The sequence below is a fragment of the bacterium genome, assembly GCA_023150945.1.
GTDB lineage: Bacteria > Zhuqueibacterota > Zhuqueibacteria > Zhuqueibacterales > Zhuqueibacteraceae > Coneutiohabitans.
This window is the reverse complement of the sequence record JAKLJX010000014.1, coordinates 1-195,998: the sequence shown is the minus strand read 5'-3', so window position 1 is coordinate 195,998 and position 195,998 is coordinate 1. Positions and strand designations below refer to the sequence as shown.

At 60.1% G+C, this 195,998-nt stretch carries 157 protein-coding genes, 4 tRNA genes and 2 pseudogenes; 90 read left to right on the top strand and 73 right to left on the bottom strand.

From position 1 onward, the window contains the following. Positions 1-810: 810 nt before the first annotated feature. Positions 811-4,122 carry an SUMF1/EgtB/PvdO family nonheme iron enzyme gene (locus L6R21_18410; GenBank protein MCK6561171.1) on the bottom strand — a complete coding sequence of 1,104 codons (3,312 nt, stop codon included), beginning with the start codon at positions 4,120-4,122 and terminating at the stop codon, positions 811-813. Positions 4,123-4,381: 259 nt separating this feature from the next. On the opposite strand from L6R21_18410, the gene L6R21_18405 reads away from it, so the two are divergent. The 4 genes from L6R21_18405 to L6R21_18390 all read left to right on the top strand — a co-directional run bounded on the left by L6R21_18405 (position 4,382) and on the right by L6R21_18390 (position 7,736). Further along, entirely contained in the window at positions 4,382-4,672 is a 291-nt protein-coding gene (locus L6R21_18405) for a hypothetical protein (protein MCK6561170.1), read from the top strand. A 52-nt stretch (positions 4,673-4,724) separates the two neighbouring features. Then, a tRNA-Val gene (locus tag L6R21_18400) sits at positions 4,725-4,801 on the top strand. 66 nt (positions 4,802-4,867) lie between these two features. Continuing rightward, a tRNA-Asp gene (locus L6R21_18395) sits at positions 4,868-4,942 on the top strand. A 73-nt stretch (positions 4,943-5,015) separates the two neighbouring features. Further along, entirely contained in the window at positions 5,016-7,736 is a 2,721-nt protein-coding gene (locus L6R21_18390) for a patatin-like phospholipase family protein (protein MCK6561169.1), read from the top strand. Between the two features lie 75 nt (positions 7,737-7,811). Here the strand turns inward: L6R21_18390 and ahcY are convergent, their stop codons facing one another. Together ahcY and L6R21_18380 are read right to left on the bottom strand one after the other, a co-directional pair. After that, entirely contained in the window at positions 7,812-9,173 is a 1,362-nt protein-coding gene (ahcY, locus tag L6R21_18385; GenBank protein MCK6561168.1) for an adenosylhomocysteinase, read from the bottom strand. An 8-nt stretch (positions 9,174-9,181) separates the two neighbouring features. After that, positions 9,182-10,126, bottom strand: a complete 945-nt coding sequence (locus L6R21_18380) for a metalloregulator ArsR/SmtB family transcription factor (GenBank protein MCK6561167.1) — start codon at positions 10,124-10,126, stop codon at positions 9,182-9,184. Between the two features lie 402 nt (positions 10,127-10,528). Between L6R21_18380 and L6R21_18375 the strand changes: the two genes are divergently transcribed. Beyond that, positions 10,529-11,116, top strand: coding sequence for a hypothetical protein (locus L6R21_18375; protein MCK6561166.1), 588 nt, complete (start codon positions 10,529-10,531; stop codon positions 11,114-11,116). A 62-nt stretch (positions 11,117-11,178) separates the two neighbouring features. Here the strand turns inward: L6R21_18375 and L6R21_18370 are convergent, their stop codons facing one another. From L6R21_18370 to L6R21_18305, 14 genes are all read right to left on the bottom strand, one after another. Then, positions 11,179-12,402: a tetratricopeptide repeat protein gene (locus tag L6R21_18370; GenBank protein MCK6561165.1), complete on the bottom strand. Its 1,224-nt coding sequence runs from the start codon at positions 12,400-12,402 to the stop codon at positions 11,179-11,181. A 257-nt stretch (positions 12,403-12,659) separates the two neighbouring features. Then, positions 12,660-12,736, bottom strand: a tRNA-Arg gene (locus tag L6R21_18365). A 33-nt stretch (positions 12,737-12,769) separates the two neighbouring features. Beyond that, positions 12,770-13,660 (bottom strand): bifunctional methylenetetrahydrofolate dehydrogenase/methenyltetrahydrofolate cyclohydrolase FolD, encoded by an 891-nt coding sequence (folD, locus tag L6R21_18360; GenBank protein ID MCK6561164.1) that lies wholly within the window; start codon positions 13,658-13,660, stop codon positions 12,770-12,772. Positions 13,661-13,701: 41 nt separating this feature from the next. Next, positions 13,702-14,511, bottom strand: coding sequence for a TIGR00282 family metallophosphoesterase (locus L6R21_18355; protein MCK6561163.1), 810 nt, complete (start codon positions 14,509-14,511; stop codon positions 13,702-13,704). 74 nt (positions 14,512-14,585) lie between these two features. Beyond that, the gene (rny, locus tag L6R21_18350; protein MCK6561162.1) at positions 14,586-16,154 is read right to left on the bottom strand and encodes a ribonuclease Y; all 1,569 of its coding nucleotides are present in this window, start codon (positions 16,152-16,154) and stop codon (positions 14,586-14,588) included. A 198-nt stretch (positions 16,155-16,352) separates the two neighbouring features. After that, positions 16,353-16,640, bottom strand: a complete 288-nt coding sequence (locus L6R21_18345) for a cell division protein ZapA (protein ID MCK6561161.1) — start codon at positions 16,638-16,640, stop codon at positions 16,353-16,355. A 53-nt stretch (positions 16,641-16,693) separates the two neighbouring features. Beyond that, on the bottom strand, positions 16,694-16,975 hold the full coding sequence (gene zapB, locus L6R21_18340) for a cell division protein ZapB (protein ID MCK6561160.1): 282 nt from the start codon (positions 16,973-16,975) through the stop codon (positions 16,694-16,696). A 52-nt stretch (positions 16,976-17,027) separates the two neighbouring features. Next, positions 17,028-19,412 (bottom strand): phenylalanine--tRNA ligase subunit beta, encoded by a 2,385-nt coding sequence (pheT, locus tag L6R21_18335; protein ID MCK6561159.1) that lies wholly within the window; start codon positions 19,410-19,412, stop codon positions 17,028-17,030. Positions 19,413-19,609: 197 nt separating this feature from the next. Further along, positions 19,610-20,626, bottom strand: coding sequence for a phenylalanine--tRNA ligase subunit alpha (pheS, locus tag L6R21_18330; GenBank protein MCK6561158.1), 1,017 nt, complete (start codon positions 20,624-20,626; stop codon positions 19,610-19,612). Between the two features lie 157 nt (positions 20,627-20,783). Next, the gene (rplT, locus tag L6R21_18325; protein ID MCK6561157.1) at positions 20,784-21,131 is read right to left on the bottom strand and encodes a 50S ribosomal protein L20; all 348 of its coding nucleotides are present in this window, start codon (positions 21,129-21,131) and stop codon (positions 20,784-20,786) included. Positions 21,132-21,292: 161 nt separating this feature from the next. Next, entirely contained in the window at positions 21,293-21,490 is a 198-nt protein-coding gene (rpmI, locus tag L6R21_18320) for a 50S ribosomal protein L35 (protein MCK6561156.1), read from the bottom strand. Between the two features lie 20 nt (positions 21,491-21,510). Then, the gene (gene infC / locus L6R21_18315) at positions 21,511-22,032 is read right to left on the bottom strand and encodes a translation initiation factor IF-3 (protein ID MCK6561155.1); all 522 of its coding nucleotides are present in this window, start codon (positions 22,030-22,032) and stop codon (positions 21,511-21,513) included. A gap of 59 nt (positions 22,033-22,091) precedes the next feature. Further along, positions 22,092-24,023, bottom strand: a complete 1,932-nt coding sequence (gene thrS, locus L6R21_18310; protein ID MCK6561154.1) for a threonine--tRNA ligase — start codon at positions 24,021-24,023, stop codon at positions 22,092-22,094. A gap of 37 nt (positions 24,024-24,060) precedes the next feature. Then, positions 24,061-24,135, bottom strand: a tRNA-Val gene (locus tag L6R21_18305). 723 nt (positions 24,136-24,858) lie between these two features. Here L6R21_18305 and bamA point away from each other — a divergent pair. From bamA to L6R21_18240, 13 genes are all read left to right on the top strand, one after another. Continuing rightward, positions 24,859-27,207 (top strand): outer membrane protein assembly factor BamA, encoded by a 2,349-nt coding sequence (bamA, locus tag L6R21_18300; protein MCK6561153.1) that lies wholly within the window; start codon positions 24,859-24,861, stop codon positions 27,205-27,207. A 59-nt stretch (positions 27,208-27,266) separates the two neighbouring features. Beyond that, a complete protein-coding gene (locus L6R21_18295; protein MCK6561152.1) occupies positions 27,267-27,830 on the top strand; it encodes an OmpH family outer membrane protein in 564 nt (187 codons plus the stop codon). 110 nt (positions 27,831-27,940) lie between these two features. Beyond that, a complete protein-coding gene (lpxD, locus tag L6R21_18290; GenBank protein ID MCK6561151.1) occupies positions 27,941-29,011 on the top strand; it encodes a UDP-3-O-(3-hydroxymyristoyl)glucosamine N-acyltransferase in 1,071 nt (356 codons plus the stop codon). A gap of 120 nt (positions 29,012-29,131) precedes the next feature. Then, positions 29,132-30,532, top strand: coding sequence for a bifunctional UDP-3-O-[3-hydroxymyristoyl] N-acetylglucosamine deacetylase/3-hydroxyacyl-ACP dehydratase (locus L6R21_18285; GenBank protein MCK6561150.1), 1,401 nt, complete (start codon positions 29,132-29,134; stop codon positions 30,530-30,532). A gap of 13 nt (positions 30,533-30,545) precedes the next feature. Then, the gene (gene lpxA / locus L6R21_18280) at positions 30,546-31,373 is read left to right on the top strand and encodes an acyl-ACP--UDP-N-acetylglucosamine O-acyltransferase (protein MCK6561149.1); all 828 of its coding nucleotides are present in this window, start codon (positions 30,546-30,548) and stop codon (positions 31,371-31,373) included. Positions 31,374-31,484: 111 nt separating this feature from the next. Then, positions 31,485-32,321, top strand: coding sequence for a lipoate--protein ligase family protein (locus L6R21_18275; GenBank protein ID MCK6561148.1), 837 nt, complete (start codon positions 31,485-31,487; stop codon positions 32,319-32,321). After that, a complete protein-coding gene (locus L6R21_18270) occupies positions 32,297-33,097 on the top strand; it encodes a hypothetical protein (protein ID MCK6561147.1) in 801 nt (266 codons plus the stop codon). The genes L6R21_18275 and L6R21_18270 overlap by 25 nt, the downstream gene beginning before the upstream one ends. A gap of 107 nt (positions 33,098-33,204) precedes the next feature. Further along, a complete protein-coding gene (locus tag L6R21_18265; protein MCK6561146.1) occupies positions 33,205-34,368 on the top strand; it encodes a 1-deoxy-D-xylulose-5-phosphate reductoisomerase in 1,164 nt (387 codons plus the stop codon). 220 nt (positions 34,369-34,588) lie between these two features. Beyond that, positions 34,589-35,638: an RIP metalloprotease RseP gene (gene rseP / locus L6R21_18260; protein ID MCK6561145.1), complete on the top strand. Its 1,050-nt coding sequence runs from the start codon at positions 34,589-34,591 to the stop codon at positions 35,636-35,638. Positions 35,639-35,734: 96 nt separating this feature from the next. Continuing rightward, positions 35,735-36,898, top strand: coding sequence for a pyridoxal phosphate-dependent aminotransferase (locus tag L6R21_18255; protein MCK6561144.1), 1,164 nt, complete (start codon positions 35,735-35,737; stop codon positions 36,896-36,898). 60 nt (positions 36,899-36,958) lie between these two features. Further along, positions 36,959-38,068, top strand: a complete 1,110-nt coding sequence (gene gcvT / locus L6R21_18250; protein MCK6561143.1) for a glycine cleavage system aminomethyltransferase GcvT — start codon at positions 36,959-36,961, stop codon at positions 38,066-38,068. 66 nt (positions 38,069-38,134) lie between these two features. After that, positions 38,135-40,546, top strand: a complete 2,412-nt coding sequence (locus L6R21_18245; protein ID MCK6561142.1) for a DNA translocase FtsK 4TM domain-containing protein — start codon at positions 38,135-38,137, stop codon at positions 40,544-40,546. 3 nt (positions 40,547-40,549) lie between these two features. Continuing rightward, a complete protein-coding gene (locus tag L6R21_18240; protein ID MCK6561141.1) occupies positions 40,550-41,272 on the top strand; it encodes an outer membrane lipoprotein carrier protein LolA in 723 nt (240 codons plus the stop codon). Between the two features lie 238 nt (positions 41,273-41,510). Here L6R21_18240 and L6R21_18235 read toward each other — a convergent pair whose 3' ends face one another. Continuing rightward, complete coding sequence (locus tag L6R21_18235) at positions 41,511-43,178, bottom strand: ribonuclease catalytic domain-containing protein (GenBank protein MCK6561140.1); 1,668 nt, start codon at positions 43,176-43,178, stop codon at positions 41,511-41,513. A 283-nt stretch (positions 43,179-43,461) separates the two neighbouring features. Here L6R21_18235 and L6R21_18230 point away from each other — a divergent pair, with 283 nt between their 5' ends. From L6R21_18230 to L6R21_18195, 8 genes and pseudogenes are all read left to right on the top strand, one after another. Then, positions 43,462-43,815, top strand: a complete 354-nt coding sequence (locus L6R21_18230) for a hypothetical protein (GenBank protein MCK6561139.1) — start codon at positions 43,462-43,464, stop codon at positions 43,813-43,815. 122 nt (positions 43,816-43,937) lie between these two features. Then, positions 43,938-47,024, top strand: coding sequence for a hypothetical protein (locus L6R21_18225; protein MCK6561138.1), 3,087 nt, complete (start codon positions 43,938-43,940; stop codon positions 47,022-47,024). Between the two features lie 110 nt (positions 47,025-47,134). Beyond that, entirely contained in the window at positions 47,135-47,881 is a 747-nt protein-coding gene (locus tag L6R21_18220; GenBank protein ID MCK6561137.1) for a TonB family protein, read from the top strand. A 489-nt stretch (positions 47,882-48,370) separates the two neighbouring features. Beyond that, positions 48,371-49,444: a hypothetical protein gene (locus L6R21_18215; protein ID MCK6561136.1), complete on the top strand. Its 1,074-nt coding sequence runs from the start codon at positions 48,371-48,373 to the stop codon at positions 49,442-49,444. Between the two features lie 44 nt (positions 49,445-49,488). Continuing rightward, positions 49,489-50,796, top strand: coding sequence for an outer membrane protein transport protein (locus L6R21_18210; GenBank protein MCK6561135.1), 1,308 nt, complete (start codon positions 49,489-49,491; stop codon positions 50,794-50,796). A 13-nt stretch (positions 50,797-50,809) separates the two neighbouring features. Further along, positions 50,810-51,781, top strand: a complete 972-nt coding sequence (locus L6R21_18205) for a hypothetical protein (protein ID MCK6561134.1) — start codon at positions 50,810-50,812, stop codon at positions 51,779-51,781. 71 nt (positions 51,782-51,852) lie between these two features. Further along, positions 51,853-52,119, top strand: a pseudogene (locus tag L6R21_18200) (DUF4160 domain-containing protein). Between the two features lie 10 nt (positions 52,120-52,129). Continuing rightward, positions 52,130-52,420: a DUF2442 domain-containing protein gene (locus tag L6R21_18195; protein MCK6561133.1), complete on the top strand. Its 291-nt coding sequence runs from the start codon at positions 52,130-52,132 to the stop codon at positions 52,418-52,420. 251 nt (positions 52,421-52,671) lie between these two features. Here the strand turns inward: L6R21_18195 and L6R21_18190 are convergent, their stop codons facing one another. From L6R21_18190 to L6R21_18175, 4 genes are all read right to left on the bottom strand, one after another. Continuing rightward, positions 52,672-53,544 carry a hypothetical protein gene (locus L6R21_18190; GenBank protein MCK6561132.1) on the bottom strand — a complete coding sequence of 291 codons (873 nt, stop codon included), beginning with the start codon at positions 53,542-53,544 and terminating at the stop codon, positions 52,672-52,674. A 40-nt stretch (positions 53,545-53,584) separates the two neighbouring features. After that, the gene (locus L6R21_18185) at positions 53,585-54,604 is read right to left on the bottom strand and encodes a M14 family metallopeptidase (protein MCK6561131.1); all 1,020 of its coding nucleotides are present in this window, start codon (positions 54,602-54,604) and stop codon (positions 53,585-53,587) included. Then, positions 54,601-55,053: a hypothetical protein gene (locus L6R21_18180; protein ID MCK6561130.1), complete on the bottom strand. Its 453-nt coding sequence runs from the start codon at positions 55,051-55,053 to the stop codon at positions 54,601-54,603. Before L6R21_18180 ends, L6R21_18185 begins: the two co-directional genes overlap by 4 nt. 73 nt (positions 55,054-55,126) lie before the next feature. Beyond that, positions 55,127-56,434 (bottom strand): RsmB/NOP family class I SAM-dependent RNA methyltransferase, encoded by a 1,308-nt coding sequence (locus tag L6R21_18175; GenBank protein MCK6561129.1) that lies wholly within the window; start codon positions 56,432-56,434, stop codon positions 55,127-55,129. 346 nt (positions 56,435-56,780) lie between these two features. Between L6R21_18175 and L6R21_18170 the strand changes: the two genes are divergently transcribed. From L6R21_18170 to L6R21_18150, 5 genes are all read left to right on the top strand, one after another. Next, positions 56,781-58,118 carry an efflux RND transporter periplasmic adaptor subunit gene (locus L6R21_18170; GenBank protein ID MCK6561128.1) on the top strand — a complete coding sequence of 446 codons (1,338 nt, stop codon included), beginning with the start codon at positions 56,781-56,783 and terminating at the stop codon, positions 58,116-58,118. A gap of 41 nt (positions 58,119-58,159) precedes the next feature. Then, entirely contained in the window at positions 58,160-59,380 is a 1,221-nt protein-coding gene (locus tag L6R21_18165; GenBank protein ID MCK6561127.1) for an ABC transporter permease, read from the top strand. 195 nt (positions 59,381-59,575) lie between these two features. Next, entirely contained in the window at positions 59,576-60,202 is a 627-nt protein-coding gene (locus L6R21_18160) for a hypothetical protein (protein ID MCK6561126.1), read from the top strand. Positions 60,203-60,221: 19 nt separating this feature from the next. Then, positions 60,222-61,169, top strand: a complete 948-nt coding sequence (locus L6R21_18155) for a metallophosphoesterase (protein ID MCK6561125.1) — start codon at positions 60,222-60,224, stop codon at positions 61,167-61,169. A 201-nt stretch (positions 61,170-61,370) separates the two neighbouring features. Then, positions 61,371-64,142: an insulinase family protein gene (locus L6R21_18150; GenBank protein MCK6561124.1), complete on the top strand. Its 2,772-nt coding sequence runs from the start codon at positions 61,371-61,373 to the stop codon at positions 64,140-64,142. 78 nt (positions 64,143-64,220) lie between these two features. On the opposite strand, the gene L6R21_18145 is transcribed toward L6R21_18150, so the two are convergent. Together L6R21_18145 and L6R21_18140 are read right to left on the bottom strand one after the other, a co-directional pair. Continuing rightward, complete coding sequence (locus L6R21_18145; protein MCK6561123.1) at positions 64,221-65,363, bottom strand: hypothetical protein; 1,143 nt, start codon at positions 65,361-65,363, stop codon at positions 64,221-64,223. A 168-nt stretch (positions 65,364-65,531) separates the two neighbouring features. Next, positions 65,532-66,419, bottom strand: a complete 888-nt coding sequence (locus tag L6R21_18140) for a hypothetical protein (protein MCK6561122.1) — start codon at positions 66,417-66,419, stop codon at positions 65,532-65,534. Between the two features lie 409 nt (positions 66,420-66,828). On the opposite strand from L6R21_18140, the gene L6R21_18135 reads away from it, so the two are divergent. From L6R21_18135 to L6R21_18060, 16 genes are all read left to right on the top strand, one after another. After that, entirely contained in the window at positions 66,829-67,374 is a 546-nt protein-coding gene (locus L6R21_18135) for a TlpA family protein disulfide reductase (GenBank protein MCK6561121.1), read from the top strand. Between the two features lie 155 nt (positions 67,375-67,529). After that, positions 67,530-68,129: a sigma-70 family RNA polymerase sigma factor gene (locus L6R21_18130; GenBank protein MCK6561120.1), complete on the top strand. Its 600-nt coding sequence runs from the start codon at positions 67,530-67,532 to the stop codon at positions 68,127-68,129. Between the two features lie 26 nt (positions 68,130-68,155). Then, positions 68,156-68,803, top strand: coding sequence for a zf-HC2 domain-containing protein (locus tag L6R21_18125; protein ID MCK6561119.1), 648 nt, complete (start codon positions 68,156-68,158; stop codon positions 68,801-68,803). A 336-nt stretch (positions 68,804-69,139) separates the two neighbouring features. Beyond that, complete coding sequence (locus tag L6R21_18120; GenBank protein MCK6561118.1) at positions 69,140-70,789, top strand: sulfatase-like hydrolase/transferase; 1,650 nt, start codon at positions 69,140-69,142, stop codon at positions 70,787-70,789. Between the two features lie 936 nt (positions 70,790-71,725). Continuing rightward, entirely contained in the window at positions 71,726-73,624 is a 1,899-nt protein-coding gene (locus L6R21_18115; GenBank protein MCK6561117.1) for a Na+:solute symporter, read from the top strand. A gap of 158 nt (positions 73,625-73,782) precedes the next feature. Beyond that, complete coding sequence (locus tag L6R21_18110) at positions 73,783-75,849, top strand: family 20 glycosylhydrolase (protein MCK6561116.1); 2,067 nt, start codon at positions 73,783-73,785, stop codon at positions 75,847-75,849. Between the two features lie 28 nt (positions 75,850-75,877). Continuing rightward, positions 75,878-77,050, top strand: a complete 1,173-nt coding sequence (locus L6R21_18105; protein MCK6561115.1) for a DUF5009 domain-containing protein — start codon at positions 75,878-75,880, stop codon at positions 77,048-77,050. 386 nt (positions 77,051-77,436) lie between these two features. Beyond that, positions 77,437-78,417 (top strand): SMP-30/gluconolactonase/LRE family protein, encoded by a 981-nt coding sequence (locus tag L6R21_18100; protein ID MCK6561114.1) that lies wholly within the window; start codon positions 77,437-77,439, stop codon positions 78,415-78,417. A 414-nt stretch (positions 78,418-78,831) separates the two neighbouring features. Next, complete coding sequence (locus tag L6R21_18095) at positions 78,832-80,211, top strand: glycosyl hydrolase family 18 protein (protein MCK6561113.1); 1,380 nt, start codon at positions 78,832-78,834, stop codon at positions 80,209-80,211. 259 nt (positions 80,212-80,470) lie between these two features. Continuing rightward, a complete protein-coding gene (locus L6R21_18090) occupies positions 80,471-81,574 on the top strand; it encodes an ABC transporter permease (protein ID MCK6561112.1) in 1,104 nt (367 codons plus the stop codon). Between the two features lie 29 nt (positions 81,575-81,603). Next, positions 81,604-82,377: an alpha/beta fold hydrolase gene (locus tag L6R21_18085; GenBank protein ID MCK6561111.1), complete on the top strand. Its 774-nt coding sequence runs from the start codon at positions 81,604-81,606 to the stop codon at positions 82,375-82,377. A gap of 333 nt (positions 82,378-82,710) precedes the next feature. Continuing rightward, positions 82,711-83,295, top strand: a complete 585-nt coding sequence (locus tag L6R21_18080; protein ID MCK6561110.1) for an RNA polymerase sigma factor — start codon at positions 82,711-82,713, stop codon at positions 83,293-83,295. 161 nt (positions 83,296-83,456) lie between these two features. Further along, positions 83,457-84,263 (top strand): zf-HC2 domain-containing protein, encoded by an 807-nt coding sequence (locus L6R21_18075; protein ID MCK6561109.1) that lies wholly within the window; start codon positions 83,457-83,459, stop codon positions 84,261-84,263. 52 nt (positions 84,264-84,315) lie between these two features. Continuing rightward, positions 84,316-85,941: a HEAT repeat domain-containing protein gene (locus L6R21_18070; protein MCK6561108.1), complete on the top strand. Its 1,626-nt coding sequence runs from the start codon at positions 84,316-84,318 to the stop codon at positions 85,939-85,941. Beyond that, the gene (locus L6R21_18065; GenBank protein ID MCK6561107.1) at positions 85,938-86,738 is read left to right on the top strand and encodes a HEAT repeat domain-containing protein; all 801 of its coding nucleotides are present in this window, start codon (positions 85,938-85,940) and stop codon (positions 86,736-86,738) included. The genes L6R21_18070 and L6R21_18065 overlap by 4 nt, the downstream gene beginning before the upstream one ends. A 147-nt stretch (positions 86,739-86,885) precedes the next feature. Next, a complete protein-coding gene (locus tag L6R21_18060) occupies positions 86,886-87,497 on the top strand; it encodes a nucleoside monophosphate kinase (GenBank protein MCK6561106.1) in 612 nt (203 codons plus the stop codon). Positions 87,498-87,543: 46 nt separating this feature from the next. On the opposite strand, the gene L6R21_18055 is transcribed toward L6R21_18060, so the two are convergent. Next, positions 87,544-87,987 (bottom strand): NUDIX hydrolase, encoded by a 444-nt coding sequence (locus L6R21_18055; GenBank protein MCK6561105.1) that lies wholly within the window; start codon positions 87,985-87,987, stop codon positions 87,544-87,546. A 499-nt stretch (positions 87,988-88,486) separates the two neighbouring features. On the opposite strand from L6R21_18055, the gene L6R21_18050 reads away from it, so the two are divergent. From L6R21_18050 to L6R21_18000, 11 genes are all read left to right on the top strand, one after another. After that, positions 88,487-89,473, top strand: a complete 987-nt coding sequence (locus L6R21_18050) for a M23 family metallopeptidase (protein MCK6561104.1) — start codon at positions 88,487-88,489, stop codon at positions 89,471-89,473. A 298-nt stretch (positions 89,474-89,771) separates the two neighbouring features. Continuing rightward, positions 89,772-90,410: a CoA pyrophosphatase gene (locus L6R21_18045; protein MCK6561103.1), complete on the top strand. Its 639-nt coding sequence runs from the start codon at positions 89,772-89,774 to the stop codon at positions 90,408-90,410. A gap of 72 nt (positions 90,411-90,482) precedes the next feature. Then, the gene (locus L6R21_18040) at positions 90,483-91,046 is read left to right on the top strand and encodes a GNAT family N-acetyltransferase (protein MCK6561102.1); all 564 of its coding nucleotides are present in this window, start codon (positions 90,483-90,485) and stop codon (positions 91,044-91,046) included. A gap of 99 nt (positions 91,047-91,145) precedes the next feature. Continuing rightward, positions 91,146-92,801 (top strand): T9SS type A sorting domain-containing protein, encoded by a 1,656-nt coding sequence (locus L6R21_18035; GenBank protein ID MCK6561101.1) that lies wholly within the window; start codon positions 91,146-91,148, stop codon positions 92,799-92,801. A 76-nt stretch (positions 92,802-92,877) separates the two neighbouring features. Continuing rightward, on the top strand, positions 92,878-94,173 hold the full coding sequence (locus L6R21_18030) for an MFS transporter (GenBank protein MCK6561100.1): 1,296 nt from the start codon (positions 92,878-92,880) through the stop codon (positions 94,171-94,173). Between the two features lie 80 nt (positions 94,174-94,253). Next, entirely contained in the window at positions 94,254-95,261 is a 1,008-nt protein-coding gene (locus tag L6R21_18025; protein MCK6561099.1) for an alpha/beta hydrolase, read from the top strand. A gap of 66 nt (positions 95,262-95,327) precedes the next feature. Continuing rightward, entirely contained in the window at positions 95,328-97,508 is a 2,181-nt protein-coding gene (locus tag L6R21_18020; protein MCK6561098.1) for a DPP IV N-terminal domain-containing protein, read from the top strand. 337 nt (positions 97,509-97,845) lie between these two features. Beyond that, positions 97,846-98,403: a DUF151 domain-containing protein gene (locus L6R21_18015; GenBank protein MCK6561097.1), complete on the top strand. Its 558-nt coding sequence runs from the start codon at positions 97,846-97,848 to the stop codon at positions 98,401-98,403. 48 nt (positions 98,404-98,451) lie between these two features. After that, entirely contained in the window at positions 98,452-98,805 is a 354-nt protein-coding gene (locus L6R21_18010; GenBank protein MCK6561096.1) for an ATP-dependent Clp protease adaptor ClpS, read from the top strand. Then, positions 98,796-99,701, top strand: coding sequence for a GNAT family N-acetyltransferase (locus tag L6R21_18005; protein ID MCK6561095.1), 906 nt, complete (start codon positions 98,796-98,798; stop codon positions 99,699-99,701). Before L6R21_18010 ends, L6R21_18005 begins: the two co-directional genes overlap by 10 nt. A 151-nt stretch (positions 99,702-99,852) precedes the next feature. After that, positions 99,853-101,154 (top strand): DUF1343 domain-containing protein, encoded by a 1,302-nt coding sequence (locus tag L6R21_18000; protein MCK6561094.1) that lies wholly within the window; start codon positions 99,853-99,855, stop codon positions 101,152-101,154. 94 nt (positions 101,155-101,248) lie between these two features. On the opposite strand, the gene L6R21_17995 is transcribed toward L6R21_18000, so the two are convergent. The 4 genes from L6R21_17995 to L6R21_17980 all read right to left on the bottom strand — a co-directional run bounded on the left by L6R21_17995 (position 101,249) and on the right by L6R21_17980 (position 105,638). Continuing rightward, the gene (locus L6R21_17995; protein MCK6561093.1) at positions 101,249-102,421 is read right to left on the bottom strand and encodes an aminotransferase class I/II-fold pyridoxal phosphate-dependent enzyme; all 1,173 of its coding nucleotides are present in this window, start codon (positions 102,419-102,421) and stop codon (positions 101,249-101,251) included. A 267-nt stretch (positions 102,422-102,688) separates the two neighbouring features. Then, on the bottom strand, positions 102,689-103,978 hold the full coding sequence (locus tag L6R21_17990; protein ID MCK6561092.1) for a DUF4097 domain-containing protein: 1,290 nt from the start codon (positions 103,976-103,978) through the stop codon (positions 102,689-102,691). A gap of 98 nt (positions 103,979-104,076) precedes the next feature. Beyond that, positions 104,077-105,057: a HEAT repeat domain-containing protein gene (locus tag L6R21_17985; protein ID MCK6561091.1), complete on the bottom strand. Its 981-nt coding sequence runs from the start codon at positions 105,055-105,057 to the stop codon at positions 104,077-104,079. Continuing rightward, positions 105,054-105,638, bottom strand: a complete 585-nt coding sequence (locus tag L6R21_17980; protein MCK6561090.1) for a sigma-70 family RNA polymerase sigma factor — start codon at positions 105,636-105,638, stop codon at positions 105,054-105,056. Before L6R21_17980 ends, L6R21_17985 begins: the two co-directional genes overlap by 4 nt. 342 nt (positions 105,639-105,980) lie before the next feature. On the opposite strand from L6R21_17980, the gene L6R21_17975 reads away from it, so the two are divergent. Further along, the gene (locus tag L6R21_17975) at positions 105,981-106,619 is read left to right on the top strand and encodes a deoxynucleoside kinase (GenBank protein ID MCK6561089.1); all 639 of its coding nucleotides are present in this window, start codon (positions 105,981-105,983) and stop codon (positions 106,617-106,619) included. Between the two features lie 313 nt (positions 106,620-106,932). Here L6R21_17975 and L6R21_17970 read toward each other — a convergent pair whose 3' ends face one another. From L6R21_17970 to L6R21_17960, 3 genes are all read right to left on the bottom strand, one after another. Further along, positions 106,933-107,406, bottom strand: a complete 474-nt coding sequence (locus L6R21_17970) for a hypothetical protein (GenBank protein MCK6561088.1) — start codon at positions 107,404-107,406, stop codon at positions 106,933-106,935. Positions 107,407-107,543: 137 nt separating this feature from the next. Next, a complete protein-coding gene (locus L6R21_17965; protein MCK6561087.1) occupies positions 107,544-111,095 on the bottom strand; it encodes a tetratricopeptide repeat protein in 3,552 nt (1,183 codons plus the stop codon). 231 nt (positions 111,096-111,326) lie between these two features. Continuing rightward, positions 111,327-112,574 carry a TlpA family protein disulfide reductase gene (locus L6R21_17960; protein ID MCK6561086.1) on the bottom strand — a complete coding sequence of 416 codons (1,248 nt, stop codon included), beginning with the start codon at positions 112,572-112,574 and terminating at the stop codon, positions 111,327-111,329. 203 nt (positions 112,575-112,777) lie between these two features. On the opposite strand from L6R21_17960, the gene L6R21_17955 reads away from it, so the two are divergent. The 5 genes from L6R21_17955 (at position 112,778) to L6R21_17935 (ending at position 120,350) form a co-directional block, all read left to right on the top strand. Then, positions 112,778-115,366, top strand: coding sequence for a hypothetical protein (locus L6R21_17955; protein MCK6561085.1), 2,589 nt, complete (start codon positions 112,778-112,780; stop codon positions 115,364-115,366). Positions 115,367-115,394: 28 nt separating this feature from the next. Then, a complete protein-coding gene (locus L6R21_17950; protein ID MCK6561084.1) occupies positions 115,395-116,192 on the top strand; it encodes a hypothetical protein in 798 nt (265 codons plus the stop codon). A gap of 19 nt (positions 116,193-116,211) precedes the next feature. After that, positions 116,212-117,012 (top strand): hypothetical protein, encoded by an 801-nt coding sequence (locus L6R21_17945; protein ID MCK6561083.1) that lies wholly within the window; start codon positions 116,212-116,214, stop codon positions 117,010-117,012. 267 nt (positions 117,013-117,279) lie between these two features. Beyond that, a complete protein-coding gene (locus L6R21_17940; protein ID MCK6561082.1) occupies positions 117,280-118,974 on the top strand; it encodes a T9SS type A sorting domain-containing protein in 1,695 nt (564 codons plus the stop codon). A 674-nt stretch (positions 118,975-119,648) separates the two neighbouring features. Further along, positions 119,649-120,350 (top strand): hypothetical protein, encoded by a 702-nt coding sequence (locus L6R21_17935; GenBank protein ID MCK6561081.1) that lies wholly within the window; start codon positions 119,649-119,651, stop codon positions 120,348-120,350. A 129-nt stretch (positions 120,351-120,479) separates the two neighbouring features. Here L6R21_17935 and menC read toward each other — a convergent pair whose 3' ends face one another. From menC to L6R21_17905, 6 genes are all read right to left on the bottom strand, one after another. Further along, the gene (gene menC / locus L6R21_17930) at positions 120,480-121,610 is read right to left on the bottom strand and encodes an o-succinylbenzoate synthase (GenBank protein ID MCK6561080.1); all 1,131 of its coding nucleotides are present in this window, start codon (positions 121,608-121,610) and stop codon (positions 120,480-120,482) included. Positions 121,611-121,695: 85 nt separating this feature from the next. Next, on the bottom strand, positions 121,696-122,535 hold the full coding sequence (locus L6R21_17925; GenBank protein MCK6561079.1) for a GNAT family N-acetyltransferase: 840 nt from the start codon (positions 122,533-122,535) through the stop codon (positions 121,696-121,698). Between the two features lie 43 nt (positions 122,536-122,578). After that, the gene (locus L6R21_17920; GenBank protein MCK6561078.1) at positions 122,579-124,027 is read right to left on the bottom strand and encodes a SpoIID/LytB domain-containing protein; all 1,449 of its coding nucleotides are present in this window, start codon (positions 124,025-124,027) and stop codon (positions 122,579-122,581) included. Positions 124,028-124,508: 481 nt separating this feature from the next. After that, entirely contained in the window at positions 124,509-125,231 is a 723-nt protein-coding gene (locus L6R21_17915) for an OmpA family protein (protein MCK6561077.1), read from the bottom strand. A 74-nt stretch (positions 125,232-125,305) separates the two neighbouring features. Beyond that, complete coding sequence (locus L6R21_17910; GenBank protein ID MCK6561076.1) at positions 125,306-126,235, bottom strand: 1-phosphofructokinase family hexose kinase; 930 nt, start codon at positions 126,233-126,235, stop codon at positions 125,306-125,308. A gap of 29 nt (positions 126,236-126,264) precedes the next feature. Continuing rightward, on the bottom strand, positions 126,265-126,639 hold the full coding sequence (locus tag L6R21_17905; protein MCK6561075.1) for a DUF2007 domain-containing protein: 375 nt from the start codon (positions 126,637-126,639) through the stop codon (positions 126,265-126,267). A gap of 219 nt (positions 126,640-126,858) precedes the next feature. Here L6R21_17905 and selA point away from each other — a divergent pair, with 219 nt between their 5' ends. From selA to L6R21_17860, 9 genes are all read left to right on the top strand, one after another. Next, entirely contained in the window at positions 126,859-128,313 is a 1,455-nt protein-coding gene (selA, locus tag L6R21_17900) for an L-seryl-tRNA(Sec) selenium transferase (protein MCK6561074.1), read from the top strand. Between the two features lie 140 nt (positions 128,314-128,453). Continuing rightward, positions 128,454-128,885 carry a 50S ribosomal protein L13 gene (gene rplM / locus L6R21_17895; GenBank protein MCK6561073.1) on the top strand — a complete coding sequence of 144 codons (432 nt, stop codon included), beginning with the start codon at positions 128,454-128,456 and terminating at the stop codon, positions 128,883-128,885. A 26-nt stretch (positions 128,886-128,911) separates the two neighbouring features. Beyond that, the gene (gene rpsI / locus L6R21_17890; protein ID MCK6561072.1) at positions 128,912-129,301 is read left to right on the top strand and encodes a 30S ribosomal protein S9; all 390 of its coding nucleotides are present in this window, start codon (positions 128,912-128,914) and stop codon (positions 129,299-129,301) included. A 261-nt stretch (positions 129,302-129,562) separates the two neighbouring features. Further along, on the top strand, positions 129,563-130,345 hold the full coding sequence (gene rpsB, locus L6R21_17885; GenBank protein ID MCK6561071.1) for a 30S ribosomal protein S2: 783 nt from the start codon (positions 129,563-129,565) through the stop codon (positions 130,343-130,345). Positions 130,346-130,441: 96 nt separating this feature from the next. Next, entirely contained in the window at positions 130,442-131,035 is a 594-nt protein-coding gene (gene tsf, locus L6R21_17880) for a translation elongation factor Ts (GenBank protein MCK6561070.1), read from the top strand. A gap of 230 nt (positions 131,036-131,265) precedes the next feature. After that, a complete protein-coding gene (pyrH, locus tag L6R21_17875) occupies positions 131,266-132,054 on the top strand; it encodes a UMP kinase (GenBank protein ID MCK6561069.1) in 789 nt (262 codons plus the stop codon). A gap of 45 nt (positions 132,055-132,099) precedes the next feature. After that, on the top strand, positions 132,100-132,657 hold the full coding sequence (gene frr / locus L6R21_17870; GenBank protein ID MCK6561068.1) for a ribosome recycling factor: 558 nt from the start codon (positions 132,100-132,102) through the stop codon (positions 132,655-132,657). Between the two features lie 569 nt (positions 132,658-133,226). Then, positions 133,227-135,572: a cohesin domain-containing protein gene (locus tag L6R21_17865; GenBank protein MCK6561067.1), complete on the top strand. Its 2,346-nt coding sequence runs from the start codon at positions 133,227-133,229 to the stop codon at positions 135,570-135,572. A 260-nt stretch (positions 135,573-135,832) separates the two neighbouring features. Further along, a complete protein-coding gene (locus tag L6R21_17860; GenBank protein MCK6561066.1) occupies positions 135,833-136,039 on the top strand; it encodes a LuxR C-terminal-related transcriptional regulator in 207 nt (68 codons plus the stop codon). A 124-nt stretch (positions 136,040-136,163) separates the two neighbouring features. Here the strand turns inward: L6R21_17860 and L6R21_17855 are convergent, their stop codons facing one another. The 4 genes from L6R21_17855 to L6R21_17840 all read right to left on the bottom strand — a co-directional run bounded on the left by L6R21_17855 (position 136,164) and on the right by L6R21_17840 (position 140,221). Next, entirely contained in the window at positions 136,164-136,601 is a 438-nt protein-coding gene (locus L6R21_17855) for a DUF6174 domain-containing protein (protein ID MCK6561065.1), read from the bottom strand. A 30-nt stretch (positions 136,602-136,631) separates the two neighbouring features. After that, positions 136,632-137,519 (bottom strand): BsuPI-related putative proteinase inhibitor, encoded by an 888-nt coding sequence (locus tag L6R21_17850; protein MCK6561064.1) that lies wholly within the window; start codon positions 137,517-137,519, stop codon positions 136,632-136,634. Between the two features lie 220 nt (positions 137,520-137,739). After that, a complete protein-coding gene (locus L6R21_17845; GenBank protein MCK6561063.1) occupies positions 137,740-138,756 on the bottom strand; it encodes a hypothetical protein in 1,017 nt (338 codons plus the stop codon). 193 nt (positions 138,757-138,949) lie between these two features. Continuing rightward, on the bottom strand, positions 138,950-140,221 hold the full coding sequence (locus L6R21_17840; protein MCK6561062.1) for a hypothetical protein: 1,272 nt from the start codon (positions 140,219-140,221) through the stop codon (positions 138,950-138,952). Between L6R21_17840 and ftsZ the strand changes: the two genes are divergently transcribed. Continuing rightward, on the top strand, positions 140,177-142,258 hold the full coding sequence (gene ftsZ / locus L6R21_17835; protein ID MCK6561061.1) for a cell division protein FtsZ: 2,082 nt from the start codon (positions 140,177-140,179) through the stop codon (positions 142,256-142,258). The two genes, L6R21_17840 and ftsZ, sit on opposite strands and share 45 nt — an antisense overlap. 223 nt (positions 142,259-142,481) lie before the next feature. On the opposite strand, the gene L6R21_17830 is transcribed toward ftsZ, so the two are convergent. From L6R21_17830 to L6R21_17820, 3 genes are all read right to left on the bottom strand, one after another. Beyond that, complete coding sequence (locus L6R21_17830) at positions 142,482-144,941, bottom strand: RNA-binding transcriptional accessory protein (GenBank protein ID MCK6561060.1); 2,460 nt, start codon at positions 144,939-144,941, stop codon at positions 142,482-142,484. Between the two features lie 517 nt (positions 144,942-145,458). Further along, entirely contained in the window at positions 145,459-146,613 is a 1,155-nt protein-coding gene (locus L6R21_17825) for a hypothetical protein (protein ID MCK6561059.1), read from the bottom strand. A gap of 33 nt (positions 146,614-146,646) precedes the next feature. After that, positions 146,647-146,793, bottom strand: a complete 147-nt coding sequence (locus L6R21_17820) for a hypothetical protein (GenBank protein MCK6561058.1) — start codon at positions 146,791-146,793, stop codon at positions 146,647-146,649. A gap of 383 nt (positions 146,794-147,176) precedes the next feature. On the opposite strand from L6R21_17820, the gene L6R21_17815 reads away from it, so the two are divergent. The 10 genes from L6R21_17815 to L6R21_17770 all read left to right on the top strand — a co-directional run bounded on the left by L6R21_17815 (position 147,177) and on the right by L6R21_17770 (position 156,520). Further along, positions 147,177-148,280 (top strand): HEAT repeat domain-containing protein, encoded by a 1,104-nt coding sequence (locus tag L6R21_17815; GenBank protein MCK6561057.1) that lies wholly within the window; start codon positions 147,177-147,179, stop codon positions 148,278-148,280. A 79-nt stretch (positions 148,281-148,359) separates the two neighbouring features. Beyond that, positions 148,360-150,237 (top strand): T9SS type A sorting domain-containing protein, encoded by a 1,878-nt coding sequence (locus tag L6R21_17810; GenBank protein MCK6561056.1) that lies wholly within the window; start codon positions 148,360-148,362, stop codon positions 150,235-150,237. A gap of 61 nt (positions 150,238-150,298) precedes the next feature. Next, entirely contained in the window at positions 150,299-150,607 is a 309-nt protein-coding gene (locus L6R21_17805; protein ID MCK6561055.1) for a DUF2752 domain-containing protein, read from the top strand. 20 nt (positions 150,608-150,627) lie between these two features. Next, positions 150,628-150,981, top strand: a complete 354-nt coding sequence (locus tag L6R21_17800; protein MCK6561054.1) for an NINE protein — start codon at positions 150,628-150,630, stop codon at positions 150,979-150,981. Between the two features lie 26 nt (positions 150,982-151,007). Then, a complete protein-coding gene (locus tag L6R21_17795; GenBank protein MCK6561053.1) occupies positions 151,008-151,481 on the top strand; it encodes an acyl-CoA thioesterase in 474 nt (157 codons plus the stop codon). Between the two features lie 468 nt (positions 151,482-151,949). Then, the gene (locus L6R21_17790) at positions 151,950-152,318 is read left to right on the top strand and encodes a hypothetical protein (protein ID MCK6561052.1); all 369 of its coding nucleotides are present in this window, start codon (positions 151,950-151,952) and stop codon (positions 152,316-152,318) included. 57 nt (positions 152,319-152,375) lie between these two features. Continuing rightward, positions 152,376-153,143 carry a dienelactone hydrolase family protein gene (locus L6R21_17785; GenBank protein MCK6561051.1) on the top strand — a complete coding sequence of 256 codons (768 nt, stop codon included), beginning with the start codon at positions 152,376-152,378 and terminating at the stop codon, positions 153,141-153,143. Between the two features lie 519 nt (positions 153,144-153,662). Beyond that, the gene (locus L6R21_17780; protein ID MCK6561050.1) at positions 153,663-154,826 is read left to right on the top strand and encodes a Re/Si-specific NAD(P)(+) transhydrogenase subunit alpha; all 1,164 of its coding nucleotides are present in this window, start codon (positions 153,663-153,665) and stop codon (positions 154,824-154,826) included. Next, on the top strand, positions 154,823-155,122 hold the full coding sequence (locus L6R21_17775; GenBank protein MCK6561049.1) for an NAD(P) transhydrogenase subunit alpha: 300 nt from the start codon (positions 154,823-154,825) through the stop codon (positions 155,120-155,122). Before L6R21_17780 ends, L6R21_17775 begins: the two co-directional genes overlap by 4 nt. Before the next feature lie 18 nt (positions 155,123-155,140). Next, the gene (locus L6R21_17770) at positions 155,141-156,520 is read left to right on the top strand and encodes an NAD(P)(+) transhydrogenase (Re/Si-specific) subunit beta (protein MCK6561048.1); all 1,380 of its coding nucleotides are present in this window, start codon (positions 155,141-155,143) and stop codon (positions 156,518-156,520) included. Positions 156,521-156,678: 158 nt separating this feature from the next. Here the strand turns inward: L6R21_17770 and L6R21_17765 are convergent, their stop codons facing one another. After that, on the bottom strand, positions 156,679-157,095 hold the full coding sequence (locus L6R21_17765; GenBank protein MCK6561047.1) for a hypothetical protein: 417 nt from the start codon (positions 157,093-157,095) through the stop codon (positions 156,679-156,681). A gap of 239 nt (positions 157,096-157,334) precedes the next feature. Further along, a complete protein-coding gene (locus L6R21_17760; GenBank protein MCK6561046.1) occupies positions 157,335-157,481 on the bottom strand; it encodes a hypothetical protein in 147 nt (48 codons plus the stop codon). A 53-nt stretch (positions 157,482-157,534) separates the two neighbouring features. On the opposite strand from L6R21_17760, the gene L6R21_17755 reads away from it, so the two are divergent. The 6 genes from L6R21_17755 (at position 157,535) to dinB (ending at position 165,314) form a co-directional block, all read left to right on the top strand. After that, positions 157,535-159,145 (top strand): phosphoenolpyruvate carboxykinase, encoded by a 1,611-nt coding sequence (locus L6R21_17755; protein ID MCK6561045.1) that lies wholly within the window; start codon positions 157,535-157,537, stop codon positions 159,143-159,145. Between the two features lie 283 nt (positions 159,146-159,428). Next, the gene (gene pyrR / locus L6R21_17750; protein ID MCK6561044.1) at positions 159,429-160,022 is read left to right on the top strand and encodes a bifunctional pyr operon transcriptional regulator/uracil phosphoribosyltransferase PyrR; all 594 of its coding nucleotides are present in this window, start codon (positions 159,429-159,431) and stop codon (positions 160,020-160,022) included. Between the two features lie 69 nt (positions 160,023-160,091). Continuing rightward, entirely contained in the window at positions 160,092-161,042 is a 951-nt protein-coding gene (locus tag L6R21_17745; protein ID MCK6561043.1) for an aspartate carbamoyltransferase catalytic subunit, read from the top strand. A gap of 71 nt (positions 161,043-161,113) precedes the next feature. Further along, the gene (locus L6R21_17740) at positions 161,114-162,424 is read left to right on the top strand and encodes a dihydroorotase (GenBank protein ID MCK6561042.1); all 1,311 of its coding nucleotides are present in this window, start codon (positions 161,114-161,116) and stop codon (positions 162,422-162,424) included. Between the two features lie 196 nt (positions 162,425-162,620). Further along, positions 162,621-163,481 (top strand): hypothetical protein, encoded by an 861-nt coding sequence (locus tag L6R21_17735; protein MCK6561041.1) that lies wholly within the window; start codon positions 162,621-162,623, stop codon positions 163,479-163,481. A 567-nt stretch (positions 163,482-164,048) separates the two neighbouring features. Continuing rightward, positions 164,049-165,314, top strand: coding sequence for a DNA polymerase IV (gene dinB / locus L6R21_17730; protein MCK6561040.1), 1,266 nt, complete (start codon positions 164,049-164,051; stop codon positions 165,312-165,314). 146 nt (positions 165,315-165,460) lie between these two features. On the opposite strand, the gene L6R21_17725 is transcribed toward dinB, so the two are convergent. The 26 genes and pseudogenes from L6R21_17725 to L6R21_17600 all read right to left on the bottom strand — a co-directional run bounded on the left by L6R21_17725 (position 165,461) and on the right by L6R21_17600 (position 195,692). Continuing rightward, positions 165,461-166,093 carry a MarC family protein gene (locus L6R21_17725; protein MCK6561039.1) on the bottom strand — a complete coding sequence of 211 codons (633 nt, stop codon included), beginning with the start codon at positions 166,091-166,093 and terminating at the stop codon, positions 165,461-165,463. 177 nt (positions 166,094-166,270) lie between these two features. After that, positions 166,271-168,706, bottom strand: coding sequence for a penicillin acylase family protein (locus L6R21_17720; protein MCK6561038.1), 2,436 nt, complete (start codon positions 168,704-168,706; stop codon positions 166,271-166,273). Between the two features lie 181 nt (positions 168,707-168,887). Beyond that, a complete protein-coding gene (locus L6R21_17715; protein ID MCK6561037.1) occupies positions 168,888-169,415 on the bottom strand; it encodes a hypothetical protein in 528 nt (175 codons plus the stop codon). A gap of 12 nt (positions 169,416-169,427) precedes the next feature. After that, positions 169,428-170,195 (bottom strand): hypothetical protein, encoded by a 768-nt coding sequence (locus tag L6R21_17710; GenBank protein MCK6561036.1) that lies wholly within the window; start codon positions 170,193-170,195, stop codon positions 169,428-169,430. A 111-nt stretch (positions 170,196-170,306) separates the two neighbouring features. After that, positions 170,307-171,725, bottom strand: a complete 1,419-nt coding sequence (locus L6R21_17705) for a M28 family peptidase (GenBank protein ID MCK6561035.1) — start codon at positions 171,723-171,725, stop codon at positions 170,307-170,309. A gap of 46 nt (positions 171,726-171,771) precedes the next feature. Then, positions 171,772-172,251: a hypothetical protein gene (locus L6R21_17700; protein ID MCK6561034.1), complete on the bottom strand. Its 480-nt coding sequence runs from the start codon at positions 172,249-172,251 to the stop codon at positions 171,772-171,774. 60 nt (positions 172,252-172,311) lie between these two features. Continuing rightward, positions 172,312-173,382, bottom strand: a complete 1,071-nt coding sequence (hisC, locus tag L6R21_17695; GenBank protein MCK6561033.1) for a histidinol-phosphate transaminase — start codon at positions 173,380-173,382, stop codon at positions 172,312-172,314. 36 nt (positions 173,383-173,418) lie between these two features. Then, positions 173,419-173,988: a YIP1 family protein gene (locus tag L6R21_17690; protein MCK6561032.1), complete on the bottom strand. Its 570-nt coding sequence runs from the start codon at positions 173,986-173,988 to the stop codon at positions 173,419-173,421. A gap of 206 nt (positions 173,989-174,194) precedes the next feature. After that, entirely contained in the window at positions 174,195-175,184 is a 990-nt protein-coding gene (locus L6R21_17685) for an electron transfer flavoprotein subunit alpha/FixB family protein (GenBank protein MCK6561031.1), read from the bottom strand. A gap of 83 nt (positions 175,185-175,267) precedes the next feature. Further along, positions 175,268-176,038 carry an electron transfer flavoprotein subunit beta/FixA family protein gene (locus L6R21_17680; GenBank protein ID MCK6561030.1) on the bottom strand — a complete coding sequence of 257 codons (771 nt, stop codon included), beginning with the start codon at positions 176,036-176,038 and terminating at the stop codon, positions 175,268-175,270. 338 nt (positions 176,039-176,376) lie between these two features. Next, positions 176,377-178,113, bottom strand: coding sequence for an acyl-CoA dehydrogenase family protein (locus L6R21_17675; GenBank protein MCK6561029.1), 1,737 nt, complete (start codon positions 178,111-178,113; stop codon positions 176,377-176,379). Positions 178,114-178,178: 65 nt separating this feature from the next. Continuing rightward, entirely contained in the window at positions 178,179-180,389 is a 2,211-nt protein-coding gene (locus tag L6R21_17670; protein MCK6561028.1) for a 3-hydroxyacyl-CoA dehydrogenase NAD-binding domain-containing protein, read from the bottom strand. 114 nt (positions 180,390-180,503) lie between these two features. Beyond that, complete coding sequence (locus L6R21_17665) at positions 180,504-181,790, bottom strand: thiolase family protein (protein ID MCK6561027.1); 1,287 nt, start codon at positions 181,788-181,790, stop codon at positions 180,504-180,506. 85 nt (positions 181,791-181,875) lie between these two features. Next, positions 181,876-182,511 (bottom strand): TetR family transcriptional regulator, encoded by a 636-nt coding sequence (locus tag L6R21_17660; GenBank protein MCK6561026.1) that lies wholly within the window; start codon positions 182,509-182,511, stop codon positions 181,876-181,878. A gap of 520 nt (positions 182,512-183,031) precedes the next feature. Then, positions 183,032-183,364: a type II toxin-antitoxin system HicB family antitoxin gene (locus L6R21_17655; protein MCK6561025.1), complete on the bottom strand. Its 333-nt coding sequence runs from the start codon at positions 183,362-183,364 to the stop codon at positions 183,032-183,034. Further along, positions 183,361-183,615 carry a type II toxin-antitoxin system HicA family toxin gene (locus L6R21_17650; GenBank protein ID MCK6561024.1) on the bottom strand — a complete coding sequence of 85 codons (255 nt, stop codon included), beginning with the start codon at positions 183,613-183,615 and terminating at the stop codon, positions 183,361-183,363. The genes L6R21_17655 and L6R21_17650 overlap by 4 nt, the downstream gene beginning before the upstream one ends. 493 nt (positions 183,616-184,108) lie before the next feature. Continuing rightward, on the bottom strand, positions 184,109-184,651 hold the full coding sequence (locus tag L6R21_17645; protein ID MCK6561023.1) for a hypothetical protein: 543 nt from the start codon (positions 184,649-184,651) through the stop codon (positions 184,109-184,111). A gap of 100 nt (positions 184,652-184,751) precedes the next feature. Next, positions 184,752-185,297: a peptidylprolyl isomerase gene (locus L6R21_17640; protein ID MCK6561022.1), complete on the bottom strand. Its 546-nt coding sequence runs from the start codon at positions 185,295-185,297 to the stop codon at positions 184,752-184,754. Positions 185,298-185,413: 116 nt separating this feature from the next. Further along, positions 185,414-186,892, bottom strand: a complete 1,479-nt coding sequence (locus L6R21_17635) for a hypothetical protein (protein ID MCK6561021.1) — start codon at positions 186,890-186,892, stop codon at positions 185,414-185,416. A gap of 615 nt (positions 186,893-187,507) precedes the next feature. Continuing rightward, positions 187,508-189,016 (bottom strand): NADH-quinone oxidoreductase subunit N, encoded by a 1,509-nt coding sequence (locus tag L6R21_17630; GenBank protein MCK6561020.1) that lies wholly within the window; start codon positions 189,014-189,016, stop codon positions 187,508-187,510. Between the two features lie 196 nt (positions 189,017-189,212). Then, positions 189,213-190,760: an NADH-quinone oxidoreductase subunit M gene (locus tag L6R21_17625; protein MCK6561019.1), complete on the bottom strand. Its 1,548-nt coding sequence runs from the start codon at positions 190,758-190,760 to the stop codon at positions 189,213-189,215. 125 nt (positions 190,761-190,885) lie between these two features. Then, positions 190,886-192,919 (bottom strand): NADH-quinone oxidoreductase subunit L, encoded by a 2,034-nt coding sequence (gene nuoL / locus L6R21_17620; GenBank protein ID MCK6561018.1) that lies wholly within the window; start codon positions 192,917-192,919, stop codon positions 190,886-190,888. A gap of 186 nt (positions 192,920-193,105) precedes the next feature. Then, positions 193,106-193,414 carry an NADH-quinone oxidoreductase subunit NuoK gene (nuoK, locus tag L6R21_17615; protein ID MCK6561017.1) on the bottom strand — a complete coding sequence of 103 codons (309 nt, stop codon included), beginning with the start codon at positions 193,412-193,414 and terminating at the stop codon, positions 193,106-193,108. Further along, positions 193,414-193,911, bottom strand: a complete 498-nt coding sequence (locus tag L6R21_17610; GenBank protein MCK6561016.1) for an NADH-quinone oxidoreductase subunit J — start codon at positions 193,909-193,911, stop codon at positions 193,414-193,416. Before L6R21_17610 ends, nuoK begins: the two co-directional genes overlap by 1 nt. Positions 193,912-193,966: 55 nt before the next feature. Beyond that, positions 193,967-195,041, bottom strand: a pseudogene (gene nuoH / locus L6R21_17605) (NADH-quinone oxidoreductase subunit NuoH). Positions 195,042-195,215: 174 nt separating this feature from the next. After that, positions 195,216-195,692: an NADH-quinone oxidoreductase subunit A gene (locus L6R21_17600; protein MCK6561015.1), complete on the bottom strand. Its 477-nt coding sequence runs from the start codon at positions 195,690-195,692 to the stop codon at positions 195,216-195,218. Positions 195,693-195,998 lie beyond the last annotated feature (306 nt).

Below are 195,998 nucleotides of genomic sequence, written 5' to 3'. Positions count from 1 at the left end.
GCTGCAAGCTCTAAAACTATTGCCGCATGAATTTCACGGCGAATGGAATTACACAATCAAGCCCCGAAATTAAGCACCTTCAGAATTGTATACTTTGTTTTTTAACGGGCCCTAAGGTTGCGCAAAGAAAAGCAGAAGAAAAACTTTGCGGTTACTTTGCGGCTCTGCGTCTTTGCGTGCGCTTTTTTTTGGTTCCGGTTTGTCCGGCTTATGTGATAAGAATGAAGAATCGGCTGAACGTTGCAGACTAGCGCAGGCGTTTTTTCGAGGCAACGCCGCGCGCACAAGCCTTGGTTTCTTGTAGTCCCGACGCCTTGCGGGTCGCTGCTGGGCCAACGAATTCACGGCTTGGCGCAATGCCCTGGTTTTTGTAGTCCCGACCCCTTGCGGGTCGCTGCCGGGCCAACGAATTCACGGCTTGGCGCAATGCCCTGGTTTTTGTAGTCCCGACCCCTTGCGGGTCGCTGCCGGGACAATGAACTCACGGCAATAGAACGCCGGCGCGCAAACGAATCCGGCGGAACGACCTCTCCTGCTCTTGCTGCGCGACAGCAGCAACTCCGGAGCAAAACAAAGCTGGCCTGAAGAGCCGGAACCTCATCAGGCCAGCGTGCGAGTGACTCTTGCGTGTTCTATTTTTGCGGGGGCAATATATCGAATTTTCGGCAGCGGCGCAAGCCCGGGGCACAGACTACCGCCCGGGCGGTAAAAAGGGCAAAATTTCAAAAAATTTTTGAGGCCGCTCGCTCGCGCTCGCTCTGCAACAGCAACAGCAACAGCTCAGAGTTCCAGAGTCCAGAGATTCAGAGTTCAGAGTGATGGGGACACAACCACACGAAACCCGAAGTTGAAGTTCCTGTGGTCGGGATTGGTCCTGTTGCGACAGGCGCACCGCACGTACCCCTGAGGGCCGCTGAACGCGCCGCCCCGCAACACGCGGAGAATTTCGCTAGGTGCATTTATGTTCTCGCGGCCATCAGCAGGATCATAGGGATATTTGAATTCCGGTGTCATAAAGTCCTTTCCCCACAAACTCCGAGTCCACTCCCACACATTTCCGGCCATTTCTTCGCAACCGCAGAGTGACTTGCCTCCAGGAAAGCAGCCCACAGCGCTGGGATCGTTGATTTTTGTATCGACATAATTCGCGCGGTTGGCATCCGCATTTTCTCCCCACGGAAAACGGCGCTGTGGTTCTTCGTTGGCAGTGAGTTTTAGTGTAGTCGCCGCCAGCTCTCGCACCGGCCGCACCAACGGTGGTTTGGGCACTTTCAAACCGCCACGCGCCGCCTTTTCCCATTCTGCCTCCGAAGGCAATTGCACTCGCCATTGCTTCGGCAAGAGTCCCTGCTTACGCCAGTGTTGCGTGAGCCAGTCGCAGAATTCCATAGCCTCGTACCATGACACCCAACGCACCGGCCGGTTGGCCGGGTCTTTCAAACAACCTGGGTTTCCAAGTTTGTGCTCCGTCGCGTTCACAAAGAGCTGGAACTGCGCCACGGTAATCGGGAAGCGTGAAATCCAATAGTCGGATGAAAGCTGCTTGTTCAAGTGTGGCGCTGCTTCCTCGCCTTCATCTTTATGGCCCATCCAGAAATCCCCAGCCGGCACCAGGCAGAATTCCAAGTGATCGAGCGTCATTACTTCCGGGCGCGGGTCGCCCAGTTGCGCCAGGCTGTTGCCGGCTAGCGCGCGTTCCGTGGCAGGAAAGTCGCTCTTGCGCATGATCTGCTTCAGCCATTCCTGCACGCGAGCAAGATTATTCTGGTTGCGGGGATTGAGTTGCTTGAGATCACCGGCCTCTGCCAGCGCCTGGCCCGCCAAATGCGCGCCCCAGACATCGGCGGCAGAAACCGCCTCTGCCGAGTAGTCGTTTTCGCACAGCGCATCCACCAACAGCCAAATGGTGGAGGCTGATCCGCCCGCAGCTTTCGCGCCGGCCAGCAGGGCCACTTCCCGCCAGCGGTTGGGATCTTGCCGCGCCAACCGCGCCACGGTGTCGGGATAGTCGTGATCAGTCAAGTAACACGCAGTGAGATATTCCTGAAAAGTGCGATGCGGAAAAGTATAAACCTGCACCCCGCGCGGCAGCAAGAGTCCGGCGCGCTGGCTCAAGTATTCAATCAAGCGTTGCGGCCGCACATCGGGATTGGTGTTCAAGCGCAGCAAGCCACTAATCAACTTCTCCTCGGCAACGTCGGCAGTGCCGGCCAAATCAGGCTGCGCCGCGTGCGCCTGAAAGGCCAGCTCGTGCAGCAGCTCCCGCACTTTCTTGCGGTCAACCTTGAGATATTCCGCCAGGCTCGGCTGCAGCACCCGCACCTGGCCATCCGGCTCGCGCACCACTTTCGGACTCTCCCACCAATCCAACAGCAAATCCACCGTGTCGGAATAAAGCTCCTCGCGCTTTTCCGGCAGCGAGCCGCCGCGCCAGGCATGCAGGCTGGCCATCAAAGTCAGGAGCAGCGGCCGCTCGGCCAAACCTTGCAGGCTGGTACTGGCAGAGATGGCGCGTTTCAGAAGCACGGCCCGGCCCTGGGCGTCGTCAGGATTCATGCCGCGCAGCTTGGCAATGTGGTTGTACCAGTGGTCGACGAAATTCTCAATCTGCGGTTTGATAAAGGGCGCAAGCACGGTTTCAGCAAAGCCGTTCAAACGCCAATCCTGCTTTTGATAGGCGTAGGTGCGGCTGGTGACCAGCACGCGGCATTTGCCATAGCAGGAGACGAAGTCCTCCACTGCTTGCTTGAGCTGTTGGCGGCGTTGGTGTGCTTCCGGCACCTCGTCCAAGCCGTCGAGCAGCAACAATCCGCCGGCGTTGAGCAGCTCGGTGCGCAAATGCGGGGCAAAGTCCCCCAGGTTGTGGCGTTCCAGCTCAGCGGCGAGGAATTGCCAGAGATGTTGCGCGGTGGCTGCCGTGCCGGCTGCGGGCAAGCCAGTGGCAGCAAAATCGCGCAGAATCACCCGCACCGGCAGCAATGCGCCATACAGCCACGGCTGCGGCCGTTTCTTGTCTTCTTCCTTTTCGCTGGGCAGCGGTTGGGTGAGCAGCTTGAGATTCGCTTCTTCCTTTTCCAGCGCTTCGCCCGCCAGGCAGAGCGTGACAAAGTTGACAAACGTGCTCTTGCCGCTGCCGGGATCGCCCAGCAGTACCAGGCGCTGGTGCTGGTTGAGCTGTTCGAGCGCGGAGAGGCGGCGCTGCTCGCGTTCCATGCGGCCGGGCTTCCCGCCGGCTTCCCATGCTTCGGCACTTTGGGTGAACAAGGCAGTATAAACCGCATCGAGCTGCAAACGGGATTCCTGCTCGCTGCTGGCGGCCTTGGGATCGATGCCGGAAAGCGAAAGTTTACGCGCTTCGGAAAAGAGGTGGTTCAGGTAGGCGTGGCGGAGGGCTTGTCGCGCATGATCGTGTTTGTCTTGGGTGGTGAAGGTATTGGTCTGCGTCACCGTGACATTGGGCGCAGTGACGATGATGCTGCCGTGCACGGAGCCGCTGATGGTGACGTCGCCGGTTTTGGGCCATTGGAAATCGAGGCGGCGGCCATCACTCTCAGCCAGCGCGGTGAGCAAGCCGGCTTGAATGTGGAGGCTCTCCAAATGAGCTTGTTTCAGGAAGGCAATCAGCCCCCGCACTGCCGCAAGCAATTCCTGCTGCAGATGGGTCTGCTTGAGCATTTCAGCGGCTTGTATCACTTCCCGCAGCTCGGGTTCATCCAGGGCCGCGGTCAGGAAGGCGGCCTCGAAGGCATTTAAGCATTGGTCAAAATTGAGATGAGGGAGGGTGCCGGCGTCGTAGCCGGAGTTTTGAAACAGGAAGGCGAGTTCAGCACGATCCAACGGTTGCGAGCGCAGCAAGCGCACAAGCTGCTTGCCCACATCAGGCTCTTGAAAGAATTTCTCGAAAATCTCAGCGAGATGTCCGGCATTATCCTTTTCCGCCTTGCTGGCTGCCGCGGCAATGGCAACGATGCCGGAGTGCAGGCATCTCTTGAGGGCGGCTTGTTTGGCGGAAGGCAGGAAGGCACTTCCCATGCGCTTGATTGCGGCATCAATCAACTGCGTCGCCAAATTGGCGGCCAGAGAAGAAAGAAAATTGGCGGAAAAAGGATCAGTGGGAATCATCGTGGCGTTCCGTTCAAGTATGCCGGTTTCTCAGCGTTCGCTCGCTCTCACCTGCCGGGAGCAGCATGGCAATGGAAGGATTGGTGTGCGGTATTGATAAAAAGATTCCACGCGAAAAGCAAGGCTGGCGGCAGCGCCGGCGCGAGACGTTTGCCGCCCGGGCGCTCTGAGCGCCCGGGCGGTGAAAAGATGCCTTAATTTTGGTTGACAAAGTGTTGACCCTTTCTTATATTGCGCGTCGCAAATTACAAGGATCGTCATGAAGGAAGTCAAGGCAAAAGAGCTTCGCCGGCCGGGGCGCAAGTCCTCCCTCAAAATTGTGGAGAAACTGCCGTTCACCCGTGTCAATTACTGGCTGTTCGGGCTTGGTGTCCTGCTGATCATTGTGGGATATGTCGCCCTGGCGCAACCGCCGGTGGACGGCTTTTTGACGCTGACCGTCGCGCCGATCTTGTTGGTGATCGGCTATTGCGTCGTGATTCCCCTGGCGATTCTGTATCAGAGCAAGAGCAGCGTGCTGCCTGACCGCGCGCCAGGAGACGGGCGCTAGCTTGCTGCCCGCCGCGGCATGGTCGCGTGCACGCTTGGCCCTCCTGCCCGCCGGGCGATTAGCTCAGATGGTTAGAGCGCCTGCCTTACAAGCAGGAGGCCAGTGGTTCAAGTCCACTATCGCCCACCAAGCCCGTGGCGCTCACGGTGGTCGGTTCCAACCAAACGCTGTGCTGCCGTGCTGGAAAAAAGTTTCGGGGTCGTGGTGTAGCCTGGTTAACACGTCGGCCTGTCAAGCCGAAGATCGCGGGTTCAAGTCCCGTCGGCCCCGCTAGATGAACAAAAAGGGTTATGGCAAAAAAGCTGTGACCCTTTTTTTTCAACCTGCCGTTTTGAGTCTTGGAATGCTCGCTCGATTGACCTGGCCCAGTCTCTCTCCCGTCGCCGCACTATATTCTTTCCTCGTTTTCTGCGCTGCTGCCGTGCCGGCCGCCGCCGGCCACGGCATGAAGCCCCGCATGCCTGCAGCGGATTCCGCCCGCGCGCCCGCAACCGCCACCGTCGTGTTCACGCCGCGCACAGGCAAATGGGTGCGGCCGCCGCACGCTTTCCTGGCGTTTCACGAGTTGGCGCATCCGCGCGTGGGGTTGGCGCTGAGCGGCGGCGGCAGCCGCAGCCTGGCGCAAATCGGCGTGCTGCAAGCCCTGGAAGAGCATGACGTCCAACTCGATCTGATCGTCGGCACCAGCATGGGCAGCATCATCGGCGGCTTGTACGCCGCGGGCTATTCCGCCCGCCAACTCCGCGAGATCGTGCACCAGCTCGATTGGGAAACTCTGCTGCAAGACGAGCCGCTGCGCCGCGACCTGCTGCTCAGCCAAAAGCAGGAACACGACCGCACTTACCTGCAACTGCGGCTGCGCGGTTGGAAACCGGCATTGCCGCGCGCGCTCACCGCCGGCCAGAAGCTGCAATCCGTGCTCACCGAGCTGACTTTGAAGGCCAACTATTGGGCCAGCTCCAGCTATGACAATCTGCGCATTCCCTTCCGCGCCATCGCCACGGAGGTCTACAGCGGCCGGGAAGTGCTGATCGACAGGGGCGATTTGGCCGAGGCCATGTGCGCCTCTGCCGCCATTCCGTTTCTGCTCTCGCCCGTGCCCCGCCCCAATCAGTTGCTCGTCGATGGCGGCCTGCTCAACAACATTCCGGTGGACGTGGTGCGCCGCATGGGCATGGAGATCGTCATCGCCGTGGATGCCACCTCCAATCTGCGCGGCAAGGACGATCTCGCCACGCCCTGGGAGTTTGCCGATCAAGTCACCACCATCATGCAGCAGGAACGAAATCGCGAGCAGGCGGCGCGCGCCGACGTGCTGATCTCGTTTCGGGCGGAAACGCGGCCCTCGCTGGATTTCACCAATCTCGACTCGCTGATTGATTTGGGATACCAGAAAACCCTCGCGCAGATGGATCGCATTCGCCAGCTTTGCAGCCGCGTTCAGGAGGGGAACTCCGACGGTGCTGCCACGCTCTACGCGGTCAGTCACGTTGCGGTGCGTGGCGAGGAGATGAGTCATCTGCCGCTGCCCTGGTCCGGCAACGGCGGCACGCGGCTGCGCGGCGAGGAGATTCAGAGCCAGGTCGATCAGCTCTACGCCAGCGGCGATTACCGCCACGTCCGCGCGGTGCTGCAGCACGATACGCTGTCTTTCGCCGCCGAGATGAATCCGGTTCTCCGCAGCCTGCAGTTTGTGGGCAACACGGTTTATTCTGATCTCGATCTGTTTGCCTGTCTGCAATCGCGGCTGGGCGAAAGGGTGAATCACCTGCGCGGCCAGCAGGATCTGACCAGCCTGCTCGAAAAATACCGGCAGGACGGCTACGCGCTCGCGGAAATCCGCAGCGTGGATTTCGATTCCGCCAGCGGCGCCTTGGTTATCGCGGTGGATGAAGGCCGGATTGCCGACATCGTGTGTGAGGGGTTGTTGCACACGAAAGACTTCGTGGCGCAGCGCGAGTTCACGCTCAAGCGCGGGGAGATTTTCAACTCCAATGCCGCGCGCCAAAGCGTGGCCAATCTCCATAACACCGGCTTGTTCGAAAAAGTCGGGCTGAGCCTGGTGCGCTTGCCCGGCGGCGGCGCGCTGGTCAAATTCAAGGTTGAGGAAAAGCCCTTCACCATTCTGCGTTTGGGCGGATTCTCCGAGAGTGAGCGCGGCAGCCGCGTGTTTGCCGAAGTGGGAAATGAAAACCTCTTCGGCACCGGCACCCGGGCGTTCTGGCACGGCAACCTGGGCGAGCGCGATCAAGTCACGCGGCTGTCATGGTACGCCGATCGTTTTGCGCACACCTATCTCAACCTGGCCACCAGCATCTATCATGAGTTGCGTGAGAATCTCACCTATGTGCCGCGCCGGCCCGAGCCCATCGGCGCCTATGACGAACGCCGGTTGGGCGTGCGCGCGGCGTTGGGCCAGCAAGTGAGCCGGCTGGGCGGCATCTCACTGGAATTGCGCTCGGAAGAGGTGCGGCTGCGCAGCCTGTCGGGCAGCGGCTATCCGGTGGGCACGACGCGTTTCAACAGTCTGGCGCTGCGGTCGATTCTCGATACGCGCGATCAGCTTCCCTTCACGCGCACCGGCCGCTATCTGCATTTGGCGTACGAGTACTTCAGCCCGTTTGACGGCGGACTGGAGTCGTTTTCCAAATTTCAGGCGCAGTTGGAATCGTTCGACTCCGCCGGGCCGCACACGCTGCGCTACCGTTTTGCGTTGGGCGCCGCGGAGGAAACCACGCCGTTCAGCGAGCAATTCAAGCTCGGCGGGCCGCATGAGCTTTATGGCCTGCGCGATCAGGAATTCGCCGGCCGGCATTTGATTCTGGGCAGCATGGAGTATCGCTACCAACTGCGCCAGCGGCCGCTGCTCGATACGTATCTGAGTTTGCGTTATGATTGGGGCGGCGTGTGGGTGGATCGCAAAGACACGTCGTACCGCAAAATTCGCAACGGCATTGGCATGGGCGTGACGGTGGCCACGCCGCTGGGCCCGGCGGGGGTGTCGGTGGGATTGTTCGAAGGCCGGCAAAAGCGGGTGTACTTCCAGCTCGGCCACGCGTTTTGAGCAGGCGTACACAAGCCTTCCAACAAAAAAGGCGCAGGCAATTTGCCTGCGCCTTTTTTGTTGCCAGAATATCGGCTAATAGCGGTAATGTCCCGGTTTGAAGGGGCCATCGACCGAGACGTCCAAATACTCGGCCTGCGCCTGGGTGAGCCGGGTGAGTTTCACGCCGAGCTTGTCCAAATGCAGCCGCGCGACTTTCTCGTCGAGCTTCTTGGGCAGCATGTAGACGCCGACCTCGTAGTGGTTGTTGAATAGCTCGATCTGCGCCAGCACCTGGTTGGTGAAGGAATTGGACATCACGAACGAAGGATGGCCGCTGGCACAGCCCAGGTTCACCAGCCGGCCTTCGGCAAGCAGCAGGATTGAGTGGCCGTCCGGGAAGACATACTTGTCGACCTGCGGCTTGATCTCGATTTTCTGGATGCCGGGAAAGGCATTGAGCTGGGCGACTTGAATTTCGATGTCGAAATGGCCGATGTTGCAGACGATGGCGCCGTCTTTCATCTGCTTGAGATGTTCGATGGTAATGACGTCCTTGCAGCCGGTGGCCGTGACAAAGATGTCCGCCGTCTTGACGAAATCCTCGATGGTCGCCACCTCATAGCCTTCCATCGCGGCCTGCAGCGCGCAAATGGGATCGATTTCACTGACCACCACGCGGCAGCCGAAGCCGCGCAGCGATTGCGCCGAGCCTTTACCCACGTCGCCGTAGCCGGCCACCACCGCCAGCTTGCCGGCCAGCATTGCGTCGGTGGCGCGCTTGATGCCGTCGGCGAGCGATTCGCGGCAACCGTAGAGATTGTCGAACTTGCTCTTGGTCACCGAGTCATTCACGTTGATGGCCGGCACCTTGAGGCGGCCCTCTTTCAGCATCTTGTAGAGGGCGTGCACGCCGGTGGTGGTTTCCTCGGTGATGCCTTTCAAGCCGGGAAGGAATTGCGGCATCTTGTTGTGAACGAAATAGGTGAGATCGCCGCCGTCATCGACGATCATGTTCGGGCCTTCGCCGTTCTCGAAATACAGGGTCTGCTCGGTGCACCACCAGTATTCCTCTTCGGTTTCGCCCTTCCACGCGAACACCGGGATGCCCGCGGCGGCAATGGCGGCCGCGGCATGATCTTGCGTGGAGAAAATGTTGCAGGAGGCCCAGCGCACCTTGGCGCCGAGCGCCACCAGGGTTTCGATCAGCACCGCGGTTTCGATGGTCATGTGCAGCGAGCCGGCAATGCGCGCGCCCTTGAGCGGCTGCTGGCTGCGATATTCCTCGCGCACCGAGATCAGTCCGGGCATTTCTTTTTCCGCCAGTTCAATCTCTCTGCGGCCCCACGCGGCCAGGGAAATGTCCGCGACTTTGTAGGGCGGCCGCTGGGTCGCGGCGGGTTTACCGTTGGCGCCGTTGCTGTCGGCTTTCGTTTTGATGACTTCGGTTTCGTACATGTCGTCCTCTAGGGTTTGGTTGCTTGGAAGATGAGAATTTTCATCGTTTCGTTTTTTGCAAGAATCTCCGATTTGGGCGGGGCAAAGCCGGCCGCGCTCAGCCATTTGTTCAAGTCGGCGCGCTTGAAGCCGAGCCACAGATCTGCATACTTCTCGCGCATTTCCACGATGTCATGCTGCAGCAGGTCGGCGATGACCAGCGTGCCGCCGGGCTTGAGAATGCGGAAAATTTCAGCAAGGGCGCTGGCCGGCTGGGAAACATGATGCAGCACCATGCAGGCCACTGCCGCCTCCACCGCCGCGTCGGGCAGCGGCAAATGCTCGATTTCACCCAGGCGAAAATCACAGCGGGGCAGCGCTTCCGGCAGCTCTTGCGCGAGATAGTCCGCGGCAACGCGCAGCATGGTGCGCGAAGAATCGATGGCGACGACCTGCTCGCAGCGCTGCAGCAACGCCGGCAACAGCAGTCCGGCGCCCGCGCCCAGATCCGCGGCGCTGCGCAGTCCCTGGGGCAGATGGCGTAAAACATGCTCGCGGTAGTAGCCGCTATCCAGCACTTCCTGCTGCAGGCGCTCCCACTCCGGGCCGATGCGGTCGAAATACTTCTGGCTCGCCTGCCGCCGGTGCTGCACAATCGACTCGATCTGCTGCAAATCCGCTTCCCGTGACCGGAGCTGCGCGGCGGCCTTCAGGGCCAGGCGCGTCGCTTCTGCCAGTTCCACCTTGCCATTGGGCGGGGTGAGCGAATAGAAGGTCCAATGGCCTTCGCGCCGGCTGGCGACCAGCCCGCAATCCGCCAGGATTTTGAGATGCCGCGAAATGCGGGATTGGCCCATGCGCAGAATCTCGATCAGCTCGTTGACGTTGAAATCTCCCTGCGCCAGAATAGCGAGCAAACGCAGCCGCGTTTCATCCGCCAGGGCCTTGAACACCTGCAGCATATCCGAATTCATATCACCATATCAAGATTTTTTGATATTATACAATCCCTTTGCCCGAATTGCAAATCATTTTTTCCGACTTCCAAAGCTGTAACTCGGCGGCGGAGCAGATACGATCTTGTGCTTGTGGGAAAGGGCGGGAGTGCGCGGCGCAGGTGCAGTCTTACGATTTTGCTGATCGATGGGGCCGGGGTCCGGGTTTGCGGTGAATGATCTAAGCTGTTGATTAAAATGCCGGTGTTGCGTGGAAATGAAGCGACAGCCGGCGCCGGCTTTGCTGCAGCCGAATGAATTTCTCGCTACTGCGGCTGCGCAACAAAACTGGCCGCATATTTGCTAAAGACTGGGCGGGAACGAAACTCAAGCTACTCCTCAGCAGGAGCTGCGCAACATCAACTTAAGGAAGAAAGCATCATGAAGAATCAATCCACCAAAGGGAGCTTGCGGGTGTGTCAGGGATTGGCGCTGGCCGGTTTGATGTTGGTGTGCGGCGCGGGTGCGGCGCAGGCACAGGCAGTGGCGCGCGCCAGCGCAAATGTGCCGGCAGCGGCATTGGAAGCCAAGGAAACGACGCTGGCGGAAGCCAAAGCCTCCCTGCTGGCCAGATTGCAGGAACTGGACAAGGAGTTTGAACTACAGCTCGAGGAGACCGCTCCGGCGACCATGGCGCCCGAGCCGATTGCCAGCCCGGCCAGCCAGCCTGCCGCTGCCTCGGCGCGACCGGTTGATCTCTCCACCGCGCTGTTGGAGTCGATCGAGGGCAGCAAAAATCCCGGCGCCACCCTGGTGGATCAGGACCCGGCAACGCCCGATCTGAAGGCCATGCAGACCAACATCGCCGCGAACAGCTTTCTGGTCAAGAAAATTGAAGCTCTGGAGCGGATGCTCGAATTGATGGAGATGAAGGAACAGATTTTGACCGAGCAGAAGAGTTTCGACAAGCGCTTGAAGACGGTGCAGGCCAAGGTCGAGCAAAACAGCCGGAAACCCAAGGACGAATAGTCTCGCAGAACGGACGATGCGCGGTAGACACAAAAGACGGCCACGAGCCGTCTTTTGTGCTTTTAGGCCACTTTGCGCAACAGTTCCTGGGCCTGCTCTTTCAAGGGGGTGTTGACTTTGGCGCCCAGAATCGCTTCCAGGTGGGAGATGGCGCGTTCCACCTCATTCATCTTGATGAGCGCCATGGCGAGATAGTAGTGTGCCAGCAGATTGGAGCGGTTCAATTTCACCCCACGCTCGAGCTGCGGAATGGATTCCGTCAGCCGGTTCAGCTTGATGAGATTTTTCCCCCACACCGCCAGCATCACCGAATCCCCCTTGCCGAGTTCGCTCGCCTGTTCGAAAGCTTTCACCGCCTCGGCCGGCCGATCGATGAGATCGCAGGCGATCGCCAGTTGCTTGAAATAAAGCCCTTTCGCAGAATTGAGCTTGCTGGCCTGCGCAAAGGCCTTGACCGCACGGTCCGGCGAGCCGGCGCGTTGCAGCGCCACGCCCAGAGCCGCCCACACCTGATCGTCATCCGGTTTTTTCTCGAGGTACTTTTGGTACATGCGGGCCGCGCCTTTGAAATCCGAATACAAAAAGGCTTTGTAGCCCTCGGCGTACAGGCTCTCCAGATCAGCGGTTTCCACGGTGGGCGCCGCGGAGATGATGCTGCGCTTGGCGTGCGCCGCGAGCGCGTGCTTGGGATCCAGCTCGATGACTTTGCGATAGTTCAGATTGGCGTTCTCGGTGTCGCCGAGAATCGCATAGATCTTGGCCAGGCCGAAGTAAGCGCGAATCTCGTTGGGCGAGAGCTCGATGGCGCGCTGGAAACTGGCGATCCCTTCTTTGTATTTCTTGAGAATGCTGTAGACCGCGCCGAGATTGAGATGGGCGAGCGCGTTGCGCGGATCGAAGAAGATGCTCTCTTTCAGATGGCCTTCGGCCTCCGCGAACTTGCGCATCTTGAGGAGAATCGTGCCGAGGATCAAATGCGCGCGATGGTAGATCGGGCAAAGCGTGACCGCCTGGCGAAAATTCTCGACCGCCTCCTTGTAGTTCTTGTTGGCGAAGCAGGCGATGCCGAGGTTGAAATAGTAATCGGGATCAGAAGGATTCTTCGCCAGTGCCTGCGTCCAGCGGGCAATGGCCTTGCCGAAATCGCGCTGCTTGGCGAACACCATGGCCTCGCGATGCAGACTTTCGGCTTCAGCATTGAGCGCGGGCAGGGTCCAGCGCAACTCGGCCTTGCTCTCGGCGATTTTGATCTGCAACTGGCTGCTGTTACCGAAGCGTCGACTCAAATATTCTGCGATTTTGGCAGGATCTTTCTTGGACGAGATCAGCTCGTGGATTTCTGAGTCAAGGTGACGAATATCGGAGAGCGCGAGCGTGGCTGAGATGAATTTTTGGGCAGCCTGTGAGCTCATGGGCACCAAAATTAGGAAGGAAATGCAATAAGGATTCTGAACTGAAAGGCGGATTGACCGCTCGACAAAAAATTAGGGCTTCGGAAAATCGTGCGGGCTTTTGCTGTCCGCGCGATCTTCCGAATCCCTTGTGGTACGCCAGGGGGGACTTGAACCCTCAACCTTTGGCTCCGGAGGCCAACGCTCTATCCAGTTGAGCTACTGGCGCATGGGGTGGCGCAGCGCGCCGAAGGATCTGTTTTCAGGCGGCGCCGGCGGCCAAGCGCTCGGCGGCCAGCACCGTATTCTGCATCAACATGATGATCGTCATCGGGCCGACACCGCCGGGCACCGGCGTGATGGCCGCGGCTTTCTGCTGCACCGCCGCGAAATCGACATCACCCACCAGACGATAGCCTTTGCTCGCGGCCGGATCAACGACGCGATTGGTGCCGACATCGATCACGACCACGCCCTCTTTTACCATGTCCGCGGTCACGAATTGGGCCTTGCCGATGGCCGCAACCAAAACCTCCGCCTGCCGGGTTAGCTGTGGGAGATTCGCCGTCGCGGAATGGCAGATGGTCACGGTGGCATTCGCGCGCGGCCGTTTCTGAGCCAGCAACACGGCGAGCGGCATGCCCACGATGCCGCTGCGGCCCAGAACCACCACGTGTTTTCCCGCCACCGGAAAGCCGCTGCGCTGCAGCAGTTCCAGCACGCCCGCCGGCGTGCAGGGAATGAAAGTTTCTTCACCGTTCTGCAGCTTGCCACGATTCACCGGCGTGAAGCCATCCACGTCTTTCTCCGGCGCGAGGGCGGCGAGCACGCCTTGCGGGTCGATCTGCGGGGGCAGAGGCAATTGCACCAAAATACCGTGAACCGCCGCGTCGCGATTGAGCTGCGCAATCAACTCCAGCAGTGCGGACTGCGGGGTGGCGCGCTCCAGTTTGTAGACTTTGGAATAAAGGCCCAAGCTCTCGCACATTTTCGCCTTCGCGCCGACATAGACCGCGGAGGCGGGATCATCACCCACCAGCACCGCAGCCAAACCGGGCGTCACCTGCTTCTGCTTGAGTGCCTGAATTTTTTCAATGAGCTCGGCCTTGACTTGCTCAGCAATGCGCTTACCGTCGATCAGAACTGCGGACATGGCCACTCTCTTTTGGCCTGCGCGCCGTTGCCGGCCGCAGGCTACTGCAGAAACAACCGTTCGATGCTGACCGCCTTCATCGTCTCTTTGCTGATGCGGATCAGGGCGCCGCACAACCGGACATTGCCGCTGGCGACTTCGAAACGCATGGGCACGCCTCGCATGAACCGCTTGATGGCGGTTTCTTTTTTCATGCCGATCACCGAGTCGAATGGGCCGGTCATGCCCAGGTCGGTGAGATATGCCGTGCCGCCGGGCAGAATCTGCTCATCCGCGGTCGGCACGTGGGTGTGCGTGCCGATGACGGCGCTGACGCGGCCGTCCAGATGCCAGGCCAATGCCATCTTTTCGGCGGTGGCTTCGGCGTGAAAATCGACGATCACGACGCTGGCCTGGCGGTCGATGCGGCGCAGGATTTCATCCGCCGTGCGGAACGGGCAGTCGATCGCGTACAGATAGGTGCGGCCCTGCAGATTGATCACCGCGGCTTTGATGCCTTCTTCGATATCAACCAGCGTGTAGCCGCGCCCGGGATTGGGCGGCGGGTAATTCGCCGGCCGCAGCACGCGGCTGCTCAGCTCCTCGTCCTTTTGCCAGACCTTGAAGACTTCCGGATTTTCCCACGTGTGGTTGCCGCCGGTAATGACATCGATGCCGAGCGCGCGATATTGTTTGGCGAGCGCGGCAGTGATACCCTTGCCTTCCGCGGCGTTTTCACCGTTGGCGATGACCAGATCCGGCTGATACTGCTGCTGCAATCCGGGCAACAGGCGGGCGACAATCTCCAAGCCGGGCTTGCCGATAATATCCGCGATAAAGAGGAGCGTCCACGCTTCGTTTTCTTTCATCATCCTGCGGGAATTTGCTTGGAGATTCTCGAAACACCCGGAATATAGGCTAAAAAACCAAATTTACAAGAGGAAATTCACTTGGCGAAATCCACTGCCCGGTATTCGCGCACGATGGTGACGCGAATCTGGCCCGGGTAGTGAACGTTTTGTTGAATCTTGCGGGCAATGTCCACCGCCATCTGCTCGGCGCGGGCGTCATCCACTTTGGTGTGTTCGACGATCACGCGAATCTCGCGCCCGGCCTGCAGCGCATAGGTGCGGATCACGCCGGGAAACGAGTTCGAGATGGTCTCCAGCGCCGACATGCGCTGAAAGTAGTTGGCCAGCGTTTCCTTTTGCGCGCCCGGCCGCGACAGCGAAATCTCATTCGCCGTGGCCACCAGGATGGAGGCCACGGTCAGCATCTGGCCGTTGCGATTGGGATTGTTGGCGAACAGAATGGCGTTCTCCACCGCTTCGTTTTCGCCGTAGCGCCGCGCCAATGCCGCACCCATTTCCGCGGCGCTGGTGTCGGTTTCCCGTTCGACCGCCGCGCCGATCTCGTGCAACAGCGCCCCGCGTTTGACGACCTGGGTTTCCAGGCCGACTTCGGCTGAGATCACGCCGGCAATCAGCGCGGTCTCGATGCTGTGCTGCAGCAAGTTTTGCCCCTCGCTGCTGCGATACTTGAGCTTGCCCAGCAGCCGGATCAGCTCCACGTGCAGGCCGTGCAGGCCCACTTCCAGCATGGCCTGTTCGCCGGCTTCGCGGATGAGTTCCTCGACTTCGCTGCGCGTCTTTTCGACCACTTCTTCGATGCGGCCGGGATGAATGCGGCCGTCGGTGATCAATTTCTCCAGCGAGAGTTTGGCGACTTCGCGGCGCACCGGATCGAAGCCGGAGAGCATCACCACGTCGGGCGTGTCGTCGATCAGCACCTCGATGCCGGTGACCGCCTCGAATGAGCGGATGTTGCGGCCTTCACGGCCGATGATGCGGCCCTTCATGTCATCGTTGGGCAGGCGCACGACGGAGACGGTGGATTCGACCACGTGGCTGATGTTGGTGCGTTGAATCGCCTGCACCAGAATGTCCTTGGCTTCGCGGCTCGCCACCATGCGGGCATGATCCTTGATTTCCTTGACCGTCTGCGCCGCCTCCTGCTTGGCGAGCTCGAGAAAGTTGTTGAGCTGGATGCGCTTGGCTTCCTCGTTGGTCAGTCCCGAGATCTGTTCGAGTTTCTTGTTCTCCTCGGCAATCAGACGGTCTAGTTCCTGGGCTTGCAGCTTGAAGCTGGCTTCGCGGCTGCGCAAGTTTTCCTCCAGCTTGGCGAGTTCCTGTTTCTTTTGATTCAGGAGGTCGACTTTGCGGTCGAGGCTGGTCTCGCGCGCGGCGAGTTGGCTTTCCTGTTTTTGGATTTGTTGCCGCCGGCTCTTGATCTCTTGTTCGAGATCCTGCCGCTTTTGAAACAGCTCATCGCGCACCTCCAGCAGCTTGGCCTGCTTCAGGTTTTCTGCCTCCTGGGTGGCCTCGGCGACGAGGTGGCGTGCCGTCGCCTCGGCGTGCGCGCTGCGCTCGCGGCCGATCTTCTGCCGCAGCAACCAGCCGGTCAGGATGCCGGCGCCGAGCGCCGCCACGATGAGCACGATCGCAGTGATCGTCATTCTTCCTCCAGTGCCTCCCGATTTCCCGACCACGAAATCGTCAGTCGCATGCTTGTGGACAAGTTAAGGTGAAAACAAAAAGCCCCGGCGGCAAGTCCTTCAAAGCCACGAAAAGCGCGCCAGCGGCTCGCGCAGAGCGTCGCGTCGTTTGAAGACCTTGTCACCGGGGCAATACCTGGGGGGCAGCCGGCTGCCGGTCTATTTCAGATTCTCATGCAAAAGCTTCGACAACTGTTCGGCCTTGGCCTCGAAACTCTTCAACAGACCTGCTTTCTCGTCGCGTTCGCGGAACAGCTCGTCCGCGATGTTCAGCGCCGCCAAAATCGCCACCTTCAGTGAGGATTTGGCCGCCGTACTCTGGTCGACTTCGCGCATCTTGCGATCGACGTACTCGGCCACACGGCGGATGTATTCAACATCGACCTCACCCCGGATGGGGTACTCGGTGCCGTAGATGTTGACCTTCAGAACTGTGCCTTCGGGCATAGGATATCGAGAAAAGTGTCTGCCATGAGAATGCCAAACGCGACGCCAGGATGTCAGAACTGCAGTTGCAGCTCCTCCAGCTTGGCCAACATCTCTTCAACCTTGCTGCGGATCTTCTCCTCCCGCTCCTGAAACTGGCGCGACTCCTCGGCGCGATGCTGCACGCTGCCCAGCTCCGCGCGCACCGCCTGCAATTCTTCCTCTTTCTCGCGTTGCCGCGCCTCCGCCGCTTCCAGCCGGCGGCGCAACTCCTCGTTCTCCACTTTGAGGGCTTGTATCATCTTGATCGCTTGCGCGATTTTTTCTTCCAAAACTTCGAAACGTTGGATATCCATACCATCCATCCTCGTCGAATCAACTGATAACCGCCTGCTGGGCCCGCCGCCGTCACGAACGCAGCTCGGCGCCGTACGCGCGGCGCAGTGCCGCCAGAATGCGCGCCAGCCGTTCTTCCACTTCCTCGTCGCGCAGCGTGTGATCCGCCGCGCGGAAGGTGAGGGAAAAGGCCATGCTCTTCCGGCCTGCCGGCACTTGCTTGCCGGTGTAGAGATCGAACAACTCCAGCCGCTCCAGCAAATGATCGCTGGCCTGCTCGATGACGGCGTAGATCTGCTCCGCCGGAATTTCCGCCGCAACCACGATCGCCAAATCGCGTTCCACCGGCGGGTACTTCGGAATACTCTGAAACGTCCGCTGCCAGTCCACGCTCGCCATCAGCTCGGCCAGCCGCAGCTCGAAATGAAAAACCGCAGGTTCAATATCGTAAAGCTTCAACACCTCCGGCTTCAGCCTGCCCGCGATGCCGAGCCGGTTGCCCGCCACCAGAATTTCCCAGCCGGCGGCGAGATAAGGATGATCTGCAAGCGGCTGGAAAACGAGCTTGGGCAGAGACAGCGCGCGTTCCAGCACTTCCAGCGCGCCGCGCAAATCCGGCAGGTCAAACGGGCGGGGTTTCCCCAGCCAGTTCGGGGTTTCCGCGGCGCCCACCGCAATCGCGGCCAGGCGCTGTTCCTCGCAAACCTCGCGGCCAGGCTCGCGCCAAAACGCCGCGCCGACTTCATACAGCCAAATGTCGCGATTCTTGCGATTCAGATTGTAGGCAAGCGAATTCAACAACGTGGCAATCACCGCCGGCCGCAGCACCGACAACTCCTCGTTGAGCGGATTCACCAACGGCAGCAACTGGCCCTCTGCCGGCAGAAAGGGCGTGGCCTGGCGCGGCGCGATCAAATCAATCGTGATGGCCTCATCGAAACCCAGGCCGGTCATCGTGCGGCGCAGCTTTTCCAGCACCTCTTCGGCGCGATTGCGCTCGCCGCCGACATTCACCTGCGAATGCAGTTTTTCCGGAAATTGGTCATAGCCGTGCACCCGCGCGATTTCTTCGATCAGATCGATCTCGCCCTGCAGGTCCGGCCGGGAGGTGGGCACCGTCACCTGCCAGGCTGCCGGCGATTTCTTGTTCACGCTGCAGGCCAGCCCGGTTAGAATTTTTTCCATGCGGCCGGCCGGCACCTTGCCGCCCAGCACGTGCGTGACGCGCCGCGGCCGCAACGTGATCTTGCCGGGCTTGATCGTCTCGGGATAAACCTCCGCGATCCCCCGCGCGATGACGCCGCCCGCGGTTTCCTGCATGAGTTGCGCCGCGCGATTGACGGCGAAGGGAATGCCGTTGGGATCCGTGCCGCGCTCGAAGCGCCGGCCCGCCTCGGAAGCCAGCCCCAGCCGTTTGGCCGTGCGCCGCACCACCAGCGGGTTGAAATGGGCGCATTCAATCAGAATGTTCTTGGTGGTTTCGCTGACTTCGGAATTCGCGCCGCCCATCACGCCGGCGAGCGCCACGCTGCGGTTGCCGTCGCAGATCATCAAATCGCTGGCGAGCAGCTCACGGTCCTGGCCATCCAGGGTTTGGAATTTTTCACCGGCGTGCGCGCGCTGCACGATGATACGGCGCCGTTCGAGCAAATCGTAGTCAAAGGCATGTTGCGGCTGGCCGGTTTCCATCATCACGTAGTTGGTGACGTCGACGATGTTGGAAATTGCGCGCACGCCCACTGCGTTCAGCCGCTGGCGCATCCACTTGGGCGAAGGTCCCAGGGTGATATTCTGCAGAATGCGCGCGGCGTAACGCGGGCAGCCGGCGGGATCTTTGATTTCAATGCGAATCAATTGGCCGGTCGGCGGCCCGCTCTCGCGCAGCTTGATTTTGGGCAGGCGCAGCGGCGTGCCGGTCAGCAGGCCGATTTCGCGCGCAATACCAATCACGCCCAGCGCATCGGGGCGGTTGGGCGCGATCGCCAGGTCGAACATCCAGTCGGAGGTCAGGGTCTCCCGAAAGCGCTGCCCCGGCTGCGCTTGGCCATTGAGCACAATGATGCCTTCCTTCTCATCAGACAAGCCCAGTTCCATCTCGCTGCAAATCATGCCCTGCGATTCCACTCCCATCACCTTGCGAGTTTGGATGGTGAGGCCGTTGGGCAGTGTCGTCCCCGGCGGCGCGACTGCCACCAGTTGATCGACGGCGACGTTGGGCGCGCCGCACACCACGCTCAGCGTCTGTGTGCCGATGGTGACGTCGCAGCGTTTGAGATGATCGGAAGCCGGGATTTTTTCGCAGGTCAGCACTTTGCCCACCACGATGGTCTCCAAGTCGGGCACGATGGAATGCCAGTCCTCGACCTCGAAACCGATCATGGGCAGGCGGTCGGCGATTTCTGCAGCCGTCAGCGGCGTCTCAACAAACTCGCGGAGCCAGGTATAAGTGATTTTCATCGGGCAACCGGTGTCATTCCCGCGGAATCATCAGTGGCAACGCGCGGAAGAGTGGCCGCGCGGCCGGCGCGATTCGTTCAGAATGACGATTGAAATTGGGTTTGCCGCTTCGCCCGGGGTGCGGGCGCCGGCGGCGATGCGTATCTTCTCAAACTTCCGCCCGGCAAGAGCGGACGGCGATCAGCGGGCAATTCGTCTCAGAACTGCCGCAACAGGCGAACATCGTTGTCATAAAACAGCCGCAGATCCGTGACACCGTACTTGCGCATGGCCGGCCGTTCGACACCCATGCCAAAGGCGAAGCCGGTGTATCTTTCGGTATCGATGCCCAGCCGCTCCAGCACGATGGGATTGACCATGCCACAGCCCAGCAGCTCGATCCACGACTGCCGTGCCTCGAACCACACGTCCAGTTCGGCGCTGGGTTCGGTGAAGGGGAAATAGCTGGGCCGGAAGCGCGTTTTGACGGATTCGTCGAAGAACTTGCGGGCAAATGCGGACAGCACGCCTTTGAGATCCGCGAAGGTCACGCCCTCATCGACCCACAAGCCTTCGATTTGATGGAAGACCGGCGAGTGCGTCGCGTCCGGCGTGTCTTTGCGGAAGCAACGGCCGGGCGCGATAATGCGGATGGGCAGCGGCTTCCGCTCCAGCGTGTGGATTTGCACCGGGGACGTGTGCGTCCGCAGCAAATGGGTGGTGCCGTTGGCCTGGCGCGGATCGGAAAGATAGAAGGTGTCGTGCAGGTCGCGGCTGGGATGATCCGGAGGCAGGTTGAGCGCTTCGAAATTGTAGTAGTCGGTCTCCGCCAGCGGGCCGGATTCCACGGTGAAGCCCATGCCCACGAAGATGCTCTTGATTTCGTCGAGCGCCTGCAACACGGGATGGCGCGACCCCAAACGGCGCTGGATGCCAGGCAGCGTGAGGTCGATCTGCGGGCCGGTCGTTTGCGGCTGGCTCAGGGCGGTTTGCCGGGCTGCAAAAGCCGCAGCGCTGGCATCGCGCAATTGATTCAAGCGCTGCCCCAGCCGCGGGCGGGCCGCCGGGTCGGCTTGCGCCAGGATTTTGAAGGATTCGGTGATCTCGCCTTTGCGGGCCAGATATTTGACCCGCACGGCTTCGAGCTCCGCGGCATTGGCGGCCTGTGCAAGCGCCGCCAGGAAGCGGGCTTCGAGTTGATCGAGATCGGCGAAAAGTTGTTCGGATACTGCCATGACCAGTGCTCGGGTTTGGAGATTTGTCCGTTCCTGCAGCCGTTGATTGCCGGCGGCACGAGCGGCGGGCGCAACCGCGTCACCGGAGGCGAGGCCTCACGGCCGCGGTGCGGGGAAAATGATTTCAGTTGACCTACCCTGCTTCCCCTGCCCGGCACTAGTTCTGCGCGAGACGCACGAGATTCTCAAAAGCCTGGGGATCATTCACCGCAAGATCCGCCAGCATTTTGCGGTCGATTTCGACTTGTTTCTTTTTCAGGCCGCTCATCAAGGTCGAATAGGTGGTGCCAGCGAGGCGGGCAGCGGCATTGATGCGGGTGATCCACAAGCGGCGAATGTTGCGGCGGCGGGCGCGCCGGTCGCGATAGGCGTAAGTGAGACCCTTTTCATAAGTCTCGCGCGCGCTGCGCAACAAGTTCTTCTTGCCGCCCCATCGGCCTTTGGTTTTGTTGATGAGCTTACGACGACGACGATGCGAGGGTACGGCATATTTTGAACGAGGCATAGAATGTCAACCTTTCCTTGGATCAAAAACCGCCAGGCGGCAAAGCGCTTGGCGCAAAAACGGCACTCCGCAATCGCGGGTGTTTGTGGCTGTTGAACGGCCCGGGCGGGTGTTGCCCCGGCCCGGGCGGGTGGCCGGCAGTCGCGTGCCGGCCGGGCAGATCAGGCGCGCGCCAGCAACCGCTCCATGCGCGGCGCGTCGGCGCGATGCACCAGAGTGCCCTGACGCAAACGGCGTTTGCGCTTGCGATCCTTCTTGGTCAGAATGTGGCTCTTGCCGGCGCGGTTGCGTTTGAGCTTGCCGCTGGCAGTGACGCGCAGCCGCTTGGCGGCCGAGCGGTTGGTTTTCAATTTTGGCATGATGGTCTCGCTTTGCTGGTCTATTTTTTCACGAAATATGCGACGAGATTGCGCCCCTCTTGCACTTGGCGCTCCACTTTGGCGATGTCGGCGAGCGACTCGACCAGGCGGGTGATCACGGCCTCGCCAAACTCGCGATGCACCATTTCCCGGCCGCGAAAGGTGACCGTGGCTTTGACTTTGTCACCCTTCTCCAGGAAGTCGCGCATGTGCTTGGACTTGAAGTTGAAATCGTGCTCTTCGATCTTCGGGCGGAACCGCACCTCTTTAACGTGGATGACCGCCGCCTTCTTGCGGCTGTCTTTCTCCTTCTTTCCCAACTCGTACTTGTATTTGCCAAAGTCCATGACGCGACAGACGGGGGGTTCGGCCTGGGGCGCGATTTCGACGAGATCGAGACCAGCAGCCTCGGCCGCGGCTTGCGCTTCTTGAATGGAAACGATCCCCACTTGGCTGCCATCAGCTCCGATGAGCCGCACTTTGGGCACGCGAATCTGATGGTTGATCCGAATGAACTTTTTCTGCTGTGACGTGGCTTTCAATCTCCTTGGTTGGTTAATTTCGTTCAGGCCTGCCGCCATGCTTCGCCCCGATCGCCGGGTCAGGACAGGGCTTTATGCGCGATTTCTTCCTGCAACTGCCGGGCAAATGCCTCGAGGCTGAACACGCCGAGATCGCCCACCTTGCGCTTGCGCACGGCAATTTGCTGCGCCTCGGCCTCCTTGGCGCCGACAATGACCATGTAAGGCGTCTTTTTGGTCTCGGCCTCGCGAATCTTGTAGTTGATTTTCTCCGGGCGATCATCCAGGTGGCTGCGCAAGCCGTGCGCCCGCAGTTGCTGCTCCACCGCGCGGGCGTAGGCGAGCTGGGCATCGGTGATCGGCATCACCACCACCTGCAGCGGCGCCAGCCAGAGCGGAAAAGCGCCGGCGAAATGCTCGATCAAAATGCCGATGAAGCGCTCCATCGAGCCGAAAGGCGCGCGATGGATCACCACCGGCCGGTGCTTCTTGTTGTCGCTGCCGACGTATTCGAGCTGAAAACGCTCCGGCATCACATAGTCCACCTGCACCGTGCCGAGTTGCCAGGTGCGGCTCAGCGCATCGCGAATCATGAAATCGATCTTGGGGCCATAGAACGAAGCTTCGCCTACGCCGATGAAGTAATCCAGTCCCATCTCGTCGGCAACTTCCTTGATCTCGGCCTGCGCCCGCTCCCAAAACTGCGCTTCGCCGCCGTATTTCTCGACATTCTCATCGCGAAACGAAAGACGCACGCGCACCTTCATATCGAAGGTTTGAAACACGAACTGAGTCAACTCCACCGTGGCGCGGATTTCATCGCGGACTTGATCTTGCGTGCAATAGATATGCGCATCGTCCTGCGTGAAGCCGCGCACCCGGGTGAGGCCGTTCAACTCGCCCGACTGCTCGTAGCGGTAAACCGTGCCGAATTCTGCCAGCCGCAGCGGCAACTCACGATAGCTGCGCGGCCGGGCCATGTAAATCAGATGGTGATGCGGGCAATTCATCGGCTTCAGCAGAAATTCCTCGTCCTCCAGCTTGAGCGGAGGAAACTGGCTGTCTTTGTAGTAAGGGTAATGCCCGCTGGTGCGATACAAGCTCAAGTTCGCGATGTGCGGCGTGATCACCGGCAGGTAGCCGCGCGCGCGCTGTTCTTGGCGCAGAAAAGCTTCCAGCGACTCGCGGATGATGGTGCCGTTCGGCAGCCACAGCGGCAGGCCGCCGCCGACGCTGGGCGTAATGTGGAAAATTTCCAGGTCGTGGCCCAGTTTGCGATGATCGCGCTTCTTGGCTTCTTCGAGCAGTTGCAAATGCTGCTGCAGCATTTCTTTTTTCGGAAACGAGATGCCGTAAATGCGCTGCAGCATCTTGTTTTTTTCGTTGCCGCGCCAATATGCGCCCGCAATACTGAGCAGCTTGACATGCTTCACCACGCCGGTAGCCGGCAAGTGCGGGCCGCGGCAGAGATCGACGAAATCGCCTTCGTGATACACGCTGGGACGGTCGTCTTCCAAATCGCGCAGCAACTCCAGCTTGTATTTGTCGCTGCGTTGCTCGAACAGCGCAACTGCGCCCTCCTTCGAGAGATCTTCGCGCTGAAACGGTTGATTGGCCGCAATCACCTCCTGCATTTTGGCTTCGATGCGGCCGAGATCATCGCCGGTCAATTTGGTATCGACATCGACGTCGTAATAAAAACCGTTTTCAATCGGCGGGCCAACCCCGAATTGCGCCTCCGGAAACAGCGCCTTGATGGCATGCGCCATGATATGTGAGGTGGAATGCCAGTAAACCTGGCGGCCTTCGGGATCGTCCCACGTCAAAAATTGCAGCGTGCCGTCTTCGCGCAGGGGGCGGTTGAGATCGATCAGTCTGCCGTTGAAGCGCGCGACCAGTGCCTTCTCAGCGAGCGAGCGGCCCAATTCCTTCACAATCTCCCGGGGCAGAATGCCTTGGGGGAATTGCCGGGTGCTGCCATCAGGAAATTGCACCTGGATGTTTTCGTTCATAGCCGGAGTCAGTTACACGTTCAGCATAAATAGAAAGTGGGCGGTACGGGACTTGAACCTGTGACCTCTTGCATGTCAAGCAAGCGCTCTAACCAGACTGAGCTAACCGCCCGGGGGAGATGAAAAGTAATGGTGCCAAAACGATAAGTGTTGTGGATCAAGATTGAAGACAATCTTGTGGTGGGAGTGGAGTTGTTGACAAAAGGCTGTAACTGATAGCGTCTTCGTCTGGTATTTCCGATAATGAAAATGTATCGCAGCGTCCCGCTTGCTCGTATTGAGGGATCATTTTCATGATGATTGGAGACCGTCACGCCCGTTTGATCATCCGGCGCGACCGACGTACTTTATCAGCGGGCCAAAGCCCGAAACCCAACTCACCACACGTCTCAAATCCTGAGCACGTTCAAAAGTGGCACGAAAATAAGAGTCAAATCACAAAAAGTCAACCGTTTTTTCCACCCACCGCATATTTCGTGTGCGTCCGCAAGCGCAGCCCATCACCATGTGTGTTCCTGCAACGGCTTGGCCGTTGCGTCAAAAACCTCGGAATTGCCACCGTGCGCGAAATCTTGGAAAGCCCGACTCAGCCGAGGTGGGAGCACTTTCCGATGAACACAGTTTGTCCGCGGCACTGCCGGCGGCGGAGCGCGGTTGACGTGGCCGTTGCCGGCCGCGGCCAGCGGTGACTGCGGCGTTTTCCGGCACCGCAGAACTAAATGGCTCTGGCAGGCGTCTAATGGCTTGAACAGCATGAAAAATCTGCTTTACATTCCTTCAAAAAATTGCTACCTTGCGCCGCTTTGAATCAAAATCAAGCCAGGGTGTTCACGTAATGAGTTGGGAAAAATTGTTTCGTTCCTGCGCCAGCATACTGCCTGTCTTTTTCTTGTTGTGGTTCGCCAGCGTTTCCGCCCAACCGCGGCAATCTTCCTTCAGCATTCTCGGCATCTCCGTCGAAGGCAATAAGACCGCCGACGCCAACTTCGTCCGGTTGAGCTCGGGCTTGTCGGTTGGTGAGAAGATCACCGGCGACGACATTCAGGATGCCATTCGCCAACTTGCCGGGCTTGACATGTTTGACGACCTCGCCATTCTGCTCGAAAAGCAGGTCGGCGATGGCGTTTATCTCGTCATCCGCGTGAGCGAGTTCCCGCGCCTGAACAAGATCGAATTGAGCGGCAACGACAAGATCAGCAAGAAAGACCTGGAAAAGGAGTTGACCTTCTTCAAAGGCCAGGTGATGAGCCCGCGCGAAGCCGCGCGCGTGCGCCGCAAAATCAAGAAGCTCTACGAGAGCAAAGGTTACCTGCTGGCCAAAGTCGAGCCGGCGCTCACGCCGGCGGGCGAAGACCGCGTCGATCTCGAAGTCAAGATCGAAGAAGGCAACAAAGTACAGATCGAAAAGATCAACTTTCACGGCAACACCTCCTTCTCCAACAAGAAGCTGCGCAAGCAAATGAAGAAGACCAAGGAGAACGGTTTCTTCGGCGGCGGGGATTTCGAGGCGGAAAAATACCGAGAAGATCGCGAGCTGGTGCTGGATTTCTACCGCTCGCAGGGCTTCCGCGAAGTCGAGTTCGTGCGGGATTCCATCTACTATGGCCCGCAGAAGAAGGACATGTTCATTGACATTTGGCTCACCGAGGGCGAGCGGCATACCATCGGCGACATTACCTGGGAAGGCAACACCCTCTACGACAGCCGCATTCTCGCGGCCATGCTCGGGTTCGGCAAGGGCGACGTTTACAGCTCGAAGAAAATTCGCGAGGCGGTCACCGAGCGTCTGGGCAGCCTGTATTATGACGCCGGCTACATCTATGCCACCGTCAATCCGGTGGAAAAAGCCCGCGAAGGCAACATCGTCGATTTGCACTTCCTCGTCACCGAGGGCAAGGCCGTCACCGTCAACAAGATTCGCATCTCCGGCAACACCAAGACCAAGGAAAAGGTGATTCGCCGGGAATTGTTCGTCCGGCCCGGTGATACCTTCAGCCGCGACATGCTCATTCGCAGCCAGCGCGAAGTGTTCGTGCTCAACTACTTTTCCGACGTCAAGCCTGACGTGCATCCGATCGATGACGAGAAAGTCGACGTCTCCCTGGAAGTGGTCGAAAAATCCACCGACACCGCCAACATGAGCGCGGGCTGGAGCGAGCGCGACAAGCTCATCGGTGCCATCGGCGTTTCGATGAACAATTTCCTCGGCAACGGCCAGCGGCTTTCCTTCGACTGGAATTTCGGGCGCAGCTTCCGCTCCTTCCAGCTCTCTTTCACCGAGCCTTGGCTCTTCGATTCACCCACCCTGGCCGGCATCAGCGTGTTCGACACCAAGCGCTCGCGGGTTTATTCCTACGACCGTTACGGCTATCGTAGCACCGGCGGTTCGCTGCGCCTGGGCCGCCGCCTGCGCTGGCCGGATGATTTCTTTCGCACGGATTGGATCTATCGCCTGCAGGCGCTGGAGTATTCCGATTTCCGCGAGGATTATGCGGCACTTTCCCCGGCCGAACGCCGCGCCATCGGCCTGGAAGATCGCCCGCTCACGCAAAGCTCGATTACCCACATCTTCAGCCGCAACAGCTTGAATCGGCCGGAATTTCCCACCGCGGGTTCCCAGGTTTCCCTCACCAGTGATCTCGCCGGCGGCCCCCTGCAGGGCAACGTCAGTTATCACAAACATCAACTGCAGGCGGATTGGTTCTTTCCGACTTTCGGCCCCTTCGTGCTGTTCACCAGCTTTCAAGCCGGTTATCTGGACGGTCTGCAGAAAAACAGCCGCATTCCCTTCACCGAGTTTTTCTTCATGGGCGGCTCGGGGATCTCGTCCACTTCCATCGCGTTACGCGGTTATGACGACCCCTTGACTTCGAATGAGTTCGGAGATTACGGGGTCGGCGGCAAGGCCATGTTGAAGTACACCGCCGAGTGGCGGGTGCCCATCGCGCCCAACCCCACGGTGTTCGGCTTGGTCTTCGCGGAAGCGGGCAACACCTGGTCGGATTTTTCGCGCATGGATCCCTATAATCTGCGCCGGTCGGTGGGAATCGGGGCGCGCATGTTCATGCCGCTGCTCGGCGTGATCGGCTTCGATTATGGTTACGGCTTTGATCACCTGGACAGCACCACCGGCAAGCGCAAAGGCCAGTGGAAGCCGCATTTTATCTTTGGCCGTAGTTTTTAATTCAGTGTAATTCGCAGAACCCACACACCATGCATCAGTCATTAATCAAGGAGGTAGGAGTGAAGGCATCCTACATGTGGATTGGTGGTTTGCTCATGCTGCTGTTCGTGCTGTACGCCAATCCGGTCGCTGCCCAGCCGAAAGTCGGCCATGTCAATACCCAGAAGATTTTGGAAGGCTTCAAGGAGGCGCAAGACGCGCGCAAGCAATTCGATGAGATCAATAAGGGCTGGGAAGAGGAGTTCAACAACATGCGCCGTGAGTACGCCCAGAAACGTGACGAGCTTGAATCGCAGGCGTTGTTGTTGAGCGAGGAGAAGAAGCGCGAGAAGCTGCTCGAACTGCAGAACCTGGAGCTGCGCATCCAGCAGTACGCCCAGGAAAAATGGGGCCAAAACGGCGAAGGGGAGAAGAAGCAGGCCGAGATCATGCAGCCGCTCAGCGACAAGATCGTCAGTGCCGTGAAAAAGATCAGCGAACAGGACAAGTTTGACTACGTCTTTGACAACGCCGCGAACATCATCCTCTACGTGAGCCCGAACCAGGTGGATTTGACCGCGAAAGTCCTGGAGGAGCTGAACAAGACCGTCGCGACCACCAAGCCGGCCGGCGCCACGAAATAACCCTCGTGCTGCACATGCGAGTTTATGGAGGTGTTCAGATTGCGCTTTCGGAATCGCCGAAAGGATGATCTGGCACCTCTTCGTGTTCATATGCCCAGCCAGGAGCAGCGGTGAAAATCGAGCCTATACGCCTCGCGGAGCTTGCGCGACACGTCGGCGGTGAGGTGGAGGGCAACGCCGAAACCGTGATTACCGGCGTTGCTCCCATCGAGCAGGCGGCCGGCGGTGATTTGACCTTTGTCGCGCAACCCCGTTTTGTCGATCAGCTCGACCGGACCCCGGCCGCGGCCGTGCTGGTCGTCAAGAGTCTGGCCGTGGCCGCCAACACCCGTGCGGCCCTGATCCGCGTCGACAATCCTTATTTGGCCTTTATCGCGATTCTCCAGAAGGTTTTGCCCGGCCCCGCACCGGCGAGCGGCGTCGCGGCGACCGCGCAGGTTCATGCGCGCTCGCGCGTGGGCAAAGACGTGAGCATCGGGCCTTATGCCGTCATCGAGGCCGGTTGTGAAATCGGCGACCGCGTGCAGATCGGCGCGCATTGCTACCTGGGGCCGCAGGCGCGCATCGGCGCAAACAGCGTGCTGTTTCCGCACGTTTGCCTTGGCCATGGCGTGGTGGTGGGTCGCAACGTCATCATTCAATTCGGCAGCGTGATCGGCTCGGACGGCTTCGGCTATCTGCGGCACGAAGGCCGCTATCACAAGATTCCGCATCTCGGCACGGTGGTGATCGAGGACGAGGTCGAAATCGGCGCAAACTGCACGATCGATCGCGGTACCTTCGGTCAAACCCATTTGCGGCGCGGGGCCAAGCTCGACAATCTGATTCACGTGGCGCACAACGTCGAGATTGGCGAGCACACCGTGATTGCCGCGCAGACCGGCATCTCCGGCAGCACCAAAATCGGCCGCGAGGTGACGATTGCGGGCCAGGTCGGATTTGTGGGCCACATCGCGATCGGCGACCGCACGACTTTCGGGGCGCAGGCGGGGGTGACGAAATCGATCCCGGCCGGCACGGTGGTGTCCGGCTATCCGGCCCGGGATCATGCGCAGGCGCGGCGCGAGGAAGCCGCCATTCGCCGCCTGCCGGAACTGCTCAAGCGCGTCCGTGCTCTGGAGAAATTGCTGGCCGCCGCCGGCCAGTTGCCGCCGGCAGCCGGATCCGCTGTTGACGACTGAAGGAGAATCTCACCAGCCCTCGCCGCCCGTCAGTGCCCCGCCGAACGATTGCTGCGGAGCCGGCACCTGCCGCCGGGCGGCCGGCTCAACCGAGAATGTCATCGTGAGGGAGTGTTGATGCTGCTGGAAAAACAGCGAACGATTGCACAGCCTGTTGCCATTGCCGGTGTGGGTTTGCACACGGGCAATAATTCCAACATGACGTTTCATCCGGCACCGCCGAACACCGGCATCTTTTTTCGCCGCGCCGATCTGCCCGGCCAGCCGCTCATCAAAGCCGATATCGACAACGTCATCGACATTTCGCGCGGCACCACCATCGGCCGCGGCGAGGTGGTGGTGCACACGGTCGAACACGTGCTGGCCGCGTTGATGGGCATGATGGTCGACAACCTGATCATCGAACTCGACAGCAACGAACCGCCGGTGTTCGACGGCAGTGCCATGCCTTTCGTCACCATGCTCAAGCAGGCCGGCATCGTCGAGCAGGATTCGCCGCGCGATTATCTGGTGATCGAAAAGACGATCGCCTATTCCGACGACAAGCGCGGCGTCGATATCGTGGTGTTCCCCTCCGACGAATTTCGCATCACCTTTCTCATCGATTACAAAAACCCCGCGCTCGGCACGCAATACACGGCGATGTATTCGCTGCAGGATGAGTTCGAAACCGAGTTTGCGCCGGCACGCACCTTCTGTTTCCTCTCGGAGGTCGAGGCGCTCTACCAGCAGGGCCTGATCAAAGGCGGCAACCTCGACAACGCCATCGTCATTGTCGATCGCAAGATCGAACCGAATGAAATCGGCCGGCTGAAGGAAATGTTCGGCGTGGCCGGCGACATTCGCCTGGACAACAACGGCATTCTCAACGGCGAGCAGCATTTTCGCTTCAAGAACGAACCGGTGCGCCACAAGGCGCTCGATCTGCTCGGCGACCTGGCGCTGCTGGGCGTGCGCCTCAAAGCCCACATTCAAGCGGCGCGCTCTGGCCATGCCGCCAACGTCGAGCTGGTCAAGCGCATCCGCAAGGAATATGAGAAGATCCAAATCACCTCGAAATATCAAGCCAAGCTCACCGGCGATTACGTCTTCGATGCCCAGGCCATTCAAAAAATCCTGCCGCACCGCTACCCCTTCGTGCTGGTGGACCGCATCATCGACCTGGTGCCGCGCGAGCGCGTGGTGGGGCTGAAGAACGTGACCTTGAACGAGCCTTTTTTCCAGGGCCATTTCCCCGGCCATCCCATCATGCCGGGCGTGCTGATCATCGAGGCCATGGCGCAAGTGGGCGGCATTCTGCTGCTCAACACCCAAAGCAACCCGGAAGACAAGCTGGTCTACTTCACCGGGCTGGACAAGGTGAAGTTCCGCAAACCCGTGCGGCCGGGCGATCAAGTCATCTTTGAATTGGAACTGGTCAAGCTGCGGCAGTCGCTCTGCAAAATGGCGGGCAAAGCTTACGTGGCCAACGAGCTGGTGTGTGAGGCCGAGTTGTCGGCCGCAGTAGTGAATCGCAACTGAGCGGGAGTGTCCTGTGGCGAGTATTCATCCGACTGCGATCGTCGCTGCGGCCGCGGAAATTGCCGACGACGTGGTCATCGGACCATATGCCATCGTGGAAGCCAACGTCCACATCGGAGCGGGCTGTGAGATCAAGCCGCACGTGCATCTCGCCGCGGGCACGCGGCTGGGCCGGAATTGCCGGGTCTTCACCGGCGCCGTGATCGGCACCGCGCCCCAGGATTTGAAATTCGGCGGTGAAGAAACCATGGTGCACATCGGCGACCGCACCACGATCCGCGAGTTCGCCACCATCAATCGCGGCACCACCGATCATTGGGAGACCCGCGTGGGCAGCGACTGCCTGATCATGTCGTACGCGCACATTGCGCACGATTGCGTCATCGGCAATCACTGCATTCTCGCCAATGCCGTCAATCTCGCTGGCCACGTAGTGCTGGAAGATTGGGCGGGCATCGGCGGCATGGTGCCGGTGCATCAGTTCGTGCGCGTCGGGCAGCACAGTTTCATCGGCGGCGGCTATCGCGTGGCCAAGGACGTGCCGCCCTACATCCTGGCGGTGGATGAGCCGTTGAGCTTCGCCGGCCTGAATGCCGTGGGCTTGCGGCGCCGCGGCTTCACCGAAGAACAACTGCTGGCGCTCAAGCGCGCCTACAAAGTTCTGTTCAAATCCGGACTGAATGTGAGCCAGGCGCTCAACCGGCTGCGCGCCGCCGGCGAGCTGACGCCGGAAGTGAAAACCGTGATCGCGTTCGTGGAAAAAAGTGAGCGCGGCATCATTGCCGGCGGGCACAAATCCTCCCGCGCTGCGCACGCACCGGCCATGAAAGATTCTGATTGAACGGGAAGCGCAACTGTCCCTGCCCGGCCCAGTTGCACGGCGTTGATGGCGTTTCCGGCCGGCGTGCTTGATCGCCGTTCAAGTTGGCGACTGAGGAGTTTGAAAGCGACGATGATGCCCTGGCGATTGCTTGACACCGGTTTTGCCGGCGGCGCCGACAACATGGCGCTCGACGCGGCGCTGGCGCGCGGCGGTTTGATGAGCGTGCCGACGTTGCGGTTTTTTCGCTGGCAGCCCTTTTGCATTTCGCTCGGCTATCATCAAGACGCCGGCGAGGTCGATCTCGACAGGTGCCGGGCCGCGGGCTTTGAGGTGGCGCGCCGGCCCACTGCCGGCCGCGCGATACTGCATGCGGAAGAATTGACCTACAGCGTGGTGATTCCGGCGGCGCACGCGTGGTATGACATCCTGCCGCTGGATTTGTACCGCAAGATCAGCGAGGCGCTGGTGGCGGGTTTGACGGCGCTGGGTGTGCCCGCCAGGTTTGCGCCGGGGGAACGGCTGCAGCAAGACGGCCGGCCGCTGCGCATGTCGTGCTTTGCCAGCGCCGCGCGCAATGAAGTCATTGTCGGCGGCCGCAAAATCGTGGGCAGCGCGCAACGCCGCTTTCGCGAGGGCGTGTTGCAGCACGGCTCGCTGCTCTTGCAGGACGGCCACGAGCAGTTGCCGGATTTTCTCAAAGGGGAGGCCGCCACGATCGCGGCCGAGCGCAACCGGTTGCTGGAGCATACCACCACGCTGGCGCGCGCGTCCGGCCGGGTGACCAGTTTTGCGGAAGCGGCGCCGGCGGTGCGGCGCGGCTTCGAGGAAACCCTGGGAATCGAATTGGCAGAAGGCGCAGTGCTGCCGGCAGAGCAGGCGTTGGCGGAAGCATGGCGCGAACGGTATAGCATTCTCACAACCAAATCCCTGGAGGAAAAACTATGCGAAAGCTCAGCGTTGTCCTGACGATGCTGCTGGTGGCGTGGCTGTCGAGCGAAGCGCGCGCGCAGAAATATGACTGGGAGGTGCAGACCAGTGACGGGCAATATTTGGCGCAAAACCAGATCGATGAGCAGGTCGAATCGCTGTTGAATCTGTTCAGCGCCCTGGTGGGCGGAGGCTTCGTCAACTCCGCGGCAGTGCACAGCCCGGGCGGCATTGACGTTCGCTTGAGCGGCGTGTTCACGCCGATTCCCGATGAATTCAAGGACATCATTCCGACGGTGCAGGATCCGCTGGAAGGCGCGAGCTATGTGCCGTTTGCCTTCCTGCATGGTAATGTCGGCCTGCCCGCCAACTTCGAGGTGTTCGGCCGCTTTTTCACGCTGCCGATCAAGGGTGATCCGGGCGGCAATGTGACGCTGGTGGGCGGCGGCTTGAAATATGCCATTCTCAAGGACAATCTCTCCACCCCCGGCATCATCATCGTCGGCGGCTATCAGACCATCCTGGTGCCGGAGGCCTTCAACTTCGGCACGGTGTCGACGATCAGCGCGAAGGCTTACATCAGCAAGAGCCTGCCGTTCTTCACGCTCTACGGCGGCGGCGGCATTGACCGCACCAGCCTGTCGTTGAACATTCCGGGCCTGCCGCCGGAGATCAACAAGGATTACGATGTCAACTATCCGCAAGGCACGGTGGGCGTCACCTTTGAGCCGATTCCATTTTTCAAGATCAACGTGGACGGCAATTTCGGCAAATACACCAGCTTCGGCCTGGGCGCGGCTTTGAGTTTCAGATAGACCGCGGCCAGCGCGCTGCAGAAAAAAATCCATCCGTCGCCGGCCCACCGGTTGGCCGGCAGCGGGTGGCTTCAACCTCATCGCAGTTTTGTTGTTCGCTATTGTTCATGAAACGCATTGGAATTTTGGGAGCGACCGGCTCGATCGGCGTCAACTGCCTGAAGGTGGTAGCGAGCCTGCCGGAAGAGTTTGAAGTCGCCTATCTCGCCAGCCATCGCAATCTCGAGCTGCTGTTGGAGCAGACGCGGCAATTTCGTCCGGCGGCAGTGGCGCTGGTGCAGCCGCCGCCGGGCCGGGAGCAGGCAGTGCGCGCGGAATTCAAACGCCTGGGCGCCGAACTGCTCTTCGGCGTCGAGGCGTTGGTCGAGCTGGCGGCGCGCGATGACGTGTCCGTCATGGTCAATGCCGTGGTCGGTTCCGCCGGCTTGCCGGCGACGGTACGGGCGTTGGAACATCGCACCACGGTGGCGCTGGCCAACAAAGAAACGTTGGTGACCGGCGGCGAATTGGTGATGGCAAGCGCGCGCCGCCACGGCGCGCATCTCATCCCCATCGACAGCGAGCACAGCGCGCTGTGGCAATGTCTGGCCGGCGAACCGCGCGAACGCCTGCGGCGGCTCATCATTACCGCCTCGGGCGGGCCATTTCGCGAGCGCGCGGCGGCGGACTTCGCCAGGATCACGGTGGCAGAAGCGCTCAATCATCCGAATTGGAGCATGGGTCCGAAGATCACCATCGACTCGGCGACCATGATGAACAAGGGCCTGGAGGTGATCGAGGCCTATTGGCTGTTCGGCCTGGCGCTGGCACAGATCGATGTGCTGATTCACCCGCAGTCCATCGTGCATTCGATGGTGGAATTCGTCGATGGCTCGATCAAAGCCCAGCTCAGCGTGCCGGATATGCGCCTGCCGATTCAATATGCGCTCACCTATCCGGACCGTTTGCCCAATGACTTTCCCCGGCTCGATTTCAGCCGCTGGCACACGCTCACTTTTCATGCGCCCGATTTCGACAAGTTTGCCTGCCTGCGCCTGGCCACCGAGGCGCTGGCCGCCGGCGGCACCGCACCGGCCGTGTTGAATGCGGCGAATGAAGAGGCGGTGCAGGCTTTTTTGGAGACTCGCCTGCGCTTCGATCAAATCCCGCACATGATTGCGGAAGCGCTCGCGCGGCACCGCAACGGTCATGAATTCAACCTGGCGGGCGTGCTCGCGGCCGATCGTTGGGCGCGCGAATTCGTGCGCGCAGCGCTGCCCCGGCTGCCCTGAATGCGCGCTGCTGCACAGGTGCCCAACCGGGCGCGGCTGCACAAAGCTATTGATTTTGGTACAGTGATTTGCTAGAGTGTGACCGCGGCTTGGGCAACAGGAGCGCGGCCGCCGTCTCGTTTTGCGGGGAGAAAGAGGGACAGGAGCAGTTCAATGAATGCTGCTGGTGGAGCCGGTCAAGCTCCACGGCAGAGGCACCAAGCATGAGTGAAGGAAAATCATGACGACGTTATTAGCGTTTGTATTTGTCATTGGCATTCTCGTTCTCATTCACGAGCTCGGCCACTTTCTCGCCGCGCGCTGGGCCGGCATTCGCGCGGAGCGCTTCTCTATCGGCCTGCCGCCTCACATTTGGAAAAAACAGATCGGCGAGACCGAGTATTGCATCGGTGCGCTGCCGCTGGGTGGCTACGTCAAAATGGCGGGGATGGTGGATGAGTCGCTCGACGCCAAGATCGAGGGCAAGCCCGACGAGTTCATGTCCAAGCCGATTTGGAAACGCGCCATTGTGATTGCCGCCGGCCCGGTGATGAACCTCGTGCTCGCCATCGTGCTGTTCGCCGGCCTGGCCTATTTCGTCGGCCTTCCCGAGCTGGTGCCGGTGGTGCGCGAAGTGCTCGCCGATTCCCCGGCGCAACGCCTGGGCCTGCAACCCGGCGACCGCATTCTGGCGGTGGCTGATCAGGAGATTCACACGTGGAAGGAGCTGACCGGGATCATTCACGCCAATCCCAACAAGCCGCTGGCGATCACGTGGGAACGCAACGGCGAGCGCATGCACGCCGAAGTGACGCCGCGGCTGGATCCTGAAAACAACATCGGGCTGATTGGCATCACCCCGCAGGACAGCCGGCGCCATTTCGGTTTTCTGGAATCCTGGCCCATGGGCGTGAACCTGTCGTGGCAGGTGACCAGCCACATGGGCAGAATGCTGGCGCGTTTGTTCAGCGGCGAAGGCTCGCTCAAACGGGAGCTGACCGGCCCGATCGGCATCGCGGTGATCGCCGGCGAGGCTGCCCGTCAGGGTTGGGAGAGCCTGATCGAGCTGCTGGCGCTCATCAGCGTCAATTTGGCGGTGATCAACTTGTTGCCGATCCCGGTGTTGGATGGCGGGCATCTGGTTTTCCTCGGCCTGGAGGCCGTGATGCGGCGGCCAGTCTCAGTGAAGACGCGGCTGGTCATGCATCAGGTCGTGATTGCGTTGTTGCTGCTGTTGACGGTGTTCATCACGTTCAACGACATTCAACGGCTGCTGCAAAAGGTCTGGTAGGCCGGCCCTTCACCGCTGTGGCAGCGGTGAAGCCAGTCGCTACCGGCTGTGGCCGCCGCCGGCAAGCCTCTCATTCTTGACGCCAGAGAAAGCCGCATGAGATTCGCGAAACGGATGAGTCGTCTGGGCACGGAGACCGCCTTCGAAGTGCTGGCGCGCGCCCGGCAACTCGAAGCGCAAGGCAAGCACATCATCCACCTCGAAATTGGCGAGCCTGATTTTGAAACACCTTCGTTCATCGTGGAGCAGGCGGTCACGGCGCTGCGCCGCGGCCGCACGCACTATTCGCCGGCGCCCGGCATTCGCGAGCTGCGCCAGGCGATTGTCGAAGACGTTGCCCGCACGCGCGGCGTGACGGTCGCCCCGGAAAACGTGGTGGTCACGCCCGGCGCCAAGCCCATCATGTTTTTTGCCCTGCTCGCCCTCATCGATCCCGAGGATGAAGTCATTTACCCCAATCCCGGCTTTCCCATTTATGAATCGGTGATTCAATTTTCCGGCGCGCATGCCGTGCCGCTGCCGCTGCAGGAGCGCAAGGGCTTCCGTTTCGAAATTGATGATCTCGAGGCGCTGATCACCCCGCGCACGCGCCTGATCGTCATCAACTCGCCGCAGAATCCCACCGGCGGCGTCATGACCCGTGAGGACGTGCAGGCGGTGGCAGAGCTGGCGCGCCAGCGGGATTTGTGGGTGTTGAGCGACGAGATCTACAAAGACATTCTCTACGCCGGCGAGCATGCCAGCATTCTCTCCGAACCCGGCATGCTGGAGCGCACGATTTTGCTGGATGGCTTTTCCAAAACCTATGCGATGACCGGCTGGCGGCTGGGTTACGGCGTCATGCCCGCGCCGCTGGCGCGCCAGGTCGAGCTGTTGATGATCAACAGCAACAGTTGCACGGCGACGTTCACGCAGGACGCGGGCATCGCCGCGCTGCAAGGCCCCAAGGAGGAGGTGCAGGCGTTTGTCGCCGAATTTCGCCGGCGCCGCGATTTGATGGTGGCCGGCCTCAATGAGATCAAAGGCGTGACCTGCAACAATCCGCTGGGCGCGTTTTACTGCTTTCCCAATGTCTCCCGCGTGCCGTTGGCCAGCAAGCCGCTGGCGGAACTGCTGCTCAATCAGGCCGGAGTGGCGGTGCTCTCCGGCACTGCTTTCGGAAAATACGGTGAAGGCTACCTGCGCCTGAGTTATGCCAATTCGGTGGAAAACATTCAGGAAGGCCTGCGCCGCATGCAGCGGGTCATCGAAGCGCTGTGAGACCCGCCCCACCCCGCCTCGCCTCCCCGGGGAGATGAGGCTACCGGAAAGAGTCCTGCTATGGAAAATGCCAGTCCCATCTCCGCCGTGAAGAAAACGCCGTTGCACGACGTGCATGTCAGTCTGGGCGCGAAGATGGTCGAGTTCGCCGGTTACTTCATGCCGGTGCAATACCGCGGCATCATCGAAGAGCATCACAAAGTGCGCCGCGCGGTCGGCGTGTTTGATGTTTCACATATGGGCGAGTTCGAATTCCGCGGCCCGGGCGCACTCGCGTTCTTGCAGCGCACGACCATTAATGACGTGGCGCGTCTGGCGCCCTATCAAGCGCAATACTCCGCCATGTGCTATCCCGACGGCGGCATCGTGGATGATTTGATTATCTACCGTTTGCCCGACCGCTATCTCGCCATCGTCAATGCCGCCAATCTGCGCAAGGATTGGGAATGGCTGCAGCAGGAGGCCACGCCCGCGGCCGGCATGGTCGAGGTCAGCGAGCAGACCGGTCTGCTGGCCGTGCAGGGCCGGCACGCACAGGACACCCTGCAGAAGCTCACCGCCGTGCATTTGAGTGAGATCAAATACTACTGGCTGGCGCCGGGTGAAGTCGCCGGCGTGCCCGCTTTGATCTCACGCACCGGTTACACTGGCGAGGATGGCTTCGAGATCGCCTGCGACGCGCGGCATACCGTCAAAGTCTGGGAGGCGCTCTTTCAGGCCGGCCGGGAATTCGAAATCGAGCCGATCGGCCTGGGCGCGCGCGACACGCTGCGGCTGGAGATGAAGTACTGCCTGTATGGCAATGATATCGACCAAACCACCAATCCTTTGGAAGCCGGGCTGGGCTGGATTACCAAACTCGACAAGGGCGACTTCATCGGCCGGGATGCCATTGCCAACGCCAAAGCGCAAGGCCTGCGCCGCAAGCTGGTGGGATTCGAGTTGCCGGGCAGGCACCTGGCGCGGCACGGCTATGCGATTCTGAAAGACGGCGCCACCGTCGGCCATGTCACCAGCGGCACGTTTTCACCCAGCCTGCAAAAGGCCATCGGCATGGGTTACGTCGCGGCCGCGCACAGCGCGGTGGGAACCGAAGTGGTGGTGGATGTTCGCGGCCGGTCGATTGCCGCGCGCCTCGTGACGACGCCGTTTTATCGCCGGGACTATTGAAACGCGGCCCGCGCCCCGCAGCCGGGCTGGCCGACACCTATTACCTCGTGAGGCGGTGAAAGATAGATGGCGGGAAAATCCGTGAAACTCTCGCAGCGGCAAAAAGAAGAGATTCTTGGGATTCTGCTGCTGATGCTCGGCGTGCTCGTGTTGGCGAGTCTGGTTTCCTATGATCCCGCCGAAGAGCCGCAGGGCATCCAGTTCATCAAGATCCATAATGCCATGGGCGTGGCGGGCGTGTACATTTCGTATGTGCTCATCAAGATTCTGTTCGGCTATTCCGCCATTTTGATTCCCTTCGTGGTGATGGCCTGGGGCTGGTTTTACTTCCGCGGCTACAAGCGGGAGAAGATGGTGAATGCGACCTATGTCACGCTGCTGGCCGCGCTCTATTTCGCCACCTGGCTGGGTTTGCCGCACGCCATGCAGGAAGGCAGTCCGGAAGTCAATTACTCCCATTCCGGTTTGATTGGCGCCTTCCTTTCGCATTTCCTGCATCGCGCTTTGGGCGCCATCGGCAGCGTGATCGTGATGCTCACCCTCGGCGCGGTCACCTTGATGGTCGCAACCCAGATGAGTCTGCATGAAGTCTTGCGCAAGCTGATGGCAGGCCTGAGCCGGGTGCGTGAGTTGTTCGCAGGCGGCTGGACTTCGTTGCGGGACTGGCGGCCGGCGATTCCCAAACCCTCGCCAGCGTCCTGGCGCGCTGCTGAGCCGGACGACGAAGAAGAGCCTGCGGCTGCGGCAGCAGAGCCGGTGGCCGAGCCGAAGGAACCGCGCTGGAAGAAGCTCGCGCGTCTGCGTGCCGCCGAAGATCACAGCAGCGGCAGCGTCTTTCCCGGCGCGAGTTTTCCGCCGCCTGCCGGCACCGGCAACGAGAAAGTCGCCTTCGACGCGGTTCGCCCTGCCAAAGCGGAAGCACCGGCGGAGGCGGGCCGCGCCCTCGAAGCGGACAAGCCCAGGCCCGCGGGCAACTACATCTTTCCCTCGCTGGAATTGCTCAGTGTGCCGCCGGCAGAACAGCAAAAGGTGCAGAGTCGCGATGAGCTTCTGAGCCTGGCGCGCGTGTTGGAAGAGCGGCTGCTGGAATTCGACGTCGAGGGCAAAGTGGTCGAGATCAACCCGGGCCCGGTGATCACACGCTACGAATACGAGCCGGCGCCCGGCATCAAAGTCTCGCGCATTACTGCGCTGGCCGATGATTTGGCGCTCGCCATGCGCGCCAAGCGCATCCGCATCGTCGCGCCCATTCCCGGCAAAGCCGCGGTCGGCATCGAGCTGCCGAATCCCGAGCCGCAAATGGTGGATTTACGCGGCCTGCTCGATTCCGATGCCTTCCGGCAATCGACCTCGCCGCTGACCATCGCGCTTGGCAAGACCATCTCCGGCCAGGTGTATGTGACCTCTCTGGAAAAAATGCCGCACTTGCTCATCGCCGGCGCCACTGGCTCGGGCAAAAGCGTATGTTTGAACACCATCATCGCCAGCATTCTCTACAAGGCGCATCCGCGCGATGTGCAGTTCGTGCTGGTCGATCCCAAGCGGCTGGAGCTTTCCAGTTACCGCATGCTGCGCCGCCACCATTTGAACTATCGTGATGATTTGAACGAAGAGGTGGTGACCTCGCCGCAAAACGCGCTCGCGATCTTGCGCAGCCTGGAATGGGAAATGGAGAACCGCTACACCCTGCTGGCGCGGGTTGGCTCGCGCAACATCGCGGAGTACAATCAGCGCCTGCGCGAGGGCAAGCTCGCTGCGCCGGAGGAACCCGGCGCGCCCGAGGGGGAACTGGAACTGAAACCGCTGCCTTACATCGTGTTGGTGATCGATGAGCTGGCGGATCTCATGCTGACCGCCGCCAAGGAAGTCGAGGAACCGATCGCGCGTTTGACCCAGCTCTCGCGCGCGGTCGGCATTCATCTGATCGTGGCAACGCAGCGGCCCTCGGTGGATGTGATCACCGGCGTGATCAAAGCCAACTTCCCGGCGCGCATCGCCTTTCAAGTGGCCTCGAAAATCGATTCCCGCACGATTCTCGACATGAACGGCGCGGAAAAACTGCTGGGCAGCGGCGACATGCTCTTTTTGCCGCCGGGCAGCCCGGAGGCGGTGCGCATTCACGGCGCCTATGTTTCCTCGGAAGACATCGAACGCACCATCGAGCATATCCGCAATCAGCCGGCCTTCGAAAGGACCCTGCTGCCGGTGCGGCAGGAGGACAGCGGCACGGATGACGGTTACGGCCCGGCGGCAGACGGCCGCCGCGATGAGCTTTTTCACGAAGCCTTGAAACTGGTGGTGCGCCACCAGCAAGGCTCGATCTCGCTGCTGCAGCGCCGCCTGAAGATCGGCTATTCCCGCGCCGCGCGCTTGATCGACGAGTTGGAAGCCGCGGGCATCGTGGGCGCTTTTGACGGCAGCAAAGCCCGCGAAGTCCTCGTGGATGAATCTTATCTTGAAGAAATGGGATTGGAATAAAAGATGAACGCTTCTGCTTTGTTTGGGGCGCCCGGCGCCCGCACTTCCGCCACGGTTTCCCGCGCTGTTTCGTTCCGCAATCGCCTGCTGCTGTTTGCGGGACTGGCAGTCACGCTGGGGTTCGCGCCGCGCCAGGACAACAATGCCGATAAGATCATCGGCCGCGTGCGCTCCACCTATGAAAAGCTCGAAGCCATGACCGCGGATTTTCAAAAGGAATACACCTGGGCGCTCGCCGGCGAAACCCAAACCCTCACCGGCAAGCTCTATCTCAAAAAGGGCGACCGTTACCGCGTCGAGACCGACCTGCAAACCATCGTCACCGACGGCAAAACCGTGTGGACCTACTCGGTGGACAAGCAGCAGGTGTTCATCGACAACATGACGAAATCGCAGGAGAATCCCCTGCCGCGGGACTTGCTCATCAAGTACACCAACGATTTCAAGGCGGAATATCTGCGTGATGAACGCTTCGAGCAGAGCGACTGTCACGTCGTGCGCCTCTCCCCGCGCCAGGAGGATGAATCCTTCGCCAAATCGGTGACGGTTTGGGTGGACAAAAAGAGCTGGATCGCGATCAAGATCGAGCAAGTCGACCTCAACGAAAATCTGACGGTTTACAAACTGCAAAATATCGCGATCAACCCGACGCTCGCGGATCAATTGTTCACGTTCAAGATTCCGGACAACGTGGAAGTGGTGGATTGGAGGGGAACTGCGAAGTAACCGCCGCGATCTTGGAGAGGTTACGTGCACCGCCGAGCCGCTGAGTGAGCTGGGAATTCAATCCAGCAGCACTCCGCGACTCGGCGGTGTTCTTTTTTTGGGGGGGAATAAGGCCTCTGCACTTGACATCGCGTTTCGGCTGATGCTTGCTTGCTAATGAATCCCTCAGCAAAGCGCTGCGCAAGCGGCAGAATCGAGTTCGATTGCCAGCCTCCTTCTTCCTGTCACTTCACCTGCCTCACCGCTCTCCCGCAGCTTTCCTCACTTGAAACACCATCACCGCGCGATCTGGATCCATTTCCAAACACGTCGCCAGCGCCGGCATGGCCGTGCCATAGGGTGGAATCTGGCGCATGCCCAGCCCTTTGATGGACGATTGCGGCAGAAACAGGCGCAAACCGATTTCGGGCAGACGCAGCACCACCGAGCGCGAGGGCGCCGGGCTGTGACAAATCTCCGCCTTGCAGGGCGTGCCGAGATGCTGCGCGAGATAGACGCATTTGTAATAGAACTCCGCGCGCGCCTGCAAGCGCTGCAAACGTTGCGTCAGGCGTTCCTGCGTTTGCGCGGCCTGGCGCAAGTCTTCGAGGGAATAGCGCGGCGCGCCGGTTTGCAGAAAGGCAATGAGCTGGCGCTGCATGAGCAAATCCACATAGCGCCGGAGCGGCGAAGTGATCTGGGCATAACCCTCGAGGCCGAGATCGCGATGGGGCGCACGTTGCACACTCAGTTGCGGCCGGGCAAAGCGCGGCTCGCTCTCCGTGCCGGTTTCCTCTTCAGTGGGGCTGGCTTGATCCTGCGTGCGATACAGGCAGGGCAGGTCGTGCTCGGCGCAAAAGCCGGCGGCCGCGCCATTGGCAGCAATCATCCACTCCGCGATCATCTTGCGGGCGGCGCTGTTCTGCGCATACCGCCGCAACTCCACCTGGCCCGAGGCCTCGAGCAGCACGTCGATCTGCTCGCGCGCGAAAATGCGGCCGCCGGCAGCCACCCGTGCCGCCTCGAGTTGCTGCGCACCGGCCAGCCAGGTCTGCAGCGCACTGTTCCACGGGCCCGGCGCGCCCACCTCCAGCCACATTTCAATCTCTTCGTAATCCGCGTTGCGGCCGACCGTCAGGCTTTCGCAGGTCAAACGATTGAAACGGAATTCGCCAGTTGCCGTGCTTGCGAAATAAAACGACACCACCGCGCGAGTGAGGTTGGCCTGCAATCCCGCCGCGCGGTTGACTGCCTCGGGCAGCATGTTGATCGTGACGTGCGGCAAGTAGGCGGAGGCGCCCAGCTCTGCCGCCCACACATCCCACGCACTGCCGGCGGGAACAAAAGAGGTAAGATCCGGCACATGCACGCCGATTTCCACGCCCTCTGCCGTGCGGCGAAAGCTGAGCGCGTCATCGCGATCATGCGTCTCGGGATTGTCAACGGTCAGAACCACCGTTGGTGCGCTGGCGGGACCAGAGGCCGCGGCCGGCGACGCAAATGCGGCAGGGGCAACGCCCGCCAGCCGGCGCAAATGGCGGCGCAGCACCGGCTCAGAGGAAACGAACAAGTCCGCGGCCGCGGAGAGCTGTTCCATGCGCTTGAGCCAGTCGAACAACAACATCCGAATGTCGCGATAGCCGGTGAGGGAATGGAGCGTGCGCGCCTGTCGCACGAATTGCTGGCGCCAGGCGAGCGGATAGCGGCCGCGCTGCTCATAGGTGGCGCGCGCCAAGCGCAACAGCCGCTTTGCCAACGGGTGTTGATCGAGTTCGGCACGGCGCCAGGATTTCTTCAGTGAGTCGCGAAAGAGATCGAACAGAGCTTGAAACAGCTTTTGGCGCTGTTCTTCTTTGGGATTCGGGAGTGGGGTGAGGCTTTCAGGTGCGGGCCCGGAATTCGGCTGGGCAGCGAGGTTGGCTGTCATGATGGCTCGAGCTTGGTCGCGCTGCCGTTGCCGGCCGCGACGGATAAGGTGCGGAGAGCGCAATCGCCACGGCGCGGAAAATCGGCGCAGCTTCATCGCTGCAATCAACTTTCGGGAACGCTTCGTGGTTGCGAAGGCTCAAGGCAGCAACTGCAGGGGGGGACGTGCAGTGAATTTCGCCCGGGCCGGAGTTTTCACCGGAACAAAAGGCAAAGATACCTGCCCGCCATTGTCGCGGCAGCGGTCAAGGCGGAGGCTTGCATGTCCGTCTGAAATTACTATCTTGAGCCACGGCCAATATACGCAAAACCGCGCGCCAATCCAAAAATCAAAAGTAGCGGGCTTCGGCTTTGAGGGTACGGCTCAGCCGCCACAAAGCGGTCTTGAGATCCTCGGTGAGTTGAAAGGTGCCGGGCAGGCTTTCGACACGAACCCAGTATTGCCGGAATTCGCGACTGTCGAACGTGCGAAGCTGCCGCCTGGTGATGCGGCTGATGCGGTACAAGTCACTCATGAACTGAAATTGAAACGGTTCCAGCCGACCACGCCAATAACGCAAATCAACATCAACGGGCACCTGCTCTCCGTGAGGAAGCTCAAGCGGTTTTTTCATCGCGACCTCCTTTTGAAAAGGTGATGGTGTCTATTGAATCACCATAATTGATCTGAATATAGTGCCTGTAAGTACACTTCACAAGTGAAAATTTGCATCCGGGTAGACGAATGAGCACTTTTTTTCTGGAATGTGGCCTTTCCTGCATGCTGAGGGGTTTTCGCGCTGAGGTGATAAGTTTCGTGGTGGTCACATTGTGTGCCTTGCCAGTACCCGCACAACCGCCATTTGCAGACGACCGACTCGAACTTTCGCCCGGAGACAGCGCAACCTTTGTTTACACAAACAAACAGTCGGCATTCTATTACGGCGAGGCCGGCAGCGGTAACCGTTTTGCTTTCCAGGGGCTTAATGTCCTGACGCAGGAGTATCTCGAAGATTATCTCCTGCTCGTTGATGGCAAAACACTCGACCGGCGCCGCAGCCGTGTGGAAATCTATCCCGACCGTCTGGTACGCCGCTACGGCGACGCCGGAGTCGTGGAGGAAGTGAGGTTGCTGGACAGCCTGAGTGTGCTGGCGGTGAAGGTCAAGCTCTCTTCTCGTGGGCAGGTGGCGTTTCTGCCGGCGTTCAGCGGCTCGCGGCAACCCGAAGATTTTGTGCAGCGCCGTTTGTCTGACGATTCGGCATTTGCGGTCGCGCTGCGCAGCCGGCTTTCACCCCAAGCAGGCGTGAACTATCCGGCATGGGCAGCGGTTGCCGCAGAACCGCGGGCGCGGCTCAGCGCACCAGTTTTGCCGCAGCCGGCTTCGCCCGCAGCCGGAAAGCCCACGGCCGCCGGGTTCGCGGATCTGTTCGCCGGCCCGTGCCTCGTGCCCATGTCCTTCACGGTGACGGGAAGCGACAGCGTCCTCTTCTTTGTCATGGTAGGAAACAGCGATGAAGAGTTTGTGAGGCTGCAGCGAAGCCTGCGCAAAGACTATGCGCTCTTGGCCTCTCGGCGGCAACAGCGGATGCAGCAGTTGTTGACTCATTCTGCTTTTGCTTCAAATCTGCCTGAATTTGACCGGGCGGTGCGCTGGGCCAAAGTCTCGCTCGATGCGCTCATCATGAATCAGCAGGGCAAGGGCATTTTCGCGGGCCTGCCCTGGTTCAACAATTACTGGGGCCGCGACACCTTCATCTCGCTTCCGGGCGCAACGCTGGTCACCGGCAACTACGCGGAGGCGCGGGAAATCCTGCTTTCCTTCGGCCGCTTTCAACTCCGCGACCCGGCGGAGGCGCGCGACGGCCGGATTCCCAATCGCGTCATGCCCGGCGAAATCATCTACAACACCGCGGACGGCACGCCGTGGTTCATCCTCGCGGCGTGGGATTATTACCGCTACAGCGGCGATGAGAGTTTTGCCGCGGAGATGCTGCCGGTGGCGGGCTACGCCGTCACTGCGGCGCTGGCGCACACCGTTGATTCGCTCGGTTTTTTCACGCACGCGGACGCGGATACCTGGATGGATGCCGTTGGGCCGCAGGGACCCTGGTCGCCCCGCGGCAATCGCGCTATCGAGATTCAAGTGCTCTGGTATGCAGCGCTGCAGCGCACCGCAGAGGTGGCGGACAAACACGGTGAGGTTGAATTGGCACGCACCTGCCGCGCCGCTGCCGAGCGTTTGCGCCGGCAGTTTGCAGCCCTCTATTGGGATGCCCAACACCGGCGTCTGTTTGATCATCTCGATGCCGATGGCAGCCCGGACCTGCAGCTTCGGCCCAATCAGATCTTTGCAGTCTCAGTGCCGGCTGCGCCGTTGTTGGCCCTGGAACAGGCGGCCTCGGTCACTGCCGAGGTGGTGCAGCAACTGACCTATCCTTATGGCGTCGCCTCCCTCTCCCAGCAAGATGACAATTTTCATCCCTACCATCACTATGCCCCGTACTACGTGCAGGATGCGGCATATCACAACGGCATCGTGTGGACCTGGCTCTCCGGCCCGGTGAATACCGCCTTGTGCCGCTTTGGCCGGCAAGACCTGGCGTTTCAACTCCTGCACAGTGCCGGCGTGCAAATACTCACGCGCGGGTGCCGCGGCACGCAATCCGAGCTGCTCGATGCCCTGGCGCGGCCCGGCGAAGATTTTCTACGGCTGTCAGGCACGGTGAGCCAGGCCTGGAATCTGGCGGAGTTTCTGCGCAATCTTTATCAGGACATTCTCGGCGTCACGATCGACGCACCGGCCAACACTTTGCGCTTGCAGCCGCGGCTGCCCGAGGCACTCACTTCGGTGAATTTTAAAGTCTGGGTGGGAAAACAGGCAGTGGCGATCGCCTATGCCCGGAACGGCGGTCACTTCACGGTGGAATTGCAGCCCGGCCCGGCCGCGGCTTCATTGAGTTTTGAAATCTTCGATGCGGCCAGCGCAACGGTTGGCCGGGGCCAGCTTCGCGCGCAGGAGAAAGTCGCGCTCACCTTCAGTCGTGCGGAACAGAAACTGATCTCGAGCGCAGCGAAGATTGCAACGCACGCGCGGATTGATTCCGCCTATCGCCATCCGCTGCTGGCAGAAGTCGCGTTTGCGCAGCCCCATCTCCGTCCTGATTTGCCGGCCTTGCGCGGGCCGGCCTGGCCGCTGCTGAATTCCGCGCAGGCCGTGCGGCCCTTTCCCGCCCGCAGCGTCATCTCACTGTCGGATCCGTCCGGCGATGATCGCGGGCCGAATGGCCGTTATCAATATCCCCGGAATCCTGCTTTTGCAGCCGGCATGTTCGATTTGCGCCGGATCGAAGTGGCGCAGCAAGACTCGCTGGTGCATTTTCGCCTGCAATTTGCGCGGCTCGTGCAACCGGGCTGGCACCCGGAGTACGGCTATCAATTGACCTTCGCTGCCATTGCCATTGATACGGACCGCGACGCTGCCACCGGCACGCGCGCCGTAGGATGGAACAGCAATCAGACTGTGCCGGAGGATTTCGGTGCCGACCGGCTGGTCTACCTCGGCGGCGGTGCGTTGGTGCACGATGCTGCGGGCCGCACGCTGCTGCACTTCGTTCCCGATGATCCCGCCCGCCCCCCCGGCAACGTCGAGAACGCGACGATAACGGTTGCGCTGCCGCTGCGCTTTTTCGGCGGGGCAGTGGAGAAGTGGCGGCTTGCGGTTTATGCCGGCGGACAGGATGATCACGGCGGCGCCGGTGTCGGTGAATTTCGCGCCGTGCTGCCGCAAGCGGGGGAGTGGCACGGCGGCGGCGGCGAGCACGCGAGCGGGAATTGCAATGTCTATGACAGCGCCGTGAGCAGGTAGCCCCTGCTTATCGAGAAAGGGAGAAACGAGGCGAGTCGCGCAGTTTGAGTTCGCGCGGGCAAGAAAAGCATTGTATTCGGCGGGTGGAGTTCTATATTTGACTCGACCTCATGGCTGAATCGAACCGCGCGCTGCCGGCCTGCGGCGGCGGCCACCAGAATCGGGCACCAGCCTGTGATGAGACCAATCTGCGCATGAAGAGTTTGGACAAAAATCTTCCCGCATTCGAAGACTTCAAGCTCGGCTATCCGCGCCGGATCGAGCGGGCGCTGCTGGCGGTGATTGTACTCACGCTGCTGGCGGGCTATGCCAGCCAATTTTGGCGTTTGCCGCTGGCGCAGGAGCGCCTCGAAGTCAAGATCCCCGTGATCACAGTGGAGAATGTACCGGCTACCAAGCAAGGCAGCCGCCTGCCGCCGCCACCCAAGCCGGCGGTGGTGCTGCCCAGCACGGAAGAGCTCGTTCCCAAGACGGAAGTGCCAGAACCGGTGCAGCAGCAAACAGGCGAGGCCTCCGACTCCGCGGCAACCGGCGCCGGCGCGGGTGAAATCGGCGCACTGGAAGAAGTCGGTGGCGGCCTGCTTTCGCCGGCGCGGCCGCTTGCCTCCGTTTTCCCACAGTTTCCTGAAGCTGAACGCAAGAAAGGCGTGCGCGGCGAAGTCAAGCTGAGTGTCGAAATCAGCGAACGCGGCAAGGTGTTGAGCGTCACGATTCTGGAGAACACCACCAGCAGCGAGCTGTGCGCCGAGGCTGCCAAAAAAGCAGCACAGGCGACACGTTTTTTGCCGGCGCGCGGCAGAAACGGTCCGATGAGATCCTGGTTCACGTTGTCATACAATTTCGACTATCGCCGGTGATCGTGCGATTTTCAATCAGGCGCCGAAATTGGAATGCTGGTGGGTGTGTGAGCAACTGACTCATCCAACTCTGGTCTTGTGTATATCGTCTTTACAAATGCGTACAGTTGCAACACGACAGCGTCCGATTCCAAAAGATGCGGCTTATTGATGCCGGCGCAAGTCGCTGAAAAACATCAAAACGGCTGCGGGCATGGCGCTGCGATCGCAAGTCGTGAGTGGCACGGCGCTTGCGTTGAAAAACAAGGGAACACGAAGAGAATTCAAGAGATTAAACCCTTGTGCAGTTCGGGTCTGTTCTGATGAAAAGGAACCCGGCTGGGTACTTGGCCCCGCAGAGTGCACAATTTGAACAGAACTTGCTCAAGTTGATGACGAAGCGCCCGAGCGGTGGCGCGGTTCGAGTGACACGAGTCTTGCTGATGAAAATCCTCATAGGTTTTGCAGTGCAGTGGTAATTCAACCGAGGCTTGAAAGGAGAAAAACTCCATGAAAACGAAAGCCTACCTTTTGGCCCTTGGCCTGACGCTGACGAGTTTTGCAATCAGCGGTTGTTACACGCAACTCGCGCGCCCAGTTCAAGAGGATGAACCTGAAGCCGCCGCCGTGCAAGAAGAATATGCGGAGCAGGAGGAAGAGGCTGCGTATGCCGATACCAATTATGATGACGAGCGCGGCCGGCCGGAGGTGACCAACATCTACATCTATGATCACTACCGGTATGATGTTTGGGACCCGTGGGATCCCTGGGATCCGTGGTACTATTCCTGGTACTATCGCCATCATCCCCGCAATCGTTTCTATCTCTCGATTGGCTGGGGCGCCTACTATGACTACTGGAATTGGTGCGGCACCCGCTGGGCCGGTTATTGGGATCCCTGGGATTGGAACTATTATTCCTGGTGGGGTCCGCGTCCCTACTACCAACCCGGCTGGATTTACTATCCTGATTCGCCCATTTATGATCCAGGGGTTTCCGGCAAGAAACGCGACTTTGGCCGGCGCGGCAGCCGCGGCAGCGGTGACGATTTTGGCGACCGGCGCGGTAGCATCGGCCAACCGATTGCCGACCGCAACAGCATCAGCAAGCCCGGCGAGACCGTGTTTGATCGCGCCGCCGACGGCTCGTATCGCCGGCAACGCCGCACGGACGTGATCGATACCCGCGAGCGCACCACGCCGGATCAAGGCCAGAACACTGACCGCCGGCGCGTTTCCCGGCGCAGCACCGAAGATCGGACCACCGATGCGGTGACCAGCCCGCGCGCCAATGACCGCACTTACACGGCTCCCAGCACTTCAAAAAGAACCGACAGCGTCAGCAAGCCAAAATCCTCGGGGAAGCGCGAATCCGCCACGCGGCGCGAAGGCCGGAAGTCTTCCAATGAAGGTTCCAGTTCACGCCGGGTCGCGCCCGCGCGCGAATCATCTTCCGGCAGCGCGCCCTCGGTGCAGAGCTCCGGGAGCTCCTCCGGAAATTCCGGTTCCTCCAGCCGGGGCAGCTCAAGCTCGGGATCCAAATCCAGTAATTCCGGTTCTTCCAGCCGCCGCGACAAGAACTAAGTGCGCGGACAGGAACGCAGTCCAAACGCGAGATGGAGATTACTATGAGAATAAAGCATGGTTTGCTGGCGCTGCTTTTGGGATTTGCTGCTGCCGGCCTGCTGGCGCCCGCACAGGCCCAGGAAGAGGTGTTTCAACGCGGCATCGAATTTGGCATTGGCGGCCGCGCCATGGGCATGGGCGGCGCTTACACCGGCGTCGGTGACGATTACAGCGCTGCGTTTTGGAATCCGGCCGCGTTGACGCAAATCCGCCGGCTGGAAGGCTTCGCGACCCTGAGCCATGCCCAACGCGAAAATGAGGCAACCTTTGGCTTCACTCGCAACCTCGACAAGGCCTCGGCCACCAATTTCAACAGCCTGGGCCTGGCTTATCCGATTCCCACCTATCGCGGCAGCCTGGTCTTCTCGCTCGGCTACCATCGCGTCCGGCCCTATGACAGCAATTTCAGTTTTGCCTGGTTCAACAACACGCCGGAAGACTCGGTCAATCAGCGCTGGAGCGAGTTGGAAGACGGCAGTCTGAGCACGTGGACGTTTGCGGGCGCGACCGAAGTGGCGCCCAATTTCTCGGTGGGCGCTGCCATCAATCTCTGGTCCGGCAAGAATGACTATCTCAGCAGTTTCGTTGAGAACGATATTCTCGACCTCTACACCTTCCGTTCCTATCGCAACGATGATGCCCTGGTTTCGGAGTTCTCCGGCATCAATGTGAAGCTCGCCGGCTTGTATCGCGCTTCTTCATTGCTGCGGCTGGGTTTCACCCTGGGCACGCCCACGACTTTCACGGTCAAAGACCGCTGGGATGTCACCGACGAAACCGAATTTGATGACGGCGAAATCGAAGGCGGCAGCGACGCCGGCCGCTTTGAATACAAAATCCGTTCGCCCTTCTCCCTGGGCGCCGGCGCCGCGGTGAATGCCGCCGGTTTGCTGCTGAGCGGCAGCGTGGAACACAACGATTGGTCGCAAATTCGCTACACCACCGAGCCGCCGATCGAGGGCCTGTCCCGCAACGAGGCCAATGATGAACTGGCGCGTAACTACCGTGCCACCACCCGCATGCGTCTGGGCGCGGAATTCACGCTGCCGGTACTCGATGTGCAACTGCGCGCCGGCTATTTCCGTGACCCCAATCCACTGAAGGGATTACCGGACAATGCCGATCGCGAGTTTCTGACTGCGGGCGTGGGCATCTTCCTGGACAAGCAAGTGCGCCTCGACCTCGCCGTGATCACCGGCCAGTGGCATGATTACAAGGAGCCGCTGGATGATTTCAGCGACACGCTCGTGCCGGTTTCCGAAAAAATCACCATGAATCAAGCCTTCGCTTCTCTCGCATTTCGTTTCTAATAAGGATTGGCCTGTGAGGCACTTCCGCCTGTTCTCGCGTGTGGTGCCGATTCTGCTCGTCACTGCTTGCTCCTTGTTCGCTCAGGAGCGGGCAGTGACGTTGCTTTTGCAGGACGGCTCCACCTTTGCCTGCACCGTGAATGACGTGTGGCGCGGGCAGGTCTATTTTCAAGCAGCTTCCGCGAAAGACGCTTTTACCTACGGGGAAGTCATCGCGCTCGAAAAAATCGCGGCGGTGCGCTTGGCGAACGGCCGGCAGCTCTCGCCGGAAGCGTACGCGGAGCAGTGGCAGAAAAAAGAACCTGCCCCTGCTCCTCCGCCCGTAACCGCGCCCAAAGCAGAGACTGTATCGCCTCCGCCCGTCCGCCCCTCACCCGCAGCAACTTCCCCTGCGGCTCAGCCGTCACGGTCTGAGCTTTTTCCCGCGGCCGCCCCGCAAACTGGGTTGGCCAGCGCCACACTCGATACCACGCGCCGGCGCTACATCATCGGCTTGGGCTGGCTCGAGCCGCCACGGCCGCCACTCACCGCTTCGGTGGACTATACGCAGGTTGCGGATTTGCTTGCGGCCAGCGGTCTGGCGGGCAAGCTGCTCTATCAAGTCGGCAGTGGCGAGCTGCGGGGCCGTGAGCTTGCTCCCAGCCAGCGCAGGCTCATTGAAGCGCTGCTGCAGTCGCGCACGTGGGCCAGCCGCAAGGCGGAGTTGCGTCAAGCCCATTTGCAGGCCCATGCCGGATACCAGCGCCTGCTGCAGCAGAATCCCGCGGGGCTGCGCCGCGAATTCCAATTTCAACCCGAACGGGAAACGTACGGCTTTCTGGAATTCGTGCAGTTTCTGCATGCCGAAAACGCGCCTCTCTTCACGGACAAATGGCAAAAAGTCGAGAGTGCTTTTGCTCCCGAGGCTGCAACAGCATTGCAGGATGTTCTGGCCAACTATGATGATTGGTATTACCTGTACGGTCAGGAAGTCGAAAAGCCCTGAGGCGGAGTGCGAATCCGCCTGACCGGAGGCAGCGAGGTTGGGCACCAAAGCACCGGATCAAAGGACTCACCATGCCGATCATTGCGATGTTCTACGGCATCATCATTCGGATGTACTTGCTCGATAGCAAGCACCACAACTTGCCGCACATCCATGCTCGCTACGCAGAATGCGAGGCTTCGATTGGCATCGAGGACGGTGAAATCCTAGCCGGGGAGTTGCCGCGCAAACAGTTGCGCCTGGTGTAAGCATGGATCGAACTGAGGCGAGACGAGCTGATGGCCGACTGGGAACTCGCCGTCAGCGGAGAAAATCTCTACAAAATCGACCCTTTGTGAGGCTGCTGCCATGTACTGGGATGTAAAAATCGTTAAGCCCCTTTCTGATTATCGGTTGTACGTAGAAATCGCCGATGGGCGGAAGGGCATTTTCGACATGAAACCGTATCTGGATCACGGCGTCTTTCGGGAATTGCGCAATCCTGAGTACTTCAGGCAAGTGGAAATCATCCTCGGTGCCCTGACCTGGCCTCATCAGCAGGACATCGCGCCCGAAACCCTGCTTGCCGATCTCATCCAGGTCGATGCCCCGCCTAATGAGGCGTTCCCGAGAGACGCGCTGCAATCGGTGCGCCCCTGAACTTCAACGTGAATTATCCTGCGGGCTTGAAATTCTCACCGCAAAGAAAACGGGCATCTTCCGGCCCAACGGCCGCGAGGATGCCCGCGAGCTCAACACAACTGCGTTCTGATTTCCCTCTTCCTCTTCCCCCTGAAAAGACTCTGTGAGTTTTCCTGGCAGACAAGCGACTGGCACAGCCTGCTGCCGGTTTGCATTCACTGAGTCGCCTGCTCACCACCCCGGTTTGCGATCACGATGCAGCCGCCGAATCACTTCTGGCATTCATCCTCTCCCAGCGAGCGGCCGGGGATAATCGTGCAGACGTCGGGATGCGGCATGCCCTGCAGGCAGTAGAGTTGCCGCCGCGCCACGGTTTCCGGCTGCCGCCGGTCTTCGACATCGGCGAGCATGCCGTATTTGCACTGCAGGCACTTCGCCGGCTGCCAATCGAAACCCGTGGCCACGCTGCGCGCGACCAACGCCGTGCTGGAGTTCCATTCCGCCGCTTCCGGCGCAGGCTCGACGATTTCCACCCGGCGCAGTTTTTCGAACAACACCCGGCCCCGGTTCAGCGTGAACGTGCCGCGAAACTCCAGTTTGGCGCCGGGCGCGAGCCGGTGCCGGTCTTGGAATTCGCGGCTGACGATGGCATAGCAATCATCCTCGAGATGATCCATTTCGACGAAAGCTTCCGCGAAACCGAGCTGAAAGCCGCGCAGCCGCAGATTTTCTGATTTGGGATAGAGAAATTTCTGAAACCGCGGCTTCACGGCAGCCACCACGCCCAGCACGTTCACCTCGCGCTGCTGCATCTTTTCCACCCATTCCGCGAACTCCTGGTAGCGCTCGCGCCAGCCTGCGAATTCGGCCTCCGCAATCCTCAACTCCGGACGGTTGTTGACCTTCTCGTCGACGAAATGCTGACAGCCCTCGCAGCGCCGGCCGACATGATGATAGCCGCGAATGCAGGGTTTCCCTTTCTCGAACAGCTTGCAGCGCCAGCGAAAATAAACGCAGCCGCCCGGAAAGCATTGCTTGCGTTCGAGAATGTGAAAGGCGGAGACTTTGTATTCGAATTTCTCGTGACTGTCATGGCGGCAGCGAAAAACATCCAGGCGTTTGAATTCGTTGCGATAGCGCATCGCGTGCTCACAAAAGAAACCGAATCGCCGCGGACTGCCCTCACGGTGAAGGCGAGCCGGCTGCGACCGCCCAACTCATCACATACAGCGCTGCCGGCAGATTTTCTTCGAAGGTTGGCTGGATTTGATCTTCGGGCAACTCGAAACCGGGAACGCTGCTGCTCGGCCGTAATTCAATCGTCAACGCCGGTACCTGCCGCAGGGCATAGAGCCAGTCTCCGGTATCGCCGCTGGCAAGGTAGAGATCGGAAGCTTGCTCCGGCGTGTAGCGCACACCATGCACCGCCCGGATGCGATCGGCGATCCCGTTCGCGAGTTGATCGAGCAGGGCGCGATCGGGCGCCGGGTTGCTGGTGTAGCCCCAGGGATACAAAACGAGCTGCGAGAAATTGTGATAGCTGATCAGAGCTTTCACCGGGCGGCTCTGCAGAAAGTCGCGGAGCGCCTGTGTTTCCGGCTCGGAAAAAGGCGCCGGGCCGCGGTAGATTTCAGAGAACGAGTCACCAGAGGAACCGGGTCCGCCCCACTCATGGCCGTAGTTGCGGTTCAAATCCACGCCATAGGAGCCGTCGTTGTTGTTGCGGCGATTTTTGCGCCACAAGCGCTGGCTGGAGACCGAGTATTGATGGCCGTCGGGATTGATCATGGGCGCCACCCAAATGGTGGCGTGGTCGAGCAAGCGGGTCACCAGCGTGTCACGATTGTAGTTTTGCAGCAAATGCCGGCCAATGAGAAAAGGCACGTCAACGGCAATCCATTCGCGGGCATGATGACAGCCGAGCAAAACGATTTCCGGCTCGCCTTGTTCCTGCGCCACCGCCGCGCTGATCTTTAGCGCCCACAAGTCACGGCCTTCGACGGATTTGCCCAGGGAATGCACCTGCGCAATCGCGCTGTATTGCGTGGCCAAGTCATGCAGTTCGCGGTTGATTTCATCATAGGTGTGATAGAGGCCGGCATCGGGCGGTTGCGGCTCCGGGCCCGGGCAATTGCTGCCCGCGAGCAGGCCGCAGCCCAGCAGCAGCGCGGCAGTGCGTAACCGGGCTTTGGTGTTTCTCATCGCCCTTCCTTTCGCCACTCGTCGGCATTTTCGGCGATGACGGTGATCGCCAAGCCTTCCCGGCGCAGCTTTTCGAGTTGAATGTCGTAAGCGCGCGCCACCGCCGTATCGCCCCGCGCTTCCCACAGATCCACGCCGCTGTCCACCACCGTTTGCAACGAGGTGGAATCACGCAACACGATTGCCACCAGCCGCTGCACCAAGTCCTGCTCCTGCGCCGGCTGCGAGGTGAGCGCGAGCGCGGCCAACTGCGCGGAATCCGTGCGGATCACGACATAGTCCGGTTGCTGCACGATGATCTCGGCACCAGTTTGGCGGATGCGCTCCAATTCCGCGGCGTTGGCGTAGCTGATTTTGCGCAATCCCGCCGGGCCTTTGGCCGAAGGCGAGGGCGTGGAACACGCGGCCAGCAGCAGGGCCGTGCCGATCCAAAGAATGTTCCTGTGCATGTTCGATCCTTGCTGAGAATGGATGAAAAGTTGCAGGCAAGTTAGGATGATTCCCGCGAAAAGCAAGGAGGATTCACGCCGTGCCGCGCTGGCGGCGCGCCATGACCGCGGCAAAGAAACCGTCACAGCCGTGTTGGTGGGGGGAAAGCTGCAGCGCCGGACCGGCGGCGAGCGCGCCGAGTTGATGATGCTGCAGAATTGCGGCCGCGTCTTCCGTTTCAAAATCAGGATGACCCGCGAGAAAGGCTTGCACGACTTGCTCGTTTTCCTGCGCCAGCACGCTGCAGGTGGCATAAACCAGCCGGCCGCCCGGCTTGAGCAATGCCGCGTAGTGTCGCAGGAGCCGGAGCTGTTTGGCACTCAGCTCCGCCACCATCGCCGCGGTGATTTTCCACTTGGCGTCGGGATTGCGGCGCAGCACGCCCGCGCCGCTGCAGGGCGCGTCGACCAGGATCGCGTCCAGCTTGCCGAGCAAACGCTCCGGCAGCTCGCCTTCCGGCAAAGCCTGCACGCGAATATTGTGCGCGCCGCTGCGCCGGCTGCGGCGCTGCAGATTCTCCAGGCGTTTGGCGGAAACATCGAATGCAAAAATCTCTCCGCGATTCTTCATTAGGCTCGCCAGATGCAGGGTCTTGCCGCCACCGCCGGCGCAGACGTCGGCAATGCGCCAGGTCGGCTTGGGATCGAGCACCAGCGAGATGAGCTGGCTGCCTTCATCCTGCACTTCGAACCAACCTGCGCGGAACAAATCCAAACCAAAAAGATTGGTGCGCTGCGTGAGCTGCAGCCCGAACGGCGAGAAGCGCGTCGGGGTGCTGGCGCAGCCGCGGCGCTGCAATTCCTGCTGGCAGTCGGCGCGGGTGGTTTTGAGCGTGTTCACGCGGATGGTCAGCGGTGGCGGTTGATTGAGCGCCTGCAGCAACCGCAGCGTTTCTTGCTCGCCGCGCTGTTGTTGCAGGTCGCGCACCAGCCAATCCGGAAACGACAGCATGACCGCGGGATTGTCCGCGAACTCTTCGGGCCTTTGTGCCGCAAGCTGCGCCAATTCCGCGGAGGAGAGGCTGGCCGGACGGCGACCGGCAGAGGTGAGCGCCGCTGCAACCGTCGCGAACTCAGCTTTCTCAACATGCAGTTTGAATGCCGCGAGCCACCAGCCGGGGTCAGTCGCAGATTCCGGCTGCACTTGGGCAATCAGCGCTTGCAGCAGCCGGCGATGGCGCAAAATGCCGTACACGGTCTCCGCCAGCGCGCGGCGATCATGCGAGCCGAGATAATGGCGGCTGCGGAAGAAATTGTCGATGAGATGATCCGCCGGACGCTGATCCTGCTGCAAGATTGCGAGCAACTCGAGTGTGTGGCCGGCGAGAGAAACTGGATTCATGTAAAGCCACTGAACGTGTGAAAGTCTGAGCGCACCGACACGACGCCGGCAGGGCACCGGCTTGGTGGTGGCATCGTAATCGCTTTTCGTCTGCAAAGCAAGGCTTTTTTCCCGGCGGGTATGGGAAGAGAGGCCGTGTCGGCGGCGGCGGTGATACGTTCGTTCAGTGTTTCGCGACGTGCAGCATTTTCTTTTGGCACCTTCGTGCCGGCCTTCCGACAAAATCCGGGCTGTGTCGTCTAATTTCTTGCAGCCTGCGCGCGGAGAAATCCTTTGATAAATTGCCATTGAATGAAGATATTGCCCGTCGGTCGATTATGGTAATCAGGAGTCCAAGAGAATGAAGATGAAAATGAAGAGAAGTTACACCATCTTTGCGGTGGTGCTGGTGGCAATGTTGGCCGCCGGTTACTTCATGGTTTGGCCGCGGCAAGCCGACAAGCCGGAGGCCGGAGCTGCCGGCCCGCCGGGCCGGGTGGTGAAGATCAGCCGCGGCGACCTCAATGCCGTGGTTTCCGCCACCGGCAAGCTCGAGCCCATCACCAAAGTCGAAGTCAAAAGCAAGGCTTCCGGCCAAATCATGGTCATGCCGGTGGAGGAGGGCGACCGCATCGAGCAGGGCGCGCTGATTGCCCGCATTGACGAGACCGATGCGCGCAACACCTATGAGCAGGCGGTGGCCGACCTCGAAGTGGCCAAGGCCACGGTCACGCAAACCGCCAACACCGTCGCGCGCCAGGAGGAAATGTTCAAGCGCGGCCTGATTTCACAGGCGGAATTCGATCAAGTGAAGCTGGAGGAAGTGAAGGCGAAGGCGCAATTGGTGAAGGCCGAAACCGAAGTATCGACCATGCTGACGCGCCTGAAGGACAGCGTCGTGCGTTCGCCGATCAATGGTCTGATCCTGCAAAAGAACGTCGAGGCCGGCCAGATCATCTCCTCCGGCATCAATTCGGTGAGCGGCGGCACGTTGATCGCAACGGTGGCGAATCTCGACAGCATGTATGTTTTCGCGGAAGTGGATGAGATCGACGTCGGCCAGGTGCAGATCGGGCAATCGGCGCGCGTGGTGCCGGATGCCTTTCCTGACATGGTTTATCGCGGCCGCGTGCTGCGCATCGCGCCGCTGGCCACGGTCGAGCAAAACGTGACCACCTTCAATGTCACGGTCATCGTGTCGAACACCGACGGCCGCTTGAAAGCCGGCATGAATGCCACGGTGGATGTGACGGTGGCCGACCGCGCGAACGTCGTGCTGGCGCCCAAGGAGGCGCTGAAAGAGTTGCGCGAGATTCGCGCGCAGTTGCAGGTGTTGAATCTGGCAGATTCCAGCGCCGCGGGCCGGTTGCGGCGGCCGCCGGATTCGTCACGCGGCGACGGCCGCCGGCCGTTTGCCGGTTTGGCTTCCGCGGAGGCCGGTGCGCCGCGTGGCCCGCTGCCGGCCGCGGGCAATGGCCGCACGCTGCGCAAATTCGTGCTGCTCAAAACCGGGGAAAGCTACCAGCCGCGCGCCGTGGAAGTCGGCCTGAGCAACAATGAATTCGCCGAAGTGTTGCGCGGCCTGGAGGAAGGCGACGAGATTTTCGTGTTCAGCGGCAGCCGCGCCGGCATCGATCGCCAGGCCTGGATGAATCGCATGCGCGGGGTCACCGGTTTCGGCGGCATGGGCGGCCGGCCGCGCTGAGGCGGCTGGCCGTGCCGCTGTGCCCATCAGAGGAACATGTCATGGATCTGCGAGAAAGTCTGGATGTCGCCTTCAGCGCCATCATTGCCAACAAGCTGCGTTCCTTCCTCACCATGCTCGGCATCATCATCGGTGTCGGCGCGTTGATCACGGTGGTGGCCGTGGGCAAGGGCGGCGAGCGCGCAGTGGCGGAGCGCCTGCAGGCGCTCGGCACGAATCTGCTTTACGTCTCGCCCGGCTCGTCGCGCTCCGGCCCGGTGATGGCGAGCGCGGGCAGCAGCGTGAAATTGACCCGCAAAGACCTGGACGCCGTGCTGGCGAGCTGTGATGAAATCGAAGCCGTGGTGCCGGAATTCAGCCGCAGCAGCCAGGTGAAATATGGCAACCGCAACTGGAACACCCGCATCACCGGCACCACCCCGAACTACGGCGAAGTGCGCAACGTCAAGGCGGCGGCGGGGCGCTATTTCACCGCGCTGGAAGAAGCCGCGCGCGCCCGCGTGTGCCTGATTGGCTCGACCGTGCGCGACAATCTCTTCGACTCCGAAGAAGACCCGCTCGGCAAGACCCTGCGCATCGGCCGCATGAACTTCGAGATCATCGGCGTGCTGGAGACCAAAGGCCAGGCCGGCGGCTGGATGAACCCCGACGATCAAGTGCTGATTCCGCTGGCCACCGCGCAAATGCGGCTGTTCGGCGTCGATCATCTCACCAACTCCACTTTGAAAGTCGCCGACGCCTCTTTGATGGACAAGGCCTTCTACGACGTCGAGCGCGTGTTGCGCAAACAGCACCGCCTGCGCGACACGCAGGACAACGATTTCCACATTCGCAATCAAGCCGACATCATTTCCACCTTCGAATCCACCCAAAAAACCATCACCATGATGCTCACCATCGTGGCGATTGTGTCACTCTTGGTGGGCGGTATCGGCATTATGAACATTATGCTGGTATCGGTTACCGAACGCACGCGCGAGATCGGCATCCGCAAGGCCATCGGCGCAAAACGCCGGAACATCATGACGCAATTCCTGCTGGAAGCACTGGCGCTCTCGATCACCGGCGGCCTGCTCGGCATCGCCATGGGTGTGGGCCTTTCCCGGCTGGTCGCGCGTCTCATGGGCTGGCAAACGCTGATCTCCCCGTCGTCGGTCCTGGTGAGCGTGATCTTCGCGGCGGCGGTGGGCATCATCTTCGGCCTTTATCCGGCCTGGCGCGCCGCGCGCCAGGAAACCATCGAAGCCCTGCGCTACGAGTGAAGCGGTGCCGACCGCACCGCCCGCGCGGGCACCACTCGCCACGCGGGATGCAACTTTTCTCCGCTGTTCGCGAATGAACTGTGCGCCGTTTATTGGGCCGCACAGCACACCGGCGGCGGCTTGCCGGGAAAAGTCCCGCACCAATAATCCCTCAAAACCAAAGACCTTTTCCATCCGGCACTGCATCTTGAGATTATGAGACTTTGGCAACTTGTGGCTTTCTGTGTGCTGTGGATTGGCGGCATTCTGCTTTACCGCTTCTGGCCGGAGCCGGAAGTCAGCCATGCCCCCGGCATTCTCGTTCCGGAGGAACCGGAACAACACCTGCTCAATCAGACCCGCATGTGGCAGCACCAGGATTACTGGATCAACCCGCTGGCTACTTTCAAACTGCGGGCGCGCGTGCTGCACAAAAAGAGCTATGCTTTCGGCCGGGAAGCGGATCTATCACCGATGGATTTGGCGCTGGGTTGGGGCCCAATGTCCGATCAGAACGTGCTCGAACATCTGGCCATCAGCCAGGCCGGCCGCTGGTATCTCGTGCGCTACAAAAAGCCGGTGCTGCCCGCGCGCAGCGTTTCCTTGCACAGCGCCAACATGCACATGATTCCTGCCCGGCCGGAAATCGAGGAAATGCTCGAGCGCGTGCGCGTGGGCGAGATTATCGCGCTCAGTGGCTATCTCGTTTCGGTCAAAGCCAATGATGGCTGGCGCTGGAACAGCTCTCTCACCCGGCAGGATACCGGCAATGGCTCCTGCGAGGTGGTGTGGGTCGAGCAGTTGTCAATTTTAGAAGAGTTCAACCAATCCGGGCCGAAATAGTCCGACTGGGAATACCTGCATGAATCGTCGCCTCTCCCGTCGTGTGTTTTTGCGCCAAGCCGCGGCTGCCGGTTTGGGAACCACGACCCTGAGCGCCCTCGCCGCCCCGGGCGAAGCGGCGCCGGCCCAGCGCGTTTTACGCCTCGCGCATTTGACCGACATTCACGTTCAGCCGGAGTTGCACGCGGCCGCGGGCATGGCAGCCGCGTTGCATCATGCCCAAAATCAGCCCGACCCGCCCGAGATCATCTTCAATGGCGGCGATTGCATCATGGATGCGCTCGCGGCCGGCAAGGCGCGAACCAGGATCCAGTGGCAAATCTGGCAGGACGTGCTGCGCAATGAATGTTCCCTGCCCGTGGTGCACTGCCTGGGTAATCACGATGTTTGGGGGTGGAAGCAGTCAGAGGGTTCAATCTCCTCCGACCGGCTCTACGGCAAACAATGGGCGCTGGAGGAACTCGGCCTCAGCACACGCTACTACAGCTTCGACCGGGCCGGCTGGCATTTCATCGTGCTGGACAGCACGCACATCGCGCCCGGCGGCTATCTCGCCCGCCTCGACGAGGCGCAGTTCGAATGGCTGCAAGAAGATCTGCGCCGCACGCCTGCAACGATTCCCATCGGTGTACTGTCTCATATTCCGATTATCTGTTTCTGCGCCTTTTTCGACGGGGAGAATGAAAGCAGCGGTGAATGGCGGGTGCCGTCCGCGTGGATGCATGTGGATGCGCGGCGCCTCAAGGATCTGTTCAGAAAACACGCGAACGTCAAACTCTGCCTGAGCGGCCACATTCATCTGCGGGATGAGGTCGAATACCTCGGCGTCAAGTATCTCTGTAACGGCGCCGTCTCGGGGAATTGGTGGAAGGGCGCTTATCAGGAATTCCCGCCGGCCTATGTGCTGGTGGATTTGTTCGAAGACGGCACGGTGCAAAGTTCTTATGTGCCGTATGCAGCGAGATAGGCATTCAGCTTGTCTGGAAAGTGATCTCGTCCCAGTCCGCTGAGGCAACGCCTCACTTGCGGAGGAATGATTACCCACCATGCAAAGTCATATCGCCAACCTCTTCCCCGCACCGGCGCCATCCTGCCGGGATGAAGGCAAGGCGCGGGCAAAGCGTCTATGATACAATTCACAACAGAAACAGGAACAAGGAGAATGTGTATGGCAACCTCTTTACGCAGCCGCGGCGGCCTGGTGCTCGGCGCGCTGCTGCTGTTTGTGTCGGCCCATGCCCAGCCCGGGCCCAAGCAAAGCGGCATGCCCAAGGTCGAGTTCGAGAAGTACACGCTTTCGAACGGGCTGCAGGTGATTTTGCACGTCGACCGCAAATTGCCGATCGTGCACGTCAATCAATGGTTTCATGTCGGCTCGAAGAACGAGAAGCCGGGCCGTACCGGCTTTGCGCATTTGTTCGAGCATATGATGTTCCAGGGCTCCAAGAATGCGGCGGAGGACTATTTCACCTATGTCGAAAAGGCGGGTGCCAATCTGCGCGAGGGTGGCGTCAATGGCACCACCGATAATGATCGCACCAACTACTTCGCCACCGTGCCCTCCGGCAATCTCGAAGCTCTGTTGTGGGTGGAATCGGACCGCCTCGCCACTTTGACCGAAGCGTTGAACCAGGAAAAGTTGGACAACCAGCGCGACGTGGTGAAGAACGAGCGGCGCCAGGGGCTGGAGAATCAACCCTATGGCCGGGCCTTCAAATTGATCGTGGAGAATCTCCATCCCGCCGGCCATCCCTATTCCTGGATGGTCATCGGCAGCCACGAGGATCTCACCGCGGCCTCGCTCGATGATGTCAAGGAGTTCTTCCGCACCTACTACACGCCCAACAATCTTTCGCTGGTGATTGCCGGCGACTTCGACCCCGCGGAAACCAAGCGGCTGGTGGAAAAATACTTCGGCGGCATTCCGCCCGGCCCGGCGCTCGACCGGCCCGCCCGCTGGCTTCCCAAACTCGAGGGCGAAAGGATCATCGAAGCGCTCGATCGGGTGCCGCAGGCACGCACCTACATGACCTGGCCGGTGCCGGAGTATTTCTCGCCCGAAGAAGCGCCGCTGGAATTGGCCTCCGCGATATTGACGGATGGCCTTTCCGCGCGCCTCAACAAAGTCCTGGTGTATGACCGGCAGCTCTGCACCAACGTCTTTTCCTTCAACAATCCCATGGAAATCTCCGGTTTCTTCTCGGTGGTGGCCACGGCGCGGCCGGGCGTGGAGCTGGAACAGATCGAGGGCATCGTGACCGCGGAGCTGAGCCGGCTCGCCAAGGAAGGCCCGACGCCGGCAGAGTTGCGGCGCGCGCAAACCAAACGCGAATACAACTTCGTCACCGGCCTGGAGCGTATCGGCGGTTTTGGCGGCAAGGCCGATTTGCTGAATCAATACAATATCTACCTGGGCGATCCCAACAAATTCGAGGCGGATGTCAATCGCTTCCGCCGCGTCACGGTCAACGATGTGCGTCAGGTGGTGGCCACCTGGTTGGATACACGCAATCGTCTGCTGGTGCGCTTCCATCCTGAAACCTCCGGCCGGCCCGCTGACGTCGCGCTCGACCGCCAGCAGCAGCCGGTGCTCGGCGTGGACAAGCCTTTCCGCACGCCCGAGGTCAAGTCTGCCAAAGCAGCGAATGGCATCGATATTTTCGTCGTCGAACGGCCGGAGCTGCCCAAGGTGGCGGTGACGTTCGTGACCCGCGCCGGCAACGTTGCTGATCCTTCCGGCAAGGAGGGCGTGGCGAACATGGTGATTTCAACCATCGACATGGGCACGAAAACCCGCAAGGCGCTGGAGATCGAAGATGCGCTCGGCGATCTCGGCACCAGCCTGTTTGGTTTTGCCACGCGCGAGGCCTCCCAGCTTGGTCTCGAAGTGTTGAGCCGCAATGTCGATCCTGCTCTCGCCCTCGTGGCGGAAGTGGTGCGCCAACCGGTGTTCCCCGAGTCCGAAGTTGACCGCGAAAAGAAGCGCACGCTCGATAATCTTTCCCAACAGGAGAACAATCCGAATGCCCTGGCCGCGCGCATTCGCGGCATGTTGGTCTTTGGCCACGACCATCCCTATGGCCGCGCCATGCTGCCGGCAACGGTGCAACAGATCACGCGTGCGGATTTGGTGGCGTTTCACGAGACCTATTGGAAGCCGGCCAGTTCGGCGCTGATTTTTGTCGGCGACATCACGCTGGCGCAAGCCACGGATTTGGTGCAGCGGCATTTTGGCACTTGGAGTGGTGGCGCCGCGCCGGCAGTCAACATTCCCGCGCCCAAACCGATGGGCACCGGCAAGATCTACGTGGTTGATCGCCAGGATGCTGCGCAAACCGTGGTCACTCAAATTCTGCCGGCACCCAATCGCAAGGCACCGGACTACTACGCGCTGCGGCTGGCCGATGCCGTGTGGGGCGGCGGTGGTTTCGGCACGCGGTTGAATCTGAATCTGCGCGAGAACAAGGGCTATTCCTACGGCGTTTTTTCCAATCTGGCGCTGCTCTCGCAGGCCGGCAGTTGGTGGGCCAACGGCGGGGTGCAAACCAACAAGACCAAAGAGTCGGTGGCGGAGTTCCTGGCGGAATTGCAGAACCTGTCCGGCGCCAAGCCGATCTCCGAGCAGGAACTCGAAGACGCCAAGGCGACGCGCATTCGCGGCTATGCCCAGCAATTCGAATCGCACGGCCGCATCGCCGGGCAAATTGCAGACTTGTGGGCGGCGGGAATGCCGATCACTGAACTGCAGCGCGAAAGCGATGAATCTGCCAAAGCCACGCTGGCGGAGGTGAATGCGGCGGCGCAGAAGTACGCCGCGCCCGGCCAGGCGACGCTGCTGCTGGTCGGTGACGTTGCCAAGATCGAGGCCGGCTTGCGTGAGCTGAATGCCGGTGACCTCGTGGTCTTGAATTCGGAAGGCAAGCCGGCAACCAAGCCATAGCACAAGCGTCGGGAAAAGACAAAGGCCCAAGCCGCAACCCGCGGCATTGGGCCTTTTTTATTGGGGTGAGACGCGTCATCAGAAGCCGACTTGCACACGCACGGCATGATTCCAGGCGGCGGTTTGTCCGGCAAATTTGCCCATTTCCTCACCATAAAACGCATAGTCGGCGCGGATGACATAGAGATTCAAGCCGACGCCCACCGCGGGATAGCCTTGATTGAAGCCGGCGCGCGCGGCCAGCAGCGGCGTCAATTGCGCTTCGGTGCCCAGGTGTACCGTCTTGAAGAACGTGTCATCGCCGGTGAACGGCTCGTCAAAGTCGAGCGCGAGGGTGAGATTGTAGAACAGCTTTTTGAACTTGATGCCGGGACGATAGACCATGCCCAGACGATAGGAGGGCGAAATCTTGTCCGCCGGCACGGGATTGTCCAGCGTGGCGCCCTTGACATTCCACTTGAAAGGCGTGGCAAAGAGGTCGTAGAGCGTTGCGCCGAAATGGAGGCGCCGGTTCAAAGTGTAGAAGGCGCCGACATCCACACCGATGCTTTGGCCGCGATAGAAATGCAGGCTTTCATTGTTGGAGAAGCCCGAGATGTTTTTGGTCTTGCGCGTGAGCCAGCGTTTCAAATATTTTCCGGAGACGCCGATGCTGAGGTCGCCGGCGCGGCCGCGCGGGCCGGCGGAAAACGTGTGCGCCAGCAAAGCCATCACCTGCATGTCGCCCTGCAAGCGGGCGTCCAACAGGGGAATGCCGGTGGCGCCGGCGAAGATTTCGTAGGTGGCCTGGCCGGCGCTGAACACACCCAAGCCGAGGTGCCGTGACAGAAAGTGAATGGGTACCGGACCTTCCACGCCGACGATGGCCTGCCGCTGCGCGGCATCGAGCGCCTCGCGATACAGCCCGTTCAGCTCATCGGTGCTCAGCCGGCTGATGTTGTTCAACTGGTCGCGATGATCCTGATAAAAGCGATACTGGTTGAGCGCGTGCGTGTTCGCGCGCAGACTCAAATCAACCAGGTTGAAGCGCGCATAGCGCAAGGTGGTGAGCAGGGCCGGGTTGAAGAAAAAGACATTGTCTTCACCCGCCACTGCCACTGCGGCGCCGCCCATGCCGAGCGCGCGCACATTGTAGACGACCATGCGCGGCATGTCCTGGGCGCTGCTGTGGGCAACCCAGCACAAGACCGCGAGTACCGTGGATCGCAGGAGGTTTCGCATAGGTAGGCAGCTCATCGAGATTTGATCAAGGTGGAAAACACCGGCCGGGCGGCGGTGCTTGAGCCACCCGGCGGCTGGTTATGCTCGGAAACGTTTCAGGGTGATCCGGCCGGGCGGTTTTCCTCGCGCTCGACCGGTTTCGATCAGGGCAAAAGACCGTGCTGCGCTTCAGCATTTGAAGCCGTACAGCGCGCTCAGGCCTTCGAAGACCACGCGCAAGAACTGGCCGGAAGGCGTGTTGCGCACATTGCCCGGCAAGGCGGCGGGCGGAACCGGCGCCACCGTGGTGGGCAAGCGGCCGAAAGTGGCATCATTGTAGTAGTACCACAGGCACACCAGTCCCTGCTCGAGCAGCGGATAGTTCGCCTGAATGATGCTCTCGACCTCCAGGCAAATCTGATTCGCGGTTTTCTGCGGGTCGGCAACGAAAACCTGATAGAGGCCCGCGGCCTTGTTGATGGAAAGACGCGAATCCAGTTGGAAGCCGGTGGCGTAGTTGTGATCCTGATCCAGCATCAGCACGAAGCCGTAAACCAGGGAGGCGACGCCGCAGCTCAGATAGGCGTCATTGGCAAAGGGAAACTCACCGGGTTTGATTTTGCCGGTGATCAATCCCGCCACCACCGGCTCCAGGTCGTCCCGCACGGCATGGAACACGGTGAGCAGCCGGGCCAGCTCGGCTTCGGTGAAATTGAACAACTGCAGCGTGTCATTCACTGCCGCGATCAGGTTGCGGTGATGCTTGTCGGCTGCCGGCGCCGCGGTGGTGGGCTGCAACGCGTCGATGAAGACGTCGAAATCGACGTCATAGGCGCGGATGGTTGCGACGGCATGATAGTAGCGAATCAACGGCGTTCCCGGTGACTTCTGTTTGGCGCGCTCGAGCAGGGACAGCGCTTTTTGCGGATTGTTGTTCTTGAGCTCGGCTTGTGCCTCGGCCAACAGGGCCTCGGGATCATTATCCTTGTCACCCGAGCTGAAGGGGGAAAAGATGTTGCAGCCTGCGGCAAATACCGCCAGCAGGATTCCAACAGCGAGAGAAGATTTGAGGTTCATGGTCGCGTTTCTCCGAATGAAGACGGGCGTGTGACCCGTGAGAACATGAATCGCGGTTGAACGGCAGCGTGTTCGATGCCGGCATTGCTGCTGCGCAAGAGCCGTGGAGGTGAGCGCAAGCTGCCAGCTTTCCCTGCCGGTCGTGAGCGGTGGGCCTGACAGTTGCGTTGGAGGTGGGAACAGCCGTGTTGCGAAAGTGTGCGGCCGTGATGCGAGAGAGTATACCGACAGACGCGCACATTAGCCGACAAATCTCACGGGAATTCACCGCCACTCGCGCCGGCCGTGATTTCCGGTTGTTTCAGTCCGGATAATTGATTATTGTTGCGCACACCGTGAAGCGGAAACGAGGAATATTTGCCCTCGTCGCCGCTGTTATTCATTTTGTCATATCAATTCGAGGGTATGTATGAGACTGGGAAGCGCAACGATTATCGTATTGGCTTTGGGCTTGGGCCTCACCGCCTGCCAGGAGCAGCAACAAGCGCAACAAACCGCCGGCAGACCGTCGCAGGCCGTGCCGGAAAGCGAGAAACTCGCGGATTTTACCCTGCCGACGCTCGCGGGCGAATCCGTGAACTTGCGCAGTTTTGAAGGTGAAAAAGTGGTAGTGGTGAATTTTTGGGCGACTTGGTGCGGGCCCTGCCGCCGTGAGATTCCGGATTTCAATGAAGTCTACGCCAATTATCGCGAGCGCGGCGTGGAGTTCTTGGGCATCTCGCTGGACGATGACCCGCGCGCCGCCGTGCCCGCGTTCATGGCGCGAATTCCGATTGCGTATCCCGTGTTGATCGGCTCGCCGGAAATCGCGATGCGCTACAACGTCAACGGCATTCCGCAAACTGTCATCATCGACCGCGCCGGCCGGGTGGTCAACAACTTTGTGGGCATGCTCTCCGCCGGCCAGTTGCGTGAAGTGCTGGAGCAGGCGCTGCGCAATGCGCCGGCCTCCTGAGACGCGGTGTTCCGGCCGCCGTCCGGCACGCGCGAGGTTGTGTTTTTGCCAAAGATTCCTCATTTTACTGTCCCCCGAAGTGAGCCGGTGCGCCGCCGGGAGCAGTTGCCACTGCCCGGCGGCAGCCGCGGCGGCGGGGAGAAACGAGGAATCTCATGTTTCGTTTGAAACCGGCAGGGGAGGAGCGTCGCCGCCAATTCGAGGCGCTCGCCTTTCCGCAGATGGATGCGCTGCACAACCTGGCGTTACGCCTTACCCGGCACCGCCTCGATGCCGAAGATCTGGTGCAGGAAACCTACCTGCGCGCCTTTCGCTTCTTCGACAAGTTCGCAGCCGGCACCAATTTCAAGGCCTGGATCTTTCGCATTCTGATCAACACCTTCATCAATGAGTATCGCCGCAAGAAGCGCGTGCCGCCGCAGGTCGATTTCGAAAAAACCGCACTCTCGTATTCGCAGCCGGAAAGCGAACGGCCTGACCGATTCGAGACCGATTACGACGAGCGGCGCTATGCCGATCTCTTTGGCGACGAGGTAAATGCCGCTCTGCAAAAACTCTCCCCTGAATTTCGCATGGTCGTGCTGCTGTGCGATCTCGAAGAATTCTCCTACAAGGAAATCGCCGGCATCATGGGCGTGCCGATCGGCACGGTGATGTCACGCCTGTCGCGCGCCCGCCGGCAGTTGCAGCAATACCTGGGAGAGTATGCCCGCGGCACCGGCACCATCAAACCGCAAAAACCCGCACCGGAATGAAACTTCGCATGCTGTCGAGGCGCGTTATGACATTGCCCTGTGAACAAGTAATCGCAAGAGCCGCTGCCTTCATTGACCGGGAGTTGGACGAGACCACGGCCGCCGCGGTGGCAGAGCACGTTGGGAAATGCCCGAACTGTGCTCAGGAAGTCCAGCAGCAAAGGCAGATGAAGCTGCTGGTGCAGCAGCATGCCCGCCGGGTGACCGCGCCCGCCTCGCTGCGTGCGCGGCTGCAGCAGGCGCTGGCGGACTATCCCGCGCGCTACGGCTTTGGTGAGCAGTTGCGACAGCTTTTTCGCTGGCAGCCCGTGCCGGCTCTTGCAACTCTGGCGGTGCTGCTGTTGCTGCCCGGTTTGCTGGTCTATTTTACCATGCGTGCGCCCTCCGCCGCTGAGGCCGGACGCTTCCAGGCCATTGACGCCAGCTTGGAAGGCGAAATCATTTGCATCGATTGCGTCATGCTGGATGAGCTGCAATTGGCACACGGCCACGACGCCAGCCATCGCTTCGGCCTGCGCACCGCCGAAGGCCGGATTCTCACGATTGTTGCCTTTGAAAAAGGCAATGAGCTGATGCAGCAGGCCGCGGTCTGGCATAAGCATCGTGTGCTCGTTCACGGCCGGCTGCTGCCGGAACGCTCCTGCGTGCAGGTGCGCGACTTTTCCATGTTGTAGCACGCCTGTCTCAAGTTACATTTGTGTCCGCTTGCCGCCCGCTTCCCACCCGTCCTGGCGTTCCCATCGAATTTGCTGCGCTTTGAATGGGCGATCTCTCCTCATTCCCGAAATTCAGCCAAAACGTCATTGTCTGCTGCGGCTGCCTGCGTTTGCTTTTGCGCGGTGCGCCTGGCAAAAACCTTCGGCAACCGGTCCGCTCTGCAGGTATTGCAAGCGGCAGCCCGGGAGATTGCGGCCGCGCCGAATACTCCTGCGCACTTCCGGATGCCAAACGATTCGTGTCTTGCGCGGCGCCGCGAATCACACGTCCCGCATTCCAGCAAAGAGCTGAATATGACAAGAAGAGCCATCCGCCTGCCCGTGTTCCGCCCCGGAAAGCGATTGTCCCTGCTGCTGCTGCTGTTGAGTATCAACGTCGCCGCCGCGCAACCGGCCGGCGATTCCACCGGCACCAGCCGTCCCAATTTTCTGATCATCATCACGGATGATCAGCGTTTCGATTCGATGGATTTCATGCCCAAAACGAAACGGCGGATTTTCGACGAAGGCCTGACCTGCACGCGCGCCTATGTCACCACTCCGCTGTGCTGTCCGAGCCGGTCCAGCATTCTTACCGGCATGTATGCGCACAAGCACGGCGTGCGCATAAATGAAGACCCGCTGCGCGAGGAAACCTTCGTGGTGCGCTTGCATGACGCCGGCTACTACACCGGATTCGTGGGCAAGTATTTGAACTCCTACACCGGATTGCCGCGGCCGGAGTTCGACTTCTGGGCGGCGCGCAAAGGCGGCCATTCGACTTACTTCGACCCCGTGATCAACTGCAACGGTGTGTGGCAGACGACACCCGGTTACGTCACCTACGTCTTGCGCGACTTTGCGCTGGCGTTCCTGGACAGTCTTGCCGGCCGGCAGCAGCCGTTTCTGCTGTTCTTCTCGCACACCGCGCCGCACGCGCCGGTTGATCCTGCGCCCGAAGACACCCTGCGGTATCTCGATCTGCCGCCGCATCGCCCGCCGAGTTACGATGAAGCCGATGTCTCCGACAAACCCCGGTGGATTCAAGCCCTGCCGCGCTTGACGCGCGGCGCGGCGCGCAGCCTGGACAATCACCGCCGCCGGCAGTTGCAGTGTCTGTACTCCGTCGATCAGGCCAACGATAGTCTGCTCGCTGTCCTGGCGCACCGCCGATTGCTGGACAACACCGTGGTGTTCTTCCTTTCCGATAACGGCTTTCACGAGGGCGAGCACCGCCTGGCGAGCAAGTGGTTCGTATATGAAGAAGCGATTCGGGTGCCCTTTGCCGTGCGCTATCCGCCGCTGATCACCCCGCGCGTGGAACGCCGGCTGGTGGCGAACATCGACATTGCTCCGACGGTGCTGCAGCTTGCCGGCTTGCCCATTCCCCCGCACGTTGACGGCCGTGCGCTCACGGCACTGATGCGCAACGAGCCAGACTGGCGCCAGGATCTGCTCATCGAAGGCTGGCCGGAACAGCGCGGCGGGCCGCTGTACGCCGCTATTCACTCCGGAGATCTTGTGTATGCCGAGACCCAGGGCGACCGTGCCGAGTTCTATGATCTGCGCGATGACCCGTATCAGTTGCAGAATCAAATCGCTTCCCCTGTCTATGCCGCGGAAATTGGCCGCCTGCGGCAGCGGTTGCATGAGTTTCGCTCCGACATCGAGACCGGCATGCAGGAGGAACCCCCTCAGCCCACGAGTTTTGTGTTGTTCCCCAACCACCCCAATCCCGTGCAGGCGAGCACGGAGATTCGGTTTGCCCTGCCGCGGCGCGAACCCGTCACTCTCGAAATCTTCGACCTCATGGGGCGCAAACTTCTCCTGCAGCATCACGGCGAACTGGGCCCCGGTGTGTATTCTCTCCCACTCGAGCTGGCACGCTACCCGAGCGGCACCTACTTCTATCGTTTTGCGACTGCAACCTTCAGCCAAACGCGCGCCCTGCAAGTGGTCAGATAGCTAATGGCCGGTTTCCTTGAAATGAATAGCTACCAGCAATATCATTCAGCAAGGATCCTGTGAAGTTTTGAGCCCGGTGCCAAGTACCTCGCAAGATTCCTTCTGAATGACACTCGGAATCACTTATACAAAGCAAAGCAACCAGGCACTCGTTTGACAATGTCGAGTTGGTGGGTTTCTCCACCAATCGTGTCATCTCATCGGGATCTTTTTGAGCAGGTGGCATCTCGCAAAATCCACGATGGCGGCGCAGCACGCGCAAGCTGCTTCCAGCATGACACACGGGATGGTGTGAGGTTGGGCTTGGCATTGTCAAAAATTGCAGGTGCCGTGGAGCACCACGGCGCTTGCTGCAACGGCCAAGCCGTTGCAGGAACGATTTCTCAAGAGTTCGAGATTCTGGAGGGACACCGGCTCTGCAACGTTTCCTGGCCGCCTCGAACGAAGACGAGGGTCCAATCCCGCCATCAATTTGGGCGCGGTTACCTTGATTTTGAGCGGTGCTCTCCTGTAATGCCTCCCGGCAGGCTTTCACAAAAAAGTGCTTGACAAACCTGAAAGGCAGTGTATCTTCTCAGCAGGCTGATTGACGCACTCAGCCGATTGCTGGCAACAGATTCTGCATTTCCACGCTTGATGGCGCACCGGACCGGGTATGGCCACGAAGTCAAGACACGGCGGCTTTCGCAGCGGCAATGCCCGGGGCGCGCGCATCATTTCATCCGCCGCGCGGCGGTGCCGCCGTCAGCTACGGCAGTCCTGCGTGGTACCCGCCGACGCATTCCTCCTGCCGATCAGTGTCATCCCCTTACCAGCCCGGCGCATTGATTTCGCACTTTCATTTTCCTCCCCACCAAAGCGGCGCCAAGCTGGTTTGAGGCACCGCGGCCGAGTGTTGTCCGTTACCAATCTCCATAACCTCCAGAAAGGGAAACCATGCCGGCACTTCACTGGCTGGACGTGACAGTTATCGTGGCCATGCTGGCGGCGGTGTTTGCGATTGCGGCTTACTACGCCCGCCACGCCGGCCAAAACACCGAGGCTTTTTTTCTGTCCGGCAGAAACCTTCCCTGGTATCTGGCGGGCACAGCCATGGTTGCCACCACCTTCGCCGCCGACACGCCGCTGGCCGTTACCGAGTTGGTGGCACGCAACGGCATCGGCGGCAACTGGCTGTGGTGGAACATGGCGATCGGGGGCATGCTCACGGTTTTCTTCTTCGCCAAGCTCTGGCGCCGCGCCGGCATCATGACCGACGTGGAGTTCGTCGAACTGCGTTACTCCGGCAAACCGGCCGCGGTGCTGCGCGGCTTCCGCGCGCTTTACCTCGGCCTGTTCATGAATGCCATCGTGATGGGATGGGTGCACAAGGCCATGGAGAAAATTTTCAAAGTCACCATTCCCGGCGTCGATCCCTTCTGGCTGGTGGTGGTCACCGGCGGTTTGATCGCGATTTATGCCGCGGCCTCGGGCTTGCTTGGCACCGCCCGCACCGACAGCTTTCAGTTCGTCTTTGCCATGGTCGGTTGCATCGTGCTGGCGGTGCTGGTGGTGCGGCTGCCGCAAGTGGGCGGCTTGAGCGGCATGACGGCCAAGCTCTCGCCGCAGGTGCTGGGCTTTTTCCCGCACATCGGGGAAGTGACGGTGGCCGGCATCACCGGCGGCGCGCTCAGTCTCACGGCCGGTGCGTTTCTGGCGTACATCGGATTGCAATGGTGGTCGAGCTGGTATCCAGGTGCAGATCCCGGCGGCGGTGGTTATATTGCGCAACGCATGATGGCCTGCCGCGACGAGCGGCAAAGCGTGTTTGCCACATTGTGGTTCAACATTGCGCACTACACGCTGCGGCCGTGGCCGTGGATCCTCGTCGCGCTGGCGGCGTTGATCATTCTGCCGCGTGCCGAGAATGCCGAGGCCCTGCAGGCGGAGAACCCCGTGTTTTATGAACAGGCAGTGCAGGTTTTCCGCAACCCGGCGCTGCTGCAGTCCGGCGCGGCCGCCTATCAATCCACGGAGTTTCGGGCGTTTTATGAAAAATACGAGAACACGGTGGATCCCGGCGTGCTCTATCCGAAACTCATGCTGCACTATCTGCCACCCGGCTTGTTGGGATTGCTGATCGCGGTTTTTCTCGCGGCGTATATGTCCACCATTGCCTCGCAGATCAGTTGGGGCACTTCTTATCTCATCAATGATTTCTATCGCCGGTTCATCAAGCGGCAGGCGAGCGAGAAGCATTACGTTCTGATCTCCCGCTTTGGCATTGCCCTGATCGTGATTATCTCGCTGGTGGTGACCCGCCTGCTGACGACCATCTCGGGCGCGTGGGAATTTATCATCAATGCCAGCGCCGGCATGGGCGCGGTGCTGATTCTGCGCTGGTTTTGGTGGCGCATCAATGCCTGGTCGGAAATCGCGGCGATGATTGCGCCGCTGGTGATCTACCCGCTGGCGCGCGCCTGGGGCATGCAACCGCCGCTGACGCTCTATCCGGTCGTGCTCGGCACGACCATCACCTGGTTGGCGGTGACGTTCCTGTCGCCGCCGGTCAAGCGGGACGTACTGCTGAAATTCTACGAGAAGGTTCATCCCGGCGGCCGCGGCTGGAAACCGGTTGCGGATCAGCTTCCCGGCGTCCAGAGTGACAGCGGCTTCGGCCGGCTGTTCGCCTGCTGGATCAGCGGTGTCGCTTTGATTTATGGCGTGCTCTTCGGTCTCGGCAACTTGCTGTTCGGAAAATTCTTGCTGGCCCTGCTTTTCTTTGCCGTCGCTGCCGCCGCGGTGATCATCATCTCCGCGAGTTTGAAGAAGATCAGTTTCGAGATCGCGCCGTGAGCGACACGCCAGCGGGGAGAGGCCGGCCGGTCCGGCAAGCGTTCTTCCGCCGGCAATCACCGCCGGCAGGCACGCCGGCTTTTCACCGCCATTGTTTCACGTTCATGCGCGGTTGCACCCTGCAGGTTTGGGCTTTGATTGCATCGAGAGGATTTCCCATGATGAAATACGTTTCCCTGCTGTTGACCGCCCTCTGGCTCGGCCTGTGTGCGCCGGCCATTACCCAAGAGTTGCCCATGTCATTGAACCTCATGCCGCAACCTGCGCAGTTCGCGGCACAAACCGGGCAATTTCGATTGCAGGAGACCTTCACCATTGCCGTCACCGGCCAGCCGGAGGCGCGGCTGTATCGCGCCGCAACCCGCGCGCTGCGACGGCTGGCAGGCCGCACCGGTTTGTTCCTGCCGCAGGATTTGGTCAAGCCCGGTTTCAATCCGGACTCCGCCCAACTTGTCGTTCACTGCGAGCGGCCCGGCCAGGTCCGCTTCGGTGAAGATGAATCCTATGCCCTCACTGTCACGCCGGAAAAGATCCGCCTGCACGCGCCCACCGACATCGGCGCGCTGCGCGGCTTGGAAACGCTGCTGCAATTGTTGGCCGCGGACGAAAACGGTTATTTCTTCCCCGCGGTGACAATCGCAGACAACCCGCGCTTTCCCTGGCGCGGGCTGCTCATCGATGCCTGCCGTCATTTCATGCCGGTGGAGGTGATCCTGCGCAACCTCGACGGCATGGCCGCGGTCAAGATGAATGTGCTGCACTGGCATTTGAGTGAAGATCAGGGCTTTCGCGTCGAAAGCAAAGTCTATCCCAAACTGCATGAGCTGGGCTCGGACGGTTTCTACTACTCCCAGGCGCAGATCAAGGAAGTCATTGCTTATGCGGCGGAGCGCGGCATTCGCGTGGTGCCGGAGTTCGACGTGCCCGGCCATGCCACTTCCTGGCTGGTGGCTTATCCGGAATTGGGCAGCGCGCCCGGGCCGTATCAAATCGAAAGGAACTGGGGCATCTTCTACCCCGTCATCAATCCGGCGCGCGAATTCACCTATCAGTTTCTCGACAAGTTCTTCGGCGAGATGGCCGCGCTTTTCCCCGATCCCTATTTTCACATCGGCGGCGATGAAATCGAGCATGGCAGCCATCAAGCCAAGCATTGGAACGAGAATCCCGAAATTCAGGCCTTCAAAAAGAAGCACAATCTGCCGGACAACGCCGCGCTGCAAGCCCATTTCAACAAGCGCGTGCTCGCGATTCTCACCAAACACGGCAAGATCATGGTGGGCTGGGATGAAATTCTGCATCCCGACATGCCGAAGAACATCGTGATCCAATCCTGGCGCGGCCGCGAGGCCATGATCAAAGCAGCGCAGCAGGGCTATCAAAGCATTCTCTCCAACGGCTACTACATCGACTTGATTCAGCCCACGGATTTCCACTACGGCAATGATCCTCTGCCCGCGGATTCGCCGCTGAATGAACAGGAGCGCGGCCGCATTCTCGGCGGTGAAGCCACCATGTGGTCGGAAATGGTCTCGCCGGAAACGGTGGATTCGCGCATTTGGCCGCGCACCGCGGCGATTGCCGAACGCTTGTGGTCGCCCGGCACGGTGAATGACGCCGACGACATGTATCGCCGTCTGGCGGCCATCAGTCTGCAACTCGAAGAGCACGGCTTGACGCATGAAAAGAACTACGGCATGATGTTGCGGCGCCTGGTGGGCAGCTCGAACATCGCCGCGCTCGAGAATCTTGTCGCGGTGATCGAGCCGGTGAAACTCTACAACCGCAACCGCCTGCGCCGGCAAAATTCCTTTTCACCGCTCACGCGCGTGGTCGATGCCGCCCGGCCGGACGCCGCCGTTGCCCGCAACTTCCGCAAGCTGGTGGCGCGCTATCTCGCCGGCGCCGATCGCCAAGCGCAGGCGGCGGAAATCAAATCCTGGCTGACGCGCTGGCGCGATAATCATGCCGCGCTGCTGCCGGTCATCAAAGCCGCGCCGGTGCTGGCGGAAATCGCCTCGCTGTCGCAGGATCTCGCCGAGATTGCCGGCATCGGACTGGAAGCGCTCGGCCGCCTGGAAAACCAACAGAGCAGCGAGGAGGCGTGGCAACAGGAAAAGCTGGCGGTTCTGCAAAAAGCGGCCACCCCTCGCGGGCAAGCGGAGTTGATGGTGGTGACGGCAATCGAGCAACTGGTGCAAGCCAGCGGCAACAAACCGAAGTGAGTGATTGCGCTTACTGGGAGAGCACCGTATGTCAGTATCACGTCAAGACCGCCTGCTGTCGCTGGATGTTTTTCGCGGGATCACCATCGCCGGTATGATCCTGGTCAACAATCCCGGCAGTTGGTCGCATGTCTATCCGCCGCTCGCGCACGCCGAGTGGGACGGCTGGACGCCCACCGATTTGATCTTCCCCTTCTTCCTCTTTATCGTCGGCGTGGCCATGGCCTATTCCTTCGAGAAAATTTTGCAGACCGGCGAGAAACCCAAAGGCATTTACTGGAAAATCCTGCGCCGCACGCTGATCTTGTTTGGGCTGGGAATATTTCTCGCTTTGATCCCGGTGAATCTGCCTGCCGGCTACAACTGGTTCTCCGACACGCTGTTGAAGGTCCGCATGCCGGGTGTGTTGCAGCGCATTGCCGTGGTCTATTTCTGCGCGGCCATGATCATGCTGCATTTTCGGCCGCGCGGCCAGGCGTGGTGGGCGGCGGGTCTGCTGATTTTCTACTGGCTGGTGATGAAACTCGTGCCCTTCACCGTGATGCAGGACGGCATTGCGGTCACGCATGTGGGCGAACTGACCAAGGAAATCAATCTCGCTGCCTGGCTCGACGACAAAATCTTTCACGGTCACACCTGGCAGGTGGGCGCGTATCTGCAGCGCGATCCTGAAGGCTTGCTCAGCACGCTGCCGGCGATTGCCACGGCACTGTTCGGCGCGTTCACCGGCTACTGGTTGAAGCGCGGCAAGCCGCCGTACGAAACCGTGTGCGGACTCTTCGTCACCGGTGTCTCCGGCCTGCTGCTCGGCAGCATTTTGGATTACGGCTTTGCGATCAACAAATGGCTGTGGTCGCCCTCGTACGTCGTCTTCACTGCCGGCATGGCGCTGGTGTTCCTCGCGATGTGTCACTATGTCATCGACCTCAAGGGCTGGCAGTGGTGGATCAAACCGTTTGTGATCTTCGGCATGAATCCGATTGCGCTGTATGTGCTGGCCGGCGTGTTCACGCATCTCATTCTGCTCATCAAAGTTTCGGCGGCGCCGGCGGTCAGCCTGAAGACCTGGATTTACCAGAATCTCTTCGCCTCCTGGCTGGGAAATATGAACGGGTCGCTGGGCTTTGCCGTTGCTTACATTGCCTTCTGGCTCGGCATTATGGCGATTTTCTACAGGAAGCAGATCTTCATCAAGATCTAGTTTGGCAACGTGGAGTTGGATCTGTTGATGCCTAACGACTGCTTCCCCCAGCCCCAGCTCTTGAGAGAGAAGGAAGAAAGCGAGTCAGAAGAATGCTGGCAACTCCCCTCTCTTGATCAGGAGAGAGGAAATTGGCTGCTGCAAAGAGAAATTGTTGCCTCAAAAGCAAAGAGGTATTTCCAACTGATAGAAACAACCCAACCGATACAATTCTATTCCATCGGTTGGTTGTTTCCATCAGTTGGCGATTCTCTTTGAGTCGCAGATTGAGGCGTTATGGGGTGAGTTTTCCAACGTTCTGATGCCATGCTCTTATGATTCTGCCATGGGGCAGTGCTGCAACCCATGCATTCATTGGCTTCGAAAGCGAACCACAAGTGAGTATCATGCAAACTGCACGAAACAACCCTGCGCCAGGTCGAAGCGGCGGTCGCACGGCTTCGTTCCTCTTGTTGCTTGCGATCACAGCATTCACCTGCGGCAAAAAGCCTGAACCAGCAGCCGAGCACCCGGCGCAGCCGGCCGAGGTGATTCCGGCCGAGGCCGGCTGGGAAAAAGTCGCCGGCGGCCTCAACTTTCCCGAAGGCCCGGCTTGGGATAGCCAGGGCACACTCTACGTGTCGAATTGCTATGGCGGTTGGATCACCCGGGTGGCGCAGGGTCGAGTCGACACGTTTCTCATTGCGGGCCGCGCGCCGTTCACGTTTGAGAAGACCAACGGCATGGCTTTTCATCAGGGCTTCTTGTTTGCGTGTGATTTTGGCGCTGGCGCGATTCTGCAGATTTCAGCCGCCGGCGCCACGAGAATCTACGCGGATGATTACGCCGGGCAGGCCTTCAACCGTCCCAACGACATGACCTTCGATGCCGCCGGCAATCTTTACTTCACCGATCCCAAATCCTACAGCCGGGAAGTTTTGGACGGCCGCGTCTTTCGCATCCGCGCCAGCGATCAGGCCATCGAGTTGCTTGCTGACAGTCTGGGCTTTCCCAATGGCCTGGCATTGTCGCGCGACGGCAAGGAATTGTATCTCTGCGAATCTGCCTTTGAGCGCGTGTTGCGCTTCGAGCTGACGCCGGAGGGCCGGTTGCGCCATCGCCGGGTCTTCGTGCATTTGCCCGGCGGCGATCCGGACGGCCTCGATTTCGATTCCGCCGGCAATCTCTACGTCGCGCATTTCGGCGGCGCTGCGGTCTATGTGATTGCGCCCGATGGCAGCCTGCGGCAGAAGCTGGCCGCGCCCGGCAAGAAACCGACGAACCTCGAGTTCGGCGGCGAAGACCTGCGCACATTGTTTCTCACCGAAGTTGAGACCAACGCGCTCTATCAGCGCCGCGTCGAGGTGGCGGGCTTGCCGCACCGCTAGCGGTGCACTGTTACTTTGAAAAACCCAATGCGGACAAACCGCAACTCTGAGGAAATCGCCAACAATTGGAAATGGACCCAGCAGATGAAGAAACCTTTTATCAGTTGGGTTGTTTCTATCTGCTGGAGGGGAATATTGCTTTTGAAGCAACGAGTTCACTCCAAAGAGACTACTCACCATCACTATCAACCAGCACGGCGGCCATCCCGTCACGGATGCTGTGCAGAAGTGGGCACAATGCCGGGTCATTCACTGGATTGCTTTAACTGATATGGCAACGGTGAGGATGCACTCTTCTCTTGAGCAGGCCGACTTGATCCCCTGAGCGAAGTGAAGGTGCTATTTGCCTATGCCATTGAATTCAACCTGACGTTGTGGCCGCAGCACTGGCGTTGGCGATACGGGAGAAGAAAAGTGTTCAGATCCTTTTGCGGTTGGGCGCGGCGGTTGGTTCACGGCGGCCTGGTGGCGCTGTTGGCCCTGGCAGGCTTGCCGGTAAACCTGTCCGCGCAGGTGCGCGTGGTCGGCTACTATCCCGCCTGGATGAAAACCAAGCTGCCGGCGGCGCGCATGCAATTCCAATATCTCACCCATCTCAATCATGCCTTTGCCTGGCCGCTCGCCGACGGCAGCATCGCGAGCTATGCCGAGCTGAATCATCCCGAGTTGATTCAGGAGACGCATCGCGCCGGCAAGAAGATTTTGATCGCGCTGGGCGGTTGGGGACAGTCCGACGGCTTCGCTGCCATGTCCGCGGATTCCGCCGCGCGGGCACGCTTCATCGGCAACCTGGTTGACTTCTGTGCCTCGCGCGGATACGACGGCGCTGATTTCGACTGGGAGTTCCCCCGCAACGCCACCGAGCGCGCCAATCTCACCCGCTTGGTCAAAGAAGTGCGGCAGGCCTTTGTTGCGGCCGACAAGGGCTGGCTGCTCACCATGGTGGCCGTCACTTCCAACTGGTCCGGCCAATGGCACGACTATACCGCGCTCGCCCGCGAGGTCGACTGGTTCAATTTGATGGCCTACGATTTCCACGGCAGTTGGACCAATCACGCCGGCCACAATGCGCCGCTGTTTGCGCCGGCGAGCGAGTATGACGGCTCGGCGCATCAAGGCATTCTCTATTTGCGCGATCAGCGCGGCGTTCCCAAAGAAAAGATTCACTTGGGCGTGCCGTTTTACGGCAGAGAGTTCAACGCCACACGGCTCTATGGCCCGAGTACCGGCGGCACGGACGTGGAGTATGGCGCGATTCCGGCGCGCCTGAATGCCGGCTGGGAGTATTTCTGGGACGACGTTGCCAAAGTGCCCTACCTGCTCAACACCGGCCGCACGAAGTTCCTCACGTTTGATGATTCGGTTTCGCTGCGGCACAAATGCGAATATATCAAACAAAATCGCCTGGGCGGTGCGATGATCTGGGCGCTCGGGCAGGATGTCTTCAACAACACGCAGCCCTTGCTGGAAGCGATGGGCCGCGCGCTCAACCCTGGTGTGGCAGTGGCCGCGTCAACGCCGGCAACGTTGGAGAAATTCGAACTGTTCCAGAATTATCCCAATCCCTTCAATCCGGCCACCACCATTGTTTTTTCGCTCGCTGCCGATGCGGCCGTGAAGCTTACGATCTACAGCCTGACCGGCGAGCAGATCGCCGTATTGGTGGATGGGCTGGTGACACGCGGCCGGCACGCGTTCACGTGGGAGGCGGCCGGCCATCCCAGCGGCGTCTATTTCGTCCAACTGGAAGTGGCAGGCGCGATTGCGGCTGAGAAAATGACCCTGCTGCGCTGATCCGTTTGCAGGCTTGACTTTGTCCTTGACAGCCGCGATCTTGGCGCCGATGCCGTGAGCAAGACCGTCCAGCCGCGAGAGACAGCATCTCGCCGTTGTGCTGGGGAATACGCCTTGGTTCGCATTTCCGCCGGCGCTTGTTCTGCTCGCTGGCATCACAACGCAACTAGCTGGCACCCGCCACGGCAACAAGCCGTCGAGAATTGCGCCAGAACGCGCCCGGCCTCGCGGGCCGGAGACAACGCAAGATCAGACTGCCATGCAACGCATTCTTTATCTGATTCAAAAAGAGTTTCGCCAGATCTTTCGCGATCGCGCCATGCTGTTCATCATCTTCCTGGCGCCGCTGGTGCAGATGCTGATCATCGGCTCGGCCATCACCGTCGACGTCAAGAACGTCAAAATCATTCTGTATGATGCCGACCACAGCACCGTCAGCCGCGAATTGTGCCGGCGCTTCGCCAACAATCCCTCCTTCGAACTGGTCGGCTACGTCGACGATCCCGCGGGCATCCGCCACGCGCTGGACAACTGGCAGGCGCAAATGGGCATTGCCATTCCGCCGCACTTTGCTCGCGATCTCGATCGCGGCCTGCGGCCCGCGGTGCAGATCATGGCCGACGGCCTGGACGGCAACTCCGCCGGCATTGCTCTGGGGTATGCGCAAGGCATCTTGTCCTCCTTCACACCGGAGCCGCGCCTCACGGCCGTGGCCCGCGCGCCCGTACTCGCCGAAACCCGCATGTGGTACAATCTCAATCTCGAAAGCAAGCATTACATGATCCCCGGCTTGATCGGTCTGCTTGTCACCGTGGTGACCATGTTTCTGACGTCGATGGGTTTGGTGCGCGAGAAGGAAATCGGTACGCTCGAACAACTGATGGTGACACCCATCCGGCCGGCAGAATTGATCATCGGCAAAGTGATGCCGTTTGTGATCATCGGCTTCATCGAGATCAACGTAATGCTGGGCACCGCCTTTCTCTATTTCAAGCTGCAACTGGCCGGCAGTTATTCGCTGCTGCTCGGCGTGTCGTTGATCTATTTCATGACCAGCCTGGGGCTGGGCATGTTCATTTCGACGCTGGCGGAAACGCAGCAGCAGGCCATGTTCATATCCTGGTTCTTCATGATCTTTCTGCTGTTGATGTCGGGTTTTTTGACACCCATCGCCAACATGCCGCCGGCGTGGCAGCAGGCGACCTATCTCAATCCCATGCGCTATTATGTCAATCTGCTGCGCGAGATTTTTCTGAAGGCGACGCCGCTGGAGTTTCTGTGGAATGAGATCATTCCGCTTTCCATCATCGGCGCTTTGATTCTCACTGCCAGCGCCCTGAAGTTCAAGAAACGTGTGCAGTGATCCCCCTCACGCAAACAAAGGAGAATGGTGTGACCCTGGCATATGATGATCGCGGCCACGGCCTGCCGGTAGTTCTGCTGCACGGCTTTCCGCTCAACCGCAGGATCTGGCAGCCGCAGGCCGAGAGGCTGCACGCGCGTTTTCGCGTGATCACGCCCGATTTGCGCGGCCACGGAGAAAGCGCAGCGCCGGCCGGCATCTACTCGATGGCCGACATGGCCGCCGATGTTGCCGCGTTGCTGGAATCCCTGCAATGCGGACCGGCGGTGATTGCCGGGCATTCCATGGGCGGCTACATTCTGCTGGCGTTCTACCGGCACTATCCGCAATTGGTGAAAGGATTGGTGCTGGTGAGCACGCGCGCGGTGGTTGATACGGCGGAAGGCAGGGCCAATCGCGCAGCGATGGCACAGCGCGCCGAACAGGAACAGAGCAGCCGCGTGGCAGTCGAGAAAATGCTGCCCAACATGATGGCACCGGCTGCGCTCGCGGCACGGCCCGCACTGCGCAGCGAGGTGGAAGCGATGATGGCAACCACTTCCGTCAACGGCATTGCCGGCGCACAGCGCGGCATGGCGAGCCGGCCGGACAGCAGCGAGCTTTTGCCCCGCATTTCCGTTCCCACTTTGATCCTCGCCGGCACCGCGGATGCCCTCATTCCCTATGCGGAAGCGCAGCGCATGGCGCAGATGATTCCCTCCGCCGAATTGCATCTTCTGGAAGACGTCGGTCATCTCCCCAGCCTGGAAAAACCGGAAGAATTCACTGCGGTGCTGCAGACCTGGTTGCACAAAATCCAATAGTCGCTGCTTTGCCCGCAGGCCTCCCGAGTGGCTGGCAGCGACCGTTTGTGATCGCATTCTGGCAACTCAGGGGCAGTATCCGGCGCGCGGCGTGAAACTCCGCAACCTTCCTCTGGAACAACAAGGCGGAGTTTCTTCGCAGCCGCGCCGGCAACCCGCCGACCAACACGTGGCGCCGGCCTCGGCGCTGCGTTGCTTCTCTTTCCTCTTTCGGCAAATTCGTGTTTCGGGCTGTCAACCATTTTTGCGGCCCTGCTGTCTGAAGAAATGCCAGGCAAGAGCAGAGGGCTGGGCAGCAGCGGTTGGCGCGCAAGCGGCGGAAAAGGTTCATGCATGATTCCTGATGAAGCCCAATTGATTCGGCGACTGCAGTCGGGCGAATCTTCGGCATTTCGCGAGCTGGTGGAGGCGCACAAACGGCGGGTGATGGCGCTCGCCTTTGATTTGACGGGCAACCTGCAGGACGCCGAGGACGTGGCACAGGAGGCCTTCATCAAGGCATATCGCGGCATTCGCGATTTTCGCGGCGAGGCGCAATTGAGCTCGTGGCTCTATCGCATCGTGGTGAACATTTGCATCAATCGTCGCCGCAAAAAGGCAGTGGCGGAGATGGAACTGCGGGATACTTTCGAGGGCGATCACAAACATCCCGCTCAACCCGCCGAGGCGCCGGAGGCGAATCCCGAGGTGATGGCCGCCGCCGGCATGATGCGTGAGCATCTGCGCGCCGCGCTGCAACGCCTGTCTCCGCAGCAGCGCACGATTTTCATCCTGCGCCACGATCAGGATTTGCCGCTGCAGCAAATCAGCGCGATTCTGCAAATTTCCGAAGGCGCGGTGAAAAGCCAGCTTTTTCGCGCCCTGCGCAAGCTGCAGCAGCAACTCGAGTTTTATCGTGCGGATTTGGGAATAAGCTAGTGGTCTGTTGTCTTGGAGAGATTGTGCATTACCCTTGTCATTCTGCGAAGATGCTGTGAAGAATGTGGAGCAGTGCCGAGTCTTTTGCAGGGACCCTGCGGGATGACGAGTAAACTGTTCCACCCAAACCAATGAGAGTAACAGCACACTTGACGATGCTCATGACTTCCTGCAAAAAATATGAAGCGCTGCTGCTCGAGAAGCTGTACGGCGGGCTTGCCGCCCGGCAAGAGCAAGAGCTGGCGCGCCATCTTGCCTCCTGCCCAAGCTGCCGGGCAACGCTCGCCTCGTTTCAGGAGATCAAGCAGACACTCGGCGCGCCGCAGCGCCCTGAACTGCCGGCGCACGTTTGGGAAGGATTTTGGGATCGCTTGCGCGATCGCATGGCGCACGAGCCAGAGCCGGAGCCGCGCAGGCAGTGGCGGTTTTCTCTTGGGCCGGCGCGTTGGTTGCCTGCCCTGCAATTCGCGGCTGCGGCCGCGCTGGTTCTCGTCGGCGTTTTCATCGGACGGAATTTCTGGCGCAGTGAAGAGGCGCCGGTAACGGCCACGGCTCCCACGCTCTCCCCTGCGCTGCCAGTTACCGAAGCAGAAGCGCGCAGCAGCTTGCTGCTGGAGCGTTCGAAAATCCTGTTGATCGGCGTTGTCAACGAGGATTTTTCCAGTGCCAGCGCCGCTGATCTCAAGCGCCAGCGGCAGGTGTCACACGCCCTACTGGCCGAAACCCGCGAGTTGCGCGCTGATTTGCGCGCCACGCCGGACCGGCGGCTGCTGCAACTGCTCGAGCAGTTGGAAGTTGTGCTGCTGCAGATTGCCAATCTCGAAGTCGAGCATGACTTGTCCGCGGTTGAATTCGTGCGCGAAGGGATCAATCGCGAGGGTTTACTGCTCAAGATCAATCTGGAAGAGCTGGCGCGGCAGTCGCCGGCAATGACGCCGAAGCGTGAATCCGGCCGCCGCGCACTGTAGAGGCCGCAACCACAGAGACTGCGGCACGATTTCGAAAAAACGAGGGCATCATATGAAAATTAGATTGCTGCCAATTGTCATTTTGCTGAGCGCCGCCCCTGCTCTGATGGCGGAGATGGAGCCGCGCCGCTCACCGGCGCCGTGGGACCTGCTCCTGGGGACGCTCGCGCCGCAGGAGGAAGATCCCCAGGAGGCTGCCAGTCAGGCGTATCGCGCGGCGCAGAACTATGTCTATGAGCAACGCTGGGCTGAAGCAGCCAGCCAACTGGAAAATTTTCTCAGCAAATATGCCAGCAGCCGGTTCGCAGCGGAAGCCACTTTCTGGTTGTGCTACAGCCGGGAAAAGCGCGGGGATGACGCCGAGCAGGTTTATCAGGCCTACAAAGCCTTCATTAAAAAATACCCGCGCAGCAGTTACGTGGACGAAGCCAAAGCCAACATGATCTTGCTGGCCGCGGCGCTCGCCAAAGCTGGAAAAACCGGTTATCAGGCGGAAGTGCAGGCCATGCGCGAGGATGCGGATGAAGATCTGCGCTTGCAGGCGATCATCGCCATCAGCCGGCGCGACGACCCGGAGACCGTCAACACGTTGAAGGGCCTGCTGGCTGCGGAAAAGAGTCCCACGGTCAGGCGCAAGATCGTGTATGCCTTCAGCAACTTCGATACGCCGGAAGCTGGTGAGACCCTGAGCCAACTGGCGGCTAATGATCCTGAGGTCAGCGTGCGCAAAAGCGCGGTGGCGGCGATCGGCAACAGCGAGTGGACGGGCGCGGTGCCGTTTCTCACCCGGCTGGCAAAAAACGAGCAAGACCCTGAGGTTGCCAAAGCGGCCGTGTATGCCATTGCCAACCAGTCTTCGCGCGCAGCGGTGAGTGCATTGAGCGAGATTCTGGAGGGTGCCCAAGGCCTCGAAATTCGCAAAGCTGCGCTTTATTCTCTCGGCAACACCGGTGAAGCGGCGGCGCTGCCGGCGCTGGAAAAGGCGGCGCTGCAGAGCACGGAACCCAAGCTGCAGGAAGCCGCGGTCTCTGCCATCGCCAACCTCGATGCGCCGCAGGCCCTGCCATCGCTGCAGAACATTTTCACCAAAAGCACCGCCTCGAGTTTGCGGCGCGCCACTGCCTATGCCATCGCCAACACCGGCGCGGCGGAGGCGACGGCCTTTCTCTCCTCGGCTGCGATGAATGAGACCGATGACATGGTTGCGGAGGCGCTGGTCTACGCGATTGGCAACCTGGAGACGCCGGAGGCCGTAGACAAGCTGCAAACGTTGGTGGCCGGAGCGCGCTCGCAAAAAGCTCGCAAGGCGGCGCTCTACGCCCTCGGCAATGCCGGCGGCGAAGCGGCCGTGCAGGCGCTGGCTAAAATCGCCACGACGCAAAGCGAGGTGACGCTGCAAGAAGCCGCGATTTACGCCATCGGCAATGCCGGCGAAGCCCAGGCCGCCGCCACGCTGACGGGACTCATCGACAAACTCAGCACTCCCGAAGCGAAGCTGGCGGCCGTGCATGCGCTCGGCAACACCAATGCCGAAGACGCAGTGCCTGCGCTTTTCAAGCTCGCCACGCAGGAATCGAATCAACGCATTCGCAGCGCGGCGGTGAGCGCCCTGGGCCAAATCGATTCGCCCAAAGCGAAAGAAGCGCTGTTGAAGATCATTCGAGGAGAAAAGCAATGAGCCGAATCATCCCTTTGCTGGCGTGGGGAATGGCGGCCGTGATGCTCGGACACTCCGAGCCGCTGCGGGCGCAAGACTCGAGCCAAGCCAAGACGCGGGCCTACCAGCGCCAAATGGAAATCGAAGCGGCGTTGCAGGAGAGACTGGCCCGGCGCTTCTCGGAAGAAATGCCGCAACGGATGGCGGAAATGGAGGCGCGGTTGCAGTTGGAACTGGCGCCGCGGTTGGAGGAACTGCAAATGCGGCTTCCTGAAATGTTGGAAGAAATCGATCCTCCGTTCGTCCTCGGCGAATTGCCCGAGATTGATGCCGCGCTGGCCGGGCTGCACCATCTTCCGCTTGATTTCGAAATCGAGCTGCCCGACTTGCCCGACCCGCCCGATCTCGCCGGGCTTGCCGAGTTGCCTGAGCCGCCGCTGCCGGAGAGCTTGGCTTGGTTGGAGGAGTCGGAGCTTCTCGCTGCGCCTTTCTCTCCCCATGCCGCCCATTCGCGTTACCGGCGTTACTTGAGCGCCGATGAACTGGTGCAGGCGCAGGCATTGCAATCCCTGCTGCGCCGGGATGAACAACAGGCGCTGCCGGAGCTCAAGAAGATGATGTCACACTCGAACTGGGCCATGCGCGCCGTCGCCGTGAGTCTGTACGGCCAGGTTGACGCTCCCGAGGCCGTGTCGGCGTTGCGCCAAGTGTTGGCGGCTGAGAATGATCAGCGTGTGCGCCGGGAAGCGGTGCGTGCGCTGGGCCGGCGCAGTGAACCGGAGGCGGCTGCGGCACTGCGCGAGCTTTGGAAAAAATAACCGCGCGCAATGGCATCTTTCCTCTTTTTTGCTTAATTGCATCCTCGAATCAGGGCCGGCGGGTTTGCCCGAGAGGCAGACCTGGCCGGTCCGCTTGGGCGCGGCGCCATGGCGGCCGCGAATCTCCAACCTAACGCGAGGATGCCCATGGAAACCTCCCCTCTCTACAATACTGTTCTGCTCTTCGGCCCGCCCGGCTCCGGCAAAGGCACCTGGGGCAAAATGCTGGGCATGATGCCGGGTTTCTATCATCTCTCCACCGGTGAAATGTTCCGGCGCATGGATATTGAAAGCGAGCTTGGCGGACAGGTGATGGAGCACATGCGCCAGGGCGATTTGGTGCCCGATCAAATCGTCTTCAAGCTGTGGACGCAGCACATGCAGAACGCTGCACTCGTCGGCACTTTCAAACCGCAGAAAGACATTCTGGTTTTGGATGGCTTTCCGCGCACGCAGCATCAGGCGGAAACCCTGCCGGCGGTGGCGCGCGTCAAGGCGATTGTGCTGCTGCATTGCGCGGATTCGGAAATTCTGGTGGCGCGGTTGCATCGCCGCGCCGTGCTGGAGAACCGCAAGGACGACGCCAGCGAGCCGATCATCCGCCGCCGGCTGGTGGTGTTCGAGCGCGAAATGAACCGCACCCTGGCAGTCTTCCCGAACGATCTTATCGACAGCGTGGAAGTGTCCCATCCGCCGGTGCGCATTCTGGCGGAGATTGGCACCATTCTCGCCCGGCGACTGGCCCCTGCCGGTGCTTGATCGCGCCGCCGGCCGCCGCACGCGCTTGCCGGAACCGGCACCGCCGTCAGGGTTCGAGAATCTTGTGATAATCAAACGCGAGGTGATCACGAACGCGCTCGAACTCGACCCACTCACAGCGGCCTTCGCGGGAAGAACGCAGGGTGCCGCTTGCCACGCGGCCTTCGTACACCACGTCCACCGTGCGCACCCACGTGCCGGGCCGCCGCCCGGAGAGAGTGCCGATTACCCGCGCGCTTTCGAGCTGCAAGCCGGTTTCCTCCTCGACTTCGCGGTGCGCCGCTTCTTCCGCGGTTTCATGCAATTTGAGATGGCCACCGGGCAAGCCGTAGCCATTGCCATCGCGGCGCGCGATCATGAGGATTCTGCCGCCGTCGCGCACCACCACCGCCACGCTGGCGAACGGCGGCAACTGTCCGGCAGTCAAGACATAAAGGACGCGCTGCAACAGCGCCAACAACAGCCGCAAGCCCAAGTAATAGAATTTCACACGAGTCTCCACACCAGTTTGCGTTGGTCGATCATCTTTACCGGTCGATTGCGCACCGGCATGCAAGGCAAGATACCTCACAATAACGCGGATGTAAGAACCATATTCAAGACGATTCTGCAACATCGTCGCGCCGTTCGCCGCGGGCCGGAGGCGCGGGCCGCAGCGCCGGAGCAAACACCGAAATTGTGCAGGGCAGCGCTCATTTCACAGAGCGATTCGGGTGCGACCACAGCAAATTTCCTGCGCTGGTTCCGTACTCCGGCCGAGCGCGGGTATAGTGTATAACAGTTGCAGGAAAGGTCTGCGCCTCCGGCAGGAAACGCCCGGCGCGGACCGGCGAACTCCGGTGGTGGACGGGAACTTGGCCCCAATCGAACAAGGATGAATCTGCCGCGGCTTTCAGTCAGGACGGCATGGTAACTGGTGATGCGGCGCGGAAAAGGAACGATCCCCTGTATCAGAGCCTCACGCATGATGGTGAATGGAGTGAACCTCCGTGGATAAGAAAAGAATCCGTCTGGTGCTCTTTTCCACATGGGGGAGCGACTACAAACAGGCTGAGTTCAGCATGGCAACGTTCGCGAGCCTGCTCGCCGGCAGCGTGTTCGTCCTTCTGGTTTTGGGGGCGAGCCTGCTGTATGGCTCGAAACTCGTCTTTCAAAATCTCTACGCCAGGCTGCAAGAACGCCGCCAAGCCCGGTTGATCGAACGCTTTGCGGAATGGCACAATCGCGTCGAAGATCTGGCGCATCGCTACGACAAGACGCTGGGCACCACCCGCTCGCTGGCATTGACGATGCAGGCGCCGGCGGAAAACGACAGCACGGCCTGGCTGAACGGCAGAGGCGGCGCGTTTGTGGATGAAGACGACAATATTCTGCCGCGGCTCACCGGCGGCAAAGGCGAGCCGGATGCGAATCTCTATGGCGAAGAGCCGGATTTGCGCGACGAAGTCGATCTCAACAGCCTGAATCCCTCCGAGTTGATTGACCATTTGGAATCACGATTGAGCGACACGCGTGAAGCGCATCAGATCATTTTTGAAAAATTCGAAGAACGCCGCAAGCAACTCGAGCATATTCCCTCGATCAAGCCGATCTTCAACGGCCGGGTGACGGACTTTTTCGGCAAACGGGTCGATCCCTTTGTCCGCCGCGTCCGGCATCATCGTGGCCTGGACGTCGCCGCGCCGCACGGCACGCCGATCTACTCGCCGGCCTCGGGCACGGTGGAATTCGTGAAAACGCGCTACGTGCCCCGCCGCGGCTACGGTCGCGTGGTTATCATCAGTCACGGCTATGGCATGAAAACCCTCTACGGCCATCTCTCCAAAGTCAATGTCAAGCTCGGTCAGAAGATCGAGCGCTGGGACGTGATCGGCACGGTCGGCGAAACCGGGCGCGCCACCGGCCCGCATTTGCACTATGAAGTCTGGCTGGATGGCAAGGCCCGCGATCCGGAAGAGTTTATCATCAACGAATGAAACCGCGGGAACACTCCCGCGGCCGCAGGCACCAACGATACCCTCTGTGCCCTCCAGGCGATGAAGCTTGCTTCATCGCCTTTTCTCTTTCCACCCGAAAAAAAACTTGAGTCTCTGGGCGAAATTTGCTAGGTTGCGTGCGCCGGCCGGCCGCAGTGAAATTTGCCGCGGCACCGGCAAAGGCAAACGTGCGCAACGCCCTTGCCGCCGGGTTGATCGGGTACACACATTATGCCGCTCCTCGTCGATTCTGCGCGTGTGCAACTGCCGGGTGCATCGTCAACTAATTCTATCCGTCATGAATCTTCCGCTGCATGAACTCAGCCGCGCGTTGCAAACTGCGCCGCTGCGCCGCCGCGAACCGGTTCCGGGCTTGCGGCATTCGGCGGTGCTCGCCATCTTGTTCGAGGCGGAAATCGGCGGGCAACGCGAGACGCAGGCGGTTTTCATCATGAAAACCAGTGACGGCTCGCGGCACGGCGGGCAAATTGCCTTTCCCGGCGGCAGACTTGAACCGCAAGACCGCTCGCTCCTGGAAACGGCGCTGCGCGAGACGCACGAAGAAATCGGGGTGGCGCCGGCCGAGTTGGAGGTGTTGGGCAGCCTGGGCCAGTTCAGCACCATGACCACCGGATTTGATGTCGCGGTTTATGTGGCGCGGCCGCTCGCCGTTCTGCGCTATTCTCCCCACCATCGCGAAGTCGCCGCCATCTTCGAGATTCCCGTGCGCGTGCTGTTCGAACAATTCAATCCCAGTCTGGAAATCCGTTCGCGCGAGGATTTTTTGAATCTGCATTATCACGTGGCCGTGGCGCCGCATCTCAAGTTTCACCATGACAACTGGCCGGCGGCGCGGCAAACGATCTGCATTTGGGGCTTCACCGCGCGCGTGCTGCATCACTTCATGGGCTTGCTCAGCAGAGAGTTGCAGATCTGAGGGCGCGGCTGCGCCACCGCCGGTGTGCGGATGAAACCGTCTGTGACAGGCACAAAAAGAATCACTCCACCCATGCAATCTCCATCGCCCAAACCTCTGCTGCCGGTGACGATCACTCACCTCGAAATGTTCGCACCTCCCTTGCACCCGGCGCCGGCGCCCCGCCCCGAGGCCGCCATTGTACAGGCGCAGCGCCCGACGGTTTCTTTTTATCGCTATCTGTACAACACCGTGGGCGCGGCGTGGAACTGGATTGACCGCCGCAAACTCTCCGACGCCGCGCTTGCCGAGATCATTCAACACCCGCAGGTCGAAGTTCACGTACTCTACGTGTCCGGCGTGCCCGCCGGTTACGCCGAGCTTGATTTCCGCCGTATGCCGGAAGTCGAACTGGCCTACTTCGGCTTGCTGCCGGAGTTTTTGGGCCGGGGATGGGGAGCGTATCTGCTCGCTGAAATCATGCCGCGCGTGTGGCAGCGCCGGCCCGTGCGCTTTTGGTTGCACACCTGCACGCTCGATCATCCGCACGCGCTTGCCTTCTACCAGAAAGCCGGCTTTGTGCTCTGCCGCCGCGAAACCGCGATGGTCGAGAAGCTGGAGAGTGACGCCGGAGGAGACGCGAATTTTCCACTTTGATTGCGTGAAGTTTTTTGCTTAATTCAGCCGGATGATGCGGGCCTCGGGAAGCCGTAGCATTGCCAAGATGTGTGATCGCCAACCCAGCGGAGGGATGCCATGTCCAGTCTTCACTCATGCGGCCGTCTGGCGCGCCGCTCCTGCCCGGCGCTGCTCTTTGCCATGCTCTGGCCGGTCCTGGCTTCGGCGCAGACGCATTTTCAATACCGCGCCAAAACCGAAGACAACTACGCGATCGTCGTGCAAGCCGCAACCATCAACGGCGCGGCACTGGCGAATGGCGATGAAGTCGGTGTGTTCACGCCCGCCGGCATTTGCGTCGGCGCGGCGGTCGTGGCCGGGCCGACGAATCAGACCCTGACGGCTTGGGAGGACGACAGCTTCACGCCCGAAGTCGACGGCTATCGCAGCGGCGAGGCCATGTCGTTTCGCGTGTGGAAGGCTGCCAGCCAGATCGAAGTCGCGATGAATGCCGCTTACTTGCTCGGTGACGGCACGTTTGGCAATGGCGCGTATGCGCTGGTAGTGTTGAGCCGGGAGTTCAACTTTCCGCCGCGCGTGAGTTTCAGCGCCGGCTACAGCTTCGCGGAAGACACCCACTTCGATCTAGATCTCAATGGCGCGGTGACGGATGAGAATGACCCGGACAACAACTTGTCGTGGACTTTGCTGGCAGGCCCGAATATCACGGCAACGCTGTTGGCCGGCAATCTCGCGCGCTTTTCACCACGACCCAACTGGTTCGGAACAGAGCAGGTCACGCTTGTGGTTTATGATCCCCAGGCGGCGAGCGACACCGCGCACGTCTTGCTCGAAGTGCTCTCAGTCAATGATCTGCCGCAACTGCAACTGCCCGCCAAGGTCACAATCAGTGAAGATGACACCACGCAGATTCTCAATCTCGATGACTATGTCTCCGACGTCGAGAGCGCAGACGCGCTGATAAGCTGGCAGGTGAGCGATGACGCCAACCTCAAGACTTCTTACAATGCCGCGCAGCGCCGCTTGCGCCTGCGGCCGGCGCGTGATTTCTTCGGCACTGGCCAGTTGCGGCTGACCGCCACGGACGCCGACAACGGCTCTGCGACCGGGACCTTGACCGTCACGGTCACGCCCGTGCCCGACGCACCCACTGCCGCCGTCCTGGTCGCGCCAACCAGGGGCACGCGGGTGGACACGCTCAACGTCAAGCTGCAGTGGCGCGCCTCGCGCGACGCCGACGGCGACGCCATCACCTACGTGGCGGTTTACGGCACCTCGCGCACCCTCACCACGCAAGTGTTTCGCTCGCCGTCTCTGTCAGACACGAGCTTCACCATCACCGACGGATCGCTCAAGCGCAACAACCTCTACTATTGGCGGGTGGAAACCACCGCCGCGGGCACAACCGTGTTCAGCGCGATCGATAGTTTTTCCACTGCGACCACCGCGGTCGCGGAGCAAGGCGAACTGCCGCGCGCTTTCAGTTTGGAGCAAAACTATCCCAATCCCTTCGCGTTGAGCTCTGCCGCCCGGGCCAACCAAACCAGCATCCGCCTGCAACTGCCGCAAGCCGCGCAAGTTTCGCTGACGATTTACAACACCATCGGCCAGAAGATTCGCACGCTCCTGCAACGCGAGCTTGCTCCCGGCCGCCACGAGGTCTTTTGGAACGGCCGGGATCAGGCCGGGCGCTTGGTGAGCAGCGGCATTTACTGGTTGCGGCTGGAGTCGGAAAAATTCAGCGCCACCAGGAAAATGCTGGTGGTGCCATGAACATTTTGATACCGGAATCGTCCTCTGGTGTGACCATTTCTTCGCCTGCACACGAGCACGATGCCCGGCATTCTTCATGATCACGCCGCCGAACAGCAAACGCGAGCATTCCCTCATCACCGCCCCTGCCGCCGGGGACGACCTGCGGCAGCGGGCCGGGCCACCCGGCGTCTCCCGCGGCGTGATCATCGCGCTTCTGCTCCTGCTGTTTCTCGGCTTGCTTGATGTACAAATCATCTCCCCCATTTTGCCGAAGCTGGCGGCAAGTTTTCATACCACCATTGCCGCCATGGGTATCGCGGTGACGGTTTATGCTGTGGCTGCTTCGGCATGCGCGTTGGTCATCGGACCGCTCACCGATCATTTCGGCCGCCTGCCTTTTCTGCGCTGGGCCGCGTTGATTTTCGCCGTGGCCGCGGCGGCCGCCTGGCTGGCGCCGGCTTTCCCGTTCTATCTGGGTGCGCGCTTGCTCGCGGGCATTGCCGGCGGCGCGATTTCCGCAGGCGTCATCGCGCAGATGGCTGATTTCTTTCCCTACGAATCACGCGGCCGCGCCATGGGTTGGATTGGCGCGATGTACTTTGCCGCAGCCGTTGCCGGAGTGCCGGCAGCCGCGCTGTTGGCCGGGAATCTTGGCTGGCGTGCGCTTTATCTCGTTTTGGCGGTCGCTGCCGGCTGCCTGGCTTTCGGCCTCTTCGCGCTGCGTGCCGCAAGAACTGACCGCATGATGTCGGCCGCTATGAACGCACAGTGGCCCATTCATTGGAGGCTGGCGCCGCTGGTGACCGGCCAAATCAAAGCCTACTCGCACTACTGGCGCGCGGCCCGCACGCGTCAAGGACTCTTGCTCGCGCTGGCGGTGTCGGCAACCGCTTCGCTGTTGCTCACCTATCTCGGCGTGTGGCTCACCGACCGGTTCGGCATGTCCACTTCCGCGATTGGCGTGGTCTTCCTGGTCACCGGGCTGGCCTCGACAGTCACGGCTTTGACGGGCGGTTGGTGGGCCGATCGCTTCGGCAAACGCCGCGTCATCGTTCTCAGCAGCGCGCTGCTGGCAATCATTCTGCCGGTGCTGGCCTATGTGGCCACGCCGCTGCAGCTTTACCTGGCCTGTGCCGCGGGCGGCATTTTCCTGGCGGTGCGTGAAGGTCCGTTTCAGGCTTTGTCGACTGAGTTGGTGCCGGTGCAACAGCGCGGCGCTTATCTTGCTCTGCGTAATTTCACTTCGCAACTCACCATTGCCGCGAGTGCGGCCGCCGGCGGTTTGCTTTATCAAACTTTCGGCTTCAGCGCCATCTGCTTTGTGGCGGCGGGCTGCAGCGTATTGGCGTTGATCGTGGCGGCGCGGGCCTCAGTGCACCAGAGCGATTGAGAGCCCGCGCGCTGGCAAAGAGCTGCGGTCAAAATCACCCTTGGCAGAAAAAAAAATTGATCACTCAAGAATTCGGAACTATGCCAAAATCTTCCTCCTCGTCTCCGCTGCCCGGTTCGCCCTGGCGGCGCTGGCTGCGGCGCACGCTGATTGCGCTGGGCATCATCGTGGTGGTGTTGGTTTTTTTTGTGATCCCTTATGGCTTGTCGTGGCTGCTCACGCATGCCAAATCCCGCCCGCTGAAATACGAGGTGGTGGCCACGCCGCAAGATTATGGCGTTGCCTATCAGACTGTGAGAATCCACGCCACCGACGGCACGCCCCTGGCCGGCTGGTGGTTGCCGGCGGATTCCTCGCCGGTGGTGATCATTTACTGCCATGGCTTGTTTCGTTCGAAGCTGGAAATGGTGGAACGCGCCTGCGCCTTCAACCGGCTCGGCTATGCCGGGCTGGTGCTGGATTTCCGGCGGCACGGCGACAGCGGCGGCGAGTTGTCCAGTTTGGGCTATTTGGAGCGGCAGGACGTGCTGGGCGCGATTCATTTCATTCGCGACAGCTTGCGGCTGCAGCAACCCATCGTCGCCTTTGCGGTTTCGATGGGAACCGCGGCCACCATGCTGGCCGCCGCCGAGTCCCCCGAAATTGCCGGCTTGATTCTCGACAGCAGCTTTTTGTCGTTTGAAAACACCATCGCGCATCACGCCAAGCTGTTCTTCGGCATTCCGCGCTTTCCGATTGCGGAGGCCGTGATCCTGTTTACCCGCTGGCGGATTGGCTTCAGCAACGGCGCCTTCGACATGCGTAATGCGCTTCGCAAAATCGGCGACCGGCCGCTTTTGTTTCTTGCCGGCAGTGAAGACGAGCGCATGCCGCTGCCGGTGCAGCAGCAGCTTTACGAGAGCGCGCCCAGCCTGCACAAGAAGTTCGTCGTCGTCGCGGGCGCGCGCCACGGCGCCGCCTATCGTGCCAATGCGGCTTTGTATCAACAGGAAGTCAAGGGATTCCTGCATTCCTTTGCGCATGACAAAACGTTGCTGGCAGCGCCGGCTGATCCCTCCAGCTCGCCGGCCGGCGGCTCGCGGCCATAGCGCCGGGATTCTCCAATTCGTAGAAATGGTTTTGCCCCGTATCTCAGAATGAAGGAGGCTCATGTGTTGCATGCGAAACGAAGCACCGTTTGGCTGGCCGCCATCCTGGCCATTTGCTTGTTGCCGGCCGTCAGTCCGGCGCAAAAGCAACTCAGCGTTGAAACCATCTTCGGCACCCGCGAGCTGAGCGGCACCCTGCCCAGCGCCGTGCAATGGACCCCGGATGGCAAGGCCTTCACTTATTTCCGGCGCAGCGAAGAGGGCACGCTCAACATCTGGCGTTACGATCCCGCCAGCAAGCAAAGAAGCATTTTGCTCGATTCCAAGAAGGTCGCGATTCTGGCGGAACAAAAGCAGGAGAAGCGCTTCGTGCTCGGCAACTACTTTTGGTCGCCGGACGGCAAAAGCATCCTGCTGCCTTCGAACAATGATCTTTATCTCTATGACCTGGCCTCGGGAAGCACGCGACAACTCACCAACGACGAGGCCGAAGAGCGCGATCCGCAATTCGCTCCGGACGGCCGCCAGATCGCCTATCTGAAGAACCACAACCTGATGGTGCATGACCTGGCCAGCGGCAGCGTGCGTCAACTCACGAACGAGGGCGAAGAACACATTCTGGTCGGCCGGTTCGACTGGGTCTATGAAGAGGAATTCAGCATTCGCACCGGCTTCTTCTGGTCGCCGGACAGCCGGCAGATCGCCTACTATCAACTCGATGAGCGCGAGGTGAATGTCTTTCCGCTGGTGGATTTCATCCCGGTGCACAATGTCTATGAGCCGATGCGCTATCCCAAAGCGGGTGACCGGAACTCGCTGGTCAAGATCGGCGTGGTGGACGTGGCAGGCACCAACGGCGGCACGCGCTGGATTGACCTGGGCGCGGAAACGGACCTCTACATCCCGCGCATCAAATGGCTGCCGTACAGCCGGGAATTGGCGGTGCTGCGTCTGAATCGCATCCAGAATCACCTCGAGTTTCTGATTGCCGACGCCGCCACTGGCGCCACCCGGCTGCTGTTCATAGAAAAGGAGGACAACGGCTGGGTTGATATTCATGATGACTGGCAGTTTCTGGCGGGCGGCAAGCAATTGCTGTGGCTGTCTTGGCGCGACGGCTGGCCCCATCTCTATTTGTATGACATGAACGGCAAGGTCGTGCGCCAGCTCACGCGCGGAGCGTGGAGCGTCACCAAGCTCGAAGGCGTGGATGAAAGGAACAAAACGGTCTACTTCAGCGCCACGGAAAAGAGCCACCTGGAATCCCATCTCTACCGGATCAAAGCGGACGGCGCGGGGCTGCAGCGGCTGACCACGCGCGAGGGCTGGCATCTCATCAACATGTCACCCTCGGCCGGTTACTATTTTGACAATTTCTCCAATGTCACCACGCCCACGCAAGCCGTGCTGCACAAAAGCGACGGCAGCCTCATCGAGGTGATCGAGGCCAATGACATTCCGGCGCGGCGCGACTACCGGCTTCCACCGATGGAATTCGGCACGTTGACCACCGCCGCGAACGTGATGCTGCATTATTGGATGATCAAGCCGCCGGATTTCGATCCCGCCAAAAAATATCCGGTGCTCATGTATGTGTACGGCGGCCCGGGTTCGCAGACGGTGTTGAATCGCTGGGGCGGCAGTCGCGGCTATTGGCATCAGATGATGGCGCAACAGGGCTATCTGGTGGTCTCGGTCGATAACCGCGGCACCGGCGGCCGCGGCAAGCAGTTCATGATGCAGACCTACAAGAATCTCGGCGAGCTGGAAACCACGGATCAGATCGCGGCAGCCAAGTGGCTGGCGCAGCAGCCTTACGTCGATGCCAGCCGCATCGGCATCTGGGGTTGGAGCTATGGCGGCTACATGTCCGCCCTTTGCCTGCTGCAGGGCAGCGAGGTGTTCAAGGCGGCGGTGAGCGTGGCGCCGGTCACCGATTGGCGCAATTACGACACCATCTACACCGAGCGCTATATGCTCACGCCGGCGCAAAATCCCGCGGGCTATGAGCGCAGCGCACCGGTGAAATATGCCGGCAATCTCAAGGGCAAATTGCTGCTGGTGCACGGTGCCAATGACGACAACGTTCATCTCGCCAATGCGATGCAACTGGCGCTGGCCTTGCAAGATGCGCGCAAGCCGTTCGAACTGATGGTCTATCCGCGCAAAGACCACGGCATCGGCGGCCGCGACACCCAGGTGCATCTTTACAACCTGATGACGGAGTTTCTGCTGCGGAATCTCTAGCTGAACCGCCGTCTCTGGTCGTGGCGGCTTCGGTCGCCGCGACCAGAGACCGGCCGTGTCAACGCCTCGTAACCTGCAGGCGGCGTCACCGTGCACGGGGCGAGGGAGATCTTCGCACGCGAGGCCTCATTGAGGCGCGAGCTGATTGGTCTGCTGCAATCGCGCTTTTCTCTGTTTTTTCGGCGCAAAACTGCCGTTATTTCGCTTGACAGTTTTGGTTTATTTTTCTATTATTGCGCGTCGATTGCGCGACGAAATGACGACCTCAGCGCAGTTATTCTTCGCCCTTCATGTCATAATTGTAACACTTCCTGCACGGCTCAGAAGGTTCAGTCGCATGTTAATATCCGTTCGAGTTGACCGCGTGACGCTGGATACGACCGCCAATCGTTTTGTCGTCATTCTCAAGGATGACGTGCACAGCCGTTGGCTGCCGATCGTGGTCGGTTCCTCGGAAGCCCAGGCGATTGCCCTGCAGATGGAGAATATCATTCCGCCCCGCCCGCTCACGCATGATTTGATGAAAAGCCTGCTGGATTCCATCGAAGCGCGCGTGTCGCGGGTCGTCATCAATGATCTGCGCGAAAACACCTACTATGCCATCGTGGGAGTCAAGCTCAACGGCCAACACGTGGAAGTGGATGCCCGGCCCAGCGACGCCATTGCGCTGGCCTTGCGCACGCAAGCCCCGATCTTCGTCTCCGATGAAGTGATGAAGAAAGCTTCGGTTTCCGACAAGGATACCGAGCGTGCCGAAGAGCACCGGCCGATGGATCGCATGGAACGCTTGACCGAGGATCTGCAAAAGGCGGTCGAGGATGAACGCTATGAAGACGCCGCGCGCCTGCGCGACGAAATCAACGCCCTCAAAAAAGAACGCCGCAGCGAGCGGTGACACACGATTCGTCCCGCAACGAGGAGCGTAGTTCCGTGACGCGGAATTATGCTTTTTCTTTTTATGGAAGTCATCAGCCCGACACGCAAACACCAGAAACAAGCGCACGCACGCCCCCAGCTCATTCCCCGCTATCACGTCATCCTGCTCGATGACGATGAGCACACCTACGATTATGTCATCGAGATGTTGATGCAGCTTTTCCGTCACAACCGCGAGCAGGCGTTCCTGCTGGCATGCGAAGTCGACGCCGCCGGCCGCGTGATCGTCGACACCACCACCCTCGAACGCGCCGAGCTGAAGCGCGATCAAATCCACGCCTATGGCGCCGATTGGCGCATTCCCCACTGCAAAGGCTCCATGAGCGCCTGCATCGAACCTTCTGAGGACGAATGTCCATGAACCTCCGGCCGTTGCAAGAGTCCGATCTGGAAGCGGCGCTCGCCATCTGGAATCGCAGCGCCCACTTCGACCAGATGACACCCGAGCTGCTCGATGAAAAAATTTCCGAAGACCCTGACTATGACCCGGAGCTGGTTTTGCTGGCCGAGCAGGAGAGGCGGCCGGTGGGCCTGATCATGGGCGTGCAGCGCCACCTGGTGAGGGAAGGCCTGGGCTTCATCAAGCTGCTGGCGGTCGATCCCAGCGTGCGCCGCCGCGGCGTGGGCAAAGCGCTGCTGCACGCCATTGAACAGACTCTGCGCGCCGCCGGCGTGCAGACCATTCGCGTGTTCGACAGCAATCCCAATTATCTTGTGCCCGGCATCGACCCGCGCTACACTGAAACTTTGGCCTTCTTCGAGCGCCAGGGCTATGAACGCTTCGGCGACACCGCCAACATGGAAGTCGATTTGTCCGCACGCAGCTTCGAAACCAAAAATGAAGAGGAGCGGCTGCGCGCGGCCGGCTTCGAAATCCGCCGGGCATTGATGGCGGATTGGGACGACGTCATGGCGCTGCTCGCGCGGCACTGGCCGGCATGGATTCCGGAAGTCGAGCGGGCGCTCTCCAACTACCCCATCAGCCTGCATCTGGCGTTGCATCAAAAGAAAGTCGCGGCCTTCTCGGCCCACGACGGCAACAACCAAAACACCGGCTGGTTCGGGCCGATGGGAACCGACCCGGATTATCGCGGCAAGAATCTCGGCGGCGTGCTGCTGCTGCGTTGCCTCGCCGATATCAAGGCGCAGGGCCACCGCCGCGCCATCATTCCGTGGGTCGGGCCTTATGCGTTCTATCTGCACTATGCCGACGCCCACATCACCCGCGTGTTCTGGCGCTATCGCAAGAAACTCTGAACGCGCCGCGGGAAAATTCATCGCCTCACACCAGCGGGCGCAGTCTTGTGCGCACGCGCGGGCAATCGCGGCAAAATGAAATCTCCAACTGCGCCGGCGGAAATCAAACAGACCATTCTCGCCCGCGACCACTCTCATCCCTGGAACTGACATGCACCTCCATCCGAGCTTTGCCCAGACTCGTACGAAGCTGCTCTCGTTTCTCCTTCTCCTGCCGCTTGTTCTGCACGCCCAGGTCAAACCCGGAGTCGAAGTTTTGCTGACGGAACAACTCGATTTGATCAAAGGCAAGCGGGTCGGCTTGATCACCAATCCCACGGGCGTGACCTCACAACTCGTGTCGACCATCGATGCCTTGAGCGCACAACCCGGCGTGACGCTCGCTGCCCTGTTCGGGCCGGAACATGGCGTGCGCGGCGACATTTTCGCGGGCGAATATGTGGTCGATACGATCGATACGCGCACCGGTGTGCCGGTCTATTCGCTCTATGGCAAGAATCGCGCGCCAACGCCGGAAATGCTCAAGGATATCGAAGTTCTCATCTATGATATTCAGGACATCGGCTCGCGCGCCTACACCTACATCTACACCATGGCGTTGTCGATGCAGGCGGCGGCCCGGCAAGGTATTCCCTTCATCGTGCTCGATCGCCCCAACCCGCTCGGCGGCGATCTCATCGAAGGTCCGGTATTGGAGGAAAATTTCAAATCCTTCATCGGACTCTATCCGATTCCCTACATTTACGGTTTGACCGTCGGCGAGCTGGCGCAGTATTTCAATCAAGAATATCAATTCGGTACGCAGCTCACCGTCGTGCCGATGCGGGGTTGGCGGCGTTACATGATGTTCGCGGAGACCGGCTTGCCGTGGGTGCCGACTTCGCCGCACGTGCCGCATGCGCAAACGGTTTATCACATCGCCGCCACCGGCTGCATGGGTGAATTGTCCGCGGTGAATGAAGGCGTCGGCTACACCCTGCCGTTCGAGCTGATCGGCCACACCTGGATCGACGGCGCGAAGCTGGCGGCCGCGTTGAACGCCGAGAAATTGCCGGGTGTGCTCTTCCGGCCGTTGCATTACCGGCCCTATTACTTCGGCCACAAAGACATGCCGCTCTCCGGCGTGCAGATGCACATCGTTGCGCCGCAGATCTTCCGGCCGATGTTGACTCAGCTTTACATTCTGGCCACGCTTTACAAATTGTATCCCGAACAGAACATCTTCAATCCCGCGCGCGTGAAGAGCTTTGATCAGGCCATGGGAACCGATTCGGTGCGGTTGCGCCTGCTGCGCGGCGACTCACCCGCCACGATTTATCTCTCCTGGGAACCTGCGCTCAAGGAGTATCGTGCCAAACGCGAGCGCTATTTGTTGTATGATTCGATTCCCGCGGATAACGGCGGCAAGACCGTGCCGCCCAACCGAAGCAGGAACCAGAAGCAGAAGCGCTGATCCCGTCCGTCCCATCGTGGCAATAAAAAACCCCGCGCCGGTGCAATCATCGGCGCGGGGTTTTTGTTTTGAAAAAATGAATCGGCCGTCGCTTTCAATCGCAGAGGCGGCGCAGCCGGGCCTCAGCCGCAGCGAGTGTTTCTTCTTTCTTGCAGAAACAAAACCGCACCCGCGTGCGGCCCTCTTCCGGGCGCTGATAGAAACTGGAGCCCGGCACCGCGGCCACGCCGATTTCACGAATCATCCAGCGCGCGAAATCATTGTCATTGCGGTGGCCGGTCTTCTGCATGAGCCTGCCGGCGTCTGCCATGATGTAGTATGCGCCTTGCGGAATCCAGCACTCAAAGCCGGTGGCCTGCAAAATGCCCAGCAGCCGGTCGCGTTTCTGCTGATAAAGCGCCGCCAGGTTCCGGTAGTAGTCTTCCTCGAACCGCAGCGCGACCGCGGCCGCCTCCTGCAACGGCGCCGGCGCGCCGACGGTGAGGAAATCATGCACTTTGCGAATTGCGCTGGTCTGCTTCTCCGGCGCGATCGCCCAGCCCACCCGCCAGCCGGTCAGACTGTAGGTTTTCGAAATGGCGTTGATCGTGATCGTGCGCTCCGCCATGCCTGGCAGGCTGGCGAGGCTGAGATGCGCGGCGCCCTCATACAGAATGTGTTCGTAGATTTCATCGGTGAGGGCAAACGCGTCCCACGTTTGGCAGAGGCCGGCAATGAATTCCAACTCGTGGCGGGAGAAAATCTTGCCGGTGGGGTTGTTGGGCGTGTTGATGATAATGGCGCGGGTATGCCGGTTGAAAGCGCGGCGCAACTCGCCCTCGTCAAAGTGCCAATCCGGTGGATGCAATTTGACGAAACGCGGCTGCGCGGCCGCGAGCAGGGCATCGGGGCCGTAATTCTCATAGAACGGCTCGAAGATGATCACTTCATCGCCGGGATTGATCAGCGCCAGCAACGTGGCAATCATGGCCTCGGTGGAGCCGCAGGTCACCGTCACGTTTTTCACCGGATCGACCTGCAGGCGGTTGTAGCGCGCCGCTTTCTCCGCGATGGCCTCGCGCAATTTCGCCGCGCCCCAAGTGATGGCGTATTGATTGATATCCGCGCGAATCGCCGCGACCGCGGCCTCCTTCACCGCGGTGGGCGCGGGAAAATCCGGAAAGCCCTGCGAGAGATTGACCCCGCCGTGCAGCAGCGTCAAGCGCGTCATTTCGCGAATGACTGACTCGGTGAACGATTCTGTGAGTTGTGCGACCGGTGGTTTCATGGGTTTGAACCCGCCCTATGCGTGAGAGTGAAATCTGCGCGGCTTGGGCAGGAGCATTCAGCCGCGCATCGACACCAATGCCGTTCGTGACGAGCTTGCGGCCGCTGCCCACTTGCTTGCGGCTCGCTGTGTGCCTGCGCTGATGATCCCGCAATCGGGCAACAGAATACCGCCGGCGTGCCACATTCACAAGCAGAATTTCACAACAAAAAAGCCGGCAGTCAAGCGGCTGCCGGCTGGTTTGATTTCACGAAGGGCAGGGAGGAATCAAGGCGTGCGGCCTTTGCGGATGATGATGTTGCCGGCGCTGGTTTTCAGCGTGATCGCATCGCCGCCGCCGTTGATCTCGCCCGCGCCGCGCACGAAGCGGCCGCCGCGCTCACCGGCTTCATTGCGCTCGATGCGCAGCGGAAAGTCGGATTCGATGTCATAGCGGTCGCCGAAGCGCCAGCTTTCGTCGAGTTGAATCTCCGCCTGGATGCGCGCCGGCAGCTTTTCCGGAATGGTCAGTTCGATGCTGCCGCCGCTGCTGCTGAGCGTGAGGTCATGCGGCTTGCTGAAATCCGCCAGCGTCATTTCCACTCCGACTTCGCCGCCGGAGGTTGCGGCCTCCAGACTCGCTTTCAGATCGCGCACTTCGATGTCGCCTCCGGAAGTGCGCAGCCGCGCCGCACTGAGCAGGGTCGTGGCGCGCACGTCACCACCCGAAGTGGCGGCCTTGATTTCACCTTTGATGTTGCGCAACACGATGTCGCCGCCGGAGGTGCTGACCTCGACGCTGCCGGCGGTGTTTTCGACGTTGACATCACCACCCGAGGTGCTGGCGGTGACGTTGCCATTCACTTCGAAGATGTCGATGTCGCCGCCGCTGGTGCGCAGATCGACCGTCTGGCTGGCGACGCGCAGGGAAATGCTGCCGCCGGAGGTGCGGCCGTCCAGGATGCCGTTGATGCGCTCCAGTCGCAAGTCGCCGCCGGAGGTTTTCACCGCGACGCGGCCGCCGGCGTCACGCACCACCACATCGCCGCCGGAGGTGGTGGCGTTCACCTCGCCGCCGGTCTCCGCCAGCTCGATGTCTCCACCGGAGGTGCGTAGCGTGGCATTGCCCATGAGTTGCCGAATGGTCAAATCACCACCGCTCGTGCTGATGTCCACGTTGAAACGGCTGGGTACGGTGACGCGAAACTGGGATTCACTCGAACGCCGCGGCCGCTCCCGGCCATCGACCCGAATGAACTCACCGCTTTGCGAATAGGAATCCTGGCAGACTTTTAGAACCTGTCTAGCTTCTTCCATTGTGAAGACTTCCATGCTCACGGTTTCGAAAATCGTCACCGTGTTTTGCGCCACCGTGCTGACGGTAACATCGCCGGTGACGTCGCGGATTTCGAGCGTGCCCTGCGGCCCGGCTTTGAATTCCTTTTTGATTTCGGCGACATAGCGCCGGCCCTCCTGACGAATTTCCTGCGCCGGCGAATACTCGACCATCACCGCCAGAAGAATCATCACCGCCAAACCGCTGAACCTTCCAATGAAGTGCAATGTTCTGCTTGACATGAGTATGTCTCCCTGAATTGTATCGTCGTTCAAATGTCGTTGTGAAGGTAATGCTGCCGGCTTCTTCCCGGGCCTCCGGAGACCCCGAGAGCAGCGGCTTACAATCGTTCTGCCTGCAAGCTTTGCAGCAATCGTTTTGCTTCCATGCGAATGAAGGCATTCGAGTCGATGGCCGCGGCAGCCTCGAGCGCCGAGGCTTCCGGCGCTTCGACCGGCGTCCGGCTCAGCGCCGACAAGGCCGCAATCCGCACCGCGGGATTGGCGTCGCGCAGCAAGGCTTGGATCAACGCGGACTTGATCTCCGGCGTCGGTGCAAAATTCTTGAGTGCGTCAATGGCTTTCAGCCGTACGCCGTCGTTGGCATCATGCACCAGCACCTGCAACAGGGCCTGGGTAAGCTCCTCATCCTGCGCGGCCGCGGCCGGCTGGGCGGCAGCTTCGTCGATGGCACGCACCGCCTTCAGCCGCAATCCCGCCTGCTCCTGCGCGCGCATGGTGTGCGCCAGCACCTGGCGAATCGCCGGATCTGCCATCGTGCCGCGCAAGATGACATTGTTCACCGTGCTGAATGCGATTTCAATCTCGCCGGTGGCGGGATCGAGATGGATGCGATGCACATTTGCCAGTTGCGGCACGATCGCCGAGTTGCCGGTGATCACCGGCTCGGTGGTGAAAGCGGCGCCGGCGGCCGGCGGCAGCGTCACCACGGTGGTGCGCGTAAAGAACTGCCGGCCCAGCCCCAGGCCGAGCACCAGCATCGCCGCTGCGAAACCCAGGCGCCACAGCGGCCGGTCACTGCCGAGCAGAAATTCCACCAGGCGTGGCCGCCAGCGGGCCCGGGCCGGTGCTGCTTCCAGCCGACGGTGTAATTGCCGGCGCAAGCGCTGCAGCGTGGCAGCCTCCGGCTCATACGGTTTCGTTGCCTGCAACCGGCGCTGCAGGGCGCGCAGCGCCGCCAGTTCTTGCTGCGCCTCGGGATCGGTTTGCAGCAGCTCCTCTACTTGCTGGCGTTGCAGCGGCGTCAATTCGTTGCTGTCATACAGCAGCAAAAGCTGGTGCAGGTGTTCGGGCAAGCTCATCGCGAATCCTCATAGTATGGCCGCAGGCGGCGCTGCAAATGTTGCGTCGCGCGAAAGAGATAATTCTTCACCGTGCCTTCCGCGCACTCGAGAATGGCCGCAATGTCCTGCAGCTTGTGGCCGTGAAAGTGGCGCAGGACGAACACGGCGCGTTGTTGCTCTGAAAGGTCCGCAATCGCGCTGGTGATTTGTTCGCCCAGCTCGCGGTTGAGCGCGGCGCGTTCCGGATCGATTTCCCGATCCACAGTCTCCGGGCCGGCCGCCGCTTCTTCCTGATCCATCGGCGCGGTTGCCAGCGGGAACAAACGATTCCGGCTGCGTTTCTTTCGATAATTGATGCAGGTGTTCACCACCAGGCGGTACAGCCAGGTGGAAAACTCGCTTTCGAACCGAAAAGAGGAAATCTTGCGAAAGACGAGCAGGAAGATCTCCTGATACACGTCCTCCGCATCCTGCTGGTGGCCCAGCATGTTGTAGGCCAGCTTCAACACCTGGCGGTCGTGCAACGCCACCAGTTGCTCGAAGGCTGCGACCTGGCCCTGCTGGGCGCGCCGGATGAGTCTTTCTTCGGTTTCGGTCATAAGCCGTCAGAATAGACAAGGCCGGGAGCAAAAGGTTTGCAGCGAATTCGCCGCCGGCGCGCGGTTGCGCCAGTGCCCAGGCCCGGCAGTGTTGATTCTACAAAGCGCTTGCGTTTTGGTGGGAATTGCTTATAATGCTCAACGATTTGCGCGTGGAGCTGGCCTGGTCGTGATTCTGCTTTGCATGCGCGCTGCAGCAGCGTGTGCGTTTGCCGGTCGTCACCACGGCAGTGAATCTCTTGCAGGAGCAGGCCACGTGTGCGATGCCCTGCCCTGGCTTTGCCGGCGCTGATTCGTCATCGCCGGAGGTGGTTGCGATCCCTAGCCGCCTGACGGTCTTCTATGCAAAAACTCGATGCCAAACGCAATGCCTTTGTTGCCATCGCCGGCAACATCGGCGTGGGCAAAACCACATTGACCCGGATTCTCGCGGAGCACTTCGGCTGGACGGTTTTCTTCGAGAAGGAAGTGCACAACCCCTATCTCGCCGATTTTTACAAGGACATGAGCCGCTGGGCGTTTCATTCCCAGCTCTTCTTTTTGAAGGAGCGCTTGAAGGATCATTTGCGCATCCAGATCAGCAAGACAATTTGCGTGCAGGACCGCACGATCTACGAAGACGCCGAGATCTTTGCACAAAATCTCTTTGACCGCGGCTTGATGCAGGAACGCGATTTTGCCTGCTATCTGGATTTGTATCAATCCATTTCACAGGCGCTGCAGCCGCCCGCGGTCATCGTTTATCTGCGCGCCTCGATCTGGACGCTGATCAGCCGGATTCGCCATCGCGGCCGCGATTACGAGCAAAACATCGACAAGGAATACCTGGCGCAGTTGAACATTGCCTACGAGCGCTGGATCAAGCGCGCCGCCGCGCATCATCGCATCTTCGTGATCGAAACCGACGAGCATGATATCTTGAAGGACAAGGAGTGGGCGGAGGGCGTCTTGGCGGAGATTCATCAAATCGCGGCAACTTGACCAGGCGAAGCGCAAGTTGAGCACACCGCTACCTTCAGATTTTGAGAATCCTTCCGCCCCAGTCGAGCGTCACTTGCCGGCATTCGGCGTCGCCAATCCCATCAGGGATGAAATGTTCAAAGCAAAAGCCCCTCACCTCGTTGGAAACTCCGAAGGAGTGAAATGTGTGTATGCGATGAACAAGTGCACGGTTTCACATTTACGATGACCAGCAACATGTCTCTCCTTCGGAGTTCATGAGGCATCTGAGGCCTGCCGAGCCATGAACATTTGACTCCTTCGGAGTCGTCGCTTCTTGCTCTCTTCCCCAACATTACAGCAACGCTGCCAAATGCTCCCGAATTTTGCTCGCCAGCTCCGGCGGGAGGGCGGAGAGCTCGGGGTTGCGCTCGCCGGAGAGAAGGGCGGCGAGGACGCGGCCGAGGGCGTGCATTTCCGGCGGCGCTTTGGGTGATTGCAGGCTTTGCGCGAGGTCGCGCATTTGTTCGACGAGTTGCGGCGGCGCGTTCGGCTGGCAGGCGAGGGCGACGAATTTGAGCAGATCATCTAGGGTTATGCCTTGCGCTTCGTCTTCGCTTTCTTCTTGCTGTGCCGTTGCCTCGCCGGTTGGCATGGCGCGTTCGCTTGGTGCAGGTTCACCGGATAATGCCGCGAGGATGCGGCGGACGATGTAGGCATCTTGATGATCAAGTTCGGTGCGAAGCTTATCAAAATCGTTCTCACCTGCCAGCATGCGCCGGATGGCGGCAACCAAATTTTGCCAACCTCCTGCTTCGAGTTGGGGCAAAATTTTTCCCACTTCGCTTTTGGCGTTGGCATTGCCCTGCGCGGCGGCGGCAACGGTTTGAATGAACGCCGGCGCCCATTGGGGAGTTGGTATACTGCGCCGTGGTAGGCAAAAAGCTATTTTGTGCTTTTGCGCTATCACTGTGTTGTTTCTCGGGCATTACCTTTGGCCTGGGCGATTCTCGCGAGTAAATTGTTGATTCTCCAAGGTTCAATGGATAGATCAATTGTCTCCATGATGGCTATCGCGCGTTTGGTATACTGCTCTGCTTCGTTGAGTAGGTCTTGGGAAAGATAGAGATCAGCAAGATTAATGAATGTGCCTGCCAGCAACTTAGGGTTTTTTATTTTTTCACTTAACTCGATCGTCCGTAAATACCAGCGTTCAGCATCTTTTATACGCCTAGCAGCATTTGCTACTCTACCAAGATTATTATAGGTTAACGCTAAAGAGAGTAAATCGCCGCCAATTTGCTCTTTTAGACGTACGGCCTCTCGGTAATAGCGTTCTGCTTCATCCCAATCTCCAGCTTCTTCTGCAACCCTGCCAAGTTGGTGCCACATAGCAGATTCATTTTCCAAATCAGTCAGCTTCTGAAATCGTTCCAGTGCTTCGGTATATAACCCTTTTGCCTCAGCCAAATGGTTTTGCTGCAAAGCTAAAGTACCCATTTGACCTATTGTAACAGCTACTTGAGCATGGTCCTCAATCTTTTTAGAAATTTCAAGTCCGCTATTAAATACTTGTTGTGCCTCTTCAAATCGCCCTAGGTCAGTTAGATCTGCAGCCAAGTCTGCACATATTGTACCCAGCATTTTGCACGCGTTTTTATCAGTCTTACTTAGGGGTTCGAACCATCGTATCGCTTTGATATGCCATTCTATTGCATCAATAGCACGACCTTGTATGCCCAAACAACGACCCAGTTTAGCATATGTAGTAGCTCTATAATAGGCCGTTTCACTAGTGGTTATACTACTTTCCAACCATTTTAATAGCTTATGAAAAGCTTGTTCTGCATTAGCTGCAAAGCCTTGTTGTAATAATGCATCGCCTTGGTTTAGCATCATTAAATATTCCGTTCGGCTCAGCTTTCCTTCATCAGTGGCTACTCCCTTCATTTGTTCATTAGCCAATTGTTCGATCGTCTTCATCATGAAGTCGCGCTCACGCCACCGGCCAAAACCATCTAGAAATTTTGCAATCCTATAAGCAAAATCCACCACTGTGTCAAGTTCTCTGGCGGTCATAGCTAGCCGAATGGCGTGCAGCAGGTTTGGTAGTTCACGTACAGCGATGGCACGGGCTTCGCGCGGATATTTGGTGTCGAGTTCGTACAATGCCTCAGCAGCGCTTCGATAAACGCGCCAATAACGCTCCTCTAATTCTACCCGACGCGTTTCAGGAAGTTGGGTCTCCAAATAGGGTAGCAACGTGGGGTGAAAACGTAAGTATGGATCTCTCAAGTTAGGCAGGTTCTCTACTATTAACAATGCTGCTTGTTCCAACTCTTTTCGTGCCTTTTGCCACAGTTCTTCGTTCATCTGTGTAATAGGGATAATACTATTTTCCATCGCCCCGCCTTGAAAAACCGCCAAGTCGGGCAAAGCGGCGCGGGTCGCTTCTCCCAAACGTTGCAGAGAAAATTGCAAGGAGACTTCCAAGCTCTCATTGCGCTCTTTGGCCGCGCCTTCTTTGAAGCCGGGCAGCAGCGCTTCAAAGCGGGCGGAAAGCTCGGCGGCGGTGTGTTTCTGCAAATGCGGCAGCACCAAATTCAGCGACAGCGGGTGGCCGCCCAAGCGCTCCATCAAATCCTGCAAATCTTGCCGGCTCACTTTCGCGCGGTCAATGCCGTTGGTTTCCAAGACCACGGCAGCTAATTCCAGCGCGTCGTGGGGCGCCAATCCTTGCAGAGCAACATGCCGGCACGCTTGCGAGGGGCTGAAGCGGCTGTCATTGAAATTAGTATCGCGGGTGGTGATCAAAAGTCGCGAGCCGTGCGGAGAGACTCCCGCTTTCGCGGGAGTGACGTTACTGGTTGCCCACAAACACACGGCATCGAGCACGGCTTTCAATTCTTCAGCGGGCATCAGCGGGCTGCGGCCGAGCACGGATTCAAAGTTATCGAGAATCACCAGCGCCGGTTTTTCCTGCAACAGGCGGGCAATGCGGGCCACCGGGTCGCCGTCGCCGATCACAAAATCGGGATCGCCGCTCACGGCTTGTCCCACCCACGAGCACAGTTGCTGCAATGAGCCGCCGTGCTCAAAGCTCACAAACGCGGCGCCACCGGGGAAGCGACGCGTGCGATAGAGCCAGCGTCCGGCCTCAGCGGCCAAAGTGGTTTTGCCCATGCCGCCAAAGCCGTGCAGCACCACGATGGCATGTTTGGCAAAGGCGCGCTCGAGCTGCAGCAGCTCGCGGCTGCGGCCATGAAAGCCATATTTCGAGGCAGCCGGCAAACCGCCGGGGAGATTGGGATTGGTCAATGCTGGCGGCATGGTTTTGGGCGCGGCTATCGCAGCAGGTTGAGACTGCGGCGCGAAAACCACCGGATCGCTGGCTTGCTGATAAAGCGCGGGCAGAAACCAATCGCGCAGGCGCACGGTTTCTTCCACCAGCTCGCCTTCTTCATTGCGCCGGGTGAAGGTGTGGCGGTCTTCGTCGGCATGCAGGGCGACGCGGCCTTCTTCCACGGCCTGGCCGATGGTTTTGGCGCTGGCGAGGCCCGCGTAAAAAGCGGCGACAAATTTTTTGGTGGCGGCGACCAACACCGAGTAGTTCATCGCCAGCACGCTGCCGACGCCGGAGCGAATGAGCCGCGCTGCCACGCTGGCGTAGGGGTTGGTTTCCTTTTGCATGGCGCTTTGGCAGGCGCTCAGCACCATGAGCGGCACTTTGCAATCGGAAAGCAGGGTGCCGAGACGATTGGCATCGACGCGATCTTCATGGTGCGTGTCATTTTCAAAGAGCAGATGGCCGAGTCCGAGGCGGGCGTCGTACACGCCGTGGCCGTCAAAATGCACCACGTGAATGGCCGGGGCGTTTTTATCGCGCAGGCGCTTGGTCAAAGCCGCGAGCGTGGGCGGATAAAGAAATTCGACTTCGGCGGCGTTGCCGAGGCCGTCCAAAGCCTCGAGCAGAGCGAGGGCGTCGGCGCGCGGGTCGATGAAGCCGGCTTCTTCGGGACGGGAGATGACCATCAACACGCGCACCGGCAGGCTGAAGGGCTTGGTGGGCGTCGCGGTGGTTTTGCGCAAGCGCCGGCGCACGCTCAAGCCGCGCGGAAAGAGATGGCCGCCTTCATCGGCGAGCAATTCCCACGGCAGACGCAACACGCGCGGATCGGTGGCGTCGATGGTGACGAGTTTGCTTTCGCCGTCGCTATCGAGAAATTGCTGCCAGAGCTGCGCGGCCTCGCGCTCGCGGGTGGCGCTTTCCAACAAGCTGCGTCCCCAGTCTTCGAGCTTGGCTTCGATGTTCGTGGCGCGAATATAATCCGGGCCGGTGGGCCAAACGGAGAAGGTTTCCAAATACCATCGCAAGTCTGCGAGCACGGCGTCATCGAGCGGGGGCTCGAATTCAGCGAGTTGGGTTGAAGTGCCGGTGTCGGGACGAAACAGAGAGACGCCGATGGGGGAGTCTTGGTCTTTTTCGTCGGATTCGAAGCGGAGGGAGAGTTCGAGCATTTTTTACCCCTGATTCTTGACGATTCACTCCAGAGTAACGGTCGTCCGAAAACTGGATGTCTTTCCAGCCAGACTCCTCGCGGCTGGGCCGTGGGATACCCGCCGGAGGTTGGATTTGGACTCAGTGGAATCCTGCCAAAGCCTTGGCTCAGCCAAGGCTGAACATTTCTCGGACAGACACAGGAATATTCCGAACCACTACCGCCCGAGCGTTTGACATTCTCCCCCCCATCACCTGCTCGAAAGCCCCTGCCTGCTTCCCTCACCCTGCAACAACTCCTTCACCGTCTCATAATACTCTTGAATCTGCTGTTGAAACCTCTCGCCGGTGCCCGGGCCGTGGAAACCGGAGTGGATCGCATGCACCAGGCCGTCGCGGCCGACGAAGATCGTAGTGGGGTAGCCGCGGAATCCTGCGATATGGCTTTTGAGGCGCGCCTGCACGTTGGCCTCGGCGGTGCTGCCGCAAAACAGAATTGGGAAGGTGAGGCCGTAGCGCCGTTGAAACAGGCCGAGATTCTTCTGCGCCGCCGCAAAATCATCTTTGATTTCGAAGGCCAGCGACACCACCTCCAGCCCGGCGTCGTGAAATTCGGCATGGAGTTGCTGCAGCAACGGCGCGGCATCCATGCAATTGTGGCACCAGCTTCCCATGATGTCGATCAGCAACGCCTTGCCCTGAAAACGCGCCTCCGTGCTGGTGACCGAATCGCCTGCCAGCGTCACGCCGCTGAAGTGGAAAGGCGCTGCCGGGTTTTTCATGAAAGTCTGCGGCGCGCGCTGAGTTGCAGCCGATGATTCGCGCAGCGGTTTCAGTCTGAAATGGGAGGGCTTTTCCGCGCGCACGTAAAGCGTGCCGGCCCAATCGCCCTGGGCTTGTTCCAGCTCGATCATCATCGCCTGCCAGCCGGTGAAGCGATGGAGCTGCACACGCTTCTCGTTCTGGGTGCCCGCCAGCAGGCCGTAGTCGCCGCTGGGTTCGATAATCGTGCCGAAGATCGAATCACCCTTTGCCCAAAACGTAGCGGTGCTGGCACTGTCGCTCTCGAAATAGACGCGGTATGAGCCGACGGGCGGCACGCCGGGGTGGGCCGTCGGGGCGGGCTGCGCCGGCGTTATCGGCGTCGCGGTGAAGGTGAAGGAAGTGGTGTCGCGGCGAAAGCGCAAATATTCACCCTGCAGCCGGTCATCCTGCCACCGGGCCCGCATTTGCGCGCCGTATTCTGAAAAGTTGAAATACAGCGAATCGCCGGCCGCCGCGATTTCCGGAATGGGCGTGATTTCGTTTCCGACAATGAAGTAGCCGGAAGGCGGCGCCGCGGTGAGATCGAGGTGCAGGTGAAATGTCAGTTGGCGACCGTCGGCGAGCGCGGCGGTTCCGCGCCAGTTTGATTTTTGTGGAAGGCTGTTGCGCTGGCAGGAGGTGTTGAAAAAAACGATGGTGCCCAGCACGGCGAGCAGGACGAGACTGGTTTTCATATCGCTCCCAAGCGGCAGGGTTGCATTCGTTTCCTGAATCATCATGTGTCAATGCAGCCGCTCCGGGCGCTGCGTTGCGGGTCAAGATAGAGATTCAACCCTGGATTGTCAACCCCAATTCCCTCTTGCCTTTGCAGGTGAAATTCGTGACATTGGCCGGCAATTTTACCGAGCCTGCACGCCGAATCCGCCACGGAGGATTTGTGTCATTGCCGAAGTTGCTGCGCCGCTATATACTGCTCTTGCTTGCTCTGCCGGCACTGCTGCCGCTCGCCGGGCCGGCAAACGCGCGGCTGGCCGAAGGCGCTGCCAACCATATTACGCCACCGGAATCCTATTTTGGCTTTCGCCTGGGCAGCGATCACAAGCTGGCGGATTATCATCAGATCATTGCCTACTTCAAACAGTTGGATGCGGCCTCCGACCGGCTGCAGATGCAGAACCTGGGCCAGACCACCGAGGGCAATGATCTGTACGTGGCCTTCATCAGCGCACCGGAAAATCTCGCGCAGCTCGAACGCTGGCAGCGGGTGCAGGCGCGCTTGGCAGACCCGCGGCCGCTCGCGGAGCGCGAGGCTGCCGAGCTGTTGGCACAGGCGCGCAGTGTGGTGTTGATCAATTGCAGCATTCACGCGACCGAGGTGGGCGCCACCCAGATGTCGCCGGAGCTGGCTTATGACTTGGTGACGGACGAATCGCCCGCGGGCCGCGCAATCCGGCAAAACGTGATAACGATCGTGCTGCCCTGCCACAATCCCGACGGCCAATTGCTGGTAGTGGAGTGGTATCGCAAGTACCTCGGCACGCCGTTCGAGCGCGCCGAGTTGCCGCGCCTTTACCACAAATACGCCGGGCACGACAACAACCGCGACTGGTTCATGTTCACGCAAAAGGAAACCCGCCTCACCGTCGCGAAGCTGTACAACCTCTGGCATCCGCACCTCACGCTCGACATGCACCAGATGGGCGGCACCGGCGCGCGCATGTTCGTGCCGCCTTATCTCGATCCGATCGAACCCAACGTGGATCCGGTGCAAGTGGCGCTGGTGAATCAGCTCGGCCTGCATGTGCAAGGCGTGTTGACCGCCCAGGGCAAAACCGGTGTGGTGAGCAACGCCATTTTCGATGCCTGGTCGCCGGCGCGGGCTTATCCGCACTATCACGCGGGCGTGCGCTTGTTGATCGAGACCGCCAGCGCGGCGCTCGCCAGCCCGGTCACGATCAAGCCCGGCGAATTGCGCGCCGGCCTGGGCTATGATGCCCGCCAGCGTTCATGGAATTTTCCGGCGCCCTGGCCCGGTGGCCTCTGGCGCCTGCGCGACATTGTCGAATATGATCTGGCCGCCGCCAAAGCGGCCCTGCAACATGCCGCGCAGCAGCGCGAGTTTTGGTTGCGCAGCTTGTTTGAGGTTAGGCGCAGAGCGTGCCAGAGCGCCGGCGCTTATGTGATTCCCCGCCGGCAGTTCGATCCGCAAGGCTTGTTGGATTTGCTCGGCATTCTGCAAACCGGTCTGGTCGAAATTCATCAAGCCCAGGAGGATTTCCGCGCCGCCGGTGCGCCCTTCACCCAGGGCGATTTTCTCGTGGCGCTCGGCCAACCGTTCGGCAGTTTTGCCAAGGCCTTGCTCGCGACGCAGGAGTATCCCCAGATCCTTGGCCGCGAAGGCAAACCGCAAGCGCCCTACGATGTGACGGCGCACACTCTGCCGCTTTTTCTCGGCGTGGAAGTTTTTGCCGTGGAACAAATGCCGGATTGCCGGCGCCGTCCGGCAGAGGTCACCGGCGGCGTGCGTGTAACCGGCGAGGCCGAGGCCGGCCTATTCGCGCTTGACCGGCGCAACACGGCCTCCTATCGGGCTGTCAATGCTCTGCTCAAGCAGGGCGTGCCGGTTGCAACCGTTGCGCAGGAATTCGTGGCCGGCGACCGCGCCTGGCCGGCCGGAACGTTTTTGGTGGGAGGCGGAGAGAATGCCAGGGCGATAAGGGATTTGTTGCGTAATGATGCTCTCCTCGCCAGCCCGCACGGCAGCCCGAGTACCGTGGAACTTTATGGTCTCACTCAACCACCGGCGTTGCCGCGCCGGCCCCTGGCTGCCAGCCGCGTTGGCCTCTATCAGAGTTGGGTGGCCAACATGGATGAAGGATGGACACGCTGGGTGCTGGAAGACTACGGCTTTGCCTACACTGCGTTGTCGAATGCCGACCTGCTTGCGCGAGACTTGCGAAATTCATTTGAGGTGATTATCTTGCCCGACCAAAAAGCCAGTACCCTTGAGGCCGGCCACAGTCCAACGCAAATGCCGGCGGAATACGCCGGAGGCCTCGGTGAATTGGGCATTCGCAAGCTGCGGCAGTTTGTCGATGGCGGTGGCACGTTGATCACCCTTGAGTCTGCTTGTGAACTGGTGCTGAATCACTTCTGGCTGCAGGTGGCGGACGTGACTGCCGGTCTCGAGCGGGGCAAGCTGAATGCGCCCGGTTCGCTGCTGCGGGTGATTGCCGACAGCGATCATCCTTTGGCCTATGGCGCGCCGCGCGAGGTGGCGGTGCTCTTTTCCAATGGCCCGGCATTTCGTGTGCAAAAGGGCAGGGCGGTGTTGACTTTTCCGCCACATGGACTTCTGCTCTCCGGTTGGCTGCAGGGCGAAGAGTATTTGCGCGAGCAGGCCGCGCTGGTGGAGGCGCCGTTGGGAGAGGGGCGGGTGCTGCTGTTTGGCTTCCGGCCGCAGTTCCGCGCGCAAATGCGGGCGACGTACCGGTTCTTGTTCAATGCGCTGTTGAGGGAACGGTAAACTCTTTGTGACTCATTGGGAGGGCGGGATGATGGAAAAATACAAGGAGCTTTATGATTTGTCAATTAAACTGTTGTTCGAGGAGCAAAATCGTTTCAACCGAGTTGATCAAAAGGCATCGCTGTATCTGACTGCCCTTGTTTTCTTGCTGGGTCTCGCTGGATATTTTTTGAAATGGACTATCGACAGATTCCTGCCCCCTGATACTCTGATTGAATGGCTCTTGATGTTGATCGGAATGCTGTTAACAGCCTCAGTAGTCGCAAGTTGGTTCATCATTTTTAGCATCCATCAAGTTCATGAAGTATTAAAGATTCCATTGACCGTTGAGATGATAAAGTTCTTTGAAGATAATGAACTCATCGATATTTACTACACACTTGCAAAGGCAAATCAGACGGCATATGAGCAGAATCTTGTGACGACTAATCGAAAATTCAAACGGTTGGCTGCAGCATACAGAATGATGCTTTGTACAGGTGTGCTGCTGGTCTTGTTTTCAGTGGCGTATGGATTTTACTCTTGGAGTGAAGAAATGGAAGGCGAAAATCACAGCAAAACTTCGGCCGCAGTTGTCGCGGCCGGGAAAGCATTGGATGCGCCGAGCCCGCAGGATCAACAACCACCTCAAGCCGCAGGCTCGGCTCTGCCAGAGGCGCCGCAGCAGGCGGCACCGATTACCCCCGCGCTGAAGCCGAATCGGAATATCAAACCGCCCGCATATCAAAGACTGACCGAAAGCTATGATCCAGCAAAAATAAGAAAGAATACAGTTCCACTACCCCCGGCAGCTTCCCGGCCTCACGGGAAGGAACAAGTTGGGTGAAGCGGACAAGAGGACTTTCATGGCGATAAGCAAGACGCAGCGCAGCTATCTCGCCAGCGTCAAAAATTGGAAGGTGCGCAACATGATTCAGGGCTATTTGCGGGCCTGTCATGCTTATCAGGAGATGCGGCGCACCCGTTTGAGAAGCCGGCGGGCACCCTCTTTCGAAGTGCTCAAGGAGATCAGCGAAACGCTGTTCCAGATCAAAGAGGATCATCATCTCATTTTCCGGCGCCGGGAGGAAGCCGCCACCAAAGGCAGCCGGCACAAGCTGGTGCCCGGCTATGCCGATACCGCTTTCATCGATCACGTCGGCCTGCTCTTTCACAAGGTGATGGTGGCGCGGGAACTGCGCTACATTCTGGCGCACTATGCCCACAACAAGGAAAACTGGGAGGCGCATTTTCAAGCGTTGCACGCCAACCTCCAGCGCATCGATGAGATTTTCGACGAGGGGCTCGGCCTGGTGATGGAATTCGTGCGCAGCCATTCGGACAACGCGCAGGTACTCGATTTTCTGATCGAAAATCAGAAGCTGGTCGCCAAGTGTGCCAACCTCGACCGCCGCCACGTGATGCGCGAGCTGATCACCAAAGTCGAGTTGCCCCAGGCCTATTTCATGGTCGCGCAATATTACTTCGAAAGCGGATGGTTCGATCGCGCCGCCAAAGCGGCGCGCAAGTGCCTGCAGGAAGACGCCAAACACGCCGCTGCGCGTGCGTTGCTGCAGCAGGCGCACGCCCGCATGCAGGCCGGCAACGGCGGGGCCGCAGATCCGGTTACCGCGGCGGTGGGAGCGGAGGCTACCATTTCCTCGTGAGAGTGCGTCAGCCGCGGGCCTGGGACAGTAGCAGCAGCATGGCTGCAGGAGGGGCGAGGGGTAGTCGCAGCAGGGCAGAGGGCATGATGACGGAAGGAAATGTTCTCTGGCAAAATGGGTCAGGGTAGCACAACGCGCGTTTTGGTCACGGGTCTCCTGCAGGGAGAGAAGTGCGCCGCCCCACTCGGCCAATCGGCCGCAGCAGGCGGAACACGTTTCGCCAAGCAGGCGATCCCCATTTTTCATTTCATCAGGAGAGGTTCCCTCATGCGTACTCGCTCGAAGTTCGGAGTGTTGGTACTCGCTTCTGTGCTTCTCGCCAGTTTTGCTGCGGCGCCGTTGCTGGCGCAGCAAAAAACACTCACCCGCCAATTCGATCCCATCGTCTTCGACGCCTTCAACACCCCGGCGTTGCTGGGCCTGGAGATTGACTCTCTCACGGCCTACCGCTACAGTGTTGCCGGCGATCAATGGCTTGCGATTCCTTTTCAGATCGACAAAGTCGACAGCAACGGCAGCTTCTTCGGCAATGAAACCGGCCCCATCGATTTCAATGATGAGGTGGTGTTCATGCCGGGCGACGCCGGTGATCGTGCGCCTGCGGACAAGTGGCTCGCTGATGCCGGCGCGCGCCAGCATCCGCGCATCGAGCTGGCTCTGGATGATCCGCTCGCGTCCGGCCAACAAGCGTGGGTCTATTTGTACCGCAATGTCACCAACCGGCCCAGCGTGAGTGGATATTTGAGCTATGACCGCGGCCCCTCGGCCGCCGCCGGCACCGACACGGTGTTCGGCCGCACCTACAAAGTCGCCCATGCCAACAACGGCCTGCCGAATTTCACGGCCATCAAGCGCAGCAGCGGCGTCACCGGCAATCTGATCGACCGGTTGAAGGTGCGCGTCAACGGCTCGGCAACCGTGCCCATCATCGGCCGCCTGCCTTACACCATCGATGAACAGACCAACCTGCAGTTCGGTAATCTGAGCTTTGCCAGCGGCCCGGTGCGCGGCTATCGTTTGCTGGCCGACACGCTGGTGATCATCGTCTTCAACGTGCCGTTTCTCAAGCTGCCGTTCTCATTCGAGATGCAGTATTTTCCGTATTCCTCCAGCATCATCTTCAAGAATGCCAAGATCGACAGCGCGGATGCCGAGACCTTTGGCATCACCTACATCCGCCAGTCGCTCGATCTCAATGAAAATGGCGGCGGCCTGACGCGGCAATTCTTCAATGCGCAAAATCCCGGCGGCATCACCGTGGACGGCGTGGCGGATGGCGGTGTCAACACGGCGGTGGTGGATGAACGCGTGAACTGGTTTCTGGCCTCGCACCGGCCGGCGACCGGCGATCCCTTCGGCTTGATGGTGTTGGTCACCGTTCCCAAGATCGGCGCGACTCGCAATCTGTATTTCAAGGATAACAGCGCGGTTGATGCCGCCGACACCGGCGACAAGAAATCCTTCGGCGATTTCGGCGTGCAAGTCGACGGGCAAAAGATTCAAGGCCAGTTCAGCTTTGATTTCAGCACCTTCCATCTCGACAACGTGGGCGATGCCGTGGCGACCGGGGAGCAATTCAAAAGCTGGCAGGAGACCCCGCTGGCGGTGACGGCGGCAGAACAGAGCTTTCCGAGCGCGGTGGCGGAGAATGGCGAAACGCCGACGTTCTTCGGTTTGTATGATGCCTACCCCAATCCCTTTGCGCCGCAGCGCGAAAACATTCGGCTGGCTTTCAGCACCGGCGCCAATGGCAAACCCGCCCAGTTGTTGATCTACAATTTGATGGGCCAGGAAGTCATGCGCTTCACGGCGCTGGAACAACTGCGCGGCAAAGCCGGCCGTCAGGAGATCACCTGGAACGGCAGCGATCGCTTCGGGCGGCCGCTGCCTGCGGGCGTTTATTTCTATCGTCTGCAAGCCGGCCAGCAAGTGGCAGTGAAGAAGTTGGTGCTGGTGCGGTAGAATTTCACCGGCAGTAGACAAAAGGCGAAGAGCGGGAGACGGCAGAACATCGTCTCTTGCTGTTCGCCTTTTTCGTTTGGGGTGAAGTTAGTTGTCTACCCGCACCGTATTCTGTTCAGCGGCCCTGGCGCGAGTAAGGATCTTTGTCAGCGGTGTGAAGCAAGGAGCATGGCACCGCAGCGACCTCGCCTTCCATCTCCTCATGCCTGTGCACTAACTGCAGACCGGTACTCTGACAAGGCAAGACACAATATTCCCCTTAAGTGAAATTCAAGCAGTCGGCCAGCCCCTCACGGCAAGAGTGAAGACAACCTTACGAACTATTGTGATATTTCAAAAGCCCAGTTGATTATTGGGAAAGCTTTGCGAAAAATCGCAGCATCATGTCAGCAAACTGAACGTTGGTAACGTACTATTGGTTGATTCAAGGATGGTTTAGCCGTCTAGATTTTGCCAGACACCTCCAAGTACTGGTGTTACCCACCTTACCCTGATGCGGGGCCATCTTGGTTGTTGCTGCGAGGTATTCCAATCAGGTCGTACCAGTCAACAAATGCGAGCAACAGGCTCCAAAAATCAGACCAAACTCCATGCGCCTTCATTCGCAGGATGCACCTCCTAATTTCTGAAAATCAGTACCCGTGTGTCGGTGACTTGCATAAAGGAGTCACGCCATGCCGCAGAAAAAGAAGGATGAATCGCCTGGATCGAAATCGTGGAAGCAATTCGGCATACTGCTGGGTGTTCTTGGCCCGGTGGTAGCGTTCGGCGTCGGTGTTGGGAGATACCTGGAAGAGATGGAGCAGGCCTGGTCTCGCCAGCACGAGGAAAACACCAGGAATCACCAAGCCGATTCTTTACAGACAGAACGGATTGCAGAACACGAGAAGAGGCTTCAGCAGTTCGAACGGCAGATGCTACAGGCATCTCCCCGAGTCTTGCCTGATCCCAGCCGCAGCGCATTTGAAGATTTTCCCTCCGCCTTCGAAATTCCATTTGGGCAAACCCCTCACGTCAAACCGCTGGAATCCGTGCCGGCACCATCCTATTCGGATTTGCCACCGGCGAACCACCAGGCCGTTGACGATTTGCTCCGGTCAATTACTATTCTTGAGTATGGCGCAGCTTTGAGGGCTAATCCCGATCTTGAGGGGGTCTTGACCTTCGAATGTCACGTCCAGCCAGACGGCAGGCTTTCCTGGGTGCAAATGAAATACACGAGCGGCTTGTCGGGTCTGGCTGAGCGCATTCGAAACCGTATGCGCTCTGCATGGGTTTCGAATGCATCTGGCACCACCTATCAGTTCTTGCAAAGCTATGAGCTTCGCTCGTATAAGAAGCTCGAGGAAGAGCGCAGCCAGATAAGACCTGAATAAGGTTGGCATCGAATTCCGACATCCACTACCCAAACAGCACGGTTTGCCGGATCTGCGTGAATCAAATCGACACACGGAAAGACTTCCAGCGGAATGACACCCACGCCGGTCCGATGTTTCCATGCAGCATTATGTCCTTCTCTCCACCGTCTCACACCGCACCGTCAAATCATCCACGCGATCCAAATTCACGGTGACACCCATGCCCGGTTTTTCCAGCGGCACGGTGACCATGCCGTCCGCCGACATCGTCCATTCCGGCGTCACAATGTCGCGTTCCCAATAACGATTGCTGGGCGAGAGATCACCCGGCAACACGAAGTTGGGCAGAGAGGCGAGCGCCACGTTGTGCGCGCGGCCCACGCCGCTTTCCAGCATGCCGCCACACCACACCGGGATGCCGTGTTGCGCGCAGAAATAATGAATCGCAATTGCGGCGGTGAAGCCGCCGACACGGCCGGGTTTGATGTTGATGATCCGGCCGCTGTCGAGCGTGACCATGTCTTCGGCTTGCGCCAGGCCGGTGATCGATTCATCCAAACAAATCGGCGTGCGCAGCCGTTTTTGCAGCGCGGCATGCCGTACGATATCATCCCATGCCAGCGGCTGTTCGATCATGATGAGATTGAAATCGTCGAGTTTCTGCAGCAGTTCGAGATCAGCCAGGGAAAAAGCATTGTTGGCATCCACCATCAGCGGCGCCTGCGGGCCGAGCGCGGCACGCACGGCAGCGACGAACTCCAGATCCGCGCCCGGCTTGATCTTGACTTTGATCTTGCGATAGCCGCGTGCTTGGGCGGCGAGCGCCTGCTCGACCAGCAGCGCCGGACTCTTTTGAATGCCGAGCGAAACGCCGGCAGCGATGTGCGTGCGGGTGCCGCCGAGCAGCCGGCTGAGCGGCACGCCCTCGATTTGCGCGGCCAATTCCCACGCGCCCATTTCCAAGGCGGCCTTCGCCATCTGGTGGCCGCGGAAGTTCTGTTCGAGCAGCGGAAAAATCTCGCGCGGGTGGTTGAACTGGCAGCCGAGCACGCGCGGCGCAATCCACTCGCGCAACGCGATCCAGGCGGTTTCCACTGTCTCGGCGGTGTAGTTTGGCTCTTCGCCGGCCACGCATTCGCTCCAGCCGGTGCGGCCGCCGGTTTCGCGCAGTTGCAGCAGAAAAACGCGGCGATCTTTGACTGTGCCGGAGGAAATCTCAAAGGGTTCTTTGAGCGGCAGGCGAATCTCGCGCAGTGTGAGACGTTCGATTTGCAGCATGCAGGCGACCCTTTGGTCAAGTTGGCGTCATCGGCCCGGCAGGCACAATGCCCGCGGCCTCCTTGCTTCAGCGGGCGCGCAGCGATCAGAATGCCGTCGCGCTGCTTTGCAGACCATAGAAGCAACGGCTGGTGCCGGCCTCGCGATAGAAGCCGGCGACACGATAGTTCTGTTGCAAATAGAAGAGAAATGCGGCACGCACGGCAGCCTGCCAGCGCACCGCGGCTTCAAGTGAATGTTCCTTGAGTGCCTGAAGGTCTGATGGAATTTCAAGGCGAATGCGTTCGTGCAACGGCAGGACTGCCTCGGCATTGCCGGCAGCGGCGGTTTGCGAGGTTTGGAGATTGATGATCGGTGCATGCGCGAAGCGGGTGCGCGTGGCTTCACTCAGGTCGGTTTGCGGTTCAGCCGGCGCTTCGGGAGAAATATGCCATGCCACCACGAGGCGATCGAGCGCCAGGCCGCGATGCAAATCACTCGGCGAATCGCTGTCGTACATGTCCGGCACGTATTCTTCAACCGTCACGCCCAGACCATTGAAGTTGAGATGCGCATTGCGCGCCACCAGCGGATCAAATGTCCAGTAGATTGTGCGCACACCCAGCGCCAGCACCAGCTCGCGTTGATACAATTTTAGGCGTCTGCCGATGCCGCGATCGCGCAGTTCCGGCCGCACCGCCAGCATGTCTGACCAATGCACCAACCGGCCCTCCTTCACGCCGGTGAGTCCGAACACGAAACCGATCAGACGCTCGTTTTCATCGAAGGCGCCCGCTGCCACGCCGCCGATCTTCTGGCTCACCAGCAGGAGCGAGGGCGGGACCATCTCGGTGAAGACGGTGCCCCACGTCTCTTTTTGCAGCGCCACGCACGCGCGATATTCGGCGTGCGTGCGCAGTTGGCGAATCGAGAGCTGCGTGGTCATTGCTGCGCGCTGAGTCTGTTGTCTGGGCGGGAGGCGAGTGTTGTCAATAGGCCCGTATGATGCGGACACCGGTGTAATAATGCGCGAGAATAGTCTCATGGCTGCTGCCGGCCAGAGCCATCCTCGCCGCGCCGATTTGGCACATGCCGACGCCATGCCCGGCGCCGGCGCCGCGCAAAGTGAATTCAGCCACGCCACCGTTGGCAGCAGCCGTGCGGTCGATCACGAACAGACTGCTCCACAGCGTTTGTGGCGAAAGCGCCTGGCGAATGGCAAGCTCGCGGTTGATTTCGAAACTTTTTTTCGTGCCGATGGCGCGCAGCCGCGTGATCCTGCCGGAGACGCCCCGGCTGAGCGGCTGCAAATCGAGCAGGTCGCCGAAATCCTCGCCGGTCTGTTTGCGAATGTTGTCGCGCAATTCCGTTGCGCTGAAGGTGAATTGCCAGCGGAAATACTTGCGGCTGTACGCCAGGCCTGCGGGCACGGCCGCGGCGGTGAGATTGCAGTAAGCTGGCGGGTTCTCCGTCAGCCAGAGACGCACGCTGTCTTCGTTGGCGAGCGCGGCGACACCGGCGGGCGCGCTCCCATCATACACACCGCGCAGATGCGGCCGCGCATGGCCCGACCAAATCTGCTCATTGTTTTCGGTGTGCCCGCCGCACACGCTGGCGTAGGGCGCATTCACAATGTCACGCTGCGGCGTTGCCAACACCAGGCCGAAGGTCTCATTGACCGCGCGATCGGTCAGCGCCGAACGATTGCCCTTGCCGGCATAGGCCTGACAGCTTGCATCACCGCAGATGTCGTAGATCTCCGCTTGATTTTTTTGCCGGAGTTTGATCATGACTTCGCTGCGCGCCGCGATCGCTTGCGCCTTCAACGCCTCCAGCGGAAATTGCGCATTCATCTCCGCCGGCAACACGCCGGCGAGATAGTGCTCGACCGGCAGCACGTTGACCGTGGCGATTTTGCCGCCGGCCAGACGATGAAATCGCAGGCGGCCGTGATACGTGCGCCGTTCGCCATTGGCAAGCGCCAGGCTCATTTCACCGGCTTGAATCTCAAAGCCGTTGGGCAGAGAGAATTGCTGCGCGCCGTCGCGTGCCTGCAGAGTCAGGTGATTTTGAGTCTCGTCGCCGGCTGTGACGGCCCAAGTTCCGCCTTTCAACGAAGAGGCCAGAGGCTTGCCCTCGGCACTGCGCACGGTGAATTCATCCGCCACTTCGAATTGTGCCTGCGCCGCTCCCAGAATCAAGCCGACGCGGACTTCGGGTTGTTGCGAATGTTCCATCGCGGTGTAGGGGCGCAAGCAGGCGCTGAGCTGCAATGCCGCCAGGGCCGCCAAAACCTGCAGCAGGCGCTGCGCCTTGCCCCACACTCTGCTCTCTCTTGCGGCCACTCGCAATGCGGCGCGTCCGTCTGCAATCGTCTCCAATGCATCTCGCATTGATTGCACGGCTGCCAATTCGATCTTCTTCACGGTGTCTCTCATTTTCCTTCCAGGCGCCTTCATGCCGGCGCCGTGGAATTTTGGCATGCGTTGCCAGGATCAGCTCGGAATTCGCGGCGCAGGGCTTCAGATTTCAGTCTAGCTGAATTCTGAAGCCACGCGGGCGGCAATAAGCCCGATTCGTACATTGTTGTCTCGCACGAGGTATCCACCACCACTGTCATCCACCTGTCATCCAGTTGTCATCCAGTTGTCATCCAGTTGTCATCCAGTAAGGATCTTGTGAAGATTGGGGCACACGCCCCTCGCCATTCACCTCAAAAGCTCACCGCCGAGAACGCAGAGAAAGGCTTTTGGGATCGTGCAGCTCTGCGCTCTCTGGGTCTCCGCGGTTCAAATGTTTGCCTGGTGGTGAAGAATCTTTCAGAATCTTGTTCTGACTTTGAGCGCCTTGTGGCCTACGGGATAACGACTCGGACGAATCACCCAAACAGATTCGCGTCAAAGCGCATGCAAAGCCGTTTCACTGCTGCGGTGCCGTGGTTGCAACAGGGCTCATCGGCAGCAGCAAAATCTCAATGCGCCGGTTGCGGCTGCGGCCCGCAACGGTTTCATTGCTGTCAATGGGATGATACTGCGACAATCCGACCGCTTGCAGGCGCTCCGGCGCTATGCCCACACTTTCCTGCAGGAAGCGCACGACATTGGTGGCACGCGCGGCGGCAAGCTCCCAGTTGGTGGGGAACTGCGCCTGCAGGCGCGCTGCGATGGGAACATTGTCGGTGTGGCCCTCCACCCGGATGATTTGATCTTGCGCGTGCTTGATGATGTTGCCGACGCGCTGCAACACCTGCACGCCCGCGGCGCTGAGATCCGCCTCGCCGGAGGGAAAGAGAATCTTGTCCACCAGCCTCACCGACAAACGATCGGCAAGCTGGGTGATCTGGATTTCCTTCTGTTCGATCTCATTGTGAAGCTCGTTGATCAGCTCTGCATGCGTGCCGGACAGACGGGTGATTTCTTCATCTTTTTCCTGCGTAACCCTCGCGACTTCCTGCTGCAACTGTTGCGTCTGCGCCGCGGTTTGGCTCTGCAGCGCCTGCACGCGGCTGTCCGACTCCGCGAGCCGCTCATTTTGCCGCGCGAGATCAAGCTGCGCCAGCCGGTAGCGATTGAAAAAATAACCAGTGGTGGCCGCCAAGCCGGCGACAAGCACAATCAGCACCAGAACAAGAGGATTTTTCATGCGAAACTCGATTGTTTGAATTTGTCAAGGACGGCGCGGCCGGCGGCGGTTGCAGCCACGGACATTTCAGACTTTCAAATGCGTTCCAGGCGAACCCGAGGCGCAAGCGCGGTAATCTCCTCGAGATTGGCATAGCCCGGCAGCGGATTGCCGGCATTCACGCTGCCCGCCGCGATCGCGAAGCACAGCAATTCTTCCTCCGGCATTTGTCGCAGCCAGCCGTAGAGAAATGCCGCCACCAGTGCATCGCCGCTGCCGAGTGGGTTGACGCAGGTGATCGCGGGCGGCACTGCGAGATAGTGAATGCCCTGGGCCAGCAGGTGAACCGGCCGCTCCGCGTCGGTGACGAAGATGTGTGTCGCGCCCGATTCCGCCAACAGGCGCAGCGCCTGGCGATGATGCGCCGCCGCGCGCATGTCCAGGCCGAGAGTCGCGAGCAGCTCATCGCGATTCGGCTTCAAGAATTGTGGGCCGGCTGCCAAGCCCAATCGCAGCGGGGCATGATAGCTGTCGAGAAACACCGGCACATGGCGGGCGGCCGCGAGATGAATCAAATCGGCGTACATGTGATCGAAGCCGGGGCACGGCATGCTGCCGCAGAGCGCGAGGGCGCGGCACTGTGGCAACATTTGCTGCACGAAAGCAAGCAGGGCCTCGACCTCCGCCGCCTGCAAATGATGGCCCGGCTCGAATACTGCGGTGTGCCGGTTGTTTTCCGTTTCCGTTACCGTGAAGCCGGTGCGTGTGGTGGCGGCAATTTCGATGAACGCATGCGGAATTTTCTCGGCATCCAATAAATGGCGGATGGCCGCGCCCGTATGCCCACCCAGGAATCCCGTGGCCAGCGTGGTTTCTCCCAGACTGAGCAGCGCGCGCGAAACGTTGAGGCCCTTGCCGCCCGTGATTTCAGCCAGCCGGCCGGCGCGATGGGTGAGGCCGTGCTCCAAGCGCGGAACCCACAGCGTTTTGTCCAGCATGGGATTCGGGGTGATTGTCAGGATCATGGTCTTTCACTGCGGCAGATGTGTGGCTGTCATTCGCGGGTGTCAAATTCATCATCGCCCTCCGGATCGGCAGAGATGGCCCAGCCGCGCAAATCCAAGTCCGCGAGCAAGGCGTGTGCGGTTTCGGCCTGATCGGCACGCACATGCAGCTTGACGGATTCCACCAGCGGAAAGCCGAGGTAGTGGAAGTTTTCCCCTTCGATGTGATAATCCAGACCCGCATCCTCGAGCAGGGATTGGATGACGATCAAATCAGCGGAATTGAAGGTGGCGAGCACGCGCACGTATGGAATTGCCGCCGAAGGCGCGGGTTTTTCGGGAAGCTCGGAGACCAGTGGCAGATTGCAGTCCGAGCAGAGGAAGATGCCTGCAACATATTCTGCTTCGCAATTGGGACAAAACATGAAGTGCTCCCGTTTGAGAACTGCAGTTGCTGTTTCGTTCGTTGGACGCACGCGCCAGTCCCGAATTCGGGCCGCGTCAGCCCAACGGTGCCGATATGCGTGCCCGCGGAATATGCCACAGCTTTGGCAAAGAGTCAAGGCGACCGCCGGATTTTTGCTTGCTTTTCAGAGAGAGCGTGGTAATTTGAGGCCACCAGTGAAAGCTTTGCGGAGGAGACTTTGTCGAACGAAACCACCGGCGTGCCGGCATTGCGTTATCTGCCGGCGGTCGATAGAATTGTGCAGCATGAACGCCTGCAAACGGAGCGCACGCGCCTTTCACCGGAATTGCTGACCGCGTGCGCGCGGCGCGCGGTTGCGGCCCTGCGGCGGGAATGGCAGCAGGCAGCGCCAACGCAGATTAATGAAGCCATGGCGCTCGACCTGGCGCTGGAGCGCACGGCGGCGCAGGCGGCCCTGCTGTTTGTGCCGCGTTTGAAGCGCGTCGTCAACGGCACCGGCATAATTCTCCACACCGGCTTGGGGCGCGCGGTGTTGTCAACGGCGGCGGTGCAGGCGCTGCCAGAGATTTTGGCCGGTTACTGCAATTTGGAGATCGATCTCGCAACCGGCAAGCGCGGCGACCGGCGACAACATGTAGAGGATCTGCTGTGCGCCTTGACCGCCGCCGAAGCCGCTTGCGTTGTCAACAACAATGCGGCGGCGGTATTGCTCACGCTCAATACGATCGCGGAGAGAAAGGAAGTCTTGCTCTCGCGCGGCCAAATGGTGGAGATCGGCGGCTCGTTTCGCATGCCGGAAGTGGTGAAAAAGAGCGGCGCCAAATTGGTCGAAGTCGGCACCACCAATAAGACCAAGCTGCAGGATTATGCCGAGGCCATCACGCCCAAGACCGCCGCCATCTTGGTGGCGCATCCGAGCAACTACCGCATTCTCGGCTTTACCGGCGAGGTCGAGTTACGTGAGTTGGTGGAATTGGCGCGGCGGCACAATTTGGTGGTGGTGCATGATCTCGGCGGCGGCGTTTTGGTTGATTTGCGCATCTGGGGATTGCCCTATGAACCGGTGGTATCAGAGAGCATACGCACCGGCGTTCACCTGGCGACTTTCAGCGGGGACAAGGTACTGGGTGGTCCGCAATGCGGCTTAATCGTGGGCGAGCGCAAGCTGGTGGAGCGCGTCAAAAAGAATCCTCTCATGCGCGCGCTGCGGTGCGACAAACTGACCCTGGCTTTGCTCGAGAGTACGTTGCGTTTGTTCCTCCATCCGGAAAGCCTGGCTGTGCGACACCGTGTCATCGAGATGATGGTGGAAGAACTGTCGTTGGTGCAGCAGCGGGCGCAGCGCCTGTACGGCGGAATTCTTGCCGTCTGCGGCGAGCGGTTGCTTGTGGAGATTCAAGAGACGGAAAGCGAGGCCGGCAGCGGTGCATTGCCCATCGCGAGAATCCCAAGCTGTGCCGTGACCGTGCGCAGCCGTGAGTTGTCAGCCGCGAAGCTGGCGAGAGCCTTGCGGCTGGGGCCGACGCCGGTTGTGGGTTATGTGCGGGATGATCGCGTTTGGCTGGATGCCCGCACGATCCACGAGGATGAGATCGAGGTGATCGTCAATAATTTCAGAAGTCTAAATCCGGGTGAGCAAGCCGCCGCGGTGAAGTCACGGTATCCTGAATAAAATCCGATGGAAAGACCAACTCTTCTCCAGAAAAATGGCTTGACTCTTTGGGGCGGATTTCCTATAATTGCCGTCTGTTATCGAAAAGGGAAGCGTTTTTGCGCGTTTTTTCCACCTGAAAGCTCAAAGCGAGGTCAGCAGTGAAGACGTACATGCCGAAAAAGGGTGAAGTCGCACAAAAGTGGCTTTTGGTTGATGCCAAAGGCAAGGTCTTGGGGCGGCTCGCCAGCCAGATTGCGCATCTCCTGCGCGGCAAACACAAGCCGCAGTATGCGCCTCACGTCGATGTTGGCGATTATGTGGTCGTGATCAATGCCGACCAGGTCATTTTGACCGGCAAGAAGGCGTCGATCAAGACCTACACGCACTTTACCGGCTATCCCGGCGGCCTTCGGCAGGAGAGCTTCACCAGCTTACTGAAGCGTCAGCCGGCGCGTGTGATCGAGCGGGCAGTGAAGGGCATGCTGCCGCACAACACCCTGGGCCATCAACAATTTCTCAAGATGAAAGTTTACGCCGGCGGCAAGCATCCGCATGCGGCACAGAAACCCGAGCCTATCGAGCTCAATTAGATTGGCATTCATCAGCAGAGGAGTTCATGAAAACCGTTGCATTCATCGCCGTGGGGCGGCGCAAGCATTCTCAAGCGCGAGTTCGGCTGCTGCCGGGTTCGGGCAACATCGTTGTCAACAAAAAACCCCTGCTGGATTACTTCAAGCGTGAAACCTTGAAGATGATTATCGAGCAGCCGCTGCAGGCCACGGAAACCATGGGCAAATTCGACATCCATGCCAATGTGGACGGCGGTGGCCTCGCGGGTCAAGCCGGCGCCCTGCGCATGGGCATCGCTCGCGCCTTGCTGCAGGCCGGGGAATATCGCAAAACCCTCAAGGTCGCCGGTTTTCTCACCCGCGATTCGCGCATGAAAGAGCGCAAGAAATACGGCCAGAAGGGTGCACGCAAGCGTTTCCAATTCTCGAAGCGTTAGTCTCCTCCCCAAACGAATGGTTCGGCATGGCATGCCAACGCCATTGCTGCGATGCCGGACCCGGCTGGGAGGTTTTCTTCAAATCACACACATTCGTGCCCGGGCTCAAGGGTTTCCCTGCGGGGAACAGCGGAGCCTGTTGTCGGCCGAATGGCGGACCCGCCAAGCCGATCTGGCGTGCGCGGGGCTCGTGATCTTCCCGGCGCTGCAGCAGCGACGGAAGCTCAGGAGCATCAACCCTCATTTATGGAGTTCTATCAAATGAATGTCACCTTGCAAGATTTGCTGGTTGCCGGAACGCACTTCGGCCACCTGACCCGCCGTTGGAATCCGAAAATGCGAAAGTACATTTTCATGGAGCGCAACGGCATTCACATTATCGACCTGAAGAAGAGCCTGGAGTCCCTGCAGCTCGGCATGCAGTCGCTGGGGCAGATCGTGCGGGGCGGCGACAAGGTCTTGTTCGTCGGCACGAAAAAGCAGGCGAAGGACGTCATCAAAGACGCCGCGGAGCGCTGCAACATGTACTACGTCACCGAGCGCTGGCTGGGCGGCATGTTGACCAACTTTAGCACGATCAAAAAAAGCATCAAGCGGCTCAAGAATATCGAAAAAATGAGTACCGACGGCACCTATGACAAAATCACCAAGAAAGAGATTCTGTCGTTGGAGCGCGAGCGCGAGAAACTCGAAAAAGTGCTGGGCGGCATCCGCGAGATGACGCGGCTGCCTGGGGCGCTGTTTGTCGTCGATGTGCGCAAGGAAGCGATTGCCGTGGCGGAGGCCAACAAGCTCGGCATTCCGGTGGCCGCGATCGTCGATACCAATTGTGATCCGTCCCCCATTGCCTACCCCATTCCCGGCAACGATGACGCCTTCAAATCCATCAGCCTGATCTCTCGGGCGATTTCCGATGCGGTGCTGGAAGCGCAAAGCGGCCTGCAGAAAGAGATGATCAGCGCAGAGGAAGAAAGCGACGAGGAGACCTTCAAGAAGCGGATGGATGAGCGCGAATTCGCCGAAGAAGAAGGCGTGGAAGCGTGAGCGCCGGCACCGCAGCCGGGGCGCGGTCAGCCCCGTTGGGCTGCCTGTGATCGTGATCATTTGAATTGCAGAAGATTTCAACTGGAGGTTTGCTGCATGGCTGTCTCTGCTGAAGTTGTCAAACAACTGCGCGAACAAACCGGCGCCGGCATCATGGACTGCAAGCATGCCCTGGCCGAAAGCGGCGGTGATATGGAAAAGGCCATCGAGTGGTTGCGCAAGAAGGGCGCGGCGACCGCCGAGAAGAAAATGGGCCGGGCCACCAATGAAGGCATGATCGAAGCCTACGTCCACCCCGGCAGCCGGCTGGGCGTGCTGGTCGAGGTGAACTGCGAAACCGACTTCGTGGCGAAGACGGAGGCATTCCGCACCCTGGTGCGTGATATTGCCATGCAGATTGCGGCCTCTCATCCCAAGGTGGTCTCGCGCGAGCAAATGCCCGCCGAGCTGATCGAGAAGGAGATGGAGATCTACCGCTCGCAGGCGCAGAATGAAAAGAAGCCCGCCAACGTGGTCGAGCGCATCGCCCAGGGCAAGCTCGAAAAATTCTACCAGGACAACGTGCTGATCGAGCAAAGCTTCATCAAGGATCCCAATCGCACGATCAGCCAGGTGATCACCGAGACCATCGCCAAACTCGGTGAGAATATCAGCGTTCGCCGCTTCGTGCGTTTTCAGCTCGGCGAATGAGGTTGTGAAGTAGACCCCAGGCTCGGCTGGCATGACAGTCGGGCCTGAGTCGTCTTTACTCGTCAGCGCGCGGTAAAACGTCTTCAGGTGGCCGGAACGAACTTACGGCGGCCGCCCGCTTCCGATTCGCAATGCTGCCCGCATTCCCTTCCCGACCCGCCTGAGGACGGCCCGCAACCGGCGTCTCGCCGACGTTGCCTGGCCGCGTTCACCGCAAGAGAAACTGAACCATGAAATCCGAAGAAGCTGTGCGACCGGCCGCCCGTGCGCCGATCGCGACAGAGCGACCGGCCTTCAAACGCGTGCTGTTGAAACTCAGCGGCGAAGCGCTGATGGGCAGCCAGGGGCATGGCATCGATTCACAGGTGATCGAATCCATCGCGCTGGAGATCAAGGCGGTGCAAGCGCTCGGCGTTGAAATCGCGATCGTGGTGGGCGGCGGCAACATTTTTCGCGGCCTCTCCACCCGCGCGCGCGGCATGGATCGTGTGCAGGCCGACAATATGGGCATGCTCGCCACCGTGATCAACGGCCTGGCGCTGCAGGATTGCCTGGAGCGCGTCGGCGTTTTCACTCGCGTGCAGACCGCCATCCGCATGGAGCAAATTGCCGAGCCTTTCATCCGCCGGCGGGCCATCCGCCATCTCGAAAAAGGCCGGGTGGTCATCTTCGCCGCCGGCACCGGCAATCCCTATTTCACCACCGACACCGCCGCCTCGCTGCGCGCGATCGAGATTCAAGCCGATGCCATACTCAAAGGCACAAAGGTCGACGGCGTTTACGACTCAGATCCGCTCGTCAATCGGCAGGCGAGAAAATTCGATCAGCTCAGTTATATCGAAATCGTCAAGCGCGGCTTGAAGGTGATGGACATCACGGCGGTGACACTGTGCATGGACAACCGCGTGCCCATTGTAGTGTTCAACCTGACCCAGCCGGGAAATTTCAAACGCGTGATTCTGGGGGAGCGCATCGGCACCACGGTTTCCCCAGACGCCATTTCGCAAACCAGTGCATAGCAAGTTTTCTGAACCTTTATTGGCAAGGAAGGATCGGTGACGGTTATGGCACATAAAATCACCAAAGACGCAGAAACACGGATGGACAAAGCCGTGGAAAGCACGCGCAGCGAGTTGAGCAAAATCCGCTCGGGCAAAGCCTCGCCCGCCCTGCTCGACAGCGTCCGGGTTTCGTACTACGGTTCGGCAGTCCCGCTCAGCAAGGTCGCCAATATCAACACGCCGGAGCCGCGGTTGATCACGATTCAGCCCTGGGAGAAAAGCCTGATCGGTGAAATCGAAAAAGCGATTCAGAAGTCCGATTTGGGGCTGAATCCGCAGAATGACGGCAATGTCATCCGCGTCCCCATTCCCCCGCTCAACGAAGAACGCCGGCAGGATTTGATCCGGCTGTGCCGAAAGCTCGCCGAGGAAGGCCGGGTGGCCGTGCGCAACGTGCGCCGCGACGCCATCGAACATCTCAAAAAGGAGAAAAAGGACGGCACCATCTCGGAGGACGAGGAGAAGAAACTGGAGAAAGAGGCGCAACGCCTGACCGATGCGCATGCCGCCAAGATCGATGAAATTCTCAAAAAGAAAGAAGCGGAAATCATGGAAGTCTAGCGGTCTGTTACCCTGAAATGTGTTGCGACCACCAATGTCATCCTGCAAGGAGCCGGTGAAGTTGTGCGCACGGTGCCAGATACTTCACCAGATTCCTTCTGAATGACCCGTGGAAGCATAAATACAAATCAAGGCAACAAAGCACTAGGCGATTTCCGATTCACCATATGTTGCCACCAGTTCCGGCAGGAAAGCCTGTTCCCCACCACGAACAGGCTTTTGCATTTCAGGGCAGGCGCGCAGGCCAGCGCTCCCACGCCGTGCCGGAAGCGAAAAACAGCCTGCGCTTTTGGGCCTGGCATTTGCACCATTCAGACCGCCAGGCTGATTTTTTGGGAATTACAGCCGCGCTGCTAGTTTCAGCGCGAGACAGATTTTCAGCCTGAAACATTTTTGTGACTGGCTGTTGAGCCATTAGGAAGTTCAATCCTGCCAGGACTGGCCAGGGCGACAAAAGTCCAACTGTAAGGGAGGAGCCGATGCAACCGTCTCTTTTACGCCCTCATTCTGCCCTCGCGGTTCCGAGTTTCCGCATCTTCCTCGCACTGACTGTCATTGTGCTCTCTGCCTTGACTGCCTTCGCGCGTGCACCGCAAGCGGATGACGCCGCCGGTATTGGTCCCGCGCAAACTCTGGCCGGCTGTGATCCGCGCGCCTGTCCGGAGGAGGCTGTCTTTCCCGTGCCGCAAGGCGGCCAGCGCGGCGCGCCGATCATCGCCAAACGCGGCGAAACCGTGTGTGTCGATATTCGCCTGGAACAGAACCCGCTGATGGTGAATGCTTATGGCTATACTGTACAATTCGATCCCACCCGCCTGACTCTGCAGAGCACCCAGCGCGGACCGCTGGTGCAACACTTCATGGCTTCCGATTGCAACCAGACGCAGCCCGGCATGTTGTCGTGTTCCGGATTCAGCGGCCTCGGCATTCCCGCCAACAGCTCGGGCGTGCTGGTTACGCTGTGTTTTGTGGCGATTGGACCATCCCCGGCAGCAGCGGACACCTCGATCATCACGGTGAGCAATCTCGCGGACGATCTGGAAGGCATGGCAGGCTGCTGCAATTATCTGATTACCAGGAATCCACAACCCGGCGCGTGTGACGGCCCGGCGATTGGGATCGCCGCGCCCGGTGCAGCGTTCAATGCGCCCATTCGCACCAAGCCGGATGATCTGGTGGAAGTCGAAGTTCGGCTGCGCGGTTTCACCCAGCCGGTTGATGCTTTTGGTTTCAATATCAACTACCCGGCGGCACGACTCACTTTCGTGCGCGCCGTGCGCGGCGAGTTGCTCACCGGCTTCTTTGCCGCGCAATGCCAGCCGATCGGCGAGGGCCTGCTGGCGTGCAGCGGCAGCAACAACGTCGCGATTCCCGCACAACGCGACGGTGTGCTGTTCCGCCTCTACTTCACGGCGGCATGCGCGATCGGTGACACCAGCCATCTCACCATCACTGCACTCGCCCACGACGCCGCCGGCGCGAGCGGCTGCCGCAACAGCGTGATTTGCACCGGCTGTGATCTGCTGGATTGCAGCGGTCCCGCGCTTTACCTTGCGCCCAGCGGTGGCGCGGCCGGTGGGCTTCTGACTGAGCAACGCGGAGACACGCTCCTGCTCGATGTTCGCGTCAAGCAAAATCCAAAATCGATTGCCGCCTTCGGCCATCGCCTGCAGTATGATCCTGCGCATCTCAAGTTCGTGGACGCCGGACCCGGCAATCTGTCTTCCTCATTTGTGGCGGCGACTGCGCGCCAGTTACAGCCCGGCACGCTGATCTGCGCCGGCTTCGGCACCACAGCGATTCCGGCCAACAGCGACGGTGCGCTGCTCAAGCTGCGTTTCGCTGTCACCGCCAGCGCCGGCGATTCCAGTGCCCTCAAGCTCACGGATCTGACCGACGATCTTGCCGGCCTCAATGTTTGTTGCAGCTATTTTCTCGGTGCGCCCTGCGAGCATGACGGTGACGTGAACAGCAACAAACGCCTCACCGCCGGCGATGCCTTCTGCGCCTTTGAAACCTACTTGAACGGCGGGATTCTGCCGGCCAGTTGTGATCTGCCGGAGTTTCAATGTGAATTGATTGCGGCGGATGTGAATTGCGACAACACCATCACCGCCCGCGACGCGCTCGCCATCTTTACGCGCGGCCTGCAGGCATTGCCGCCCGCCGAATGTTTTGCGCGCGGCGCTCTCGGCAAAGCTGCCGGCATCGCGCACCTGCGCCTGACCCAAGGCCCGGGCGGTGAAGGGCAACTGCGGCTGCGCCTCGAGCTGGCCGCGGCGCAACCTTTCGAAGCATTTGGATTGCTGCTGCAGTATCCGGTGCGCGATCTGCAGTTTGTGAGCGTGGAGCGTACCACTGCCACTGCCGATTGGGTCGGACTCGACGGCAGCCAGTATTTGCCGGGAATGATCGTGATCGGCGGTTTTCACGTCGAGCCGCTGGCCTCGGCCGCACCGGTCGCCATTCTCGACGTGCTGTTTCGCACCCACGGCGCTGCAATCGACAACAACACCTTTGCCGTTTCGCATCTCACTGACGATTTGCAGAGCGCGCAAGTCAGCTTTGATCTCGGCGAAAGTGAAACCGCCGCGGCGCCGCGCCAATTCCGGCTTTATCAAAACTTTCCCAATCCCGTTCCGCGACAGAGCCTGGCGCAAGGCACGGTCATTCGCTATGATTTGCCCGGCCGCCTGGCTTCCGGGAGCGAACCCGCGCCGGTGGAAGTGACGATTTTCAATCTGCAGGGCCAGGTCGTGCGCCGCTTGTTTGCCGGAACGCAACCTCCGGGTGTGTACCGCCTGGTTTGGGATGGCAGAAGTGATGCCGGCGCGTATGTGCCCACCGGAACCTATCAGTATCGCGTGAAGGCCGGAGAATTCACTGCAAGCAAGCGGCTGGTTGTGGTCAAGTAACGTTGTCGGCGTTGCGGGAATCTTTCCGCGCGCGCGGGCGCCTCGAGTGAACTGCGTCTCCAGCAAGAATGCCACGTTTTCCAAACCGCGGAACACGTGGCATTTTGCTTGGTGCATGAGGTTGGTTCAACAACCGGCTGCTGCGGCCATCTTCCGCCGGGAATGCCGCCGGCAGCCGGTGTTCTTCCAATGGGGAAAAGATCGCTTAGAAAGGGGAGTGAGGAGCGTTAGCCACGGATCGACACGGATGAAGCCAAGACATGAAATCCGTGAGAATCCGTGTTCATCCGTGGCCCAGTCATTCGGTTATTGTGGGGCCGTTTGCTGTGCTGGTCGCAATTCTCGAGGGCCGGGAGCTGGAGGTATTGCGGTTGCTTGCTCGGGGAGATAACTCCAAAACCATCGCCCTTCACCCCAAAATCTTCGCCAAAACCGTGGACACGCACCGCCGCAACCTCATGCGGTAGATTCAAGCTTTTCAGCGTGGCAGAGTTGTCGAGTCTAGCATTTCTCTGCAGAGACGATTACGACCGCAAAGGTATCTTAGCGCAAGCTTCCAGCTTGCCTTCGTTTGCAGGCTGGAAGCCTGCATCATGGCTCTGCTTGTGCATGCTCGAGGCTGAGCGAGAGCTCATCGTCTGTGTTGCGGCAGTTGGGATTAAGCGTGATCTTCGTGGGATGGCCGTAGCGCGGATGATATTCGACCGCGAGATAGTCCGGCTTCTGCTTGCGCAGTTCCTCCAGCCACTCGAAGATCTGGTCGATGCTTCGAATGTCGCCGGTCAAGGGCAGCCGCTCGCCGTTCAGCCCGAGCACTTCCGTCACCTGTTTGCCTGGGACCATGATCCTGCACCATTGTGAGCCCCAGGCACTTTGGCGTTGTTGCTCGAAGCTGTAGTTCTGCCACTGCAGCGCCTGCCAACGCGCACGTGCGCCGGACGGGCTGCCGCCTTCCAGCAAGAGCGCGTCGGCGTGTTCACACGCCAGCGGCAGCAGAATGATGGCGGCCAAGGCAGCGATCCTTTTCATAATCAGCCTTCCCAACAAGGTCCTTGCCGATCAGCGTTTCGTGATTCTCAGTTCGTGCAGCGCAGTGCTGCCGCCGGGCGAGGCGGTCAGGCGCGCGCCCACGTAGTACGTTCCCTCCAACAGCTCACCGGAATTGGCTTTGCCCTCCCATACGACACTGTACTGCAGCCTCTCGCCGGGGGCCAGCGCAATCTCTTCCACGATGGCGATGAAGGCTTTGTCCGCAGCCCAGCGCCACACCGGCTCTGCGCCGTGCAGGCCTGACGGCGGCACAGGACTGAGCACTGCCGCCGGATAGGCGAAGAAGTCGAATTTCTGGCCGCCGGTATGGAGCCGCAAAGTGTTGCGCGTTTGATTGGCGGCGAGCAGCGTGAGCGTAACGCTTTCGCCGTGCTGCAATTCGGCGCGATCCAGCGTCAGCTCGAGCGTCAGCGATTTATCGGTGAGTTCCCGAATCAATTCCGACAGCCGGGCGATGATCGCCTGCAAGCCGGCCGGCGCCTCCAGGTTGTCGGTGACGACGCGCTTGCGGCTGCCGGCATAGTTGAACTGAACCTCGTAAGCAAACGCGTCGGCGGTATTCTCCAGCATGTAGCGATCGTCGAGATGCAGAAAATCTGAATGCAGAAAGAGGGCGACCAGCTCGCCGTATTGCTCCGGACTGAGGCTGGCAACGATTTCGCCTCGGCCGCTTTGAACATCGACAAAGCGCGTGTAGCCGTTGGCGTAAATGGTGAGATTTTGCTGAACGCCGGCGAGGCCGCCGGCGACATCCAGCGCAATGGTCACTTCGCCATTGGCCTTCAGCATCGGATCCGCATTCCGATTTTCACTCGCCTCGAACAAGTTGGCGCGGCCGCAGCCCAACAGTGCCAGCGTCGCGGCCATCAGCACGAAGTGAGTTGTGCGGTGATTCATGGCAAGCTTGCCTTTCTGTGTTGTTTGATCCAGTTTGATAGGAGCAGCGTCTCCCATCGGCTGCTCTTGCGCAAGTGGCTGACTGCAAGCGCGATGCCATTCGCAAACCGGTGCTTGTGACCTGAGAATCAATGAATTAGGGTGAATCGATGAAATGTTTGGCGGAGAGCTTGGCTGGGAACTTTCAGAAAGCTGAGGCCATCGGCAGAATTTTGAAGCTTCAGAAACGTAGTTCAAAACCAGCAAAGAGAACGGTCTTGCGATAGAACACACCACGCACCGGCGATTCGTTATCGTGATGGGCGATGCGGGTGAGCAGCACAAGCTCATCGGAGAGGTCACGCGAGAGGTCGAGAATGAGGTTGTTGCTTTGTTCGCGCTCGGCATCGAATTCCGGTGGCACGATGGGAGGGGTGGGGTCGCCGTAGCTTTTTCTTTGCATGAGCGCGGAGGCGCGCAGCAGCCAACGCTTGGCCGGACTCCAGGCGGCGAGCAATTGCAGGCGCAGGCGATCGTAATCGTAACCCAGGCTATTGGAGCGATTGAACTGGGCCTCCAGGCTGGCGCGCAACAACCATCTGCGGCTGACGGTGAAAATGAGGCGTACCGCCTTGAAGTCATCGTTTTGCGGATCGCGGCTGCGCCGCACACCGGCTGGGCCAAAGTCGAGGTAAGCCCGGCGCAAATAGTCCAGCGTTCGCGCATGCGCCGAGAGTTCAATTGTTGTTCGCTGGCTCAGCCGCTGCCGCAGAAGGAGAAACGCGCCCAGGAAGGTGTAGTCAAACAGTGAATCCGAAGCAGCGTAGTCGAGCTGGCCGTTCTCCGCACCGGCTTCCAGCGCCAGGCGGTCGCTGAGTCCGAACGCGGCGCTGATCGTGCCGGCGGCAGTGGCATAATCGGAGGCGGCGTTGAGATAGTTTTTGTGCATGATTTCACCCCGGGCGTTGAGGCGCAGCCAATCTGCCGCCCGCACGGTGACGCCGGCCTTGAGATCATTCACCAGCTTGTGCTCGTCATTGTGATCGTGATAGAGCAACAGCGCGCCGGAATGATCGAGCAACAGTCTGAAGTTTTCGCTCACGCGTTCGGCCTTGCCATGCAACAGCATGCGGCCCACCGGCGCTGAAATTGCCGTGGTGCTCGCTTCATAGATGTTGCTGTCATGTTCGAAGCCGGCCTGCAGACGATAGTCAAGCTGCCAGGGCTTTTGGGCGAGGGCAGGAAGGGGCAGGATCAAACAACTGGCAAGGGGCAAAAGACAACGGCGCAAGAGTGAGATGGGGAGAAACGTTCGCAATGGCTGGTTCCAACCGCTGGGTGCTCGCTTTTGGGGAATCACTCGTTGTGCTTGGGCTTGAGATGATAAACGCGAAAAGCCGCGGCCCGGCCGCGGCTGATCTGCACAAAACGACTCTGGCCCGCAGCCAGCTTCAGCGGGCGCGCGCACGGCTGAGTTTTTCCAGTTCGTCGGCGCGTTTCTTTAGACTGTCGGCCTGCAACTCACGCTGCTCCAACAGGCGCTGCAGGCGTTCCTGCCATCGCCGCAAATCCTGGCCGGATAGCTCGGCGGTGTTCGCCGGCAGGCTGAAGGCTGCGACCGTGCCGGTCGGCAGCGACGGGGGCAGGATGTCCGAGGTTCTGGTTTCCGTTTCGAAATCAACCGGCCCGCTTCCTTCCTGGGTGAAGCCGGAGGTGCTGCGACCGCTGCTGCGCAGGCCTTCATTCAAGGGTTCGAGCAGGGCGAGGTCGGCAGCGAATTCATTCACGCGTTGGCGCATTTGGTCTTCAGCGCGAATCTCGCTGAGCTTCTGTCCCAGGCGCTTGACGTCCCGCTCCAGCCGGTCGGCCTGATCGCGGAGAAAATCGGCCTTGCGCTTGAGCGTGATCTCGTCATCACCCGGCTCGGCGCGGACTTCATAGATGACAATGGCCGGTGGCGGTTCTGCCAGAATTTGTTGACAGAAGGCTTGCCATTGCCGGCAGGTTTGAATCTCTCGGGCAACGTTTTCACGCCGGCTGCGGTTCCCCGACTTCTTTGCTTCCTTGCCGCTCTCTACCAGGCGCGACAATTCATCGTTCAGATTTCTGAGCAATAATTCAGCTTTTTGCCGCAGCAAGCGATCGACGCCCTGCTCACGCCGCTGCAGAGCCTGCAGCGAGTCTGCAACGGTTTGCGAGCGTGTCAGTGCTGATTCTAGGGTGCGGGCTTCGAACGGCGAGAGTTGGCGCTGCTTGATCTTGCTGATGGAGCGTGCCAAGCTGTCGGCTTGGCGGGACATAACTTTTTGCTTTGCCTGCACTTCAAGCAGCCGCTGCAAGAGTGAATCTATCTCCACTTTCTGGCCGCGTAAGCTTTCGCTTTGCGCGAACAGGGCGCCGGCAGTTATCGCCACAGCCAGAAGGAGGGCGCGAGTGAGTTTGAGTTTGCTCATGGTTGATCTCAAGATAAGACGGCAGTCCGTTCCTGGTGTTGTTCCCAATGCAAGCTTTATTCCACCTTGCTCCAGAGCCGGCTGCTGGCGTCCGCAACCACTTGCAAGGTAGGTATATGCACCTATTAAAGCAAGGGTTCGATCCCGTTGTGCGAGAGGCTTATCAGTCTGATCGAGGGATACGTGAAACTTCAAGTGGCTGACAAAAACATCACGGCGATGCCAGTGGACAAAGACCAAGAGCTCGAGGCCCTCCTGCAATCTCACCAAACCCGCATCCGCGTGGTCGGCTGTGGTGGTGGCGGCAACAACACGGTGACGCGTCTGCTGGAGGTGGGGGTGCAAGGCGTGGAAACACTTGCGATCAACACCGACGCACAGGATCTGTTGAGTGCAAAGGCGCACGACAAGATTTTGATCGGCCGCGTGTTGACGAAGGGGCTGGGCGGCGGCAGTAATCCGCAGATCGGAGAAGAATCCGCGCGCGAAAGCAAGAAGGAAATCGAAGAGGCGCTGCAAGGCGCGGACATGGTTTTCGTGACCTGCGGTTTGGGCGGCGGCACCGGCACCGGATCCGCGCCCATCGTCGCGGAAACCGCCAAACGCCTCGGCGCCCTGACCATCGCCGTGGTGACGCTGCCTTTTTGGGAAGAAGGCGTCATGCGCTGGGAAAACGCCCGCCTCGGCCTGGAAAAATTGCGCGCGAATGCAGACACGATCATCATCATTCAGAACGACAAGCTCTATGACATCGTGCCGGATCTTCCCATCGGCCAGGCTTTCAAAGTGGCTGACGAGATTCTGGTCAACGCCGTCAAGGGCATCATCGAACTGGTCACGATGAAGGGCATGGTCAATCTGGATTTTGCCGACATCCGGGCGATCATGCAAAACGGCGGCGCGGCCATGATCGGTTTGGGCGAAAGCGACGGTCCGGAGCGCGCGCAGCGTGCCATCGAAAGCGCGCTGCAAAACCCGCTGCTGGACATCGACATTGCCGGCGCGCGCAACGCCTTGATCAATATCACCGGCGGCGCGGAGATGTCGCTCAAAGACACGCGCACGATCATGAAGATCGTCGCCGAGAAACTCGATCCCTCTGCCAAGATCATTTGGGGCGCGCGCATCGATCCGGAAATGGGCAACACCATCCGTGCGTTGGTGATCGTTACCAATTTTCAAGAAGGCAGGAATGTGCATCTCGGCGCCGATCGGCGGCTGCGTTTGACGAAAGATGCGGCGGCCGCTGCCCATGCGCACCCGCGCCCCGTTGCCGAGCAGCCGGCCCGCGCCGAAGTGCCAGCCGCTCCCGCCTTGCCGCCGGCAAGCCCGGCCACACCGCTGGTCGAAACACCGGCGCCGTCACCATCACGTCCGGCAAAAAAAACTGCCACGCGCGTGGAGAAAATACCGGCGCCGCGCGAGACTGCCAAGCCGGTGGCAGCACCGGCCCTGTTCATGCCGCCGGTTGTTGCAGAAGCGCCCGCGCCGGAGCAAGTCCCACCACCGCCGCCTGCGCCGCCGTCCGAGCTGTTGCCCCAGCAGGAAGCGCCCGAACCTGCGGCACCGGCTTCGCCTTTGCCCGTGCCGCCAATCGCGGCAGCCCAGGAGTTGGAAACGCAACCGGAATTCGTTCCACCCTCATTGCCGGTGCAGTTTGCACAACCCGCGACCAAGCCGGCAGCCGTGGCTGCGCCCGCCGCTGAATCCGCCAGACGGCCGGGTGCAACTCCCTCAAAGCTGAAAGCCTTCAAGGAAAAGAATCATGCCCATTTGCAGGCGCTGCAGGAAGCCGTCGTGTTTTTGATGGCGAGTGCCAGCGACGAAGAGACCTGGCAGAGCATTCGCATGTCCATGACCTCGATCAATGAAACCGCACAGGCGCTGGATTTTCCCGTGATCGCGGAATATGCCGGCACGCTGGAGGAGATTGCCGAACGGGTGTTGCGCAACCTGTTCAAAGTGACTTCGGAAGTCGTGGCGGTGTTCACCCGGGTGGCGCCGGTGCTGACCGGCATGATGCACGATGATCCGCTTGCGCTGCAGGAGGCCCGGCAGCACCAAGCCAAGCTGCAACGCCTCGCGGACGAATATCGGCACGCCCGCACCGCCGAAAGAAACGCTCCGGCGCCGGCCGGTCTGCTGGCGGAGCGCCCGGTTGGGCTTTCGCCGCAAGACAAGGCGAATACACCGCAGAAGCCGGGCAATTCCGCACCCGGGCTGCAGCTTCCTGGCCGCCGCGCGCAAGCCGATGATGAGGTGATGGCCTATTTCAAAGGCCGCTTTGCCGGGCACAAGAAGAATTAACGTCCGTCTGAAAACAACACCGCCCGGGCGGTTTGCAATGAACGATTCCGGCGATTATTGAACTTGCACACGCGATAGAGTCAACCGCCCCGGCGGTTTTCCCCTTTTCTGGACGGGCACGAATCAGCATCACCCAGCAAAAATGCCCCTGATCTTGCATCCAAGACCAGGGGCATTTTGTTTGCGCGTGAGGCGCAAGCGCCGGCGGGCCGCGGCCGGCGGCTCACGAGCGATTCGAATACTTGTTCACGAGTTGCTGCAAGGACGCAGCAAAGTTCTCCGCATCACGGGTGTTGGCTTTGCGCTCCTTGGGCGGACGCGCCTTCTGTTCCGGCCGTTGCCCCTTGTTATCCGCTTTCTGTTCCTTGCCTTCGCTTTGCGCCGGTTTCTCCGGCCGGCCATGCCGGCGCTCGCGATGGTGTTTGCCGCCGCCGCGTTCGTGCGGCTTGTGTTCGCCGCCGGGTTTCGCCTGCGGCTTCGCACGCTCCGGCGGCCGCCGGTCACCGTCCAGCAGCATGCTCAGGCCGATGCGGCCCTTGTCGAGATCAACACGCAGCACACGCACGTCGATGACATCGCCCACCGCCACGACTTCGAGCGGGCTTTTGATGTACTTGTGCGACATCGCGGAGAGATGCACCAGGCCGTCCTGCTTCACGCCGATGTCAACAAACGCGCCGAAGTCCACCACGTTGCGCACCGTGCCTTTGAGAATCATGCCCTCCTTGAGATCTTCCATTTTCAGAACATCCTGGCGGAAGATGGGTTTGGGCGCTTCCTCGCGCGGATCACGATCGGGTTTTTCCATCGCGGCGATGATGTCTTCCAGCGTCGGCAGGCCGATCTGGCATTCCGCTGCGATCTCGGTAAGCGGCCGGTGCAGCGCTTTGATCATTTCATTGAAGCGCTGGCGCTGCGTGCGCACCATCTCGGGCGTGAGCTCCAGAATCGTCAGAAATCGTTCCGCCGCTTCATACGATTCGGGATGGACCGCGGTCGAGTCGAAAAACGTATCGGCATTGGGAATGCGCAAAAAGCCGGCGCACTGCGTGAAAGCCTTGGGGCCGATGCCCTTGACTTCGAGCAGTTGTTGGCGCGAGGTGAAATGCCCTTTCTCGTTGCGAAAGGCGACGAGATTATCCGCGACGCTGCGCGTGATACCGGCGACGTAATGCAGCAGCGCCGCCGAGGCCGTGTTCAAATCCACGCCCACGGCATTCACACATGACTCCACCACCCGATCGAGCGACTCCGCCAGCCGGGTTTGGTTGACATCGTGCTGATACAAGCCCACGCCGATGGATTTGGGATCGATCTTGACCAGCTCGGACAGCGGATCGAGCAGCCGCCGCGCGATGGAAACGTTGCCGCGCTGCGCCGCCTCGAGATCGGGCAGTTCCTGCCGCGCCAGCTCGGAGGCGGAATAAACCGAGGCGCCCGCTTCGCTCACGATGGTGTAGCGCAGGTCCAGCGGATTTTCGCCGCTGGCCGCATCTTTGATCAGCTCCGCCACCAGTTGCTCGGTCTCGCGGCTGGCGGTGCCGTTGCCGATGGCGATGATGCTGACCTGATGCTGGCGCGCCAGCTCGAGCAATTGCTGTTTGGAATAATCCCAGCGCTTTTGCGGCTCGTGCGGATAGATCGTCTCGCCAGCCAGATACTTGCCGGTTCTGTCGATCACGGCAACCTTGCAGCCGGTGCGATAGCCCGGGTCGATGCCCATGATGATGTGGCCGTGGGTGGGCGGCTGCATCAGCAAGTTGCGCAGGTTCGCTGCAAAGATGTTGATGGCGTGTTCGTCCGCGACTTCGGAAAGGCGGTTGCGCAGCTCGCGCTCGATGGCCGGAGCCACCAGCCGTTCATAGGAGTCCTTGATCGCGGCGCGATTGTAATCCGTGAAGATGCAGGCCGGATTGGTGAGGAAACGCTTTTCCAAATCCGCCAGAATTTCCGGCACCGGTGCCTCGATCGCCACTTTCAAGAAGCCTTCGCGTTCGCCGCGATTGATGGCGAGCGTGCGGTGCGGCACGACTTTCTTCAGTGGATCGCGATAGTCCTTGTACATCTCATACACATCGAGATTTTCCGGATCGCGCGCTTCGGCGTGCAGGCTGGCGTGATCCCAGGTCAGCTCGCGGGTGAGCTTGCGCACGTCGGCATCGTCGCTCACCCATTCCGCGATGATGTCGCAGGCGCCCGCCAGCGCCTCTTTGACGCTGTTGACGCCCTTGTCCTCGCTGACGAACGCCAGCGCGACTTGCTCGGGGTCGCCGGCCGTGTCCTGCTGCTCCCACATGCGTTGCGCCAGCGGTTCGAGGCCTTTTTCCCTGGCCACGGTGGCGCGGGTGCGTTTCTTGGGCTTGTAGGGCAGATAAAGATCTTCGACCTCCTGCAGCTTCATGGCGGCCGAGATTTTTGCAGCCAGCTCGTCGGTGAGTTTGCCCTGTTCCGTGATCGATTTGAGCACGGTCTGCTTGCGTTCTGCCAACAGGCGCAGGTAGCGCATGCGATCCTGGATCGCGATGATCTTGATCTCGTCCAGCCCCCCGGTCACTTCCTTGCGGTAGCGGGCGATGAAGGGAACGGTGTTTTCATCGTCGAGCAAAGCCACGGTGGCTTGCACTTGTTCCGCGCGGATGTTCTCTTCTTCGGCGATGATGCGAAAAAAGTCCTGCTCAGTCACGGCCAAACCTCGAAAATGTTACGGTACGGGTTGCGGGGTGCACGCGCTTCGCCGCCCGCGTCGCGAGGCCGCCATCGCCTCGCCGCAGCGGAAGCCCGGCACCGGCAGGGCAACAGGAAGTACGCTGCCGCCGGCATGCAAAACAATGAAGGTGGAATTTAGTAGCGTTGGGGAAAAATACAAGAGGCAACATGATGGGCAACGCATTGCGGCAAGAAATTCAAATCTGCCAATTCGTGTCTGTTCAAACAATCTTCAGCCGCGGCCGATCCGCGGCTTCAAAATGCTTCTTCTGGATCCAACCTCCAGTATCCCATGGCCCAGTCGTGAGCGAGCTGACGCGAGTCCCTTTGAAAATGTTCAGCCGCGGCTCTGCCGAGGCTTTGACATTTTCAAAAAAAGCAGGCGCACCGCGTGCTGTGCCTGTCCGGCGCCCGGCTGTGCGCAAAAGCGGCCGGCGGGTCCGGCACGGACTTCTCTCACGCAAGCAGGGCGCCGCCAGAAACGCGCGATCGTCTCAATGAACTCGCTGAACGTACTCGGCGAACACAAAGCGGGGAGACCACTCTGCCGTGTGGCAGCGCACACAAGTCGCCGGTGTGGTCGTGGCGAAATTGACCACGCGGCCCTGGGTGCGCACGTGAAAACCGCCGCGGCCGTGGCATGACTCGCAGCCGACATCATTCAGATGCGCAGTGGCCGCGGTGGCGGTATAGCCCGATTCTTCCCGATAACCTACAGTATGGCAGCTCAGGCATTGCGCGTTGTGCTGCTCGTTCTTGGCGACGAGCGTTTCAAACGCGTGGGCATGGGCTGATTCTTTCCACTTGCCGAAAATGGCCTTATGGCATTCCTGGCAAGCCTGGCTGCCCACGAAAGGGTTTAGGGAAGCTGCTCCATTTCCGCCCGGCGGTGGCGGGCTGCTGGGGGCGGGTGCTGATTGGGCGGGCCGGCCCGCGGCACGATAGCTTTCCAGCAGCGGCGCGGCTTTCGGTGAATCCGCAATGCGGTCGTTCAAAATGAGCTGCTGAAAACTGGCGGCACTGCGTTCGCCGCTCTTCAGCTTTTCCACCTTGATGAAACCCACTTCGCGGCCGCGATCACCGCCGCTGACCACCAGGGCGTCTCCGAGATTCTCGATCAGCCGGATCGGCTGATGCCGGCCCTGCGTCAACAGCCAGACATCGACCTCGGGATGCTTTCTGCCGATCGCCAACAGTTCTTCTTCCGGGCCGAGAAAAACGACGGCAGTGAAGTCGATCTTTTGAGCCGCCCAAGCCTTGAGCTGCTCGCTGAGAAACGCTTCGACGTCGTATGGCGGGGCGCTGCCGTTGGCTTCGCGGTTGAATCCCGGTGAGACCAGGCTGAGCACGCCGAGTTTGTAACCCGTGCGCGCAATGATCTTTGCCGGCGGCAGCGTCATTTTGGTCTTGCTGGGCACCAGGCTGCTGAACAACAGGTCCTGTGCCTTCGCTTGTTTTGCCGCCTCCGCCAAAGCAGCGGTGAGGTCGTTCTGCCCCAGACAAACGGCATCATATCCGACTTGCTTCAGGAGTTTGAGCTGCTCGCCGGCCTTCCACGCGGAGGGCCCGGTCACGGCTTCCCCGAAGTTGCCGCCGTCGAGCACAATCAAATCCGGATGTTTGGAACGCAAACTGTCCAACAACGTCATGCGCTTGGCCAGACCGCCACGCCTGCTGCCGCTTCACCCACAGGGATCAACGTAGCCGACGGTGCTGCTGGTGTAGGCGAGATACAGCGTCACGATTTCGGTCTCCTGCGCCTCGGCAGCCGGAGCAGCCAGCCATCCCAGGCCGGCCAGCAGGAGACTGAAAGTTGTCAATTTTTTCATAACGACCCTCAAGTTGGTAAACCAGTTGAGTGAATGCGTCTCCCGGTGCCGCGGGAGTGCCGCACTCGCCGCTGCGCGCTTCCTGCCCGGGAATGGCAAGCGGCTGGGGGTTCACAAAACGCAAAACAGTTTACAAATTGTTCAAGCACCGGCGGCAGGGGATTTCTCGCTTGCTTCTTGGCGGCCCTTCATCTATATTCGATCGCTTCACTGAGGATGAGCCGCCAGCAGACGAACGCGAATGCGTGTATCACCGCGCAAACCACTGCTCACGCACTCTCGCGAGTGCTCCGCCGAATCAGAACGCCGGCCGAAAATGCCCGACCTCGCTTCCGACAGGCTAAGTATTGACCATTGCGAACGATTGAAGAAAGCATTTTGACATGGATTTTCTGCGGCGCTATCTCCCTCCGATGATCCTGCTCGTACTGGCGGCTTGCTCGGATGGCCCATACGACGAAGCCAGTCAACTCTATCAGCGCTCACGCCAATCTCAGCCTTCCGTTACCGCGGAATTTGCCGACCCGCTCGGCCGCGCCATCACGCTGCTAGAGGGGTTCCTCTCGCGCAACCCGGATGACCCGCGCGCCACTTTGCTGCTGTGGCGCTGCTATTCCCGCACCGGCAACCCGCGCGCGCCCGCGATGCGCGCCAGCATGCTGGCCATGCCGGAGGCGATGTGCGAAGTTCTGCCCGACGAAATTCGCGCCGAGGCCGATGACTACATGCGCGCGCAAATGGTCGGATTGCTCGGCGAGCTCAATGCCATCATCGATACGGAATTTCTGGTGGAATTGATCGAGCATGATCCCGCCGCCGGCGTGCAGCAGGCCAGCATCCGAGTGCTGGCGCAACTGGCCGACAGTGAAGCGCTGCTGCCGCTGCTCAAAAAGCTGCGAGACGGCGATGACGCCGTGCGCGCGGCAGTGGCGCGCGCCATGGCGGCCTTCCCGCGTGAAGAAGTGGCTGAGGCATTGCTGAGCCGTCTGTCCGACAATCGTGAACTCCCGGAAGTGCGCGGCAACGCCGGCGTATCGCTCGCGGAAATCGGCGGCGTGAACCGCGGCCTGTGGCATCAACTCATGCCGCGGATTGAGCAAATGCTCGCGGATCAATCCAAATCGCTGTCCGCCCGCCTGCTCGCCGGAATGGTATTGGCACGGCGCGGCAACGCCCGCGGCCACGATCTCGCCCTGCAGCATGCCGATATCGAAGACACTTTCACCCGCGGCTTGGCGATCGTGACACTGGGATTGACCGGTGATGAACGCGCCCTGCCTTTTATCATCGAAGCCAGCCGTGACAGCAACTGGAAGCTGCGCCTGCAAGCTGCGGAAGCCCTGGGTCAACTCAAAGACCCCAAAGGCCTGCCGGCACTTTATAAAGCCAAAGATGATGCCAATGAACTCGTGCGCGAAGCAGCGCGCGCTGCCATCGAAACGATCAAGGGAACGGCCAACGCAACACCGGCGCGCAGAACGCGCTAATAATAAGCCTCCCGCAGCCGAGATGCAAACAATTTTCCGCAAATTACCTCCCGCTTTTTACCTTGCCAGGAATGCCGGCATGCGATATTTCCTCCTGTTTAGTCTGCCCGCCCTTTTGCTGTTTGGCAGTGCCGCCGAGTTGGCCGCGCAACAATTCGCCGGGCCGCCACGGCAACTGGTGAGCCTCCACCTGCACGCGCTGCCGCCGGCAAAGCTGCAGCAACTGCTGGGCGCCGGCTATGATTTGGCAGAGGTGGATCCCGCCAGTGGAACGTGCGATCTCATTGTCAGTCCGGCGGAACTGGAGGAAATCGCGCGGCTCGGTATCGCTCACGAAGTCAGAATTGCCAATCTCGAAGCCCACGCCCAGGCGTTGCGCGCGAGCGATTACCTCGACCATTTCTTCGACTATGAACGCACACTCGTCGAATTGCAGATTGCGCAGGCCAGCCACCCGGAGCTGGTGCAATTGATCGACATTGGCGACAGTTGGGAGAAGACCCAAAACGCGGCCGAGCGCGACATTTGGGCGGTGAAAATTTCCGACCATGTCCAGCGCGATGAAGATGAACCGGAAGTGTTGATCATGGGATTGCATCACGCCCGCGAAATCATCACGCCCGCCATCGTGCTCGACTACATGAACCTGCTGCTCGCGGGCTACGGCCAGGATCCCTCTCTCACCTACCTGGTGAACAATCGCCAAATCTGGCTGATCCCGATCGTCAATCCCGACGGCTTGGAATATGTATTCAACAATGATCTTTGGTGGCGCAAGAACCGCCGCCGCAACGACAACGGCAGCTTCGGCATCGATTTGAATCGCAATTATGGATACAATTGGGGTCACGACAATATCGGCTCGAGCCCGAATCCCGGCAGCAGCACGTATCGCGGCACCGCGCCCTTTTCCGAGCCGGAGACCGCGGCCCTGCGCGATTTCGTGCTCACGCGCCGGTTTCGGACTTCGCTCTCCTACCATTCCTATGGCCGGCTCATGATCTATCCCTGGGGCTATGCGGTGGAAAAAACGCCGGATCACAACAGCTTCGTCGCACTTGCTGACAGCAATATCGCATACAATGAATATCTGCCCGGCCTCGGCATCGAGACCGTCGGCTACTTTGTGAATGGCGATTCAGATGACTGGCTCTATGGGGAGCAGACGCTCAAGCCCAAGATCTTCGCCCTGACGCCGGAGGTGGGCACGCAATTCCATCCGGACACGACTGAGATTGATCAGCTCATTCGGGAGAATCGCGGACCCAATCTCTTCATGACGTATGTCGCCGGCGAGGAACCGGTGATCGCGCACCAACCTCTGCCTGACCCCGCAAGCAGCCCGGGCCCCTTCGAGATCATCGCGCGCGTGCTGCCCCCGATCGTGCTCACGCAGCCGGTGGCGCTCGCGGAAAACTCGTTTCAGTTGCATTACAACACCACCGGCGTGCCGCCCTTTGCAAGCGCGGCCCTGACTCCCACCGGCAATGAGAACGAATACCATGCCTTCGTCCCGAATTTGGGCAGTGATCTGACGGTCTATTATTTCATTTCCGCTGCGGATGACAGCGGCCGTGTCGGCCATGCCCCGCGTGCCGCGAGTGAGGGAGAGTATTTTACTTTTCGCGTCGGCCGCGCCACCGGCATCAGTCACGCCGCGCCGGCTCTGCCTGCAGTTTTCGTGCTGGACCAGAATCAACCCAATCCCGTGCAGCAGAAAACTGCAATTGCGTTTGCCCTGCCTGCCGGTTTCACCGGCGGCATGCAACTGGCGATCTATAACGCCCTCGGCCAGCAAGTAAAAGTGCTGGCCAGCGGCTCGCGCTTGCCTGGCCACCACCGTGTGCAGTGGGATGGCCGTGACCAAGCCGGCCGGCTGCTGCCCACGGGCATTTATTTTTACAAACTGCAGGCCGGCGCATTCGTGCAAGTGAAGAAGCTCTTGCTGGTGCGCTAGTACCGGGTAACCCTGAAAAATATAACAAGCGGTCTGTTACCTTTGCTTGGCGGTGAGCCGCATGCGCCATTGCAACTCGTTACGGCGTTTCCCCGGTGAAGCCTGCGTCTGGCTGGGGGGATTGCTTGCCCTCGCCTGCCTTGATCCCAATGACAACGGCGCGAGCCTGTGCCTTTTTCATCTTTTGGGAATCGACGCCTGCCCGGGATGCGGCTTGGGGCATTCGATTTCTTTCTTCCTGCGCGGCGAGTGGAGCAGCGCGTTGGCGGCTCATCCGCTCGGGCCGGCGGCAGTGCTCATTCTGCTTGGCCGGGTGCTGCGCTTGCTGTACGACTTTTTTCGGGTACCGCGATTCAGCCACAACTCATAAACTCAAAACGGAGGAGGAACATGGCCAGTGTCATGCAGTTGCTGCCTGAGCTTGACGGCGAGGAAATGGTGTATGTGCAGGGCTTGTTGAAAGATTGGGAGGAAAGGCCGGCCCAACAATTCGCCGCGATGTATCGCGCGCGCCGGAAGGATCCCCAGCTCATTTTGCTGACCACGCTGCTCGGTTTTGTGGGCATTGCCGGCGTCCAACGCTTCATTCTCGGTCACATCGGCATGGGCTTGCTTTACATTTTCACCGCCGGACTTTGTTTCATCGGCACCATCGTCGATTTGGTGAATTACGGGAAGTTGACGTTCACGCATAACGCGCAGGTTGCGCGCCAAGTCGACGCCATGATCAAAGCGTCGAGCTGACCTGCTTTGCGCGCGCACCAGCAACCATGAATCTGAGCGCCCACAACCCGCAGCAAGTTCCGGATACGCCACGGCAGCACGGGCGTTTTCGCGTGCAAGAATTCGTGCGCTGGGGCGATATCGATCAGGCCGGCATCATCTGCTACGGCGCGTATGTTCGCTTTTTCGAGATCGCCGAAACCGAGTTCTTTCGTGCGATTGGCCTGCCTTATTCCATCCTGTTTGACCGCTTTGATTTCTGGCTGCCGCGGGTCCAACTGCATTTCGAGTTTCACCGCCCGGCCCTGCTCGATGACTTGCTCGCAGTCGAGACCTGGGTCGGGCGGGTTGGCCGCACTTCCCTCCGTTTCGAGTTCTGCGTTCGCAACCTCGGCGGTGAAATCACGGCCGAAGGCTACGAAATCGTCGTAGCCATCAACCGCCGGAGTTTTCAGCCGATCGGCGTTCCGGAGGAACTGCTGGCAGCGCTGGCGCCCTATCGTGCTGACCTGGGCACCTGAATTCGTGAGAACCGGAAAGTCGCAAAGATCGCAAAGAAAGAGAACCTTCAGGATAGCTGGCAGCACCGGACATAGCTGTTTCAAACTGAGTTTCTGTGCGGCTTTAGTCTTATTCTGCAGTACTTCGCGAACTTGCCGTCCTCACGGCGAGAATTCGTGAATAATCCGGGTGCAACAAGATTCCCACACGCAGTATTTCCCACCGCCTCACGGCCACGATGGCCGAATTGCGCCGGTCATCAATTCTTCCCCCTGCAACCGCACGCGTTCATCTTGAGCCGGCCAGCGCCAAAGTTTCGTTAGGGGGTGCCGCAAAGGCCTGGGCCGTGCTGGATTTGAGCCGCTGCGCGAGGTGGAACACGTGTTTCCCTCACAGCCCGCCGGAATCCGGCGGCGGAAATTTTCTTTGACATTCGCGCGGTTTGTGGTTATCTTTTCCGCCGTCAACGGGAATTTATGGAGAACTGAATGCCCCGAAAACCTGTCGCCATCGTCCCCCAGGATCTGGTGCTGGTGCATATCGATCACAAACCAGCGTTCTTTGCGCGGGTGGAGGACATCAATCCCGACAGCAAACGCAACTGGTGGCAGGTGACGCTGTTCATCCTGGCATTGCCCATGAAAGTCGTCACATGGACGATTGACGACGATCAGATACGGGGAGCCGAATTCACCATGGGCGGCACGCCCGTGCGCCTCGAAAAAGTCATACCGCCGCCGGCCGCCGCTGCACCCGAGGAAACCCAACCGGAGGCGCAGGAGGCGCAGCCCAGCCGTGTGCGGCCTATCGAGCACAAGCAGGCCCGCATCCTGGCTTTCAAGAAAATGGTGGACTAGCTCCGCGTCATCCCCCGGGGAGGTGTTCATGAATTCCTTACGGTGCATGAGGGAGAGATGAGAGCTTCTGGTGTTGCGCTGGCGACGCTCGTCACGCTGACCTCGGCGGCGCTGGTTTACCACCGCGCCAACACGGCAGTGGAGATGCAACGCGTTTCGTACAAAAGCGGAGCGGACACCGTGCAGGCGGTGGTGACCCTGCCGGAAGGCCAGGGCCCGTTTCCCGCGGTGATTGTCATTCATGAATGGTGGGGTTTGAACAATTGGGTGGAGGCAAACGCGAGGAAACTCGCGCAGCAGGGCTATCTCACGCTGGCCATTGATCTCTATCGTGGTGCTATCGCCGAATCGCCGGAGATGGCGCACGAGTTGAGCCGTGGTCTGCCGGAAGACCGCGCCCTACGTGACCTCCAGGCTGCCTTCAACTATCTCAGTACCCGCCCGGACGTCGAACGTACCCGCATTGCCACCCTCGGCTGGTGCATGGGTGGCAGTTATTCCCTCCAAGCTGCAGCCCGCATCCCCGACCTGGCCGCCTGTGTCGTCTTCTATGGCCGCTTGATTACCGATGAAGAGCTGATTGCGCAGATCAATGCGCCTGTGCTCGGCATCTTCGGCGGCAAAGACAAGGGCATTCCCGTCAAAACCGTGCGCGTCTTCGAAAAGGAGTGCAATCGGCTCGGCAAAGAGGTGAGTATTCACGTGTATCCTCGGGCGGGCCATGCGTTCATGAATGAGAACAACAAGGACAATTACAGCGAGAAAGACGCCGCCGACGCGTGGGAGAAAACCATTGCCTTCCTGGCGGATTATTTGAAGAAGTAGTCGCGACCAATTTGACAACCATGGCCTGCCGGAACTCGGTGTGCCGCGCTCCGGCCTGCAAACCCACCCGCCACCCCCCGGGCGGGTTTGTTCATTTTGTCGGAACGACCTCATGAGAACGATGCCAAAATCCTCCCTCCTCCACTAACTTCACGCCTGCGCGAAGGGGTCTTTTCAACGGCATCTCTCCATCTCGATCGCTTGTGCCGCTGCGTCTGATCTCTTGCACCGCGCGGTGAAAGCTGCCTGCCAGGCTTGTTTTTATGCCGGTGTGGAAAATCACGCAGCCTGAGAGGAGAGGAGGATTCGGCAGGGGTCACGCAATGAGCCGCCGGGCAGTGGACGGCACGCCGTGGCGCCCGCGCCCGACCAGCGCACCTTGGCTGTTGCGCATCAAAATCGTCGAGATAAATCTTGAACCACATGTGAACCGCAAAGCGCGTTGCGCCCGGCCGGCAATTTCTGCCTGCCGCCGCGGCCACCCCGGCTTTGCCAGATGCCAGCAAGGAGGAAAGTGATTTGAAGATCGGAATCCCCAAAGAGGTTTATGCAAGCGAGACCCGCGTTGCGCTGATCCCCGCCCTGATCGGACCACTGAAAAAGAAGCAGCATGAAGTTTTGGTCGAGGCCGGCGCCGGTGTCGCGGCCTCGTTTTCGGATGATCAGTTCCAGGCCGCCGGCGCGACCATCGTGGCGGGCGCGGTGGAGTTGTATCGCGCCAGCCAGGTGATTCTCAAGGTGCAGCCGCCGCAAAAGCATCCGGAGGCCGGCAAGCATGAAGTTGAGCTGATGGCCAAGGGCGCGGCCTTGATCGCGTTCCTGGATCCGCTCACGCAGCCTGCAACCATCGCGCTGCTCGCCGAGCGCGGCGTGACGAGCTTTGCCATGGAATACATTCCGCGCATCACGCGGGCGCAGAGCATGGATGCGTTGAGCTCGATGGCAACGGTGGCGGGCTACAAAGCCGTGCTGATCGCGGCGCACCATCTCGGCAAGTTCTTCCCGTTGTTGATGACGGCGGCGGGCACCATCCCGCCGGCGACGGTGTTGATTTTGGGCGCGGGCGTGGCCGGCCTGCAGGCGATTGCCACGGCGCGGCGCTTGGGCGCAAAGGTCGAAGCCTTTGATCCGCGGCCGGCGGTGAAGGAACAAGTCATGAGCTTGGGCGCCCATTTTGTTGAAATGGAAGTGCCCAAGGATGTCGAAACCGCGGGCGGCTATGCCAGGGAACAGTCGGAGGAGTTTCTGCGCCAAGAGCGCGAAGCGATTGCCGCGCGGCTGCCCAAAGTCGATGCCGTCATCACGACGGCGCAGGTGTTTGGCAAGCGCGCGCCGCTGCTGCTCACCGACGAGATGGTCAAACGCATGCGTCCGGGCAGTGTGATCATCGATCTCGCCGCAGGACAGGGCGGCAATTGCACGCTCACCCGGCCGCGGGAAACGGTGGTGCAAAACGGTGTGACGATCTTCGGCACCGTCAATCTCGCGGCAACGGTGCCGGTGCACGCCAGTCAGATGTACGCCAAGAACATTACGAATCTCTTCCTGCATCTCTATCAGGCGGCCGATGGCACGCTCAATTTCCAAGACGAGATTACCCAGGGCGCATGCCTCACCCATCAGGGCGCCATCGTCAACGAGCAGGTGAAACAGGCGGTGACCAGCGGAGGAAGCAAAAGATGAGTGAAACCCTGATTGTTTCGATTTATGTTTTCGTGCTCGCCACGTTCGTGGGCGTGGAGGTGATCAGCAAAGTGCCGCCGTTGCTGCACACGCCGCTGATGTCAGGCTCCAACGCCATTTCCGGCATCACGCTGGTGGGCTCGTTGATCGCGGCCGGCGAAGGCCATGGCGGACTGAGCGTCTTCCTGGGCATGTTTGCCGTGATCATGGCGGCCATCAACGTCGTCGGCGGTTTTCTGGTGACCGACCGCATGCTGAAGATGTTCAAAAAAGACCAACCGAAGCGCGCAGACTAACGTGAGGGCGAATAGAATATGAATGTGATCGTCAAGCTCAGCTATTTGGTGGCCTCGGTTCTGTTCATTTTGGGATTGAAACTGCTCAGCTCGCCGAAGACCGCGCGCCGCGGCAACCTGTACGGCGCGCTCGGCATGTTGATCGCCATCGTGGTGACGTTGACGGATCAAAAGATCATCGACTTCACCTATATTCTCGCCGGGTTGCTGATTGGCGCGGCCATCGGCCTCTGGCTCGCGCTGCGCGTGCAAATGACCGCCATGCCGCAGATGGTGGGCGTGCTGAACGGCTTCGGCGGCGGCGCTTCGACCCTGGTGGCCTATGCTGAATATTTGCGCATGGGTGAAGCTGTGGGCGCCGCCAGCTACGACGTACTGGTGACCACCGTGCTCGGCCTGCTGATCGGCGCGGTGACTTTCGTGGGCAGCATGGTCGCGGCCGCCAAGCTGCAGGGCCTCATGCGCAGCGCGCCGATTCTGTATCCGATGCAGAAACAGATCAACGCCGCCATGCTGCTGGCGGTGGTAGTGCTGGGCGCGCTGTTCGTGCAGGATCCGTCGCGCAATTACACCCTGATTGCCATCATCGCCATTTCTGTCGTGCTGGGCGTCACCAGCGTTATTCCGATCGGCGGTGCCGACATGCCGGTGGTGATCTCGTTGATGAATTCCTACTCCGGTCTCGCCGGCGCGATGACCGGCTTCATTCTTTCCAACGACGTGCTGATCATCAGCGGCACGCTGGTGGGCACCTCCGGCATCATTTTGACCGACATCATGTGCAAGGCGATGAACCGCTCGCTGGGCAACGTGCTGTTTGCCGGCGTCGGCGCGGATTATCAAGCCACGGCCACCCAGACGGAAAAGCGCACCGTGGTGCGCTATACCGCGGAGGATGCCGCCATGATTTTCGACAGCGCGCAATCGGTCATCATCGTGCCGGGCTATGGCCTGGCGGTGGCGCAGGCGCAGCATGTCCTGCATGAGATGGCGAAGATCTTAATGGAACGCGGGGTCACGGTGCGCTATGCCATCCACCCGGTGGCCGGCCGCATGCCGGGCCACATGAACGTGCTGCTGGCGGAAGCCAACGTGCCCTATGATCTGCTGCTGGAAATGGAACAGATCAACGATGATTTTCAGAACACCGATGTCGCCCTGGTGATCGGCGCCAACGATGTCATCAACCCGGCGGCGCGCACCAAGAAAGACAGCCCGCTCTACGGCATGCCGATCCTCAACGTCGATCAGGCCCGCACGGTGATGATCGTCAAGCGCAGCCTGGGATCCGGCTTTGCCGGCGAAGACAACGAGTTGTTCTACGATCAGAAGACCATGATGCTGTTCGGCGACGCCAAACAAATGGTGACCGAACTGTTGAGGGTGCTGAAGGTATGAGGCAGGGCCGGCTGGCACTGGTGCGCAGCGCAGCCCACTGTTGCTGAACGCGGCCGGATCAGAAATCACCAATTGGCAGTAGCAACCCAACAGAGGCGGGCTTTCCCTCTGTTGGGTTTTTCTATTCACATTTTTGCCGGGAACCAGGCTGGCGGCGGTTAGAGGCCCACCGCCAACGCCATGCCGATCCGTTCGAACCACACACATAGCGTTGACACAGTGAAGCGGCGATGCTCATAGACCAGCATGAGATGTGAGCGCCGGCCGTCGTACATCGGCTGCAGTGCGAGGTTGAACGGCAAAGCGGCGTGTGCGCCCACCGGAAAGTTGAATCCGCCCTCCCATTCCGAATAATTCACACTCGCGTAAACCGCGAGCGGCGTGCGCGGGAGCTGCTTGGCGGCTGTGAGATAGTAACTCTGCTTGCCTGCCGGCGAGCCGATGCGATCCGAGCTGGTGCCCAGAAACAGCGCCGGGCGGCGGTGCGTTTCGGTAAGCCAGTACCACGTCAGCAGCGGCGTCAATTCTTCCGCTGCCGGATTCACTTCGACGCCGATTTGCAGATTGTGCCGCACGCGGCAGTTGCCGGTGATTCGCCAGCGCGGCCGCGCCAGTTCGGTGTCGACGTAACGCGCGGAAAAAGTCCATTGCGATTCCAGGCCGCTCCCACGGAGCGGTGCACCCTCGCCGGGTCAGCCGCTTCAAGTGGGCGCTTGCGCCACCGGCCGGGGACGCTTGGGTTTCTCTGTTTGTTCCTGCGCCGCGAGGGCGAAGGCCCACAGCAGCAACAGCCAGAGCCACAGACGAGACACGATCATGACTGCACCTCCTGGACGGCAATATCCGGCGGCAGCGGTTTTTTCACAAGCACAATTTTACTGGCGGGCAGGCTGCCTGCCGGACGCCGCCGTGCCCTTGCGAAGAAAATGTGCTTTCCTTTCTGTGATAAAATGAATATCATGTTGCCCTCTTGAGCCTTCCCCATCAGCTTAACAACCCAGTGAGGAGATTCCCATGTCTGCCACCGATCCCTACCGCAGCGTGCATGGCCTGGAAATGCACGGCATTCATCATGCCAATCATGAGTATTGGAATTTGACGACCGCGGCATTGTATGAAGAGGCAATTTTGCGGCGCGAGGGGGTGGTTGCCCATCTCGGGCCATTTGTCGCGCGCACCGGCCATCACACCGGCCGCTCGCCGAATGACAAGTACATCGTGAAGGAACCCTCGAGCGAGAAGAACATCTGGTGGGGCAAAGTAAATCGCTCTTTCGATCCCGAACGGTTCGAGGGCCTCTACCGGCGCATGTGCTCCTACTTGCAGGGCAAGGATCTTTTCATTCAGGACTGCTTCGGTGGCGCCGATCCCCATTATCGCCTGCCCATTCGCATCATCACTGAAACCGCCTGGCACAGCCTGTTTGCCCGCAATTTGTTCGTGCGCGCGCAAGTGGAGGAGCTGGCAACCCACCAGCCGGAATTCACCGTCATCAATGCCCCGCGCTTTCACGCCATTCCAGAAGTGGACGGTACCAATTCCGAAGTGTTCATCATCGTGAATTTTGCCCAACGGGTGGTGGTGATCGGCGGCACCAGCTATGCCGGCGAAATCAAGAAATCGATTTTTACCATTCTCAACTACATCTTGCCGTTGAAGGAAGTGCTTTCCATGCACTGCTCGGCCAACATCGGCCGCAACGGCGACACGGCACTGTTTTTCGGGCTCTCCGGCACCGGCAAAACCACGCTGTCGGCAGATCCGAACCGCCGGCTGATCGGCGATGATGAGCACGGCTGGAGCCACGCCGGCGTCTTCAATTTCGAAGGAGGCTGCTACGCCAAGGTCATCCGCCTGTCGGAAGAGGCCGAGCCGGAAATTTATGAAACCACGCGGCGTTTCGGCACGATTCTCGAAAACGTCACCTTCGAGCCGCACACCCGCCGCCTCGATTTGAACGACGCCTCGTTGACCGAAAACACGCGCGGCGCTTATCCCATCGGCTACATTCCCAATCATGAACCCAGCGGCATGGGCGGCCATCCCCGCAACATCATCATGCTGACCGCCGATGCCTTCGGCGTCATGCCGCCCATCGCGAAGTTGACGTCGGAACAGGCCATGTATCATTTTCTTTCCGGCTACACCGCCAAAGTGGCGGGCACCGAGAAAGGCCTTGGCAAGGAACCGCAGGCGACGTTCAGCACCTGTTTCGGCGCACCCTTCATGGCGCTGCACCCGACGGTGTATGCCAAAATGCTGGGCGAGAAAATCGCGAAACACCAGGTCAATTGCTGGCTGGTGAACACCGGCTGGACCGGCGGGCCGTTTGGCACCGGCACGCGCATGAAGATTGCCTACACGCGCGCGATGGTGTCGGCGGCGCTCGACGGCCGGCTGGCGCCAGTGCCCACCGAACCGGATCCGATTTTTGGTCTGCAAATTCCCGCTTCCTGTCCCGAAGTGCCCACCGAGGTGCTGCAGCCGCGTAACACCTGGGCGGACGGTAATGCCTACGATGACAAGGCCCGCCATCTCGCCGGCCTTTTTCACAAGAACTTCGAGCAGTTCGCGGCTGAAGTCACGCCGCAAATTGCAGCCGCCGGGCCGCTGGCGGGAAGGTAGAAATTTCGCGCGGTGCGGAGAGTTTACTTTTTTCTGAGCCGTTGCAGATGCCGCTGCGGCAAGCATTGCGCCGACTGAAACCAAAGCCGGCTACGGCGGCAAAATCCGCGCGAAAATCCCCTTGACTGGTGGGCAAAAATATTGTATCATCGGTCACGATGAAATCGCGTATGAAGCCTTGGTCCAATCTCTCAATCGTTGCCAACGCCTGAGGTGATCGGAGAGGCTTTTTTTATGCCCAAAGCAAACGCCTGAGCGCTGCCGACCAAACCGAAGCTTGCCTATGCCCGCGACCGCACCGCACATCAAGATCAAAGGGGAAATCATGGATGCCATCGGGTTGAACCGTACGCTCTCCCGCCTGGCGCATGAGATCCTCGAGTCCAACCGCGGCGTTGACAACCTGGTGGTGGTCGGCATCCGCACGCGCGGCGTGCAACTGGCCGAGCGCTTGCTCGAAAAGATCGAGAGTTTCGAAGGCCGCAAACTGCCGCTCGGCTCGCTGGACGTCACCCTTTACCGGGATGACCTTGCCTACCGGCAGCAGGCCTTGCTCAGCCGCATGAAACAGCCGCGCATCCAGGCCACCGACATTCCCTTCGATCTCGACGGCAAAGTCGTCATTCTGGTGGACGACGTGATCTACACCGGCCGCACCATCCGCGCGGCAATGGATGCGCTGATGGATTTCGGCCGGCCGGCGAAGATCCGGTTGGCGGTGATGATCGACCGCGGCCATCGCGAGTTGCCCATCCGGCCGGATTTTGTCGGCAAGGAGATCGTGACGACGCCGGGAGAGGAAATCAGAGTTCAACTCGCAAACGTGGATGGAGTCGATGGTGTACTCTTGGTCGAGGTTACACAAGCACAGACCTGATCTCAACAACATGGCGCGCAGCTCACCGCGGAGGCGATCAGGAAGCCATTTTGCAGTGAGGGTGCTGCCATGATTGTTTCGAAACATTTGTTAGGGCTGGCCGGTGTTCGGCGCGAGGAAATTTCCCTTATTCTACAAACCGCGCAATTCTTCAAAGAAGTTCTCAGCCGTCCCATTCCCAAAGTTCCCACCCTTCGCGGCAAAACCGTCGTCAATCTCTTCTTCGAAAATTCCACCCGCACCCGCATTTCTTTCGAACTGGCAGAAAAGCGCCTCTCCGCCGACTCGGTCAGCTTCAGCGCTTCCGGCTCCTCGGTGGCGAAAGGCGAAACGCTGCTCGACACCGTGCGCAATCTCGAAGCGATGAAGATCGACATGATTGTGATTCGCCATCACGCTTCGGGCGCGCCGCATTTTTTGGCGACGATGATCGATGCCGGCGTCATCAACGCCGGCGACGGACGGCACGAGCACCCGACGCAGGCGCTGCTCGATATGATGACCTTGCTCGACAAATTCGGCACACTCGAAGGCTTGAAAGTCGCGATCATCGGTGACGTGGCGCACAGCCGGGTGGCGCGCAGCAACATTCACGGCCTGCGCGCCATGGGTGCCAAAGTGGCGTTGTGCGGCCCCGCCACCCTGCTGCCGCGCGCGCCCCGCGAAGCCTTCGGCAATGACATCGAAATCTTCACCAACGTCGATGACGCCATCCGCTGGGCCGACGCGCTCAACGTGCTGCGCCTGCAACTGGAACGCCAGGCCAGCGGCCTGCTGCCCTCGATTCGCGAATACGCCAACTACTTCGGCGTCACCCGCCGGCGGCTGGAAGCGGCCAAGCGCGACGTGGTCATCATGCACCCCGGGCCGATCAATCGCGGCGTGGAATTGGAAAGCGACCTCGCCGATAGTGAATTCTCGGTGATTCTCGACCAGGTTACCAACGGCGTGGCGGTGCGCATGGCAGTATTGTACCTCAAGAGCGGCGGCGATCTCGAAGTTGCCAACGGCGCTGCTTAAAGCGCAGCAACAGAAATCCCATACGCCGCATTGGCCGTGATCAAATCACCATCTTGCATGAGTCTTGACCTATGTCCCGATCGATCATCTCACAGCCCTGCCCGCATCTGCTCCTGCGCGGTGCACGCGTCGTTGACCCGGGTGCGGGAATCGACCAAACGCTCGACGTGCTGATTGAAGACGGCGTGATCAAACAGGTGGCGCCGCAAATTCCAGCGCCCGACAATTTCGAAATGATCAATGCCGCCGGACTCGTGCTCACGCCGGGCTGGTTTGACCTGCACGTCCATTTTCGCGAGCCGGGACGTGAAGATGAAGAAACCGTGCTCACCGGTTGTGCGGCGGCGCTGGCCGGCGGCTTCACCGGCGTTTGTCCGATGCCCAACACTTCCCCCGCGACCGACAAAGCCGAGATCGTCAAATCGATCATCGCGCAAAGCCGGCAAACGATGGTGGACGTGCATCCGATCGCGGCCGCGACCAAAGGCCGCGAAGGCAAGGAACCCACCGAAATCGCCGAGCTGGTCGATGCCGGCGCCGTGGCGTTCTCGGATGATGGTTGTTCGGTGCGCACTGCGGAACTGGTGCGGCGCGTGATGGAATACGCCGGCATGTATCAGAAACCGCTCATCGAACACGCCGAAGATGAAAGCCTGTGCCTCAAGGGCGCGATGAACGAGGGCGTGATTGCCACCAAGCTCGGCCTGTCCGGCCTGCCGACGATCGCGGAAGACATCATCGTGGCGCGCGACGTTTTAATCGCCGAATATACCGGCGGCCGCTTGCACATCGCGCATATTTCATCGAAAGGCGCGATTGAGCTGGTGCGCCGGGCCAAGGCGGCCGGCGTGCAGGTCACTTGTGAAGTCACCCCGCATCATTTCAGCCTTTCCCATGAGGCGGTGATCGGCTTTGAGACCAACACCAAGATGAATCCGCCGCTGCGCTCCCCTGCCGACGTCGAAGCCGTGATCGCCGGTTTGCAAGACGGCACGATCGACGCCATTGCGACGGATCATGCGCCGCATTCCTCCGAAGAGAAAAACGTCGAGTACCCGGCCGCGCCGTTCGGCGTCATCGGCCTCGAAACCGCCATGGGCTTGATCATTAGCCGCCTGGTGCTGACCAAGAAGCTCTCGCTCTCCCAGGCGGTCGCAAAAGTCACCGTCGCGCCACGCCGGATTCTCAACCTGCCGCCGGCGGAGATCAAGGCGGGCCAGACGGCCAATCTCACGGTGTTTTCCATCGAAAAAAAATGGGTGGTGGACAAAACGAAGTTTTATTCGAAATCGCGCAACACGCCGTTTGACGGCTGGCAGTTGGCGGGCAAAGTGTTCGGCGTTTACCACAAAGGCCAGTGGTGGGCCAGCCCGGATTTTTGAGAGGCGGTTGCGCGGCCGGCGAGGTTTTGTCCCGGCCTTTGTTTTGATGAATGTGACTGTTGCACTGGTTTGTGAGTGTGCCGTTCCCGCCCAATTGCGACCCCCTTCTCGGTATAACAGCCAGAGAGATCAACGAAAAACACAATTCCCGCTTGCGCCGAAGAGCATCTTTGATTAGGCAGAGGGAGGATGAGGCATGTGGTGGAAAGTCATTGCAGTTTTGCTCGTCGTTCTGGTGTTCGTTATTGTAGCGGTAATCCTCTACGGCCTCAACCGCTGGCAATCAGATACGAGCGACCTGCATGCGCGAATGGCAGCGGCACGTGTGCCGATTGCCCCAACCTCGTATGATCCCCGCGAATTGGAGGGACTGCCTGCGCCGGTTCAGCGTTATTTCCGTACTGTTTTGAAAGAGGGGCAGCCGTTGGTTGCAGCGGTCCGCATTGAACACGCCGGCACCTTCAATCTGAGCGAGGCCGGAGAGCAATGGAAGCCGTTCAGTTCAACTCAGCGTGTCATCATCCAGCGTCCAGGTTTTGTTTGGGATGCTCGCATCGGTATGGCGCCGGGAATGACCGTTCACGTCCATGATGCCTATGTTGCCGGTGAGGGTGTCCTGACCGCAAAGCTATTCGGGCTTTTGACCGTGATGAAACAGCCCAGCACGCCAGAATTGGCACATGGCGAGTTGATGCGCTTTTTCGCTGAAGCGGCGTGGTACCCCACAGCGCTTCTTCCAAGTCAGGGTGTGGTTTGGGAAGCAATTGATGGCGCACGAGCCAGCGGGACACTTACCGATGGAACAGCGACAGTCAAGCTGGTGTTTCAGTTCGATGCTCAAGGGCTCATCAGTTCAGTGCGTTCGGAAGGTCGATACCGCGAAGTGGATGGGGTGCAGGTTGCGGCCCCTTGGCAAGGTCGCTATTGGGGATATGAAGTGCAAGATGGCATGTTGGTTCCCCTAGATGGTGAAGTGGAATGGTTGCTGCCCGACGGGGCAAAGCCATACTGGCGCGGACGGATTCAGCGAATCCAGTACGAAGTGAATAACAGATGAGCAAGAGAGATTGACAGGAAATGCTCCACCTGGGCTAGACAGAGGATGACCCGGCGGAGCAATCCGACTCAAGTTCTTGGGGATCATCCCAGTCGTGTAGAAGTAAATATCACGCAGCTCGTGGAATTGTGGGCGCATACCAGCATTTCCAATCAAGGCCTGCTGCTGGTTTCGCATCGCCGGCAGGTTGACAAGGCGCTACACCTCGGTCAGGTTGTTCTGTCAGCGGAACCGCGCGCCTCCGCCACGATCTTCTCCACGGCGCTTGACTGAGGGCAAAGCAGGGTGCGGTGTTCACGATGCTTCACCCGGCGCATTCGCGGGTCAAGGCCAATGGCTGGTGGCCAAGCCCAAGTTCTATTCCAAATCGCGCAACACGCCGTTTGACGGCTGGCAGTTGGCGGGCAAAGTGTTCGGCGTTTACCACAAAGGCCAGTGGTGGGCCAGTCCGGAGTTTTGACCTCAAACCGCTTGCGATTCACTGCCGAATGTTTTACTCTTGCTCCGCTGCTCTGATGCCGCACCGGCATGGGTGGCAGCGTGAACCGCTGAGCAGGAGTCTCACCCGTGAATTCCCCTGGCCCACAGCCTTCTCCGCCCCGCTTCATTCTGCACGTGGACATGGACGCCTTTTATGCCGCGATCGAGGAGTTGGATCACCCGCCTTATCGCGGCAAGCCGTTGGTGGTGGGCGCAGATCCCAAGGGCGGCAGAGGCCGCGGCGTGGTCGCCACCGCCAACTATCTCGCCCGCACCTACGGCATCCGTTCCGCCATGCCGATTTCCACCGCTTATCGCCTGTGCCCGCACGCGATCTATGTTCCCGGCCGGCCGCAGCGCTACGCCGAAGTCTCCCATCTCGTGATGGCCATCCTTTCCGACTACTCACCGCAATTGCTGCAAATCAGCATCGATGAAGCCTTTCTCGACGTCACGCATACTCATCATGCCTACGGCAGCGCGCAAGCGCTCGCCGGGCATCTCAAGCAGCGCATCAAGCAGGAAGCCGGGTTGACCGCTTCCGTGGGCATGGCGAGCAACATGTTCATTGCCAAAGTCGCCTCTGATTTGCAAAAACCCGACGGCTTGACGATTTGTCCGCCCGGCCAGGAGAGGGAATTTCTCGCGCCGCTGGCGGTGGCAAAACTCTGGGGCGTGGGGCCCAAAACCGAGAAGCGCCTGCGCGACTACGGCTTCGAGACCATCGGCCAGGTGGCGCAAGCGCCGCAGGAAAAGCTCGCGAGGATCTTCGGCCAGTGGGGCGCGCAATTGTGGAAGCTGGCGAACGGCATCGACCATCGCCCGGTGGAGGACTGGGGGCCGCGCAAGTCGATCAGCCAGGAATTCACATTCGATGAGGACGAGGCGGATTTGCAGGAGGTGGAGAAGAGGTTGTGGAAGATTGCGGATGATTTGAGCACCGACATGCGGCGCGAGCAACTGAAAGGCCGGGTGCTCACGCTCAAAATCCGGCTGGAGGGCTTTCTCACTTTTACCCGGCGCCAGACGCTGGGAAACTACACCAACGATGCCGCCGTGATGCGCGGCCTCGCGCTCGATCTGCTGCACCGGTTCGATCGTCAAGGCAAGAAGATCCGGCTGATCGGCATCGGTATGTCGCAACTCAACAACGTGGGCGGCGAGCAGTTGCAGTTGTTCGATGACACCACCCTGCCCCTGCACGCCAAAGTAGCGAGTGTGCTCGATGATTTGCGACGCAAATTCGGCGACGAGGCGGCGGCGCGCGCCAGTCTGGTCGGCGAACGCTCGCACCGCTTTCTCGGCCGCGAGGAGCTGCCCGATCGCAAAGCCGCGCCGGAAGAGCCGGATTAGCGTGTTTTTGCCAGCCTCCCTCTGCTGTCCGCCTGACTCGTGTCCGTCCGAAATCGCGGTCATTTGAACAAAGTGTTCCTGCAGCGGCTTGGCCGTTGCATTGAATACCTCGGCTCAGCCGAGGCTGGAACATTCCCGGACAGACACTAACTCCCAAACACCTCGGGGAACGAATCTCTCACGCCGTTGATCACGAATTGCACCGCCATCACCGCGAGGATCAAGCCGAGCAGCCGCGTCATGAGGTTGATGCCGGTTTCGCCCATTTTCAACAGCAGCGCGCCGGCGTAGTGATAGATCACATAGGACAGTGCACCGGCAAACAGGATCGCTGCAATGATGATGGCGAGGTGAGCGAAGTTCTGCGCCTGGGTGGTGAGCGTCATCACCGTGGCGATGGCGCCCGGCCCGCTGATGAGCGGGATGGCGAGCGGCACGATCGAGATGTCTTCCTTCACCTGCGCTTCTACTTGCTCGCTGGGAGTGAAGTGCACGCGCGACTTCTGCGCCGCCAGCATGTTCATGGCAATGCCGAACAGAATCAGGCCGCCGGCGATGCGAAACGCGCCGATGGTGATGCCGAATATTTTCAGAATGAAACCGCCCATGAGCGCGAACAGGGTAAGAATCAACACGCCGACCAAGCAGGCGCGGCGAATGAGGGCATGCCGCTGCTCCGGGCGATAGTCATTCAGCAGGCTCGCGAAGATCGGAACATTGCCGAGCGGGTCGGTAATCACCAGTACGGCGACGAAGGCATTCAGGGCAAAGGCCAGCATGGGTTTTCTGATCTCTCAAGAGCGCGGTTTTATGCTTTGCGGCAGGCTCTTTGATAAGGGTGTTCCTGCAACGGTTTGGCCGTTGCCTTGGAAAACTCGGTTCAGCCGAGAATGGAACTTTTTGGGACAAACACTGAACCGGACAGCATCACGCGCGCGGCCGCCTCGCCGCCGGCCTCAGTTGCCCGCTGCGGCGGGCTGCAACACCAAGACGTGGCTGCTTTCTTGTTCCAGCCGGTTGCGATCGAGCCAAACGCGCTTGTACTCGCCCTGTTGCCACAGCTTTACCTGATCTTGATAGTGCGGACTCCGCGGCTGTCCCGAGGCGCCGCCCGGCAGCACCTGCAGCCGCACCTGCGGCGCCGCCATGTCGACGATCATGCGCACCGAAGGACCGACGTCGGCCGCATAAGGCTTGAAGAAGCGGTATTCCGCTTTGCTGATCGTGTTCCCCGAGCCGCCGACCGGCAGCGGGCCGACGTTGAAGAGATAATTCAGCGGCCGGCGCTGGCCGAAAACATGCGCGAGGGTGAGTTGATGCAGCCTGCCCCATTCCCAATCGCCGATGGTCCCGCCAAGCTTTTCCTGCAAAAACGACAGCGCAGTTTGCAGCGACTGCCGCGCAATCACCTGGGCGGTCTCGCGTTCTGCCGTCGTGCGACTATCGAACCAAGGCGAGGCTGGATGTGAAACGAAGTGTTCGAGGCTGCGCACCGCCAGGGTCGACCATTGCGTGTAGCTTTGAAACAGGGAATCGCCCAGCTCATCGGTGATGGTGGCGCGCAGGAACTCCAGCGACCACACGTTGAAAATCGCTGCAGCCACGCTTTCCACCCGCTCGACGTAATCCCATTCGCGCAGCAGCAACAAGGCCTCCTGTTCCAAGCTGCCGCCTGGCGGCGCAGCGGAGTCGGCGGCCGCGGTGTCCGCCAGTAATGCCAACAGCTTGGGCAGTACGTATTGCGCGTGTTTGGAAAGCTGATCCAGTTGCATCTCGACGAACACCGCCGTATCAACCTTCGCAAAGCTGTTGAGCAACTCGGTGATGCGTTCAATGCGGCTGGCCGGCTCCCAACCAACCGAGAGGTAGTAGGGATAAGGCTGGGCGTACATACGGTTGTTGGCGGTGGCGATGAAGTGCTGCGGCGGATTGAACGCGTGCGGCATGTGCTCGAAGGGAATAGTGCCAATCCAATCGCCCGCGGTTTCCCAGCCGCGGTAGGGCAAATAGCCTTTGCCGTCGCGGCGGATGGGCACCCTGCCGCAGGCCCAATAACCGATGTTGCCGGCGGTGTCGGCATACACCACGTTTTGGCAGGGCGCGGCAAAGTGGCGCGCCGCGGTTTGAAACTCACTCCACGAGCGCGCGCGATTGAGGGCGAGAATAGCCTGCATTTCATCGGAGTTTTCGAAGCCGATCCAGCGAATGGCGAGTGCCAGCGTATCAAACCGCACGTCGGTGAGAATTTCGCTGACCAGCGGGCCGCGCGGCGTCGAGCGCACCAGGAATTCCACGGAGTCGGCGTCTTTCACGGGGATGCGTTCGCGCCGAGTCACCAGTTTTTCCCAAGCCTGGCCGTTCCAGAATTCCTCCGGATTTTGCGGATTGAGTTTCTCGAAATAGAAATCGAGATCATCGACCATGCCGTTGGTGAAGCCCCAGGCAATCGCGCGATTGCTGCCCAGCACGATGCCGGGCGCGCCCGGAAAGGCAACACCCGCCACTTCGAAATCGCCGGCGGAGAGATGCATTTCATACCAAACCGAGGGCAGGGCCAAACCCAGGTGAGGATCATTGGCCAGAATCGGCTTGCCGCTGCGGCTGCGCTGTGGGCCAACGACCCAACTGTTGCTGCCCAAAACGCCGGCGGGCATGCCGAGTTGGCTGCGCGTTGCTTGCGCCAGCTCCAGAAATCCCTCGACGCGATGCGCCAGGCCCAGGGGCGCCGGCAGAATGGCCGGCGTGTTTTCGCGCACTGCGGGAAACAGCTCGAGCGCGAGGGAATCGCCAAACTGCTCCGCGATTTTGCCGAGCGTGGCTTCGAAGAACCAGGCGTAGCAGAGTTGAAACGCCATCAGGCGTGCCAGGCCGATGCTGTCTTCGATTTCCCAGGGCTGGGGCTTGTAGCCCAGCATGCTGAATTCCACCGGCAGCCGATCTCGGTGTGAATTGATGAAGTCATTGACGCCGGCAGCGTATGCGGTGAGCGCGGCGCGGGATTGCGGTGAAATCTGCTGCGCCAGGCGGCGGGCGAGGCGATGAAAGCCCCAGGTGCGGAGAAATTTGTCCTTGGGCAATACCTCCGGTCCGAAGATCTCAGCGAGCGTGCCGCGCACGGCCCGGCGCGTCAAATCCATTTGCCATAAGCGATCCTGCGCCGCGATGTAGCCGGCGGCACGCCACAAGTCTTCTTCATTTTGCGCGAAGAGATGCGGCACGCCATGGCCGTCGCGATGGACGGTGACGCTGCGCTGCAAGCCGGCCACGGTTTGCGTTCCCGCCAGCGCGGGCAGGGATTTGTCGATCAAACGCCTGCTGAAGAAGGCGATCACCGCAAGCGCGGCGAGCAGAAAGAGCACTGCACCCAGAATCGCCTTGAGAGCCTTGGGCATGCTGTTTTCCTCCCGGAGGTCATCACAAAAAAAGAGCAGGCCAAAATGACATTTGCCTGCTCGCTTGCCCTTCAATTCATTTGTCTTTGCATGAGAATGGGAAAATCTCTCTGTCTGCCGTCTCGGTGCTGGGTGACGCCGCCGATTTGACGAACTTTCGCCGCGCGGTTTTCACTCCGGCTCAATTGTTGGGGCGCACGGTGCCGCGTCTTGCGCGGCGCTTGCCACTGTCTTCCTTGGGCGCAGGCGCAGTGGTGGATGAATCACTCGCTGAGGGGCGGGCCACTGCGCCTACCGTCGCCGGGGGCAGCGGCTGTGCGGCGGGCGCGAACCCGGCCGGTGCCTGCTCTTCCCGAGTTGTCTGGTGGCGGCGGTCGAACGGCCGCTTGCTCTGTTCCGCTTCGTCAGCCGAACCGGCTGCAGCAGGAGCATAATAGGATTGCCACCACGGCGTATCGTAGTAGTACTCCCAACGCCAGGACGGCTCAGGACGCGGCGGCGGCACGGCAATGGCGTGATAGCCACTTGTGCCGGCGGCATGGCAGGAACGGCAATCGTCGCCGAAGGTGACGGGTACGGTATAGTCGGCGCTGGCGGCCTCGCCTTCAGCGGCAAGGCGGGGATGCTTGATCACCGTGTAACAGCCCACACTTGCCAGAAACAGCAGGCAGCAAATCGGCAGCGCGATACGGCCCCATGATTTCGCCATGATGCACCTCGGTTACAGAATGAATTGAAAGTACGTGATCTTGAACTCACGCACATAGTCTTCCGCTTTGGTTTGATTTTGGAACAGATCTTTCAGAAACAGCTCGAGATAGATAACGTTCTTGATGTTCAGCCGGACGCCGGTGTTCAAGATGCCTTCCCCATCGCGCACATCGCGGCGCGGTTCCGCCGGGGTGTCGTTGAAAGCGACGTCGTACTCCGCCAGGATTTCCAGCCGCTGGTTGAGCGCCAGGGTCGCGCCCATGAAAAGATTGGGATCGCGATCCTTGTCCTTGTTTTCCAGCGACAGGTTGATGCCGCCGTGAAAGTCGAGGCGCTCGAGAAAATCATAGCTCTTGCTGGCGACCACATAGAAGCCGGGGGATTTGTTGATGTAGCGCTCGAGCGTGTCCGCCTTGAGGTAGGGGCCATAGCCCTGGTTTTCAAAGCCGATGGTGACGCCGGGCATGCCGATGGTTTCGCTGAAGATTTGGTACTTGACAAGCACGCCGGGCGCGGGATTCCAGCTCGGTTTTTTTTCGCCCAGGGCGTCATTGCCGCCGAAGGAGGCGCCGAACATGAAACGGTCGGAGACACCGACGTTGAGCGAGAGAAGGGCGCCACTGTTGCCGTAGAAGCGCAGACCCAGGTCAAAGCCGCCTTTGCGCAGCACACCCGCGGTGGGCTTGTCGATCATGTAACGCGGCCACACATCCACGCCCTGCGCGTGCAACAGGGCGGGTACCAAGATGAGAAAGAGGGCAACGAGATTCTTTTTCATGGCTGATTCTCGCTTTTGGATGAATACTTGAACGTCCCGCACCGCCTGCGTTGAAGCTTTAACAAAGTTGAGTGAATCGGAATCGCACGCCGGCCGGGCTTGAGGTTTTTTCTACCACAACAAGCGCAACAGGGCCAAACCGCCGGCTTGCGCGGCCCAGGCCATGCGCCAGGGTTCACGATCAGTGGTCCATTCCGGGATGTCGCCCGAGCTATGGTAATAACGCGAGTGGTCGATCTCCAGCGGCGTCTGCGCGGGCCAGCAGGAGGAGTCCCAGCCCGGCGTCTGTTCGAGCTGCGAAGACTCATCCCACGCGGCGGTAAAAATCGTGGTCGCCGGAATGCGCTGCGGGGATTTCAGCGTGCCACGAAATTGCGGCGGCAGAAAAGCGTAGGCATCCGTGCCGCCTTGCGCCGGGTTGGTCGTGTAGGCCTGCCAGAATCCGGGCCGGCCGCAAAATTCTCCGCCAATCCGGTCGAGCGTGCGCAGCAATGACTCATTCCAAGGAATGTCATTGCCTTCGAAATAGATGGCTTGCTGCCGCGTGCCGGTGCCGGTTTGGTCGAAATTGATCACTCCCAGGATACGTTCGAGTTCGTTCGACCGCCGCGCGAGGTAAGCATTGGTCGAGAAGTACTCGCTGCCCCAGATGATGAACTCAATCGTGTGGCGGGGCGGTGGCAGTTTTTGGACGGTGATCAACTGCTGCAGCGCGCGGGCGGTTTCCATGACAGCCGCCACGCCGGAGGCATTGTCATCGGCGCCCGGTCCGCCGGAATCAGAATCGCCGTGGGCACAATAAACGAAGCGCTTTTCCGGCACCGCGCCGGCAATGGTGGCGATGACCGTCTGCGGTCGGCTGTGATAGATCCTGGTCTGCAATGCAAACGAAACGCGCGGGGTGAGGCCCTGGCTGAGCAAAGCCCGCAAGCGATTGCCGTCGCTGCGGCTGATGGCGAACACCGGAATGGGATTGTCGCGCCGGCTTGGCAACTCGCCGATCATTGCCCATTCGGTGTAGTCGCCGTCGCGGCCCGGGGCGTCGGAGAGAAGCGCGACCGCGCCGGCGGTGACATATGCTTCATACTGCCTCCGCGAAACCAGCTTGTCGGTCAGCACCGCTTTGCCGCGCATCGCCGCGGAGCCGGTTGCCATCGTAACCTCTGCCTCCCGCGCAGCGGTGGCCGGAGAAAAGCCGTAAGGCCAGGGCCTGAGAAAATTCCCTGCTTCGGGAAAGACGTACGCGAGCTGCCAGTGTTGCGCTTCGTGCGCCAACTTCTCAGGATCCGAGATGATTTTAGTGGCCAGCCCCCAAGCGTGAAATCTCTGCTGCAGATATTGGGCAGCGCGCTGGTTGGAGGAAGTGCCGCCCTGGCGCGGCCCGCACGCCACCAGCTCTTGTACATACCGCCGTGCACTGTCAGCGGAGACCAGGCGCACAAATTCCCGCTCCGCCGGATGGCCGTTGTTCGTGCGGGCGGGGGCTGCCAGCAGGAGGCAAGACAGGGCGGCTGTCAGAGCGGTTCGCAAAGCCGTCACCGGCACCAACGAGGGCATATCCACCAGCGTGCAGATTTCATCTTTTGTCGATTTCTTCGGCGGTGACGATCAGGGTTTCATAGAAGAAGACGCCCATGCCCACCAGGAAGGCAATCCAGGCGGTGTACAGCACCAGGCTGAGCACTTGAAAACTCAACGGCACCGCCGTGGCCTCCTCGCTGCCCTCGTTGCCGGTCAAGGATTGCGCTGCCGAGTCCGCCGGTTTTGGTTCCGCGCCTTTGATGTTCTTTTTCTCCGGATACTTTCCAAGCTCCGATTCCGGCAGGGTGACGAGATGATACTGATCCTTGATTACACTGAACACCAGCATGGGCACGCGCAAACCGAGAATACCGATGGCCGTGACGAGGATAACGCACAGGAGTATGCGACCCTTGGTCATGCGCCCCCCGGCGAAAAAACCGATGATATACAACAGAATGCCGACGGTCAGGGCGATCCACATGACCGTCGTGTTCATGTTGTGAATCAAAGGCAGGAGATCTTTGTCGAACATAATCGCTCCAGGGCAACCGCGCTCGCCGTCAAGTTAGAAAAATAATTGCGCAATGTCAATCTACAAAACCTCTTGCAGCGCTGCCGCGACTTTTTCATTCTCTTCCGGCGTGCCGAGGCTGACGCGCAGGCATTGCTCCAGCATGGGATAGCTGCTGACATTGCGCACCAAAATGCCGCGCGCCAGCAGGTGGGCAAACACCTCCTGCACCGGCTCTTGAAATTCCGCGAGAAAAAAGTTGGCCTGCGTGGGATAAATGCGCAGCGTGGTCATTTGCCGCAGCCTGGCCAGCAGCCGGTCACGCTCGCGAACCACCTCCTGCACCTGTTGCAGCAACTCTGCGCTGTGCGCCAGCGCCACCAGCGCCGCGGCCTCAGCGAACACGTTGATGTTGTAAGGCAGTGCGGCTTTGCGAATCTCCCGCACGATATCCGGGTGAGCCATCAGATAGCCCACGCGGCAGTTGGCCATCGCCATGGCTTTGGAAAAGGTGCGCAGCAGGATCAAGTTTTCGTACTTCTGCAGCAGCGGCCGGAAATCCTGCGCCGCAAATTCGGCATAAGCCTCGTCCACCACCACCAGCCCGGGAAACTCCGCGAAAATTTCTTCGATCTGTTGCTGCGGATAGGCGGCGCCGGTCGGGTTGTTCGGTGAACACAGGATGATCATTCGGGCGCGCATGCGGCTGGCCTCGTCCAGCACGCGCTCCACCGGCAGGGAAAAATCCCGGCGATTCAGCCTGACCTCCAATGGAAAGCCGGAGAGAATCTGCACCGTCAATTTGTAGAGCGAGAACGTGGGTTGGGGAATGACCACCGCCACGCCCCGGCTCACCGTTACCATCAACAGCGCCTGAATGAGCGAGTTTGAGCCGTTGCCGACCAGGATTTGTTCCGGCGGCATGCGGTTGAAATCCGCCAGCGCCGCGGTTAACTCTTCGTGATGAAAGTCAGGGTAGCGCGCCCACGCGTGGGATTTCACCCGCTGCCAAAATTCCTCCAGCAGGGACTCGGGAAAGCCGAACGGGTTCTCGTTTTGATCCAGCTTGATGGCCGCGGTGCGGCGTTGCAGCGTGTAGGCCTCCGCCTTCTGCACTTCCGGTTTGATGAAATAGGCCAGGTCGGGAGTCATGGCGCGTGAGTTGGAGGTGAACGAGTGACGTTCCTGCTACCAGCGCAGACCAAAGAACGCCAGAATGCCGGCAGCGAAGACGGCATCAGTGAGCAGGGCCAGCAGGAACAAGAAGGCCACGAAGATGGCCACGATCGTGAGCATGAAGGGAAAAGCCTTGTCTGCCGGCGTGGCGAGCACCAGCGGCAGGCCGAGGTGGATCAAATAAGCGGCATAAACGATTCCGATGAGCCAAAGAATCGCGCCGAAGAGGGGAACAAAGAGCAGCAAGCCGGCGACATAGACGGGCGTGCATCCGAACGCCACCAGCTTGAGCGCGCGATTGAGATCCTTGTGGGAGGAAAATGCCGGGGCAAGCAGATGCGTAAGATTGGCGGTGCCTTCCACGGCGATCAGCAGAATGACATAGCTCAGGAGCGCGGCGCGAAAATTAAGCGGTACTTGCAGCCGAAAAAATCCCAGCAGAAAACCGAGCGGCGTCAGGGCCGCCACCCAAACGACGTACTTGAGATAGACCAGCACAGCGGCAAGCTGCTCGTTACGGATCACCGTCCATTCCGCCGCCGGTGAAAACAACAGGTTCTTCAAGCGTGTAATGAGATACATCTTTCCTCCCTTCCGAGGTCGGACGCACCGGTACCCTGCCGCAGGAAAATGACGCGCATAGGATACGGAACTTGCAGCTAGAACTCAAGCGAAAACACGCCCGCGCGCCGGCAAATGAAAATGGCGGCCGGCCCTCGGCCCGCCGCCATTGTGTTTCCGCCCTCCTCCTCAGCCCGGAGGCAATCCCGCTGCTGCGTTTGTCCGGTTCACGCCGCTTTCACTTCTTTGATGGCCTTGGTCAGTTCCGGCACGATTTCGAAAAGGTCGCCGACGATGCCATAGTCGGCAATGTCGAAGATCGGCGCGCGTTCGTCCTTGTTGATGGCGACGATGGTGCGCGCGGCTTTCATGCCCACGATGTGCTGAATCGCGCCGGAAATGCCGACCGCGAGATAGAGCTTGGGCGCCACCGTTTGGCCGGAGGACCCGATCTGGCGGTCGAGCGGCAGCCAGCCATCATCGCAAACCGGCCGGGAAGCCGCCAACTCGGCGCCCAATGCTTTGGCCAGTTCTTCGAGGAGGGGAAGGTTGGCCTTCTCTTTGATGCCGCGGCCGACGGAAACGATCAAATTCGCCTTGGTCAAATCAACCTTGCCTTTGACGCCTTCAAAAATCTCCAGCACTTTGGTGCGGATGGTGACGCCGGAGAGATCGACGCCGGCGTCGCTCAGCGCAGCGCTGCCGCCTTTTTTCAGATTGTCGCTGCTCACCGCGCCGGACTGCAAGCTCGCGAAATAGGGCGGTGCGCCGGCAAACGTGAAATCGGCATTGATCTTCCCCTGAAAAGCCTGGCGCACCAGCACCGGCGCGCCGTTCTCGACGCGATAACCGACACAATCCGCAATCAAGCCGCGCTGGCAGGCGGCGGCCAGCTTGGGGAAGTAATCGCGCGCCTGGTAGGAATGCCCGGTCAACACGTATTGCGGCGCGACGCGCGTAATGACTTGCCGCGCGGCCGCGCTGAACCCGTCGGGGGTGTAGTGCTGCAGCTCGGCATTCTCCGCAAACCACATCTGCCCGAGGGCGGCTGTGGCTGCTTCCTGCGCCGCCGCGGCGGCACCCTTGCCCATCACCAGCGCGCTCACCGCCTGGCCGAGCGCCGCGGCCAGTTCCTGGCCCGCGGCCAGCGCTTCCCAGCCGATGCGGCTGATCTTGCCTTCGTTTTGCTCCGTGATCACCAATATGCCAGATGCCATCTTGGGCTCCAGATTGCGGTTGGTTTCAATGCCCGCTCATCGGCCGCTGCGCCGCAGGGCAGGCTCGTCTCGAGGAAGAGGGGTCAAATCACCTTGGCTTCGTTCTTCAACTTTTCGGCGAGTTGCCGCGCGACCTCTTTGGCCGCGCCGGTGAGAATTTGCGTCTTTTTGGTCTTCACCGGCATGTACAGCTTGTGGAATTTCACCGGGCCTTGCGCCAAATCCACCCCCAGGCTGGCCGCACTGATTTCCTGTTGCGGTTTCTTTTTGGCGGCCATGATGCCTTTGATGGTGGCATAGCGAATGGTTGCCAATCCTGACTGAATCGTGAGCACGGCCGGCCGCGGCAGCTCGATGTATTGAAACCAGCCGCTCTCCAGCTCGCGCTTGATCTTGAGCTGCTGGTCGAGCACCTGGATTTCCATGACCAGCGAGGCATGGGGCAGGCCCAGTAATTCCGCCAGCACCACGCCGGTTTGGCCAAAACCGGTGTCATCCGACTGCAGGCCGGTGAGAATCAAGTCCGGGCTTTCGGGTTTGATCACCGCGGCCAGCAATTGCGCGGCCAGCAGCGGGTCCATGATCGGCTGATCATGCGTGACGTGAATCGCCCGGTCCGCGCCCTTGGCCAGTGCCTGCTGAATCGATTGCTTGGCGCGCACCGGCCCGATGCTCACCACGATCACTTCTCCGCCGTGCTGCTCTTTCAACCGCAGCGCCGCTTCCAGGCCGTAATGGTCGCTCTCGTTGATTTCGAACTGCACGCTGGCTTCGTCGATCCAGCGGCCGTCAGCGGTGATCTTCAGCAGTGAATCTTTGAGCGGAACTTGCTTCATGCAGAGGATGATTTTCACAGGGTTTTCCTTCTTCTGGGAAAAGTTCAAGTGCGCCTTCTGATTATCCCTCAAGTCAACAACGAATCACTGAATCAAATCAGGAACGCATGGGTTGGCTGCGGTCCGGGCTTCCAGGCAAATGTTCTTGCTACGACTGGGCCGTCGCATCAAAAACTTCGGAGTCAAACGGTACTCCAAGTTTTGGATTCCTCGAGTCAGCCGAGGGTGAAGCATGGAGGGACGCCATCCGTGGTCTGTGCAAGGATTCTGTGAATCATTGCGCGCAGCGCCGAGTACTTCACCGGATTCCTGCTGAAGGACACGCGGAATCACTTGCGCGGCAAGGCAACGAAGCACTAGTTGTAAACGCTCCAGCGATAGCCGTTGAGATCATACACCATCTCGGCGATGCGCTTGCGGCCGCCGTCGGAATTGCTTTCCATCTGGCGCAGATTGCGGCGCACCCGCCGCCAGGCATCTTCCACAAACGTGTTGGCGAGCAGCACCTCCTGCTCGACATGGGGATGTTTGCGCTTGAGCAGCGTGTCCACGCGCGACAGCACCGCCGCCATGGCATAGAGATCGATGGCCGCATCCGCCAGCCGCTTCTGCGCGAATTGCCGTTGGATGATCGACTTGCCGTATTTCATCAGCGCTTTTTCCACCGCGCTGTGCAGCTCTTTGGCCATGGCATTGAAGTGATCGCCGGCGGTTTGCAGTTGCGGAGCCAGGCGGGACAATTGATCGTGGGCCACCGTGTCCTTCACCTTGCCCACGGCGTAGCCGGTCAACAAGCCAAAGCCCTTGATTGGATCGCGCAGGGCGCGGCCGAGTTGTTTGAGATATTCGCCCGGACCTTCCATGCCGGACAGTGCCAGAAAGGCGCGGAGAATTTCGTTGGTGCCTTCGAAAATGAGATTGATGCGGGCGTCGCGCAGGGCTTGTTCATAGGGATATTCGCGGGAGTAACCGAGGCCGCCGGCGATTTGCGTGGCTTCATTCACCACCCGCCACAGTGTCTCACTCACGAAGATCTTGCTCACCGCCGACTCGAGCGAATAGTCGATGCCCGGCCGGTCGGCGAGCGCCGTGGTGAGATACACGATGCTGTCCGCCGCATAAGTGTCGGCGGCCATGCGGGCGATCTTGTCCTGAATCATCTCGAATTGCCCGATGGCTTTGCCGAATTGCCTGCGGTTCTTGGCGTGCTCCGCCGCCAGCGTCACCAGCGCTTTGCAGCCGCCGACGCAGCCGCTCGCCAAACCCAGGCGGCCGGTGTTCAGGATTTCCATCGCGATTTTGAAGCCCTTGCCCATCTGCCCCAGCATGTTACCCACCGGCACCTGCACGTTGTCGAAACTCAACGTCGTGGTGTTGGAGCCGTGAATGCCGAGCTTTTCCTCGGGTTTGCCCGACGAAAATCCCTTGCAAGCGCGCTCGACGAGGAAAGCCGAGATTTTGTCCTGCATCTCGCCGCCGACCATCATCGGCGTTTTGGCGAACACCGTAAAGACGTCGGCGATGCCGCCGTTGGTGATCCACATCTTGCCGCCGTTGAGAACGAAATGCGTGCGCTCGGGATTGAGCACGGCCTTGCTCTGGATGCCGGCGGCATCGCTGCCCGCGCCGGCCTCGGTCAACGCGAAGGCGGTCATGTATTCGCCGCTGGCAATTGGGGGCAGATACTTCTCCTTTTGCTCGTCGGTGCCGAACATCACGATGCCCTTGGTGCCGATGGAAAGATGGCCGCCGAGCGAAACGCCCAGCGAAGCATCAACCGCGCAAATCTCTTCGAACACCCGGCCATACGCCGTTTGGGAGAGGCCGGCGCCGCCGTATTTCTCCGGCACCGCCAGGCCGAAGAAACCGAGCTCCTTCAAACCCGCGAACAGCTCGGGTGAAATGTAGCCCTGGCGATCGATGGCAGCGGAATCGATGTGATCGCGCGCGAACTCGCGGAAGGAATTCAGGATCACGCGCAGGTCTTCTTGTTCCTGCGGCGCGAGCACCGGGTAGGGGAAGACCAAATCCTGCAACACTTCCCCGGCAAAAAGAGATTTCAGAAAGCTCCGGGTTTTCTCATCACCTGCCATAATCACCTCACTGATCCGTGCGGTCCATCACCCACGCCAGCGCCGGAAGGGGGCGCTGCTTTGTTTCATTGATAGAAATTCCTGTTTTGCTTCGCCCGGTCCACCAGCGTGGCGACCGGCTGAAGGTGCGCGCCGAACTGGTTCGCGTAGAATTCCAGGCGCTCCACCACGCGGCCACTGCCCAGGCTGTCGGCATGGCGCAGCAAGCCGCCGCGGAACGGCGGAAAACCGGTGCCGAAGATCATGCCGGCATCGACCTCTTGCGGCCGGCGCACCACACCTTCCGCCAGGCACTGCGCGGCTTCGTTGATCATCACCAGCACACAGCGCTCGGCCGGTTCGTTCTTGCCGAGGCGGCCCTCTCGGCCGGGCGCCAGATTGAGCAGAGCGTAGACCGCGGGATCGACCTGCTTTTCCTTGCCCTGATGCAGATAAAAGCCCTTGCCGTTCTTCTTGCCCAGCCGGCCGGCCTCAACCAGCCGTTCGAGCGCGCCGTCTGCACCCATGCGCGCGCCGAAAGCGGCAATCATCACCTTGCTGACTTTGGCGGCAACGTCGATCCCGACTTCGTCGATCAGCTCGAACGGCCCCATCGGCATGCCGAAGGCCAGCAGAGCGCGATCGATTTCCGCGATGGTGCCGCCCGCCTGCAGCATGCGTGCGGCTTCGGTCATGTAAACGGTGAGAATGCGATTCACCAGGAAACCCGGCGTGTCTTTCACCACGATTGGAGTCTTGCCGATCTGCTTGGCAAAGGCCACCAAGCCGGCCACGGTTTCATCGCTGGTCTGTTCGCCGCGAATCACCTCCACCAGCGGCATGAGATGCACGGGATTGAAGAAGTGCAGGCCCGCGACTTTGTCGGGGCGCCGGGTGGCCCGCGCCATTTCCGTCACCGGCAGCGCGGAAGTGTTGCTCGCCAGCACGGCATGGCTGGGCGCAATGCCGTCGATCTCGGCGAAGACCTTCTTTTTGATGTCGAGATTCTCGACGATGGCTTCAATGACGAGATCAACGCGGCCGAAACCGGAATAATCGATTGTGCCGGAAATGAGCGCCATGCGGTTCTGCATTTCCTTCGGTGTCATCCGGCGCTTCTTGACGGATTCGTAGAACACCCTGGCTGCCGCCTCCGTGCCCTTGGCCACCGCGGCATAGTTGACGTCTTTCATGCGCGAGGGCAAATCGTTGTGCGCCAGCAGTTGCGCGATGCCACCGCCCATCACTCCGGCGCCCAACACGCCGACGCGCTTGATCACTGGCAGCCTGCCTTGGAACTGGGGCACGCCCTTGTCCTTCTTGATTTCCTCGGAAAGGTAGAAGACTTTGATCAGGTTCTTCGAAGCCGCGGTGACGATCGCCTTGCCCAGCAGCTCCGCTTCCACCGCCAGCCCCGCGCGCAGATCGAGCGGAAAGCCCTTTTCCACCGCTTCCAGGGCGAGCAACGGCGCGGGGTAATGGCCTTTGGTTTCGGCCTTCACGCGCTTGCGGGCTTGATCGAAGAGAACTTTGCGGCCGAGAAAGTTCTTCTCCAGCAGCAGGCCCTGCGCGTTGATCTTCCGGCGCCGTGCTTTGATTTTTTGCTGCAGCGCTTCGCTGCGCAGTTCGATCGCAAAGGCATGGCCGATGCTGCGCAGCATCTCCGGCCCGAATTCCGCGGGAATGAGGCGGTCCACGATGCCGGAGCGATAAGCGCGCAGGGCGTCGACGGTGCGGCCGGTGAGGATGAAATCGAGCGCGCGCTGAATGCCGATCAGCCGCGGCAGGCGCTGCGTGCCGCCGAAGCCGGGGATGATGCCCAGCCGCACTTCGGGCAGGCCCAGGCGTGTTTTGCCGGAGTGGCGCGCCATGCGGAAATGACAGGCCAGGACCAGCTCCAGGCCGCCGCCGACACAGGCGCCGTCGATCACGGCAATGGTCACTTGCGGCAGCGCGGCCAGCTTGTCGAAAACGGCCTGCCCCAGCGCCGCTTTGACCGCGCCCTCTTCGGGATTGGTGATGCCCTCAATCTCCGCGATTTGCGCGCCGGCGATGAAGTTACCCTCCTTGCCGCTCAAGATCACCAAGCTGTGCAAGTCGTTGCGTTGCGCGATCTCATCCAGCCGCTGATCAAGCTCCGCCATCACGCCGGAGGAGAGAATATTCACTTTTTCATTGGGTCCGTCGATGATCAAAAAGCCGACGCCGGCTTCGGTGTCCAAGCGAAAGGCTGCGGCCGCCCGCTGCTCCGGCGCTGCCGGGGCGGGGGAGGAAGGGGTGGTGACTTCGAAAGACATTGTTCTCAAGCTCCTTGGTCTTGCTATCCTGCCCGCAAAGGGAAGACAGGCAAAAAGAACAACCACATTATTTCGGTCGTATCAACGTTTGCACGAGGGGTGTCGCGGGCCGCGTCACACTCGTTCCAGCACCATCGCGCCGCCCTGGCCGCCGCCGATGCAGAGCGTGGCCAAGCCGAGGCTGAGCTGGCGCCGACCCATTTCTTTCAGCAGCGTCAACACCAAGCGTGTGCCCGAACTGCCCACCGGATGGCCGAGCGCAATGGCGCCGCCGTTCACGTTGAGAATGTCACGGTTGATTTCGCCGATCGGCTCATCACGGCCGAGCCAGCGCTGCGCCAGCGCGCGGTCGCGGAAGACCATCTCATTGGCCATCACTTGCGCGGCAAAGGCTTCATTGAGCTCGAGCAGTTGAATGTCTTTGAAGGAAACGCCGGCGTGCTTCAGCGCCAGCGGCGTTGCCGCGGCCGGCCCCAAACCCATGTGCGCGGGATCGACGCCCGCAAAAGCATAGCCACGCAGGCGGCCCATGATCGGCAGCCCCAGGCTGCGCGCCTTGTCCGCGGACATCACCAGCACCGCCGCCGCGCCGTCGGTGATCTGGCTGGCGTTGCCCGCCGTCACGCTGCCATATTCGCGATCAAACACCGGCTTGAGCTTGGCCAACGCTTCCATCGTCTGATTCTTGCGGATGCCGTTGTCTTCATCGACCACAGCGCTGTAGCGGGGCAGCGGCATGACTGGCAGAATTTCCTCGCGCAGCTTGCCGGAATCGGTCGCCCACGTGGCGCGCTGGTGGCTCATGAGCGCGAAGCGATCCTGCTCTTCGCGGGTAAGGTGAAATTCCTTCGCCAGCACCTCCGCGGTTTCGCCCATGTTGAGATTGCACACCGGATCGGTCAAGCCCACCTGCAGCCCGATGATCGGTTTGAAATGCTTGGGCCGCATGTGGGAAAAGGCGCTCAGCCGCTGGCCCATGGATTTCGCCCGGGCGGCCTCGGCGAGCACCTCGGCATATTCCGGCGGATAGAGAATCGGAATGTTGCTCATCGATTCCACGCCACCGGCAACGATGACTTCCGCCATGCCGGCTGCGATCTTGAGGTGGGCCTGGGCAATGGCCTCCATGCCCGAGGCGCAGTTGCGCGCCACCGTGAAGGCGGGCACCCGCCGCGGGATGCCGCTTTTCAGCGCGATCACGCGGGCAATGTTGGTGGCTTCCGGCGGCTGGGCGATGTTGCCGATCACCACTTCATCGATGATCTCGGGATCAATGCCGCTGCGCTCGAGCACCTCGCGCACCACGAGGCGACCCAATTCCTGCGCCGGCAGACTTTTGAAGTCGGTGCCTGCTTTCACGTAAGGCGTGCGAATGCCTTCGACAATGACGACGTCGCGCATGATCTGTTCCTTCTCACTCTGATATGTTGAGCTGCTTGTCTCACCGCCAATGCCGCAACGCGTGGTTGCGGTTTGTGCCCCGGATTCAATGCGGATGCGCCAGCATGCCCGCCAGAAACAACGTGCCGATTTGCTCGGCGGATTGCTGCAGATCGTATTTTTTCGTGCGGGAGAGCACCCAGAGCGTGCTCATTTCGTCGAGCGCGCCGAACAGCGCGCGTTTGAACACGCCCGGCAGAACATCCCGCCGGAAGATGCCGCTGGCCTGGCCCTCGTCAATGATGTCGCCGATCAGGTTGAGGTAATCGCTGATGCGCGTGCCGGCATACTGCTTAATGAACTGGTTGGACTGGCGCAGCTCCAGTTGCATCACCGCCGCCAGGTCGGGATTGGTACGCACCAGCTCGAAGTGCAGATGGATGAACGAGCGAATCTTCTCGGCGGGGTCACGGCATTCGGCCAGGCGCCGGCTGAACTCCTGCAGGATGCTTTCCATGCTCTCATCGAAGAGCGTGATGAGGATGTCATCCTTGCTTTTGAAGTAGAGATAGATGGTGCCGTCGGCAATGCCGGCCTGATGGGCGATTTCCGAAATTTTGCTGTTGTAGAAGCCTTTGCGGGCGAAGGTCTTGGCTGCCGCTTTCAGGATGCGGGCCCGCTTGTCCAGCTTGCGGCCCGTACGTCCGTTGCTGGGTTTCGGCGCGTTGGCAAGTATTTTCATGGGTCATCTCATTTCACCCGGCCCGGCCGGCGGTTCCAGTGCTGAATGAATCATCATTCAGGAAAATAGCAAAGGGTGAATGAAATGCAAGTGAATTTTCCCGGGACTGGAAATTTTTCACCGCCGCCGCGCGCATGGGCGGCGCCCAACCATAGCCGGGGAAGAATATTGGGGCACCAGGATTTCAAGCAGGACGGATTTGCCAGCAAGGAACGAAGCTGCAGAGGTTTCCCTGGAGTCCCCCCCCGTCGTGGCGGTGAACGCCGGCGCAAAGCGGCTGAGCGACGAGGCGGAATCTGAGCGAAAACGAGGCGTTGAAGCTGGAACGAAATGAAGATCATGCCACTGCCCCGCAACCCGCGGTAGCAACTTGTTCGCACATTGCGCATGAGTGGGTGAACCGCCTCAGTTTCTCCGGTCAGAAACCGCGCAAGTTGCCTTCTCTTTCCTTTGCTTTGTCTTTTGCATGCACAAGAATAGAGATGGGATAGGAAAGTCGCCATCTCCCAGTCTGATGCTGCTACTGATTTGCTGCGTGGGCTAATGTCTCGGCAGCCCATTGGTTGATGCTTTTGCCTCTGACTTCCGCCGCCATTGCCACGGCAGCGTGAACTTCGGGGGGAATCCGTAACATGAGTTTTCCGGAATACGGTTTCTGAGGAGGACGTTTCAGTTCTTCGCAAGTATTGAGATAGTCGTCAACGGCTTCCTTGAAAGCTGCTCGCAATTTTGCCACTGACTCGCCGTGAAATCCCACAATATCGTTGATACCGGCAATATGGCCGACAAAGCAACCATCTTCATCACTATACTCGATTCGGGCAGCATATCCTTTGTACGTCATTGTTTTCATGGCTTGATTCCCAGTTGTTCTAAAAAACGTCGTGCATCACGTACTTGGTACGGCTTCGCTTCTTTGCGAGGATGCGGCCGATGGAAGGTCGCAATGACATTATGCAATTCAAAGCGCACCCTTGCGCCACTTCCTTCGATGACGCGAGCTCCAAGAGCAACGAAAAGAGTCTCAATTCGCCTCCATTCCAAGCTGGAGGGAATCGGTGTCTTGAAGATTTCCTTCAAGGTTTTCTGATGCTGTCTGTTCATTGCTCAAATGATAGCAAAATACGCTATCATATGCAAGCATTCTGTGATAGCATTAGCCTGACTCATCTGGCTTTCGCCGGAGGCATGACACGCGTGTGAACGAGGCATCTCATCTTCTCGATATGTGCGGATGCCAAAAATGAGCGGTAGTCAGACAGAGGAGTGGGTTTGAGCGAAGACGAGGCGTCAAGATTACCACCTCCCGGAATTCATGCCTCTGTTTTCTTGTCCGTTCCGTTTTCTCTGTGTACGCCCAGCATGGGTGTGAATGGAGGCGTGCAAGTCCCCTGTCGATCGCCGCCTGCTTGCTTCACGGAGCAGCAATGACTTGCGAAAGGCAAGAGCGGGCTGCCCAATTTACGAGGTCAGAGGAGTGGCTCGCAGAGCCAGGCAGGTTGCCACGCAAAGCAGCGACCGCGTCAAGGCTGTTGCGATGCTGCGATTTGGGGCGGACACGCGGCTCGGTTGGCTGGCACAAAACAGCCTTGCATTCCTACCTTTCCTGGGGCACAGCGAATGGGCCCTTACCCTCGTGCCGTGATTTCAGCCTGACTGCCAGGATCGCCGCTGCCAGCACCACCGCTACGAGGTTGAGCACGAACACATGCGAGGGCTTCAGACGCCAAAAGGATTCCAAGAACATCCGGCCCACCCAGCCCGGCCAGCTTGCCACGCCCTCCGGCAAGATTCCCTCCGGCGCACGGTACGTAGCGCCAAGCGTGAGCTGCGCAATCACCGGATTGAGCGGCTTGATCAGCAGATAGAACAGCGTGTCTTCCACCAGCCCGGCATAGAGCACCAACACCGCCAGCGCTTCGCGGCGGCGGCGGAAGCGCCAACCGGCGAGCAACAAAACGCCGGCTACGATCACGCCGTAGCTGAGTTGATAGACATTGTTGAGGCGCTGCGCCACTCCCTGCCAGCCGGTTGATTGCAGCAGCGCGGCGATGGCGCCGCCAAACAGCACATCATACAAGACCAGCGGCAGGAAGATCAGCAGCGTGAGCACGACCCGGCGCCAGAAAAGGTGGAACACGGTTTTCGTCTTTCGCAATGAAACGCGCAATACGACCCGGCCGGGCTGCGGGCAGAAAAAGAAAACCCTGGCCGGGCCAGGGTTGCTGAGGGTGCAGGTTCTACTTCAATCGCTTGAACAGGCAGTAACCTTGATCGGTTTTGATCGGCTGGCTGACGTCGCCCACTTTGAGCGCGAGAATCACCTGCTCAAACGCCGGCGTGAAATCGCCTTTGAATGCGTCGCCGAGGTCACCGCCGCGCGCCGCGTTTGGCCCGAGCGACTTTTCGGTGGCCAGCTTCTGGAAATCCGCGCCCGCCTGGATCTGCTTGAGCAGATCGAACGCTTCGGTCTCGGTTTTCACCAGGATCATCGCGGCGCGATACGGCTGTTCCCCGCGGCTCAGCTTTTCATCGCCGGTCACCGATTCCCGCCAAATGTACCCGGCGGTCGCCACCTGCAGCCATTTGTCTTCCACCGCCAGGATTTGCATGGGCGTGCCCCGCGTGAGCGACCCCAACACTTCGCCGCCCGGCGCCTTGCGCAGATTCTCCTGCGCCACTTTGACGAACACTACCTTGCCTTTGAAAAAACTCTCCTGGCCGAGGACAATGGCAGCCAGGCTGATCACGACACCGACCAATACTCCGCTGACGAACTTCTTCATTAATCCTTCCTCCGGTTTTTGCTCAGCCGCCCGCACAGCGATTGTGTCGGCGGTTGCGAGACTGGGTATCCACTACAGCAGATTTGCGATATCGCGGTTGGCATGCGGCGCAGTGACTACTCCGTTGCCGTCTGGCCGTTCCGGCGTTTCAATGCGACGTGCAAGGGTGTCATGCGCTGGTCGCGCACTTGCACGTCGAGAAAGCGCGCCGGCTCATAGTCAGGCACGCGCACTTCGACCGCATAGGTGCCGGGCAGCAACAGCCGTTGAAACCGGCCTTCCCGGCCGTTGGCTTGGCGCGGCTGCACATGGGCCGCTTCCAGACCCGCGACATGGATCCCGGCGGGCACGGGCTTGCCGGTTTCGCCGTCAACCACCTGGCCGAAAATGCCGGCGCCGAGCGCGCGCTCCAGCAGATAGAATGCGCCCGGCAGGTTCTGCTCGACGATGCGGTCCGCGTCGGCGAGTGAGGGGAAATATTCCTCGCCGGTTTCGATGATGAAATCGATCGCGCCGAGCGCGCCATACATCCACACCGAGCTTTGGCCGGCGCGGCCGTTGAGCGGCAAAATATTGTAGGTGCCGAGGCCCGAAAAGCGCGCAATGCGCGCCGCGCATTTCTCCGCGATGTCGAGAATCAGTTTCTGATCCGGCGGCGGCGCATAATTGCCCCAGGGATAGAGAATCGCTTCGCCATAGCTGTGATAGGACACACCCATGACGAACTTCTTTTGCAGCGCGAGCTGCTGCAGCGCCTGAATCTCAGGCTCGGAAAACGGCTCGGCGCCGCGGTAGAACCAACTGCTCGGCTCATTTTCGCCGCCGTCGCTCCAATTGTAGCCATAATTCCGATTCAAGTCAACTCCGTCGATCAGCGGATCGAAGCGGCCGTCGCGATTGTTGTCGCGCAGGTTTTTCCGCCACCACGGATATTCACGCCGGTTCGCCATCAGATACTCATAGCCGTCGGGATTGACGATCGGCACCAGCCAAATTTCCAAGCTATCGAGCAGGCGGGTGTGGCGGCTGCTGCTGCCGTAGTTGGTGAGCAGCCGGCTCATCAAACCGTGGCAAATGAAAACGCCGACCGGTTCGCGCGCGTGATGCAAGGCGCTGATCAAAAACGCGGGCTTGTCGAGCATGGCCGGCTGCGCCGCCGTCAGTCTGATCGCCAGGATCGGGTGCCGGCCGGTGCTGCTGCGGCCGATGGTGTCGAGGCGCGCGAGCTGCGGATAACGCTGTACCAACTCCTGGAAGCGCGCCTCCATCGCGGCGAGTGTGGGATAGCCCGCCGGCACCACGAGATTGGGTTGCGGCGCTTCTTGAGATTGACTGCCGTTATGGCGGCGGGCAGTGAAACCCTGCTGCCGGCCGGCAAACTGGCGCCAAAACGGCAAATCCGGCAGGCTCGCCAGCACCGCGCCGTGCGCGGTGGCGCTCGAAGCGCGGGAGGCCGGATCGTTGGCAATCCGCCGGCCGCCGGGCATGAGCCACAGGCCGAGCAGAGCCGAGTAAAACGCCAGCGAGAGCATGACACGGGAGGAACGGAAGCGGCGGACGGGGAAAAGGGCAAGTCCTTTACGCATGCGAGGCATGAAATTCCCTCGAGTTCGCGGGTTGTTGCGGCATGGATCCTGAGTGCCGGCTCATACGCCGGCGAGTCGTGCAAGCGCGGCGGCAAAGCGGTGAGGTCAACAAACAGCAGCGGCCAGGCTTTGTTCCCTCCTGCGGTTCCAGCAGGCTGGCAGCGCACGGAGTAACAATTCTTGAAGTAATCAACCTTGCCGGAATGAAAAGTGTGGCGAACTTAAAGAAACGAGGGTAGGCAAGCAAGTTAAAATTTGTGAACGGGCGCGGCACTTGCCGACGGCGGAGAGGGAATGCCTCAATCGCCGCCGGGACACATCTCCTCTCCCCCTGTCATGCTGTGCTGCCAGCCTGCTCTCCGACTCCAGCACCGTCCCGCGGCTCGGGCAAATCTCCTGCAGAACAAGTCTTGCGCCGGGCGTGCTTCGCCTCCGCAACGCGGACATACCGCAACTCAAAGGAACTTGCACACAGAGAGAAACAACTGAGCAGATGCAGAAGCTCTTTGTCAGTTGGGCTGTTTCTATCCGCCGGAGAATTTTCTTGATCGTCGAACGATTCCAATTCGGATGAACTAGTTGAAGCAGCGCATGGCCGCTGCGGCAAGGCGTGCAGCGCCCGCCTCAAATGCCCGCGAAAAACTTCACCGAAGCTTTGGTGAGATCGTAGAGCGGCCCAAACGCGATGCCCAGCACGAGCGTCGGCACGGCCAGAATGGCCAGCAGCGCCATCGCCGGCCAGGAAACCGCCAACCGTTCCGTCACCGGCGCGGCCGGCGTTTCCAGATACATGGCTTTGAAAATGCGCGCATAGTAATACAGCGAAATGACGGTGTTGATGATCGCCACCACCGCCAGCCAGAAGAACTGTGAATCGCCCTGCAGCACGGCGGCCAGCAAATAGAACTTGCCGACGAAGCCGATGGTAACCGGCAGGCCGGTGAGCGAAAAGAGAAAGACGGTCATGCAAACTGCGACCACGGGCGCGCGATACCCCAAGCCGCGGTAATCCTGCAGCCGTTCGCTGCCGATCAATTCCTGCACGATGATGACCACGAGGAACGCGCCGAGATTCATCAGATAGTACGCCACCAGATAGAACATCGTGGCGTTGATCCCGTTTTGCGTCAGCAACACCACGCCCATCAGGGCATAGCCGGCATGCGCAATGCTGGAGTAGGCCAGCAGGCGCTTGATGTTGTTTTGCACGATGGCCACGAGATTGCCCAGCGTCATGGTGGCGGCGGAAATCACCGCCAGCAGTTGCTGCCAATTCAAGCCGGCGATCGCGGACCAGCCCTCGCCGCCGGAAGTGGACAGGCCGACGGTGACGAAGCGAATCAACAGCGCGAAACCCGCGGCTTTCGGGCCCACGCTGAGAAAGGCGGTAATGGGCGTGGGCGCGCCTTCATACACATCCGGCGCCCAGAAGTGGAACGGCACCGAAGCAATCTTGTAGCCGAAGCCCGCGAGAATCAGCAGAAATGCCACGAACAACGTGAGCGGATTGGGCGAGTTGGTCGCGAGCAAGTGGGAGATATCGTAGATGTTGAGCGAGCCGGTCAGGCCGTAGATCAGTGACAGCCCGTAGAGCATCAACCCGGAGGAGAATGCGCCGTAAATCGCGTACTTCAGGCCGGCTTCGCTCGAGCGCTTGACGGATTTCAAATAGGTCGCCAGCGCGAAGGAGCTGAGACTCACGGTTTCGATGGCAATGAAGATGGTGAGCAGATTGGTGGCGGAGGCCATCCAAAACATGCCCAGCGTGGTGGCGGTCACCAGAATGAAATACTCTCCGACGCTGCGGCCGGCCAGTTCCAGCGAGGAGTAGGACAGCAGCACGGTCATGATCATGCTGCCGAGAAAAATCAGCTTGAAGAATGTGGCAAACCGGTCGACCGCCATCATGTTGTTGAACAGGCCGCGGCCGGGGTCATCGCTCTGCAGCAGCAGGACGAGCAGGCACAGCAGCCCGCCGGCGAGGGTGAGCAAGCCCAGCCAGGGCGTTTGCTCCCGCTTGAGGAACATGTCGACGATCATCAAGGCCAGCAGCAGGCCGATCAGCACGAACTCGGGCAGAAAATGGCCCAGGCTGGCGAGGTTGTCCTGCAAACGCGCGACGAAATCTGGCATATCGAGCAACCTATCTTCGTTTGGGTGGCGATCCTTGTGGAGATGCGTGGGTTCCGGCTCTCGCTCCTACTCCTCCTCTTACTCCTACTCCTACTCTTACTCTTACTCTTACTCAACTCTGGGAGTAGGAGTAAGAGTAAGAGTAGGAGTAAGAGTAAGAAGAAGAAGAAGAAGAGCAAGACCAGGAGTCGAAGCTCTAGTTCATCCCCATCAACATCGGGGCGGCTTCGCGCACGGTGGTAGCCAGGCTGTTGAGCGAGACTTCCAGCAGTTCCAGCATGGGCGCGGGATAAATGCCGAGAAAGATCACGATCACGACCAGCGGCACCAGCGTGAACAGCTCGCGCCGGTTGATTTCAGGCAGATCCGCATACTTGGGATTGAGCTTGCCGAGGAACATGCGCTGCAGCGTCCACAACATGTAGCCCGCGACGAACACGATGCCGAGCACCGAAATGATGGTATAAACGCGCAGATTGAACGTGGTGGAGCTGAAGGCACCGAGAAAACTGAACGCCTCGCTGATGAAGCTCGATAAGCCCGGCAGCCCGAGGTTGGCAAAGAAGGCCACGGTGACGATGCCGGTGTAGACCGGCATCGTCTGTGCCAGACCGCCGAAGCCGTCGATGTCACGATGGTGAGCGCGGTCATAGATCACGCCCACCAGGAGGAAGAGCATGGCGGTGACGGTGCCGTGATTGAACATCTGCAACACCGCGCCGTTGATGCCCAGTGGCGTCAAGCCGATCATGCCGAGCATGACCACGCCCATGTGGCCAATGGATGAATAGGCCACCAGCTTCTTCAAATCTTTCTGCGACATGGCGCAGAGCGCGCCGTAGACGATGCTGATCACCGCGATGGTGGCAAAGCCGTAGGCAAAAGGCGGATACTTCACCGCGTCCGGCAGGATCGGAAAGCTGATACGCAACATGCCGTAGGTTCCCATCTTCAACAAGACGCCCGCCAGAATCACACTGATGGCAGTGGGCGCCTCGACGTGGGCATCGGGCAACCAGGTGTGGAACGGCACGGCCGGTACTTTGATGGCGAAGCCGATGAACAGCGCGGCATAGAGCAGCAACCGCACGTCGAAATCCCGCAACAAGCCGGTGTGATTGGCTTGATCCATCATCGCCAGGATGTTGAAGGTGTGGCCGCCGGTGACCGGATCTTTCACATTGAAATAGAAAACCAGCATGGCGACCAGCATGAGCACCGAGCCGGCCAGCGTGTAGAGGAAGAACTTGATGGCGGCATATTCGCGCCGCGGGCCGCCCCAGATGCCGATGAGGAAGTACATCGGCAGCAGCATCACTTCCCAGAAAATGTAGAAGAGGAAGAAATCGAGCGCGCAAAACACGCCCATCATGCCGGCGTCGAGCAGCAAGAACATGACGAAGTAGCCCTTCACCGCCTTGTCGATGCCCCACGAGGCAAAGATGCAGAGGAAGGACAGCAGGGCGGTGAGCAACACCATGCTGATCGAGAGGCCGTCCACGCCGATGAAATACCAAATGTTGTAGGATTGGATCCAGGCTGCTTGCTCGACGAACTGCATGCTGGAGGTGGTGCGGTCGAATCCCATGAACAACAGGATGGCGAGCAGCACCTGGCCGCCGGTAAAGGCGGCCGCCAGCCATCGGATCAAGGTGTGCTGCTTTTCCCCGCGGGGGATGGCCAATATCACCGCGGCGCCGATCACCGGCAAAAAGATCATCCAACTGAGAATGTTAGGAATCATGTCTCCCTCGTGAACGCGTGTCAATGCTCGCGGAGGTTTGGCGAAGCCGGCTGCCGCCGGCCGGCACCAACGCCCGGGCCTTCGCTGCCAATGAAGTCAAAACGCTGCCGGGCGGAGCCGCAAACTCATGCAAACGCCAACTGCAGAACGTACAGCAAAACCACGGCGCCCAGCGCCATCAAGATGTAGGTTTGAATTCTTCCGGTTTGCACCTCGCGCAGCGTGCTGCCGAACCAGCCCACCACCGCGGCGACGCCGTTGACCGCGCCGTCGATGATACGGTTGTCGTGCCAGCCGCTCAGGCGCGCGCCCCAAACGGTGATTTTGGCGGCGCCGTTGACCAGGCCGTCGACCACCGTGGCATCAAACCAGGCGGAGAGGCGGCTCACCAGCAGGGTGCCGGCCACCACCGTGGCGGCATACAGCTCATCGAAATACCATTTATTCCAAATGAAATTGTAGACGGGTTTGAAGCGGTTGGCAAGCTCGTCGGCGGAGAACTTCTTCCAGTAGTAGAACGCGGTGGCCAGCAGAATGCCGAGGCCCGCCACGGCAATGGAAAGGTACATGGCCACGGTATGCGCGGTGTGGGCCGCCGCCGCATGCGCACCTTCGCCGCCTTCCAGCAGGGCGCGGGTCGCGTTGAGGGTTTCCGGCTTGCGGATCAAATCGGAAAACCAACTGCCGTAGCCGCCGACCACGGAGAAGAACGCCAGAATGAGCAGCGGAATGGTGATGACGCTGGGCGACTCATGAACGTGCGCGTGGATTTCGGCGTGCGCCGGCTTGCCGGCAAAGGTGAGGTAGATCAAGCGGAACATGTAGAAGGCGGTGAGACCGGCGCAGAACACTAGGGTCACGAAAATGATCATGTGCACGGCCTGGTGCGAAGTTAGCGCCTTCTCCAGTGCCGCGGCCAGAATCGCATCTTTGCTGAAAAAGCCGGAGAGCAGCGGCACACCGGCAATGGCGCAGGCCGCCACCGTCATGGTGAAAAAGGTGAGCGGCATCTTGCGGCGCAGCGCGCCCATGTTGCGCATATCTTGCGGATCAGTGTGATGGTCCTGCACGTGATGCAGCGCATGGTGCATGGCGTGAATCACCGAGCCGGAGGCCAAAAAGAGCAGCGCCTTGAAATAAGCATGGGTCATCAAGTGAAACAAACCCGCGGTATAGCCGCCCACGCCCAGGGCTGCGACCATGTAACCGAGCTGGCTCACAGTGGAATAGGCCAGCACCCGCTTGATATCCACCTGCGCGAGCGCGATCGTGGCCGCGATGAAGGCGGTAATGGTGCCGGTAATCGCGATCACCAGCAGGGCCGCTTCCGTGAACACGGGATAGACACGGCCGACCATGTAGACACCGGCGGCGACCATGGTGGCGGCATGAATCAACGCGGAGACCGGGGTCGGGCCTTCCATGGCATCGGGCAGCCAAACGTGCAGGGGAAACTGCGCCGATTTTCCCACCGCGCCGATGAAGACCAGCACGCCGGCGGCGGTGAGCCAGGGATCGAGCAGACGGCCTTGCGCAATCCCGTCAAAGACTTCCCGGAAGTTCAGCGTGCCGAGCTGCGCAAAGATGATCATGATGCCGGTGAACATGCCGATGTCACCGATGCGGTTGACGAGAAAGGCCTTCTTGGCGGCGTCGGAGGCCGAATCCTTTTCGAACCAATGGCCGATGAGAAAATAAGAGCAGACGCCCACCAACTCCCAAAACATGTAGATGCCGAAGAAGTTGTCCACCAGCACCAGGCCGAGCATCGAAAACGAGAACAGGCCGAGATAGGCAAAGTAGCGGCTGTACCGCACGTCGCCCTGCATGTAGCCGATGGAGAAGAGATGCACCACGGCGCTGATCAAGGTGACGACAAACAACATCACCGCGGTGAGATTGTCGACGGCCAGCCCGAACTTGATCTGCACCGGGCCCAGGCTTGCCCAGTTGAAAGTGGCCGCGACGCGGAAGTTGGGATCATAGCTGCCGAAAACCCGGCCCAGAATCACGATGGCCAGCAACAGGCTGATGGTGATGGCGCCGGTAGCGAGCCAGTCGCCCTGGCGCGGCAGCCGCTTGCCGAAGAAGATGAGAACAGTGAAAGCAGCGAGCGGCAGCAGCAGGATGATGACCGCTTGTGTGAGAATCGTATCCACGGAAAGTTCCCGAGATTAGTTGTGCCTCTTGCAGAATCGGTGCACGGTGACCTTGAAAGACATGTCCCCTCCTACCGTCCTCCTGAAAGGATCCCGTGAAGCTTCACCCGTCGCGCCCCGTCGGCCACGGCATTCGACGCACGGCTCGTCACGAGTATTGCTCTGTCAAACCAGGACGGCCGCGTCTCAACCGGCGAGCGAATCCGCCTCGTCGAGATTGACGGAGCGCATGCGTTGATAGATGTTCAGCACGATGGCCAGAGCCACGGCGACATTGGCGGCGGCAATGATGATGACGAAAATACCGATCACCTGGCCGTCCAGGTCGTGATCGAGATAACGCGCAAACGCGATGAAATTGATGTTGGCGGCATTGAGGATCAATTCGACGCCCATCAACACGGTCACGGCGTTACGTTTGGTGATCACCGCGACCAGACCCAGGGCGAACAAGAGCGCCGCCAGGATGAGAAAGTGCGACAGTCCGACCTGCATCAGCGTGACTCCCTGCGAGCAATATAGGCCGCTCCGACCAGCGCGGCGAGCAGAAGGATCGAAACGATTTCGAACGGGATGAGGTAATCGCTCAGCAACAAGGTGCCGAGCGTGGCGGTGGTGGCCGGCAGCTCCGGCGGTTTGGTGACCGCCCAGTCGTTGCTCAAGATCAGCCGGATGAGAATGGCGGCCACGCCGGCGCACACGATCACCGCCGGCAGCACTTGCAGCGTGCCGGTGCGCATCACCAAGCCGGTGATTTTTTGCGACAGCATCACACCGAACAGCAGCAGCACCAAAATGCCGCCCACGTAAATCAGCATCTGGGTGGCGGCCAGAAAATCCGCGCCCAGCAGGACGTAGAGGCCGCCCACACCGATGAACGTGAACAGCAGGCCGACCGCATTGTAGATGATGTTCCGGCCGAACACCATCACCGCCGCGGACACCAGCATGGCCCCGGCGATCACATAAAACATCAGGTCAAAAGTCGTCATGAGAAAATCCTGAGAGAATGGAATTCGCCGGCGCCTGTACGCCACGCACCGGCGCTCACAGCGCCATCCACAAGCCCACCGCAAAGATGCAGGCAAACGCAAACGGCGTCAGCACCTTCCAGGAGGTGTACATGAGCTGATCGACGCGCAGGCGCGGCAGCGTCCAGCGCAGCCACATTTGCACGAACACCAGCGCATAGGTTTTGCCCAGCAACCAGAACACCCCCCAGGCGCCGCCATTCAGCAAATCACCGAGCGGGCTTGACCAGCCGCCCAGGAACAAAGTGGCGACCACCAGCGAAACCACCAGCATCTCGCCGTACTCGGAGAGCATGAACACCGCCCACTTGAAACCGCTGTACTCCGTATGGAACCCGCCCACCAACTCCGATTCCGCTTCGGGTAGATCGAAGGGCGTACGATTGCACTCGGCGAGGGTGGCAGTAAAGAAGATGAGAAAGGCGACGAAGTTGAAGGGGGGATACTGGAAGATCATCCAATTCCAGAAACCGCCGTCCTGTGCCAGGGTAATTTCGCGGAAGCTCAACGAGCCGACTTGCATCACCACCACCAGAATCGCCAAGCCGGCCGGAATTTCGTAGCTCACGATTTGCGCGGCGGCGCGCATGCCGCCGAGCAGCGACCACTTGTTATTGGAAGCCCAGCCGGCCAGCAGCAAACCGATCACCGAGAGTGAAGTGATCGCGGCGACGAAGAAGACACCGATGTTGAAGTCGGCAAAATGGAAGTCGCGAGTGTAGGAGAGGGCGGCCAGCGCAGCGCAGGGTGCGGCGAAGACGATGAGCGGGGCGAGCAGGTGCAGGCGTTTGTCCGCGGCTTTGGGGACGATGTCTTCTTTGAGTAGGAGTTTGAGGGCGTCGGCGAGCGTTTGCAGCACGCCCTGAAACGGCCCCACTTCCATCGGCCCCAGGCGATCCTGCATCCAGGCGGATACTTTGCGCTCGAGCCAAACCAGAACCAGGGCGTTGAGCGCCATGTAGATGCAAATGACGAGGCCGAACACCGCCATCACCAGAACAGCCACCAGAATCTCTTGAAAGCCCAATTGCGCTTGCAGGTAGGCTATCAACTCATGCATGGGTGCATCTCCTTCTCTGGATCATCGCCATTATCGCGGCACGCTGCGGCGCAGGCGGCAAGCAGACGAACCGGCGGCCGCGGTGGCCGCAGACCGGTATTTTCCGGCCGGGTGCCATGCCGTGCTGCCGGAACCGTTCTGCTTCCCTGGCGGGCATGGGCCAAGGTTGCGCCGCGCGGGCAACACTTCCGGCGGCACGCGCGGTCTACGCCGGCTCGCTCACGGATTCCTTGGCGCCGGCCGGGACGATGCCGGGCGGCGGCAGTTCTTCATAAAGCTCGGGCGAGCGGGCGCGCGCATATTGGCCGGTCTCGGGTTTGTCCCACTCCAAATCACCTTTGCGCCAAACGTAGGCGAGGCCGAACAGCAGAATCGACACGAACACCGCCATTTCGACGAAAGCGAAGGCGCCGTATTGATTGAGCTGTTTGAACACGGCGGCCCAGGGGAAAAGTACGGCGATTTCGACGTCGAAGATCAGGAAGATCAGCGCGATGACGTAGAAGCGGTTGTTGAATTGAATCCAGGATTCGCCGATGGGTTGCTCGCCGCATTCGTAGGTGGACATCTTGGCGGCCGTGGGGTTCCGAGGTTGCAGCAGGCGGGAGATGAGAAGAGTGATGCCGATGAAGGCAGCGCCGACAATGAAGAAGGCGAGTGCGGTTCCAAAATCAAATAACATTTCCCTTCCTTCCCTCGCTCACGAGTGCAACACAAGCTGCCTGTGATGAATATGTCCCGTCGCACAGGGACGAGCAGAAAGAGAAACGCCGGTTCTCACCGGATGATGAGCTGTGAGTCGTTTTCCTCTCTCCGCAGTGTTTTTTGATCAGGAACAACGTGCTGAATCGCGGCCATGATATAAAAAAAAGGCTAGAGAGTCAAGCGAAAAGTCGGCAGGTCATGCGCTGCGCATTGGCTCATAAATATTGTTACCGAAGGTTTTTTGAAATGGCGTCGTTGCCTCATAATATGTGTTACCCAATCG

Bases quoted from the DNA above. Each gene is read 5' to 3' on its own strand.
- L6R21_17965 (MCK6561087.1), bottom strand. From the start codon at position 111,095: ATGCTCGAACTCTCCCTCCGCTTCGAATCCGACGAAAAAGACCAAGAC.
- L6R21_17760 (MCK6561046.1), bottom strand. From the start codon at position 157,481: ATGATATTCATTTTATCACAGAAAGGAAAGCACATTTTCTTCGCAAGG.
- L6R21_17950 (MCK6561084.1), top strand. From the start codon at position 115,395: ATGATGGAAAAATACAAGGAGCTTTATGATTTGTCAATTAAACTGTTG.
- L6R21_18040 (MCK6561102.1), top strand. From the start codon at position 90,483: ATGCAATCTCCATCGCCCAAACCTCTGCTGCCGGTGACGATCACTCAC.
- L6R21_17860 (MCK6561066.1), top strand. From the start codon at position 135,833: ATGAAATCCGTGAGAATCCGTGTTCATCCGTGGCCCAGTCATTCGGTT.
- L6R21_17935 (MCK6561081.1), top strand. From the start codon at position 119,649: ATGCCGCAGAAAAAGAAGGATGAATCGCCTGGATCGAAATCGTGGAAG.
- L6R21_17985 (MCK6561091.1), bottom strand. From the start codon at position 105,057: ATGAGCTTGCCCGAACACCTGCACCAGCTTTTGCTGCTGTATGACAGC.
- L6R21_18045 (MCK6561103.1), top strand. From the start codon at position 89,772: ATGAATCTTCCGCTGCATGAACTCAGCCGCGCGTTGCAAACTGCGCCG.
- L6R21_18210 (MCK6561135.1), top strand. From the start codon at position 49,489: ATGAGAATAAAGCATGGTTTGCTGGCGCTGCTTTTGGGATTTGCTGCT.
- L6R21_18410 (MCK6561171.1), bottom strand. From the start codon at position 4,122: ATGATTCCCACTGATCCTTTTTCCGCCAATTTTCTTTCTTCTCTGGCC.
- pheS (MCK6561158.1), bottom strand. From the start codon at position 20,626: ATGGCAGTATCCGAACAACTTTTCGCCGATCTCGATCAACTCGAAGCC.
- L6R21_17770 (MCK6561048.1), top strand. From the start codon at position 155,141: ATGAATGTGATCGTCAAGCTCAGCTATTTGGTGGCCTCGGTTCTGTTC.
- L6R21_18225 (MCK6561138.1), top strand. From the start codon at position 43,938: ATGCTGAGGGGTTTTCGCGCTGAGGTGATAAGTTTCGTGGTGGTCACA.
- L6R21_18220 (MCK6561137.1), top strand. From the start codon at position 47,135: ATGGCTGAATCGAACCGCGCGCTGCCGGCCTGCGGCGGCGGCCACCAG.
- L6R21_17940 (MCK6561082.1), top strand. From the start codon at position 117,280: ATGCGTACTCGCTCGAAGTTCGGAGTGTTGGTACTCGCTTCTGTGCTT.
- L6R21_17670 (MCK6561028.1), bottom strand. From the start codon at position 180,389: ATGTCTTTCGAAGTCACCACCCCTTCCTCCCCCGCCCCGGCAGCGCCG.
- L6R21_17795 (MCK6561053.1), top strand. From the start codon at position 151,008: ATGAATCTGAGCGCCCACAACCCGCAGCAAGTTCCGGATACGCCACGG.
- L6R21_18380 (MCK6561167.1), bottom strand. From the start codon at position 10,126: ATGAATTCGGATATGCTGCAGGTGTTCAAGGCCCTGGCGGATGAAACG.
- rseP (MCK6561145.1), top strand. From the start codon at position 34,589: ATGACGACGTTATTAGCGTTTGTATTTGTCATTGGCATTCTCGTTCTC.
- L6R21_18075 (MCK6561109.1), top strand. From the start codon at position 83,457: ATGACTTCCTGCAAAAAATATGAAGCGCTGCTGCTCGAGAAGCTGTAC.
- L6R21_17815 (MCK6561057.1), top strand. From the start codon at position 147,177: ATGGATTTTCTGCGGCGCTATCTCCCTCCGATGATCCTGCTCGTACTG.
- L6R21_17960 (MCK6561086.1), bottom strand. From the start codon at position 112,574: ATGAAAACCAGTCTCGTCCTGCTCGCCGTGCTGGGCACCATCGTTTTT.
- L6R21_18150 (MCK6561124.1), top strand. From the start codon at position 61,371: ATGGCAACCTCTTTACGCAGCCGCGGCGGCCTGGTGCTCGGCGCGCTG.
- L6R21_17650 (MCK6561024.1), bottom strand. From the start codon at position 183,615: ATGAACAGACAGCATCAGAAAACCTTGAAGGAAATCTTCAAGACACCG.
- L6R21_17740 (MCK6561042.1), top strand. From the start codon at position 161,114: ATGTCCCGATCGATCATCTCACAGCCCTGCCCGCATCTGCTCCTGCGC.
- L6R21_17850 (MCK6561064.1), bottom strand. From the start codon at position 137,519: ATGAATCACCGCACAACTCACTTCGTGCTGATGGCCGCGACGCTGGCA.
- L6R21_17630 (MCK6561020.1), bottom strand. From the start codon at position 189,016: ATGCCAGATTTCGTCGCGCGTTTGCAGGACAACCTCGCCAGCCTGGGC.
- L6R21_18165 (MCK6561127.1), top strand. From the start codon at position 58,160: ATGGATCTGCGAGAAAGTCTGGATGTCGCCTTCAGCGCCATCATTGCC.
- menC (MCK6561080.1), bottom strand. From the start codon at position 121,610: ATGCTGCAAATCGAACGTCTCACACTGCGCGAGATTCGCCTGCCGCTC.
- pheT (MCK6561159.1), bottom strand. From the start codon at position 19,412: ATGAAAATCACTTATACCTGGCTCCGCGAGTTTGTTGAGACGCCGCTG.
- L6R21_17675 (MCK6561029.1), bottom strand. From the start codon at position 178,113: ATGGCAGGTGATGAGAAAACCCGGAGCTTTCTGAAATCTCTTTTTGCC.
- L6R21_17980 (MCK6561090.1), bottom strand. From the start codon at position 105,638: ATGACCGAAACCGAAGAAAGACTCATCCGGCGCGCCCAGCAGGGCCAG.
- L6R21_18090 (MCK6561112.1), top strand. From the start codon at position 80,471: ATGCAACGCATTCTTTATCTGATTCAAAAAGAGTTTCGCCAGATCTTT.
- L6R21_18010 (MCK6561096.1), top strand. From the start codon at position 98,452: ATGCTTTTTCTTTTTATGGAAGTCATCAGCCCGACACGCAAACACCAG.
- thrS (MCK6561154.1), bottom strand. From the start codon at position 24,023: ATGAACGAAAACATCCAGGTGCAATTTCCTGATGGCAGCACCCGGCAA.
- L6R21_17855 (MCK6561065.1), bottom strand. From the start codon at position 136,601: ATGAAAAGGATCGCTGCCTTGGCCGCCATCATTCTGCTGCCGCTGGCG.
- L6R21_18080 (MCK6561110.1), top strand. From the start codon at position 82,711: ATGATTCCTGATGAAGCCCAATTGATTCGGCGACTGCAGTCGGGCGAA.
- L6R21_17685 (MCK6561031.1), bottom strand. From the start codon at position 175,184: ATGGCATCTGGCATATTGGTGATCACGGAGCAAAACGAAGGCAAGATC.
- rpsB (MCK6561071.1), top strand. From the start codon at position 129,563: ATGAATGTCACCTTGCAAGATTTGCTGGTTGCCGGAACGCACTTCGGC.
- L6R21_17665 (MCK6561027.1), bottom strand. From the start codon at position 181,790: ATGCGCGACGTCGTCATTGTCGAAGGCATTCGCACGCCTTACGTGAAA.
- L6R21_17610 (MCK6561016.1), bottom strand. From the start codon at position 193,911: ATGACGACTTTTGACCTGATGTTTTATGTGATCGCCGGGGCCATGCTG.
- L6R21_18035 (MCK6561101.1), top strand. From the start codon at position 91,146: ATGTCCAGTCTTCACTCATGCGGCCGTCTGGCGCGCCGCTCCTGCCCG.
- L6R21_18390 (MCK6561169.1), top strand. From the start codon at position 5,016: ATGCTCGCTCGATTGACCTGGCCCAGTCTCTCTCCCGTCGCCGCACTA.
- L6R21_17785 (MCK6561051.1), top strand. From the start codon at position 152,376: ATGAGAGCTTCTGGTGTTGCGCTGGCGACGCTCGTCACGCTGACCTCG.
- pyrH (MCK6561069.1), top strand. From the start codon at position 131,266: ATGAAATCCGAAGAAGCTGTGCGACCGGCCGCCCGTGCGCCGATCGCG.
- L6R21_17945 (MCK6561083.1), top strand. From the start codon at position 116,212: ATGGCGATAAGCAAGACGCAGCGCAGCTATCTCGCCAGCGTCAAAAAT.
- L6R21_18345 (MCK6561161.1), bottom strand. From the start codon at position 16,640: ATGCCCGAAGGCACAGTTCTGAAGGTCAACATCTACGGCACCGAGTAC.
- tsf (MCK6561070.1), top strand. From the start codon at position 130,442: ATGGCTGTCTCTGCTGAAGTTGTCAAACAACTGCGCGAACAAACCGGC.
- L6R21_17720 (MCK6561038.1), bottom strand. From the start codon at position 168,706: ATGCCCAAGGCTCTCAAGGCGATTCTGGGTGCAGTGCTCTTTCTGCTC.
- L6R21_18270 (MCK6561147.1), top strand. From the start codon at position 32,297: ATGCGAAAGCTCAGCGTTGTCCTGACGATGCTGCTGGTGGCGTGGCTG.
- L6R21_18120 (MCK6561118.1), top strand. From the start codon at position 69,140: ATGACAAGAAGAGCCATCCGCCTGCCCGTGTTCCGCCCCGGAAAGCGA.
- L6R21_17640 (MCK6561022.1), bottom strand. From the start codon at position 185,297: ATGAAGAAGTTCGTCAGCGGAGTATTGGTCGGTGTCGTGATCAGCCTG.
- L6R21_17715 (MCK6561037.1), bottom strand. From the start codon at position 169,415: ATGGCGAAATCATGGGGCCGTATCGCGCTGCCGATTTGCTGCCTGCTG.
- L6R21_17810 (MCK6561056.1), top strand. From the start codon at position 148,360: ATGCGATATTTCCTCCTGTTTAGTCTGCCCGCCCTTTTGCTGTTTGGC.
- L6R21_18065 (MCK6561107.1), top strand. From the start codon at position 85,938: ATGAGCCGAATCATCCCTTTGCTGGCGTGGGGAATGGCGGCCGTGATG.
- bamA (MCK6561153.1), top strand. From the start codon at position 24,859: ATGAGTTGGGAAAAATTGTTTCGTTCCTGCGCCAGCATACTGCCTGTC.
- L6R21_18375 (MCK6561166.1), top strand. From the start codon at position 10,529: ATGAAGAATCAATCCACCAAAGGGAGCTTGCGGGTGTGTCAGGGATTG.
- L6R21_18015 (MCK6561097.1), top strand. From the start codon at position 97,846: ATGTTAATATCCGTTCGAGTTGACCGCGTGACGCTGGATACGACCGCC.
- L6R21_18025 (MCK6561099.1), top strand. From the start codon at position 94,254: ATGCCAAAATCTTCCTCCTCGTCTCCGCTGCCCGGTTCGCCCTGGCGG.
- zapB (MCK6561160.1), bottom strand. From the start codon at position 16,975: ATGGATATCCAACGTTTCGAAGTTTTGGAAGAAAAAATCGCGCAAGCG.
- L6R21_17800 (MCK6561054.1), top strand. From the start codon at position 150,628: ATGGCCAGTGTCATGCAGTTGCTGCCTGAGCTTGACGGCGAGGAAATG.
- L6R21_18190 (MCK6561132.1), bottom strand. From the start codon at position 53,544: ATGCGCTATCGCAACGAATTCAAACGCCTGGATGTTTTTCGCTGCCGC.
- L6R21_17790 (MCK6561052.1), top strand. From the start codon at position 151,950: ATGCCCCGAAAACCTGTCGCCATCGTCCCCCAGGATCTGGTGCTGGTG.
- L6R21_18265 (MCK6561146.1), top strand. From the start codon at position 33,205: ATGAAACGCATTGGAATTTTGGGAGCGACCGGCTCGATCGGCGTCAAC.
- L6R21_17690 (MCK6561032.1), bottom strand. From the start codon at position 173,988: ATGTATCTCATTACACGCTTGAAGAACCTGTTGTTTTCACCGGCGGCG.
- L6R21_18240 (MCK6561141.1), top strand. From the start codon at position 40,550: ATGAACGCTTCTGCTTTGTTTGGGGCGCCCGGCGCCCGCACTTCCGCC.
- L6R21_17775 (MCK6561049.1), top strand. From the start codon at position 154,823: ATGAGTGAAACCCTGATTGTTTCGATTTATGTTTTCGTGCTCGCCACG.
- L6R21_18255 (MCK6561144.1), top strand. From the start codon at position 35,735: ATGAGATTCGCGAAACGGATGAGTCGTCTGGGCACGGAGACCGCCTTC.
- L6R21_18030 (MCK6561100.1), top strand. From the start codon at position 92,878: ATGATCACGCCGCCGAACAGCAAACGCGAGCATTCCCTCATCACCGCC.
- L6R21_18140 (MCK6561122.1), bottom strand. From the start codon at position 66,419: ATGAACCTCAAATCTTCTCTCGCTGTTGGAATCCTGCTGGCGGTATTT.
- L6R21_18170 (MCK6561128.1), top strand. From the start codon at position 56,781: ATGAAAATGAAGAGAAGTTACACCATCTTTGCGGTGGTGCTGGTGGCA.
- L6R21_18105 (MCK6561115.1), top strand. From the start codon at position 75,878: ATGTCAGTATCACGTCAAGACCGCCTGCTGTCGCTGGATGTTTTTCGC.
- nuoK (MCK6561017.1), bottom strand. From the start codon at position 193,414: ATGCAGGTCGGACTGTCGCACTTTCTCATCCTGGCGGCGCTCTTGTTC.
- frr (MCK6561068.1), top strand. From the start codon at position 132,100: ATGGCACATAAAATCACCAAAGACGCAGAAACACGGATGGACAAAGCC.
- L6R21_17625 (MCK6561019.1), bottom strand. From the start codon at position 190,760: ATGATTCCTAACATTCTCAGTTGGATGATCTTTTTGCCGGTGATCGGC.
- L6R21_18130 (MCK6561120.1), top strand. From the start codon at position 67,530: ATGTTTCGTTTGAAACCGGCAGGGGAGGAGCGTCGCCGCCAATTCGAG.
- L6R21_18160 (MCK6561126.1), top strand. From the start codon at position 59,576: ATGAGACTTTGGCAACTTGTGGCTTTCTGTGTGCTGTGGATTGGCGGC.
- L6R21_18070 (MCK6561108.1), top strand. From the start codon at position 84,316: ATGAAAATTAGATTGCTGCCAATTGTCATTTTGCTGAGCGCCGCCCCT.
- L6R21_17600 (MCK6561015.1), bottom strand. From the start codon at position 195,692: ATGTTATTTGATTTTGGAACCGCACTCGCCTTCTTCATTGTCGGCGCT.
- L6R21_17910 (MCK6561076.1), bottom strand. From the start codon at position 126,235: ATGATCCTGACAATCACCCCGAATCCCATGCTGGACAAAACGCTGTGG.
- L6R21_17920 (MCK6561078.1), bottom strand. From the start codon at position 124,027: ATGAGAGACACCGTGAAGAAGATCGAATTGGCAGCCGTGCAATCAATG.
- folD (MCK6561164.1), bottom strand. From the start codon at position 13,660: ATGTCCGCAGTTCTGATCGACGGTAAGCGCATTGCTGAGCAAGTCAAG.
- hisC (MCK6561033.1), bottom strand. From the start codon at position 173,382: ATGACTCCCGACCTGGCCTATTTCATCAAACCGGAAGTGCAGAAGGCG.
- rny (MCK6561162.1), bottom strand. From the start codon at position 16,154: ATGACGATCACTGCGATCGTGCTCATCGTGGCGGCGCTCGGCGCCGGC.
- L6R21_17905 (MCK6561075.1), bottom strand. From the start codon at position 126,639: ATGTTTTGTCCCAATTGCGAAGCAGAATATGTTGCAGGCATCTTCCTC.
- L6R21_17745 (MCK6561043.1), top strand. From the start codon at position 160,092: ATGATTGTTTCGAAACATTTGTTAGGGCTGGCCGGTGTTCGGCGCGAG.
- rplT (MCK6561157.1), bottom strand. From the start codon at position 21,131: ATGCCTCGTTCAAAATATGCCGTACCCTCGCATCGTCGTCGTCGTAAG.
- L6R21_18185 (MCK6561131.1), bottom strand. From the start codon at position 54,604: ATGAGAAACACCAAAGCCCGGTTACGCACTGCCGCGCTGCTGCTGGGC.
- L6R21_17915 (MCK6561077.1), bottom strand. From the start codon at position 125,231: ATGAAAAATCCTCTTGTTCTGGTGCTGATTGTGCTTGTCGCCGGCTTG.
- L6R21_18180 (MCK6561130.1), bottom strand. From the start codon at position 55,053: ATGCACAGGAACATTCTTTGGATCGGCACGGCCCTGCTGCTGGCCGCG.
- L6R21_18000 (MCK6561094.1), top strand. From the start codon at position 99,853: ATGCACCTCCATCCGAGCTTTGCCCAGACTCGTACGAAGCTGCTCTCG.
- rpsI (MCK6561072.1), top strand. From the start codon at position 128,912: ATGAAAACCGTTGCATTCATCGCCGTGGGGCGGCGCAAGCATTCTCAA.
- L6R21_17655 (MCK6561025.1), bottom strand. From the start codon at position 183,364: ATGAAAACAATGACGTACAAAGGATATGCTGCCCGAATCGAGTATAGT.
- L6R21_18100 (MCK6561114.1), top strand. From the start codon at position 77,437: ATGCAAACTGCACGAAACAACCCTGCGCCAGGTCGAAGCGGCGGTCGC.
- L6R21_18275 (MCK6561148.1), top strand. From the start codon at position 31,485: ATGATGCCCTGGCGATTGCTTGACACCGGTTTTGCCGGCGGCGCCGAC.
- L6R21_18235 (MCK6561140.1), bottom strand. From the start codon at position 43,178: ATGACAGCCAACCTCGCTGCCCAGCCGAATTCCGGGCCCGCACCTGAA.
- L6R21_17805 (MCK6561055.1), top strand. From the start codon at position 150,299: ATGCGCCATTGCAACTCGTTACGGCGTTTCCCCGGTGAAGCCTGCGTC.
- L6R21_18060 (MCK6561106.1), top strand. From the start codon at position 86,886: ATGGAAACCTCCCCTCTCTACAATACTGTTCTGCTCTTCGGCCCGCCC.
- L6R21_18245 (MCK6561142.1), top strand. From the start codon at position 38,135: ATGGCGGGAAAATCCGTGAAACTCTCGCAGCGGCAAAAAGAAGAGATT.
- pyrR (MCK6561044.1), top strand. From the start codon at position 159,429: ATGCCCGCGACCGCACCGCACATCAAGATCAAAGGGGAAATCATGGAT.
- L6R21_17635 (MCK6561021.1), bottom strand. From the start codon at position 186,892: ATGCCTCGCATGCGTAAAGGACTTGCCCTTTTCCCCGTCCGCCGCTTC.
- L6R21_17995 (MCK6561093.1), bottom strand. From the start codon at position 102,421: ATGAAACCACCGGTCGCACAACTCACAGAATCGTTCACCGAGTCAGTC.
- L6R21_17975 (MCK6561089.1), top strand. From the start codon at position 105,981: ATGCAAAAACTCGATGCCAAACGCAATGCCTTTGTTGCCATCGCCGGC.
- L6R21_17710 (MCK6561036.1), bottom strand. From the start codon at position 170,195: ATGAAAAAGAATCTCGTTGCCCTCTTTCTCATCTTGGTACCCGCCCTG.
- L6R21_18175 (MCK6561129.1), bottom strand. From the start codon at position 56,434: ATGAATCCAGTTTCTCTCGCCGGCCACACACTCGAGTTGCTCGCAATC.
- L6R21_18355 (MCK6561163.1), bottom strand. From the start codon at position 14,511: ATGATGAAAGAAAACGAAGCGTGGACGCTCCTCTTTATCGCGGATATT.
- L6R21_18005 (MCK6561095.1), top strand. From the start codon at position 98,796: ATGTCCATGAACCTCCGGCCGTTGCAAGAGTCCGATCTGGAAGCGGCG.
- L6R21_18405 (MCK6561170.1), top strand. From the start codon at position 4,382: ATGAAGGAAGTCAAGGCAAAAGAGCTTCGCCGGCCGGGGCGCAAGTCC.
- L6R21_18125 (MCK6561119.1), top strand. From the start codon at position 68,156: ATGACATTGCCCTGTGAACAAGTAATCGCAAGAGCCGCTGCCTTCATT.
- L6R21_17990 (MCK6561092.1), bottom strand. From the start codon at position 103,978: ATGTCAAGCAGAACATTGCACTTCATTGGAAGGTTCAGCGGTTTGGCG.
- L6R21_17660 (MCK6561026.1), bottom strand. From the start codon at position 182,511: ATGAAAATACTTGCCAACGCGCCGAAACCCAGCAACGGACGTACGGGC.
- rpmI (MCK6561156.1), bottom strand. From the start codon at position 21,490: ATGCCAAAATTGAAAACCAACCGCTCGGCCGCCAAGCGGCTGCGCGTC.
- L6R21_17735 (MCK6561041.1), top strand. From the start codon at position 162,621: ATGTGGTGGAAAGTCATTGCAGTTTTGCTCGTCGTTCTGGTGTTCGTT.
- L6R21_17825 (MCK6561059.1), bottom strand. From the start codon at position 146,613: ATGACGTTGTTGGACAGTTTGCGTTCCAAACATCCGGATTTGATTGTG.
- L6R21_18155 (MCK6561125.1), top strand. From the start codon at position 60,222: ATGAATCGTCGCCTCTCCCGTCGTGTGTTTTTGCGCCAAGCCGCGGCT.
- L6R21_17925 (MCK6561079.1), bottom strand. From the start codon at position 122,535: ATGACCACGCAGCTCTCGATTCGCCAACTGCGCACGCACGCCGAATAT.
- L6R21_17755 (MCK6561045.1), top strand. From the start codon at position 157,535: ATGTCTGCCACCGATCCCTACCGCAGCGTGCATGGCCTGGAAATGCAC.
- L6R21_18195 (MCK6561133.1), top strand. From the start codon at position 52,130: ATGTACTGGGATGTAAAAATCGTTAAGCCCCTTTCTGATTATCGGTTG.
- L6R21_17700 (MCK6561034.1), bottom strand. From the start codon at position 172,251: ATGTTCGACAAAGATCTCCTGCCTTTGATTCACAACATGAACACGACG.
- L6R21_18110 (MCK6561116.1), top strand. From the start codon at position 73,783: ATGATGAAATACGTTTCCCTGCTGTTGACCGCCCTCTGGCTCGGCCTG.
- L6R21_17725 (MCK6561039.1), bottom strand. From the start codon at position 166,093: ATGCTGGCCTTTGCCCTGAATGCCTTCGTCGCCGTACTGGTGATTACC.
- L6R21_17820 (MCK6561058.1), bottom strand. From the start codon at position 146,793: ATGAAAAAATTGACAACTTTCAGTCTCCTGCTGGCCGGCCTGGGATGG.
- gcvT (MCK6561143.1), top strand. From the start codon at position 36,959: ATGGAAAATGCCAGTCCCATCTCCGCCGTGAAGAAAACGCCGTTGCAC.
- ahcY (MCK6561168.1), bottom strand. From the start codon at position 9,173: ATGTACGAAACCGAAGTCATCAAAACGAAAGCCGACAGCAACGGCGCC.
- L6R21_18115 (MCK6561117.1), top strand. From the start codon at position 71,726: ATGCCGGCACTTCACTGGCTGGACGTGACAGTTATCGTGGCCATGCTG.
- L6R21_18215 (MCK6561136.1), top strand. From the start codon at position 48,371: ATGAAAACGAAAGCCTACCTTTTGGCCCTTGGCCTGACGCTGACGAGT.
- L6R21_18145 (MCK6561123.1), bottom strand. From the start codon at position 65,363: ATGCGAAACCTCCTGCGATCCACGGTACTCGCGGTCTTGTGCTGGGTT.
- L6R21_18135 (MCK6561121.1), top strand. From the start codon at position 66,829: ATGAGACTGGGAAGCGCAACGATTATCGTATTGGCTTTGGGCTTGGGC.